This is a genomic window from Mesocryomonas lacus (genome assembly GCF_055730105.2).
In genome coordinates this window covers 111073-340625 of the sequence record NZ_JBUZWF020000002.1, presented here as the reverse complement: position 1 = coordinate 340625, position 229553 = coordinate 111073, and the positions used below count along the sequence as shown (strand labels likewise).

Genomic DNA, 229553 nt, shown 5'->3' with positions numbered 1-229553 from the left:
TGCGCCGAGCGGCAGGTCGATGGCGTCGGGACTGTTCATCAGGCGCGCCTGGATGGCCATCGGGCCGCTGAGGCCCGATGGCATGTTCGTCTTGGAGACGTAGTCGATCACGCCGTCGGTGCCGATCAGGGCGGTGCCGATCCGGCGTCCGGACTTGCCCCTCAACGAGGCGAGGATCGTCTGCCCCTCGTCGGGTTCGTGGTCGTGCCCCATGGCCTTCTGGTCATCCTCGATCTCTGACTCCTCGGTTAGCCAGCGCCAGCTCTTGCCGTCGAGCTCGTCGTGGAGATGGATGCCGACCTCCACTGTCGGTGCCAAGGTGAAGGAAGTTCGGTTGCCGCGGGCAAGGGCGCGTTCGCAGGCGGCAGTGATCGTCTCGACCGTCGTCCTGACGGAACGGGCGAGCACCTCGTCCCCGAGTTCGGCCGGCCCGCCTCCGCAGTCGATGCGCAGGACACCGTCGGACCCGATGCCGAGGATGGCCACTGCCCTTCCCGTACCGGGGCGGACGGTCAGGTTGCCCGTCTTCATGGACAGCTCGAGAGTGTCGTCACCCATCTTTGCCCTCGCGGTCGTGGCATCCGCCGAAATCCTGAAGACCGACGTGGGCGACTTGCCCCAGTCGGCGAGGGCGTTCGCGATCACTGCGGAAAAAGCTTCGGTGACGGACATGGCTGATCTCCTGTTTCAACGAAGGCCACCATCGAACGTGGCAACCGACAACCGTCGTGACGGCACAACGGCACAACGGAGTGCTGACATGACAGCATGGGGCAGTGCCTTCATGTAGTCATGCCACCCGTCTGGCATGTAGGCATGTAGGCAGCGCCATTAGCCCTCGTATAGATGTCCAAACGTTCCTGATTTGACGTGATGAACTATGGTGCCCACGTCAAATTTGTTTTGATGGTCGAATGGACTCCGAAAGATGCATTCGTTATCAACGTCGGAAGTCGTCACCAAAGACGGCATGTACTATCAGCGAACGCATGGATTGTGTCGGACCGTGCGACATGCGGTCGTCCGCGCCGACCCGTCCAGACCGCTGCGAGAGAGGTGCCACCATGAAGAGGGTCCGCCGCCTTCCCGCCATTCAGAACCCGGGGGAGCGGTCGTTCTTCGCCCGCGGGGTCATCCGCGACCTGACGAGGGCGCTCGAGGTCGCGACCGTCAAGGTCGAGAGGTTCGAGGCCACCGGAGACGCCGAGGTGGCGGTTTCCGCCATGCTTCATCTCGAGCGCGAGATGAAGCTGGCCGCCGAGAGCAGCTCGTTCGTCAAGCGGATGGTTGGTTTGACCGCCGCCGAGGAACGGTCGCGATCGTTGAGACGGGCGTACGCCGCGCGCATCGAACGTCAGTGGTCAGAGTGGGAGGCGGAGGTTCACGAGCCGTCGAACGCGGACCGGGAGAACACGTTCGTCGAGCCTGTGCCCGACGACTCCGTTGCCGTTTTCTGGCGAGGCAAGCGCGTCGGGTATGTCGACATCCGGCAGCTCTACGACGACGGCGGAAGACGGATTCCCGGCGAGGTGGGGTACTGGGTGAGGGATCCGTTCCATGTCACGCTCAAGCGCCCGTTCTACGAGAGCTGCGGGGACGCCGTGGATCGCCTGCTCGAGGAGATGCGCGACAGGGTTCTCGACGCGACCGCAGGCAAGCCGATCCCGATCGCCGCAGCCGCCCCCGTCTCGGGCGAAGCGACCGAAGCGGTTTCCTTGATCGTTGCCGGGGATCGCGTGGAGCGGATCGCCGCCCATGCCGGAAACGTCGTAAGGCATCTGGAGGAGTCCACGGAGCTTGCGAACAAGCTCATCTCGGCCTTCGTCCGACTGCGAAATCCCGGTCCGATCAAAGCGGCGGTCGATCAAATCAGGCAGCACGCCCTCGATGCCGCGGATCAGGCGGAAGACATCGCGAGGATCATCGAAGCCACGGATGAGACGGAATGGAAACGCCCGCCCCCGGACCTCGGCAAGGGGTCGCCCGAAAAGGAAGCGGAGCTTGCGGACCACTTCGCGAAGGCCTTCAATGCCGTCAGGAGAACCGTCGATCCCGACCTGGACTTGGGATCGTAGGATGCCGCAGCTCACTTTGCTCGATACACTGAAGGCGGCACGGGAATACGTCGTCGACGCAGTGGAGGAGGCGGAGCGTCAGGTCGCCATGTACGACGGATACCCGACGCTGGGTCCGAGACACCGTACGGCGCTGATGGACGCACGGACAACGCTCGCTGCGGTCGAAGCCGCCATCGCCGACCTGGCTGGAACGGAGGCGAACCACACGCCGGAACCTACCGACAAAAGCCGAGGGAGTTCGCAAGATTCCTGAAGTTCCGGCCGCCCTTCCAAGATGCGTCAACCAAGAGGCCGATCGTTGCCCGCCGACGGTAGATGTCGTACCGCTCTCGAAGAGTGGCGCTCCGCCCCCGCGACGAACGTTCCTTGTCGTCGGTCGGAAATTATTGGCGACCTTCAAGATTTCTGTTGACGCCGAAGGGCGGTTCATTGTTTGTTCACCCCCATGAGCAAGCAGGCCAACCCTTCTCGGCAGACACGGCGCACGACGCCCGCCGATGGCATGCGCCTGCTCGGCCTTCCCATACGCATACGCTGATTTCCTCGCCCTCAGGAGATTGAGCGGACGCGTGGCTTAGCCCGTCCGCAAGCGGACGAGCGTGCCCATGGCCCAGACGCTGCCTACCCGATTTGATCCCGTCCCAACGGTCCGCCGGGCATCCCGCGCCGACTTGGAGACATCGGTCTTCGACCCCCGCCACACCGTCCGCTGCGTCGGCGAGGCCCGCTTCCGCTCGCAGGACAGTCGTGACGTCGCCTGCTTGCTCGACGTCGACCCCCAAGTGTCGGGTTGGTCCTGCCTGCCCGCTCCGCTCGTATCCGGCGACCGTGTCCTCCCGGTGGACTTCGAGGTGCACGGGGTGGACGGCGTCGAGTACCTCGCGGTCGTGGCGGCACGGGCCGACGGCGCTCCGCCCTGGGCATCGGAAGCGGCCATCGAACGTGGAGCCACGCTCCGGCTCGTTGCCGCAGCCGACCTGGCTGGCGACCGCCTCGAGAACAGCCGTGAACTCCTGCGCTATGCGCGGTGGCGCGTGTCCCTGTCGGACCGGATCCGCCTACTGGCCGCCCTCGACCAAGAGGGATCGATGACGCTCGTCGAGTGCATGTCCGCCGTCTGGAACGCCATGGACCCCATAGGCGTCGTCGCCGCCCTCGCGCTCCGGCGCTTCCTCGAGATCGACCTTGATTCAGGTCCGCTCGGACCCGAGACACGGGTCACCCGCTTCCGCGGCTGACCAACCCTCCGACACTCCCCTTTCACCACGCGGCCGCCTGATCGGCGCCCGCGACCGGGACATCCATGCCATGGCCATCGTCATCTCGCCGCAGGGCGACATCCTCCACCTCGAGGACCATCTCGAACGCCTGAAGGGCCTCGTCGCCGACATCGAGGGCCTGAAGTCCGGCAAACATCCGGACGTCGGCCGCATCGAGGGCACCGCCTACATCCGCGACTGGACACTCGACAGCCGTCCCGCGCCGTGTCTCCGCGGCCACTTCGAGGGACATCCCAAGATCAGGTCGGGGCGCATGGGCGTGACCTCGGATCTCTGGATCATCGCTCCGGACCACGGATACGCACGCACGCTCTCACGTTGGTACCAGCTCGGCCCCCGCGCGGACGGCCACGACGGGAGCGGACGGCGGTGACGGCCCTCTCCCTCCTTCGACAGGCCGCGCGCACCGTCGCCGCGTCCAAGGTGAAGCAGTTGCCTGCCCACCGCCCGGCCCCGTCCGTCATGGTGGCCCGTGCCCTGATCGTCGGCGGTCTGCGCCGCGCCGGGCTTCACCACGTGGTGCTTCGTGAACCCGCCACCGTCGGTTTCGTCGGCGTGGATGAAGGATCGCTCGATGCCTTCTCCACCGCCGCGCGGAGCGTCATGCAAGCCGAGCTCGTCGGAAGTTTGGGTTACGACGTGTGCATCTATGACCGGACCGGAACGCGTCGGAAGGACCGCTCCAGCCTCCGCTCGGTCGTGATGGACGCGATCAAGGCGGGCGAGCGCGCGGCTGTCTTCTTCAGCACAGTCGAGGACGTACCCGCCGTCTTCGTTGCCTCGGCGGAGGGCGTGGTCACGCTCGACCCGGTCGGTCGTCGCCTCCTTCGCGCTGTCTTCATGATGACCGTCGGGCGCGCACCCGGACCTGAGGGGCTCGACCTGATCGCAAGCCTTCCGCTCGACCTCCTGGACAGCATCATCGTCAGGGGCCGGAGCGTCGAGAGGAGCCTCGACGTGGCCCGCAAGCTGCACGCGGCCATGGAGGACATGGCCAAGGCCGCCCCGCCAGCGGACGCTCCCGCGTCCGAGACGGACGACGACGGTCCGCGTCTCGAGGATCTGTCCGGACTCGGCGATGTCGGAGAGTGGGCGTTCGACCTCGTGCGGGATCTCGGCGACTTTCGTCGTGGGGCGATCCCTTGGATGGATGTCGACCGGGGAATTCTCATCGCCGGGCCGCCCGGCGTCGGCAAGACCATGGTCGTCGGCGCCATCGGGAGATCCTGCGGCTTGCCTGTCCACGTTCATTCCGCGGCACGCTGGCAGGCAAAGGGCCACCTCGGAGACTATCTGAAAGCCATGCTCGCGGCGTTCACGGCAGCCAAGGCCAGCGCACCGTGCATCCTCATGCTCGACGAAACAGATTCCTGCGGGTCGCGCGAGGAACGTGATGAAAACAATGCGTCGTACAACCGCCAAGCCATCAATGGCCTGTTGGAGCAGCTCGACGGCGCGGCGAAGAGGGAGGGCGTCGTCGTGATCGGCTGCACCAACAACCCGTCTGCCATCGATCCCGCAATCCTGAGACCCGGCCGACTGGAGCGCGTGGTGTACCTGAGGCACCCAGACGCCAAGGCACGCACCGGGATCTTGCGGTTCCACCTCGGCGACGCGCTCGAGACGACAGACGTGCGTCCGCTGGCCGATCGCCTGCATGGCGCGACGGGTGCGGACATCGAGATGCTCGTGCGCGACGCCCGCCGTCGTGCACGCAAGCGGGGGGAAGCGATGACCATCGCCGACGTCGAGGCCGGACTGGCTCCGGAGGAACTCCAGTCGGACGCTCTCTTCCGTCGGGTCTGCCTGCATGAGAGCGGGCACCTCGTCGTCGGGTCCGTGCTCGCGGACGAGTCCGGCAGCGACCCGATCGAGGCACGTGTCGACCGCCGCCTCGTCGATGGCTCGGCCGGACACACGCTGTTCGTCCGCAGGCCCGGCTTCGACCGGACGAGGGAAAGTCACCTGGCCGAGATCACGACCCTCGTCGCCGGGCTGGCGGCGGAGGAAGAGATCCTGGGGAGCCGCGGGGACGGTGCGGGAGGAGGAACGGGCGGCGACCTGCGCAAGGCGACCGGGATCGCCACCGCGATCGAGGCTTCGCTCGGCCTCGGGGACACGCTGCTGCACAGGGCAGCGGCACGCGACGATCCCGACGCCATCCTCCAGAACGACCCCGGCCTGCGTCGGCGTGTCGACGCGACGTTGGACGAATGCTTCTCGCGTGCGCGCGCCACGGTCCGCGCGCGCGTCCAGGACATCGAGCGCGCGGCGCAAGAACTCGCAACGACAGGAACGTCGCGATTCCTTCTTCCCGTCGAAACGCTCCGCTCGGAGGGCGAGGCTGAAGGAAATGGCTAAAGCGGCCGAAAACCAGGGATTCATAGGAAAAAATCCTCTCCGGGCTCGGTCAAGTTGCGAGTGCGAATGTCGCCTGGCTGGAGGATTCAGCGGTACCCGCCGCCACCGCCCGCGGATCTTGGTGCCGTCGAAGGAATCGATAGATCGAGACCTTGGGCGGCATGGCCGGACGGTGCCCCTGGACCTTGGACCACAAGGTCGTCGGGGCACCGTCCGAGAATGCCGGACGCGTCGAAGGAAGAGACGCGTCCCGCCGACAACGACCCGTCCGCCTCACGGCGGGCGGAACGCGACGACACAGTGACCCCTCACCCTGTCGTCGCCGCCGATCCGGTCACGTGGTCGCCCCGAGGGCCCTGTCATGCGTCCGGTTCGGCGGTGCCGATGAAGAGAACCTTAAAGTCTGAACCTTGCGCCGATCCGGGCAACCGCACGGCGGGAGCGATCGAGACGACCAGGTTGCCGATGACTCCCAAGAAGGAACCCCAATGGAAACCATAGCCCGCACCGACTGATCCGGCTTCAGCCGCATCGCCCTTGTCCTGACCGCCCGTGCACCCTTCGCACGGCGCCGGCGAAGCCATGCCAACCCGACGTCGGCAGAAGCCGACCAACCATCGGAGCTCACCATGATCCGCATCTCTCACTGGACGAACGTCGTCCTGATCTCCGTCTTGGCGCAAGTGCTGACCGAGGGCCCTGATGGCCGATCCCGACGCACGAAGCGTTCCCGACGCGGTTTCGAGCACGTCATCGAGGCGACGCACCGCGATGAAGCCGTACGCTCGGCCGGAGTGCGGCCGGACACCGACGCCACGCACGTTGCCATCCGCTCGTCCGCGACGGGAGCGACCGCGCAGATCCGCGACGAGTGCCCCCTGCTCATCGATTTCCTCGAGAGGAGGACGCGGTCGTGATCGATCCAAACTGGTTTCCCCGCGACATTTCCGAACTGCCATCCCAGCAGCGCCGCCGCCGTGAGGATGAGCTCTGCGAACTGGCGGACTCCATGTCCAGCCTCGGCGTCTTTCGTACCGTGGGCCGCGACGGAGTCACCGTGGACTACCTCACTTACGACAGCGATGAAATGAAACGTTACCGATGCCAGATGATGGCAAGGGACCGTCGTTACGGCACGGGCCTGATCGCTCATCGGGCCATCGTGTGCGTGAACCCCGAAAATGCAGAGTTCGCCCAGGTCATGATCGAACCCGAGCGGGTCTTGTTCGATGTACGGGTCCGACAAGTCGATCGCCCGTACGTTCAAGGCCTGTCCCAGGCAGAACACCGCACTCGAGTGAAGTCCGCGACGCAGGCGCGGCGCCGTCTGATGCGGGGACAGCCCCCCTTCTTGACCTGACACATCCGGGACGGTGCGGCGCCCGCTAGCCGGCCGCATCGTTCCTAGCCCCCAGAAACGAAGCCAACTTGCCGGGCCTCCGGCGGGAACGGCGAAGCCATGCCCTTCAACCCGACCCGCTCGGCTTACGGAGTTCCAGATGCCCAGAGTACCCATCCACCTTTGCCACTTGACCGCTCCGCTGCTGGAGAAGCTGCGCCGTCAGGGGATGCTCGTCCCCGGCGCCGTCTACGGCAAGCGCCCGCTCGAACGCGCCCTCCAAAAGAAAAACGTCGTTCACCTGCGCTGGGTGACGATCGACCCGAATCTCCTTGGCCAGCTTGTCATCGCCTCCCCATCCGACGGACGTTTCGTGGCCGCCACCGTCGACCTCAATGTCCGTGGCAAGCTGACGCTCCTGCGCCACCGGCTGACGGAGCGGACCGTCATCCTGACTGCCGCCCTCGCGGCCGGCCCGACCGACGACCCCGATAGTGCGGAACTTCGGAAATCGGCGCTCCGGCGTCGGCGCAACCTCCTCAAGATCATCGAGGTCGCGAACCGCGCCGTCACATCCCAAGCGGTTTCAACTTTGGCCGCATCCCCTGCATGCCAACCGTCCGCGGGATCTCCTGGCGGGCCGATGGCGGAGTCATCCCCGGCCCCCGGAGCTCGTCTCTCCAACCCGACGCCTTTCGACGACCTGCCCATACCCGACGCCTGACACCGAACCTTTCGTAACCGATCCGAACCAACCCGGCCTGCGGACCTCTGTCCGCGGGAGCGAAGAAACTCGTCCACGAACCGCAGAGCGGTGGGGACACACATTGAGGAGTGCCGGATGCATCTTCCAACCGAATTCCCGAGCGGCGCAAACGCCTTCGCCGAAGTTCAAGTCGACATCCTTGGCGAAGGGATCGGGATCGACGGTGTCACCTACGTGTCCACCGAGCTTGCTCTCGAACTCCGTGCGGCAGGCGGTGACTCCACGGTCTGCGCTGCCGTCGACCCCATCGATCCGAACTTCGCGTTCGTCGTCTTCCCCGGCACCTGCCGCCTTCTGCGTCTGACGAAGGTCGTCGACGACTCGAAGCGTGTCCGCTGGTTCACCCGGTCCACCAACATGGCGGAACGCCACTACGGGAGGATGCGCGCATGCCTGCGCTGACCGTCGGAGCCGTGCCGGTCACCAGGCTGCCGTCGGTCATCAACCCCGTCACGTTCGGCCTCGATCCCGGCGAACACGTCCCCGTGGGCGAAGCCAAGCTGCACGTCAGGTCGCAAACCCGCATCAAGCTTTTCACTGACAAGGCGGCGCGGGGGTTCCTACACGTCACGGGAAAGGCCCACCATGCCGGGGCCGTGCACCTGCTGACGGATCCCCTCAACCTTGTCATCGCGGATCGGCCGCACCGCCTCGACTACCATGTGTTCACGTCGAAGGGGCGGGTTGTCACGAAAGGGCACGTCCCGGCGTTCGCCGTATCGCGGGCTGACGGCAGCGTCTTCGTGATCGACTTCGACACCCGGGCCAACCTCGCCTCGCCGGGGTGGGTGCGCCGGAAGGCGGAGCTGAAGCGCGCGTACCTCGAGGACCACGGCATCCTCTACAACGCCGTGGACGACGTGGTCCTGCGGGTTGAGCCGCTCTACTCGAACGTCACGCGGCTTCACTTCTGGGCACGCCAGCCTCCCGACCGCGAAGCCGACATCGCGGTCCGCATCGCGATCGGGGAACTGGGATTGCCGACCACGGTCGGAGCCGTCCGCTCCCGCGTCCACCTGCCCCTGACCGATGCCGACGCCGCATGCCGCGGCCAGTTCGACCGTGTCCTGCCGACCATCGGCGAGATGGCCGTCGCCGGCGAGATCGGCCTCGTCCACTCCGTCCCCCTTTCAGACCTCACCCCAATCGTCCACGCACCAGGAGCGCGTCCATGACCGAGCTGTCCCCAAAGGCCTTTCTCAAATTCGGCGCCTACGCCAAGCCGATCCAGGAATACGAGATCCACGTCGGCGCCATGTTCGTCATTGGCGCCATCGACGACCCCGACAGCGAAGCCTGCGTCGTGGAGTCGATCATCCCGTCCGGCGAGGGCGTACCGCGCATGATCGGCATGCGCGAGCTCGGCAACCGGGCGCGGCCGTTCTTCAAGACGGACGCGGACATCAGCGCCCTCGAGGAGGGTGGCATGATCCGCCCGCTCGCCCGTGACCCGCGCACGGTGGCGGGGCAAGGGAACCGATCCGCGTTCAACGTCGACCCGGCCAAGCTCGCATGGGCCGACAAGATCGCCTGGTATGCCCGCAAAGTTTATGACCATCCGACCTTTGCCAAGTCCCAGTCGCGCGTCGAGACGATCATGAAACTCGTTGTCGGCGACAAGGAGGATCCCGCCGCGCCCTGCGCGATGACGGTCCTGCGTGCCATCCACGACAATGTGGCGGTCGGCTGGTTCGATCCGACCGCCACGGCGCTTGGCAAGAAGTCCACGTGGAAGCCGCCCAGCCAGTTCGGCGACAAGATCGAGGCCGAGATCCAGACCTGCATCTTCCGGATCCTTCGGCTTGCCAAGGGCAAGGGCACTCATGCGTACGGCCTTTTCCTCCGGCGCATGCGGAGCAAGTACAAAGCCGAGCCCGCCGACCTGCCATCGCTCAAAACCGTCCAGCGTCGCCTCAAGGACATCCCGCCGTACGTTCACGACTACCTGCGCTACGACCCCGACACGGCGCGGCGGCGTCATGGTTCGGTTATCCGGCGCCTCCTTCCCGAATGCCCGTTGCACACGGTCGAGGCCGATGACCTCCGGCTCGACGCCGAAATCGTCGACGACGTGACGTTCATGCCCCTCGGCCGGCCGTGGCTGATCATGATCCGCGACCGCCGGACGGGCATCGTCCTCGGCTTCTCGTTGGTGATCGGCGCTCCCTCCTTCGCCGGGTTCGTCGACGCGTTGCGGCACGCTTGGTTCCCGAAGGACATGGCCGCCTACCCCGGACTCTCGTGGCGGTATTTCGGGGCCTGGAAGTATCTGGTCGTCGACCGTGCCAGCCACTACAGCGGCGGTGACGTCGCCAACGCCGGGACGCAGTTGGGCTTCGAGATCGTCGAGCTGCCGCCCGCACGCCCGGAGCTGAAGGGCGGCGTCGAGTCCGCCAACCGCTACGTCAACGAGCAGACCGCGCATCTGTGGCCCGGCAGCGTCATGGGCAACGTCGTCGAACGCAAGGAGCATGAGGTGGCGCGGGTCAAACCGCTTCTCACCCTGTCCGAGACCCGGTTTCTCCTGACGCACTTCTTCTGCACGCAGGCCAACGAGATGCCGAAGCGCGGCATCGGTCCGCTGCGCACCATGAACGGCGTTCCCGGGGCGATCTGGGATCGCGAGATCGGCAAGGTGCCGCGTCGCCCCCTCATGGATCCCGACATCTTCACCCGGCTGGTCGGCAACACCCGGCGCCTGACCATCCAGCCGGACGGGATCCAGTTCGATTACATCAAGTTCTGGTCCCCGGCCCTGATGCGGGTCTTGCAGCACAAGGACCACGTAGAGGGCGCCCGTTACGTCTGCGTACGCAACCCCAACAACCTCGCGACCCTCGTCGTGGTCGTCCCCTTCATGGGCGAACCGTTGCGCGTTCCGGTGACGGCGGAGATGGCACCCTACGCCACGGGACTTCGGCTTGATGTCCACAAGGCCTTCCTCGCCCAGAACAACAAGGAGGTGACCGAGGCCAACGCGGCCAGCCTGATGAAGCGCAGCCACCAGGCTTCGGTGGCGATCGCCGTCGAGGTGAAGGGCGACCGTGAGCGTTTCGACATCGCAGGCATGATCGACCGCCTCGTCCACGGCGCAGAGATCAAGCGCATCGGCAGCAGGGTCACCATCGGCACCCACAGCCCCGCCGCGAGCCAGACGGTCATCGACATGATGAATCCTCCCGACGTCCCGGAGACCGAGGCGCGTTCGCCGAACGCGCCGACGACCGACCGGGCGCCCCGTTCCGAACGCGCCGCCAGCATCCGCCAGTTCGTCCGCGACGGCGACGGACCCATCACCGAGGTCGACCGCGGCTCGCCTCCCGTCGCGCCGATCCTCGTCGACCAGAAGGCCGACGAGGACGAGATCGAGGCCGAGATGGCTCGCCTCGAGGAAATCCGCAAGCAGAGGGGCCTGACGAAATGAGCTTCGGGTTCAGGGTACGCGACTTCCACGACCAGCCCTTGTCGAAGGAGGACCGGGCCACCGTCGCCGGCCTCGGGATCGCCGAGCGCAAACGCATGGTGGACGACCTTCATGTCCCTCTCGACGGCTTCCAGAAGGCGAAGGAGTTCATCCGGAGCCACCACTTCCCGGTGACCGGCGCCCCACACGACGTCGGCAAGTTCCACCTCCTGCTCGGGGAATGGCGCTCGGGCAAGTCGTGGCCCGTGATCCACTACGAGCAGGAGGTCAACGAGGCGCGTGGAAGCCGTGACGTCCATCCCGTGGTTCACGTCACCTGCGGAGAGGGCTGGGGCGCCAAACAGGTCCTGATCGCCATCGGGACCGCGATCACCGGCAACCCCGTCAGCGAACGGTACGGCATGAGGCTGCTGACCAGCCTCGTCGTCAATCTCCTGAAGCAGTTCAAGGTCGAGCTCATCGTCATCGACGAGCTCAACGAGGTGATGTCGAAGGGGAAAGGCCAGCAGAGCAGCCTTCTCCTTTCCAGCCTGCGCGCGATCCTCGACCAGCGCCTCTGCAACGTGATCGGGGTCGGCGTACCCTGGATCTACAAAACCGTCAAGGCCAACCACGGCTACCTCGGAGGCCGTGGCGGCCTTCTCAACCATACGGTCCGCTCGCAGGACTGGCATTCAACCGAAGGCATGGAGAACTACATGGTGTTCCTGAACAACGTCGACGCTCGCCTTCCCTTCCCGAAACCCTCGGGCATCGGGATCCCCAAGTACGCCGCGCACTTCTACGATCTCAGCAGGGGTTCGATCGGCTACACGATGTCGTACGTGGCGGCAGCGGCATTCATGGCGCTCGACGCAGGCGCCGCGAAGATCGAGCACGACCATCTCGTGGCGATGGGCGTCGAGGCGCGCGGCCCGAAGGACACCTTCACGCACTTCGTCGACCAGCTCGAGCCGAAGCTGGTGGGCCGCCGGGAGGCGAAGAAGTGAACGCGTTGCCTGAGCTTGGTCTCGCGGAGCACGATCACCTCCTCTTGGATGCCGTTCCGGCCCTCTTCCGCGCGGTTCCTGACCCTTTTCCCTTCGAGCCCGCGCACGGATGGGTGCGCAGGGCGGCACACGCGAACGGGCAGGTCTCGATGAGAGGCCTCGTCGCTCAATTCGGCATCGAGTACGGCCGGCTGGATCCGGCAACTTGCCTGGCCCTTGCAAAGGCCTCCGACGTCGCGCGGTTCACAGAGCTCGCGGCCAGCACTCCGGTGATCACCGGAACACGGGTGGCTACCCAGGGCCTTGAAGTTTCGGCCCGCAACTGGTCGGTGGCCACGCGGCGCTATTGTCCGGGCTGTCTTTCCGAGGACGGCTACCATCGGTTTTTCTGGGACTACAGGTTCTTCCTGTCGTGCCCCTTCCACGGCATCACGCTGGCGGGAGACAAGGAACCGGACCGGGTTTACTGGACATGCACGGACATGCTGTCCGCCGAGAACGGCCAACGCCTCCCGGTCGAGACCGACCGGTTGCCATCGGCCTTTCCGTCGTTGGAGCGCTACTCGCTTGGTCGGTGTGGCGTCATGGATCCGTGTCCCGCCGAACTTCTCGATGCCGAGCCGTTCGACGACGTCGTCTGGGCTGTCGGTACCGTGGGGATCATGCTTGCCGGACTGGATCGGAACCTGCTTGCGAAGAAGAAGCTCCCGATCACGGTAGAGTCCCAGTCCATGGGGTACATGGCGCTTTCAGGCAGCCCGCTTCACTTGAAGGCCGTCCTTTCGGCTCATGCGGCGGCAGCGTTGAACGAGTTGCCGCCGAGGAGCCACATCGGCATCGGAAAGCTGTTTGGGCGTGCCTACTATGCCGCCATCGCGATGCGTCGGTCATCGATCGCATCGATCCTGACGGCGACGATGCGTGATGTTGCGGCCGAGACGGGGCGGGTCACCCCGAGCAGGAAACGTACCCCCGCCGCGGAGGCGAAGGTCGAGCTCCTCACCCTCGAGGAGCTTGCCGCGCACCTTTCGTTGACCAGGGCCAAGGCCCGCATAATCTGCAAGCTGGTGGGGCTCCCCTTCGGCGACGCACAGGGGAAACGATTTCTCTATTCGTACGACGACGCTTCAAGGATCCGACGGGTTTTCGAGGAGGGTTACACCCCCGAAGCCACATCAGAGGCGCTGGGAGTGAGTCTCCGCGATCTTCCGGTCCTCGAGAAGTCGGGTCTGCTGCGGTGCGTGTACCTGAAGTCCCGGGAGCGCAGGGACGGCAAGATCCACTACGCTCCCGACGTAAAGGCCATCCTTGCTCGTTTCAGCGACTTGCCGCTGCCCGACGTCCCAACGGTCTCGCTCCGCAGTTTCGCCTTCGCATGCGGCGTCTCGCGAGGCGAGCTGATGCGCCGGATCGTGGCGGGCGAGGTGTCGCCCGCAGGCAGGATCGGGCGCGGGCGATGCTTCAACGGCATGCGGATCCAGACCGAACAGGCCGCCCGATCCCCTGGCATCTCGGCCCGCAGGGCAGCGTTCCTTCTCGGCTTGCCAACCAAGACGATCAGATCGATGTGCCTCAACGGTCTGTTGCCCTCCGACGGAAGCACGTTGCGCTTCGGCGGTATCCCGGATGGAGCGGTCGAAACGTTGCGGCGCGACTACGTGTCCACCGCCATGGTCACGCCACGCATGGGAGTATTGGAGGGTTGGAAGGCCATCGCCGAACTGGGGCGTCTCGGCATCGACGTCATCCGCATCAAACGGGCGCCGACAGCGTTGGCCTCAAGGTCCGACTTGCTGAGCAAGGCTCCGTGGCTTCTCGAACCGACTGCCGAAGACGACGCATGGACGGTACTGCGAGCTGGGGTCAAGACCACCAGCGGTGCCTGGTACCTGCCGGAGCTCCTCCGGGGGAAAGAAGCCGCCTTCGCACTGAGTGATGCCAAGGTGAAGGTCGTGCTCCGGTTCGGGGAAGGCCTCACCCTGTCCGTCGACTGCTCGGATGGAAAGGCCCGTCGGCGGTGGCGGACCATCCAGTCGATCATTTCGGAGCTGCCCCGACGCCTTCCCGATTTCCGCCTGATCCTCGAAGGGGAGAAGACGGCGACGCTGGTGGCCGAGTTTCCGTATGACCAAGTGCAGGAGGCGGGCGGCGACGCGGCATGCCTTTGGTTCAACGGGTGCCTCGCTGACTTGTCGGACACGTTTGCGGGCCGACGGCCGGGGGCCTTGCCGGATCCCGAACGCGAACGGCGCGAGATCGAGACCGCAAGCACCCGACGTGCGCGCATGGGCACGGTACGCGACGCGAAGTCCTATGACCGCAGTCGGTCTGAGCGAACGGGTCAGTTCACTTCGAACGGGACGCAGCCATAATAGCCCGCCGCGAACCACGCTGGATGCGTTCCTTGGGCACTACGACAAACGAGGCTCGCTGGTACGACTGCTCGTCCAAAACGCTCAGGAGTCGTTTCCGGCGGCTTCGACGTTCTCGGTCCACAAACCGTAAACGTGGCCGGCCTACCCGTGCGCTGGAACTTGATTTGCACGACGACGATTGCACGTGTTTAGTTGAGTGTGTAGTGAAGCGCGCTCAGAGGAGAAAAACGTGACCCAGCTCAAGAACGCACCCGTCGTGTACGTCCTTGGCGTGTTGCGTTTTCCCCAGCTCGTGGAGCCTGGTCGTCTTGCTGCGGCACTTCAGCCACGCCTTCGGAGCGACTTCCCGATGTACGAGGAGCTGGTGGCGCCGCACTTGCAGGTGGATATCGGCCAGGACGGCGTGAACTTCGTAAAGCAGGAAATCAGGACCTGGCATTTTGCGTCCATTGATCGATCCTGGGCACTGATGGTCAATGCTGGACAGATCGCCCTGCACACCAACAGCTACAACGACCGGACCGACTTTGTCGGGCGCTTCGCCAAGTGCGTCGAGGCGGCGGTCGGCATCGAGGACGTGGGCATCGAACTCGTCGAGAGCATTGCGTTGAGGTACGTGGACCTGATCGTGCCGCACCCGGGAGAGAATCTCTCGAGCTACTTCGTCGACGGGTACCTCCCTACCGATATCCCGAAGGCCGGATTGCAGGTACGGGAGGGCGTTTTTTCCGCCGCGTACGCGACGGACGCAGGCGACCTCCGGGTTCAGTTGTTCCGTCGTCCGCCGACGGTTCTTCCGCTCGAGCTCAACAGCGAGTTCACGCAACGGGACAACTGGGCGCCGCAACGCCCGGAGGGCGATTTCGCGGTCTTGGACTCGGACCACGGCGTAGTCTACCCGCAACCTGTCGGTATCGAATCGTTCGACGTCCGTGAAAGGATGCTCGGACTGCACCAGCCCATCAGGGGCGTCTTCGATGCCCTGACCAGCGAACATGCGATGAAAGTTTGGGGAGCAAAGTGATGGTTGCAGAGAACATGAAGAATGGCGCGCTTGCCGTCGCAACCTTCGCCGCCGTGAGCTTCCTCGCGGCGGGGAGCCCCCACGCACGCCAGTACACCTCCACAGCATGGATGAAGGCATCCGCAGACTTCGGCATCGGGCGTTCCGCGGCTTCTTTGCCGACGCCACTGACCGCGTCGGAGATCGTCGGCGTCCTGAAGGACGACGGGTTCCCGATCTCGGTTATCGCCGAGCTGGCAGGGGTCGAACGCAAGACGATCTACTCGTGGCTGGATGGCACGACCGTCGTTCGCCCCCAGAACGAAGAGCGCATCGCGGCGATGTACGCCGCCATCAAAAGTGTGACGGGCGGAGACTGCCGATACGTTCACCGTGTCTGGAGGCTCAAGGACCAGGGTGTATCATTGCGCGACCTGGTCGCCGAGGACAACGTGGATGCGCGCGCCGTTGCCCGCGTGCTGACCGCACTGAAGCCTGCGATGGAACGCTACGCGCGCAACGATGCATCACGGCTCGACATCAAATCGGACCACCTTGGGAATGCCGCCCTTGACGACATGCCAACCCTGACGCTCTCCTCAGAGTAGCAGTAGGTCGGCAAGGGACATTCCGCGTTTGATAGGATTCGGGGAGAATGAGGCGCAACGGCTCCTCGAGGCCGGCTGGAGGCAGGGATCGGTCTTCCGCCCGAACGAGTGGGTCGGTGCGCCTCAAGGCCTGGCGACCGACGAGCTCCTGGTCGTTTTGAGCCAATCCTGCACGGTCGTGTCGGAACGCTTGCATTCAGACCCGTTCGTCGAGGTTGCCGTCGCGAGGCGCGAAGCCAAGTTCGCGCCCCGAAGCCCAGCGGCCCTCGGCAAAAACTTCCGTAAACTGTTGCTTCCGATAGACGGCGAGGGCTACGCGGCGATCGAGATCGACGTGAACCAACGGGCGTTCGCCGACCGCGCGCTACTCCTGAACTTCGGTCCTGACGAGGTGCAGCCATCGGCCGCGGGTACCAGGAGCATCGGCGGCTGGATGGGGCGCATCTACTCCCGCATCGCGTTGCCAAACGCGCTCGTGGTTGCGCTCCGGGAAACCTGTATCCCGGCGCTGAAGGGTGCCATGGAGTCCGACTTCGAGGGAGCACCCGCGAGCGAACGTATCATCGACATCTTCGCTCAGTGGGAGCCGGACGACGAGAGCGGCGGTCCTTACCGGATCAACTTCCTCATCGCGGCAACCGACTACCCAGCGGCAGAGGCGGTCGACAAAATCCTGCGCAAGACATTCCCGCTGAAGACGCCGGGATTGCACGTGTCCCACGAGTGCGACTCGGCCGAGCAAATGTTGTTCTCGCAGACCCAAGCCCGAACACGGTTCAGCGATCTTGATTACCTGAGCAGCCTCGCGGACGAGGGATGGCGAGCGTGAGTCTGCCAATGGGCTCGAGGTGCCCTGCGTAATCTGGCCACTAGACACGCCGCTGTAACAGAGGTCTGTCTTCCAGGGGCGGTGGGTAACATTCGGCTGTCGTTTGATCGAAAGGTCGCGTCGTTTCAATGGTAAATCGTTAGATATTTCAATGGCCGGGTGTCACAGGAGGTCTGTCGTTCAGCATACTTTCCAGGGTTTCAGGAGATGTATCGACCGTCCCAACCTCGGTTGGACGCGTATTGGACGGCAAGATGACATCTTGGATACGAACGAAGGCCTTGAGGTCTCCGGGCTCGGCGGCGTCGATCGCGATGTGGCGGTCAGCACTTGGCGCGTATTCCACACCTCAGAGTGCCGAAAACTCCAGCGTTTCGTTCAACGCACAGTACGCGGGTATGGATGTTCGCCCGCCGATCTCCTCTCCCGCCAAGCGCAGTCGGAGCAGGCATCACGCTGGCGTGATGGCAGCGAGCTGTCCGGTCACGCAAAGCATATTGTGCGCCGCACTATCGTGATGTCCGCGTCCTAGTCAGTATGCTCCCCGCGGTTACTTAGCGGAGGAGCTAGATCCACCATGCGTCAGAACTTGACCTGATCTGGAAGCGGAGGCGCTTGATGCGCAACGGCTTCCTTATCGATCGCGTTGATGGCTGATTCTCTACAGTCGACCGGCGGGACCCATGACCACACGACGTGCCTTGTTCTTTCGCCGTCCCCTCGCCCTTCCGGCGATCCTTGGCGCTTGCTGGCTTCTGGTAGGCTGCAACTCCGAAGCGGATGAGGCCAAGGCCCCGGAGAAACCGCCGACGGAGGTCGGGTTCGTTACGACGAAGACGGAAGACGTTTCGCTGATCACCGAACTTGCAGGTCGGACTGCCGCCTTCGAGACTTCGGAGGTTCGCCCGCAGGTCTCGGGTCTGCTGCAGGAGCGGCTGTTTACCGAGGGTGCGACGGTCCAGAAGGGCGACATCCTCTACCAGATTGATCCGAGCCTGTTCGAAGCCGCCGTCGCCGAGGCCCGGGCCAATGTCGCAAGCGCCAAGGCGACGGCGGAGAATGCCAGCGGTCAGGCGGACCGGCTGCGGCCGCTGGTGCAGAAGGGCGTGGTCAGCGAGCAGTCCTTCACAGATGCCGCCGCGACCTCGAACGCGGCGCTCGCCGCCGTCGCGCAGACCGAGGCGCAGCTTCAGACCGCCGAGATCAACCTCCGCTTCAGCCGTGTCTCCGCGCCGATCAGTGGCCGCATCGGACGGTCAGTATCGACGACCGGCGCGCTCGTCTCGGCTGCGCAGACCGATCCGCTCACCACCATCCAGCGGCTTGACCCGATCTTCGTCGACATCCAGCAGTCGTCGACCTCGCTCCTGAAACTCCGCGGCGCGCTCGCGTCGAGCAAGGTCGCGGCCAACACCGCCGAGGTTCGGCTGAAGCTCGAGGACGGCAGCGACTACCCCCTGAAAGGCACGCTGAAGTTCACCGAGGTGACGGTGAGCCCCGATACCGGCTCGGTGACCTTGCGGGCGGAGTTTCCCAACCCGGACGGGCTTCTCCTGCCCGGCATGTATGTGCGCGCCGTGTTCTCGCAGGCGCAGGCCCGGGACGCAATCCTGGTTCCCCAGCAGGGCGTCACCCGCAATCCGCGCGGCGAGGCGACGGCGATGATTGTCGGGGACGGAGACAAGGTTGAACTGCGCAAGATCGAGGTTGGGCGGGCGATCGGCGATCGCTGGCTGGTCACCGGCGGCCTTGCCACCGGCGATCGGGTGATCGTCGAGGGCGTCTCGAAGGTGAAGCCGGGTGCGGTCGTCCGGCCCGTGGAAGCAAAGCTCGACGACAAGAACGAGAAGGCGGCGGAAAAGCCGGTCGCCTCGCTATGATCAGCAAGATCTTCGTCGATCGCCCGATTTTCGCCTGGGTGATCGCGATCGTCATCATGCTGGGCGGCGCCGGATCGATCTGGTTGCTGCCGATCGAGCAGTATCCCGACGTCGCGCCCCCGCAGGTCAACATCCGCGCCACCTATCCCGGCGCATCGGCGGCGACGCTCGAATCCAGTGTGACGCAGGTCATCGAGCAGCAGCTGACCGGCCTCGACGGCCTCATCTACTTCACCTCGACCTCCTCGGCCGAAGGCACGGTGACAATCGCGGTGACCTTCGACAAGGGAACCGACCCGGACATTGCGCAGGTACAGGTCCAGAACAAGGTGCAGCAATCGGTCTCGCGGCTGCCGCAGCAGGTGCAGCAGCAAGGCCTGACGGTGACGAAGTCGAACAGCGACTTCCTTCTGGTCGCAGCGGTTTACGACGAGACCGACCGCGCCACCGATGCCGACATCTCCGACTATCTCGCGTCCAACCTGCAGGAGCGTATCGGCCGCTTGCCGGGCGTTGGCGACACCAACCTCTTCGGCTCGCAATATGCGATGCGGATTTGGCTCGATCCGGGACGCCTGTACTCTTACGGCCTGATGCCAGCCGACGTCATTTCCGCGATCGAGGCCCAGAACACGCAGGTCGCGGCCGGACAGATCGGCGCCCAGCCCTCGCCCGCCGACCAGATGCTCAACGCCATCGTGACCGCGCGGTCGCGCCTGACGACGCCCGAGGCTTTCGAGAAGATCGTGGTGCGGACCGAGAGCAGCGGTGCCCGCGTCGTGCTCGGCGATGTCGCTCGCGTTGAGCTCGGTAAGGAGAACTATACCCGCTTCACCCGTTTCAACCGCCATCCGGCGTCGGGCATCGCCGTCCAGCTGGCGCCGGGCGCCGACGCGCTGGAGACGGCCGAGCTGGTGAAGAACCTCGTCGAGCAGCAGTCCGAGAGCATGCCGGACGGCTACCGCGTGACCTTCCCCCGCGACAGCACCGACTTCATCCGCCTCTCCATCGACGAGGTGGTGAAAACCTTGATCGAGGCGATCGTTCTCGTCATCGTTGTGATGTTCGTGTTCCTGCAGAACTGGCGGGCGACGCTGATCCCGACCATCGCCGTGCCTGTCGTGGTGCTCGGCACCTTCGGCGTCCTGGCTTTGTTCGGTTATTCCATCAACACGCTGACCCTCTTCGGCATGATCCTGTCCATCGGCCTTCTCGTCGACGACGCGATCGTCGTCGTCGAGAACGTCGAGCGCGTCATGGAGGAAGACCCTGACATTTCGCCGCGCGATGCGACGCTCCAGTCGATGGGTGAGATCCAGACGGCGCTGATCGCCATTGCCCTCGTGCTGTCGGCCGTGTTCCTGCCAATGGCCTTCTTCGGCGGGTCGACGGGCGTGATCTACCGCCAGTTCTCGGTGACCATCATCTCGGCGATGGTGCTGTCGGTGGTCGTCGCGCTGGTGCTGACGCCGGCGCTCACCGCCAGCATGCTGAAGCGGCGGACGGAAGCGACGAAGCGGCGCGGCATCGCGGCCCTCGTCGGGCGTCTCGGCGATGGATTTAACCGGGGCTATGACCGGCTGCTCGGCCGCTATGTCGCCGGCGTCAAAGGGGCAATCCACCGCGCCTGGTTGTCGCTGATCGTCTTTGCGGGGATCGTCGCTGGTCTGGTTTTCCTCTTCCTGCAGCTGCCGGGCGGGTTCCTGCCGGTCGAGGATCAGGGCTACGGCATCGTCCAGTACACGCTGCCGCCTGGGGCGACGCTGCCGCGCACCATCGACACCGCGGCGGCCATCGAGGATCACTTCCTGGAGACGGAAGGCGCCAATATCGCCGGCCTGTTCACCATTTCGGGCTTCCGCTTCAGCGGCTCGGGGCAGAACGTTGGACAGGGCTTCGTCCAGTTCAAGCCTTGGGACGACCGCAAGGGCGAGGAGAACGGCGCGACGGCGATCGTCGGCCGTGCCAGTGGCCAGCTCGGCAGTGGCCTGCGCGATGCGCAGTTCTTCGCGCTGACACCGCCCTCGGTCCAGGGTCTCGGCCAGTCCAACGGCTTTACAATGCAGCTCCTGAACAGCGGGGAGCTCAGCCGGGACGAGTTCAAGGCGCGGCGCGACCAGCTGCTGGCGGCCGCAGCAAGCGACACGTCGCTGGCCCGCGTGCGCCCGAGCGGCCTAGAGGATGTGCCGACGGTGCAGATCAAGATCGACGACGAGAAGGTCGGCGCGCTCGGCATCAGCCAGGCGGACGTCGACCAGACGCTCAGCACGGCCTGGGGCGGCTCCTACGTCAATGACTTCGTCGACCGTGGCCGCGTCAAGCGGGTCTACGTCCAGGGCGATGCCGGTTCGCGTGGCGCGGTCGAGAGCCTCGACGGGTGGTATGTCCGGACGTCGAGCGGCTTGATGGCGCCATTCTCTTCCTTCGCCTCGGTCAGCTGGGCACAGGCGCCGACGACGCTGACACGCTTCAGCGGCTTGCCGTCCTACGAGATCCAGGGCCAGCCGGGTCCGGGCTTCAGCTCGGGGCAGGCCATGGAGAAGATGGCGCAGCTGGCGGCCGACCTTCCCGGTGTCTCCGTCGCCTGGAGCGGCCTCTCTTACCAGGAGCGGCTGTCGGCGGGACAGGCGCCGCTGCTGTACGGCTTGTCGCTGCTGGTGATTTTCCTCTGCCTTGCCGCGCTTTACGAAAGCTGGTCGATCCCGTTCTCGGTGATGCTCGTCATCCCGCTTGGCCTGATCGGCGCGGTGGCGGCCGTCACCTTGCGGGGGCTGGAGAACGACGTCTACTTCCAGATCGGCCTTCTGACGACGATGGGCCTGTCGGCAAAGAACGCGATTCTGATCGTCGAATTCGCCGAGCTTGCCGAGCGGCAGGGCAAAAAGCCCTTCGATGCGGCGGTCGAGGCGGCGCGTCTGCGGCTTCGGCCGATCCTGATGACCAGCCTTGCCTTCATCTTCGGCGTTCTGCCGCTCGCCATTTCGTCGGGTGCCGGTGCGCAGAGCCGGATCGCCATCGGCACCGCGGTGATCGGTGGCATGCTGACGGCGACGGTGCTGGCCATCTTCTTCGTGCCGCTGTTCTTCGTCCTGGTACGCTGGTTGTTCCGCTGGAAGCGTACCGGCACGCTGGAGACGGTCGACACGGGAGGCGCGCCCTCGCCGGCTGAGTAAGCCAGCGGGAGACAGCCTTTGGACCTGGACCATTTTACCCGGCGCCATCTTCGGCGCCGGGACGATCGTCAGGCAAAGTGCTTGGAGAGCTTCAGGCCCTGCGCCTGATAGTTGGACGCGAGGTCGCGGCCGTAGAGCCGCTCAGGCAGCGCCGCCATATGCTCATAGACCAGCCGGCCGACGACCTGCCCATGTTCCAGGATGAACGGCACCTCGTGGCTGCGTACCTCGAGCACTGCGCGGCTGCCCGTGCCGCCGGCACCGGAATGGCCGAAACCGGGGTCGAAGAAGCCGGCATAGTGGACGCGGAACTCGCCGACCAGCGGATCGTAGGGCGTCATCTCGGCGGCGTAGGCCGGCGGCACGTGCACCGCTTCGCTGGAGGCGAGGATGTAGAACTCGTCGGGATCGAGTACGAGCTCGCCGGCATCCGAGCGGTGGATCGGCTCCCAGAACTCGCGCAAGGGATAGCCGCGGCGGTCGACGTCGATGACGCCGGTATGGCGCTTGCCGCGGTAGCCGACGAGACCTTCGGCGTCACCGACGAGGTCGATCGACAGCGCGATGCCGCCATTCGAGATGTTCGGCTCCTGCGAGGTCACCAGCCGCTCGGCGGCGTGGAGATCGGCGAGTTCCGCTTCGCCGAGCGCCAGCCCGCCGGCGCGGAAGCGGATCTGACTGAGGCGCGAGCCCGGCCGCACGACGATCGGAAAGGTGCGCGGCGAGATCTCGATGAACAGCGGTCCCTCATAGCCCTCCGCCACCTTGTCGAACTCCTGCGCACCATCGGTGATGACGCGGGTGAAGATGTCGAGCCGGCCGGTGGAGGATTTCGGATTGGCGGCGGCCGTCATGCCGGCCGGCAGCTTCAGGCTTTCCATCAGGGGCACGAGGTAGACGCAGCCGGTCTCCAGCACGGCGCCGGGGGTCAGGTCGATCTCATGCAGCGAGAAGCGCTCGAGCTTTTCCGAAACCGTCCGGCCGCGGCCGGGCAGGAAGCTCGCGCGGGCGCGGTAAGCCTTGGTGCCGAGGCGCAGGTCAAGGCTCGCCGGCTGGATCTGGTCGGCGTCGCGCGGACGCGCCGTCTGGATCGCTCCGCTGTCGAAGAGCGCCGCGATCGCCCGGTCCGGCAAGATTCCGCCTGTCATACCACTATCCCGTTCCGCCGCAGACGCGCGGCACCCGGCCGCAGGCCGCCGAAATGGCCATAGCAGAGAATTGACCTCTTTCCACCCGGGGCCTATTCTTCGCCTCGATAATTCGTGGTGATTTGGCCGGCCGGCTTGCAGCCACGTTAAACAACTCGCTAAAGGGCCGATCAGGACGGCGACGCTCCAGGACCGGCTTTGCGGCGACGCAGACGCCGGTTTTTCTTTGGCGCGGGCTCCTGGCCGCGCCCGACGCGCATGAACGGAGAACAGACATGTCCGACAAGACCCCGCGCAAGCTTCGGCCGGCGACGCAGATGGTGCATGGCGGAACCGTCCGCTCCGGTTTCGGCGAGACTTCCGAGGCGCTGTTCCTGACGCAGGGCTTCGTCTACCCCAGCGCCGAGTCCGCCGAGGCCCGCTTCAAGGGTGACGAGCCCGGCTTCATCTATTCGCGCTACGGCAATCCGACCACCCGCATGTTCGAGGAGCGGATGATGGCGCTGGAAGGCGCCGAGGATGCCCGTGCCACGGCTTCGGGAATGGCCGCCGTTGCCGCCGCGCTGCAGTGCCAGGTGCAGGCCGGCGACCACATCGTCTCCTCGCGCGCGCTGTTCGGCTCCTGTCGCTATGTCGTCGAGACCGTCCTTGGCCGTGCCGGCGTCGCCTCCACCTTCGTCGACGGCCGCGATCTCGACGCTTGGCGCGACGCGGTTCGGCCGGAAACCAAGGTGTTCTTCATGGAGACGCCGACCAACCCGACGCTGGAGATCGTCGACATCGCCGCCGTCGCCGAGATCGCGCATGCCGCGGGCGCCGTCGTCGTGGTCGACAACGTGTTCGCGACGCCCATGCAGCAGAAGCCGCTGGAGCTCGGGGCCGACGTCGTCATCTACTCCGCCACCAAGCACATCGATGGCCAGGGCCGCTGTCTCGGCGGCGTGATCCTCTCGAACCAGGAGTGGATCGACAAGAACCTGCAGGACTATTTCCGCCACACCGGTCCATCGCTGTCGCCATTCAACGCCTGGACCCTGCTGAAGGGTCTGGAGACGCTGCCGCTGCGGGTTCGCCAGCAGACGCAGAGCGCCGGCGTGGTCGCCGAGCATTTCGCCGCCTCTGGCCTCGTCTCGAAGGTGCTCTATCCCGGCCGCGCCGATCATCCGGACGCAGCGGTCATCGCCAAGCAGATGACGGGCGGCTCGACGCTCGTGGCGTTCGAGCTCGCCGGCGGCAAGGAGGCGGCTTTCCGCTTCTCCAACGCGCTCGAGATCATCAAGATCTCGAACAATCTGGGCGATGCCAAGAGCCTCATCACCCACCCGGCGACGACGACGCACAAGAACCTTTCGCCGGAGAACCGCGCCGAGCTTGGCATCTCCGACGGACTGCTGCGCCTGTCGCTCGGGCTCGAGGACATTGACGATCTCCAGGAAGACATCGCCGGGGCACTCGCCGCTATCTGAACTGGCGCGTCGCCAGGAGAATGCGGCTGATGCAGGTGACGCCGCAGAGCGCGGCAAAGCCATAGGCGAGCCAGGGGAAGGCCGACGGCAAAAGGCAAGCGAGCGCGAACACCAGAAGCGTCTCGCTGGCTTCCGCGAGCCCGGTCGTGAAGTAGAGCGACTTCTGCCCCCTCGCCTCGCTCGACAGCCCCCGCTTGGCGGCGATGATGGCAAAGCCGAGGAAGCTTGCGCCATTGGCATAGAAGCTCATCAAGAGGACCGCCGCCGGCAGGCCATTGGCGGCGGGGTCAGCGACGGCAAACCCGAGCGGGATCGCGCCGTAGAAGATGTAGTCGAAGACGATGTCGAGATAGCCGCCGAGGTCGGTCGGCTGGCGCAGCCGCGCCAACGTCCCGTCGAGGCCATCGCAGAGGCGCGAGACGAGGATCAGCGCAAGGCCGGTCGTGTAGGATCCGAGGCCGATCGCGAGCGCGGCGCCGAGGCCGAGCGCGAGGCCGGCCGCCGTGACGCCATCGGCACTGAGCCCGGTGCGGTGCAGCGCGCCCGCCAGTCTCTGGAGGGCTGGATCGATCCGGCGTTTCAGCATTCCGTCGAACATCGTCTCTCTCCCGCACGACATGCGCCGAGCGCATTGACCTCATGGCGTGCCGACGCGATAACCAAGCTCAAGAACCCGCAAGCGCGATGGCCGACATGTACAAGGCGACGACCCGCCATATCACCGTGACGGTGACGCCGAACTACCTGGAAAGCCAGTCGGAGCCGGAATCCGGCCGCTGGGTGTTCGCCTATACCGTCGAGATCGAGAACGGGGGCCGGGATACGGTGCAGCTGCGCTCCCGCTTCTGGCAGATCACCGATGCGCGCGGGCATGTCGAGGAAGTTCGCGGCCCCGGTGTCGTCGGCGAGGAGCCGATCCTGACGCCCGGCGATAGCTTCACCTACACGTCGGGCTGCCCGCTGCCGACGCCCTCGGGCATCATGCGCGGGCACTACTCGATGGAAGTGCCGGACGGTCGAACCTTCGAGGTGACCATCCCGGCGTTTTCGCTGGATGCGCCCCAGGGCAAGCGGGTCCTCAACTAGCGAGGCGCCCGGCCAGAAGGGCGCCGCGTGATGCTTGCGCTCCCGCGGCCTCAGCCCTTGTCGAATTCGTCCGGTGAGAAGGTGTAGTGCTCGCCGCAGAACTCGCAGGTCACGGCGATCTGGCCGTCCTCGATGCTCTCCTCGATCTCCACCGCAGAAAAGTTGGACAGCACTTCCTTGATCCGCTCGCGCGAGCAGGAACAGTCGTCGAGCACCTGCGTCGGCGGGTAGACCCGCACGCCCCGCTCATGGAACAGGCGGAACAGCAGGCGCTCGACGCCGACGGCGGGGTCGGTGAGCTCCGAGGCATGCACCGTCTCGACCAGCGCCTTGACCTCGGTCCAGGCATCGTCCGGCTCGAACGGCGCGACATCTGCGCCTTCGGGCGCATCGCCGCCCGGCAGGTCCGGCAGGCGCATGCGCTCGGGCGCGCTCGGCAGGAACTGCGCCAGCAAGCCGCCAGCCCGCCAGGATTCCTGGAAACCGCCGCCCTCTACCCGCCGGGCAATACGGGCCACCGCCAGACGGACGGTCGTCGGGATCTGCTCCGATTGACGGAAATAGCCTTCGGCGACCTCCTCCAGTGACGCGCCGTCGAGCGCGACGATGCCCTGGTAGCGCTGGCTGTGTCCGCCCTGGTCGACGGTCAGCGCCATCGTGCCGGCGCCCAGCAAGGTTTCCGGATCGGTCTTGCCCTCGGCCTCCGCCGCCGCCACCCGTTCTGCATCGAAACGAGCATAGGCGCGGACGCTGGAGGGCGTGGTGAAATCGACGACGAGGAGATCAACCGGCCCGTCGGTCTGGGTCTGGGCGATGAACTTGCCGTCGAACTTCAGCGAGGTGCCGAGCAGCACGGTCAGGACGATCATTTCGGCGAGAAGGCGGGCCACCGGCTCGGGATAGTCGTGCCGCGCCAGGATCTCGTCCAGCATGGTGCCGAGCTGCACTGCACGGCCGCGCGCATCCAGTGCCTCGACGGCGAAGGGGACCACGGCATCGTCGCCCGCAAAGCCGAACTCGCCGAGGTGCTGGCCGAGGTCCGACTGACCCAGACCGGAAGACGTGCCGGACTCAGACATGTTTGCTCACTTCACCAAAACACCAAGCCAAGATGGATTTCTGCGCGTGCAAGCGGTTCTCGGCCTCGTCGAAAACGACCGATTGCGGCCCGTCGATGACGCCATCGGTCACCTCCTCGCCGCGGTGCGCTGGCAGGCAGTGCATGAACAGCGCATCGCCCTTCGCCTGCGCCATCAGCTGCTCGTTCACCTGATAAGGCGCAAACACGTTGTGACCGCGGGCAAAATCTTCGCGCCCCATCGACACCCAGGTATCGGTCACCACGCAATCGGCGCCGGTCACCGCCTCGACCGGATCGGTGGTCAGGAGGATCGAGCTGCCTTGCCCTCGCGCCCATGCGATACGCCCCGCGTCCGGCTCGGAGCCTTCCGGGGTCGCGATCCGAAGGTTGAAGTCAAAGCGGCTGGAGGCCTCGATCAGCGAGTTCAGGACATTGTTGCCGTCGCCGGTCCAGGCGAAGGTTCGCCCGGCGACCGGACCGCGCTTCTCCTCGTAGGTCAGGAGGTCGGCCATGATCTGACAGGGATGGGTGTCGTCGGTCAGGCCGTTGATCACCGGCACCGTGGCATTCTCGGCCATTTCGATCAGCCGGTCGTGCGAGGTGGTGCGGATCATGATGGCGTCGACGTAGCGCGACAGGACGCGCGCCGTGTCGGCGATGGTCTCGGAGCGCCCGAGTTGCATTTCGGTGCCCGACAGGAACAGCGTTTCGCCGCCGAGCTGGCGCATCGCGACGTCGAAGGAAACGCGCGTGCGGGTCGAGGGTTTGTCGAAGATCATGGCGAGGACCTTGCCCTCGAGCGGCCGCGGCCCGGCACGGCCGAGACCCTTGCGGGCCACGGCGTCGCCGATGATGTCGCGGAGATCGGCCTTGGCCACCGAGGACAGATCGAGAAAGTGCTTGGGGGATGCCATGATGCCGTCCTGCTGCGCGCTCATGCCGGCAGCTTTGCAGAGGTCAGCGACAGGCCGGCAACCGCGGTCTCGATGCGCGTGACCGCCTCGCGCACTTCCTCGGCCGAAATGATCAGCGGCGGCAGGAGACGCACGACGTTGTCGCCCGCCGGCACGGTCAGCACGCCGTGCGCGCGCAGCTCGGCGATCAGCTGGGTGTTGGCGATCTTCGTCTTGATGCCGAGCAACAAGCCCTCGCCGCGAATTTCCTCGATCACGTCGGGATAGCGGTCCTGGAGCGAGGCCAGCGACTGCTTGAAGCGCAGCGACATGTCAGCGACATGCTCGAAGAAGCCGTCGGCGAGCACTACGTCGAGCACTGCATTGCCGATCGCCATGGCCAGCGGATTGCCGCCATAGGTGCTGCCGTGCGTGCCGGCGGTCATGCCGCGGGCGGCCTCTTCGGTGGCGAGGCAGACGCCCAGCGGGAAGCCGCCGCCAATGCCCTTGGCCACCGCCATGATATCCGGCAGCGCGCCCGACGCCTCATGGGCGAAGAAGCGGCCCGTCCGGCCGACGCCGCACTGCACCTCGTCGAAGATCAGCAGCAGGCCCTCGGCGTCGCAGAGCGCGCGCAGCATGCGCAGCTCATCGGCCGGAACGGTGCGGATGCCGCCCTCGCCCTGGATGGGCTCGATCAGGATCGCCGCGGTCTCCGGCGTGATCGCCGCGCGGAGCGCAACCTCGTCGCCGAAAGGCACCTGGTCGAAACCCTCGACCTTCGGCCCGAAACCCTCGAGATACTTTGCCTGGCCACCCGCGGCGATCGTCGCCAGCGTCCGGCCGTGGAAGGCACCGGTGAAGGTGATGATCCGGAAGCGCTCCGGGTTGCCGTTGACATAGTGATAGCGGCGCGCGGTCTTGATCGCACATTCCAGTGCCTCGGCGCCGGAATTGGTGAAGAAGGCGCGGTCGGCGAAGGTCGCGGCCTCCAGCCTTTCGGCGAGGCGGCGCTGCCCGGGGATCTCGTAGAGATTGGAGACGTGCCAGAGCTTCTCGGCCTGGTGCTTCATCGTCGCCACGAGGTGCGGATGCGCATGCCCGAGCGAATTCACCGCGACGCCGGCCGCAAGGTCGAGATAGCGCTCGCCCGTCTCCGTCACCAGCCAGACGCCCTCGCCTCGCTCGAAACGCAGGTCGGCTCGTGCATAGGTCGAGTAGAGCGGCGAAGCGGCGGCGGATGCAGTCGACATGGCAATATACTCGTTCTTCGCCCGGAGACGGGCGATACAAGATGATGAATGTGACCCGGACCTGGCCCGGAAATGCGGAAAGCCTGCCACCGGGACAGGCTTCGGTCGACGTCTAGTGTGCGTTGCGTGAGCTCAAAGCTATACCATGCGGGACGCGGCGGCTGTCAATGCGACGCAAGAACAGCGCCTTCCGGGCGGTTACGGGACAATTCAGAGGGAATTTCGGCGGTGTTGCGCCGCGGTATCTGTTGAAAAGCGACAAATCGATTCTGCGGGGTTGCGCCGACTCTTGTCACGGAGTCGAGCGGTGGGTTAAATTTCCCTGAGACACACTAGATTTCGTGCGGCGGACCTAGTTTCACAATAGATGTTGTGAGCCATCCCGGTACTCCTGTGCCGGGAACCCATGAGGGATTCCGTCCGCCGTACCTTTTCGGAAATAGGAGCCTGGGCATGGGTTGGACAGAAGAACGCGTGAATCTGCTGATCAAGCTCTGGAGCGAAGGTCTCAGTGCCAGCCAGATCGCCGGACAGTTGGGCGGCGTCACGCGCAATGCGGTCATCGGCAAGGTTCATCGGCTGAAGCTCGAGGGCCGGACCAAGACCCAGGCCGCCGTTCCCGAGGTCGTGGTCGCCGTCAAGCCGAAGCCGACCATCGCCGAGCAGACGCTGGTCGAGACCGAGGTCGACATCGAGGTTCCCGCTGTCCGCTACGCCGCGGTCGCCCAGTCGGCGGGCCGCAGCATGCTGCGCTCGGTCGGCGGGAATGGCTCTGGCATGCACGGCGCCACGGCACTGCGGATGGATCCGGAGATCGAGGTCGTGGTCGAAGAGCCACCGGAGCGGGTTTCCGGCGAAGTGGTGCCGATTTCGCGGAACCTGACGCTGATCCAGCTCAGCGACCGGACCTGCAAATGGCCGCTGGGCGATCCGCTGTCGGCCGAGTTCCGCTTCTGCGGCAACGGCTCGAACGATGCCTCGCCTTACTGCCAGTATCATGCGCGGATCGCCTTCCAGCCGGTTTCAGAGCGCCGCCGCGCCCGCTGAATTCCATCCACGACCGGCGCTGCCTTGAGCAACGCCCTGAGCGACCGAGCGCGCCTCTTGCAAAGAGAGGCGCGCTTTTTTTCTGTTTTGCGACACGGGCATCTGGGGAAGGCTTGACCGCCGCCGCGGAGCGGAACCCCCGTCAGCGCTTCTCGGGCTCTGGAAACCGCGCCGTGAAGGTCGAGCCCTTGCCGACCACCGAGGTCACCAGCAGCCGCGCCCGGTGGCGGACGAGGATGTTGCGCACGATCGACAGGCCGAGACCGGTCCCGCGCTTCGACCGGGACGTGCCGGCATCGACGCGGTAGAAGCGCTCGGTCAGCCGCGGCACATGCTCGGCCGGGATGCCCCTGCCGAAATCCTCGACCCCGGCATCGATGAAGATCGCATCGCGCGCCTTGGTCCGCTGCAGCGAAATAATTACCCGGTCACCTTGGTCGCCATACTTGCAGGCGTTCTCGACAAGGTTCGAGAAGACCTGCAGCAGTTCGTCCCGCTCCCCCGCAACGATGAACGGGCCGGTGCCGAAGGACGTCTCGATCGCAAGCCCCGCCTCGGACGCCAGCGGCGCCAGGGCCTCACACACCTCGCCCAGGAGTTCGGCGAGGTCGATCGGATCGGTCACGGCGACGTGGCGCTTCATTTCGATCCGCGAAAGCGACAGCAGATCGTCGATCAGCCGCGACATGCGAGCCGCCTGGTCCCGCATGATGTCGAGGAAACGCTCCCGGGCGCCGGCATCGTCCTTGGCCGGGCCTTGCAGCGTCTCGACGAAGCCGATCAGCGAGGCCAGCGGCGTGCGCAGTTCGTGGCTGGCATTGGCGACGAAGTCCGTCCGCATGCGCTCGATCCGCCGCTCGCCGGTGCGGTCGCGGAACAGCAGCAGGAAGAAGGCGGGGCGCTCGCTCTGGGGCGCAAGGATCGGAAGGATATCGACCGACCAGAAACGGTCGGAGGCCCGGCCCTCAATAAAGTCGGCATTGCCGGCATGCTGACCGGTGATCGAGGCCTCGATCTCGGCCAAAAGTTCGGGCGAGCGGAAGCGCAGCGATATGGCGTCACCCAGCGGCAGGTTGCCGAAGGCCTGGTCGGACATGCCGTTCCGGTAGCGCAGCAGCAGGTTGCGGTCGATCAGGAGAGCGGGCTCCCGCATCGCCTCGACCACCGCCTTGGTGCCGGCATCGGGCCAAAGCGGCGACTGACGCCGGCGCAGATCCTCGCGGATGCGCGAGCGTCGCTCGCCGCGCTGCGGCAGGAGGCAGAGCAGCACCATCATCGCGGCGGCGGTGAGCAGGCCTTCCCAGGCCAGCGGATAGATCGCCGCAAGCCCGCCGAAAACCAGAACGGTCGCGACCACGATCCGCACGAAAGACACCCGTCGGCGGGGCTGCATCGGCGCAGGATCGGTCGATGGCTTGGTGCTCTGGCTCATCGATCCAAATTCGACACGGTTTTGGAAAGCGTCGGCCGCCCGTCGCAAGGGCGCCAGGCTGCATTTCGCAGATAAGGAGACGGATTAGCCCTTGCGTGCTTCAGGCGTATGTCAGGCCTTGCCGAGATCACGCATCCGGACGGCGTAGAGATCGAGATTGCTTTTGGGTCCGCCAAAGCTCGGATCGATCGCGATGGATCCGGAGGCGGCAGGATTGTCGGGGACGGTCATGTCGAAGACGAAGGGCTGGCTGTCCTGCGCGGTTGTGAAACGCTGGCGGTCGCAGACCGTATCGCCGCCGAACAGGCAGCGGACGGAGAACTCCCGGCTTGCCCCATCCGCAGAACCCGCGGTGATCTCGACCCGAACCTTCCGGCCCTTGATGGTGTTCACGACGCCGGGCCCGATGATGACGCCGACTTCGCCGCCCTCGCCTGCCGCAGCCAGCCGCACTGCGGGCCGATCGCCGCTGCCGGTGACGGCGGCGACGTCGCCGCCGGTCGGCGTCGAGATCAGCTCCAGCTGGGTCCCGTCGAAGAGGTTGATCCAGCTGGCTGTGTCGACCGAAGCGCCGTCGGCTGCACCGCTTTGCGCAGCGTCCGCATCCGAACCGCCGAGGATGGTATTTTTGAAGAAATACACCCCCGCAAACAGCACAGCGAGGAGAACCGCGAGCGCCAGGAAGAGCGGCTTCAGGGAACGCTGCGACCGGCGGCCGGTCGTCGATCGCCTCGCCTCGCCAGGTGACCAGGTCTCCGCGGCATGAGTTGGAGCGTCGCGGCCTGGGACGGCGGCGGACCTGCCTGCCTGGGGCGATGAGTCATCCTCTGGCTTCGCCGCGGCGGACGGGTCATCGTCATCGTCGAGCCCATGATTGCGCTCGACCGCCTGATCTGCGTCGGGGTCATGCAGATGCGGCGCGAAGTTGGGATCGGCCGCGTGCTCCGCATCCGGGTCCGCGGCGCCCTCGAACGTCGCGGCCTCGGCGATAAAATAGTCTTCCTCGATGCGGTTGATCGTCTCGGCGAGACGAACCCGCTGCGCATGCGCGGCGTCGGCATCGTCGGAGTTTGCCAGCATGCGCTCGAGCGCGCGCTCAGAGGCCGTGTAGATCGTGTCGCGAAACGCCGGATTACTGGAATCACCGGCTTCGAGCGCGCGCCGCAGGCTTTTTTCCATCGCGCTCATGCTGTTCTCCAAGTCGGTGTGCTCTCCAAGTCGCTCTCGCCATCGAATCTACACCATGTTCCGGATGACAGTAACTGATTGGGAAGAGAACCCCCAAGCTATTGTTGGCGGCCCTAAGCCCCCTCATGCTGCGTTGCGGCGGAACGATTACCACAGCTCGTTCATTGGGTTGCGGCATCAAAAAATGGCGCCTCGGTGAAACGGCGCACCGCCGACCACGGTTGTTCCCGACGGCGCCGCCTCGACAGGCCGCCCTGTCACCCAGACGTCTCGCCCCCGCCCATATCATGCGGAACAGGTTCCGCCCGGAGCAGCCTTGGCCCTTCCCCAACACGACACCGTGCCGCACGCGATTTCCGAACATGGCGTCATCGGCGACATGCGCACCCTCGCTCTGGTGGCGACCGACGGCACCATCGACTTTTTCTGCCACAGCGATTTCGGATCCCCATCCCTTTTCACCGGGCTTCTCGACGCCGAGAAGGGGGGATACTTCCGCCTCGAGGCGGTCGACGGGGAGATGAAGAACCGGCAGATCTACTTGCCGGACACCAATATCCTGATGACCCGCTTCCTCGGGCATGACGGGATTGGCGAAGTGTCCGACTTCATGCCGGTCGACGGGTCGGGCCGCATCGTCCGTCGTGCGAAGGCCGTGATGGGCGACGTGCGCTTCCGCCTGTCGGTTGCGCCGCGTCCCGATTATGCCCGCCAGACGCCCGTCATTGCGGCCATCGACGGCGGCTTCAGCGTCAGCTGGGGCGACGGGGCTGAGGTCGTCTATTTCTACGCGACGATGCCGATCGAGATCGATGGTGACCGTGCCGGCGGCGACATCCTGTTGCGCGAGGGCGAAACCTGCCACGTCGTCTTCTGCCCCGGCCGCAAGGACCAGCCGACGGTCGACGACGAGTATGTCCGGTCGGCTTTCATCGCCACGCGGTCCTTCTGGCACGGATGGGTTCGCTCCGGCACCTATCCCGTCTTCGCCCGCGAGCTCGTGGTGCGTTCGGCCTTGACGCTGAAGCTGCTGACCTCGGCGCAATACGGCTCCATCGCCGCGGCGGGGACCTTCGGTCTGCCCGAGGTGCTCGGTGGCGAGCGGAACTGGGACTACCGCTACTGCTGGGTGCGCGACTCCGCCTTCACGCTCTACGCTTTCTCGCGCCTCGGCTATTTCGAGGAGGCCGAATCCTTCATCCGCTTCATGATGGACCGCATTGCCGAGGACGGGGAACCGCATCTTGGCATCATGTACCGGATGGACGGCAGCGCTGAGATCGCCGAGTCCAACCTCGATCACCTCTCGGGCTACGAGAATTCGCGTCCCGTGCGGATCGGCAACGGTGCCGCCGATCAGGTGCAGATGGACATCTATGGCGAGTTCATGGATGCGCTCTACATCGCGACGAAGGCGCGCGGAAAGCCGTCCTACGGCATCTGGAAGAAGATCGCGCGGCTCACCGACTGGCTGGCCAGCAACTGGCGGAAACCAGATCACGGCATCTGGGAGAGCCGCGGCGAGCCAAAGGAATTCCTCTCGGGCCGGCTGATGAGCTGGGTTGCCTTCGACCGCGCCTTGCGGATCGCCGACCGCCACTCGCTGCCGGCCGATGTCGAGCGTTGGCGGTACGAGCGCGGCGAGATCCAGGCGTCGATCCTCGAGGAGTTCTGGAACCCGGAGATCGGCGCCTTCACCCAGTTCAAGGGCGGCAAGACCCTCGACGCCGTCGTGCTGCTGATGCCGCTCGTCAAGTTCATCAATCCGCGCGACCCGCTCTGGGTCTCGACCCTGCAGGCGGTCCGCAAGCACCTGGTGCACGACTGCCTGGTCAAGCGCTACATCTGCGAGGGAGAAGGCGAGGACGGGCTGGAGGGCAGCGAGGGCGCCTTCACCATCTGCTCGTTCTGGTATGTCGAGGCGCTGGCCCGGAGCGGCTACGCGGCCGAGGCGCGCTTCCTGTTCGACAAGCTGCACAGCTATGCGAACCACCTCGGGCTTTATGCGGAAGAACTTTCCTCGACAGGCGAGCACCTCGGCAATTTCCCGCAGGGCCTGACGCACCTGTCGCTGATCTCGGCGGCAATCTGGCTCGACCGTTCGCTGAATGGCGACAAAAGCGACCCTTCCAATGCCCAGTTCCAGATCGTGGAGGATCCAGATGGCATCTTTTGAACTGAACAGCCTCGTCGGACAGGCTGCAGTCGTTACCGGCGGCTCTTCCGGCATCGGCCAGGCGACGGCGATCGAACTGGCGCGCGCGGGCGCCAATGTCGCCGTCAACTTTCGCAGTTCTCCGGAAGGGGCAGCCGAGACGGTCGCCGAGATCGAGAAGCTGGGCCAGAAGGCCTTCGCCATCCAGGCGGACGTGTCCGACGAGGCGGCCGTCGCCGCGCTGTTCGACGAGGCCGAGACGAAGCTCGGGCCGATCGACATCGTGGTGTCGAACTCGGGCCTGCAGAAAGATGCGGCGATCGGCGAGATGAGCCTTGAGGCGTGGAACGCCGTCATCGCGGTCAACCTCACCGGCGGCTTCCTGATCGGCCGCGAGGCGATCAGGCGGTTCCGTCGCAAGGGACGGCGAGACGTCAGCCGCGCGCTGGGCAAGCTGGTGTTCGATTCCTCAGTACACCAACAGATCCCCTGGGCCTTCCATGCGAACTACGCGGCATCGAAGGGCGGGCTTGATCTGTTGATGCGATCGATCGCGCAGGAGGTGGCGTCCGAGGGGATCCGTGTGAACGCCGTGGGCCCGGGCGCCATCGCGACGCCGATCAATGCGAGCGAGCGGCGGGACGGCGAAGCGGAGATGTTGAAACTCATCCCCTACGGCCGCATCGGCGAGCCGGCCGACATCGGTCGCGCCGTGGCCTTCCTGGTATCAGATGCGGCCGACTACATCACCGGTCAGACGCTGTTCGTCGACGGCGGGATGACACTCTATCCCGGCTTCAAGGGCAACGGCTAAGCTGTAGCCGCAGCAAGCTCGGCAGCACGGCGGAGGACTTGTGAAGACAGGCCCTCCGAAGCTTCGTTAGCGCTGGTCGTCGTCCTCGTCGACTTCGGCCTGCGTCCGCTTCATCGAGGTCAGCTTGGCGAACACGGCGGCAGCGTCCAACTCGCCGTCGTCAGCCTTCTCGCGGCCGCGATAGTTCTGGGTCTGGGCAGCCGACAGCAGACGCTCTTCCTCGGCGACTTCCTCCAGCCGCGGCATGCCGCGGGTCGCCTTCTCGATCTCCAGGTCGAGATCGATCTGCGAGCAAAGGCCGAGCGTCACCGGATCCATCGGCGTCAGGTTGGCCGAATTCCAGTGCGAGCGGTCGCGGATCTGCTCGATGGTGTTCTTGGTCGTTCCGACGAGGCGCGACACCGCCGGATCCTTGAGCTCGGGATGATTGCGCACCAGCCAGAGAATGGCGTTCGGGCGGTCATGGCGCTTAGACACCGGGGTATAGCGCGGGCCCTTGCGCTTGGCTTCCGGCACGCGAACCTTCGGCAGCGACAGCTTCAGGCGGTACTTCTCGTCCGACTCGCCTTTGGTGATCTCCTCGCGGGTCAGCTGGCCCGTCATGATCGGATCCATGCCCTTGATGCCCTGCGCCGACTCGCCGTCGGCGATCGCCTTGATCTCAAGCGGATGCATCGTGCAGAAATCACCAACCTGCTCGAACGAGAGGGAGGTGTTGTCGACGAGCCAGACAGCCGTCGCCTTCGGCATCAGGAGTTGGGCCATGCATACAGTCCTTCTGGTCGCCAGTCCTGCTTGCGCTGGAAAGGCTGTGGATCGCACCACAATTTCTGGAATTGAGGTATCTTATACGGATCGTCGCCGGTCCCTGCAAGGAAATCAGGCGGGTGCCGATGAAATGCCCGTGCATTTCCGGCCGCCCCGCCCCTCCCCGCAGGCCTTATGCCGGGATACCCTAAGCTGCGGCGGCGTGGTGGCGCGTGGTGAGGACGATCTTGCCGATATGGTCGTCGTCCATGTGCCGGTGCGCGTCGGCCGCCCGCTCCAGCGGATAGACCGTATCGATCAGCGGCGCGACGCTGCCATCCTCAAACAACGGAAACACGAATTCCTCGATCTCGCGCGCGATCGTCGCCTTGAAGCCGACGGGACGCGATCGAAGCGTGGAGCCGGTCAGCGTCAGCCGCTTCAACATGATCGGCGACAGGTCGATCGAGACCGTTTGCCCGCGGAGATAGGCGATCTGGACGATGCGACCGTCCTCGGCGGCGACCTGCAGATTGCGCGGCGTGTAGTCGCCGCCGGCCATGTCGAGGATCAGATCGACGCCGTGTCCTTCCGTCGCCTGCCGGATCACCTCGACGAAATCCGCGTCGCGGTAGTTGATCGCATGCTGCGCGCCGAGGGTTTTGGCGGCCTCGCACTTGTCGGCACTGCCCACCGTGACGAAGACGTCAGCGCCGAAGCTGCGGGCGAGCTGAATCGCCGTCGTGCCGATGCCGGACGTGCCGCCATGAACGAGGAAGCGCTCTCCCGCGACCAAGCGGCCGCGCTGGAAGACGTTGTGCCAGACGGTGAAGAACGTCTCCGGCACGGCCGCCGCGGCGACGAAGCCCATGCCGGATGGGATCGGCAAGGCATTGCTCTCGGCAACCGTTGCATATTCGGCATAGCCGCCGCCCGGCAGCAGCGCCATCACTCGGTCGCCGACGGCAAAGCGCGACGCCCCCTCGCCAACGGCGGCGACGAGACCAGCAACCTCGAGCCCGGGCCAATCCGGAGCGCCCTTCGGCGGATGGTAGGCGCCGAGGCGCTGCAAGACGTCGGGCCGGTTGACGCCGGCGGCATGAACCTCGATCAAGATTTCGCCATCGGCGGGGACCGGAAGCGCGCGCTCCTCGGGCTTCAGGACCTCTGGTCCGCCGAAGCCATCAAGGGCGGCAACTGTCATTTTCTTGGGCAGGTTCATCTGAAAATCCTTTGGAGCTTTTGCCGAGAGGTAGCGCAAGCGCCATCGATGTCCCGCCCGATCAACGGATCATCAAGGTTTATAGCCTTTAATTTCTGCATCCCTCTCCTCGGGAAGACATGATGGCCTGCCATCCCGTCTGATGCCTCCCTGTTTGCCAATTCCAAGAGCCGTCAGCGCGGCTCTTTTTTTTGTGTTGCGCGGCAAGGTCCCGTTGGAGCAAAATTGCTTAAGGCGCATTAACCAGTTTGCTGAACGCGCCTTGCCATTCACGCCCATCCCGAGCAATTTCCGAAAACGGTTTCACCGGCTTAGTTTGCCGAGTCTTCCGTGAGCACCGCATTCCTGGAACACGAAGCCGGTACATTCTGATGACGAGCAACAGCCTAGACCACCGCGACGAGGACCGGACAATCCGCCTGGCGGAGCATCTGGCCTTCTCCCGGTCGTTCCAGCCGCTCTTCAACGAGGGCATGGCGCTGGTCGACGCGACGGCGGTCTATCTCGACGGTCAGGGCCGGGCCGATGCCAAAGCGCTTTCGAGGTCTGTCGCGACGCTCTACGCCGCCGAATCGATGCGGCTGACCACCCGCCTCATGCAAGTCGCCTCGTGGCTCCTGCTGCAGCGCGCGGCGAACCAAGGTGACATGTCGCGCGCCCAAGTCGAGACCGAGAAGATGAAGGTCCGGCTCGAGGGCGTCGGCACCGGCCGCGATTCGCCGCTGTTCGCTGAACTGCCGGAGGCGTTCTGCTCCCTCGTCGACCGCGCCTTGAAGCTGGAGCGGCGTATCGCCATGCTCGATCGCGAAATCTACGGCAATTTGGGCGACCAGTTCGAGGGTAGTTCCAACCCCGTGGGCGAGCAGCTCAGCCTGCTGCGGACGGCGTTTCTTTCTTAAGCTTTCCCCCGACTTTAAGCCCTCTCCTTAGGCACGGCTCCCCGGTGAAAGTGGCGCCGGTTGTGCCGCTGCCCGCTTTCCGTCTGATTCCTCTAAAGCAGCAGCTCGGGCCGCTCAGCGAACAAGGCCAGCGCTTCCGGATTCGCCAGCGCTTCCTGGTTCTTGACCGCGCGGCCGTGCACGATTTCGCGCACCGCCAGTTCGACGATCTTGCCCGACTTGGTGCGCGGAATGTCGGCGACCTTGAGGATCCGGGCCGGCACATGGCGGGGCGAAGCGCCTTGGCGCACGGCGTTGCGGATCTTTCGCTCCAGAGCCTCGTCCAGCACCGCACCGGGCCTCAAGCGGACGAAGAGAACGACCCGAACATCGCCGTCAAAGTCCTGTCCGATGCAGATCGCTTCTGCGACCTCCTCCAGGTGTTCGACAATGTTGTAGATCTCCGCCGTCCCGATCCGAACGCCCTGCGGGTTGAGCGTCGCATCCGAGCGCCCGTGGATGACGATGCCGCCGCTGTCCGTCCATTCCGCGAAATCCCCATGGCACCAGACGCCCGGGAAACGCTCGAAATAGGCGGCGCGATAGCGCTCGCCGGACGGGTCGTTCCAGAAGCCGACGGGCATGGCCGGGAAGGCTCTGGTGCAGACGAGGTCGCCCTTCTCACCCCGCAACGGGAGACCCTCATCGCTCCAGACATCGACGGCCATGCCGAGGCCCGCGCCCTGGATCTCCCCCTCGCGCACCGGCAACCACGGCACGCCGAGGACGAAACAGGAGACGATGTCGGTGCCGCCGGAAATAGAGGCGAGTTGCACGTCCGACTTGATGCCGGCGTAGACGAACTCGAAGCTTTCTGGAGAGAGCGGTGAGCCGGTCGAGGCGATCACCTCAACGCTCGACAGGTCGTGCGTCTCGATCGGCCGGAGCCCTTCCTTGCGCACCGCGTCGATGAACTTTGCCGACGTCCCGAAGAAGCTCGCGCGCTCGGCGGCCGCGAAGTCGAACAGCGCGTTGCCATTGGGATGGAAGGGCGAGCCGTCGTAGAGCAGCAGCGTCGCGCCGACGGCGAGCGACGAGACCAGCCAGTTCCACATCATCCAGCCGCAGGTGGTGAAGTAGAAGATCCGGTCGCCCGGCTTGGCGCCCGCATGCAGCACGTGTTCCTTAAGATGCTGGATCAGCGTGCCGCCAGCCGAGTGCACGATGCACTTCGGCACCCCCGTCGTCCCCGACGAGAACAGGATGTAGAGCGGATGGGCGAACGGCAGCCGCTCATAGACGATCGGTGCTGGCGCGAAGGCCTGCGTGAAGACGGCCAAGGTCACCGCGTCCGGCACAGCGGCGGCGATGGTCTCGGCCTCGCCGATATACGGCACCAGGATGGTCTTGCGCGGGCGCAGGGCGGCAGCGATGGCGGCAACCTTGTTACCGATGCGGATTGTCTTGCCGGCGTAGAAATAGCCGTCGCAGGCGATGAACAGCACCGGCTCGATCTGGCCAAAACGGTCGAGCACGCCGCGCTCGCCGAAATCCGGCGAGCAGGACGACCAGACCGCGCCGAGCGAGGCCGTGGCCAGCATCAGCGCCACCGTCTCGGCCATGTTCGGCATCATCGCCGCCACCCGATCGCCGACGCCGACGCCCTCGGCGCGCATCGCCTGCGCCAGACGCGACACGAGCGCGCGAAGTTCGGCATGCGACAGGCGCGTCTCGACCTTGTCCTCGCCCCGGAACACGATCGCCTCGCCATCGACGGCGGCGCCAAGAAGGTTCTCGGCGAAGTTGAGCCGGGCCTCGGGAAAAAACCGCGCCGACAGCATGTCGGGACCCTCGGCAAAGGCCTTGCCGCCGCGGTCGCCGATCACGCCGCAGAAGTCCCAGACGGCGGACCAGAATGCCTCTGGCTCGTCGATTGACCAGGCATGCAACGCGGGATAGCCGGCGGAGGCGCCGCCGATATGCGGCGCGGCCCTGTCAGCGAAGTGGGTCAGCGGCTGCGCTGCCAGTCGATCGGCAGACGGCGTCCACAGAATTCTACCGGTCATGTCGCTGCCTCCCGTCATCCCACCCATCGCTCGTGCCATGACGCGAGGCGGCACGCAAATCCAGTCTCGCGGCCCGCCGCAGCGCGCGCCAGGCCATCACTTTGCCACCGGCATGGACTCCCGTTAGAACTCCGGCTGGATCCGGCCTTGGCGCCGCAAGAATGGCCGATTCGCGGCGGGCAGGCGACGGCACCGCCCGGACAATTTCAGCGTCCATGCCCCCGGGCCATCGACGTCACCACGAGGAAACATGACAGGACGCGCCGCCCCATTCCGCCGGTCCGAACGACGCTCGCTGCGCCGCTGGTCGGGCGTGGTCGTTTCGGTGGCCGTTCTGGCGGCGGCGGTGCTGGCGGGGTTCCTCGCCTATTCGACGCTCGCGCTGAAACCCGCGACGGCGCGCAGCGAAATCGAGGCACAGCTGTCCCGGCTGACCGGCCTTCCCGTCTTCGTCGCCGGCTCGGTCAACTTCACCCTCCTGCCCCGCACCCAGATCGTCCTCGACAGGATCAAGGTCGGGCCGCGCACCGGCGACGCCGACGCGGTGATGGCGATCGACGGCATCGTCGCCGAACTCGACCTTTGGGAGGCGCTCCGGGGGCGCACCCGCATCGAGCGCCTGACACTGGTTCGACCGGAACTGCTGTCGACCGCCGGCTTCATCGGGCAGAGCGAGACGATGATCGCGGCGGAGAACTCCAGCGGAAGCGGCCCCGCCGATCCGGCCCTGCGGCCGCTGTCGCGGTATATCGGTGCCTTCCTCTCCCGCTTCGGCGAGTTGCGCACCCTCGAGATCCGCGACGGCGTCTTCCGGATGGCGCCGGGTCCGGGTTCGCTCGGCATCAGCAATGCTAATATCGTCGTTGCCTGGCCTTCGAAGACCTCATCCGCGCGGATGTCCGGCTCCTACGTCTGGAACGGGCAGCCGACCGAAATCGGGCTCAAGATTGCGTCTCCCGTCGACTTCCTCGCCGGCGCCGCCAGCGCTTTGGATTTCACGCTCGCTTCCCCGCCCTTGACCGCCAGCTTCGATGGCGAGGCCTCAATTGCAGAGACCGGCAGCTTCAGTGGCAAGCTCGCTCTGGCGACCCCCTCGCTGACACGGTCGGTCCGCTGGCTCGGCGATGCCGGCACCCTCCAGCCGGACATTGGCCCGCTGTCGCTGGTCGCGACCCTCCAAGGCAGCGACGAGCGGTTGAGCCTGCGCGATGCCAAGGTGTCGGTCGGCGGGTTCGACGGGCTCGGCGCCCTCGAGATGACGCTGCCGGAGGGCAAGCGCCCGTTCATCGGCGGAACGCTGGCCTTCGATCGGCTCGATCTCACCGGGTTCACTGAAGCCGTCGCCCCGCTGCCGCAGACGCCGCTCGACATGCAGCGCCGGATCCCCGTCGACTTCGTCGAGGGACTGGATCTCGACCTCAGGCTCTCGGCCAGCGATGGCGCGATCGGAGACCTCAGCTTCGCCGATCTGGCCGCAACGGTGAAGTTCAAGGACGGCGTGGCGACGTTCGATGTCGGCGACATCGCGATCCTCGGCGGCCAGGCGCAGGCGCGCATGACGGTCGACAGCACGCTGCGCCCGGCCGTCGCTACTGGCGTGGCCAGCGTCAGCGGCGTCGATGCCGCCCGGCTGTCCGACGCCCTCGGCATCAAGGGGCTGCTGGTGACCGGTGCGTCGGATGTTCAAGCGGACTACAGCCTGCCGCTCGGCAGCTGGGCGGACCTTGCCCGGCGCAGCAGGATGACGCTGTCGATCGCCACCCGCAACGGCACGATGAGCGGGTTCGACCCGCAGATGCTGACCGGAAAGGCCGTCAGTCCGCTGAACCTTGCCTTGGCGGATGGCGCACTGCCCTTCCAGAGCCTGCGGGCCCGGCTGCAGTCGAACGGACCGCTGGTCGATCTCAGCGAGATCAACCTGACCGGCAGCTTCGGCCTCCTGTCCGCCTCGGGATCGCTGTCAGCCGCGACGGGCCGTCTCGACCTGTCGGGCAGCGTCAGCCCGGCCGCTCCCTTGGGCACGACGCCGCCCGCTTTGGCGCCGCCGCGTTTCCGCGCGGAAGGGATCTGGCCGAGCCCCGTGATCTCCGACCGCTTCCCCGACCGTCCTATTTGAACGGTCCAAGTTGAACCGCACAGCGCAGATGCGCTGCGCGATCAGCCGCCGGCGGCTAGACGCTCGTCCCGTTCGCGCCGGACGAGATCGCGCTTGGTGAGGATGCCGGATATGATGACGCCGACCGAGACCAGCCCGATCAGGATGGTGCAGATGGCGTTGATCTCCGGGGTCACGCCGAGCCGCACCTGGCTGTAGATCCGCATCGGCAAGGTAGTGGCGCCCGGGCCGGTGGCGAAGCTAGAGATCACGAGGTCATCGAGCGACAGCGTGAAGGCGAGCATCCAGCCGGCCGCGACCGCCGTCCAGATCACCGGCAACGTGATGACAAAGAAGGTCTTGCCGGGCGGGCAACCGAGATCCTGCGCCGCTTCTTCGAGGCTCCTGTCGATGGCGACGAGCCGGGACTGCACGACAACGGCGACGAAGCACATGGTGAAGGTCACGTGGGCGATGGTCAGCGTCCAGAAGCCGCGGTCGAAACCGATGGCGACGAAGAGCAGCAGGAGCGACAGGCCGGTGATCACCTCGGGCATCACCAGCGGTGCATAGACGAGGCCGGAGAAAAGCAGCCGGCCGCGGAAGCGCGCAAAGCGCACCAGCGCCATGGCCGCGAGCGTCCCGAGAATGGTCGCGACCGTCGCCGACAGCAGCGCGACGCGGATCGTCACCCAGGCGGCGTCGAGCATCTGCCGGTTCTGGAACAGCGTGCCGTACCAGTGGGTCGAGAAACCGCCCCAGACCGTCACCAGCCGCGAAGCGTTGAAGGAGTAGAGCACCAGCAGCGCGATCGGCACGTAGAGGAAGGCGAAGCCGATGACGAGGCAGAAGATGTTGAACGCGGACCAGTTGTTCTTCACGACGCCGTCCTCGCCTGCATGCGCTGGAAGATCATGATCGGAATCACCAGCAGGAGAAGGAGGATCACTGCGACTGCCGACGAGACCGGCCAGTCGCGGTTATTAAAGAACTCATCCCACAGCGTCTTGCCGATCATCAGCGTCGAGGAGCCACCGAGGAGATCGGGAATGACGAACTCGCCGACGGCGGGAATGAAGACGAGGAAGACGCCGGCCAGAACGCCCGGCAAGGACAGCGGGAAGGTAATCGCCCAAAAGGCTTTCACCGGCGGGCAGCCGAGATCGTTGGCGGCTTCGATCAGCCGCCCGTCCATGCGCTCGAGCGCTGCATAGATCGGCAGCACCATGAACGGCAGGTAGGAATAGACGATGCCGATATGGATCGCGAGTTCGGTGTTCATGATCTGCAGCGGCTCGGAAATCAGCCCGGTCCACAGCAGAAACTGGTTCAGCAGCCCCTCGTTCTTGAGGATGCCGATCCAAGCGTAGACGCGGATCAGGAAGCTCGTCCAGAACGGCAGGATCGTCAGCATCACCAGGATCGGGCGAATGCTGGATGGTGCCTTGGCCATGCCGTAGGCGAAGGGATAGCCGATCAACAGCGCCAGCGCCGTCGAGATGCCAGCGATCCGGAGGCTCGACAGGTAGGAGTTGAGGTAAAGCGGATCTTCCCAGATCCAGCCATAGCTGCCGAAGTCCAGCTGGCGGAAAGCATCCATGAAGCCGGAGACGCTATCGAGCACAAAAACCGGCAGATAGGGCGGCTGGGCGATCGCCGTCTCGGACAGCGAGATCTTCACGACGATCAGGAAGGGCAGCAGGAAGAAGACAGCAAGCCAGAGATAGGGCACGCCGATCACCACCGAGCGATAGAGCCGGCTGACGTGCTGCGAGGGGGTGTAGTCGGAAGCCATGTCCCTCGCCCCTACTGCGTCAGGACGATGCCGGCATCGGCGGCGAAGGTGATCCACACCTCGTCGTCCCAGGCCAGCGGCTGTTCGATGCCGCGCGCGGCGTTGATCGTGGTGGCGCGGACGATCTCGCCGGTCGGCAGCTTGACGTTGAAAAGGGTCACGTCGCCGAGATAGGCGATGTCCCACACCTCGCCCTTCAGCGCGTTGACCGACGGATCGGCCGGGGCCTGGCGCCCGATCTTCACCTTTTCCGGGCGGATCGCGAAGAAGGCGGTGTCGCCCGGCTTGAGGTCGACCGAGGTCTCGGTCTCGACGATGGTGCCGGCAGCGGCGAGCCGCACCCTTCCGTCGCGGCGGCTCTCGATGCGGCCTTCGAGAAGGTTCACATTGCCAATGAAGTCGGCGACGTAGCGGTTGCTCGGCGCCTCGTAGATGATCGCCGGCGTCGCGACCTGGGCGATCTTGCCCTCCCGCATTAGCGCGATGCGGTCGGCCATTACCATCGCCTCCTCCTGGTCGTGCGTGACGACGATGAAGGTGAGGCCGAGTTCCTGCTGCAGGTCCATCAGCTCGAACTGGGTCTCCTCGCGTAGCTTCTTGTCGAGCGCGCCGAGCGGCTCGTCCAGCAGCAGCACTTTCGGGCGCTTGGCCAGCGAACGGGCGAGCGCCACACGCTGTTGCTGGCCGCCGGACAGCTGCTGCGGCTTGCGCCGGGCGAAGGGCTCGAGCTTGACGAGCTTCAGCATCTCGGCGACCCGCGCGTCGATCTCGGACTTTGCCATGCCGTCCTGCTTCAGGCCGAAAGCAATGTTCTTCTCGACCGTCATGTGCGGGAAGAGCGCGTAGGACTGGAACATCATGTTCACCGGCCGCTTGTGCGGCGGCACGCCGACGAGGCTCTCGCCCTCTAGCCGGATATCGCCCGAAGTCGGTGCCTCGAAGCCTGCGAGCATGCGCAGCAGCGTCGACTTGCCGCAGCCGGAAGGACCGAGCAGCGCGAAGAATTCGCGGCGATGGATGCCGATGGTCAGGTCGTCGACCGCGGTGAACGTGCCGAAGCGCTTGGTCACCCCGTCCACCTCGATCAGCGGCTTCTGCGAGGGGTCGTTCCACGGCTCGAAGCTGCGGCGGATGTTTCCAAGGGACTTCGTCGTCACTGCCATGCTGAGGTGCCCGCGCCAGACTGGAAAGGGCCCGGCCGCCGATGGCGACCGGGCGGGAGTGCTACTGACCGGTCTTCACCGTGGTGAAGGCGCGGGTGATCAGACGCTGGATCTTCGCGTCATAGGGCTTCTTAGTGAACAGCTTGGCGAGCGTCGCCTCGTCCGGGTAGACCGCCTTGTCAGCAAGGATCGCCGGCTCGATCAGCTTCTGCGACGCCAGGTTGCCATTGGCGTAGACGACGAAGTTGGTCGCCTTCGCGATGACCTCGGGTTTCATCATGTAGTTGATGAAGGCATGGGCGTTGTCGAGGTCCGGCGCATCCGACGGGATTGCCAGCTGGTCGAAGAACAAGAGGGCCCCCTCCTTCGGGATGGAATAGCCGATCTCGACGCCCTGCGCCGCTTCCTTGGCGCGGTCCCGCGCCTGGAACACATCGCCCGAGAAGCCGACGGCCACGCAGATGTCGCCATTGGCGAGACCGTTGACGTATTCCGAGGAATGGAACTTCCGAACATAGGGGCGAACGGAGAGCAGGAGATCCTTCGCCTTGTCGATCTCGGCCGGATCCTGGGTATCCGGGCTCAGCCCGAGATAGTTCAGTGCGGCCGTGATCATCTCGGCGCCCGAGTCGAGCATGTCGATACCGCACTTCGACAGGACTTCCGCGTTCTTCGGGTCGAACACCAGAGACCAGGAGTCCACCGGCGCGTTCGGCAGGAGCTCCTCCACCTTCTTCTTGTTGTAGCCGATGCCGGTCGTGCCCCACATGTAGTTCACGGAGTAGGCATTGTCGGGATCATAGGTCGCGGTCTGCTTGGTGATCACGTCCCACATATTGGTGAGGTTCGGCAGCTTCGACTTGTCGAGCTTCTGGAACACGCCTGCCTGGATCTGCCGGCCGAGATATTCCGCCGAGGGCACGACGACGTCGTAGCCTGTGCCGCCCGCGAGCAGCTTGGTCTCGAGAATCTCGTTGGAGTCGAACACGTCGTAGACGACCTGGATGCCGGTCTCGGCCGTGAAATCCTTGAGGATCGAATCGTCGATATAGTCGGACCAGTTGTAGACCCGGACGATCTTTTCCTGCGCGGCGGCAGAGAAGGCCGAGACGAGCACGAGCGCAAGCGCTCCGACCGTTGCAAGACGCTGTTTCATAAAGGACAACCTCGCTGGAAGCATAGATGTTTGGGTGTGTGACGAAAGGGCGGACGGGCGTCTCGGCGCAGGCCGAAATGGCGACAAGCCTCACTATTCAGCATCGACTGCCACGTGCCTAGTGCTTTTGCAGAACAACCGCATGACACGCGTCGATATCCCCGGCCGTCATATGGCGGCGCAGCATGTAGCGGGCGTCGGTGCCATAGGGTGCGAGCTTTCCCTGCGGCAAGGCGGCGGTTTCGTCGGTGAAGCCGAAGCCGGCCCAGAACGGCATCGTCCCGTACACCGACACCAAAGCCGTCACCGGATAAGGCACGTCGGCCAATAGAGCCTCGACGCCGAGCCGGGCATGTCCCTGCCCGCGCAGTTCGGGCGCAACCACAACGTCGTGGATGTAATAGCTGTCGGCGTCAGGCCCGATCGTCCCGAGGAGATGATCGAGCGGCGGCGGCTCGAAGAGCTTGGCCGGATGCGACACGGCATAGCCTAGGACGCCCCCCGACCCGATCAGCACGCGGCTGCCGGCGGGATAGGCGGCCAGCCGGTCCGCGAAGACCTCGATCCGCTCGGGAAGCTCGGGATGCACCCGGTCGGCCAGCGCCTTGACGCTGGCCAGGTGCGCTGGGAGCATCCTCTCCCACGAAAAGCCTGTCATCGGCGGGCCCCGGTCAGCGGTGCTTCTGGCCTTCGCCGTAGAACAGCTTCTCCCAGGCCTTCTGCGCCTTGTAGCCCTCACGGATGAAGGGTGTGAAGACGGCAAGGTTCAGGACCGCCTTGTTGGTGAGGTTGGCGGGGAAAGTCAGCGGCTTCTCGAAATCGACGAAGAGTACGACCCGCACCGAGTCGGAGTGGTTCCAGGCCTCGTGCTCGTAGGCGTCGTCGAAGATCAGCGCCTCGCCTTCCTTCCAGTGGCAGACCTCCTTGTCGATGCGGATGCCGATCTTGTCCGGCTGGTCCGGCACGACGAGGCCGAGATGGAAGCGCAGCACGCCGTTATACGGCCCGCGGTGCGGCGGCAGATGCTTGCCGGGCTCGAAGATCGAGAACATCGCCGACTTCATGCCGGGGATCTTCTGCAGGATGCGCCAGGTCTCCGGGCACTGGGCGATCGCCTCGGGCGACTTGATGCCATAGCCGCAGAGGAAGAAGGTCTTCCAGTTCTGGTCGGACGAGATCGACCGGACCTCCGAGGAGATCTCGTGGAACGCCGGCAGGTCGCCCTTGCGCACCAGGATCTTGTCGAGCTCGGCCCGAATCAGATGCCACTCCGCCTCGACTTCCCGCGCCCAGGGAAAATCGTCGGTCGGATAGACCGCGGGATTGCCGACGGCCGAATGCTTGAGATTGAGCTTCTCGGCGCCGTCGACCAGCTTCTGGACGGCCTTTGCGACGAACCCGTTGCCGGACATCGTGTCCTCGATGCCCTCGGTCTTCGCCTTCTGCTGCACGCGTTGATCCATGCTGTCTACCTTCTGCGCTGTTTGAGATCCGCGCGGTTGTGGCGGACCTTGCGCGTGTCGTCTGCAGCATCACGAAATAATGCTGAAATGGCGGCGCGCCCTGTCGATGGCGGTACATAGCAGGCCGCTACTGAAAATCGAATGCACTGAGGCCCGTCACCATCTCATCGAGCCCCAGTGGGCGCGTCAGCGGGGGTTCGGCGCGGGAGAGACATGCCTGCCGCTCGCACAGCCGGCAGGCCGGACCGATCTTCACCGGCGCCCGCTCCCCGCCGAGTGACCGGCCGTAGATCGTGTCCTTGGCATGGGCGATGTCGCAGCCGAGAAGGATCGCCGTGCGGCGGGGCCGCTCTTGAAAACCGGCGACGAGCCCGTCGACCGTGCGCGAGACGGTGAGGAAGGTCGCCCCGTCCGGCATCTCGACGGTTTCGACCAGGATCTGCCCCGGCTGGGAGAAGGCTGCATGCAGGCCGAGCTTGGGGCAGCCGCCGCCGAAGCGCTGCACCGGAAATCCCCGCGCCCCGGCCCGGCGAAAGCGGTTGCCGGCGTGGTCGACCTCCAGCATGAAGAACGGGATGCCCGGCGCGCTCTGGCGCTGCAGCGTGGTCAGCCGGCTCGCCACCTGATCGAACGAGGCCTGGAAGCGGCCGCGCAGGACGTCGATGTCGTAGCCCGAGCGCTCCGCCTCCGCCTGGAAAGCCGCATACGGCATCATCAGCGCCAAGGCGGCGTAGCGCACGAGTTCGTAGCGCGCGAGCCGCATCGCCTCGGCGCTGGAGAAGCCGAAACTTGCATTCTCCGCCGCGATGACCGGCCCGAGCGCCAGCAGCACCGCCTCCATCGCCACCTCCCGCAGCTGGTCGGCGGAGACGAGGCGCTCCGACAGGAAGAGGCGGCGCGAGTGGCGGTCGAAGCGGCGGCGCCAGTTGGGCATGGTCTGCACGGGCAGGATGCGCACCGAGATGTCGTGCTCGGCGCGCAGCCACCCCTTCAAAGCCGCCATCAAATCGTCGCCGGGGGAAAGCTGGCGGTGGAAGGCCTCGGCCGCGGTCTCGAGCGCCGCCATGTGGTTCGGGCGGGTCTCGAACACCTCCTGCACCTCGTCGATCGGCAGCCGCGCGCCGGCAAGGCCCGGCTGCAAGCCGTCGCGGGCGAGGAGATCGGAAAGGTCGGTCAGCCGGCCGAGCTGCTCCTTGTAGGCCCGGTAGAGCTTGGCAATGCCGGCGGCGGCATTGGGCGCCGCCTCGGCGATCTCGACGAGCTCCTGCGGTCCCGGCAGTTCGCCGGCCAGCAGCGGGTCTGCGAACACCTCGCGCAGATCCGCCATCAGCCCGGCGCGCTCGCCCCCCTGGAGGTCGCTGAGATCGACCGCGAACACCTCGGAGAGTTTCAGCAGCAGTTGCACGGTGAGCGGCCGCTGATCGCGCTCGATAAGATTGAGATAGGACGGCGAGATGCCGAGCCGCTCGGCCATGGCCGTCTGCGTCAGGGAGAGGCCGTTGCGCATCCGCCGGATCCGGGGGCCCGCGAAGATCTTGTTCTCGGCCATGATGCCCTCGCTGTGACAGTCTTGTCGGACCAGAGCGGCCCCGATCCATTGACAGCATTTACAACGTGACAGCCGGCGGTTGTCAAAGCCGGTACAGGCTGACACGTTTCCAGCCCCTTGCTTACAGGTGTTTCCTTGGGACGCGGAGCGCGATCTGTCACACCCTTCCTGTCCGACACCGTCGGAGCACGTTGATTGTGAGGATTGGCCATGACCGAATTTGACAGCCTTGTCCCCAGCGCCCCTGCAGGGCGTTTCGACCATGTCACCCGCCCCTATTCGGCCGATTTGGTGAAGCGGCTGCGCGGCTCCGTCCAGATCCGCCATACGCTGGCCGAGAACGGCGCCAACCGCCTGTGGCAGCTGCTGCACTCGGAGGATTACGTCAATTCGCTGGGCGCCATGACCGGCAACCAGGCGATGCAGCAGGTCCGCGCTGGGCTGAAGGCGATCTACCTCTCGGGCTGGCAGGTCGCGGCCGATTCCAACACAGCCGGCGCGATGTATCCGGACCAGTCGCTTTATCCCGCCAACGCCGCGCCCGAACTCTGCCGGCGGATCAACCGCACCCTGCAGCGCGCCGACCAGATCGAGCAGGCCGAAGGCCATCACTCCGTCGACACCTGGTTCGCGCCGATCGTCGCCGATGCCGAGGCAGGCTTCGGCGGTCCGCTTAACGCCTTCGAGATCATGAAGGCCTTCATCGAGGCGGGCGCAGCCGGCGTCCACTATGAGGACCAACTGGCCTCGGAGAAGAAGTGCGGCCATCTCGGCGGCAAGGTGCTGATCCCGACCCAGGCGCACATCCGCAACCTTACTGCCGCGCGGCTCGCCGCCGACGTGATGGGCGTGCCCTCGCTGGTCATCGCCCGCACCGACGCGGAAGCGGCCAAGCTCCTCACCTCCGACATCGACGAGCGCGACCAGCCCTTCGTCGATCACGCGGCGGGGCGCACGGCGGAGGGCTTCTTCCACATCCGCAACGGTCTCGAGCCCTGCATCGCCCGGGCGATCGCCTACGCGCCCTATGCCGACCTCATCTGGTGCGAGACCTCAAAGCCTGATCTCGACCAGGCCCGGCGCTTTGCCGAGGCGGTGAAGCGCGAACACCCGGAGCAGATGCTCGCCTACAACTGCTCGCCCTCGTTCAATTGGAAGAAGCATCTCGACGACGCGACGATCGCCAAGTTCCAGCGCGAGCTCGGCGCGATGGGCTACAAGTTCCAGTTCATCACCCTCGCCGGCTTCCACCAGCTGAACTTCGGGATGTTCGAGCTCGCCCGCGGCTACAGGGATCGGCAGATGTCGGCCTATTCGGAACTGCAGCAGGCCGAGTTCGCGGCGGAGGCCGACGGCTACACCGCCACCAAGCACCAGCGGGAGGTCGGCACCGGCTACTTCGATGCCGTGTCGATGGCGATTTCCGGCGGGACATCCTCGACGACGGCGATGTCCGGATCCACCGAGCACGCCCAGTTTCGCGAAGAGACGCCGCATCTTGCCGCCGCCGAATAGGCCACCGCCCGACCGCAACTGTCAGAACAGCCACATTCATCTTTTGGGAGAAAGACCATGAGCAGCGTCATCCAGGCCGACATCCGCCCCCGCACCCGCGTCAAGGAACGCGCCGAGGAGCAGTCCTCGTCGATGGACGAGGCGCAGCAGAGCGCCATCCGCATGCTGGCCAACGACCTCCACCGCCTCAACCAATCCGTTATGAAGGCGGTGGAAGCCGGCGTTTCGGTCGAGCTCGTCCGCTCCGCCCGGCACCATTCCGGCAACGGCAAGTGGGGCGACCTTCTGATCCCAGTCATCGTCAAGACGGCGGATTAATTTTGTTACACTACCGGCATCGGTGCTTGGGACGGCAGCGATCTTCCACGTCGTAAGAACGAACGGATGCGAAGGCCTGCCGGCTTTTGCATCCGTTGCCGTTCTACTTCGCCGCAATCGCCTGCTTCAGCATATCATCAATGCGCGTCCGCCAGCCGGGCCCACCCGCCTTAAAGTGCTCGATCACTTCGGCGCTCAACCGCAAGGTTACCTGCCGCTTGGAATGCGCCTGCGGCGGGAGCCCGCGCCGGATCAGCACCTCGCCGTGATAGAGATCGGCCCGGTCGAACATCTCGTCGGTCCACTCCGGCGCGTCGTCCGGATCAATCCATTCGCTGCCGGGCTCGGTTGGCTTCACGTTCATGGCAATACCTCATGGAGATGAAGTGACGCGCATCGTCGCGAGGGGTCCAGACCACCATGACGACACGGCCACCGAACAAGCCATAGGTCTAGAACCGGGCCTCACCATAGTCCCTGCGCGCGTCTTCAAGTGTCAGAACACGTCCTTCGAAAACCTGTCCGGCGTCCGCAAAATCGAGCCCGCGCTCGCGAACGGCCGTTTCCCCCTTTGCAGGGTCGAAGGTTACTCTTTTTCCATCACGCTAGCGATGATGACAAAGCGCGGCAACGCTATTACAGCGGCAAAAGAGGCTTGGATTGATGCCCGACCAACCGCCGCGCCTTCCCCGTCCCGCCCCGAGCGTCTATGCTGTCCGGCATTCGAGCAGCCGCAGAAAGATCGCATGGCAGACCGCCCCAGGCCGACGCGCCCTGAACTGAGCACCCGACCGAAGATCAAGCGCGACAAGCTGAAGCGCCGGTCGAGCGATACCGGCAGCGCGCAGCCGTCTGTGCCAGCGGCCCCGCGCCGCGACCTCGGTCGCTTCAAGCTGGCCGAGGGCGAACGGCCGGCCTTTCTCGACTCCAAGCGCGGCGTCGGTTCGAAGGAAGAGGCCGTGGAGTGGCTGAAGGCACGCGGCATCGACGACATCGAGTGCATCACGCCCGATCTTGCCGGCGTTGCCCGCGGCAAGATGATGCCGGCCAAGAAGTTCACCGGCGACACCTCGCTGGCGCTGCCCTCGGCGCTGTTCATGCACACGATTTCCGGCGAGTATCCCGAGGAGACCGGCGAGTTCCGCTACTCGCCCAACGACGGCGATCTGAAGCTGGTGCCGGACCTCTCGACGCTGTCGCTGGTCCCGTGGGAGAGCGATCCGACGGCGCAGGTGATCTGCGACCTCGTCGACACCACGGGCGCTGCCGTCGGCTACACGCCGCGCAACGTCCTGAAACGGGTGCTGGCTCTCTATGAAAACCGCGGCTGGCAGCCGATCGTCGCACCGGAGATCGAGTTCTACCTCGTCTCCAAGAACGTCGACCCCGACTATCCGCTGACTCCGCCGATCGGCCGGTCCGGCCGCCAGATCCAGAGCGGTCAGGCCTACTCCATCGGCGGCGTGAACGAGTTCGACGAGCTGATCGACGACATCTACCATTTCTCGGAGGCGCAGGGCCTCGAGATCGACACGCTGATCCACGAGGACGGCGCGGCCCAGCTCGAGATCAACCTGCGCCACGGCGCGCCGATCGAGCTCGCCGACCAGGTCTTCATGTTCAAGCGGACCATCCGCGAGGCGGCGCTGAAGCACGATATCTACGCGACCTTCATGGCCAAGCCGATCCAGGGTCAGCCCGGCTCGGCCATGCACATCCACCAGTCGGTGATCGACCAGCGCACCGGGCGCAACATCTTCAGCCTGGAGGACGGCACGCCCTCGCCGCTGTTCTACAACTTCATCGGCGGCATGCAGCGCTACGTGCCGGCAGCGCTGATCATGATGGCGCCCTACGTCAACTCGTACCGCCGCCTGACCTATGGCATGTCGGCGCCGACCAACAATGCCTGGGGCTACGACAACCGGACCACCGCCTTCCGGGTGCCGACGTCGGATGCCGTGGCGCGGCGCGTCGAGAACCGCCTGCCGTCGTCCGACGCCAACCCCTATCTTGCGCTCGCCGCGTCTCTTGCCTGCGGCTATCTCGGCATGGCCGGCGAGTTGCAGCCGGGCCAGCCGACCGACCGGACCGCGAACGAGGACGGGGAGATCTCATTGCCGCGCGGCCTGCTCGAGGCCGTCGCGGTGTTCGAGGGCGAAGCGGCCTTCCACGAGGTGTTCTCGCGCGAGTTCGTCGGCACCTATGCCGGCATCAAGCGCGGTGAGTTCGAGACGTTCATGCAGGTCATCAGCCCGTGGGAGCGCGAGTTCCTCCTGTTGAGCGTCTGATGACGGCCTATCAGTCGCCGATCTCGCCCGGCCGTTCCTGGTACGAGGACTCGGTTGAGCGCCCGCGCTATCCCAAGCTCGAGGAGAGCCTCACCGTTGACGTGCTGATCGTCGGCGGCGGCTTCACCGGCCTGTCCGCCGCAACGCACCTAGCTGCCCGCGGCGTGCGCGTCGCCGTGCTGGAGGCGCATCGCTTTGGTGATGGCGCATCCGGCCGCAATGGCGGGCAAATGAACACCGGCCAGCGGCTCTGGACCTCGGAACTCGAGCCGCAATACGGCTTCGAGCGCACCAAGGCGCTGTTCGACCTTGCGGAAGAGGCGAAGGCGCATCTTCTGGATTTCGCCGAGACCCATGCGATCGATATCGACTACGCCCCCGGGCAGATGTCGGTCGCCCACCGGCAGCGTTTCGTCAAAGACTATTCCGCCTATGCCGACGATCTCGCGACACGCTACGGCTATCAGCACATCACCGTCATGGACCGGGCCGAGACGGCGGAGCGACTAGGGTCCTCGGCCTATTTCGGCGGGATCCGCGATACCGGTACCGGCCACATCCATCCGCTGAAGCTGCTGGTCGGAACGGCGCGCGCGGCCGCCAAGGCCGGCGCCCTGCTGTTCGAGGAAACGCCAGTGGTTTCGCTGACCGGCGTCGGCGGGGTCCTCGCCACCACGGCGCGCGGCACGATCCGGGCCGAGCGGGCCCTCGTCGCCACCAATGCCCATGGCGGCAAACTGAACGGCGAAATGGCCCGGCACATCATGCCGATCCGCTCTTTCATCGGCGCCACCGCCCCGCTCGCCGAGCCCGGTCGCGTCCTGCCGGGCAACGAAGCGGTGGACGACTCGCGGTTTGTCGTCCGCTATTTCCGCAAGTCGCGCGACGGGCGCCTGCTGTTCGGGGGCCGCGAGGCTTATACCTCGGCGGCGAGCGACATCTCGGTGCACATCCGCCGGCAGATCGCCGAGATCTATCCGCACCTGAAGGATGTCGAGATCACCCACAGCTGGGGCGGCTCGGTCGGCATCACTCTGCCGCGCATGCCGTTCGTGCGCACCGTCGAGCCCGGGATCACCGCGATCGGCGGGTTTTCCGGCCATGGCGTGATGCTGTCGAACTTCACCGGCCGGCTCTATGCCGAGCGCGTCGCCGGCAACGAGGATCGGCTCGCGGTGCTGGAGGCACTCGATATTCCGGCCTTCCCCGGCGGGACGGCGCTGCGCCAGCCACTGCTGTTTCTCGCCATGACCTGGTTCTCGCTGCGCGATCGCTTCTGAGCCCGGCGTCATGACGAGAACACGTTATGCGCCTACCTCGGCAGAAAGCCTGCAGACAGGTGCCCCTGGTATGATGCATGGGCGGCACTGGAAAGTTTCAATCGATTAGACTACCTCGTTCCCACGGGGGTTTAATGCGGCGCAGCATGCGCCCAGGAAAGGCGTCGATGACCAGCCAGATCATTCCGGTCGATGCGTTCGACTACATCGTTTTCGGCGGCAACGGCGATCTCGCCGAGCGCAAGCTGCTGCCGGCGCTGTATCACCGCGACCATGACGGTCAGCTTCCCCCGCAGGCCCGCATCATCGGCGCCTCGCGGACCTACATTTCCGACGATGACTACCGGGCCTTCGCCCGCGCAGCGATCACCGCCCACGTCAAGCCAGCCCATCAGAGCCCGGAGGCAATCGAGCGCTTCGTCTCGCGCCTGCACTACCGCGAGGTCGATGCGCGCTCGGACAAGGGCTGGGACGAACTGAAGGCGCTGCTCGACGAGGCCGAGCCTGGTCGGATCCGCGCCTTCTACCTCGCCGTCGGGCCCGCTTTGTTCGGCGAGTTCGCCAGCCGCATCGCGGAGAAGGGCCTGTCCAGCGCCAATACGCGGCTGGTCGTCGAGAAGCCGGTCGGCCGCGACCTCGATTCGGCGCGGGCCCTCAACGACACTATCGGCCGGCACTTCAGTGAAGAGCAGGTCTTTCGCATCGATCACTATCTCGGCAAGGAGACGGTGCAGAACCTGATGGCGCTGCGCTTCGCCAACATGCTGTACGAGCCGGTATGGAAGTCCGGCTACATCGACCACGTGCAGATCACGGTCGCCGAGGAAGTCGGCCTCGAGGGCCGGACCAGCTACTACGACAAGGCCGGCGCGCTGCGCGACATGGTGCAGAACCACATCCTGCAGCTGCTCTGCCTCGTCGCGCTCGAGCCGCCCTCGGCGATGAACGCCGACGCGCTGCGCGACGAGAAGCTGAAGGTGCTGCGAGCGCTGCGCCCGATCACCGCCGCCAATGTCGAGCAGCGGACCGTGCGCGGCCAGTACAAGGCCGGCGCCTCCGGTGGTGCCGCGGTGAAGGGCTACATCGAGGATTTGGCGAACGGCGAGAGCGACACCGAGACCTTCGTCGCGCTGAAGGTCGAGATCGGCAACTGGCGCTGGGCCGGCGTGCCCTTCTACCTCCGCACCGGCAAGCGCCTGTCGAACCGGATGTCGGAGATCGTCGTCACCTTCCGCCCGATCCCGCATTCGATCTTCGATTCCAGCGCCGGCAACGTGGTGCAGAACCAGCTTGTCATGCGCCTGCAGCCCGACGAGGGCGTCAAGCAGTGGCTGATGATCAAGGATCCCGGCCCCGGCGGCATGCGCCTGCGCCATGTTCCGCTGGACATGAGCTTTGCCGAGTCGTTCCATACGCGAAACCCGGACGCCTATGAGCGACTGCTGATGGACGTGATCCGCGGCAACCAGACGCTGTTCATGCGGCGCGACGAGGTCGAGGCGGCCTGGGAATGGGTCGATCCGATCCTCAAGGCCTGGGAAGAGAAGTCCGTGAAGCCGCAAGGCTACACGGCTGGAACCTGGGGCCCGTCCTCCTCCATCGCGCTGATCGAGCGCGATGGTCGGACTTGGCACGAGCCGGACTGACGGGCGCTCCGGTCCGCCGCCGGCTTGGCGCGACGCCCGCCGTCTCGCGCCGCCGCGACGGCTGTCAGCCTGAACTTGTCGATACCGTCAGGGCCCATCTGAAAGGACGCGAAGTGCTTCACCGATATCCTTCCCGCCAGATGCTGGCGGAAGCCCTGGCGACCGGCGTCGCCGCCGTGCTCGCCGGGGGGATCGCGACCCGCGGCTCGGCAAGTCTTGCCGTTTCGGGCGGCTCGACGCCGTTGCTGTTCCTCGAAACCCTCGCGGCGACCGAGCTCGACTGGAAGGCCGTTACGGTGACCTTGGTCGACGAACGCTGGGTCCCCGACTCCCATTCCCGTTCGAACACCGCCTTCCTGAAGCGGCATTTCCTGAAAGGCCCGGCGGCCGCAGCGCATTTCGAGCCGCTCTACGAGGAAGCCGACACGCCGGAGGACGTGCTGCCCGAGCTCCAGTCGCGGCTCGGCGGCCTCGCGCGGCCGCTCGATGCGGTGGTGCTCGGCATGGGCACGGACGGCCACACCGCATCGTTCTTCCCGAACGGCGACAACCTCGTCGCCGCGCTCGATCCGCAGAACCCGCGTGCGGTGTCGGTGATCCGGGCCGAGGGCGCCGGCGAGCCTCGCGTCACCTTGACCTTGCCGCGGCTGGTCGAGGCCCGCTTCCTCGCCTTGCACATCGAGGGAACGGAGAAGGCGCGCGTCCTGTCCAGCGCACAGCAGGCCGGCTCCGAGCTGGACCTCCCCATCCGCGCCGTCCTGCGGGCGCCGCGCGAACACCCGCTCCAGATCTTCTGGGCCCCCCTTCCCCAAGACGAGGCTTGAGCGCCATGACCGTGGACCGCCGCATCGACGAGATCACCGACCGCATCCGCGAGCGATCGCACCGCAGCCGCGACCTCTATCTCAGCCGCATTACGGCGAAGGGCGCCGAGGGGCCGAAGCGCTCGACGCTCTCCTGCGGCAACCTCGCGCATGGCTTCGCCGCCTGCGGACCGACCGACAAGCAGCGCCTGTCGGACAGCGTGACCCCCAATCTCGGCATCATCACCGCCTATAACGACATGCTGTCGGCGCATCAGCCATTCGAGCACTATCCCGAGATGATCCGCCAGACGGCGCGCGAGGTCGGCGCGACGGCGCAGGTCGCCGGCGGGGTGCCGGCGATGTGCGACGGCGTCACCCAGGGCAAGGCCGGCATGGAGCTCAGCCTGTTCTCGCGCGACGTGATCGCCATGTCGGCGGCCGTCGGCCTCAGCCACGACATGTTCGATTCCGTCGTCTATCTCGGCGTCTGCGACAAGATCGTGCCGGGCCTCACCATCGCCGCTTTGACTTTCGGCCATCTGCCCGCGATCTTCGTCCCTGCCGGCCCGATGACCACCGGCTTGCCGAACGACGAGAAGAGCCGCATCCGGCAGCTCTACGCCGAGGGCAAGGTCGCGCGCGACGCCCTTTTGGAGGCGGAGTCGAAGTCCTATCACGGGCCGGGCACCTGCACCTTCTACGGCACCGCCAATTCCAACCAGATGCTGATGGAGATCATGGGCCTCCACATGCCGGGCGCCTCCTTCATCAACCCCGGCACCCCGCTGCGGGACGCGCTGACCCGCGAGGCGACGCGCCGGGCGCTGGCGATCACCGCCCTCGGCAATGAATACACCCCGGCCGGCCTCGTCGTCGACGAGCGGGCCGTGGTCAACGGCGTCGTCGGCCTCCACGCCACCGGCGGCTCGACCAACCATACCTTGCACCTCGTGGCGATGGCGGCCGCCGCCGGCATCAAGCTGACCTGGCAGGACATCTCCGACCTTTCCGACGTTACGCCGCTCCTCGCACGGGTCTATCCGAACGGTCTTGCCGACGTAAACCACTTCCAGGCAGCCGGTGGCATGGGCTTCCTAATCCGCGAACTGCTGGACCACGGACTGCTGCACGACGACGTCCGCACGTCGTTCGGCACAGGCCTTCGCGCCTATACGGTCGAGGCAAGGCTTGGGGCCGACGGCGCCGTCGCACGTCATCCTGCGCCGGTCGAGAGCGGCGACCCGAAGGTGCTGACGACCGGCGACAAGCCCTTCTCCGGCAATGGCGGGCTGAAGATGCTGCAGGGCAACATGGGCCAGGCGGTGATCAAGGTTTCCGCAGTGAAGCCGGAACGCCGGACGGTCGAGGCGCCGGCTAAAATCTTCCACGACCAGCACGAACTCCTCGCCGCCTTCAACGCGGGCACGTTGACCGGCGATTTCATCGCGGTGATGCGCTTCCAAGGGCCGCAGTCCAACGGCATGCCGGAACTGCACAACCTGACCCCCTTGCTCGGCGTCTTGCTGGACCGCGGGCAGAAGGTCGCGCTGGTGACCGACGGCCGCATGTCGGGCGCATCGGGCAAGGTGCCTGCGGCGATCCATGTGACGCCCGAGGCGAAGGCGGGCGGCATGATCGGCAAGATCTGCGAAGGCGACCTCATTCGCCTCGACGCCGAGGCTGGGACGCTCGAAATCCTGGTTCCGGCGGCGGAACTCGCGTCGCGCCAGACGGCCGAAGCCGACCTATCCGGCAATGATTTTGGCCTGGGACGCGAATTGTTTGCGCCTTTCCGGAACTCGGTGGGCGCGGCCAACGAAGGGGCGAGCGTGTTCGCCGCGTGACACCTCGGCTACGAGTTTTCGTGGCCGGCGCAGCATCCTTTACGCATTCGCAACATCGATGATAGCTTGGTCCCTATCGATGCTGCGGAAAATGAGCGCAGGCAAGCGAGAGGCCTCGTCTATGTTCGCTACGCTAATGGCGAGGTTTTCAAAGCTCCCGCGCGGTTCCTTGCGGTCCCTCGGCGTGGTGCACGACGTCGTCGCCGCTGGCTTCTCGATCACCCTGTCGCTCGGGCTCGCCTGGGGGCTGACCCCGTTGTTCACGATGTGGCAGCTCTGGGCGATGATCGCCGCCTTCACCTGCCTCAGCGCCGCCATGTTCCCGCTGTTCTCGCTGAACCGCGGCGCTTGGCGCTATGCGTCGCTGCTCGACGTCCTGTCGATCGTCAAGGTCGTCAGCATCGTCTGCGTGGTGTTCCTGCTCGGCAACTTCCTTCTGTTCCGCGGCGAGTATTTGCCGCGCTCGACCATGGTCATCACCTGGTTCGTCATGGTCGTCGCCCTCGGCGGCCCGCGCCTCGCCTATCGTCTCTACCGTGAGCGCGGATCCTCGCTGCGCGTTGACCCGACCAAGCTGCCGGCCACCGTCGACAACCTCCTGCTGTTCGGCTTCAACGATCAGGCAGACCTCTTCATCCGCAACGAGCGGCGCAGCCATCTGCAGTCGCGCATCGTCGGGATCGTCGACGAGCGACCGAAGAATCAGCGCCGCCGCCTGCATGGCACCAGCGTCCTCGGCTCGCTGCGCGACTTGCCGGCCATCATCCAGCGGGCGGCGCTCGCCGCGCGGCCGATCACCCAGATCATCGTCACCGCCACCGACGCCTCGGCGAACGAACTCGCCGCCGTCGTCGAGCGGGCCGCCCCTTTCAAGATCGCGGTAAAGCGCCTGCCGGACATTTCGCGCACCGGCAAGATCGACGACAGCATCCCGATCGAGCCGCTGCCGATCCTGCTCGAGGACCTGCTCGGCCGGATGGAGGTCAAGCTCGACATCCGCGAGGTCGCCAAGCTGATCAACGACCGCTGCGTCGTTGTCACCGGCGCCGGCGGTTCGATTGGCTCCGAACTCGTGCGCCAGATCGCCCAGTTCCAGCCGAGCCGCCTGGTCCTCCTCGATAACAACGAGTTTAACCTCTACTCGATCGATCGCCAGATCGCGCAGGAATACCCCTCCGTGCGGACCTTCGCGCGCATTGCCGACGTCCGGCAGAGCGACCGGATCGGCGCCCTGTTCAGCCAGTTCGAGCCGGAGATCATCTTCCACGCCGCCGCGCTGAAGCATGTTCCGATCGTCGAGGAAAACCCGATAGAGGGTATCGAGACCAACCTCATCGGTACCCGCAATGTCGCCAATGCGGCGCTGGCCTGCGGCGCCAGCGCCATGGTGATGGTATCGACCGACAAGGCCGTCAGCCCGACCAGCATCATGGGCGCGACCAAGCGTGCGGCGGAAGCCTACTGCCAGGCCCTCGACCTCGCCCAGACCGGCACGCGCTTCATGACCGTCCGCTTCGGCAACGTGCTCGGCTCGACCGGCTCGGTCATTCCGCTGTTCAAGGCGCAGCTGCAGCGCGGCGGGCCGCTGACGGTGACCCACCCCAACATCACCCGCTACTTCATGACCATCCCCGAAGCGTCGCGGCTGATTCTGCACGCCGCCGGCCACGGCATGTCGGCCCATACCGCCCAAGGCCAGATCTTCGTCCTCGACATGGGCGAGCCGATTCGCATCACAGAGCTTGCCGAACGGCTGATCCAGCTCGCGGGCCTCAGGCCCCATGTCGACATCAAGATCGACTACATCGGCCTCAGGAAGGGCGAGAAGCTCTACGAGGAGCTGTTCAGCGACGGCGAGAAGATCGAGAAGACCGGCCGCCCGGGCCTCCTGGTGGCGCACACGCGCGTCAGCGATCCCGCAATGCTCAAGCGCAATCTTGATGCGATCCAGCAGGCGGTGGCGCAGGGACAGCCGCAGCGCGCCATCGAGCTCCTCTGCCACATCGTGCCTGAATACGTGAAGCCGCAGCGCGACCTGCTCGTCGAGCAGCACGCGGCGATGAAAAGCCTGACGACGCTCGACCCGTAGGTCGCCTGTCGCGACGGGGTGTGCCTTTTCAGGACCGGACGTCAGAATCACGGCGGGCAGCATCCAGCGATGCCGTTGAGGCGGACCGCCCCTCCCCTATTGCCTCCCACTTCCGCAGCAGCCAATCAACTCCGCCACCGGTCACCGAGCCCGGTCAAACGGACCGCGCGCACAAAAAAGCCCGGCTTTCGCCAGGCTCTTTCGTCGTCCGATAGTGTGAAACTTAGAGGCCGAGGCCTTCGAACCGCTTCTTGAACCGGGAAACGCGGCCGCCGCGGTCCATCAGCTGCTGGTTGCCGCCGGTCCAGGCCGGGTGGCTGGTCGGGTCGATGTCGAGGTTCATCTTGTCGCCCTCTTTGCCCCAGGTCGAGCGGGTCTGGTATTCCGTACCGTTCGTCATCACGATCGTGATGGCGTGGTAGTTCGGATGAATCTTCTCTCTCATCGGTTTTCCCTGTTGCGCTTCCGCCCTCGGCATCCGGTTTTCGGCCTTCGGAGGAATTCCCGGAGGCTCGAATGTGCGGGGCAAAATGGCGCGGTCGCTTTCAAATTAGAGGGTGAGCCTATACATCAGCCCCCAACGTGGCACAAGGGCTGCGGCATCGCAGCGCAACTGGTCCGCAGCTTGATTCTGCCACGGGCCCGATGGCCGCTCATGAGGCTGGGGCATAGGCAACTCCCCGGGACGAGTAAAGCCAGGAGGCGCATTTGACTGACGTGACGCAGGCAGCGGCCGAAAAGAAGCGACGGGCGAGCCTTCGCCCCCTTGGCCGCCTTGCCCCCTATCTGAAGCGCCAGAAGGCCCGCGCCGTCGGCGCCATCGTTTTCCTAGCGCTCGCCGCCGTCACCACGCTGTCGCTGCCCGTTGCCGTCCGCCGGGTGATCGACAAGGGGTTCTCGACCGCCGACACGGCCTTCATCGACACCTATTTCATGATGCTGCTGGTGCTGGCCGGCGTTCTCGCCGTCGCCAGCGCCGGCCGCTACTATTTCGTCATCACGCTCGGCGAGCAGGTGGTGACGGATCTGCGCAAGGACGTCTTCGCCCACGTCATGCGACTTTCGCCGGCCTTCTACGACCGCACGCAGTCCGGCGAGATCGTCTCGCGCCTGACGGCGGATACAACGCAGATCAAGTCCGCCGTCGGTGCCACGGCCTCCGTGGCATTGCGCAACCTCATCCTCTTCATCGGCGCCGTGACGATGATGGCGGTCACCAGCCCGAGCCTCTCCTCCATCGTCATCGGCGCCATCCCGATCATCGTCATTCCGCTCGTCGCCTTCGGCCGCTCCGTCCGGCGGCGGTCCCGCCTCGCGCAGGATACGCTGGCAGAGGCGAGCGCCTACGCGAGCGAGGCGATCGGCGCGGTGCGCACGGTCCAGGCCTTCACCAGCGAGACCGCGACGGCCGGCCGCTTCGCCCGCGCCGTCGATGGCGCCTTCGAGGCCGCCCGCGCCTCCGTGGTGGCGCGTGCCCTGCTGACCGCCTTCGCCATCTTCCTGATCTTCGCGTCGATCGTCGCGGTGCTCTGGGTCGGCTCGCAACGGGTGATCGACGGCACGATGTCCGGCGGCACGCTTGGCCAGTTCCTATTGTACTCGGTATTCGCCGCCGGCGCCCTCGGCTCGCTGTCGGAGGTGTGGGGCGAGCTCTCGCAGGCTGCAGGCGCCGCCGAGCGTCTCAGCGAGCTTCTGGCGGAAGAGCCGGCCGTCGTCGTCTCCGCAACGCCGCTGGCGCTCCCCGTGCCCGCCATCGGCAGCGTGCGCTTCGAGGGCGTCTCCTTCGCCTATCCGACGCAAAGCCACCGGACAACGATGCACGACCTCTCCTTCGAGGTCCGGCCCGGCGAGACGGTGGCGATCGTCGGCCCCTCGGGCGCCGGCAAGTCGACGATCTTCTCGCTGCTCGAGCGCTACTACGATCCGGCTTTCGGCCGCATCCTCGTCGACGGGGTGGACATAAGGCAAGCGGACCTCACCGAACTGCGCCGGCGCATCGCCCTCGTCCCGCAGGATGTCACGGTCTTCGCCGCGACCGTCGCTGACAACATCGCCTTCGGCACGCCATCCGCCGCCCGCCCCGACGTCGTTGCGGCCGCCCGCGATGCCCTGGCGGAGGAGTTCATCGGCCAAATGTCGGACGGCTACGACACGATCATCGGTGAGCGCGGCATCACGCTGTCCGGCGGCCAGCGCCAGCGCATCGCCATCGCGCGGGCAATTCTGCGCGACGCGCCGATCCTGCTCCTGGACGAGGCGACCTCGGCGCTCGACGCGGAGAGCGAGGTTCTGGTGCAGACCGCGCTGGAACGGCTGATGGAGGGCCGCACGACGCTGGTCATCGCGCACCGGCTGGCGACCGTCCTCAAGGCCGACCGCATCCTCGTGCTCGACGGCGGCCGCATCGTCGAGGAGGGCACGCATGCCAGCCTGATCGCCCGCAACGGCCTCTACGCCCGCCTGGCGCGGCTACAGTTCGAGACCGGCGCCTTGCTGGGCGCCGCGGAATAAGAGGCTCGGCTCGTCGCGGTCACGGCATCAGCGCCGCGGTCACGGCGGCAAGGTGGCGGTCACCTTGATCGAGGAGAACCACGCCGCGAGATTGGCGATGTCGGCATCGCTGAGGCCCGAGGCGATGATCGACATCTGCGGATGCTGGCGGGCCCCGGAGCGATAGGCCTTCAACTGTTCGGCGATGTAGACGGCACTGTTGCCGGCAAGGTTGGGCGCATCGGGCGCCGTCGCCAGTCCGTTCTTGCCGTGGCAAGTGGCGCAAAGGCCGGCCGACTCACGCCCCGCGGCCTTGTCGGCGGCCTGGGCGGTGCCGCTGCAGATAAGCGCGGCGAGGCCAAGCGACATCGCCCATATCGATGAATTCTTCATGCAGTATATCCCGGCGAGTGGGCGTGCCGGCTGGCCGAGGCCAACCGGCAGCGGCCCTGCTATTTCTTGTACGAGATGCGGTAGACCGCACCGGCAAGGTCATCCGAGACGAGCAGCGAGCCGTCCTTCATGACCTCGACGTCGACGGGACGGCCGGTATAGGTGCCGTCAGACGCCAGCCAGCCATCGGCGAACACCTCGGTCTCACCCGCGGTCCCGTCGGCGTTAACCGGCGTAAACATCACGCGGGCGCCGACCGGCTCGGTGCGATTCCACGAACCGTGCTGGGCCGAGAAAATTCCGCCTTGGTACTTCGCGGGAAAGCTCTTCCCGGCGTAGAAGTCCATTCCAAGGTCGGCCGCATGCGCCTGCATGTCCCGCTGCGGCATGACCGCATCCGCCGGCGGTTCGGAATCCTTGTATTCGACGGTGCGGGTCGACCCGCCGCCGTACCAGGGAAAGCCGAAATTCTCGCCGGCCTTCGTGGCGCGGTTCAACTCGCCGGTCGGGATGTCGTCACCCATGCCGTCGACCTGGTTGTCGGTGAACCAGAGGTCGCCATTCGCCGGATTGAACTGCATGCCGACGGAATTGCGAATTCCGGTGGCGAAGACCTCGCGGTTCTTGCCGTCGCGGTCCATCCGGATGATGCCGCCGATCCCCTTCTCGCGGTAGAGATCGAGCTTGTCGGCCGGCGGTACGTTGTGGGGCTGCCCCAGCGAGACGTAGAGCTTGTTGTCCGGCCCGATCCGGCAGACGCGCGCGGTATGGTTGAACGATACCTCGCTCTCGGGGATCAGTTGCCCGGCCGGCACGACCTCGCCGGTCGCGACATCCGGGCTTTCATAGAAGAACTCGGCGGCCGGGAAGACCATCACCCGGTTCTGCTCGGCGATGAACAGGAAGCCGTCCTTGGAGAAGCAGACGCCGTTCGGAATGGCGAATTCGATCGACGGCGCGAAGCGCTTCACCTCGTCGGCAACGCGGTTCTTGTCCCGATCGGTCAGCACCCAGACGTCCTGCTTGCGCGTGCCGACGAAGGTCGCCACGCCCTGCGGCCCGATGGCGATATGCCGGGCATCGGGAACGACCGCATAGAGAGCGATCTCGAAACCCGCCGGAAGCTTGATCCCTTTCAGGTTCTCGCGGATCTGGTCGGCATATTCCCCGGTCTGCTCGACGGTCTGGAACGCCATCGACGTGCCCGTCGACTGCATTCCCTGCAGCTTCTGCAGATTGTCCTTGGCCACCGCCGGCGCGGCTGCTGCCAGCGTCATGGCCAACACCGAAGCGGACAGAGCCCCCTTCCGTGTCAGCAGGTCCTTTCTCGACATCATCTGTTTCCTCCCCCGCGCCGTTTCGGCGTCGTTCCCGTCAGCTCTTCGTCTGACGCGAAGGAAGGCTCTCACTGCGCCCCAAGACTGTCAATCGGCCGCATGGAGACGCTCGAAAGGGCGCTGGGGAGGTGGTCGCAGGACCGCCCTGACTGACGGTTTTCCCGTCAGGCAGGCACGCAACCTACGGTGCTACCCAGCGGCTCTGGAGATGATGCCCCGTCTTCCAGTCCGCCATGGAAGCGTCCGGGCCGTCGCAATCCGTCTCGATGGGGTCGCGGTAGGTCTGGAATTCGTCGTCTGAAATCCAACCGAGCAGGAAGCAGTGCTGGCGATACTCACCCCGTTCCGCGCTGACGACCTGGACCTCCGCCCGCAGGACAAGCGCCTCGAGTTGCCGCTGCTTCCAGTCGACAGTGCCGTAATCGACGATGCTGGTATCGATCCCGATGGGCTTCCAGGCATCGTCAGCCAGCGACCCTGCCCAGGTCGTGAAGGCCGGGAAATGCGTGCGGACTTCCTCGGCAAGCTCCTTTTCACGCCCCTCGAGCACGACCGAGGGCTGCCCCAAAACCCCGGCCTTCAAGCCGGCCGTCAGGGCGTTCTGAACCGCAGAGGCCTCTGCCGCGTACTGCCGGCGCAGCCCGCTCTCGATGACCTGGCGTTGCGCCGCCACCTCTGCCGACTTCTTCTCCGCCCGCTCGCGCTCTGCAGCCGCAGCCAATCGGCGGGCTTCCGCATCCGCGGTCTCGCTGTCGCGCTTCTCTTTCAACGCGGCCGTCGCGGCCTCGATGTCCTTCGTCTCGAACCAGAGGGGTGCGAAGGAAGCCTTTCGCCCGTCCCGCTCAAGCGCTGCACTCATCAGCTTCAGTGAAGGCTGTTCGGCATAGATCATCGTACAGCCGTCTTTGCGAACGGACTGGAAGGCGTCATCCAGGCTAACGAATGAGACAGCCGGACTGCGCCCGAATTCACTTTGGGCGAAGGCCGAAAGCCGCTTCAGCATTTCGGTATGGGCTTCGTCTTCGGCGCCGAGGACAACACAGATGGGACCGGCGCCGTTGACAGGGATCAGGGCGCCGAAACCATTTCTCGCATCCTGCGCGACATCTGCGGCGATCCTTGCCGCAAGGCTGGCTTCAGAAGCTTGCGCGGTCTTCAACTGGTCATAGGTCAACTCCTCGAAGACCCTGAGGTCGCCCTTTTCTACGGCATCGAGAACGCCGATGGCCGTTGCGGGCGCAGCTTCGAGAAATTGCTTGCGTTGGAGCAAGACAAGGTCCGATCGGCCGACATCCTTGGCAGCACAATTTCCGGACTCCATTCGCACATCGACGACGCCGAAACGCGCCAAATTGAGAGCGAGAGCACGGCCAAGCGCCGGGTTCCGGTCAATGCCGAGCATGCAAACGGAGGCCTTGCCGATCGTAAACGAATAGCTCCCGAGCAAGGTCCGCGTGATGGAAGGAGAACGCGTCCCGGAATTATAGGCGATGACGACGTCATCGGGATTGCCCTGCAGCAGGAACGCGTTGGCCGGCGTAACGCTCGCGAGCGGAGCAGCGCTGGGCTGGACCGCCACGGCCGAACTCTCGGACGCTGCCTGTTCCAGACCCGCAGCAATGCCCTGGCGCTCGATCAATGCCACGACCCGGCGCTTGGCCTCTTCCAGGTCTTCCGGATCGTCCTTCTTCAGGGCCGCCGTCAGGAGCGTGAGCTCCGCGACGATCTCGCTTGTCTTCGGCGACGTCAGATTGACGGCGACCCATCCCGTCAGATCGCCATTGAACTTGTCAAGGTCCCGTTTCAGCTCTGCCAGGCGCCGCAGCCGGTCGTCTGCCCGCTCCTTTGCGCGCGCCTCCTTGAAGGCACCAAAACCCGGTATGCCGCCCAGCGCCGCATCGAGACGTTGGGCCGACGAGCGTATCGTGTCGGCCGACCCGCTGACGACCAATCCGTTCATCGTCGCCGCCTCCGCGGCAATCGCCAGGATGCCCTCGGCATTCCGGTTGAGCCGCAGAAATGCGTCGGCATCGGCAAGGAGGATGGTGGCCTCTCCCCGGGCAGCTTTCAGATCCTCGGCCTGCGCCTTATCGAACGCGCTCTTGCTGGAAAATCCCGCGCGCTTGGCTTCCCTGTAGGCATTGGCATCCTGAAAGCCGGATGCCTCATAGTCAGCCATCTCACGGCTGGTCGCGAACCCCTTCTCCTGTCCTCGGCGGTAGGACACCGCGTTCTCGAAGCCTCCTGCCTTGGCGCGCATGAACTCGTCGCCGTCCTGAAAACCCCCGTTCCTTGCCGCCTGCCAATCCCCATTGGTTCGAAAACCCAGGGACCGCGCCTGGTTAAAGACGGCCGCCGAGGAGAAGCCGCCTTGGGTCGCCTCGGTGTAGGCTGTGGCGTTTTCAAAGCCGAGGCTCTGCGCGTATCGGCGTTCACTGTCGTTGGGAAAACCGTCCGCGGCGGCCTGCGCCAGGGACGACAGGGCGTAGCGATCGAGCACCTCGGCCACGACGCCGTATTTCGCGCGGTAGGCATCGAAGGCATCGACCGTCGAAATTCCGACGAGACCGTCGACCGGGCCCCGATAGAGATTGAGCGCCGCCATCGCCCTCTGCAGCGTGCCGACCGAACGACGCAGGACCGGCTGCGTCATGATGTTGGTGCTGGCATTGGCCTCGAAGGCCGACCAGACAACAGTATCCAGATTGGCGCCGTCCGACAGGAAGGAGTCGGCGGGGATAAACCGCAGCTCTTTCAACGTCGCGATGTTGATCTTCGACCGATCGCGGTTCAGCGTGCCCGCGACAACGGCATAGCGACCGTTGCGGCTCTGGACGACAAGACAGGGCCCGAGCGTATCGGCATATCCCTGTGCCAGATCGATCGCTTCAGAGGCGCTCTCGCGGCTTGCGATCACCAGCCACAGCGTTTCCGCCCGTTGCGCCCGAACCTGCCTTGCGCGGGGACGCTCGGCATCGGACGACTTGGCCATTTCCTGAAATACGCCGAGGGCGAAGTCGCCGATGGACATCGCCTTTGTTGGGACGGAAGTCAGCAGCACGGCCAGCACGCAGCCAGTCGAGAGCGAAACGCGGGCCATGGAACACCTGCCAGATATGCCGAATGATGACGCCATCGGATACTACGCGGGCGGGCATATCAATGCGCTTGCAACCGAAAAGCACGTCGACTGAGCAAAAGGCCGGGATAACTGACAGCCAAGTACGGATATGGTTTCCGGCGCTACCGCTCCGTCAGCTTCAGCTCGATGCGGCGGTTGCGGTTGCGGGCTTCGGGGGTGTTGGCGGGGTCGAGTGGCTGGAATTCGCCGAAGCCGGCGGCGGCGAGGCGGTCGGCGGGAGCGCCTTGGCTGATCAGGTATTTGACGACGGCGGCGGCGCGCGAGGTCGAGAGCTGCCAGTTGTCGGCGAAGCGGCCATTGCCGGACAGCGGGATGTTGTCGGTGTGGCCGTCGACCCGGATGATCCAGTTGATGTCGGACGGGATCTCGCGCGACAGCTCGGTGACGGCCGCGGCGAGCTTCTGCATCTCCGCCTCGCCCGCCTGTTGCAGCACGTCGGAACCGGACGGGAACAGGACCTCGGACTGGAAGACGAAGCGGTCGCCGACGATACGAATGTTCTCGCGGTCCGACAGGATTTCGCGCAGCCGGCCGAAGAAGTCGGACCGGTAGCGCGACAGCTCCTGAACACGCTGGGCGAGCGCGACGTTCAGCCGGCTGCCGAGATCGGCGATCCGTGTCTGACTCTCCTTGTCGCGGTTCTCTGAGGCGTTGAGCGCGGTTTCGAGCGCGCCGATCTGCTGGCGAAGTGCCGCCAGCTGCTGGTTCAGGAGCTCGACCTGCGACTGGGCGCGCTGGGAAATTTGCTGCTGCTCGCCGAGCGAGGTCTCGAGACCCTCGACGCGCGCATTGGCCGAAGCTGCGGCGCCACCGCCGCTGGCCAGTGCCTGCTGCAGGCGCGAGCGATCGCTCTCGGCCGTCTGGAGCGAGGCCTGAAGGCTGGCGATCTGGTCCTGGAAATCCTGGCCGGTGGTGCGCTCGAGCGACAGCAGCTGCGTCAGCTCGTTGATCTGCGAGTTCAGGCGGTCGAGCACCGTGTCGCGGCCGGAGATCTCGCGGCTCAGCAGGAATTGCGCCAGCACGAAGACCGAGAGCAGGAACATGATGGCGAGGAGCAGCGTCGACAGCGCGTCCACGAAGCCCGGCCAGTAGTCGACGGTGCGCTGCGTCTTACGGTGGCGGGACAGCGCCATGGCTAGCGCCCGTCCCGGCCGGTTCCGATCGACTTCGACAGGCGGTCGAGCACGCCCCGCAACTCGCGCTGTTCGCCGGCCTGGGTCTCGACGAAGTCGCGCAGCATCTGCTGCTCCGAGCGCATGTGCTGGACGAGGCCCTGGATGCTCTCGGCAAGGCTCGCCATCGCCGCCGAGGTGCGCGGGCTCGCCGACTGGTCCTGCACCAGACGGCTCAGCTTGTCCGAGAGCACGCGCAGCTCGTCGCTGCCGGCCGCGGGAATGGCGAGCGGCCCCGCCGGCGGGATCAGGATGTCGGAGCCGACATCGGTGATCGACGACAGCCAGTTCTCGAACTCGGTATAGAAGCGGTTCTGCGCCCGGCCGATCTGCAGGTCGAGGAAGCCCAGCACCAGCGAGCCGGACAGGCCGAACAGCGAGGAGGAGAACGCCGTGCCCATGCCCTGCAGCGGCGCGGCAAGTCCCGCCTTCAGCGCGTCGAGCACGCTCGCGGTGTCGCCGCCGGAGGGGTCGAGCGTCTGGATGGTGTTGCCGATCGAGCCGATGGTGCCGAGGAGACCCCAGAACGTGCCGAGGAGGCCGAGGAAGACCAGCAAGCCGATGAGGTAGCGCGCGGTGTCGCGCGCCTCGTCCAGACGGGTGGCGACCGAGTCCAGCACGGCGCGCATTGACTGGGTGGAGAGCGCCATCTGGCGGCGACGCCCGATCAGCGCCCGCATCGGCGCGAGGAGGACGGGATCACGCATGTCCTCGAACTCGGCCGAGCCGTCGCGGTAGGCGTTCACCCACTTCACTTCACGCGCCAGCCGGATCACCTGCATCAGCGCGAGCAGAATGCCGATGCCGAGGACGCCGGCGATCAACCCGTTGAGGCCGGGATTGGTGACGAAGGCCGCCTGCACCTGGCGCGACAGGATGGCGGCGACGAAGCCGACCAGCGCCAGGAAGACCAGCATCGACCAAAGGAAGACCATCGGGCTGGCGAGCCTGTCGGTGCCGAAACCATCGGGCCGCGTGGAATTTTCCGGCGGCGAACTGAAGACCTGCATGATGCTCCGACACTCCAGAGAGGCGCCTGGCGCCTTTGCGGGCACGCTACAGCATCGGCCGGAAAATCGGAACGACTTCCGGATGATCGGATGCGGAGTTTCAGAAGGGTTGGCCGCCGCCGTTCAGGATAGATTCGCCTGACAGTCCAGAGCGGCGGCTCTCCTTCGCCCCCGACGTCTAGGCGCCGCTCAATCCGTATCAGGCTTCGGGGGCCGGCTCGGGCTTTGGCTTGCGGGTGCTGCCATAGGCGGTGTCGGCAAGCTTCAGCTGGCCGACAAGCGCCCGGTGAATGGTCTCGTTGCCGGCCGCGATGTCGCCGAGCACGTGGTTGAACTTCGCGCCATCGAGACCGCTGATGAAACCGCCGGCCTCGCGGACGAGGATCGACCCGGCCGCGCAGTCCCACGGCGCGAGGCTGCGCTCCCAGAAACCGTCGAAGCGCCCGGCGGCGACATAGGCGAGGTCGAGCGAGGCGGCGCCCATGCGGCGGATGCCCGAGGTCTCGGCCATGATGTGGCGGATTTCGTAGAGGAAGCGCGCGTGGTCGCCCTTGCCGAGGAAGGGCGCGCCGGTGCCGATCATCGCCTCGTTCAGCTTGTTGCGCGCGGCGACGCGGATGCGGCGGTCGTTGAGGAAGGCGCCGCCGCCCTTCTCGGCCGAATACAGCTCGTCGGTCGCCGGGTTGAAGACGACGCCGGCGACGATCTCGCCGTCACGCTCGAGCGCGATCGAGACCGCCCACATCGGAATGCCGTGCAGGAAGTTGGTGGTGCCGTCGAGCGGATCGACGATCCAGCGGTGCTGCGGGTCCTTGCCCTCGATCGCGCCGCGCTCCTCCATCAGGAAGCCCCAGTCCGGCCGAACGCGGGCGAGTTCCTGGAAGACGATCTCCTCCGCCTTGCGGTCGGCATTGCTGACGTAGTCCGCCGGGCCCTTCATCGAGACCTGCAGGTTCTGCACCTCGCCGAAGTCGCGCGTCAGCGAGCGGCCAGCCTTGAGCGCGGTCTGCGTCATCACGTTGAGGAGCGGCGAACGGGCCATGAATGTACCTTCAAACGGTTATGGGCGGCTTGCCGTCTGCAAACCACCCGATCATTTCGGCATGGGGACGGAGCAAGCGCCCCGTCGGTGCGGTGATCGAGGCAAGGCGGACCCGGCCCCTCCAACGAAGACGGCCAAGCGAACGCCCGGCCGCGAGCCGCGCATCAGTCGGCGCGGCGCACGTAGGTGATCTCGTTGGTGTCGACGACGATGCGCTCGCCAGCATCGATGAACGGCGGCACCATCACCCGGATGCCGTTCTCCATGATGGCCGGCTTGTAGGACGAGGATGCCGTCTGGCCCTTGACCACGGGATCGGCCTCGGTGATCAGCAGCGTCACATGGTCCGGGAGCGCGATGCCGATCGGCCGCTCTTCGTGCACCTTCACCGTAACCTTCATGCCGTCCTGCAGGAAGGCGGCGCGGTCGCCGACGAAATCCTTCTGCAGTTCGAGCTGCTCGTAGCTCTCGATGTCCATGAACACCAGGGAGTCGCCCTCGGCATAGAGGAAGGTGAAATCCTTCATTTCGAGGCGGATACGCTCCACCGTCTCGGCGGCGCGGAAGCGCTCGTTCAGCTTGGTGCCGTCGATGAGGTTCTTCAGCTCGACCTGGTTGAAGGCGCCGCCCTTGCCGGGCTTCACATGCGCGGTGCGAACGGCAGCCCACAGGCCGCCGGCATGCTCGACCACGTCGCCGGGACGGATTTCGTTGCCATTGATCTTCATCGTCAAAACTCGATTGGGGGCCGCAAGCAGGGCTAGGCCGGCTCAAGACCATAAAAACGGGAGGCGTTCAAGCCCGGCCGGGCCTAGGACGAATCGCTCGATCGGCCGTCCGCGCGGCCTCGATGGCTGCCCGCCGGTCGTGTCAGCTCGCGCGGAACTTGTTGGCGGCCTCGAGGGCCGCCCGCTGCGAGGCCTCGTCCAGCTTGCGGAAGAACTCGTCGAGGACGGCGTCGGTGTTATCCGCCCGCTTGGCGAGAACGGACCATTTCGCCGCCTCCGCCTTGTCGGCGACGACGCCGATCCCGTCCTTGTAAAGATGGGCGATGCGGTTCATGGCGATCGGATTGCCGTGGCCGGCAGCGCGCCGCAGCCATCTTGCGCCGTCGCCGGCGCTGCTCGGTCCGCCCTTGCCGTTGATCAGCCAAATGCCGAGTTCGATCTGCGCGGTATCGTGGCCGTTCGTCGCGGCCGCCAACAGCCAGCGGCGAGCCGTCGGCAGATCGGGCGCCGCGATGCCGCGCCCATAGGCGTAGAGCTGGGACATCGCATATTGCGAGTCGGCGACGCCCGCCTTGGCCGACATCTCGAAATAGGGACGCGCCTCGGCAAAGCCGCCGGTGGGCGAGGCCTGGATCAGCATCTGCCCGAAATTATACGCTGCCAGCGGGATGCCGGCATCGGCAGCCAGCTTCATCAGATCACGCGCCTTGGCGAGATCCTGCGGCACGCTTTTGCCGTCGAGCAGCAGCAAGGCGTAGCGGAACTGGCCCTCGGCACTGCCGGCCTTGGCGGCCGCCTCGTACCAGCGGGCGGCCTCCTTCTCGTCGCGCTTGACGCCGAGGCCGCGGGAATAGATCTCGCCGAGCAAGGTCTGGCCCGCGGGATCGCCGAGGTTGGCGAGTGGTTCGGCCAGAGCGAGCGCCGTGAGGTAGAGGCCGCGCTGATAGGCGCCATAGGCGCGGATACTGCCCTCGGAGGGGCGCGAGGTCGACGGCGCCAGGGCCGCATCGGCGGCTGCGGCAGCTGTCGTCGGGGCCGGCAGAGTGCTGCCTTCCGGCGATGGCGTCGGCAACGGCACGGCCTTGCCCGGCGCCGGCTGCGCGACGGCGCCACCGACATCGGCCAGCAAGGCCAGGGACAGGACCGCCAGAGCGATGCCGGAAAGCCGCTTCATACCGCGAGAGTCTCCAGGATGTCGGCGCTGACAGCGTCGATGATGGCGTTGGCGCGCTCGACCATGGCGGCGGCGCCGCTCGGCTCCTTGAACACCGCCGCCGACAAGGCGATGAACTCGGCGCCCGTCTCGATGGCGGCAGGAAGCGTCTCGACGTCACGTCCGCCCAGGACGATGCAAGGCACCTCAACGATCTCCGCCCACCACTGCGCCATGTCGAGGTCTTCCGGATCGGGCGCATCTTGCGTGTCGCCCCCGAAGCGGCCGTAGAAGAGATAGTCCGGCAGTTTCTCGCCGGCCTCCAGCGCGTCGTGCCGGTCCTCGAAGCCGGAGGCGCCGACGATCATCCGCGGCGCGAAGCGCTCGACGGTCTCGGCGAGTTCCTCGGCATCGCCGCCCGAGACGTGCAGGCCATCCGCCTTGACGCGGCCGGCGCAGCGGGTGTCGTCGGCGATGATCGCGGCCGCGCCGAAGTCCTGGATCAGGCCGACGAGCCCCTCGGCGAAATGCTGGAAGCTATCGGCGTCGCGTCCGGCGGCATCGACGATCACAGAGGCAACGTCCCCTGCGGCGAGGGCGGCCCGCATCGCGGCCACGCCCGCCTCGCCATCGGGCAGCAAGGTGGTGATGAGGACGAGGCGGGGACGGATGAAATCTTGACGCATGCTGAGGGCGACCGGTCGTCTTTTGAGGTGTCGGAAGATGAGAGGATGAAGCTCTGCCCTTCCGGGAAGCCCGCCCTTGTCCGATGCCTTATAGGCGATGCACATGCTCGCGCAAAGCATGGCGAGAATGAAGCGGCGGGCGCACGCGCCGATCAAGATTTTCTTCCCAGCGACATGGTCCCGTATCTTCGGCCAAGTCTTCAGGCCGTTGCGGCTCCCTTCGCTTGGCGCTACTCGCAACCTGTCGGAGCGCTCGCCGCCCGCAGGATGCCGCCGATGATCACCGATCCGATCTTCTATCTCTACGCCATTCCGGCGGTCATCCTCGTCGGCCTCGCCAAGGGTGGGTTCGGCGGATCCATCACCATGATTGGCGTGCCGCTGATGGCGCTGGCGATCTCACCCATCGCTGCCGCCGGCATCATGCTGCCGATCCTCATCGTCATGGACGTCGTCGGCTTGCTGGCCTGGCGCGGCACGTTCGACCGCACGGTGCTGCGCCTGATCCTGCCGGCCTCGGTGCTCGGGGTCGCACTCGGCTATGCGACGGCGACGCTGATCCCGCCTGACGGGATCCGGCTGCTCATCGGCGGGCTCTGCCTCGCCTTCGCCGCCCATTGGCTCCTGAAGTCCCGCCATACGGTCTCGTCAAGGAAACCCGGCCGCATCAGCGGCATGTTCTGGGGCACCATCGCGGGCTTCACCAGCTTCACGACGCACGCCGGCGGGCCGCCCTTCCAGGTCTATGTGATGCCGCTGAAGCTCGCGCCCGCCGTCTTTGCCGGCACCACCGTGATCTTCTTCGCCGTCACCAATTTCCTGAAGCTCGTGCCGTATTTCCTGCTCGGCCAGTTCTCCAGCGAGAACCTTGCCACCTCGGCCGTGCTCCTGCCGCTGGCGCCGCTGTCGACCTTGGCGGGCGTCTGGCTGGTGAAGCGGACCGACCGCGAGCGGTTCTATCTCATCACCTACGCGCTGCTGATCCCGGTCGGGATCCAGCTCGTCTATGCCGGACTGCGCGGTCTGCTGGGATAGGATTTTATTGTGCCGGGTCGCACGGAGCAAGATGCGACCTTCGGCAAACTGCGGCGAGCCCGTCAAACAAGGAAACCGGCGACGATCTCCGAGAGGCGGACCGATCGTCTGGGACAAGTTCTTGCGGGAGAAACAGCTCGAACGGCTGTGCACGCATGACGCGGGCTGCTCTGCAGATAACCCGGCCGCGGCTTAAACCGCGCCCGGGCTGGAAGAAGAGAAAATTAGTTCGCTCGGAGGCGCTCCATCTCGTCTTTCAGCAAAAGCTTTCGCCGCTTCAGTTCACGGATCTCCGCGTCGGTCATCGCGGGCTTGGTGCGCGCCGCCTCGATCTCGGTTTCCAGTGCAGAGTGTCGCTGTACCAACGTCGCAAGATGCACGTCCAAGGACATAGTCGCTCCTTCAGATCCGTTACGTTTTCGAGACGCTCCGTTCTCGGCGGTGGCGCCTCGACCGGAGAATCCTGTCACAAAACTTATGCACTGTCGAACCAGTCTCAAGCTCCCTGTTCCCCAAATCGCCGTAGGCTGTTAATCGATCGTCGGGGCCGGGCGTCGGGTTTAAGCCGGATTTTCAGCATCGAGGCATTCGCGTACCGAGGGGACTTGAGATGGGCGATCAGGAACAGGCGACGCTTCGCCTACAGGCGGCGCGCCTGCGGCAGGAGCACACCGACTTCGATGCGGCGATCAACGCGATGGAGGTCACCGGCTGCGACCGGCTGCAGATCCAGCGGATGAAAAAGAAAAAGCTGGCGGTCAAGGATCGGCTGCAGGACGTCGAGGACCAGATCATTCCGGATATCTCGGCATGACGGCTCAGCAACACGATGTCGCGATCATCATGGGCAGCCAGTCCGACTGGCCGACGATGAAGCATGCGGCCGACGCGCTGACGATCCTTGGCGTCTCCTTCGAGGCGCGGATCGTCTCCGCCCACCGGACGCCGGAGCGGCTGTTCGATTTCGCCCGCGGCGCAAAAGCCGAGGGCTTCAGGATCATCATCGCCGGGGCCGGCGGCGCGGCGCACCTGCCGGGCATGGCGGCCGCCCTGACGCCTCTCCCGGTGTTCGGCGTGCCGGTAGAGAGCAAGGCGCTGTCGGGCCAGGACAGCCTCCTGTCGATCGTGCAGATGCCGGCGGGAATTCCCGTGGGAACGCTCGCCATCGGCCGGGCCGGAGCCGTCAATGCCGCCCTCCTCGCTGCCAGCGTGCTCGCCCTCTACGACGAGGCGCTGGCCGATCGGCTCGACGCCTATCGCGCCGCTCAGACCGACGCCGTGGCCCTCCACCCGGTCGACGCGGTATGAGCCCGCTTCCCATCGAAGCCACGATCGGCATCGTCGGCGGCGGACAACTCGGTCGCATGCTGGCGCTCGCCGCCGCCCGGCTCGGGTTCCGCACCATCATCATCGACCCGGACGCACGCTGCTGCGCGGCGCAAGTGGCGAGCGACGTGGTCGTCGGCCAGTACGACGATCCAGCCGCGCTGGCCCTCCTCGCCCAGCACTGTGCCGTCGTCACCTATGAATTCGAGAACGTGCCTGTCGGTCCGATCCGCGAACTGTCGCGCCACGTCCCGGTCTATCCGCCGGCCGATGCGCTGGAGGTGGCGCAGGACCGGGTGGTCGAGAAGGCGTTCCTCAACGGCATTGGCGTGCGGACGGCGGAGTGGCGCGCGGTCGACACCGCCCAGGAACTCGATCATGCCCTCGCCGAACTCGGCGGGGACTGCATCCTGAAGACCCGGCGTCTCGGCTATGACGGCAAGGGTCAGGCCGTCCTGCGTCAGCGCTCCCCGCACGGCGATGCCTTCGAGAGCCTCGGCGGCACGCCGTCGATCCTCGAGCGTAAGGTGCCCTTCAGCTACGAGCTGTCGATCATTGCCGCGCGCGGCCAGGACGGACACGTGGAGGCCTACGATCCCGCCGAGAACGTCCACTCCAACGGGATCCTGCGCCACTCGACCGTCCCAGGCCGTGTGGCGCCGGCAGCCGCTCTCGAGGCCAAGGCGATCGCCGCCAATATTCTCGAAAGGCTCTCCTATGTCGGCGTCATCGGCGTCGAGTTCTTTGCGACGCCGGACGGCCTCCTGGTGAACGAAATCGCCCCGCGGGTGCACAATTCCGGGCACTGGACCGAAGCGGCTTGCCTCGTCTCGCAGTTCGAGCAGCACATCCGCGCCGTTGCCGGCCTGCCCCTCGGGGCGCCTGTCCGGCACTTCGATTGCGTGATGGACAATCTGATCGGCGCCGACCAGGCCGACTCGCTCTCGACGCTCGGGGAAGCGAACCTTCTCCTGCACCTCTACGGCAAGGGCGAGGCACGGTCGGGACGCAAAATGGGCCATCTTACGCGGGTTTTCCCGCTCGGAAGCGGTTCCAGCCAGTAGAAAAGGCCGCTTGCCGCGCCGGATGCAGCCCGGCGTCGTTGACATTTCTCTGTCACGCGGCTAATTCCCACCCCAACCGAAACGCGCCCAAACGGCGCGTTTTTCATTGAGTGGCGAAACGGTAGGACCCGGTCGCTTCCGTCACATCGACCGATGGTTTAAGACAATGAAGATCAAGAATTCGCTGAAGTCGCTGAAGAGCCGCCACCGCGCCAACCGTCTGGTTCGCCGCAAGGGCCGCATCTACATCATCAACAAGGTTGCGCCGCGCTACAAGGCCCGCCAGGGCTGAGGCGCCGGCCGCGGGCTTTTGCCCGCCGCCTTGGTGAAGGGCAGACGCCCCTTCTCACATATTGTTCGGATTGACAGCGCGCTGCGGGAGCCTAAGCTTTTCGCATGCGCGCTTTCTTTGTTGGAAATACCCTCGCCTCCATCCTGTTGCTGACAGCATCGATCGCGGGATCGGCGACGCCGGCCTTTGCCGAGACGGATCCGATCATCACGGGCGACCCGCCGACGGCAGCAGAGCCGCCCGTTCCGCCGTTGGCTGCTCCGCGGCCCTACGCCAAGCCCACGCCCCCGGCAGAGCCTCCCTCGCCTATCCAGACGCCGCCCTCGGCCAAGTCGCAGCCGACGACGAAGGCAGAGCGTCTCGACGCCCTGTTTGCCGAACTCCGGCGGACGGCCACGCCCGAGGCAGCCGCACTTGTCGCGTCGAAGATCGATTCCGAATGGAGCGCCAGCGGCAGTGCGACGGTTGATCTGATGCTGCTGTGGGCGGCCAAGGCGGCGGCGCAGAAGAACAGCGGCGCAGCGCTCGATCTTCTGGAACAGGCCATCATCCTCGATCCCGACTATGCCGAGGCCTGGAACCGCCGGGCGACGCTGAACTACCAGATCTCCGACTACGGCAAGTCGATCGCTGATATCCAGAAGACACTGATTCTCGAGCCGCGCCATTACGGCGCGCTGATGGGGCTCGGGATGATCCTCGAGGAGACCGATCGCAAGCCGCAGGCGCTCGAAGCCTATGGCAAGGTGCTGGAAATCTACCCCGCTAACAAGAGCGCACAGGACGCCGTCGGGCGCTTGTCCGAGGAACTGACCGGTCAGGGCATATGACGAGGCCGGCGAAGGGTCTCCCCTCGCCGGCCTCTTTGCTGTTAGCGATGTCGCTCGGTCTCAGACGGCCGAAAGACCGTCCGATCCGATGTGCGCGATGCGCAGCATGTTGGTCGAGCCGGGAATGCGCAGCGGTACGCCGGCGGTGATGATCACCCGCTCGCCGGCACGGGCATACTTCTCCTCGACGGCGATGCGGCAGGCGGTGTCGATCATCGCGTCGAGGTCGTAGGCGTCCTCGGTGACGACGTTGTGGAGGCCCCAGCAGATCGACAGGCGACGTGCGGTGGACAGCACAGGCGAGAGCGCCAGGATCGGCGTCATCGGCCGCTCGCGGGCGGTTCTGAGGCCGGTCGTGCCGGTCGCCGTGTACGTGACGATCACCGCGACGTTCAGCGTCTCGGCCATCTGGCGGGCGGCGAGCGAGACCGCATCGGCACCGGTGGCCTCAGGCTCCGAACGCTGGGCGAGGATGATGCTCGGATAGATCGCATCCTGTTCGATCTGCTCGGCGATGCGGTTCATCGTAGCGACCGCCTCGACCGGGAAGTTGCCGGCCGCGGACTCGGCCGACAGCATGATGGCGTCAGCACCCTCATAGACCGCGACCGACACGTCGGAGACCTCGGCGCGGGTCGGGACCGGCGCGGTGATCATCGACTCCAGCATCTGCGTCGCGACCACCACCGGCTTGCCGGCCTTGCGGCAAGCGCGGGTGATACGCTTCTGGATCGAAGGGACCATTTCCAGCGGCAGCTCGACGCCGAGGTCGCCGCGCGCGACCATGATCGCATCGGACAGTTCGATGATCTCGTCGAGACGCTCGACGGCCTGCGGCTTCTCGATCTTCGACATCAGCGCGACGCGGCCGCGCGAGATCTTGCGGGCTTCGGCGAGATCCTCCGGGCGCTGGATGAACGACAGCGCCACCCAGTCGACGTCGTTGACGGCCAGCACCGCGTCGAGGTCCTTGCGGTCCTTGTCGGTCAGCGCGCCGGTGGCGAGCGTCGTGTCGGGCAGGCTGACGCCCTTGCGGTTGGAAATCTTGTCGCCGGCGACGACCCGGCACTTGATGTGGCGGCTGTCGGTCTCGGTGGCGACCAGCTGCAGACGCCCGTCGTCGATCAGCAGGCGATGGCCGACCTGGACCGCCTCGAGTATTTCGGGATGCGGCAGGAAGACCCGTGTCTCGTCGCCCTCGGCGGGGTTGTCGTCGAGGGTGAAGTCCTGGCCGAGCGCCAGCGTGACGGTCGTGTCCTTGAACTTGCCGACCCGCAGTTTCGGTCCCTGCAGATCGGCGAGAATGCCGATCGGCCGGCCGACGTTGAGTTCCACGGAGCGGATGCGGCGCACCAGCTCGCGCATCGTATCGTGGTCGGTATGGCTCATGTTGATTCGGAAGACGTCGGCGCCTGCCTCATGCAGCTTCTGGATCATCGCCTCGTCGGACGAAGCAGGACCCAGTGTCGCGAGAATCTTGACCCGGCGATTTCTTCTCATTGCGTGCCCCCGCGTGGCGGTTCGGTCAACTGGACCATCCAGCTGCCCTGCTCGCCGGTGTCATACTCTCGGAAGCCCATCTTTTGATAGCCGCGGGCCAAACAATCCTTCACATCGGTGATCTTGAACTCGTTCTCGGCGATGCAAAGATTGACGTTTCCGGCCCAGCGCCCCTTCCCGTCCGCATCCTCGGCGTAGAGGTAATAGTAGCGCGAGGCGAGCGTCCCCTCGATGATCACCTTGCAGCTCGTCGCCGGAATGCGCCACCAGCCCTCGGTCGTCCAGCCCACCTCGGCGCGGTAGCCGATGGCGACGCCGACAAGCTGCTGGGTGCCGTTGCAGACGCGGAAATCAGCCTTTGCGGGCGTCGATACGAGGGGTGCAGAGAGGATGAAGGCCGAAAGTGCCAGCAGACCGGCCCCGGCCGGGTGACGCCAGAATTTTCGCGAGATCATGGGCAATCCTTGAATGACGAAGGCGGGCCTCGAAGGACGAAGGCAATTGATCGCGGCGTCGCCGACCGTGGAAGTCTCGATCGGCCGCCCAAACCTGTCAACGCCGCCAGCCAATGCGGACGACAGGCTGATCCGGGCGGCCATCCCGGTTCGATAGGGTCAGAACTATGGCCTTATGACGGAGCGAGGCTGACTGCGGGACGGCGTCAGCCGACCCAGCCCCGCAGCTCGCGGCGAACCATGGATTCGATGACGTCCATTCCCTCATCGCTGTCGTTGAGGCACGGGATGTGGCTGAACTTCTCTCCGCCATTGTGCAGGAAGATTTCGCCGGCCTCCTCCGCAATTTCCTCCAGCGTCTCCAGGCAGTCGGAAACGAAGCCCGGATTGAGGATCGCCACCCGCTTGATGCCTTCCTTGGCGAGGGCCTCAACCGTCTTGTCGGTATAGGGCTGCAGCCATTCTTCCGGACCGAAACGCGACTGGAACGTCGTCATCAGCCGGCCGGGCGCCCAGCCGAGGCGCTGCTCGAGGAGGCGCGAGGTCTTCTGGCAATGGCAGTGATACGGATCGCCCTTGCGGAAATAGCTCTGCGGGATGCCGTGATAGGTCGTGATCACCCGCTCCGGCTCCCAGTCGAGCGACGCCAAGTGCTTCTCGATCGAACGAGCGAGCGCGTCGATGTAGACGGGCTCGTCGTGATAGGCCGGCACGGTGCGGACCGCCGGCATCCAGCGCTTCGTCATCATGTGGGCAAAGAACTTGTCGTTCACCGTCGCCGTCGTCGAGGACGAGTACTGCGGATAGAGCGGGTAAACGAGGATCCTGTCGCAGCCGGCCTCAAGCAGCGCATCGGCGCGCTCGGCGATCGACGGGCGGCCATAGCGCATCGCCCAGTCGACGACGACCTCGGCATCCCCCGCCATGCGCACCGCCAGCTTCTCGCCCTGCGCCCGCGTGAAAGTGCGCAGCGGCGACTCGTCGAGCTCGTCGTTCCAGATCGAGGCATAGGCCTTGCCGGAGCGCGTCGGGCGGGTGGTCAGGACGATGCCGTAGAGGATCGGATACCAGACCCAGCGCGACGTCTCGATCACCCGCCTGTCGGAGAGAAATTCCTTAAGGTAACGCCGCATCGGACGGTAGGTCGTGCCATCGGGCGTACCAAGATTGACGATGAGCACGCCAACCTTTTTGGTTTTCACCACCGGGTGTCCGGGCGGCAGCGGGCCCGTTGCACGCGCGGCAGCGAGGGGGGTCTGAGCGTTCATCTGGTAAGTCCCCGATCGTTCAAGCTAAGAGGCCCCGGCGACCGGAGCGGCACCGGAACATGGCGCCGGCTCGAAACGGATATAGGTGGGAAAACGCCAAGCCAAAGCGCGGCGCATGTTCGCAGGACATTTTCGGAAATCCGAACCGTCCCGCAGCCAACGTCAGCGCTTCCATTTCCAGGAGCATCCGGCTTCTGGAAGCATGCTCCCCTTGGCGCAGACAGAGCGTCATGCGGCGCCCTCAAAGGCGAATGGCGCCTTAGCTGCGGCGCGTGAACTCGAAACGATTTCCGTTGGAGGAGGCACACGCCAAGCGGTTGACTTCGACCTGGTTGCAGTTAGCTGCAACGCGGGTGCCGCGAAGCTTGGACGTATAATCGATCGTTACCTGGCCCGGTCCGAGCAGCTTGTAGGTGCCTTCGGCCAGCACCGCGCCGGTTCCCGCCTCGGTCGAGGTGAAGCGGCCAGCCCGGAAGTTGGCGTCGTAGGCGACGGTACCACCGACCGAAGCCCAGCTGCCGTCGACGCCCTTCGGCCGCGTGTCGGTCGGGAGGGTGGTCACGCGGTTGTCTGCCGTCTGGCACGCTACCAGCAAAAGGGCAGCCGTCGCGAGGGCGATAGAGGAAACGATGGCACGCATGCTCTGGCTCCGAGAAAAGCAGTTGTTGACTGACCCGTACAAGACATATGCGGACCTGTCATCGGTCAGCCGGCAATGCGTCGTGAAAAACCCAAGCTGTGGCCGATCAGGCCGCGGTTTCCCTGTCCTGCGCTGGAATGACGGAGTGTATCGAGCCAATCGTTTCGATCGACCGGATGCGGACGTCGCTGGTGAATGTGAACCAGTACATCGTCGTTCCGGTGACGAGTGAGCCGTTCCGCTCGTCCCGCCGGGTCCAGTCGCAGCGGCAGGCCGCCTGGTCGTCCTCGACGATCGTGCCGCGCTCTTCGTAGGAAATATAGGTGGCGCGCCGCATCAGTTCACTGAGGAAGGACTTCGCTTCGTCCTCGCCGCTCAGGCGGAACTCGCCCTCCAGCCGGTCGAACCATGGCGCGTCGATAATTCCGGCATTGCTGCGGTTGGAGAAGACAGCACCGGGCGCGAAATGCCGAGCGATACTGCCCATCGTTCCCGACATGACCGAATCCATGACGTCACGAAGAACGTTTCGCCTTAACTCTGCCCTGTCATGGATTTCCAGCATCCATGTTTCCTCCCGGCTTAGAACAAGCCGAGAGGGAATAATAACGCAGTAGCTATTGTTGGCCAGTGACTGCATGAGGAGGCCAAGCCAACAAACGGCTTTTGCACAAGGAAATCGGTGAGTCGGAGCTGTCCGCCTGCCCTAGCGGACGAGAATGTTCCGGAACTGCCAAGGGTCTTCAACGTCGAGATCTTCTTCGAACAGGCTCGATCGATCCTTGAGCGGGGTCCAGTCGGTGTAATAGCCCTTCACCGGCCCGAGATAGGGCCTCTGCACCTCGAGGCAGCGGCGGAAGTCCATCTCGTCGGACTCGACGATGCCGGCTTTTGGGTTCTCCAGCGCCCACACCATGCCCGCAAGCACCGACGAGGTCACCTGCATGCCGGTGGCGTTCTGGTGTGGCGCCAAGCTGCGCGCCGTCTCGAGCGACAGCTGCGAGCCGTACCAGTAGGCGTTTTTCTCGTGCCCGTAGAGGAGGACACCCAGCTCATCCCCGCCGTCGGCCAGTTCCTTCTCCGTCAGAACGTGGCGGACCGGCTGGATGCGGCCACCGGCTCCGAACAGCTCGTGCAGCGACAGGACGGCGTCGTTGGAGGGGTGATAAGCGTAATGACAAGTCGGCCGATACTTGACCTCGTCATTCTTGCCGCGGACCGTGAAGTAATCCGAGATCGAGATCGCCTCGTTGTGGGTGACGAGGAAACCGTATTGCGGCCCCGGCGTCGGGCACCAGCTGCGCACCCGCGTGTTGCCGCCGGGCTGCTCGAGGAAGATGCCGGACTGGTGACCCTTCTTGTGGGTCTTGGCGTTCTTGGGCATCCACTTCTCGTGCGTGCCCCAGCCGAGCTCGGCCGGCTGCATGCCTTCGGAAATCAGCCCGTCGACCGACCATGTGTTCCAGAACACGTTCAGCGGCTTCGGCTTCTTGGCGCGCTGGGTATCGCGCTCGGCGATGTGGATTCCTTTGACGCCGACCTTCTTCATCAGCTTGGCCCAGCCCTCGCGGTCGCCGGACGCCGGCTCTGCGAAATCCTTGCCGATCTCGCCGGCAAGATCGACGAGCGCCTGCTTGACGAACCAGGAGACCATGCCGGGATTGGCGCCGCAGCAGGAGACGGCGGTGGTACCGCCGGGGTTCCGGCGCTTCTCCTTGCGCATGGTCTCGCGCAGCGCATAGTTCGTGCGGTCAGCGTTCGAGATCGTGTCGTCAAAGTAGAAGCCGAGCCAAGGCTCGACCACGGTGTCGATGTAGAGGACGCCGAGTTCGCGGCAGAGCCGCATGATGTCGACCGAGCCGGTGTCGATCGAGAGATTGACACAGAAACCTTGTCCCTCACCCTCGGTCAGCAGCGGTGTCAGGATCTCTTCGTAGTTCTTGCGGGTCAGTGCCTTGTGCAAGAAGGTGGCGCCGCTGTCGGTCGCCAGCTTCCGGTCGGCGTCGTTCGGGTCGATCACGGTGACCCGCGAACGGTCGTAGTCGAAATGGCGCTCGATCAGCGGCAGCGTTCCCCGGCCGATCGAGCCGAAGCCGATCATCACCACCGGGCCGCTGATCTTTCCGTAGATCGGATGCTTTTCAATCGCCATGGTGGCAATTCCTTCCAGGTCGGACGCAACGATCAAGGTCGCTGCGACTATGTCTGCCCTGCGGCTAAAGCAAATCGGCGTTAAATGAAACTCAACGGCGGCAGCGTTTCCATTCTCAGCGCCGCCAGAATCACCAGGCCGCCGAAACTAGTTCGCTGCGAGCCTTTGATCGGATTAGCGTTATTCGTTCGCCGCGGGTTTAGCGGCAACGTTCATAAAACTTTTCTGCAAACGGCTGCGCCGCGGCGGCGGCGTTCGTCAAAACAGCGCCGCCGCATAGAGGACGTCAGTCCTCCATGGCCTCGAGTTCGTCGATGAAGCCGGAAATCACCGCCAGTCCCCGCGACCAGAAAGACGGGTCGGAAGCATTGAGGCCGAAAGGCGCGAGCAGTTCGGAATGGTGCTTGGTGCCGCCAGCCTTCAGCATTGCGAAGTACTTGTCCTGAAAACCCTCTTCCGAATTCTGGTAGACGGCGTAGAGCGAATTCACCAAGCAGTCACCGAAGGCATAGGCGTAGACGTAGAACGGCGAGTGGATGAAGTGGGGAACATAGGTCCAGAAGGTCTCGTAGCCTTCGCCCAAATGGATCGAGGGACCAAGGCTTTCCTTCTGCATTTCGACCCAGATCTCGCCGATCCGGTCCGCCGTCAGTTCCCCGTTCCGCCGCTCCTGATGCAGCGCCCGCTCGAACTGGTAGAAGGCGATCTGCCGGACCACCGTGTTGATCATGTCCTCGACCTTCTGGGCGAGCAGCGTCTTGCGCTCCAGCGGGGTCTTGGCCTGATCGAGCAGCGAGCGGAAGGTCAGCATCTCGCCGAAGACCGAGGCCGTCTCGGCCAGCGTCAGCGGCGTCGGCGCCATCAGCGCGCCTTGCGGACCCGCCAGCACCTGATGCACGCCGTGGCCGAGCTCGTGCGCGAGCGTCATCACGTCGCGCGGCTTGCCCATGTAATTCAGCAGGACATAGGGATGCGCGGACGGAACGGTCGGGTGCGCGAAGGCGCCGGGCGACTTGCCCGGGCGAACGGCGGCGTCGATCCAGTTGCGCTGGAAGAAGCGCTCGGCGATGGCGGCCATCTCCGGCGAGAAACCGGAATAGGCCGACAGCACGGTCGACTGCGCCTCGCCCCAGGAAATCTCGCGCCGCGCGGTATCGGGCAGCGGCGCGTTGCGATCCCAGAACTCGAGCTTCTCCAGCCCCAGCCACTTCGCCTTCATCGCGTAATAGCGGTGTGAGATCGCGGGATAGCTCGCGACCACCGCCCGCGCCAGCGCATCGACCACCTCCGGTTCGACCCGGTTGGCGAGATGCCGGCTGTCGGCGACGTCCTTGAAGCCGCGCCAGCGGTCGGAGATTTCCTTGTCCTTGGCGAGCGTGTTGGTGATCAGCGTGAAGGTGCGCAGGTTCTCGCCGAAGGTATGGGCGAGCGCGGCGGCGGCCGCCTGGCGGCGCTCCCGTCGCTCGTCCTGCAGGAGGTTGAGGGTCTCCTCCAGCGCCATGTCGTCCCCGTCGACGTCGAAGCGCAGGGCCGTCATGGTCTCGTCGAACAGCCGGTTCCAGGCGCCATGCCCGGTGACCGACTTGTCGTGGAAGAGCTCCTCCACACGGTCTTCCAGCTGGTACGGCTTGTCCTTGCGAAGATCGACGATCCAAGGGCGATAGTGTGCAAGTCTCGGGTTCTCGGCCATTGCAGCGTCGAGGACGGCATCCTCGATCCGGTTCATCTCCAGCGGAAAGAACAGGAGGCGCGAGGAAATATCGGTCACCCGCGACTGGATATCGCCGTAGAACTTCGCGCGTGCCGGATCCGAGGTATCGCCGGAATAGACGAGGCCCGCATAGGAGATCAGCCGGCCGAGGATTTCCTCCAGTGCCTCGAACTCCTTCAGCGCCTCGGCAATGCCGCCGCCGCCCGGCAGCGCCGCCTCGCGGCCGAGGGCGCTGCGCCAGCGGGCCTGGAAGGCCAGGGCCAGAGCCGCGCCCTTGTCGAGATCGGCAGCGATGCCCGGGGCATCCATTGCGGGGTAGAGGTCGTCGAGGTTCCACTCGGGCAGCCCTATCCCGGCGGTCGCGCCGGTTGCGGAAGTGGCCAGAAGAATACGGTCGATCATCAAAATCTCGGTCGTTGCCAGAGCGGGAATGGGAGGGTTAGCACTGCGTTAAGCCTGATCGTCAAGCGGATCACAGGAACCCGCGTGTCAAAATGGGGCAACCCTGCCATCCGGCGAGGGTGGAGTGCTGCATGACACGCCAGGTTCTGATCATCGACGACGATCCTGTCCAGCGCCGATTGGTGGAGGCGCTGGTGATGCGCATGGGGCATCGTCCGCTCCTGCGCGACAGCGTCTCCGGCGGAATCGACGCTTTGAGGCAAGAGGGCTCGGATGCCATCGCTGCGCTGGTGCTCGACCTCATGCTGTCGGGCGAAAGCGGCCTTGACGTCCTCGCCGACATGCAGCGGCAAGGCCGGGACATTCCGGTGATCGTCCTCACCAGCCGCAGCGGCATCGACACCGTCGTCGAGGCGATGCGCGCCGGCGCCTTCGATTTCGTGGTCAAGCCGGTCTCTCCGGAGAAGCTTCAGCAGACGATCGACAAGGCGATCCGCGTTCACGACGCCCGCCGCCGGGGTGGGCCCGGAGTAAAACCGAAAGGCATACGGGCGCCCTCGCCACCTACCGGCCGCGCCATGCGCGATCTCCTGGCACTAGCCGAACGTGCCGCGGGCTCGACCATTCCGCTACTGATCGAGGGGGAAACCGGCACCGGCAAGGAGTGGCTGGCGGACACGATCCGCGCGGCCGGGCCGCGGGCGGAGGCGCCGTTCGTGATCGTCAACTGCGGCGCGATGCCGACAGGCCTTGCCGAGAGCATCCTGTTCGGGCACGAGCGGGGCGCCTTCACCGATGCCGGAGAGCGGCGGCCGGGCAAATTCGTCGATGCCGATGGCGGCACCCTCTTCCTCGACGAGATCGGCGAGCTGCCGCTGGAAATCCAGGTCAAGCTGCTGCGCGTCCTGCAGAGCGGCGAGGTCGACCCGGTGGGCGGGCGCCGTCCGGTCCGGCCGGATGTCAGAATCATCGCCGCCACGCACCGCCATCTGCCGACGGAGGTCGCCGCGGGACGCTTTCGGGAGGACCTCTACTACCGCCTGAACGTGCTGTCGGTCCGTCTGCCGCCGCTGCGCGAGCGCCGCGACGAGATTGCTCCGCTCGCGGCGCACTTCCTCGCCCGGTTTGCCGAGGCCGAGCCCGGCTCGCCGGCGCGCCACTTGTCGGCGGAGGCTGTGGCCCTTCTCGAGCGGCACGACTGGCCCGGCAACATCCGGCAGTTGGAGAACGCCCTTCACCGCGCCGTGGTGCTGGCCGATGGACCAACGCTCGGCATCGCCGACTTCCCGCAGATCGGGGCCTTGCAGCCGGGTGGGATCGAGGCCGTACCGGTGCCGGCGCTGGACGTCACGGACGCTTCCGACGGGGTTGGCGAACCCGTCCCGATGGCCGTACGGCAGCCGTTCGAGCGGGAGAGTACCGCGGCTCCAGACGGCTTCGGCGAGGACGGCGAACTCCTGACCCTTGAGGCGGTCGAGGCTGCGCATATCCGCCGCGCTGTCGCTCATTATGGTGGTCATATGAGTGAGATTGCGCGCCGCCTTGGCATAGGTCGCTCGACGCTGTATCGGAAGATGAGGCTTTATGGCATCTTTGAGGCAGACGCAGGGTTCGACAAGGATAAGCATCAGCAAACCTTGCGTGACACGGGTGACGCTTAGCTGCATTCACATCCTGTTAACCCTTTTCTTTTCAAATTGGGTCGGAGTAGGCTATGCGTCATCTTAGCGCCGCACTCTCGGCCGATTGGAAGACCGTTAACTATCCTGCTATAAGACAGCGGTCTGGGGACGCATAGACCGTGTTCGTCAACCTGAGGGGACTGGTACCGAATGTTCGGACTGACCGACCTTGTCGGCCGCGCTGGAACGCGCGCCGCTTCGATGGCCGCCCTCTGCGTGCTGGCCCTCTCCGTCGGGTCGGTTGCCGCGAAGGCTGAGACACGCACCCTCAAGTTCTACAATCTGCACACCAAGGAAAAGGTCGCGATCGACTACAAGCGGAACGGTCGCTACATCCCGTCCGGCTTGAAAGAGATCAACTGGTTCCTGCGCGACTGGCGCAAGAAGCAGGAGACCAAGATGGATCCGCGCCTGATGGATCTGATCTGGGAAGCGTATCGCCAGTCCGGCTCGCGCTCCTACATCAACGTCATCTGCGGTTTCCGTTCGCCGGCGACCAACAACATGTTGCGTTCGCGCTCCTCGGGTGTCGCCAAGGAAAGCCAGCACACCGCCGGCCGCGCCCTCGATTTCTTCCTTCCCGACGTGCCGCTGAAGAAGATGCGCGAAATCGGCCTTAAGATGCAGGTCGGCGGCGTTGGCTATTATCCACGCTCCGGCTCGCCCTTCGTGCATTTCGACGTCGGCAATGCCCGTCACTGGCCGAAGATGAGCCGCAAGGAACTCGTCGCCGTCTTCCCGAACGGCAATACCGTGCATGTGCCATCCGACGGCAAGCCGTTGCCGGGCTACGAGCAGGCGCTCGCCTCCTACAAATCGCGCAAGACGGCCAGCACGATTCAGGTCGCCAATTCCGGCGGCGCGATCAGCCGGACCAGCCCGAGCAGCAGTGGCGGTGGCAAGACGCTCTTCGCAGCCATCTTCGGCGGCGGGGCTGACGAGGAAGACGACAACGCCGAGGCCGAGGTCGCCGAGGCCGCGCCGTCGAAGCCAGCGGCAAGGCTCGCCCCTGCGGCCATGCCGGTCCCGCCGAAGCCAGCTGCAAGCGTCGCCGTGGCCGCCATGGTGCCGTCGGCCAAGCCGAACATGCTGGCGTCGGGCGTTCCGTTGCCGATCCGCGATACCTATGACACGTCGGCGCCCACCCCGCCCGCGGCGATCGCCGATCGGCTGCCGTTCGCGACCGCCGAAGCGGCCGCGGAGACCGATGTCGCCGGGCTGGTCCCGGCTCGCGTCCCCGTGCCGCATGCTGCCCCGCTTCGGCCGACGGCAACGCCGGCGAAGGAGGACGACGTCTCGAGCCTCGTCGCCGCGCTTGAAGCCTCCCCGCCGGTCGACGAAGCAGTGGTCGGTGCTCCCGCGCAGATGGCCTACGCCGTGCCGACGCCGCGTGAACGTCCGCCGTTCGAAGCCATCCTGAAGGGCGGCGCCTCGGCAGCGCCTCTTGAAACGGCTGCAGTTCCGGTACCGTCGCCGCTGGTGGTGAGCAACGATCCGATCAAGCGCATCCTCGACGCGGCTCCCGCCATGCGGGCTGACCTCGGCGCCAAGCCAGCGCCCGTCGTCGCGGCCCCGTCGGAGCCGTCCAAGAAAGCTGTCGACAACCAGCTCGTGGCAGCACTGGAAAGCCGCAAGGTTGCGGCTGCCACGGCAGCGCCGGTGCGCACGATAGCGAAGATCGCCGTGCCCGCCGGCAAGACTGGGCGCTTCGCCCGGGTCAAGTCCCCGGCTCCGGCCGCTCAGTCCGTCAAGCATGTGCAGAAGGCGATCACGTCGCGGATCGAGATGGCAGCACTCGTGACCGACCCAGAGGCGCGGGCAAAGTCCGAGGTCCTCCGCAAGCCCAAGGCTGACGGCCTGGTGCGCGAGGTTCCCTCCTCGGTCTTCACCGCGGGCTTCACCGCCAACCCGTTGACCAACGCCTCCAACCGCTTCGCGGGCTCGGCGGTCAATTTCCTTCCGGTTGCCAAGTTCGAATAGTCGCCGCATCTGTTGGCGGGCCCCACGCTCGCCAACAGCGGGCACGCCCTTCGCTGACCGAGCGGCCCGTGGCAATTCGGCGAGAGCGTATGTGTCGCGGATATGATTCGCGTCGCCCCGCCAGGACAGCAGAAAATCCTGCCGACATTACCAGCGATGCTCCCCTGGAAGCGAATATTGAATATTGACGCGGATGCGTTCAGCACGGCATGCGGGTGTCGCCCACCCCCGGATGAAAAGATTTTCGGCGATTGAAGCGGACGCAGGCCTAGTCCCGCCGCCCCCGCGCCCTTTTTTATTCTAAACCTGTTCTGGCGACTTAAGGTTGGATGGGCTTGCGATGCCTGACTTATGCCTTGACATTAAGTAACGCAGTATCAATACAAGCAGATAAGCGCCGCTTTCGCTATGCGGCAGCATGCCAGTGTACAGAGCGCGTCGCATCTCCTGGAAATCGGTCATAGCAGACGTTTGGCGATACGGTCCGAACAAGGCCGTTCACGTGATTGGGTGAGACATGGACCAGATCGAGACAGCCGATAATACTGAAATGCTGATGGAACTGACGGCCGAGGTGGTGGCCGCCTATGTCAGCAATAATTCGCTTCCGGTGACCGACCTTCCGGCGCTGATTTCCGATGTATTCGGGGCCTTGGGTCGCACCCATTCCGCTCCTGCGGCGCCGACCGCGGAAAAGCCAAAGCCTGCCGTTCCGGTCAAGAAGTCGGTCACCGACGACTACATCGTCTGCCTAGAAGACGGCAAGAAGTTCAAGTCGCTGAAGCGCCACCTGATGACGCACTACAATCTGTCGCCCGAGGACTATCGCGAAAAGTGGGATCTGCCCGCGGACTACCCGATGGTGGCGCCGAACTATGCGGCGGCACGCTCGCGCCTCGCCAAGCAGATGGGCCTCGGCCACAAGCGTCGCCGGACCGGTCGGGCCGGCGCCTGACCGTTTAAAAACGCTGACGGGAGAACCGGAATGGCCGATGGCGGTGTAGACGAGCTCTACGTGTTCGAGCCCAAGGCCGTGCCGTCGCTTCCGGTCTTCGGCAGCAGCAAGCGGTTCCCCGTTCACCGCATCTACTGCGTCGGGCGGAACTTTGCCGATCATGCGGTCGAGATGGGGCACGATCCCGATCGCGAACCGCCTTTCTTCTTCCAGAAGAACCCGGACACGCTCATCCTGTCCGGCCGGGACTTTCCCTACCCCAGCGCGACGGCCGACGTGCACCACGAGATCGAGCTGGTGGTGGGGCTGCGGACCGGTGGCACCGACATCACGCTCGACCGCGCCATGGACCACGTCTTCGGCTATGCCGTCGGCCTCGACATGACGCGCCGTGACCTGCAAGGGGAAGCGAAGAAGCTCGGCCGCCCCTGGGAAACCGGCAAAGCGTTCGAAGGATCGGCACCGTGTACGCCGCTGATGCCGGTCGCGGACGCTCCCGACATCGGCAAGGGCGCGATCTGGCTGACCGTGAACGGAAAGATGCGCCAGCGCGGCAACCTCTACCAGATGATCTGGAAGGTGCCGGAGATCATAGCCACCCTGTCGACCCTCTTCACGCTGCAGCCGGGCGACCTAATCTTTGCCGGAACACCAGCGGGCGTTGGCCCTGTCGAGCGCGGCGATAGTCTCGTCGGCGGGATCGACGGCATCGGCGAATTGCGCACAAGGGTGGCGTAAACGAGGGGCCGCTCAGGTCCATTTGGTCTCGACGCATGACCCGGACGTTCAGCGCCCAGTGTCAATCCGATTAGCGGTGATTCAGTCGGCGGCCGCAGCGCGTCGCACCGTCACCGTCGCCGAGAGGCCGGCCACCAGCGGCGCCCCTTCAGGCATCGCGTCGAGCGCGATACGGACGGGAATGCGCTGCGCCAGCCGCACCCAGCTGAAAGCCGGTGTGACATTAGCCAGAAGCTCCGATCCGGCGCTGCGCTCGCGATCCTCAATGCCGCCGGCAATGCTCTCGACACGCCCCTTCAGGTTGCCAGGATGGCCCATCACCGCGATATCCACCGGATCACCGATGGCGATGCGCGGCAGCTTGGTTTCCTCGAAATAGCCCTCGACACGAAGCGAGTCGCTGTCCACCAGCGCGATGACGGCCTTGCCGGCGGTCGCGTAGTCGCCGGCATTCAGCGACAAATTGGTGATCACGCCGTTGACGGGCGCCCTGATTTCCGAGCGTTCGAGGTTCAGCTTGGCAAGGTCGCGGTTGGTGACCGCCTGCTCGTAGGAAGCCTCCGCCACGGCCTGCGCTGCCCCGGCCTGCTCGACGTTCTGCTGCGAGGCAACGTTGCGGCTGAGCTGCTGGTATCGATCGTACTCGCGCCGCGCCTGCTCAAGCGACGCCGCCTGCCCCTTGGCAGCAGCCTCCGCCAACTGCAGCGCCAGCGCAAAGCGCTCGCGGTCGATGCGCAGGAGCACATCGCCTTTCTTCACCGTCTGATTGTCGGCCACCAGCACTTCGTTGACGATGCCGGACACGTCCGGGGTGATGCCGATGACGTCCGCCCGGACATGGCCGTCGCGGGTCCAAGGTTCGTTCATATAATAGTCCCACGTCTGCCAGCCGACCACCGCTGCGACGACGGTGATGACGAGGGTGAACAGAACGCGGCCAATCATCCGGGAAAGCGTTTTCACAGGTACAGTTCCGATAATTGCGCCATGCCACCAAGGACAAGGACGAACAGAGCGAGATCGAAGAGCCCGGGGTGCCAGACCAGGCGATAGACGCCGAGCCGCGCCAAGACCCGACGCAGCACGAGATTGAGGACGTAGGCGACCAGCGCTAGGATGAGGATCCGGGGAACGAAGACGCCGAAGATGTTGAAGTCGCCGAACATGGCCTTCCCTACTCCGCCGCGATGGCAAGGGGCGGAGCATCATGGCGCGGCATGGCCAGCACGGGCGCCTGCCGGTCGGCGAAGAGGCCGCGCCGAAGCCCGACCATGGCCTGCAGCACCGTCCGCCGCGTCGGTCCATCGGTGATGTCGACCAACGCCACCAGCGCGGCATCGATCTCCGCCAGCAGCTTTTCGCCGGCCGCATCACTGCGGGTGTTATGAAGCCGGTCGGCGAAGGCCTCGGCGACGCCGTCGAGCACCGTGCGCACATGGGCCCGCAGTAGAGGCGGGAGGTCAGGCTCGATCCGTTTGAGATCAAGCATGTTCATGCCGATCCGCAGTTCCGCCAGCATGTCGGTGGCCGCGACGTCCTCTGCGACACCCTGGGACAGACGGGGCACGAGCTGGCCGAGGCGATCGAACATGCGCCCAGCAAACCGAGCGGGATCGGCATTGCGCCGTCCGCCGGCGGTGGCGGCGATCTCCGCCCATCCCGCCCGCACCAAGCGCCGCGCCGCCAAGGCCGCGCCGAAAGGCCGGGTTGCCATCGACCAGACGAGCCCGAACAGGCCGCCGGCGACGGAGGCGAGGTTGCCGTTGACGAAGGTCCCGAAATCGGCGGCGTAGATCTCCTGCAGCCCGACGAGCGAGGCGATGTTGACCGCCAGCAGCATGCCGATGAGCATGAACTGCGGCCGGCCGATCACGGTCCCCGCCAGGAGGAACGGCGGCGCGAAGACGAGCACCAGCATGCCGAAATCCTGGACGTTCGGCAGGATGCCGAAGAGGTAGACGCCGGAGATCACCGCCGCCACCGACATCCAGATGACGAAGCTCTTGATCATCGGCGCCGGGTTGTCGATGGCCGCAAAGAACGAGCAGCCGACCGCCGCCATGATCACGAAGCCGGCGCCCTCGTGCCAGCCCGTCATGATCCAGATGAGGCCCGCCAGAAAGGTGACGGCGACGACCGAGAGGGCGGAGAAGGCCATCAGGCCGTAGTCGAAATGCGGCACCGAGGTGATGACGCGGTGGTGGCGCATCGACGCGCGCTGCCAGCGACCGGCCTTGCGGCCGAGCAGGATTTCGCCTTGCAGCACTCGGCAGTCTTGCCAGAGGTCCAGCAGTTCGCGAAGCCGTTCAAGGGCGCTGGAGACGAGCAGTCCCTGCCATTGCGCGGCCGGCTCGCCCTGCGGTTCCAGTGCCGCGAGGCGCTCCTGCAAGAGTGTCAGTTCCGCCGTACCGCTCTCGGCGGGTGCGGCGATCCAGTCGGCAATGTCGCGGGTGAGATCGGCGAGTTCCGCCGGGGCGCCGGCACCCTTGCCGACGGCATCGAGGCGATCGCTAAGGGAGGACAGCAGCGGCAGCAGCATGGCCATGCGGCCGCGCAAGGCGCGCGCCCGCTGCACGGTGCTGCCGATGGCGTCGTCATAGGCCAGCTGGCTGATCAGCATGTCGAAGCTGCGGATGTCGACAGCCAGACGCTGACGCTCGCGGGCGCTGTCGACGCTGTCTTCGCGCTTGAGGATGGCCGACACCCATTCGCCGGCATCCTGCAGCCATTTCTGTGTCCGCCCGCCGAGCACCGGGCCGATCGGCGCCGGCAGGATCAACGAGTTGACGAGGGTAGCGCAGACGATACCGATGCCGATCTCGAGGGTTCTCGAACTCGCAATGTCGAAAATCTGCGTCGGGTCCGACACCGCCGGCAAAGCGATCAGCGGCAGGCTGTAGCCCGCCAGCATGAAAACGTAGCTCCGCGGCGTGCGGTCGAGAAACGAGATGAACAAGAAGCCGCCGGTCCACAGCGCGACGACGAGGCTGAACAGCTCCGGCGCATTGACGAAGAACGGCAAGAGGAACACCGAGCCCGCCGCGCCGATCATCGTGCCGAGAACGCGGTAGACAGCCTTCGAACGCGTGGCGCCCGACAGGGGGTTGGCGACAACATAGACGGCAGCCATCGCCCAGTACGGACGTGAGAGGCCGGCCGACAGTGCGATGTACAGCGCCATCATCGAGGCAAGGAAGGCCTTGGCCGAGAACAGCCATTCCCGCCAGTTGGGCAGACCGGTGATCAAGGTGCCTGATCCTCACTTTGGCCGCCGTGTCCGGAAGAGGACGCGACACCCCGCTCCAACGCCTGAAAAACCCTGATCGTTGCCGCGAGATCCGCCGCATCGATTTCGCCGAGGACATCGCGCCGCAGGGCGACGAGATCGTCCTCGATCAGCCCCGTTGTCCGGCGACCGAGGTCGGTCAGCCATAGCGTCTTCGCGCGCCGGTCTACGGGATCGTCGCGCCGCTCCACCAGGCCGCAACCGCAGAGCTGGTCGAGCAGCCGGACGAGCGACGGCCCCTCGATCCCGACTTCTTCCGCCACCGTCACCTGGCGGGTGCCGTCCCCGAGCCTTGCAATCACCACCAGCGGATGGGCGCAGGCTTCCGACAGGCCGTGCCGGAGCATCAGCTCGCGCACGAGACGCCGCCATTGCCGGCCGACGCGGTGAAGCGTGCTCGTCATATCGAAGCGGAGTCGGTCTATGGGCTTCATGGCTCGATAGATAGGACTCTCATTATAAGTATGCAATTCTATTCCGGCAGATGTGATCGGTGCACCGGCCCTCGTAAAATGGTTCAATCCGCGTTTCCGCGCCGGCGCAGTCCTCCCGGACGTCCGGCTTGGGCTGGCGGCCCGACGGCGCTAGGGTCCCGCCGGAAGCGATGATGCGAATCGCTGTGGGAGGAAACAGCATGGAATTCTACGAAACGGGCACTTTCGTCGGTCGCGTCTGGCGGCCGGAGCTGGAGGGCCCGTCGGTCGTCGTCATCCGGAACGGCGATGTCGTCGACATCACCTCGCCCGAAATACCGACCGTCCGCGATCTCATCGAGATGAAAGACCCGGCCGGCGCCTTGGCGGCGACGACGGGCGAAACGCTCGGCCGCGTCGCCGACTTTCTCGGCGGCCGCGGCCCGAACGGCGCGCATCTCCTTGCGCCGATCGACCTGCAGGCGGTGAAGGCCTGCGGTGTGACCTTCGCGCGCTCGATGCTCGAGCGCGTGATCGAGGAGAAGGCGGCCGGCAATCCGGATCTGGCGCAAGGCATCCGCGACCGCGTCACCGCCCTCATCGGCGACAGCCTGCGCAACGTTCGCGCCGGCTCGGCGGAAGCCGAACGCGTCAAGGCGGCGCTGATCGAGGAAGGCGTCTGGTCGCAGTATCTGGAAGTCGGCATCGGCCCGGACGCCGAGGTCTTTTCAAAATCCCAGGTCCTGTCGTCGGTCGGCCACGGCGCCGATGTCGGCCTGCACCCGATCTCGAAGTGGAACAATCCGGAGCCGGAGATCGTGCTGGTCGTCGACAGCCGGGGCGAGGTCCGCGGCGCGACGCTCGGCAACGACGTGAACCTGCGCGATGTCGAAGGGCGCTCGGCCCTGCTACTCGGCAAGGCGAAAGACAACAACGCGTCCTGCTCGCTCGGCCCCTTCGTGCGCCTCTTCGACGACAGCTACGGGATCGACGACGTGCGACAGGCCGAGCTCGATTTGAAGGTCGAAGGAGAGGACGGCTACGTGTTGAACGGCCGCAGCTCGATGAAGGAGATCAGCCGCGATCCGCTGGATCTCGTTTCCCAGACCATCGGTCGCCACCACCAATATCCCGACGGTTTCGTGCTGTTCCTTGGTACCTTGTTTGCCCCGAGCGAAGACCGCGACCATCCGGGCCAGGGCTTCACCCACAAGATCGGCGACATCGTCACCATTTCGAACGACAAGCTCGGGGCGCTGCGCAACCGCGTGCTGCTGTCGACGGAATGTGCACCCTGGACCTTTGGTCCTTCGGCCCTCATGCGCAACTTGGCGGCGCGCAAGCTGCTCTGAGGCTCTGAGCTGTTACCTCAATATGAAAACGGCGCCGCGGAGACCGCGGCGCCGTTTATTTTATTCGCCCCTCACCCAAAGTATCGGCAAAGGGCGGCAGCCAAGCGTTCAGCCGCGGGACGGATCGATCAGGAATTTCTCGCCCGTCGCCTTGCGCTGGTAAGCCTCGACGACGTCCGGATGGATCGTCTCCTCCAGGCTGATGACGCGCGTGTAGCGGCTGGCGAAGGTGGTGGTCAGTTCGTCGACTACGCGCTGGCGCAAGCGGGCGCCGACCTCCGGACCGGCCTGCTGCAGGAACGGAAACAGCAGCCAGCCGGCGACGCTCCAGCGGAAGCCGAAGCTCAGGCGGTTGAGCACCAGCGGCGCGGGATCGAGCGCGCCGTAGACGTAAAGCTGCTTGAAGGTTTCCGAGCCGTAGCGATTGTAGGATGGCATGGCCGCCGCCGCCGCTTGTTCCATCGCCGTCAGGATGTCGCTCCCGAGCGTGCCGCCGCCGATCGGATCGAAGGCGATCGTCGCGCCGGTCTCGGCGATGGCATCGGCGAGCTGGGCCTTGAAATCGCTGGCCGTGCTGTCGAGAACATGCGTGGCGCCGATCCCGCGCAGGATATCCGCCTGCGCCTTCGAGCGGACGATGTTGACCAGCGGGATGCCGTCCGCGAGGCAGATTTTCTGCAGCATCTGTCCAAGATTGGATGCGGCGGCCGCGTGGACGATCGCCTTGTGGCCCTCGCGGCGGGCCGTCTCGACGAAACCGAGCGCCGTCAGCGGATTGACGAACATCGAAGCGCCGTCGGCCGCCGTGGCGCCGGCCGGCAAGGGAACGACGTCCTTGGCGGCGAGCTTGCGGTAGTCGGCATACATGCCACCGCCGATCGCGCCGACGAGCTTTCCTTCCAGCGCCTTCGCGTTCTTTCCGGCAGCCACCACGGTTCCGGCCGCCTCGTTGCCGATGGCCATCGACTGGCCCATCCGGCCGGCGACGCTGCCCATCCGCTCCTTCGGCACCGTGAAAGTCAGCTTGGATCCGTCCTTGTCCGCCTTCATCGACGCAATGTCGGCGGGCCCGAGGAGCAGACCGAGATCGCTCGGATTGATCGGCGCGGCCTCAATGCGGACGATGACCTCGTCATCGCCGGGATCGTTGATCGACACCTCTTCCAGGCCAAGGGTCAGGACACCGTCATCGGTGATGGTCGAGCGCAATTCTTTGGCGGTCATGGGCATGGTGGTTCTCCGAAAGTTTGGGAGGGGCGAGGATCATGATCCGTCGCCTGTCGCAAACTAACTGGCGTTTCCACCGCCATTTAACAGGCCCCCAGCCATTCGCCGCCCTGTCTGAACACCCTGGCCCGACCCACTGGGTACCGGCTTTCGAGCACGCGCAACGGCGTGCCACACCGCCACGCCTTCCCGTTTCCGCCGCCGCGCAATGCGGCGACGACGATTCGTCAGAGCATCCCGAGGGCCTGGAGGTACAGCTCCAGAATGGCGTCCATCTCGGCACGCTCGTTGGCGTCCTGCTTGCGGATCGAGACGATCTTGCGGATCACCTTCGTGTCGTAGCCGCGGCCCTTGGCCTCGCCGTAGACTTCCTTGATGTCGTCGGCGATCGTCTTCTTTTCTTCCTCGAGACGCTCGATGCGTTCGATGAAGGCGCGCAGTTCGTCGGCGGCAACGGTGGAATCGGCGGGGGTGTTCTCGTCCATCGGAATCTCTCGGTCGCTGGGAGGCCGAAGCCGCCTCTAGAATTCGGGGTCGACCCTTCGCACCAGACGGCCGCCGGCCCTGAGGGCCGTGGCTCGTCGAGGACCGGGATTCGACTGCGTCCGGCGCACCTAGCAGATAAAGCCGAAAGTTTGAAGGAAGATGGTCGCGCTGTTCGCCGGCGCGATCAGGAGTGCGGCGCCTTTGCCGCGAAGGCGGCAGCCGCCTCGGGCGCGGCTTCGCGCTGGTACTGGTCGCGCCAGGTGTCGTAGGGCATTCCGTAGACGATCTCGCGGGCCTGTTCCTTGCCGATATCGACGCCCGCCTTCCCCGCGGCTTCGCGGTACCAGTTCGACAAGCAGTTGCGGCAGAAGCCCGCGAGATTCATCAGATCGATGTTCTGGACGTCCGTCCGCTCGCGCAAATGGTCGCGCAGCCGGCGAAAGGCCGCCGCCTCGAGCTCGGTCTGCAGGCGCTGGTCGATCTCGGTCATCGCTGTCGTCCTCGTCGGATCGCCCATAACGGGCACGGCTGTCATATCGGATGCAACAGGGCCAGCGGCAAGCGGGCAGCGCAGCCAAGCGGCCGCGGGACGGAAGCCCTTGACTTAGCGTCATCCGGCTTGCCTATCAGGACGTGAATAGTTCGTGCCGCTTGGTGATACCGATGTCCTCCTCCGTCTCCGCCAAGCCCGCCCTTCTCGGCATTTCGATCGGCATGGCGCTGCTGGCGCTCTTCGTCGGCGCGCTGGCCATGGGCATATCCCCGGTCTTCGTCCGCAACGCCGAAGTCGGCCCCTTCGCCAGCGCCTTCTGGCGCGTCGCGCTGTCACTGCCCGTGCTCTTTCTCTGGGCGCGGCTCGAGCGGGCGAACACGCCCGCAGAACCTCGGTCCGGCGGCGGCCGGGCGCTGCTCCTGGCCGGCCTGTTCTTCTCCGGCGACCTTATCTTCTGGCATCTGGCGATCAGCCACACCTCGATCGCCAACGCCACCTTCTTCGCGTGTCTCGCGCCGTTCTGGGTCGCCGTGCTCTCGCGCTTCACCATCGGCGAGGCGGTGTCGCGCCAGACCTTCATCGGCCTCGCCGTCTGTCTGCCCGGCGCGGCGCTGCTGATCTTCCACTCCGCCAGCGATGGATCCAGCAATTGGGTGGGCGATCTCTACGGCATCGCCACCTCCTTCTTCTTCGGCCTCTACTTCCTGGTGATGCGCACGGCCCGCAAGCACTTCGCCGCCGGCGCGGCGACGCTCCGCTCGACCCTCGTCACCACGCTGGCCCTCCTCGCCGCGGCTGTCGTTTCGGGCGAAGGCTTCCTGCCGGAGACCGGGACCGGGGTCGTGAACCTCCTGGCGCTCGGCATGATCAGCCATGCCGGCGGACAGGGCCTGCTGGCACTGGCACTCGGCGTGCTGTCGGCGTCCTTCTCCTCACTGGTGATCTTCGTCGAGGCGGCAGCCGCCGCACTCTTCGCATGGATCTTTGCCGGCGAGAGCCTCGGCCTCCTGCAGATCGCCGGCGGGCTCCTGATCCTTTTCGGCCTGTTCGTCGCCCGCCCCCGCCCCGCGCCAACGCTCTGACGCGCGGGTGCAAGGCGTTTCAGCTTGCACGGAGGGCTTGCGAAGGGCACTCAGGAGAGATCGGACATCGGCAGAAGGGCGTGACGCATGGAAACCGGGTTCCCGATCAGCGGCTTCGGCATTCTCATCCTCGCCGTGCTGTTCTTCGCGGTCATCGTCCTCTTCGCCGCGGTCAAGACCGTCCCGCAAGGCTACGCCTATACGGTCGAGAGTTTCGGCCGCTACACCCGCACGCTGACGCCCGGCCTCAACATCCTCTTGCCCTTCGTCGAGCGCATTGGCCGCCGTCTGAACATGATGGAGCAGGTGCTCGACATTCCAACGCAGGAGGTCATCACCCGCGACAACGCCTCGGTCGCGGCGGATGGCGTCGCCTTCTACCAGGTGCTGGACGCCGCGGCCGCCGCCTATGAGGTAAGCGGCCTCGAGAACGCCATCCTCAACCTCGTGATGACCAACCTTCGCTCGGTCATGGGCTCGATGGACCTTGACGATCTCCTGTCGAACCGCGACGCGATCTCCGAGCGCATTCTCCGGGTCGCCGACCAGGCCGCAAACTCCTGGGGCATCAAGATCACCCGGATCGAGATCAAGGACATCAACCCGCCGCGAGACCTCGTCGACTCCATGGCCCGGCAGATGAAGGCCGAGCGCGAGAAGCGCGCCGAGGTGCTGGAGGCCGAGGGAGCGCGGAACGCCAAGATCCTGCGGGCCGAGGGCGACAAGCAGGCGCAGATCCTGCAGGCGGAAGGCCTGCGCGAGGCGGCCTTCCGCGAGGCCGAGGCACGCGAGCGGCTGGCGGAAGCCGAAGCCACCGCCACCCGCGTCGTCTCCGAGGCGATCGCCGCCGGCAACGTCCAGGCGCTCAACTATTTCGTCGCGCAGAAATACACCGAGGCGCTGGCAAAGCTCGCCTCGGCGCCCAACCAGCGCGTCATCCTGATGCCACTTGAGGCGGCATCGCTGATCGGCTCGATCGGCGGCATCGCCGAACTCGCCCGCGCGTCCTTTCCCGACGCCCCAACGCCCACCTCGCCCGCCGCAAAAGGCCGCGTGACGAGCACGCCCGCCGTCGGCTCCGTGCCGCCCCGCAGTGGTGTCGAGGGCCCATGACGCCGCTCGCCGAGATCGTGCCCTATGCCTGGTGGATCGCCGGCCTCGTGCTCCTTGTGCTCGAAGTCGTACTGCCCGGCGTCTACCTCCTGTTCCTCGGCATCGCCGCGCTGATCGTCGGCACGGCGGTCCTGCTCTTCGGCGAGGCCAGCGGCTTTACCTGGGAATGGCAGGTGCTGGCCTTCGTCATCCTGTCGACGCTTGCGGTGCTTCTCGGACGGCGCAGGGTCGGGTCGAAGACGATCAGCGGACCGAGACCGGTGCTGAACGACCGTGCCGCCCGCCTTGTCGGCAGCGTCGTCGTCCTGTCTGAGCCGATCGTCGGCGGCAGCGGCAAGGTGGCGATCGAGGACGGCTGGTGGCGAGTGAGCGGCCCGGACCTTCCGCTCGGCGCCCGCGTCCGGGTCACTGGCGTCGAAGGATCGGTGCTGACGGTCATCCCGGCGGCCTGACGGGCGGAGGCTTTCGCGCAGCCGGCCAAGGGTTGGCAAGGTTGCGTTAACCATCCGCGTTTACCTTTCGGCAATGAGTTTGCGAATCAGCAACCGGCCGGTGGGATCTTGAACGAGCCACGCAACACGTCAGCGGAGACGCCTAGATGCACCCTCCGGGGGGCCGGCATCGTCGTGCTCGCGCTCGGCTGCGGCTTGGCCGGTCTTGCCGCCGCGCAGACGCCGGCAGCGCCCCCGTCCGGGATCGAAGGCCTGCGGCCGAGCGCTGGCACCGTCGCATCACCAACCACGACACCCTCGGGGCTGACGGGTCCTCGCAGCCTCACCGATCCCGGTGCCGGCGCGGCCGATCCGTCGACGACGCTGCGCGACGGCGGCGGCGATGGCGCCTACGTCCCGTTCAGCCGCGGCGCCGAGGACTCCAGCGACCTGCCGGATACCACCGTTCCTCCGGTCGACGCGACCGACGACGCAGCGGCCCCGGCGAAGCCGAAGTTCGATCTCTTCGAAGGCCCCGACGGCAAGCCGACGGCCCCGGCCAATCTCGCCAGCCCGCCGGCACCGGCGGCGGCAGGCCAGAACCTGCCACAGAACGGTGCGGCGCGCGGCAACGCGGCCGCGACACGCCAAGGCAACGCCCCGCAACGGGACCGCAATGGCCGGCCGATCGACCCGCTGATGGCGGCGCGCAATGGCGGCTTGCCGCCGCGCGACCTGTCGCCACCGGCCAGCCGGGTGGACCGTCCGCGCGGCGAAAGCATCCTCGGCCGGCAGAACCTTGCCATCACCCCGCTGCGTGGGACGATTCCAATCGCCGAGAACGATCCCTTCGCCCCGGTCGGCATCCGCGCCGGCTCGTTCGTGCTCTACTCCACCCTCAACCAGAGCCTCGGTGCGTCCACCAACCTGTCGGACAGCGCGGGCGGCGAAGGCGGCATCTTCAGCGAGACCGATGTTGCGGCCCGGCTCCTGTCAGACTGGTCGGAGCACCAGTTCGAACTGAACGCGCTCGGCGCCTACCGGCGAAACTTTGCCGGCGACCTCGAATCGGAACCGCGCATCGCCGTGGATGGCCGGCTGCGGCTCGACATCGACCGGATGACGACGGCGACCCTCCGGGGTGCCTATGAATATCGCCAGGAAAGCCCGATCGACTTCAATGCCGGCGAGTCTGCGGCGGACCGGCCGGACCTTTCCACCTACTCCGCCGGTGCGGAGCTCGAACGGCAGTTCGGCCGCCTGACCGCCGGCCTCGACACGTCGGTCAGCCGGCAGACGCGCTCGACCCCTGATCTCGCCGGGGCAACCCGCATCCTCGACGAGAGCTACACGACCTATACCGCCGCCTTGCGGGGCGGCTACGAGATCTCGCCGGCCTTGAAGCCCTTCGTCGAAGGCAGCCTCGGGCGTCGCAACTTCGACGACGAGGTCGATCTGGCCGGCGTCGAGCGCGACTCGCTCATCCAGTCTCTGCGCACCGGCGTCGCCTTCGACCTCGGCGAGAAATTCCTCGGCGAGATCGCGGCTGGCTACGCCTGGAACGTCCCGGACGCCGCGTCGCTCCAGACCACGGGCTCGCCGACGATCGACGGTCGGCTCGCCTGGTCGCCGCAGCGCGGCACGGATCTCGTCCTAACCGGCCAGACCCGCTTCGACCCCGATACCGACGATACCGGCACGTCGACGGTCTATGAGGGGGCTTTGGCGCTGCGCCACCGGCTGACCCACCGCACCGACCTGACGGCGACGCTGTCGGCCGCCTACCGCGACAGCGAACGCGCCACCGACCAGCAGACCAGCTATTCCGCCGAAGCAGGCTTTCTCTACTGGCTGAACCGCTCGCTGGCCTTCACCGGACTGGTGCGACACGAGAACCTGACCGGCAAGACCTCGGAGGACGACTATACGTCCGACTCCATCAAGATCGGCCTTCGCCTCCAGCGCTGACGGAGCCCCGCACCACCGCCACCGCCGCGCTTTCGCCGCGAACCCACGTCAACGTGATCTCGTGCGCGGCGGATGCGGGCTGGAAGCCGTCGTGGTAAAGCACCTCTTAACGACCTCGGCCGTATGATGGACGAAGGGTGCAGGAACCGGCTCCAATTCGATGGGAGCATTGGTTTCGCGCTGTCGCGGCATTCGTCGAGCGTGGAAAGCAGGTCTGGCCTGCAAACTGCCTGGGGATGCTGAATCTTTCGATCAAGGAGCTTGCCCATGTCCGGAGACTCTCGTTTTTCCCGCCTCGCCGCGGCCGCGCTGGCCGGACTGATCTTCCTGGGAGCGGCACCGTCGGCTTCCGCCGATGCCGGCTTCAAGCGCTGGATCGCCGACTTCGAGGGTACCGCGATGAAGGCCGGCATCAGCCGCCAGGTCTACCGGGCAGCGTTTGCCGGCGTCGAGGATCCCGATCCCGAGGTGATCGAGAAGGCGAAGTTCCAGCCTGAGTTCCGCGACACCGTCTGGGACTATCTCGACAACCGCGTCAACGAGGAAAGCATCGCCGAGGGCCAGGCCCAGCTTCAGCGGCTGAAGCCCTGGCTCGACCGGATCGAGAAGCGCTTCGGTGTCGACCGCGACATCCTGCTCGCGATCTGGTCGATGGAAACCAATTACGGCAAGATTCTCTCGCGGACCGATGTGGTCAAGCCGCTGCCGCGCTCGCTGGCGACCCTCGCCTATCTCGACACCAAGCGTGCCAAGTTCGCCCGCACGCAGCTGATCGCCGCGCTGAAGATCGTCCAGAAGGGCGACGTCTCCGCGAGCGGCCTCACCGGCTCCTGGGCCGGCGCGATGGGCCATACTCAGTTCATCCCGACCAGCTATCTGGCCTATGGGGCGGACATGGATGGTAACGGCCATGCCGACATCTGGACCAACGTCCCCGACGCTCTGGCGACGGCTGCCAATCTTCTGCGCAAGAACGGCTGGCAGAGCGGCAAGACCTGGGGCTATGAGGTGATCGCGTCGCCGAAGCTCGCCGGCGTCAAGGGCTCGAAGAGCATGGCCGAGTGGGCAAAGCTCGGCGTGCGCCGCGCCAACGGCAAGGGTTTCCCCTCTTCCGCCGAGAAGGCCAACCTCCTGATGCCGGCAGGCCCCAACGGCCCAGCCTTCCTGATGACCAAGAACTTCTTCGTCATCAAGGCCTACAACAATGCCGACAAGTATGCCCTGGCCGTCGGCCATCTCGGCGACCGGATCGGCGGCTACGGCCCGCTGGTGCACGACTGGCCGCGCGGCTACGTGCCGCTGTCGATGGTCGAGCGCGCCGAGGTGCAGGAGCACCTCAGCAAGCACGGGCTCTATGACGGCAAGATCGACGGCAAGATCGGCTCGGGCTCCAAGGGGGCGATCATGTCCTACCAGCGCAGCGTCGGCGTCGATGCCGACGGCAACGCCTCGAAGGCGCTGCTCGACATCATGCGGAAGAACTGATGGGGATCGGGATGGCGTCACGGCGACCGCTGCGGCTCGCCATCCTGATCGGCCTCACGCTGGCCTTCTCGCTCACCAGCCTCGCGCCGTCGCTGCTGCGTACGGCCGAGGCTCAGGAGCGACGCGGGCTGTTCGACATGCTGTTTGGCGAGCCCCGCCAGCAGCGCTCCTATCGCGACTATCCCGATCCGCCGCGCCGGGTGATCCGCACCCAGCCGCGCCGGAAAGAGGTGAAGCCGGTGCGCAGGCCCAAGCAGGCGACGCGGGCGCGGGCTGTCCCTTCGCCGGCGGCGGCCCCGCCGCAGATCGTCGAAAAGCGCAAAACGGCGAAAACGGTGCTGGTCATCGGCGACTTCATGGCCGGCTCACTTGCGGGCGGACTGGAGACGAGCCTTTCCGAAAACCGTGACCTCAAGGTCGTCAACGCCGCCAACGGCTCATCCGGCCTTGTCCGCGACGACCACTACGACTGGTTGGCTAAGATCGGCCCCCTCATCGACCAGGAAAAACCCGCCATCGTCGTCGCCATGCTCGGCTCGAACGAGCGCCAGGCGATGGCGTTCGCCGGCACCAGCCTCACGCCCCGCACGCCGGGCTGGATCGCCGAATATGAGCGGCGGGCGGGTGCCCTGGCGGATGCCGTCGCCGCGAAGAAGGTGCCGCTGATCTGGGTCGGCATGCCGGCCTTCGAGACCGAGGCGATGAGCGCCGACATGGCCTATCTCAACGAGATCTACCGCAAGGCCGCCAGCACTGCGGGCGGCGAATATGTCGATGTCTGGGATGGCTTCGTCGACGCAGCCGGCGCCTTCGCCTTCTCCGGGCCGGACATATCTGGCCAGCCCGCGCGGCTGCGCAATGCCGATGGCATCACCATGACGCCCGCCGGTGCCGAGAAGCTCGCCTTCTTTGCGGAAAAGCCGATATTCCGCCAGCTCGGGACGTCGGTCGACGACATCGCCCTCTCAGGGCCCGACGAGACGCTGCCGAAAATGCCGAAGGTCAATGCGGCGAACGCCACCTCGACCCCGCTGGTCGCCCTCAGCGACCCCTCCCTCGACGGTGGCGATGCACTGCTGGGCGGACCGTTGCAGCAGGAGGATGCGGCAGAGCCATCGCCGCGCGACCGGCTCGTGCTGTCGGGCATCCCGACCAGCGCTGAGCCAGGGCGCGCCGATGCCTTCAACCGCGGCAACCCGCCCGCCGCCGTCCCGCCGCCAGCATCGCCCGACCAGTTCCGCGGCTCCGTCGCCGACCAGCAAGGCCCTCAGGCGGCACCGCCCTCCCCGCAGACGGGTGTAAGTGGCACACCGGACCGCTGACGCGTCCTCACGCGCGCACTTTGCACGACGGCGGCACCGCGCCGGGACGCGGCATCCTTGCCGCCGCCCCGGCATCCACTTGCCTTCTCAGCGCGGCAGCGTGGTGACGCCCATCAGGTCGATGTCGATCGCCCGCGCCGCCTGGCGACCCTCGCGGATGGCCCAGACCACCAGCGACTGGCCGCGGCGGATGTCGCCGGCAAGGTACAGCTTGCCGACGGAGCTGCGATAATCGTGGTCGTTGGCGACGAGCGCGACATTGCCGCGTCCATCCGCTTTCTGCGCCAGGCTGCTGCCGAGCTCGGTCACCGGACCGGCCGCAAACGGACCGGCAAAGCCGATGGCGATGAAGGCGAGATCTGCCTTGATGACGAACTCGGTCCCCGGGATCGGCTTGCGGCGCGCATCGACCTCGGCGCACTTGACGCCCGTGAGGTGCCCCTCCTCGCCGGTGAACTCCAGCGTCGCCACCTGGAACTCGCGCACCGCGCCCTCGGCCTGGCTTGAGGACGTGCGCATCTTGGTCGCCCAGTAGGGCCAGACCTCCAGCTTGTTCTCGGTCTTCGGCGGCTGCGGCCGGATGTCGAGCTGCGTGACCTTCACCGCGCCCTGGCGGAACGCCGTGCCGACGCAGTCGGACGCGGTATCGCCGCCGCCGACGACGACGACATGCTTGCCACCGGCCCAGATCTCGCCCGAGCGCCAGCCGACATTCTCGACCTTCTCGCCGCCGACACGCCGGTTCTGCTGCACGAGATAGGGCATCGCGTCATAGACGCCGGTGAGTTCGCCATGCGGAATGCCGGCATCGCGCGGCCGCTCCGAGCCGCCGCAATAGAGCACCGCGTCGTACTCGGCCAAAAGGTCCGCCACCGGCTTGTCGGCGCCCACATTGACGCCGCAGAAGAACGTGACGCCCTCGCCCTTCATCTGTTCGACGCGCTTGTCGATCCAGTGCTTCTCCATCTTGAAGTCGGGGATGCCGTAGCGCAGCAGGCCGCCGGGCCGCGACTCGCGCTCATAGACGTGCACCGCATGCCCGGCCCGGCCGAGCTGCTGGGCCGCCGCCATGCCGGCCGGACCCGAGCCGATGATCGCGACCTTCTTGCCTGTCTGCACCTTCGCCGGCTGCGGCTTGATCAGGCCGAGCTTGAACGCCTTGTCGGCGATCGCCTGCTCGACGGTCTTGATGGCGACAGGCGTGTCCTCGAGGTTCAGCGTGCAGGCTTCCTCGCAGGGCGCGGGGCAGATGCGGCCGGTGAATTCGGGAAAGTTGTTGGTCGAGTGGAGGTTGCGGATCGCGCCTTCCCAGTCGTTGGAATAGACAAGGTCGTTCCAGTCGGGGATCTGGTTGTGGATCGGGCAGCCGGTCGGGCCGTGGCAATAGGGAATGCCGCAGTCCATGCAGCGCGCCGCCTGCTTGCCGACCTCGGCATCGGACATCGGCAGCGTGAATTCGCGGAAATGGCGAATACGGTCCGAGGCCGGCTGGTATTTTGGTGTCTGCCGGTCGATCTCGAGGAAGCCCGTCACCTTGCCCATGTCTTGTCCCACTCTCAGTTCGTCGACCCGCGGGACTGTCCGGCAGGCGCGCATGACGTCAGACCGCATTTCGCCCTGCCGCGGCGCGGCACAGAATACGGTTTTTTCCGGTTGTTAGAAGAGCTCCAGTGCGCCACCCGGCATCGAACGCTTTACGTCCGGCCGGATGGCGTTCGTCGGAGGCGAACTACTCCGCCGCGATGCCCATGCGCATGCGCTCCATCTCCTGCAGCGCGCGGCGGTACTCGACCGGCATCACCTTGACGAATTTCGGCCGGTAGGTCTCCCAATCGTCCAGCATCACCTTGGCACGGCCCGAGCCGGTATAGTGGTGGTGGTTCAGGATCAGCTGGTAGAGCCGCTCGTCGTCGTGACCGGTCATGTCGGAGGAGACGTTGACGCGGCCCATGTGCTGCAGGTCGCCGCCATGGTGGTGCAGCTTCTCCAGGAGGTCGTCCTCCTCCGGCACCGGCTCCAGCTCCACCATCGCCATGTTGCAGCGTTCGGCGAAGTTGTTGTCGGCGTCGAAGACATAGGCGATGCCGCCGGACATGCCGGCCGCGAAGTTGCGCCCGGTATGGCCGAGGATGACGACGACGCCGCCGGTCATGTACTCGCAGCCGTGGTCGCCAACGCCCTCAACCACCGCGATGGCGCCGGAGTTGCGCACGGCGAACCGCTCGCCGGCGACACCGCGGAAGTAGCACTCGCCCGAGATTGCGCCGTAGAGCACGGTGTTGCCGACGATGATCGACTCCTCCGGCACGATCCGCGTGTTCTCGCGCGGCCGCACCACGATGCGCCCGCCCGAGAGACCCTTGCCGATATAGTCGTTGCCGTCGCCGACGAGATCGAAGGTGATCCCGCGGGCGAGGAAGGCGCCAAAGCTCTGGCCGGCGGTGCCGGTGAGCTTGACCGAGATCGTGTCGTCGGCGAGCCCCTTCAGGCCGTAGCGCTTGGCGACCTCGCCGGACAGCATGGCGCCGGCGGAGCGATCGACATTGGTGATGTCGGTCTCGATCGACACCTTCTGGCGCGTCTCCAGCGCCGGCATTGCCTCGGCAATGAGCTTGCGGTCGAGCACGTCGTCGATCGGGTGCTTCTGCCGCTCGGTCCAGCGCAGTTCCTCGCGCGCGCCGTCCGGCTTGTAGAAGATGTTGGCGAAGTCGAGCCCGCGGGCCTTCCAGTGGTCGATCAGGCCGCGCTTGTCCAAACGATCGGACTGGCCGATCAGCTCCGACAGGTGACGCACGCCCATCGCCGCCATTAGCATGCGCACCTCTTCCGCGACGTAGAAGAAGAAGTTGATGACATGCTCCGGCTGGCCCTTGAAGCGCTGGCGCAGGACCGGGTCCTGCGTCGCGACGCCGACCGGGCAGGTGTTGAGGTGGCACTTGCGCATCATGATGCAGCCGGCCGCGATCAGCGGCGCGGTCGAGAAGCCGAACTCGTCCGCGCCCAGCAACGCGCCGATGATGACGTCTCGGCCGGTCTTCAGGCCGCCGTCGACCTGGAGGCAGACTCTGGACCGAAGGCCGTTCATCACCAGCGTCTGCTGCGTCTCGGCAAGGCCCATCTCCCAGGGGGAGCCGGCATGCTTGATCGAGGTCAGCGGCGAGGCACCTGTGCCACCGTCATAGCCGGCGACGATGATGTGGTCGGCGCGCGCCTTGGCGACGCCCGCCGCGACCGTGCCGACGCCGACTTCCGACACCAGCTTGACCGAGATGTCGGCTTCCGGATTGACGTTCTTCAGATCGTAGATCAGCTGCGCCAGGTCTTCGATCGAATAGATGTCGTGGTGCGGCGGCGGCGAGATCAGGCCGACGCCGGGCGTCGAGAAGCGCGTCTTGGCGATGGTCGCATCGACCTTGTGGCCGGGCAGCTGCCCGCCCTCGCCGGGCTTGGCGCCCTGGCTGACCTTGATCTGCAGCATGTCAGCATTGACCAGGTACTCCGTCGTCACGCCGAAGCGGCCGGAGGCGACCTGCTTGATCGCCGAGCGCTCGGGGTTCTGCGAGCCGTCCGGCATCTTCTGGAAGCGGTCGGGCTCCTCGCCGCCCTCGCCGGTGTTCGACTTGCCGCCGATCCGGTTCATGGCCACCGCCAGCGTCGCATGCGCCTCGCGCGAGATCGAGCCGAAGCTCATCGCGCCGGTGCAGAAGCGGCGGACGATGTCGGCCGCCGGCTCCACTTCGTCCAGCGGCACGGTGCGGGCGCCGACCTCGTCGGCCATGCGGATGCGGAACAGGCCGCGGATGGCGGCCGCGTCCACCGCGCTCTCGTCGACGAGCTTGGAATATTCCTGGAACTTCTCCCAGGAATTGCCGCGCACGGCGTGCTGCAGCGTCGCCACCGCGTCCGGCGACCACATGTGGGCCTCGCCGCGCATGCGGTAAACGTATTCGCCGCCGACTTCGAGCGAGCGGGCCAGCACCGGATCGTCGGAGAAGGCGAGGAGATGGCGCTCGGCCGTCTCGCGCGCCACCTCGTCCAGCCCGACGCCCTCGATTGTCGTCGCCGTGCCGGTGAAGTAGCGGGCGACGAAGTCCGACTTCAGACCGACAGCATCGAAGATCTGCGCGCCGCAATAGGACTGGTAGGTCGAGATGCCCATCTTGGACATGACCTTGAGCAGACCCTTGCCGACCGACTTGATGTAGCGCGTGACCAGCTCTTCCTCGTCGACCTCCGGCGGGAACTCCTTCTTGCGGTGCATGTCGAGCAAGGTGTCGAAGGCGAGATAGGGGTTGATCGCCTCGGCGCCGAAGCCGGCCAGGCACGCGAAGTGGTGCACCTCGCGCGGCTCGCCGGATTCGACGACCAGACCGGCGGCGGTGCGCAGGCCCTTGCGGATGAGGTGGTGGTGCACGGCGGCGCAAGCCAGCAGCGCCGGGATCGGGATCCGGTCGGGGCCGACTTGCCGGTCCGACAGGACGATGATGTTGTAGCCGCCGACGACGGCCGCCTCCGCGCGCTCGCACAGGCGGTCGAGTGCGCCGGCCATGCCGCCCGCGCCTTGCTCGGACGGATAGGTCGTGTCGATCGTCTTGGTGTCGAACCGATCCTCAGTATGTCCAATGGTGCGGATCTTCTCGAGATCGCCATTGGTCAGGATCGGCTGGCGCACCTCCAGCCGCTTGCGGCGGGAGTTGCCCTCGAGATCGAAGATGTTGGGCCGCGGCCCGATGAAGGAGACGAGGCTCATCACCAGCTCCTCGCGGATCGGGTCGATCGCCGGGTTCGTCACCTGCGCGAAGTTCTGCTTGAAATAGGTGTAGAGCAGCTTCGAGCGCGACGACATCGCCGAGATCGGCGTGTCCGTCCCCATCGAGCCGATCGCCTCCTGGCCGGTCGTCGCCATCGGCGCCATCAAGGTGCGGGTGTCCTCGATCGAGTAGCCAAAGCTCTGCTGGCGGTCGAGCAGCGACACATCGGCGCGCGAGGCGCGCGGCGCCACGGGCTTCAGGTCCTCGAGGATCAGCTGGGTGTTCTTCAGCCATTCCTTGTAGGGATGCTGGGTCGCGATCTCGCGCTTCACTTCCTCGTCGGAGATGATCCGGCCCTTCTCGAGGTCGATCAGCAGCATGCGGCCCGGCTGCAGCCGCCACTTCTTGACGATCCGCTCCTCCGGCACTTCGAGCGTGCCGGCCTCGGACGCCATGATGATCAGGTCGTCGTCCGTGACGATATAGCGCGCCGGCCTGAGGCCGTTGCGGTCGAGCGTCGCGCCGATCTGGCGGCCATCGGTGAAGGCGACGGCTGCCGGCCCGTCCCAGGGCTCCATCAGCGCGGCGTGATACTCGTAGAACGCCTTCTGCTCGCGCGACATCTGCTTGTTGCCCGACCACGCCTCGGGGATCAGCATCATCATCGCATGGGCGAGCGTGTAGCCGCCCTGCGTCAGCAGCTCGAGCGCGTTGTCGAAGCAGGCGGTGTCCGACTGACCTTCATAGGAGATCGGCCAGAGCTTGCCGATGTCGTTGCCGAACAACTCGGAATCGACCGAGGCCTGGCGCGCCGCCATCCAGTTGACGTTGCCGCGCAGCGTGTTGATCTCGCCGTTGTGCGCGACCATGCGGTAGGGATGCGCCAGCCGCCAGGACGGGAACGTGTTGGTCGAGAACCGCTGGTGCACGAGGGCCATGGCGCTCTCGAAGCGCGGATCGGTGAGGTCGCGGTAGTACTGGCCGAGCTGGTTGGCTAGGAACATGCCCTTGTAGATCACCGTCCGGGCCGACAACGAAACGACGTAGAAGCCAAAATCCTCGCCCTTCACCTCGGCGAAGGCGCGGTTCGAGATGACCTTGCGGATGATGTAAAGCTTGCGCTCGAAATCGTCGTCGCTGGCGATGGCGGCGGCGCGCCCGATGAAGATCTGGCGCTGCACCGGCTCGGTCGCGGCGATGTCGGCAGCCTTCGACAGCGAGCCGTTGTCGACAGGCACGTCGCGCCAGCCGAGGACCGTCTGGCCTTCCTCGGCGACGATCGCCTCGAACATCGCCTCGACCTGCGCGCGCTTCTCGGCGTCGCGCGGCATGAAGACGTGGCCGACGCCGTAGCGGCCGGGCGCGGGCAGCTCGACGCCTTGCTCGGCCATCTCGGCCGTGAAGAAGGCGTGCGGGATCTGCACCAGCATGCCGGCGCCATCGCCCATCAGCGGGTCGGCGCCGACGGCGCCGCGGTGCGTGAGGTTCACAAGGATCTGCAGGCCCTTCTCGACGATCGAGTGGGACTTCTCGTTCTTCATATGCGCGATGAAGCCGACGCCGCAGCCGTCGTGCTCGTTGCGCGGATCGTAGAGACCGATCTTGGCCGGGAGAGTGCGCGGTTTCACGATGCCATCGACGGTCTTCGCGGTCCGCGGGCGGGGCGCGGCGGTGGAGGGCCTGTGGGTCATCGCGGTGTCTCCCGTTGCAAGGATCCGCCGCGCGAGCGCGAGACGGTCCAGGTCGTTTCTCTCGGCACCAGAAAGGGTGCCGTCGTCGTCGCAAGTTCAGGCTATCAGACAGTTGCCACCCGCGAATTTTTCGCATGGTGGGGCACGGAGCGATAGGGCCGCATCGTTGCAGAGCCAAGTCTATCAGTCGTGCACATCCCTCCGCTCATAGCGAGTCGGATATGGCAGCAATACTGTCCTATCGTCGGCAACATGCCAGAAGGTTAAGCGTCCTGCAAGACCGTGCCCATGCGGCACTGCAGCACAAGGCCGCTGGGGCTTCGGGCGCGGGCGACGCGCGGGCACCCTTGTCCTCTGCACGCCGCCGCGTTACGCCTCCGGACATGATCTTTGCATCCGACAACTGGTCCGGGCCGCATCCCGCCATCAACGCAGCGCTCGCCGAGAACGGCACCGGCATGGCCGCCGCCTACGGGGCGAGCGACCTCGACAAGGCCGTCGAGCGGCGTTTCAACGAAATCTTCGAGCGCGAGGTGGCGGTGTTCTTCGTCGGCACCGGCACGGCGGCGAACTCGCTGTCGTTTGCCGCGGTCAACCGCCCTGGCGGCGTGGTGCTCTGCCACCGCGAGGCGCACGTCATAGAGGACGAGTGCGGCGCGCCGGAGTTCTTCACCCACGGCGCCCGGATGGCGCCGGTCGACGGCGATGGCGGCCTGATCGACACGGTGAACCTCCGCCGTGAGTTGAAGCGCTTCAACCCGGCCTTCGTGCATGCCGGCCAGCCGATGGCCGTCACCGTCAGCCAGCCCGGCGAGGCCGGCACGATCTACCCGGCCGACCGGCTCGATGCGATCGCCGCGATCGCGCACGAGCACAATCTGTCGCTGCACATGGACGGCGCACGGTTTGCCAATGCGCTCGTCGCCAACAACATGTCGCCGGCCGAGATGACCTGGAAGCGCGGCGTCGACATCCTCTCCTTCGGCGCCACCAAGAACGGATGCTGGTGCGCCGAGGCGGTGATCTTCTTCGATCCGGAGAAGGCCAAGCAGTTCCCCTACATCCGCAAGCGCGGCGCGCAGCTGTTCTCCAAGACCCGCTTCATGGCCGCCCAGTTCATGGCCTATTTCGAGGACGGGCTCTGGCTGAAGCTTGCCGCCCACTCGAACGCCATGGCCGACCAACTGCGCGCCGGACTTGACGCCAGCCCGCACGCGCGCCAGGCCTGGTCGACCCGCACCAACGAGGTCTTCGCCATCATCGAGACCGCGACGGCCGCCCGGCTGCGCCAAAAGGGCGCCGTGTTCTACGACTGGAACCCGCCGCATTCCTCGCATGACCTGATCGGCGAGAACGAGATGCTGGCGCGGCTCGTCACGTCCTGGTCGACGACGCCGGACGATGTGGCGCGCTTCGTCGAGCTTCTGGACTGACAGCCGGGCCGGAGCGCGGGCAACCGCGCTGGGTATGCCTGGCCCTCGGGGCCGGGCATCCGCCTTTGCAACGCAGCGCTCGGTCTTGCGTGCACCGTGCACAGCACGGTACTCGGCACTCGTTCCTCGGTGAAAAAGGGGCACAAACCCCTCAGTTTCGTCATCCTCCGCCGCAGGCGGGGGACCCATGCCGCCGCGCCAACGCGCCAGTCCGGCTCAGGAAATCGCCGGGGGAATGCCCACCGGACGGTACACGCTCCGATGACTTGGCATGGGTCCCCGGGGCCAAGGCCCCTAGGATGACGAGCTTGCGGAGCACTGAGCTTGGACGAACCGCTCGGGCGACCCTCGATACCAGGGACGCATCGAACCCACGGGTGCCACCCTCGGCCGAGATTCCGACCCCTCGCCACACGAGAACGGCGCCCCGAGAGGCGCCGTTCCGATCAAGCCTTAAGAGCGAACTTGCCTCAGGCGGCGTTCGCCTCGAGCTGCGCCGCATTGCCGTTGTCGGCGGCGACGATCTCGATCTTGCGCGGCTTCATCGCCTCCGGGATGACCCGGACGAGATCGATGTGCAGAAGGCCGTTCTTCAGGCTGGCTCCCTTCACCTCGACATGATCGGCGAGTTGGAAGCGGCGCTCGAAGGAGCGTCCGGCGATGCCGCGGTAAAGCACTTCGCCAGCGCCCTCTTCCTTGTCACCGCCGCGATCGCCGGTGACCGTCAGCACGGTCTCGCGCGATTCGATCTGAAGGTCCCCTTCCCCGAAGCCGGCAACCGCCATGCTGATGCGGTAGGCGTTCTCGCCGGTGCGTTCGATGTTGTAGGGCGGGTAGGTCTGACCTTCCGGCTGCGACAGACCGTCGAGCTTGGCGAAAAGCCGGTCGAAGCCAACGGTGGAGCGGTAAAGCGGGGCGAAATCGATGGCACGCATGGTAGTTCTCCATAGGAAGCAACTGGTTGCGGTATGGCCGCAAGTCCCCTTCACTGGCGGACCCTTCTGGCCAACGGTCCCTTGCGGCGACCGTGAGCTTGAGTTGGTGACGTCGATTTCGCCGTTCAAGCGCCTCTCCGGACGACCGCAGTAAAAATCCGCCGGGCCGACTTCGCTCTCCCGTCGGCGCCCGTCTTTGAACCGGGGATGAACGCCGTCTTCCGGTTTCGTTCAGGCGCTCGCGCCGATAGTCTCCCTATGGCCTGCAAGATGCGGGTCGCCACCGGAGAGAGCCTCCATGAAATTCGCCCTCGCAGGACTGTCCACCCTCCTTCTTCTAACTGGACTCGGCTCCGTCGCGAGCGCCGGGCCGCGCGACCACGTCCGTGGCGACTACGTCCTTGTCCAGGATGCCTATGACGGTCCGGATGGCGGCTATGAACGCGGTGGCGATCGGGGTGACCGGCGTGACTGGCGCGGGCGCGGTGAAGGCCGCTGGCACGGCGGCCCGCGCAACGATCGCCGCGACCCCGACGTCATCCCGGAGCAGCGGGTAGTCCGCAAGCTGGTGCGACAGGGGTTTGTGTCGATCGACGACATTCGCCTTCGCCGCGACCGCTACATCGTCGAGGCCGTCCGTCCGAACGGCGCGCTCGTCCGTCTGTCGGTCGATGCCTATGACGGCGAGATTCTGTCACGCGAGCGCATCGGCTGGACGCGCGACGGCGGTGGTCGCGGTGGCCCCGGATGGCGCGGACCCGACGACCTCGGCGGCGGACGTTTCGGGCTCTACGGCCGATAGGCCGGCGCCTTTCCCAAACGGTCGGCCTGTTCCGTCCCTTCCAGGCCGACCGCTCGGTCGGGGGTCCCTTCGCGGGGATCCCCGATCCCTTCCCTTCTCGGCCAGCCGTTCTGTGCGGGCGAAGACATTGTTGACCTCCCGGCAACGGCTGGGGTGCTAGACTGGAGCATGGCGATCCTCGCCGGACGGAAGCCCATGAACCCTACCGACGGCCCGACCGGCCTTTTCGAACTCGACGGCAATCCGCTGCCCGAAGGGATCGCCTGCGGCTTCCTGTCGACGCCGGACCGGGTGCGGCTGCGCTTTGCCGTGGCGCCGAGCCGGCTGGACAGCACGCGGGGCACGGTGGTCCTGCTGCAGGGCCGCAACGAGGCGATCGAGAAGTATTTCGAGACGATCGCCGATCTCACCGCCCTTGGCTACGCCGTCGCCACCTTCGACTGGCGCGGTCAAGGCGGCTCGCAGCGGCTGCGCGGCGCGGCGAGGACCGGGCACGTGCCGAGCTTCGATGCCTATGCCATCGACCTCGAAACGATCTTCCGCTCGCTGATCCTGCCCGATTGCACCGGCCCCTATGCCATCCTGGCCCATTCCATGGGCGGCGCGGTGGCACTGCTGGCCGCACCCCGGATCGGCGCCCATGTCGCCCGGATCGTCGCCGCCGCCCCCTTGATCGGCATGCCCGGCAACTCTCGCGCCAATGGCCTTTTCCTTGGCATGAACACCATGCGCTTCCTTGGCCTCGGCCGCGTCCCGGTGCGCGGCGTCGGCCGCAGCGCCGGCTGGACCGCCGAGCGCAATCCCCTCACCAGCGATGCCCGCCGCTTCGAGCGCAACCGTGCTCTGATGAAGGCCGCCCCGCAGCTCTTCGTCGGCGGCCCGACGGCCGCCTGGGTGGCCGGGGCCGTCGGTGCGGCTCGGCGGCTCGATGACTCCGACGTGATCGCCGCCTTGCGCGTGCCGACGCTGATCGTCACGGCTGGCCATGACCGCGTGGTCTCCAGCCCGGCGGCGGAACGCCTTGCCTGGCGCATGCGCTCGGGCCACGCGCTGTCCGTTCCCGGTGCCCGGCACGAGCTGATGCAGGAGGCCGACCTCTACCGTGCGCCGTTCATCGCCGCGTTCGACAGTTTTGCCGGCGCCGCGCTGCCGCTCTGATGGCTATTCGGCCGCCGCGGCGTAGCTGAGGTCGGCGTCGAGATCTTCAGCGAATCGGGTGACGAAAGAGACGAGGTCGGAACGCAGCGCGTCGAACCCGGCGCTCGGCACGAACCGCGCCTCGTCGGCATAGAGGCCGCGGTTGATCTCGATCTGCAGCGCATGGACCCCGTCATTCGGCCGGCCGTAGCGTTCGGTGATGAACCCGCCGGCATAGGGCTTGTTGCGCATCACGTCGTAGCCGAGCGCCGAGAGCCCGCTCTGCGCGAGGGTGACGATGCGGCTGGAGGCGCTGGTGCCGAAACGGTCGCCGATCACCATGTCCGGCCGCCGCCCGCCGGGCAGCGCCCTGACGGTGGACGGCATCGAGTGGCAATCGACGAGGATGGCGATGCCGAAGCGCTCACGCGTACGCTGCAGCAGTGCCGTCAGCTGCTCGTGGAATGGCTTGTATATGCTGTCGATCCGCTCCAGCCCTTCACTCACCGCCAGCCTGTCGCGGTAGATGTCCTCCCGCTCGGCCACGATGCGTGGAATGGTCCCGAGCCCGCCGGCCACCCGGACGGAGACGGTGTTCGCGAACTCCGGCAAGGCATCCTCGAACATTTTGGGGTCGAGCTCGTAGGGCTCCCGGTTGACGTCGAGATAGGCCCGCGGAAACCGCGCGATCTGCAGCGGGGCGCCGAGCGAGGGGACGAAATCATATAGCTGGTCGACGAAAAGATCTTCCGAACGGCGAATCGCCGAGTCTGACAGGCGCGATGCAGCCAGGAAAGCCGAGGGGTACACCCGGCCGCTATGCGGCGAACAGAACACCATCGGCAGGCTTTGCAGCGACGGCTCGAGGACTTCGAAGGCCGGGCATGGTCCTGCTGCGGTCTCTAGAAGCGGGATCATCTCGGCTACGTTCATCCGTTCGGGTTGCGACATCCAAGGGAGATATGGCCGCAGTCACGCGATCGACCATTCCATTTAGGGATTCTTTAGGCAATCTGTTAAAAGGCTACTGCTATCAACGAAGCTTGCGCGGGCTTTCACCGCGGCGGACCTGGAAAACGCTCAATGGTCAAGATTCTGCTCGCCGAAGACGACAACGACATGCGTCGCTTCCTCGCCAAGGCCCTGGAAAAGGCCGGCTATGAGGTGACGTCCTACGACAATGGCGGCAGCGCCTACGAACGGCTGCGCGAGGAGCCCTTCTCGCTGCTGCTGACCGACATCGTGATGCCCGAGATGGACGGCATCGAGCTCGCCCGCCGGGCGACCGAGCTCGATCCGGACCTCAAGGTGATGTTCATCACCGGCTTCGCCGCTGTCGCCCTGAACCCTGATTCCAAGGCGCCGAAGGATGCCAAGATCCTTTCGAAGCCGTTCCACCTGCGCGAACTCGTCGACGAAGTCGCCAAGATGCTGGAAGACGCCGCGTAAACTTTTCCACAGGCGTAGATCCAGGTGCCGAAAGCTCTTGACGCTCAATCGGCCCTGTGGTCTATCCGCCTCGTCGGATGGGCGTGTAGCTCAGTGGGAGAGCACTTCGTTGACATCGAAGGGGTCACAGGTTCAATCCCTGTCACGCCCACCATCCGGCTCCAATCTTTCTTTTTGATACTTGAGCCTGCCATCGAACGGACCGAGGTCCTGGCAGGTTGAAGGCGGCGATGCTGATTGCGGCAGCTGCGTGCGGTGCGATCTGAACGGCTGTTGCCGGGTCCGACGCATGCCGATACGCCTTACCCTTCCAGCGGCTCTTAAGTCTCCCATCAGCAGATACGAAAAAGGCCCGCTTTTCAGCGGGCCCCATTCACGTGACGTCTGATGGCTGAGTGTCAGCGATTCTTCAGCACGATGACCGCACCGTTGTTGCGACGGTCGTGGCGGCGGTCCATGCGGCGATCGTGACGACGGTCACGACGTGCCTCGGCGCGGCGGGCTTCAGCGCGGCGCGCGGCGCGGTGATCACGGGCGTCGTTGCGGCGATCGTTGCGGGCATGGTGCGGACGCTGCGACTGCTCAATCACGATGACCTTGTCGCGGGCGACAGCAGACGGTGCCGTGGAAACGAGGGCGGAAGCCGAAAGGGCGACGGCGATGGCGATAGACTTGAGGTTGAACATATTCGGCTCCTGTTAGGCGAAAGGAACCGGCTCGACGATTTTCTGTTCCGATAAATCGTAAGTAGGACAAAATAAGTAGGGACCAACTTGGCGTTGTCCAAGAGATAAACGGGAAAGCTTCCGCCCGGCGACGGAAAACCTCAGCCGCTGATGGTGATCGCCGTCCCCCAGGGATCGAGCAAGGTCAGGTCTCTGGCGCCATCGGCGGTCCCTGCTGCGGCAAGACGCGCACGCTGCTCGGGCAGCGCGAGGATTTCGACGTCGCTGAGACCGGTCGACGGCGTCCGCTGACCGGCACCACGGCTGTTCCAGATGTTGGCGCCGATATGGTGATGATAGCCGCCGGAGGAATAGAACGTCGCGCCGGGATAGCGGCAGGTGATGTCGAGCCCGAGCGTTCCGGCGTAGAACGCCTCGGCAGCCTCCAGTGCACCGACCTGGAGGTGAACATGCCCGACCGTCGCTCCCGCGGGAAAACCCTGCCAGCTCTCCGTGCCGCCGCTGGCCATCAGACCGTCGACGTCCAGGCCCGCCGTCGCCATCTCGACCATGCCGTCCTTCCAGCGCCATTCGGCTGCCGGGCGGTCTGCATAGATCTCGATGCCGTTGCCCTCTGGATCGTTCAGATAGATCGCTTCGCTGACAAGGTGATCGGAAGCCCCAGACACCGGCGCCCGGCGTGCAGCAGCGTGCCGCACCCAGCGGCCTAGATCGCGGCGGTCCGGCAGCAGGAAGGCGGTGTGGAACAGCCCGGCCTCGCTCGCCAGGCGTAGGCGGGCAGACGTGTCGCGCCGCAATTCCAGCAGCACCGTGTCCCCGTTACCGAGCCTTACACTCTCGCCGTCAGACGACAGCAGGTGCAGGCCCATTATGTCCTGGTAGAAGCCGGCGACCGCGTCGAGGTCGTGCACCGTCAGGGCAACACGGCCAATGCGCAAGGGAGTTGCTGTGATGTCGACCATGCCGGACCTCCTGAAGGAGACCCAGGCATAGCCGAGATGAACGGGCCCGCATGGCCCCGTAATGGCGAACGCAGCGTTTCCGATCACGCACGGCCCCGAAGGGTCCGGCACGGCTGGCCATCCGATGTCTGCGCACCGCGGCTGGCGCGCCCGGCCCGTCCCAAACGGCGAATGCTTCTCCTGCCGCCAAGCAGGACGGAGTCCAAGCGAGAGCTCTCCATCAAGGATGTTGCAAGACAATCAACCTGCTTGCAAATCGAAGCTGCTTTCGTCAGCCTCGTGGTCCAGCGGCGGATGGATAGTGACGTCCACAGGCGGGAGGCTAAGGCAGGCAGCCCGCTGCCGACCAGCCCGCATCGCCTCGCCTGAAGCCACGGACGGAAAGAAGCGCCGAGATGAACGAGTTGGCCAAACGCAGCGCGGGTGCAGCCGACGACAGCGCTGCTGCGGCACGGCTGGGCATCCGGATGAAACACGCCCGTCAGATACGGGGCATGACGCTGAAGGCGGTGGCCGAAGCGGCAGGCTGCTCGGAAAGTCTTCTGTCCAAGATCGAGAACGGCAAGGCCTCGCCGTCGCTGCCCATGCTGCACAAGGTGGTGCAGGTGCTCGAAACCAACATCGGCTGGATGTTCGAGGAGGTCGACGGCGAGGAAGGCATCGTCTTCCGCGCCGGCACGCGGCCGCTGATCGGCCTGGACCCCTTGCGCCGTGGCGAGGGCATCTCGCTGGAACGGGTGATCCCCTATTCGCCCGGCCACATGCTCCAGTGCAACATCCACCACATCGACGCCGGCGGCGAGAGCGCCGGCCCGATCCAGCATGCCGGCGAGGAGGTCGGCTACATCATCGCCGGCGCCGTCGAGCTTGTCGTCGACGACAGGACCTACCGGCTCGATCCCGGCGATACCTTCGTCTTCCGCTCGGAACTGCCGCACCACTACCGCAATGCCGGTGCCGAACGGGCCTCGATATTCTGGGTCAACACGCCCCCGACGTTCTGACCGGTCGCCACCTTCCCCGGCCTATGCCACGCCGAGCGCTGCGCCGAGGCCGCCGTCCACGGCATAGTCGCCGCCGGTGCAAAAACCCGATCGGTCGGAGGCAAGAAAAGCGATGAGCTCGGCGACCTCCGCGACCTCACCGATGCGGCCGAGCGGGTGGGCGGCGCCAAAGCGCGCGAAGACGGCCTCGATGTCCGCGCCGGGACCGTCGAGGGTGCGGGCGGCAAGTTCGAGGATCGGTGTGCGAACGGACCCCGGCGAGACCGAATTGACGCGGATGCGGTCGGCCGCGAAGTCAACGGCGAGCGTCCGGGTCAGCGTATGGATCGCGCCTTTCGACGTAGCATAGGCCGAGACACGCTTCTGATTGGCATGGCCCTGGACGCTGGAGACGTTGACGATCGACCCGCCGCCGCGTCGCCGCATCGCCGGCACGGCGTGGTGGGCGAGGAGGAAGATCCCGCCGACGTTTACTGCCAGGCACCGCATGAAGCCGGCATAGTCGGTCTCCGTCGCGTCGCCATAAGGATGAATGGCGGCGGAGTTGACGAGGATATCGAGCCCGCCGAAATCGTCAACCACCGAGCGAACGGCAGAGGCGACGGCGGCCTCGTCGGTGACGTCTGCCTCCGCCACGGTCACCGTCAGATTTTCCGCGGCCGCTTCCTGCCGCATCAGCGCGTTGGCCTCGGCGTCAAGCCCGAGCGCCAGCACGGTGGCGCCGCCGCGGGCCAGCCGGAAGGCCGCGCCCTTGCCAATGCCGGACGTGCCGGTGGTGATGGCAATTTTGCCGCCGAAATCCTGCATATCGTTCTCCCTGATGGCCGTCTGGCAGAGGCGATCGTCTTCGTAGTTGCGGGAACTGCATCACGCCAGAAGGCCGCGCGCACCAACGATCCGGCCTCGGCGCATCGTGAGATCGTGGCGGGGCGGCGAGCCTCACGCGTCCCTTCCGCCTCAATCGGCCGCGAACAGCTTCCACTTGCGCGGCTTGACCAGCAGCGTCGCGGGGATCGGCCGCGTATCGTCGGCGGAGATTTCCAGCTCCAGCCGGTCCTTGCGGGGGCCGACCTCCAGCTCGACCAGCCGGGCACCCGAGGTGCGGCGGACGAGCGTGACCTTGCCGGGAATGGCGCCCTCGGGATCATCGACGACGTCAAGGTCGTGCGGGCGCAGGTACAGCTCGGCGCGACCGTCCGGCAGCCGGCCGGCGGGGATGCCGAGCGGGCGGCCGTCGAGGTGGACCCGGCCGCCCTGGAGCGTCACCGGCAACGCGCTGGAATCGCCGATGAAGGAGAAGACGAAGGGCGAGGCCGGCTCGTCGTAGATCTGGTCGGCGTTGCCGATCTGCTCGATCTTGCCCTGGCTCATCACCACCACGCGGTCGGCGAGTTCCAGCGCCTCCTCTTGGTCGTGCGTGACGAAGACCGTGGTGTGCCCGGTCTTGTCGTGCAGTTCGCGCAGCCAGCGGCGGAGGTCCTTGCGAACCTTCGCGTCGAGCGCCCCGAAAGGCTCGTCGAGCAGCAGCACTTTCGGCTCGATGGCGAGCGCGCGGGCGAGCGCCACGCGCTGGCGCTGGCCGCCGGACAGCTGGCTGGGGAAACGGTTCTCGAGCCCGGACAGCTGCACGAGGTCGAGCAGTTCGGACGCCCGGCGGCGGATTTCCTTGGCCGGCGGCCGCGAGGCGCGCGGCCGCACGGTCAGGCCGAAACCGATATTGTCGGCGACGCTCATATGCTTGAACAGCGCATAGTGCTGGAAGACGAAGCCGACATTGCGCTCTTGCACGCTCTTTGACGACGCATCGTCACTGCCGAAGAAGATCGATCCCTCCGTCGGAAACTCGAGCCCTGCAATCAGCCGAAGCAGCGTCGTCTTGCCGGAGCCGGATGGCCCAAGCAGCGCCAGGAGTTCGCCGGACGCTATGTCGAGCGAGACGTCGTGCAGAGCGGGGTAGCGGTCGAATTCCTTGCGGGCGTTGCGGACGCTAATTTCCATGGGTCGTTCCTAAGGTCCGTCAGGGAAAGAGAGGGCAGAGCGGCGTGAGCCTTTTTCGCGCCGGACGCCCGGTCCGCTTTTCACTGCAGCAGACAAAACAATGGATCGAGGGCAAGCCGGCTTCAAGAGACATCGGGCCGGCTAGTGCCGACCGGAGGTCGCGGCGATGCCGTCGGCATAGCGCCATTCGAGGAAGGTCCGGATGCCGAGTGTCAGCAGAGCGAGAACCGCCAGCAGCGATGCCACCGCGAAGGCGGCGGCGAAGGGGAACTCGTTCGACAGGATCTCCACCTGCAGCGGCATGGTGTTGGTGAAACCACGGATCTTGCCGGAAACCACCGAGACCGCACCAAACTCGCCCATCGCGCGCGCATTGCAGAGGAGCACGCCGTAGAGCAGCGCCCAGCGCACATTCGGCAAGGTCACCAGCCAGAAGGTCTTCCAGCCGGAGGCACCAAGCGAAACCGCCGCCTCCTCGTCGCCGCTGCCTTGCTCCTGCATTAGCGGGATCAGTTCGCGGGCAATGAAGGGGAAGGTCACGAAGATCGTCGCCAGCACGATGCCGGGCACGGCGAAGATGATGGTGATGCCGTGCGAGGTCAGCCAAGGGCCGAAATAGCCGCCGGCGCCGAACAGAAGCACGTAGACGAGGCCGGCGATGACCGGCGACACCGAGAACGGCAGGTCGATCAAGGTGATCAGCAGGCTGCGGCCCTTGAACTCGAACTTCGCGACGACCCATGCCGCAGCGACACCGAAGACGAGGTTGCACGGCACCGAGATCGCCGCGATCAGCAGCGTCAGCTTGATCGCCGCCACCGTGTCAGGCTCGGAAATCGATTCCCAGTAGACGCCAACGCCATCCTTGAACGCCTCGTAGAAGACGGTGACGAGCGGCAAGAACAGGAACAGGCCGAGGAAGACGAGGCTGATGGTGATCAGCGTCCACTTCACTGCCGGCGTCTCGCTTGTCACCGGCCGCCGCGCCTTGCGCCGAGGCTGCGGCGCTGCGGGGCTCATGTGGTCATCCGCCATACCCGAACCTCCTGCGGCTCCACGCCTGAATGAGATTGATCGTCAGGAGGATGACGAAGGAGATGATCAGCATCAGTGCGGCCAGCGTGGTCGCCCCGGCGTAGTTGAACTCTTCCAGCCGGAAGACGATGAGCAGCGGGACGATCTCGGAATAATACGGCTGGTTGCCGGCGATAAATATCACCGAGCCGTATTCGCCGACGGCGCGGGCTAGCGAAAGTGCAAAGCCGGTGAGGATCGCCGGAAACAGCGAGGGAAGGATCACCCGCCAGATCGTCTGGCGGCGATTGGCGCCGAGCGTCGCCGCCGCCTCCTCGTAGCCGCGGTCGAGTTCCTCGATCACCGGCTGCACCGTGCGGACCATGAAGGGCAAGCTGACGAAGGTCAGCGCCACGATCACGCCGAGCGGCGTGTACGCCACCTTGATGCCGAAAGGCACCAGAAACTGGCCGATCCAGCCGTTCTGACTGTAGAGGGCAGCGAGCGTCAGGCCGGCCACCGCCGTCGGCAGCGCGAAGGGCAGATCGATCATGGCGTCGACGAATCGCCTGCCGGGAAACTGGTACCGCACCAGGACCCACGCCAGCAGCGGGCCGAAAATGGCGTTCAGGATGGCGGCAGCCAGCGAGGCGCCGAACGTCAGCTTCAGCGCCGCGATCGTCCGCGGATCCATGACGATTGAGACGAACCCCTCCCAGCCTACGCCGGCGGCGCGCAGGAAGAGAGCCGCCAGCGGGATCAGCACGATGATGGAGAGATAGACGAGCGTAAACCCGAAGGTCAGGCCGAAGCCTGGAATAACGCTCGGCTTGCGAAAACCAGAAGAGGCAGCAGAAATCGCCATGGGCCGTCAGGACTTCCGCGGGAAATGCCGGGGGACTTGCGCGGCGAGGCGGCGGTGATCACGGCACCCCATGGCGATTTCCTCTCGCAGATCGTGGCAGCCCTGTGGCAGGCCTAGGACGGCTTCAATATCTAGCCAGGCGATAGATTGTCAATTGACGGACGCCCGGCGGCGGCGGCGTTTGCGCCTGAATGCGCGCGGCCATCACAGACGCCTCTATGGTCGCCAGCTTGACCTTTGCGCGCCATCGGCCTATCGGAAGCACATGTCGGCAGCTGGTTTTGAGCCCTGCCGAACACAGGACGGCCTGGACCGTCCCTCCCCTTTTCTTCAGTCGGTATATTTTTGCATTGAGCACGCCCAAGGAAAACGATTTCGCCGAGCGTCGCAGCGCAGCGCTGGAAGCCAAGAAGGCGCTCCTCGAAAAGTTCAAGGCCAAGCCTGACGAGAACGATCCGGCTGTGCAGGCGAAGATCGCCGAGCGCAAGGCCCGGGCCGAGGCCAAGGAAGCCCGCGCCGAAGCCAAGCGCGCCGAACAGGCGCTGAAGGCCGAGCAGGAGGCCGAGCGTCTGGCCGCTCTCGAGGCCGAAAAGGCCGCCGAGGAAGCCGCCAAGCGCGCCATCGCGGATGAGCGCGTCAACCGCGTCGTCGCCGACGAGGCCGAGCGCAAGGCAGCCCGCGACGCGCGCTACGCCGCCCGCAAGCAGCGCAAGAAGTAATCCGCCGCCGGCCTAGCGCCGGCAGCGTCACGTCTGTTGACGATCAGAGGCCGACCCGCGGGCAAAACGCCCTGCAGGCCGGCCTATTTGGCTTTGCGGTATCTGCCGCGCTCAGTGCTTTGTCGGTCCCCGGATCGGTCAGGCGCTTCCCGGATCATGGCCATGCCGGTCCCCCGTCGGACCGCCGAGCGATCCGCCCCTCCGAAGGATACCGCCCGTGCCGTTCCGCCCGACTAGCCTGCCCCTCGAACGCGCTCTCAAGGACCGCGACTACAACGACCCGACACCGGTGCAGGACGCTGTCCTGGAGGAGAAGGCCGAGGGCCGCGACCTCATCGTCTCCGCCCAGACCGGCTCCGGCAAGACCGTCGCCTACGGCCTCGCCATGGCGAAGACGCTGCTCGGCGACGCCGAGCGCTTCGACGTCGCCGGCGAGCCGCTGGCGCTGATCGTCGCGCCGACGCGCGAGCTGGCGCTGCAGGTGCACCGCGAGCTCGAATGGCTCTACGAGCACACGGGCGCCAAGATCGTCACCTGCGTCGGCGGCATGGATCCGCGCGCCGAGCAGAAGAAGCTGCAGGCCGGTGCCCACATCGTCGTCGGCACCCCCGGCCGCCTGCGCGACCATCTGGAACGTCGCCGCCTGCTGATCGGCGGCCTGAAGGCCGTCGTGCTAGACGAGGCCGACGAGATGCTGGACCTCGGCTTCCGCGAGGATCTGGAATTCATTCTTGAGGCAACGCCGCCGGAGCGCCGGACGCTCTTGTTCTCCGCGACACTGCCGAAGGCGATCACCGCGCTCGCCAAGCGCTACCAGCGCGATGCCCTGCGCATCGAGGCGACGCGCAGCGCCACCGGCCATGTCGACATCGAATACCGCGCCGTCCGCATCGCCCCGAACGAGGTCGAGCACGCGGTGGTGAACCTCCTGCGCTTCGTCGAGCCAACCAGCGCCATCGTCTTCTGCAACACCCGCGAGGCCGTCCGGCACCTGCATTCGGGCCTCTTGGAACGCGGCTTCTCCGTCGTCTCGCTGTCCGGCGAACTCGGCCAGAACGAGCGCAACGCCGCCATGCAGGCATTGCGGGACGGCCGGGCGCGCGTCTGCGTCGCCACCGACGTCGCCGCGCGCGGCATCGATCTGCCGAACCTCGGCCTCGTCATCCACGCCGAGCTGCCGAACGACGCCGAGACCTTGCAGCACCGCAGCGGCCGCACCGGCCGCGCCGGGCGCAAGGGCATTTCGGTCGTGCTGGTGCCGATCTCCCGCCGCCGCAAGGCCGAGCGCCTGCTGCTCGAGGCGGGCGTGCACCCGACCTGGGGTGGCGCGCCGACGGTCGACGAGATCAAGAAGCTCGACGAGGAGCGCCTTCTCTCCGACCCGATCCTACAGCCGAACGCCGAGGACGATGACGGTGTCGCCGCAGCCCTCCTCGGCCGCTATTCGCCCGAAGAGCTCGCCGCGGCGCTCGCCCGCATCTACCGCTCGCGCCTGCCGGCCCCCGAGGACGTCTTCGATCCCGGCTTCGGCCGCGACCCCAAGCCCGGCAAGACCTACGACAATGCCGGCCAGGACCGCGGTACCCGCAAGGAGCGGGACGCGGCCCGCAGCCCGTCCGGCCCGAGCGTCTGGTTCCACATGGACATCGGCCGGCGCAACAATGCCGATCCGAAATGGCTGCTGCCGCTGATCTGCCGCCGCGGCAACGTCACCCGCGCCGACATCGGCGCGATCCGCATCTTCGACCGCGAGACCAAGTTCGAGATCAGCGAGGCGATGGCGAAGAAGTTCGCCGACAGCGCCAAGGGCATCGACGCCGACGACATCACCATCTCGCTGTCGACGGAAGCCGGCGGCGGCGACACCCCGCCGCGCGACTACGACAAGCCGAAGACCAAGCGGCCCTTCGTCAAGGCCGGTGCCGCGGGTGCAGGTCCGGGCGCAGCGCGTCCCGGCGGCGACAAGGCCTATGCCAAGCCACGCCGCCCGAAGAAGCCCAGCGCTTAAGACTATTGGACTGGCCCTCTGACGGCTCGGCACAGACCGCTGGGGCGCCATCGCCCCGGCGGCTCTTAATATTGCCCGTTTTCTGCGATTTTGCAGCGCAGCAATGATGGGGAGCATCGACCGAGCCAGCCGCGGTTCGGCGTCGGGTACGAGCCTGGAGAATGCATGACCACGACCGCCGAAACGTTGAAACCGCTTCTCTGGGAAGCGAAGAACCTGGTTCGGGCCGTCGAGGCAGCCGGCGTCACGCTTTGGTCATGGAACGTCGACACCGACGCGCTGGCAATGGACGACGCCGCCTATGATCTCTGGGGCATTCCCCGTGGCATCGACGTCAATTTCGAGGACCTCTCCGCCCACATCCACCCCGCCGACCGCGACCGCGTCAGGGCAGCCTTCAATGCGACGCGGGCGATCGTCGGCCCTTACGAGATCGATTTCCGCATCATGATCGGCGACGAGCTGAAGTGGATATCGGCGCGCGGCCAGGGCGACGATGCCGGCATGGTCAAGCGGATCATGTTCGGCATCTTCATCGACGTCACCGGCCGCAAGCAGGCCGAGGAAGGCCGCGAACTGCTGGCCGGCGAGATGAGCCACCGCGTCAAGAACCTCTTGGCCATCGCTTCCGGCCTCACCGCCATCACTTCCCGCTCGACGACGACCACCGAGGACATGGCGCGTGAACTGACGCTGCGGCTGACCGCGCTCGGTCGCGCGCACGATCTCGTCCGCCCCGTCCCCGGGCAGACCGAGGCGGCGTCCGCGCTGCTGGGCGATCTCCTGACGGTTCTGCTGGCGCCCTACGACGATCTCGGCGCCTTCCAGCGGCCGCATCCGGGTGTCGGTGCCGCGGATGAGCGTCGGCGACGCAGCGACGACGATCCTGGCGCTGATCGTGCACGAACTGGCGACCAACTCGCTGAAATACGGCGCGCTGTCGGTGGATTCAGGCACCCTCGACGTCTCCTGCTCGGCGCATGACGAGGCCGTCACGGTGATCTGGCGGGAAAGCGGCGGGCCGAAGGTCGTCGCCCCCAACGGTGCCGGCGGCTATGGCAGCAAGCTCGTCGAGCGCAGCGTCACCGGTCACCTCCGCGGCTCCATCAACTACAACTGGGCCGAAAGCGGCCTCGTTGTCATGCTGCACTTCGCGCCCGACCGCCTCGCCGCCTGAGGCAGGCCTTTCACGTTACGGGCGCGGCAGCTCAGCCGCGCTCCTTCGTCGTTGAGAAGATCACCTTCGGATAGTTCTTCTGGGCGTAGGACAGTTCCCAGGAATTGCGCGCGAGGAACACCGGGCGGTCGCCGCGGTCCTTGGCGAGGTCGCCCTGGTTCGCCTTGATGAAGCGGTCGAGCTCGGCCGGATCGTCGGAATCAACCCAGCGCGCGGTGTCGAAGGCGGCGGGCTCCAGCGCCACCTCGACCCCGTATTCCGACTGCAGCCGCGAGGCCAGCACTTCCAGCTGCAGGGCGCCGACGACGCCGACCAGCCAGGCACTGCCGATCACCGGGCGGAACACCTGGGTCACGCCCTCCTCCGCCAGATCGTTCAAAGCCTTCGCCAGCTGCTTGGTCTTCATCGTGTCCGGCAGGCGGACGCGGCGGATGAGCTCCGGCGCGAAGCTCGGAATGCCCGTCACGTTGTACTCCGACCCTTCCGTCAGCGTGTCGCCGACCGAGAGCGTGCCGTGGTTCGGGATGCCGACGATGTCGCCGGCCACCGCCTCGTCGGCGATCGCCCGGTCGCGCGCGAAGAAGAACATCGGGCTCGTCACCTTCAGCTCCTTCTGGGTCCGCACGTTCCGAAGCTTCATGCCGCGCTTGAACACGCCGGAGGTGAGGCGAACGAAGGCGATGCGGTCGCGGTGGTTGGGGTCCATGTTGGCCTGGACCTTCAGCACGAAGCCCGAAACCTCGGCCATCTCCGGCGAGATCGGCGCGGGCAGCGCCGGCTGCGGCAGCGGCGACGGGGCGAAGCGGCAGACGGCCTCAAGCAGATCGCGCACGCCGACTTCGCGCATCGCCGAGCCGAAGATCACCGGGGTCATGTGGCCTTCACGGTAGCTCTCGAGGTCGAAGGCCGGCAGCGACATGCGGGCGATCTCGAGACCCTCGATCGAGGGGCCATAGATGTGGTCGGCGAGCAGTTCGGGGTCCGAGGTGAAATCCTCGAGGCTCTCATGCTGCGAGCGCGCCTTGTTGGCGCGGGTGAGCGTGACCGGGCCCTCCCCGTTCAGCGTGACCATGCCGCGGAAATCGGTGCCCATGCCCATCGGCCAGGTGATCGGCGCGACGTCGAGGGCGAGCGAGGACATGATCTCGTCGAGGATCTCGAGCGGATCGCGCCCCTCGCGGTCGATCTTGTTGACGAAGGTGATGATCGGGATGTCGCGCAGCCGGCAGACCTCGAACAGTTTCCGCGTCTGCGCCTCGATGCCCTTGGCGGCATCAATCACCATGATCGCCGAATCGACGGCGGTGAGTGTGCGATAGGTGTCCTCGGAGAAGTCGGCGTGGCCGGGCGTGTCGAGGAGGTTGAGGACGAGGCCGTCATATTCGAACGTCATCACCGAGGAGGTGATCGAGATGCCGCGCTTCTGCTCGATCTCCATCCAGTCCGAGCGGGTGCGCCGGCGCTCGCCGCGCTCCTTGACCTGGCCCGCAAGCCGGATGGCGCCGCTCTCGAACAAGAGCTTCTCGGTCAGCGTCGTCTTGCCGGCATCGGGATGCGAGATGATCGCGAAGGTGCGGCGGCGCTTGTGGCCGCCCTGCAGGTCGAACAGGCCGTCATCGATCCGGCCGATCTCGCCGACCGGGGCGCTGGTGTCACTCATCGTCATCGTCTCTTCGAAAGCGTTTGCAGCGGCCGTCCTCGGGGTGAGGCGAGGCATCGCGGCATCGAGGCGGAAGCCTTTCGGCTTGTCCTCAGGGGCGCTTCCTTATCGAGAACATGGCGCGGAAGCGCAACTCCCCTCCACAGGAACTGCGCTTCCCCGAACGATGTGCCCGGATGCGTCAGCGGCCGCTGGCAAGCAGCTTGTCGAAGTCGGCGTCGAGCCGACCGAGCGCAGTGTCGATATGCTCGCGCCGTGCCGCGATCCACGCGTCCTGTTCGCTGAGGGCCTTGTCGGCGGCGTCCAGCATGCGCGTTATTTCGGCTGGTTGCGGACCGCCGACGGTCGCCCGGTTGCGGATGATGGCGATGGGATCCAGCGTCTCGCGGAACTCGGCCTCGCTCATCGGCAGATCGCCGGGCGGCAAACCCATCTCGCCCGCCGAAACGGCATAGATCTTCTGCGCCTCGGCATAGGGGAAGTCGCTCGGCTTGATGTTGTTGGCTTTCGCGTAGTCGACGACCTCCGACGCGAAATGGTGGCCGGCCCGGAACGGCAGCTTGTACTTGCGCATCAAGACGTCCGCGACCTCCTGTGACGCCGTCCAGTCGCTGTTCAACTCTTCCAGCGCGCGATCGGGATTGATGACCAGGGCGCCCAGCACCTCGTTCCACTCCGCCAGCACGGTCATCGCGCTCTCGACCATCTCGCCGTTCTGCCGGACGTCCTTGGCGTCGCCCATGCCGGGGGTGATGTTGTGCGCTTGGATGATCGGGCCCATGGCCAGCGTCACGGCAGTGGAGGCGGACTGGCGGGTGTCGTTGAGCAGGCCGGGATTGCGCTTCTGCGGCATGGCGCTGGACACATAGGTGTTTCCGCCGCCCTCCTGCAGCAGGATCCACGGCCGCGGCTGCGCATACTGCGTCATCACGTCCTCGATGAAGGCGCCGGCATGCAAGGCGATGCTGGTGACGATCGACGCCACCTCCACCGGCTGTTCCGTCGAGGAGATCTGGCCGGCGTCGTAGGCGTTGTCGACGATGCCGGCAAAGCCGAGATAGTCGGCCATGCGGGCGCGGTTCAGCGGCCAGCTGGTGCCGTTCAGTACCGTCGTCCCCATCGGCGAGCGATCGATCCGGGCATAGGCCTCGCGGATGCGGTCGGCATCGCGCTTCAGCCCGGCGGCATGGCCGAGGAGGTAGTGGCCATGGCTGTTGGGCTGGGCGGCCACGCCGTTGGTGTAGTTCGGGACGATGGTGCCGGCATTCCGCCGGGCCAGCGCGACCAGCGTCTTAGACGTGGTGCTCAGCTGATCGGCCAGCGCCAGCAGGCGGTCGCGCAGCATCGCCGAGCGGTAGGTGGCGTGCATGTCTTGGCTGGAGCGTCCGGCATGCAGCAGCGTCACCTCGACGCCCGCGGCCTCGATCAGCAGCGGCTCGAAGCTGATCACGGTGCCCGGACGCTTTGCCCCCTTGCCGCCGCCATCCGCCAGGACCTTGGCGATGCCTCTCGCGATTCCCGGCGCCTTCGCCTTGTCGAGAAGGCCCTCCTCCGTGTTGATGACCGCCGTCGCCTTGTTCATTTCGCCGAGCCAGAAGAACGGGTCGCGCGCCGCCGGTCCCTCCGCCAGGGCGGACGTCGAGCACGCCAGCAGAGCAAGGACGAAAGCGGCGGTTCTGACTGGCGTCGGCATCGGTGGATCTCCCGTTTTCCTTTCGGCAAGGTCATTGCCGAGGGGGAAACGCTACTGATCCCTTATGAATTGCGCAACCTTGTCCCAAGGACGGCCGTGCTGTTGCGCTGCCTTCCGCTACTCTGCGGCCTCGGCATGCCGGATCGGCTGGTCGAGCAATTGCCCATCGCCCGGGGCGAAGTGGACGCTGACGGTTTCGCCGCGCGCCGGCGGGGGAGCAGCGGGACTGTTGAAGGCATCGAGCAGCAGCGAGTTATGGCCGAGGCGAACCCGCATCCGCACGACCGAGCCGAGGAAATGGACGTCCTCGATCTGGCCGTCGAGGCTGTTGGTCCGGTCGAGGCCCGGCTGCAGCGACAGCGCCTCGGGCCGCAGCGCGAGGGTCAGCGGCGTGCCCTGCGGATTGGCGTTGGCGGGGACGATGATCTCCTGGCCCTCGACGCTCATGCGGCCTTCACCCGAGGCGACGCCCTCCAGCACGCTGAGCGTGCCGATGAACGAGGCGACGAAGCGCGTCTTCGGCCGGTTGTAGATCTCGAACGGGGTGCCGACGTGCTCGGCCCGGCCCTCGTTCATCACCACGATGCGGTCGGAGATCGACAGCGCCTCCTCCTGATCGTGGGTGACGAAGATCGCGGTGATGCCGAGTTGGCGCTGCAGGTTGCGGATGTCCTCGCGCAGCGAGACGCGGATCTTGGCGTCGAGCGCCGAGAGCGGCTCATCGAGCAGCAGCACTTGCGGCTTGACCGCGAGCGCGCGGGCGAGCGCCACGCGCTGCTGCTGGCCGCCGGACAGCTGGTAGGGATAGCGGGCGCCGAGGTGCCCGAGCTTGATGAGATCGAGCATTTCGGCGACGCGGGCGGCGATCTCGGCCTTCGGGCGGCCGGCGACCTTCAGGCCGAAGGCGACGTTGTCGGTGACGGTCATGTTGGGAAACAGGGCATAGGCCTGGAAGACCATGCCGATCTTGCGGCCGTTCGGCGGCAAGTGTGTCACGTCCTTGCCGTCGATAATGATCTGCCCCTCGGTCGGCGTCTCGAAGCCGGCGACCATGCGCAGCATGGTGGTCTTGCCGCAGCCCGAGGGGCCGAGGAAGGAGACGAACTCGCCCTTCTCGATCGACAGGTCGACGCCGTGCACCACGGTGTTCGGCCCGTAGGATTTCTTCAGGCCCTTGAGTTCGAGAAAGCTCATCGGATTGTTCCTGAAACGAGAAGAGGGGTCACCGCTTGTGCTCTTTCGGACCGCCGGCGAAGACCTGCAGCAGCCCCATGCAAGCCCAGGTGATCGCAAAAGCCACGACCGCCAGCGCCGCCGGCTCGTAGGCGCGGTTGGCGCCGACGTTCTGGATGTAGGGACCGAAAGCCGGACGGTTGAGAAGGCTCGCGAAGACGAATTCGCCGATGACGATGGCGAAGGTCAGGAAGGCACCCGACAGGACCGCCGCGCGCACGTTCGGCACGATGACGCTGAGGAGGATCGTGCGGCGGGTGGCGCCGAGGCTTTCGGCGGCTTCCGTCAGCGTGCGCACATCGATCGAGGCGAGGCCGGTGTCGACCGCCCGGTACATGTAGGGCAGCGCCAGAGTGGCATACCCGCAGATCAGGAGGAGGTTGGTGCCCGTCTCGTTCGAGGTCAGCGGCAGAAAGGACGAGGAATTATACATCCTGAGATAGCCGAAGACGATCACGATCGCTGGAATGACCAGCGGCAGGAGCGTGATGAACTCGATCAATGGCCGCAGCTGCGGCAGCCGCAGCCGCACCCAGTAGGCCGTCGGCACCACCAGCACGGCGCCGACGACGATGGTGGCGAGCGCGGCGATGGTGGAGAACAGGAAGGTCTGCTGGAACCGCGCATCGCCGAAGACCACGCGATAGGCCTGGAAGGAATAGACCCCGCGCAGCATGCGCAGCGAGAACTCGAAGGTGGCGATCAGCGGCAGCAGGAAATACAGCGCGGCGAGCGCGACGACGAGCCAGGGACCGAACTTGAAGGACTTCACCGCTGCCACCTCTCGGCCCGGCTGCGAAGCCAGATGTAGAGGCCGTTGGAACAGCCCGTGATGACGATCATGCCGAAGGCCAGCGCGTAGCCGAGATTGGCGTTGTGCAGCACGTCGCCGCGGATCTGGGCGTAGAGGAGGATCGGCACGATGTTGAGCGAGGAGCCGGTCAGCGCATAGGCAGTGGCGATGGCACCGAAGGCATTGGCGAAGAGCAGCAGGAAGCAGCCGAGAAGGCTCGGCGCCAGCACCGGCAGCACGACCATACGCCAGTACTGCCAGCGCGTCGCGCCAAGCACCGTCGAGGCCTCCGACCATTCCCGCTTCAGCCCGTCGATCGCCGGCGCGATGATCAGCACCATCAGCGGGATCTGGAAGTAGAGGTAGGTCAGCGTCAGGCCCCAGAAGCTCAAGAGATTGAAGCCGGACCTATAGATGTTGATCCCGAAACCCTCCGACAGGATGGTCGTCAGGAGGCCGAGGCGGCCAAGCGTGGCGATGAAGGCGAAGGCCAGCGGCACGCCGGCGAAGTTCGAGGCGACGCCCGAGAAGGTCATCAGCGTCGGCCGGATCGAACCCGGCAAGCCGCCCTTCACCACGGCATAGGCGAGCATGAAGCCGAACAGCGCGCCGAGCGCGGCCGAGGCGAGCGAGATCTGGATGCTGATCTTGTAGGCCGACAGGATCGACGGCTCGAACAGGCTGGCGACGTTGACGAGGGTGAAGTTGCCTTGGGCGTCCTGGAAGGCGCCGACGATCAGATAAAGGGTCGGCAGGATCAGGAACAGGCCGGCAAAGGCGATGAAGGGGACGATGCCGAGCCAAGCCATCGACATGCCCCGGCGCTTGGCAGCCGGGCCGGCCGAGCCGAGCATCGCGCCCACCTCGCCTGCAGCGGCCGCCGGCATCATGTCGATTTCCGTCGAATGGGCGCTCAAGGACATCTGCCGATCGGAGGGGGTGATGGCGTCGAAGATGACGCTGGACAGGCCGCTACCGAAGAGCAGCGTAAGAGAAGGCGCATCTACCTGGCAAGCGGTCGCCCGCGCCTGTCCCAGGCATTCCCGCCGCCGGGACACCGGCGGCGGGAAAAGGCTTTTAAGTCAGTTACTGGACGTTGGCGCCGACGGCCTTGTCCCACTCGGCGGTGATCTTCGCCTTCGACGCGTTCTGCTGGTCGAGGGTCGGGAACACGGCGGTCTCGTAGGCTGCGGCCGGCGGCAGCTTGGCCAGAAGGTCAGCCGGAATCTTGCCGGCCTTCGACATCGCGTTAAAGCGGATCGGGTGGCAATAGCCCTTCAGCCAGTTCAGCTGACCCTCGTCGGAATAGAGGTATTCCATCCAGAGCTTGGCAGCATTCGGGTGCGGCGCGAAGGCGCTGATCGCCTGGACGTAGACGCCGGCGATGACGCCGGTCTTCGGCACCACGACGTCAACGTCGGGATTGCCGGCGAGCGTGTCGCGGTCGGCGAGCGCGTTGTAGTCCCAGCGGATGATGATCGGGGTGGCGCCCTGCGCGAGCGAGGCCGACTTGCCGATGACCGGGACAAAGTTGCCGGCCTTGTTGAGCTTGCCGAAGAAGTCGAGGCCGGCTTCCGCAGCCTTGCTGGCATCGCCGCCGGCAGCCGACAGGCCCGCCGCGTAGACGCCCTGGATGGCCTGATTGGCGGTGCGGGGATCACCAGCCAGCGAGACCGAGTTCGCGAATTCCGGCTTCAGCAGGTCGGCCCAGTCGGTCGGGCTGTCCTTGATAATGTCCTTGTTCACCTCGAAGGCGAGCACGCCGTAATAGTCGCCATACCAGTGGCCGTCGGCATCCTTGGCATCGGCCGGGATCTCGTCCCAGGTCGCGACCTTGTAGGGCTGGATCAGGCCGTCGGCCTTGGCGGTCGGGCCGAAGGACAGGCCGACGTCGATGACATCGGGCGCCTGTGGGCCGGTATTGCCCTTGTTGGCCTTGATCGCCTCGATCTCGTCGCCCGAGCCGGCATCGGGGTTCAGCTCGTTGACGGTCAGGCCGTACTTGGCCTTGAAGCCCTCGATCATGGCGCCGTAGCCGCACCAGTCGTGCGGCAGCGCGATGGTGGTCAGCTGGCCCTCGGCCTTCGCCGCCTTGATCAGCTCGTCCATCGACGCCGCATGCACGAGCGACGGCGACATCGCGATCAGGGCAACAGCGGATACCGCCCGCATCAGGTGAGTTTTCATGATCAACCCCTCAAGACCCGCCCGGCCCGAAGAGCCACTGCGGAATTTACGGCACGATGCCGGATCGGCTGTTCGCATAGCAGCGGCTGATGACAGCGGCATGTCGGCCGGCATCGCCTGCTAGGCAACGGTTACAAGCATGCCGTCGCTGCGTCCCATACCCGGTGGACGGCGTCGGCTTCGACGCAAATTCCTCATCGTAAGCACGGATTTGTCAAGCAATGTTATTTGCTCAGGGCACAGATGGTAACTGACCGAGATAATTTCCTGTTCATGATAATGAAAGACTTCAAAGGCCAGTAGAGCCTCGGGGTAGCGAAGTGCTACTGAAGCGGAATACGTTCTCTTCAGGCATGCCGTTACATCAAGACATTGACACGATCACGAAACCCGACAAGCTGCCGTGCGCTTCGGCAGAATCAATGAGGCCGTCTGCTTGGAGCAGATGCGCTTTCGTGGAGGTCATTTGACTACTCAGGCTATCTCTGCCGCCGCGCTTGCGAGCCTTCTCGAGCAAGTCGCCCGCCGCATCCACAGCCAAGGCTACGCGGCGGATCTCTTCCCGGCGCAATGGGCCGCCATACGCTATCTTGAGGGCGCCCCCCCGCAGCGCCGCACGGCCATCGATCTTGCGCGCTTCCAGGGTCTCGCCTCGGGTGCCGTGGCCAGAACCGTCCGCACGCTGATCACCAAGGGTCTTCTGGTCAAGGCCGGCACGATCGGCCGCGGCCGGGCCGAGCAGCTTGATCTGACCGAGCTTGGCCGTCGCGTCCTCGCCGACGACCCGCTGCAGTTGGTGGCGGCGGCGCTGGAAGTGCTGAGCACCACGGACCGCGAATGCCTTGCCAACGGACTGGAGATCGCCATCCGCTCGACCATGCCGGATCTCGACGAATCCTGACATAAAGGATGCGGATGCGCTGCCGGCGCATCCGCGGGACGAGACATGGGAAACGGATGGGGATCGGCTTGACGGGGCTTCTGACCACGGTGCGCTACTGGCTGCTGCTTCTGCCGGCGCTGCTGATTCTGTCGGGCTGCCAGTCCAATCCGGATCGCCTGTCGCTCTTCGTCGGTCCTTCGGCTTCCAGCTTCGTCGATGAGACCGGCGAGCTCACCATCGACGACGTGCTGGCCCGGAAGACTGCGCTCTTCCGCCACCGGCCGGGCACGACGCCCAATGAAGGCATTGCGGGACCGGAGCGCTCACGCTTCTGGCTGAGTTTCGACGTGCCTTACGTCAGCAAGCTTCTGGCATCCGGCTGGAAGCCACCCCTGGCGATCTCCATCCGCGAACCGCGGCTGCAGCATGTCGACCTCTATGTGAAATCGCCGCGCGGTCTCAGTACCCAGAGCTGGAAGAGCGAGGACCGGACGACCGGCCGCAGCGAAGCGTTCCGCTACCCCGTTTTCATCCTGGATCCAGCGGAATTGCAGGGTGCCGAGATCTATATCCAGATCTCGACGGTGTCCTCGATGCAGGGGCTCGTCTGGCTGTCCGACTTCCGGACGCTGTTCGCCATGTACGACACCGAGACCTCGATCCTCTCGGTGATGATTGGCATCATGAGCGCGATCCTCATCTACATCCTGGCGCTGGGCTTGTTCCTGCGCAGCCGGACCAATCTCTGGCTGGCCGCCTGCATCGCCAGCGGCCTTCTCTACATCGTCTCCGCCAACTCCTTCCTTGAGACGCTGTTCGCCAGCGGCGGCGGCGTCTCGCGGGTGCTGGCCCTAACCTCGGCGCTGCTGATCTACTTCAGCTTCACCGGCTTCCAGGCGAGCTTTCTGCGCCTGCAAAAGCTGCAACCCTGGCTCTACCCTTTCGTGCGGGCATGGATGGTCCTGCTGGCCTTCAGTGCCGCCCTGGCGGTCGTCGATGACCTCAGCGGCATCGGCATCCTGCGCCAGGTCTCGCCCTATCTGGGCCTTGCCACCATCTGCCTCGCGCTGGTCTCGGCCTTGTCCGGCATCCACGGCAATGCCGGACGCTCGGCGATCTTCGTCATGGCCTGGCTGCCGTCTTTGCTGGCCGGCAGCGTGCGCCTGTTCGTCGACGTGGCGCCGGCCATCGGCACCGGTCCGGCGGTCGACACGAGCCTTCTGTTTGGCATCGCGGCGTCGCTGGTGCTGTTCACGATCATCGCCTCGGTCGACATCCAGAAGCGCGAGGCGAGGCTGCGCGCCGAGATCCTGCACAACGCCGAACGCTTTCGGGCTTTCGCGGAGGTCGGCACCGACATCTTCTGGGAGATCAACGACGACGGAAAGCTCGTCTTCTTCACCGGCCAGCAGCTCGAGCAGGTGCGCTTCGGCCTTGGCGAACGCTTCCTCGAGCGTCTGGCGGAGGCGACTTCGACGGATTTCGTCCGTCCGCTGCGCGAGGCGGTGGCCGGCCGGCATCCCTTCGATGACCGCCGGCTGCGGATGGCAGACGGCGAGCGCGATGTCTGGATCAGCATTAGCGGCAGGCCGATCACTGCCTCGGCGCACCGCCATCGCGGGCACAGCGCGGTCTATCGCGGCCTGATCCGCGACGTGACGGAGGAGGTCGAGCGCGAGAGCCGGCGGCTGGTGGAGCAGCAGATGTTTGCGCTCGGGCAACTCGCGGGCAGCGTGGCGCACGAGATCAACAACCTCATCCACCCCATCATCAACCTCACCAAACGCCTGCGCCTGCGCACCGGCCCGACCGCCGATCCCGAGAGCACGCGGATGATGGACCTCATCGACATCTCCAGCCGGCAAGCCGCGACAGTGGTCTCGGAGCTCCTGCAGTCGACGCGCGGCGAGCGCTGGAAGGATATCGACCGGCCGATCAGCACCGCGGTGGAGCACGGCGTCGATGCCGTCCGCCCTGCCCTTCCCGCCAGCATGCGTGTCGACACGGTGATCGAGGAATGCAGCACGGTGTCGGTGAAGGTCGGCGACATCCTGCAGATCGTCGGCAACCTCGTGTCGAACGCCGTCCATGCCATGAACGGCGCCGGCACCATCACCGTCTCGCTGTCAAAGCTCGACGACGGAGCACGGCTCAGCATCGCCGACGATGGCGCCGGCATGGAAGAAAATGTCCGCCGCCGCGCCATGCAGCCTTTTTTCTCGACGAAGGTTGACGGCCGCGGCACCGGTGTCGGTCTCTACGTCGTGCAGCGGATCGTTCGCGGCTACGGTGGCTGGATCACCCTCGACTCTTCTCCTGGGCACGGAACGACCGTGACCATCTTCTTCCCCATCCGAAAGGACGACCATGGAAACGCTGGAAACCCAGACACCCCGCCGCAAGGCTCTGGTGGTGGATGATGTGATGACGGTGCGCGAATCGCTTGCGATCGCCCTCGAATCGGCCGGCTATGCCGTCACCGGCGCGGGCAACGGCGTCGAGGCGCTGGCGGCCCTCGAGAAGGATGATTTCGACGTCCTCGTCACCGACATGTGGATGCCGGAGATGGACGGCCTCCGGCTGCTGAAGGAAATCCGCGGGCGCAAGCCGAACATGCGGATCTTCGGTGTGACCGGCGGCGGACCGCGGCTGACCATCGAAGCGATGAGCTCGCTCGCCGAAGTCTGGGGCGCCGAAAAGGTATTCCTCAAGCCGTTCGACGACGACGAGCTGATCGCCGCGCTGATGGAACCGAGAGGCGCCTGACGCTCAGCTGGCCGGCGGCAGGACGAGGTCGATGACGAGGGGCAGGTGATCGGAGGCACCTGCCGCCTCGGTTACGGCTGACGTCGCCGCCAGGGCCACGCCTTTCGATGCATAGAGCCGGTCCATCCGCACGAAGGGACGGCGCGACGGCCAGGTCATGGGGTTTGCGGACACTGGCAGCGCCGCCGACAGCGTCTGGTGCACAGCACCAGCCGTGCGCCATTCGTTGAAGTCGCCCAGAGTGATGGTCGGCTGCCCCTCGGAGTGTACTCCCTCGGGTGCCACCAGACCCGCCACCCAGCTGGCTTGGCGCCGCCGATCGCCGGGCCAAAGGCTGAAATGCGTCGACAGCACCCGCAAGACGCCGGTGGGTGAAGCGATGACGGCATCGATCACGCCGCGGGGCTCGATCCGGCCGCCGGGAAGCCGGTGCACGGTCTTGGCAGAGATCGGCCAGCGGCTCCAGAGGAGATGTCCGTAGTCGCGCCCGGGCCGTTTCACCATGCGGGCCTCCACACGGTAGGTACCGAGCGCCGCCGCGAAGAACTCGAAGGCGCCAGCCTGCCGCCCGAAATGCGTTCGGCCGTCGACTTCCTGCAAGGCCAGGATGTCAGGATCGAGCGCGCGGAGGTGAGCGAGGATCCGCTCCGGATCGCAGCGCCTGTCGCCGCCGACGCTGCCATGGATGTTCCAGCTGACGATCCGCAAGGCGTTGCCCGTCGGACGGACCGGGATGGCCGCCATGCTCAGCCGGCGAAGCGGATGTCGGCGGCGTCGATCTCGCGGCGGATGCGGGTGACGAGGAGGCTGTCGGCGGCGGTGCAGTTCTCGTGCGTGAGAAGTTCGCCGAGCCGGATCGGCTTCGACACGACCGCCTTCTCGGCAAGGCCCAGCGGCAAGGCCTTCGCCGACCGCGCCTCCCGCCATTCCATAGCGAAACCGCGATACTCGCTCTCGCCGATCCGGCCGAGGATCTCGCCCGGCTTCAGGTCGCGCTTGGCGACGGCGCCGCATTCGGCCACCGGCCGGTCGAGCGCCACCATGTCCGGTCGCTTGTACATCACCGCGCGGATCGCCGAGAGCGGCGTCTCGAGGCTGGTGAGGTGGAACGGCCGGACCAGAGCGAAGCAAGGACCGGGACCGACCTTGAGGTCCGCCATCCGCTCGATCGCACGGCCGTGCTGCGGCTTGGCGATGCAGAAGACGCCGGGCGCGACGCCCTTGCCGATGGTGTAGTCGACCCGGCCCGGTGCCGAGAGGATGCCGCCGTCGGCTTCGGTGCACAGCACCTGGGCGAGGTTCTCGATCGTCGCCTCCGGACCGTGCATGCCGGCGACGTCCGGCACGAGACCGGTGCAATTGGCGATGGCGGTCATCTCGACCATGGTCTTCGAGCCGTCAATGAACTCGACCAGCATGCGCGCATTCATGTCGCGCTCGCGGGCCTCCTCCTCGTACTCGGCCGGGACGGCATCGAAACGCAGCGGATTGTTCTTGCCCTTGCCGGCGGCGATGACGTCCATGCCGAGGGTCTGCGCGAAAGCGATCAGCTCCAGCGTGGCGGCGGGCTCGTCGCCGGCCGAGCCGGTGTAGACGACGCCGGCGCGCTTGGCCTCGGCCGCCAGATGCCGGCCGACGGTGATGTCGGCCTCGACGTTCAGCATCACGATGTGCTTGCCGTTGCGGATTGCCTCCAGCGCCAGGAAGGTGCCGACGTCAGGGCTGCCGGTGGCGTCGACGATGACGTCGATGCGGCCCGCCGCGCAGAGCGCCGCTAGGTCGTCAGTGACGGCGATGCCGCCGGCCTCGATCGCCCGGTCGATCTCGGAAGGGTTGGCGGCGATGCGCCCGTGCCCGGCATCGTGTCCGGCGAGCGCGATGGCCTCCATCGGCCGGGTCGGGCGGCTGGCGGCGATCGCGCCGACCCGTACGCCGTTCATCAGCGCGACCTGCACGACGATGTCGGTGCCCATCTGGCCGGCGCCGGCGAGGCCGATGGTGATCGGACCGTGGCGGTCGGCATGGGCGTCGAGTTCGGCGGCAAAGCCAATACGGTCGATCATCGGGAACTTTCGAGCGAAGTGGGAACGGGCAGAACGGCGACGGACGCAAGGCCCTATCTACCACTCCCGCCGGCCATTGGAAGCAGAAGGGACGCTTAGAGCTTGACGCGGTCGCCTTGCCCGCCCCCGGTCACGGTGCGCAGGATCAGGCCGAGATCGCCGAAGAAGCTGCGCGTCTTGAGATAGGACTGATCGATGACGGCGAGCTTTTCGGGGTCCGACATGTCGATGCCTTGCACCTGCGCAAGCCCGGTAATGCCCGGCCGCAAGGTGTAGACGCCGCGCTGGTCGCGTGCGGTGATGAGGGCGGTCTGGATCGGCAGGCAAGGGCGTGGGCCGACGAAGCTCATCTCGCCTTTCAGGACGTTCCAGAGCTGCGGCAGTTCGTCGAGCTTGAACCGGCGGAGATTGCGGCCAAGCGGCGTAACCGCCGAGGCCGGCGTCTCGTGCGAGGCCGCCGAGACGGTGTCGACCCGCATCGTGCGCAGCTTGTAGCAAGTGAACACCGCCCGGTTCCGGCCGACACGGGCTTGCGCGAAAATGCCGGGCCCGGGCGAGTCGCGCTTCACCAGGAAAGCCAGGAGCAGGATCGCCCAGCCGATCACGACAAGGCCGACGAGGCTGACGGTGACGTCGAACAGGCGCTTCATCTGGCTCGGCCCCTCGGCATGATCGGGGAACGGCGGTGCGATGGCGGCCGGCCCTTGTCTTCCCGCGCCAAAGCGCCTTGAAGGGGCGGTATCGCCCGGCGCATCCGATGCGTCAATCGGCTCGGCCTCCAGCCTCGGAGCACCTATCGCCTTGCGTATTCTCGTCACCGGCGCCAGCGGCTTCATCGGCCGGCATCTTGTCCCGCGTCTCCGGGCGGACGGGCACGACGTCCTCACCCTCAGGCGTGGCGAAGGATCGGCGCCTGCCGACCTCGCCACCATCGGCAGATGGCCGGGCTGGCCGCCGGGTGTCGAGGCGGTCGTCCATCTCGCCGCGCTCAATCCCAGCCGGCACGACGGCGCCTCCCGCGATCCGGCCTGGCTGACGAGGGACAATGTGGATGGCACGCGGGCGCTCGCCGAACGGGCGGCGGCCGAGGGCGTCCAACGGTTTGTCTTTGCCTCGACCGCGCTGGTGCATGCTCGCGTCGCCGGCCGACCGATCACCGAGAACGCCTTGCCGTCCCCGCAGAACCCCTATGCGGAATCGAAGCTCGCCGCCGAGACGGCCCTCTGGGAAGTCGCCGCCCGAACTGGGCTGGAGGTCTGCGTGCTGAGGCCGCCCTCGGTCTACGGCAAGGGTGGGCGCGGCAGCATCGCGGCCCTGATCCAGCTGGCCCGCACCCGCCTGCCCTTTCCGCTCGGCGATCCGGCACGGCGCAGCATCCTGTCGGTAGGCAATGCGGCCGACGCCCTGGCCGTCTGTCTTACGCATCCGGCGGCGGCAGGCGAGACGTTCCTCGTCGCAGATGCCGAGCCGCTGTCGCTTGGCGAGATGATCGCGGCCATGCGGCGCGGCCACGGGCGGGAACCACGGGTGCTGCCGTTTCCCCGAAAAGTCCTGGCGACGCTCGCCACCCGGCTCGGTCGGCTGGAAGCGTTCGAACGTCTGTTCGACAGCTTCGTGCTGGATACCGGCAAGATCGAGCGCCAACTCGGCTGGCGGCCGCCGGAGACAAGCGAGGCTGCACTGGGACGGGCAATCCGCGGCCACGACGATGAAACGGAGACGCGATGACCGAGAAGAAGCCATCCGAAATCGCTGCCGAGCAGCGGCTCGCCCGGCAGGAAGAGGCGCTGAAGGAAAACCTCAAGCGCCGCAAGGAACAGGCGCGGGCACGGCGGCAGCGACCCTCGGCGATGGGCGGCGACGATGATGAGTCCGTGCCGGAGGAGTGAGCCTCTCCGGCACGGGCGTCTTGGGCTGCGGCGCGCTACTCGGCGTTGCGGCGCATGAGGTGTTGTTCCCATGCAATGGCATGGCCGACGATCTCCTCGAGATCGTCATGCGCCGGCACCCAGCCGAGTTCCGTCCGGGCGCGGTCGGCATTGGCGACGATGCTGGCGGGATCGCCGGCGCGCCGGCCGCCCTGGCGGATGGTGAAGTCGGCGCCGTGCACCGCGCGCACCACGTCGAGCACCTGCCGGACGGAGTAGCCGAGGCCGTAGCCGACATTGGCGACGATGCTCTCGCCGCCGGCGCGCAGCCGGTCGAGCGCCGCGAGATGGGCCGCGATGAGATCGGTGACGTGGATGTAGTCGCGCACCGCCGTGCCGTCCGGCGTCGGGTAGTCGTCGCCGAAGATGTCGATCGCCGGGCGTTTGCCGAGCGCCGTCTCGACTGCGACCTTGATGAGGTGCGTCGCACCCTTCGTTGACTGGCCGGACCGCCCGGCCGGATCGCTGCCGGCGACGTTGAAGTAGCGCAGCGCGGTGTAGCGGATCGGATGCGCCGCGGCGGCGTCCTCCAGCATCATCTCGCTCATCAGCTTGGACCGGCCATAGGGCGATTGCGGCTTCAGGAAGTTGTCCTCCGACACCGGCCCGAGGCCAGCCATGCCGTAGACCGCAGCGGTCGAGGAAAAGATGAAGTGCGGCACGCCGCCCGCCACCGCCGCGGCGATGAGGTCGCGCGTCTTAACGGTGTTGTTGAGGTAGTAGCCGAGCGGGTCCGAAACCGAATCCGGCACCACCACGGAGCCGGCGAAATGCACGATCGCGTCGATGCCGTGCTCGGCGATCAGCCGGCCGACCAGTGCCTGATCGGCGATGTCGCCCTGCACCAGCGTCGCGCCGGGCGAGACCAGCCAGTCGAAACCGGTGACGAGGTTGTCGAGGACGATGACGCTCTCGCCGCGGTCGAGCAGGCCGAGAACCATGTGGCTACCGATATAACCGGCCCCGCCGGTAACGAGGACGCTCACCGTGCGCCGGCCGCAGTCGTGATCGGGAGGTTGGTCATGGGTCTCTACTCCAAGTGTCTGACAGGGTGGACAATCTGGCGCTTGCAGCATCGTGGACTTCGCGCGCCGGCCCTTTTAGAACGTTTCTCGAAAGGAAGTTCTCAATGATCGACTATCAGGGCCATTTTGAATCCGCGATCGAAGCGCTGCATGCCGAGCGACGCTACCGGGTGTTTGCCGATCTCGAAAGGATCGTCGGGCGTTTTCCAACTGCGATCTGGCGCAACGATGGCGAGGCGCGCGAAATTACCATCTGGTGCTCGAACGACTACCTCGGCATGGGCCACCATCCCGCCGTCGTCGGCGCTATGCAGACGGCCGTGTCGGGCATGGGCACGGGCGCCGGCGGCACGCGCAATATCTCTGGCAACAGCCATCCCCTGACCTTGCTCGAGCGCGAGCTGGCCGATCTGCACGGCAAGGAAGCGGCGCTGGTCTTCACCTCCGGCTTCGTGTCGAACGAGGCGTCGATCTCGACCATCGCGAAACTCCTGCCGGATTGCCTGATTCTGTCCGACGAGCTCAACCACGCCTCGATGATCGAGGGTGTGCGCAAGGCCGGTACCCGCAAGCAGGTGTTCCGCCACAACGACGTCGCGCACTTGGAAGAGCTCCTGAAGGCCGCCGATCCCGAGCGGCCGAAGCTGATCGTTTTCGAGAGCGTCTATTCGATGGACGGCGACATCGCGCCGATCGAGGCGATCGTCGCGCTCGCCGAGCGCTACAACGCCATGACATATATCGACGAGGTGCACGCGGTCGGCATGTACGGCGCGCGCGGCGGCGGCATTTCCGAGCGGGACGGCGTGGCCGGCCGCATCGACGTGATCGAGGGCACGCTCGCCAAGGCTTTCGGCGTGCTCGGCGGCTACATCACCGGCAGCGCGGCGGTGATCGACGCCGTGCGTTCCTACGCGCCGGGCTTCATCTTCACCACCGCCTTGCCGCCGGCGCTGGCCGCCGCGGCGACCGCCTCGATCCGCCACCTCAAGGCCTCGCAGGCCGAGCGCGACAGCCAGCAGCGGCAAGCCGCGCGGGCGAAGACGGTTCTGGCGGCCGCCGACCTGCCGGTCATGCCCTCGGCGACGCACATCGTGCCGATCCATGTCGGCGATCCCGATCTCTGCAAGAAGGCGAGCGATCATCTTCTGGAGAAGCACGGTATCTACATCCAACCGATCAACTACCCGACGGTGCCGCGCGGCACCGAGCGGCTGCGGATCACCCCGACGCCGCTGCACGGCGACGACCTGATCGACAAGCTGCGCGATGCCTTGGTCGAGACCTGGCAGACCGTCGGGATCCCGTTCGCCGGTGACCGGCATGTCGATGTCGAGGCCGAGCGCGCGGTGATGCCGCTGGTGATGTCGAAGGCCGGCGGCTGACTTCAGCCGTCAGTCGCCGCGCCCCCCGGCGCTTCCGCCGTCCTCGCGCGGCGGCACAGCACCGGGCGCGCGCGGCGACGCGGCGGCCATGCGGCGCGCCAGAACCGGCACCAGCAAGGCGATGCAGACGAAGCGCACCACGTGGTGCGCAGCGACGTAGGCAGGATCGAGGTTGAACTGGTAGGCGAGCACCGTCAGCGCCTCCAGTGCGCCCGGCGCATAGGCCAGGGCGATCTTGCCGAAACCGATGCCGAGCGTCTCGTAGGCGATGAAGGCCGCAACGCCGGAAAGGCCGAGCCCGATCGCGAAGGCGCCGAGCGAGGCCGGCAGGTATTCCAGCAAGGCGCGGCGGTTTTCCGGCTTGAGCCGGCTGCCAATGATGACGCCGAGGAGAACCAGCGCGACGGTGGCGACCGGCTTCGGCACCGCCACCGGTGCGATGCCGCTGACGTGCAGCATGGCACTCGCGGCAAGCGCGCCAAGGAGCATGCCGCCCGGCACACGCGAGAGATGGCCGAGCCAGGCAGCGAACAGGCTGGCGCCGACGAGGATCAAGTATTCGGCGATCGGCCCGTCGGTGCCGCGGCTTGCCGCCAGAATGCCCTCGCCGCCCTGCAGCCAGGCAAGCGTCGGCGTCAGCGCGCCGAGCAGCAGCAACAGCCGCACGCTCTGGACGACGGTGATTCGCGTCAGGTCGGACCGGGTCTCGGAGGCAGCGGCGAGGACGAAGGACATCGCCCCCGGCAGTGCCGAGAACAGCGCGGTGGAGCGGTCCCAGCCGAAGCTCTTGCGCAGGAAGAAATAGGTCGCCGCCGTGACCGCCACGACGCCGATCATCTGAATGGCGAAGGACAGCGGCCAGAGTGCCAGCTGGTCGACCACCTCGGGCGTGACCCCTGCCCCGGCCTGGACGCCCAGGACGACGAAGGTGGCGTTGCGCAGGCTGTTCGGCAGCCGAGTGTCGATGCCGGACAGGCTGGCGATCGAGACGACCAGAGCGGACCCCAAGAGCCACGCCACCGGCAGGTCGAGCAGCGTCGCCACCGTGCCGCCGGCAGCCGCGAGCAGCAGCGTCAGCGCAAGCGCCATCAGGCGGGGCATGCCTTTCAAGCCGTCAAGCCTGCCGCCGGATCCAGCTTTGCAGACGGTCGGCAGCCATTTCCACCTCATCCAAACGGCGGTGGAAACAGGCGCGCAGGAAAGTGCCGGCTGACGACCCGAAAGCGGTGCCCGGGGCAAGGCCGACGCGCACGTCGTCGAGGATGTCGAAGGCGGCCTGGCGGGTGTCGGTGATGCCGTCGATCGAGAAGAAGGAGTAGAACGCGCCTTCCGGGGCGACGATGGCGACGCGGTTGGTCGACAGCAGCGCGCCCGTCAGGATGTCACGCGCCTTGTGCGCCCGCTCGACCTGCTCGACGATGAAGGACTCGCCATGGTCGAGCGCAGCGATGGCGCCGCGCTGCATGAAGGCGGCGACGCCCGAGGTCGAGTACTGGATGAGGTTTTCCAGCACCGTGCCGAACACCGCCGGGCACTCGATCCAGCCGACCCGCCAGCCGGTCATCGCCCAATTCTTGGAGAACGAGTTGACGAAGAAGATCGGCTCGTCCGGCTGCATGATGTCGTGGAAGGACGGCGCCCGCCCGCCGGCATAGTAAAAGCGGTTGTAGATCTCGTCGGCAATCAGCGTGATGCCGGTCTCGCGGACGATGGCGAGGATATCCTCGAGCATCTGGCGGTCGGCGGTCCAGCCGCTGGGATTGGACGGGGTGTTGACGAAGAGACCGCGTGTCTTCGGACCGATGGCGGCCCTAAGCTTGGCGAGGTCGAGCTGCCAACCGCTTTCGGTCCAATCGAGCGGCACCTCGCGCGCCACGCCGCCGGCGACACCGACGGCGGCAGCAAAGTTCGGCCAGGCCGGACCGATAAAAACGATCTCGTCGCCCTCGCCGGCCAAGGCCTGGATCACCAGCTGGATCGACTGCATGCCCGAGCCCGTGACGAAGAAGCGGTCGGAAGAGACCGGCTGCCCGAAAGTGCGCTCGGTGTAGCGGGCAAGCGCCTCGCGCAGCTCGGGCAGGCCGCGCTGCCAAGTGTAGAAGGTCTCGCCGGCGGCAAGGCTCGCTGCCGAGGCATCCCGGATGAACTGCGGCGTCGCGAGGTCTCCCTCGCCCGCCCAGAGCGGGATGACGCCGTCGAGCGTGCGGCCGTAGTTCATCACGGCGACGATGCCGCTTTCCGGGGCGGCCGCGGCGGCCGGGCGCAGTCGATCGAGAGGGCTCATGAAATGCCTTGCAGGATGGGAGCACGGCCGGCCTCGGCGCGCCATGTTCCGCCATCGCGCTTTCGCCCGCGGACGTCAACCCTCGGGATGGCGACAGACCTCAGCTTGGGTCGGTAAAGCTGCCGAAGCGCGCCGGCTGGCGGGCAGCGTCCGCCCGGCTGCTGGCGAGGAGATCGCGGATTTCCTGCAGCAGCTTCTGCTCTGCCGGCACTTCGGCGATCACCGCAGGCTTCTCCTCTTCCCTACGTTTCAGCTGGTTCATCGCCTTGACGACCATGAAGAGCACGAAGGCGACGATGAGGAAGTTGATGAGAAGCGTCAGGAAGGCGCCATAGGCGACGACGGTGCCTTGCTCGCGGGCGACCTCGAGGCTGCCGGAGGTGACGTTGCCGGACAGCGCGAAGAACTTGTTGGTGAAATCGACGCCGCCGGTGACCACGCCGACGAACGGCATGATGATGTCCTTCACCATCGACTGGACGAGGCCCGAGAAGGCGGCACCGATGATGATGCCGATGGCGAGGTCCACCATGTTGCCTTTCAGGGCGAATTCCTTGAACTCTTTGATCATCGCTCGTTCCCTCGCGCGGACGGGTCCCGCCCAGTTATTTCAATGACCCTTCCGGTCATGACGCAGCGAGAGCCAAGACAGCAAACGGAAGGATGTCAACGTGCACAGCTGGGTCATCGTCATTTCGGCGATCATCTACCTCTTTTTGCTGTTCGCCGTGGCGCATCTCGGCGACCGGCGCTCGGCGGAAGGGCGCGCCCGCACCAGCCGTCCGGGCGTCTATGCGCTGAGCCTTGCCGTCTACTGCACCTCGTGGACGTTTCTGGGCTCGGTCGGGGTCGCGGCCCGGGACGGTTTCGACTTTCTCGCCATCTACATCGGCCCTATTCTCGTCTTCCTCTTGGCGCCGCGGCTGATGCAGCGCGTGGTGCAGCTCGCCAAGGCCGAGAAGATCACCACGATCGCCGACTTCATCGGCGCGCGCTACGGCAAGAACCCGGCGGTCGCCGCCATCGCCACGGGAATCGCGCTGGTCGCGGCGGTGCCCTACATTGCCCTGCAGCTGAAGGCGATCTCGACCGGCGTCGCGACGCTGATCGTCTACTACCAGCCACAGGCGAGCCTGCCGCCGTTCTTTGGCGACAGCGCGCTGTTCATCACGCTGCTGCTCGGCCTTTTCGCCATCCTGTTCGGCACCCGCCAGGCGGATGCGACCGAGCATCAGGACGGGCTGGTGCTGGCGATCGCGATGGAATCGATCGTCAAGCTCGCCGCCTTCGTCGCGGTCGGCCTCTGGGTCTGCCTCCAGCTGTACGACGCGCCGGCGCTGTGGCAGGCGGCCCGCGCCGAGCCGGCGATCCGGGCGGCCTTCTCGAAAGGCGTCGACGGGCATTTCCTCGCCTCGCTGATCCTCAGCGGCTTTGCCATCCTGATGCTGCCGCGGCAGTTTCACGTGACCGTCGTCGAGAACCGTTCGCCCGAGGAGATCCGGCGCGCGCGCTGGCTGTTTCCGCTCTACCTCGTGGCCATCAATCTCTTCGTCGCGCCGATCGCCATTGCCGGCATGCTGAAGCTCGGCGGCGCCGTCGACAGCGACCTTTACGTCCTCGCCTTGCCTTTGTCGGAAGGCAATTCGCTGCTGGCGCTCATCGCCTTCCTCGGCGCACTGTCGGCCTCCACCGCCATGGTCATCGTCGCCTCGGTCGCGCTGTCGATCATGATCTCCAACGACCTCGTCCTGCCGGTCCTCCTGAAGCGGCGCGACACCATCGTCACCGGCGAGCGCGACGCGACGCGGCTGATCCTCGCCGTTCGGCGCACGGCGATCATCCTCATCGTGCTGCTCGGCTACCTCTACTACCGCTTTGCCGGCGGCGGCACGGGGCTGGCCTCGATCGGCCTCCTCTCTTTCGCCGCGGTCGCGCAGTTCGCGCCGGCCTTCCTGATCGGCCTTGGCTGGAAGGGCGCCAACGCCCGTGGCGCGAAGGCGGGGATGATCTCCGGCATTGCCCTCTGGTTCTACACCTTGCTGCTGCCGGCCGTCCTTCCCGGCTCGGCCCTGGTCATGGACGGGCCGCTCGGCATCGGGATGCTGCGGCCGCAGGGGCTGCTGGGCCTATCGCTCGACCCGCTGCTGCATGGCGCGCTGCTGAGCCTTGGCTGCAACGCGTTGCTGCTGGTGCTGGGCTCGCTGACCCGCCAGCCAAGCCCGCGCGAGCGCATCCAGGCCTCGATCTTCGTGCGCCAGGACGGCGGCGCCTCGACCGGCTTCCGGCGGGCGCGCGCCGGCGTCACGGTCGGCGAGCTGAAGGCGACGATCGCCCGCTATCTCGGCAGCGACCGCACCGAACGCTCGTTCGACAGCTTCGCCGTCGCCGAACGGCGCCAGCTCGCCGATACCGACGAGGCGGACAGCCGGGTTGTCGGCTTCTCCGAACAGCTCCTGGGATCGGCGATCGGCTCGGCCTCGTCGCGGCTGGTGCTGTCGCTCCTGCTGCAGCGGCACAAGGGCTCCAGCCGATCGGCCATCCGCCTGCTCGACGATGCCTCGGAAGCCTTGCAGTACAACCGCGACATCCTGCGGCTGGCGCTCGACCAGGTTGACGAGGGCCTTGCGGTCTTCGACGCCGACTTCTGTTTGACCTTCTGGAACCGGCAGCTGCGCGACCTGCTCGACCTTCCGCCGCAGCTCGGCCAGGTCGGCACGCCGCTGACGGCCGTGCTGGAGCAGCTGCGCCGCGAGGGCCAGATCGATGCCGGCGAGTATGCCCGCAGCTTCGAGGTCCTCACCAACGCTCCGGCGCTGCGCCAGGTGTCGTTGCGGCGCTCGAACCGGGTGGTCGAGATCCGCACCCATCCGATGCCGGAGGGCGGCCTCGTGCTGACCGTCGCCGACATGACCGAGCGCGAGCGACACGCGGCGACCCTGCACGAGATGAACGAGACGCTGGAGGAGCGGGTGCGCCAGCGCACCGCCGAACTCCTCAAGGTCAACGCGGCGCTCGCCGAATCGCGGCAGGTGGCCGACGCCGCCAACATCGGCAAGACGCGGTTCCTCGCCGCCGCCGGCCACGACATCCTGCAGCCGCTGAACGCCGCCAAGCTCTATGCCTCGGCGCTGCAGGAGCGCTATTCCCGCCTGCCCGGCAAGGCGCTCGCCGCCAATATCAGCTCCTCGCTGGAATCGGTCGAGGCGATCCTCGGCGCGGTGCTCGACATCTCGAGGCTGGATGCCGGTGCCATGGCGCCCTCGCTCGAGGATTTCCCGCTGGAGCCCCTCCTGCGGCAGATCAAGACGGACCTTGCGCCGCTGGCCGAGGAGAAGGGTGTCCGTCTGCGGTTCGTCGAGACCTCGGTGACCGTCCGCTCCGACCGCAACCTCCTGCGCCGGCTGCTGCAGAACCTTGTCTCCAACGCCGTGAAGTACACCCGTACCGGCAAGGTCGTGGTCGGCGTGCGCCGGCGCCCGGGAAAACTTATCGACATCGCGGTCATCGACAGCGGCATTGGCATTCCCCGCCACCAGCTGCAGAACATCTTCCAAGAGTTCATCCGCCTCGACGAGGGCACCCGCACGGCGCAAGGGCTGGGCCTCGGGCTGTCGATCGTCGACCGCATCGCCAAGGTGCTCGACCATCCCGTCAGCGTCACCTCCGAGCACGGGCGCGGCACGCGCTTCCATGTCGGCCTTCCCCGCCGCCCGGCGATGGCGCCGGCACCCGCAGCCCTCGCCACAGTACGCGTGCACCGGGCGCTGCGGCTCGACGGCATGCTGGTGCTGATCCTCGACAACGACGCATCGATCCGCGACGGCATGGCGGCGCTTCTCTCCGGCTGGCACTGCGAGACGCTGCTCGCCGGCTCGCTAGCCGAGGCGATCCAGGTTTGCGGAGCGGCCGAGCGGCTGCCGGACATCGCGCTGATCGACTTCCACCTCGACCAGGGCACCGGGCTCGACGCGCTGTCGCGGCTGCGCTGGCAGATCGACCGGCAGCTGCCGGCGATCATGATCACCGCCGACCGCTCGCCGGAAGTGCGCGAGCACGCCGCGGCCATCGGCGTCGACGTCCTCACCAAGCCGCTGAAGCCGGCCTCGCTGCGCGCCGCGATGGCGCAGCACCGCGGCCGGCGCGAGGCGGCGGAATAGCGCCGGAGACGGCAAGCCCCTGCCCTAAGGGTCGCTCGTTCGTGAGAACTACCGGCTGACGCCGTCCTCGCGGCCGGGATCGAGCTGGCCGAGCCGGATCACCGCCTGGGTGCGGCTGTCGACACCGAGCTTCTGCAGTACCGCCGAGACATGCGCCTTGATCGTCGCCTCGGAGATGCCGAGCTCGTACGCGATCTGCTTGTTGAGGAGCCCGCGCCCGAGCATGGTGAGGACGCGGGTCTGCTGCGGCGTCAGGCTGCGCATCTGCTCGATCAGCGCAGCGACCTCCGGATCGCCCTCGGCGCCGAGCTGGACGTTTGCCGGCAGGTAGACGTCGCCGGCCAGCAGCGAGGCGATAGCGGCGCGGATCTCCTCGAAGCTCGCCGACTTCGGAATATAGCCGGACGCACCGAGATCGAGCGCCCGCCGGATCAGCGGCGCGTCCTCGCTGCCGGAGACGATGGCGATCGGCACGCCCGGGTGCTCCGCCCGCATCAAGGCGAGACCGGCAAATCCGCTGGCGCCGGGCATGTTGAGGTCGAGCAGAAAGAGATCGGCTTCCGGATGCGCCGCGATCGCCGACGCCGCCTGGTCAAAATCGGCGGCCTCGACGATCAGATGCTCGCCCGGCAGCGAGGCCAGGATCTCCTTCAGGGCGCCGCGGAACAGCGGATGATCGTCGGCGACGATGAAGGTACGGTTCACAGGGCGCCTTGCAACGGTTTCACGGGCAGCTCTCTCTGGGTCAGCGCAGCTGAAACGCCGGCCATGTCTGCAACGAACCGCATCGCAGCAGAAGGTTCAAGGGGTAGGCGCGGCCGAGCACGGCTTGCCTCGGACGCCGGCGCGTCTTTGCGCGCGGTCAGGCCCGGCCACCGAGGCTGCTGCGGCCGGGCTGGCCGGCGCGGGTTCCGGCAAAATGCAGCACCACCTCGCGGGTATGGGGCCGTACCCGGTGCTCGACGACGTAGAGGCCTTGCCAGGTGCCGAGCATCAGCCGGCCGCGCAGCACGGGGATGGCGAGGCTCGTCGCCGTCAGCACGGTCTTGATGTGCGCCGGCATGTCGTCCGGCCCTTCGATCGAATGCCGGTAGATCGGTCCGGCAGGCGCCAGCCTGTCCAGCGCATCGAGAAGATCGGCCTGCACGTCCGGGTCGGCATTCTCCTGGATCGTCAGCGACGCCGAGGTGTGGCGGATGAAGACGGTCAGAAGCCCGTCACCCGCCTCCAGCGTCGACAGCCGCTCCTGCACGGCCTGCGACAAATCAAGCATCGAGCGCCCCTTGGTGCGGACGGCAAGCGTCTCGATGAACTGCATCGGCTCCATCAATGCCGGTCTTTCCTTCTTACGCCACAACACGACCGGCCAATGCCGGCAGAGGTGACAGGCGTTTTGCCTTCGCCCATCGTCCCTCCATAATCCCAGACCATGATCGTCGCCGCGATGGAACCACCGGACCTCTCGCAGCGCAAAAAAGACCGGCCACACGGCTAATGAAAGTCCGGTCCTCCGGCAAAAAAAGGAAGCGTGATGACCGTCAAGCGCCTGATCATCGATCCCGCCGATTTCGACCTCAGCCGCGCCGAGCCGGAGCTGATGGCGATGAACGCCGACATCATCGCGCTGCAGCGATCCCGCCCGAGCCCCTGGAGCGCGCCGATCACCGCAGTGCGCCAGGCGCGGGCCGAGGGGCGCGGCGTGTTTCCGGCCGCACCGGTCGATCCCGGCGCGACGACGACCGAGATCCGCGGACGCGGCAGCCATCCGATTGGCGTTCGGATCCTGCGTCCCACCGGACAGGCAGAGCGGGGGACGTTCCTGCACTTCCACGGGGGCGGATGGGTCTGGGGCACGGCCGCCGAGAACGACCCGTTCCTGCGCCGGATCGCCGATCAGACCGGGCTCGCCGTCGCCTCCGTCGACTACCGCCTCGCGCCGGAGTTTCCGTTTCCGAACGGGCCCGAGGATTGCGAGGACGCAGCGCTCGCTTTGATCGCGGGAGACATCGCCGATGCGCATGGCCCGTTGCCGACCGGTTACCTTGCCATTGGCGGTGAATCAGCCGGCGCGCATCTCGCGGTCCTGACGCTGATCCGGCTGCGGGACGGGCATGGCGTGACGCCGTTCGCCGCCGCCAACCTCAATGCCGGCTGCTACGACCTGTCGCTGAGCCCCAGCGTCCGTCGCTTCGGAAGCGAGCGGCTGGTGCTGAACACCGAGGACGTGGCCGCCTTCTCGGAGCGCTTCCTGCCCGCCGGCAGCGACCCGCGCTCGCCCGACATCTCGCCGCTCTACGCTGACCTTACCGGCCTGCCGCCGGCCCTCTTCACCGTTGGAACCTGCGACCTCCTCGTCGACGACAGCCTGTTCATGGCGACGCGCTGGCTGGCGGCTGGCAATGCGGCGGAACTCTCGCTGGTCACCGGCGGCTGTCACGTCTTCCAGAACCTGCCCTCCTCGACCGGCGTCCGCTCGATGTCCGAGATGGCTACCTTCCTTCGCCGCCACCAGGCCGCCAGCGACGACACACAGGGCCACGACCGACTGGTCGAACAGCTCTAGCGGCCGAACGCTATCGCATCCCTCGCAGATCCGGCCGCGCCTTTGGGCGCGGCCGGGCCGGTCCCTACGGGGAAGGTTACGTCCGGTTCGGGCTGGTGTCCGGGGCGGGCTTCTCGTCGTCGAGTTCGCGGGCGATGTCGCGGAAGGTGCGGAAGATGTGTTTCATCTGGCCGAGCGCCTTGTCGAGGTCGGCATCTTCGGGCAGCACCGACTGCGGCGGCTTGCGCGGGCCGGCGGCGGCGCCATCGTCGGGCCGGCCATCCTTCAGGCTGGCGACTTCGTCGGACAGCTCGCGGATGCGATCCTCCAGCCGCTGGCGTTCGTCCTCGGACGGCTCGCAGGCGATCTGGCCATTGTCGACCTGGCAGAGGCTGATCTCGCCGGTCTGCGTGTCCAGCCGCGCGACGCCGCCGTCGACCGGCTGCATCGAATAGCGGGACGCGGCGGAGGGCGGCATCAGGCTCTGGGACGACGGGCTCTGCGGCACGAGGCTTTGCGCCATGGCCGCGCCGCCGGCCAGCATGATCGCGGCACCACCGGCCAGAGCGAGGATCAGGATGGCGATCGCGGTCTTCATCGGCAACTCCCTGGGGCCCGGATCTTCGGGCGCGCGGAGCTATCCCACGCAAATTGGGCGAGATTGCCGCGATTGACCTTTATCACCATGTCTGGCAACCGAGGCTATGAGCGATCCGATCTACAAGATTGCGCCGAGGGCGCTGTGGCAGGCCGCTGAACAGGCAGGACGTTTCGACGGCGCGCCGGTCGACCTCGCCGACGGCTACATCCATTTCTCGACCGCGCTGCAGGTTCGCGAGACCGCGCACAAGCATTTCACCGGCCAGCGCGAGCTGCTGCTGATCGGGATCGACCCCGACAAGCTCGGCGACGCGCTGAAGTGGGAGCCCTCGCGCGGCGGTCAGTTGTTCCCACACCTATATGGCCCGCTAAGCTTGGACGCCGTGCTGTTCGCCGAAGAACTGCCGGTGGACGCAGCCGGCTACCACGTTTTCCCCGCGAGCATCCGGTGAGCCTCTACGACGTCGCCCGTCCCCTCCTCTTCAAGCTCGACGCGGAAAAGGCGCATGGCCTGTCGATCGCCGCGTTGAAGCGCGGCGTCATCCCGCGCGTCGACATCCCCATCGACAGCCGCCTGCGCACGGCGGTCGCAGGCTTGTCCTTTCCGAACCCGCTCGGCCTTGCCGCCGGCTACGACAAGAACGCCGAGGTGCCCGACGCCGTGCTGCGGCTGGGTTTCGGTTTCACCGAGGTCGGCACGATCACCCCGCTGCCGCAAGCCGGAAACCCGCAGCCCCGGGTCTTCCGCCTGCCGGCGGCCGGCGCCGTGATCAACCGGCTCGGCTTCAACAACGAGGGCGCCGCGGAAGCCTACGAGCGGCTGCAGCAGCGGCGGCGCAAATCCGGCATCGTCGGCATCAATGTCGGCGCGAACAAGGATGCCGCCGACCGCATCCACGATTATGTCGAGGGCATCAGCCGCTTCGAGCCTCTGGCAAGCTACCTCACCGTCAACATCTCGTCGCCCAACACGCCGGGCTTGCGCAAGCTGCAGGGCGGCGACGACTTGGAGCGCCTGCTGGAGGCGGTGGTCGCCGCCCGCAACGGCGCGGCGGCGGTCGACGGGCGGCCGCGCACGCCGATCTTCCTCAAAGTCGCGCCCGACCTCGACCGCGAGGAGATCGCCGCCATTGCGCGGTCGGTCGCCGCGCACGGCATCGAGGGGCTGATCGTCTCGAACACCACGCTGTCGCGCGACGGCCTCTCGACCACGCTGCTGAACCGCAACGAGGCCGGTGGCCTTTCCGGCCGGCCGCTGTTCCGCCGCGCCACCTACGTGCTGGCGGCCTTCCGCCGGGCACTGGGACCCGACATCGCGCTGATCGGGGCCGGCGGCGTCGACAGCGCCAAGACGGCGATCGCCAAGGTCGAGGCCGGCGCCGACCTCGTCCAGCTCTATACCGGCCTCGTCTATGGCGGGCCGCGCCTGCCGACGAAGATTCTCGCCGGCATGAGCCATTTCATGGACCTCAACGGCATCGGTCGCCTTTCCGAAATCCGCGACCGCACGGTCGATCGCGTGCTATCCGCCGGCCCCGACGCAAACTGAGCTTCGCCTCAGGCGGAGGCGAAGGTCTGGCGGCGGCGGCCCGGCAAGGCGGCGAGCAAGGTCACGCCGCGCAGCGACAGGAACACCTCGAAGGCGAGCCAGAGCCCGTGATTGCCGAAGGACGGCACGAGGGCGAAGGCGAGGACGGCGAACAGCGCTGTCGACAGGAGCATCATGTCGCGCATCGTCCGCGACCAGGTGGCGCCGATGTAGATGCCGTCCATGACAAAGGCGAGCGCCCCGGCGAAGGAGGCGATCGACGCCCAGAAGAGATAGGGGCGCGCTGCCGCCCGCACCGCCGCGTCGGTGGTGAGAAGATCGACGATCGAGCCGCCCGCGACGAGGAAGAGCAGCGTCAGGAGGCCCGACAGTGCGAGCCCCCAGGCGATCGACAGGCGCACCGCGCGATCGAAGGCCGGCCGCCAGAACGCCCCGACCGAACGGCCGACCAGCTGCTCGGAGGCCGTCGCGATCCCGTCGAGGAAATAGCCGCCGATCATGAACATGTTGAGGAGGACACCGTTGGCGGCAAGCGTCAGCGCGCCGAGGCTGGCCCCGAGCCGGGTGAACAGCATGTAGCCGCCGAGCAGGCAGAACGAGCGGATCATGATGTCGCGGTTGAGGGCGATCATCTTGAGGAAGCCGGCCTTCTCGAACACCCGCCGGCGCGTCGGGCGCTCGGCCCGGTCGAACCCGCGGATGACGAGGATGAGGCCGACCATGGCTCCGATCGCCTCGCCCGACACCGTCCCCAGCGCCACGCCCGCGACGCCGCCTTCCCAGACGAGGCCGAACAGGATGGCGAGACAGATGTTCGCGCCATTGATGACGATCTGAAGCCCAAGCCCGAGCGCGCCTCTGCCCCGCCCGAGGACGTAGCCGAGGAGGGCATAGTTCGTCAGCGCGAAGGGCGCTGAGAACATCCGCCAGAACAGATAGGTTCGCGTCGCCTCGGAGACCGCGGCATCGGGGGCGATGAGGAGAGGCCGGCCACCGAGATGGCCGGCTCCAGAAGGACGAGCCCGCAGCCGATGACCAGCGCCAGCACCAGCGCGCGCCAGAACACCGCCTGCATTTCCGTGCCGTCGCCCTCGCCAAGGGCCTGTGCGGTGAGACCCGTGGTGCCCGAGCGCACGAAGTTGAAGGTGGCGAAGGCGAAATCGAAGATCAGCGCGCCGACGACGAGCCCTGCGAGCGCAGCGGCATCTCCCATCCGGCCGACCACCGCGATATCGGTGAGCCCCAGCAGCGGCGTCGTCAGAAAGGCCAGCGTCATCGGCACGGCGATGCGCAGGACCTCACGGTTGGTCACGTCGAACGGTCGGGCAGTACGGGGCGATGCAGGGATCATGACGCGGTTCCATCGAAGCTCGGAGGACGGCGTGGCAGCTTCCGATGAAGGCGGCAAGGGGCGTTGTACGGGGGTCTGCTGACGGTAGTGAACCGCGCCCTATGTCAGCTGCGATGACCTTGCCGATCGTTCACCATCCCGCCTTCGACGCCCAGTTCGATGCCCAACATCGCTTTCCCATGGGCAAGTTCTCGCGGCTCGCCGAGATCCTCGTCGAGGACGGACTGGTGCCGGACGGGTTTCACGTTCCCGTGCCGGCGACCCCGGAGCAACTATGCCGGGCGCACTCGGCCGAATACGTCGATGCGGTGCTGTCGCAGACCGTCTCGCCTGCGATGGAAAAGGCGATCGGCTTTCCCGTCGACGAACGCGTGTCGCGGCGCTCGCGCTGCGCCACCGGCGGCACCATCCTCACCGCCCGGCTGGCGCTGGCGCATGGCCTTGCCTGCAACAGCGCCGGCGGCAGCCACCATGCGTCGACGGATGCCGGCGCGGGCTTCTCCGTCTTCAACGACGTCGCCGTCGCCGCGCGGGCGATGTTGGCCGAGCACCTTGTCGACCGGGTGCTGGTGTTCGACTGCGACGTGCACCAGGGCGACGGCACCGCGCGGATCTTCACCTGCGATCCCCGCGTCTTCACGCTCTCGATCCACGGCGCCCACAATTATCCCGAGGTGAAGCCGCCGTCGGATCTCGACATTCCCCTTCCCGACAAGACCGGCGACGAGGCCTATCTCGCCGTCCTGCCCTACGCGCTCGAGACGAGCCTTCTGCAGGCACGGCCGGACCTCGTCTTCTACAATGCAGGCGTCGACCCGCATGCGGACGATCGGCTCGGCCGCCTGTCGCTGTCCGACGCGGGGCTCGCCGAACGCGACCGCCGCGTCATCGGCTTCTTCCGCGAGTGCGGTATCCCGGTGGCCGGCGTCATCGGCGGCGGCTATTCCCGCGACATCGACAGCCTGGCCCGCCGGCACACGATCCTGCACCGGGTGGCGGCGGAGTTTAGCTGATCGCCACCTCATATCACTTAGGGTAATTGCAACTATTAAGAGAATATGCAACTCTCGGTTACTCTCTACCGGAGGACGCATCATGCCCCAAGGATTGCTGCCAAAGCCGCCAATCGAAACAGGCTGGTCCCTCTCGCGGCTGGCCCTGGTCGTGGTTCTCCTGACTTTTCTCATTGGCATCTGGTTCAGCGGCTGGCCACTACCGGACACGCCGCACCTGTCCGACACCGCCTTCACAGACGTCCTCTCTGCGCTCGGCACCCTGGCGATCCTCGCTCTCTTCGTAGAGCGGACGGTCGAAGTATATGCCGTCAGTGTCCGCGAGCCGGGGAAGGTCTTGCTAGAAAACACCCTCGCCAAAGAGCAGGCCGGCACCGATGCTGCGCTCATACAAGGAGCTCAATCCAAGCTTGCGGGGTATCAAGCAGGTACGCAGAAAAGGGCGACGCTTTTCGCGCTGGGTCTTGGGCTCTTGCTGGGGCTCTTCGGCGTGAGCATTCTCGGCCCGATGTTCGACGCGGCTGACCACCTCGGCAAATCGTACCAATATCTTCGCCTGCTCGACGTGATCATCGTCGGCGGCCTCCTCGCTGGCGGTGCCGATCCCATTCATCAGATGATCAAGGTGCTGCAGGATGCCGCCGAGTTGAACCGCGCCAATACTGCCCTCACCGCGGCCGAGACGAAAGCAGCCGCAGCGCAGACGAAGGCAGCCGCCGCCGCGATCCAGCCTCCCAACTAAAGCCGGTCAGCGCCGCCCGATCTTCAATAGCCTCGAGATGATGAACAGCGGGACCACGATCACGGCGCCAAGAATGAAATAGTCGACGGCACGGTCGAGCGAGCCGAACAGCGAGTACCAGATCCAGCGGAAGAAATCGGTAATCCAGTAGAGGATCTCGCGCGGGCTCCAGTCCAGCCAGGACAGGACGAGACCGACGGCGATCGACAGCAGCACGAGCTTGACGATCACCGAAAGCGGCGAGCCGCCGAGAAAACTGGATACGCGATCGGCCATGGCGGGTTCCTGAAGCTTCGTTGGCCATGAGGTAGTCGGACAAGCCGGCGAGGACAAGGCGGCCGCCGCAAGCCTTCAGTCGCCGAGCATCGCCTGCAGCGTCTCCAGACGGTCGGCCTCGAAGGCCGGCTTGTCCCAGCGCAGGCGTGAGATCCGGGGGAAGCGCATGGCGACGCCGGACTTGTGGCGGCTGGAGCGGGCAAGCCCTTCGAAGGCGACCTCCAGCACCAGGCCGTGATCGGGCTCGGCGCGCACAGAGCGGACGGGGCCGTAGCGCCCGATCGTGTTGTCGCGGATGTATTTGTCGAGCTGCTTCAGTTCCTCGTCGGTGAAGCCGAAATAGGCTTTCCCCACCGGCACGAGTTCGGGTTGGTCCTCGGGGCCCGCCCAGACGCCGAAGGTATAGTCGGAGTAGAAGCTCGAACGCTTGCCGTGACCGCGCTGGGCATACATCAGCACGGCATCGACGAGATGCGGGTCCTGCTTCCACTTGAACCAGGGGCCCTTCGGCCGGCCGGGCACATAGGCCGAATCCCAGCGCTTCAGCATCAGTCCCTCGATCACCGGGTGCGGCGGCGCGATGCGCTTTGCGGCAAGATCCTCCAGCGTCTCGAAGGGAACGAAGGGCGAAAGGTCGAAGCGGCTGGGATCGAGCGCCGGCAGAAAGCGCTCTAGCCGCCGCCGGCGCTCGGCAAAGGGTAGCGGTCGAAGGTTCTCCCCGCCGTCCTGCAGGAGGTCGTAGGCGCGCAGGAAGACCGGGTGCTGCTTCATGACGGCGGCGCCGACGCTCTTGCGGTTCAGCCGCTGCTGCAGGTCGGAGAAGGTGCCGACGACGATCTCGTCGCCATCCGTCGGGCGCGCCACCAGCAGCTCGCCGTCAAGCGCACCGTCGAATTCCATCCGCTCGATGAGGTCGGGGAACGAGCCGGAAATATCGTCGCCGGTGCGCGAATAGAGCCGGCAGACGCCGCCCTCGCGTGTCGCCTGGACCCGGATGCCGTCCCACTTCCATTCCGCCGCATAGTCTTCGGGCGTGATGCGGGCGTGGTCGCCGGCCTCCAGCGGCTGCGACAGCATCACCGGCCGGAACGGCGAGAGGGCCGCCGAGACCGGCTTCTCCGCAACGCCCTCGAGCCAGGCGAACAGCGAGAGATAGGGCGGCGCGAGCCCATGCCAGAGCTCTTCGATCTCGGCGATGTCCTTGTCCCCGAAATCGGCCAGCGCCTGCTTGGCAAGCCGCGAGGAGACGCCGATGCGCATCGAACCGGTGACGAGCTTCAGCAGCGCATAGCGGCCGGAAGAGTCGAGCCGGTCGAGCCAGTCCTCAATGAGTCTGGGCCCCTCGGCGCGCGAGGCGGCGTTGAGCGTCTCGATGATTTCGCTGAGCGTCGGCAGGTCGTTGCGCAGGATGGTCTCGGGCTCGCCGTCGTGCGGGCCCGGCCAGACGAGCGCGATGGTCTCCGCGAGATCGCCGACATAGTCGTAGGAATAGCCAAACAGCACCTCGTCCATGCGGCTGGTCGCGAGGACCCGAAGCATGGCCGGCTTGACCGCCGAAATGTCGAGCTCGCCGGTGATCGCGGCAAGGCCATAGCCGCGGTCGGTGTCCGGCACCTCGCGGAAAAAGTCGACCAGCAGCCGTAGCTTGCCGTTGCGCGACGGGGTGAGGACGAGGCGGTCGAGGAGTTCGGCGAAGCGTTTCATGCGGACCTGACGGAAGGACTTTCGGTGAAGCTAGTGCGCCAGCTCCGTCCGATCAGTCCGCACGCCGCGCATGACACGGTTTGCCAGCTGGTGTTTCGCCGAAAACACCGCATCGGCGTCCATACCGGGCTCGCGCACCAGCCATTCGAGGTAGTCGAGCGGCACCTCGCCGAAACGCACGCCCTTGTGCTTTCCGAAGCGCAGCTTCGACAGGAGCGCTGGCTGGTGCGAGACCCGCTCGGCCCTCTCCAGGAAATCGGCGACGTCGAGGCAGCGCGGCATCAGCGCTTCGGCGATCCGCCGCAGCAAGACCGCCGTGCAGAGCGCATCATAGAGCGCCCGGTGCGGGTGCAGCCCCTCCAGCTGCGGCCGGATCTCGCTGAGATCCAGTGCGAGATATTTCACCAGCGACTGCAGACCATGCGCCGGCAGGTCGGGAAACGCCCGCAGCGCCAGCTTGTGCGTGCACAGCCAGCGGCTGGTGATCTTCAGCCGCGGCCGGTCGAACTCCGCCCGCTGCGCCGCATAGGACGGCGCGCCTTGGAACGGCAGGATGGCCTCGGCGAAAGACGGTGCGCCCTCCAGCATTTCGTCGGAAATCTGATGCACGCGCCGCGCATGCGGGTTGATGACGATGCCCGCCGGATCGACCAGGCTCTGCAGCGGGTTGAAAATCTGCCCGGTGGCGAGGTCGAGATCCGCCGATCCGATCTCGATCACCGCGTCTTCCGGCAGGCTGTGACCGGCGGTCTCGGTATCGATGACACGCACAACGGTCTGAGCGGGTTCGGCAAACAGCGACGGTGTCGTCGGGGCGGCGGGGAAAAGGTTCAACATCACCCTGGAATGTCGTCGCTGGCGAAGAGATTCGCAAGCGTTCAGCGGGAGTTGCGTGGCTGAAACGGCATCACTCTTTCGGGTCGATCGCCAGCACCCAGAAAAAGTTGTCCTCGCCCTCGAAACGGCGAAGCTCGGAAGAGGTCAAGAGCAACCGTCCTTCGCTGGCGGTGGCGAGCCCGATGCTGTTGCCGAGATCCTTGTCGCTGTTGCTGACCGGCTTTGCCGGATCGTACCGGTTGTCGGCCTGTCCGGTCCGGTAGGTGCGCCCGACAAAAGCCGAAACGCCCGATGTCAGCGGCTTCAGTTCGGCGCGCAGGCGCTCGCCGCTGATCTTCTCGACCACGAGCCCACCGCCCTCGCCCGCCGAGACCGCGCACCGGTGCCGGCCGACGGAACGCGCCGCCTGGTTGGAATAGCCGAAATAATAGAGAACGCAGGAGCGCTCGCCTTCGAGCGCGGCCGTCGGTGCGGCGATCGCGGGGGACGGCCGCCCGGTGAGGTTAGCCGCGATCTCGCCGGCGGCGGCACGCGCGGCGCCGGGGCCGGCGGCGAGATCGGCCGAGGCGTTGCGGGCGATGGTCCGGTCGATCTCGAACGGCAGGTCCGTCAGCGATTTCTGGTCGGTGGCGGACAGGGCGGCGAGCGTTGCCGCGCAGTCCGTGGCGCAACCGGCGAACGCAGGCGATGCGGCTTGCCCTGCCGGCGGCGCCTCGGGCGTCGCGGCCGCGTCGACGGCTGCTGTGTCGGGCGCACCCGCCGCATCAGGCCCCGCGCCTTCGCCGGCGCCGGGAAGCTCCTCACGCGTCTCCCCCTCGGCCTCGGGCGCAGGCCCCGGCACGTTTGGCAGGATCGGCACCGGCGGCGTCACCACGCGCTGGTTCTGCGGCGAGGCCGCGGGGTCGGCGGCAGCACCCGGCGCCGCATCGGTCTCGTCGGGATCGCTGGGGAAGGAGGCGAAGCGTTCGGCGAGCGCGGCCTCGGCCTTGGCGTCCGGCGCTGGCGCCGGAACCGTGGCCGGTGCAGGCGCCGGGGGCGTCGCTTCCGGGGCGGGCGTCGGCGGGGCTTCCGGCGCGGAGATGGCAGGGGACGCAGCCTCACCCGCCGATGCCACCGGCTCCGGCGACGCGGTTCCGGCAACGGCCGGTGCATCGGACGCAGTCGGAGCGGCGGGCGTTGAGGCCTCACCTGCGCCGGCGGCAACCCGTTCGCCCGCCTTCTGCAAGGCCATGGCGCCGCCGATCTCACTCTGGTGCGTCGTCTTGTCGTAGACGCAGACGAGCGAACTTTGCAGGCCGTCGTCCAGCGCCTTGCCGCTGAGGACGGCGAGGCCGTAGCTGGCGGACCCGAAAGGGTCGACGGTGACGATGGGCGCCTCGATCAGCGCCGCCGCCGCCGCCCGGCAGGAGGCCTCGACATCCCGGCGGAAAGCCGCCCACGCATCGGGGCTGGCGGCCGACGCGACGATCGGCGAAAGAGACGCGACCAGCAGAGCGAGGGCAAGCGGGATTTTTTGGGACGGCATCGGCAACTCTTCTGCAGGAGAACGGGACCGTTCTCCCATCCTGCCGTTATCGCTGGAGAAATGGGAGTCATTGAGGCACGGTTTGCAGCATCGGATCGATCTGCTACTTCTCCGTTTACGTTAACGTCAAAGAATGGAGCCGCGCCGATGAGCCTTCCCGCGATTCTCAAAGGTCGGCTGCGGCTTCCGGTCATCGCCGCGCCGCTGTTCATCATCTCGCATCCCAAGCTCGTCATCGCCCAGTGCCAGGCCGGCATCGTCGGCTCGTTTCCCGCGCTCAACGCCCGCCCGGCCGCCCAACTCGACGAGTGGCTGGCGGAGATCACCGAGACGCTCAGCGCCTACGACGCCGCTCATCCAGATGCCCCCTCGGCACCCTTCGCGGTCAACCAGATCGTCCACCGCTCGAACGACCGCATCGAGGCGGACCTGGCGATGTGCGTGAAATACAAGGTGCCGATCGTCATCACCTCGCTCGGCGCAGTGCCCGAGGTAAACGCGGCGGTGCACGGCTATGGCGGCACCACCTTGCACGACGTCATCAACAACCGTTTTGCCCATAGCGCCATCCGCAAGGGGGCGGACGGCCTGGTCGCCGTGGCGAGCGGGGCCGGCGGCCATGCCGGCACGCTGTCACCCTTCGCGCTGATCCAGGAGATCCGCGAGTGGTTCGACGGGCCGCTGTTCCTGTCCGGCGCCATCGCCACCGGCGGCGCCGTGCTGGCGGCCGAAGCGATGGGCGCGGACGGCGGCTATATCGGCTCAGCCTTCATCGCCACGGAAGAAGCGCGTGCCAGCGACGCCTACAAGCAAGGCATCGTCGAGGGGAGCGCTGCCGACATCGTCTACTCCAACCTCTTCACCGGCATCCACGGCAACTACCTCAAGGCGTCGATCATCGCCGCCGGCCTCGACCCAAAGCGCCTTCCGGAAAGCGATCCCTCGCAAATGGATTTTGCGGCCGCCGTCGGCGGCGCCAAGGCGTGGAAAGACATCTGGGGCTCCGGCCAGGGCATCGGCGCGGTCAAGGACGTGGTGCCGACAGCTGCGCTCGTCGCCCGCCTCGCCGACGAATACCAAGCCGCCCGCGCCCGCCTCGCGCTGTAGGCCGAACCGACCGCCCACAAGGCAATACGCCGCTTGGTCGATTTTGCCGCTGATAACGCAACCCAGCGCGGCGCGCGCGAAATGCAAGCGGCGCTCGCATCGACAAAACTGGTCCGAAACTTTCTGCCGGACGCCCCTCCCCGGCCGATGTCGATTTGCGGCTTGAACTCGTCCCGATTTGTCGGTATCAGATCGCCGTCCGCGGGAAGCCATTTCCGGTCCGGGCATGCCGCTTTAGCTCAGTTGGTAGAGCACGTCATTCGTAATGACGGGGTCAGGTGTTCGAGTCACCTAAGCGGCACCATTTTCCTTCTGCTGGTTCACATTTTGCATTGGCCTCTTTTAAAGAGCCGCGCGGCGTTCCTTTCCGATGCTGATTTCCATGCGGTCGCGAGCATTGACCAAGAACGGTTAGCGAACCCTGACGCCGGTCGGGGTTGCGCCTCGCCTCAATGCCACAACTTCATCTGCCCCATTACTTGCTGGGTACGTGATCAGCATCCTGGCAGTGGAACATGTCCACGCCGAGCGATGGCTTCTGCCGCAGAGTAATCCTAGGGATTGGAGAACATCGCGGGAGCATCCGAGACAAAGGCTCCGGGTAAATTTCAGCGAAGTTGCAATTGCCATCACCGACATGAGTTGCCACCGCTTGGCTTCGGCCCTGGTCGAGACTTGACCGCACGGAGCAGTTAGAGCAGTGCTGTAACACTAAGTAACCTGGAGTTGCAGATTCATGGACCGCCGCGATGCTATGCTCGAGATGTTCGACGCGACTGGTTTCGGCTTGGAAATTGGCCCGAGTTACAACCCGCTTCTGCCAAAGGGTTCGGGATACAATGTCGAGGTCCTCGACCATGCGGAACAAGCGACGCTCTTTGCGAAGTACAAAGATGACAAGGCCGTCGACGCTTCGCGGATCGAGGTCGTCGATCATGTTTCAGATGGCCGATCCATGATCGAAGTCATTGGAGGTGAACAGAGATACGACTTCATCGTCGCCAGTCATGTGATCGAGCACACGCCCAACCCCCTCGGGTTCTTGAAAGAATGTGAGCAACTTCTGCGACCGGGCGGCGTAATCTTTTTGGCTGTCCCCGACAAGCGTTTCTGCTTCGATCATTTCCGTCCTGTCTCGACGACCGGGATGGTGCTGCAGGCACAGTGGGAGCGGCGAACCCGTCACGCCCGATCGGCGCTGTTCGATCAGAACGCCCACTATTGCGAAGTCGGCGGCCGGGCCGGCTGGTCCTCAACCGAGACGAGGCCGCCGATTCTCCGCTTCGGTTTGATCGAGGCGCTGACAGGCGCTCGGGAGCGGGAGGATGATCGGTACACTGACTGCCACGGATGGCAATTTACGCCATCGAGCTTTCGTCTTCTCGTGTCGGACTTGGTAGAGCTCGGCGAACTTCAGATGAAAGAACAGGCCTTCAAGGTGACGCCGGACTTCGAGTTCTTCGTCACGCTCTCGCGAGAAGGCGCCGGGCCCGGCATTTCGAGGCAGAAGTTACTGGAAGCCTCCTTGCTGGAGGGGGCGCCGACAGGGTCGGCGAATGTCCCGCAAGAGGTCTACGCCGCCCAGGTTGCCGCGCTGGCGTTGGCGACGAGCGAGCTTGAAGCCTTTGCGCGATTGCGTGACGCATACGCGGTGAAAACCGAGGAACTCCTGGCTTCCCGGAGCGAACTCGACGCCGCAAGGCGGGAAATCCTCGCTTTGCAGTCCTCGACTTCCTGGCAAATTACGGCGCCATTGCGCGCCATTAAGCGGCAAGCTCTCGGGCATTGAAGTAGATACAGACCTTCGAATTAACGGCGCGGCCCACTAAAAGTCGATCACGACCCGTAGCCGTCACTCCGGTCACAACCGAACCAATATGAGCGTTTTGTGGCAGCGTCGGTGACGAAGCCCTGAAGAACTGCCAGCACCGTGAGGGGCAACTCTATCGCAGCCTGGAAAGACGCTTCTTGAGCAATCCCTCCAGTCCCTGCAGGGTCGCGGCCAGATGATCCAGGTCGTTAAGGGACATCTTGTCGGTCAGCGCGGCCTCGAGTTCGTCGCGTAGCAAGACAAGCCGATCGCGCTCGGCCGCCCCACGCGGTGTGATCGTGACGAGGGTCATGCGGGTATCGACCTTGCTGGGCTCGCGGCGCGCCAGACCACGCTGCACGATGCGTTCCAACGTCTTCGACACAGTCGAGGGCCGCACCCCCAGCCGATCCGCCAGCGTAGTCACCTGTTGCGGCGTGTCCTCATCCAGCAGAAGCAGCAATTCATCCTGGCCATTGGCGAGGCCGATTTCACCGAGTTTTAGACCCATCAAAGCGCGAGTGGCCTTCGAGATGGAGATCAGAGACTGCAGGAGGAATGCCGGCGATGGGGATTGGCTCGGCCTTGCTTCACCGCGGTGGACTCCGCTTTCCGCGCTCACACCCTTCTCCAAGGGCTCAGGTCCTGCCGATCCCGTCTTCCTGACATCATGGAGACTCATCACTCCGTTAACCACCTGGTTCATCTCAATCCCATCACTTATGTAGTTCGCTATCTTCCTTACAGTACATTCGATACCTTTCACCCTATCGCCGAACCCGCTTCTGCTCCTTCCTTGCATACGCAGTGTTGTTTACAAATATTATCTTCTAGAGATTGTGTTTTCTTCTATTACAATCGTCGTTTGTACAAAATCATTATTTTCTTTTTCCAGTTCATACTTTGCACACTCTGAAGGCAATGTCTTCCGGCATCAGAGCGATCGAATCCTGATGCAAAGCCTCATGTTTATTTGAATCGCAACGGTGGGAAGAGAACTGCGGAGCCTCTTCTGCGCCGGGGGCGAGAGCTAGACGAACAGCCTTCGTCGAAGATGATGCGAAGACTTTGCATTGCAGTAGGAGTTGTACGGACCTGCTGCCACAGCAAAGAAGAGGGAGCCAGCCAGGTCTGCCGTTCCGCAACGGCCGCCGATTGCAACGCCCATCAAACGCTGAAGCGGACGAGCCTTGGCGTTCGCGGATGCGCGACGCCTTGCGCATTCGCCATCGCGGTGAAAGGCGGACTCTTTCGAGGATAGTGTATTAGCCAACTCTTTCATCCCCGACGACACCGCCCATCCCCTCCAATTCAATCCAAGGCGCCCCTATTCAAAAACAAATCAGAAATATTTCGAACCAACAACTTAATAATATTGAATGTTTTTTACTAAATTTAACGGTATAATAAGTATGATTTTCAGGCTCTCCGCCTGAATAGACTGGCTCGGAAACTGATGTCAGCCGATCGCTTTCGCCGAACGGATGCGGCAAACCTCAAAATTGGTCAAAACTCGTTAAGCACTTCATCTCTGCAACCGACGACTGAACCCGAACGCATGGGCGACGCGAAGTGGAAAGTGCGTTACAAGATGTCTACCTTGAATTCCAAGCCCCCTTCATACAACCTGGCCGCGATTATGGCGGGGAGACACATTCCTGACTATTTCTGAAATCACTTTGACCTGGTGTTCAACATTCAAAGTGATTTAAATGCCAGCAACCAATACAATTCGAAGCGGACCGACGTCTGTCGAAATTCCCAACGGCGCGATTCAAATTTCGGTTGGTGACAACTATCAAAGTATAGTTGGGAATGCGGCACCTAATGCGGTTTTCGTCTTCGAAGAAGGGGTCCACCGCCTCACGCAGCCATTGGATCCGAAGGATGGCCAGACGTTTATCGGCCAGCAAGGCGCCGTCCTTGATGGCGGAGCGGTCCTGACCAGCTTCACCCAGCAAGGCTCGCTCTATGTCGCGTCCGGCCAGACCCAGGAGGGCCTGCGCATTGCCACAAGCGAGGCTGTTGCCGAGCGCGGCGGCTTTCCCGAAACCGTCTTCGTCGACGGCCATCCCCTGAAACCCGTTTCCAGTCTGGACGCGGTTAAGCCCGGCAGCTTCTATTTCGACTACGCCGCGGACAAGATCTACCTTGCGGACAAACCGGCCGGACACACCGTCGAGGCCGGCATTGCGAGCGCTGCTTTCGAGTCTGATGCCAGCGGCGTGACGATCTCCAACCTCGTCATCCAGCACTTCAATGCACCGACCCAGCACGGCGCCATCCAGGGCGGCGAGAACTGGACCGTCGAGAACAACGAGGTGAAGCTGAACTACGGCGTCGGCATCACCGTTCAGGACGGCGGCAAGATCATCGGCAACAATGTACACGACAATGGCCAGATGGGGATCGGCGGCAACGGCGCCAACATCCTCGTCGAGGGCAACGACATCGGCGCGAATGGCGGCTGGTCCGGCATCGACCCGTTCTGGGAAGGCGGCGGCAGCAAGTTTGCGCAGACCACCAACCTTGTCGTCCGCGACAATTACAGCCACGACAATCACGGCTTCGGCCTGTGGACCGACGTCGACAACATCGACACGCTCTACGAGGGCAATCTGGTCGTCAACAATGACGGCGGCGGCATCAACCACGAAATCTCCTACGACGCGGTAATCCGCAACAACACCTTTGCCGGCAATGGCGAGGCGGCGCAGGGCGACTGGCTGTGGGGAGCGGCGATCCAGCTGCAGAACGCGCAGAATGTCGATGTCTACGGCAACAAGATCGACATGTCGGACGGGCTCAACGGCATCGGTCTGATCCAGCAGGATCGCGGCAGCGGCGCCTATGGCGCGTACACCACCACCGGCAACACCGTGCACGACAACGTGCTCGTCTCGACCGGCGGCGACGGCCGGTCCGGCGCCGTTGCCGACTTCAACGAAGCGGGCCTCCTCAACGGCGGCAATGTCTTCAGCGACAACCAGTACTTCATGGACGGCGGAAACCACTGGTGGTGGGGCGATCTGCCAAGCGGCGACACCTGGGCCGCCTATCAGTCCGATACCGATCAGGACAACGGCTCGACCCTCAGCTCGGCAACGCCCCCCGATACGTCGGCCTGGCTGACCGGGGACGGTTCGACAGCGACCGGTTCCGGTGCGGCGACGCCGGTTTCTGCGGCGCCGGCGGCTCCCGCAGCACAGGTTGTTGCAGAGGCACCGGCCGTTGACGCAGCGCCCCAGTCCGCCCCTAACGCCAGCACTGACGGGTCGGACATCGTCGGCAGCGCTTCAGCGGATGTTCTCACCGGCCAAGCCGGCGCTCTGGAAATTCATGCGATGGGCGGCAATGACACGATCCATGCCGGCACCGGCAACGAGCTGCTGTTCGGTGGCGCCGGGGCCGACATCTTCGTCTTCAATGATGACGGCAGCACCGACTCGATCGAGGACATGAGCCTTGGCGGCCAGCAGCATGACCAGATCGTCCTGCCGGCGGATTTCTTCGGATCGTTCGACGATGTGCTGGATGCCGCCAGCCCATCCGGCGATGACGTGATGATCGAGTTCGGCAGCAGCCATCTGCTGATCAACGAGGCAAGCATCGACGACCTGCACGCGAACGACTTCGCCTTCGCGTGAGACACGGCGGCCGGCCCATGGAAAAGCTGCGGGCCGGCCGCCCTCATCACGCTGTCTGTAGCCGCGACAGACCACTGATGTGATCCCGCGCCTGGGCAAGACTCCAGCGCAGCAACTGATCGGCGTCGGCCTGCGAGCCGGCCTCGACGTAGCACCGAAGCTCCGGCGCGTTGCCGGAAGGACGGAAGTGCACCGAGCAGCCGCTGGCGAAGGTGGCTTTGAAGCCATCGATCACGTTGATGCTGGCCAGCGTGCCGATCGGGGCGAAGAACTCGCCGAGAAAAAAGGCGTCGGTCGCGAGCTTCTGCATGAACATGAAGCTTTGACTCGCGTGAACGTTCTGCAGCCGGTGCGCCGCGGCGTATCCGGCGTGCAGCTGGGCAATCAACGCGCTCAGCGGCACTTCCAGCGCGCGCGCTTCGGCGAGGCTTGCCAGAATGGGCAGCAAGGCATCGCGTGTCGGCAGCGCCCTCAAGGTGCGGCCCTGCCAGTGAATGTCCTTCAGGTGCAGGAAGCCGCCATTCGCCTCGAAGCCGCCGATGCCGGCATCGCCGCGGGCGGCGGCTTCGACCATCCCCTGAATTACGAAGGGTGAGCCGACCTTGGTGCGGATCACCGACTGGCCGATGCCCGATGTCTCGACGGCGGTGCTCGAGGTGACGGGGGTGACGAGGGTGCGAAGGCCGAGATGCCGGGCGGTGATAAGGCCGAGCAAGTCGCCGCGGATCACCACCCCGCTTTCGTCGGCGACCAGCGGCCGATCGGCGTCGCCATCGGTTGAGACGATCGCATCATAGCGATTGCGACGCCCCCAGGCGACGAGCTGGGCAAGGTCCTCCGGCCGATGCGCTTCGGTATCGACGGGTATAAACATTTCGGAGCGGCCGAGCTCCTCCACGGCAGCGCCGAGAGCAACGAGCACGTCGAGGAGAATGTCACGGGCAACAGAGCTGTGGGTGAACACGCCCACCTGCAGGCCTGACAGGCAATTGCCAGGAAAGAAATCGAGGTAGCGCTTGCGGTATCGCGCGATGCACTCGGTGTTGCGCTCCAGCGGCCCGACGCTGCGCAGCAAGCGGATCGGCCCGCCGCCGCTGGTGATCGCTTCGAACTGGGCATGGATGCCCTCTTCGTCAGCCTTGGTGATCTCGCCATCCCGGCGATAGAACTTCAGGCCGTTTCGATCGTCGGGGATATGGCTTCCGGTGACCATCACCGCCGGACAGCCATTTTCGAGCGCCGCCAAAGCTAAAGCCGGTGTCGGGAGCGCGCCGCAGTCGATCGCCTCGTACCCGGCGTGCAGCGCCGACGCCAGGCAGTTGCCGACGATGTCCGGGCTGCTGGCCCGCAGGTCGCGACCGAACAGCACCACGCGTTTCGCGTCCGGCCTCTCGGTTCTGTCGAGATGCCGGAGAAAGGCCAGCACGTAGGCGTAGCTCGGCCATCCCGCCAAGTCGGACACGAGCCCGCGCAACCCACTGGTTCCGAATTTCAAACTGCTCATCGCGTTGGCCTCAGACGAAGTCATCGCGCAAGCTAGGTCTTTGAGGAGCCGGGCGCGATGGCGGACATTGTGCCCGGCCGCCAGCGCATGCTGGCCCGAACCAGCGCACGATCCAGTATTTCTAGTTCTGAGGTCAATGTAGAAACGGTCTTAACACCATCGTTCATCGCAATGTAACAAAGCGTTAATAAAGTTTGGACCGGCTATATTTAGAGCGGGCCTCGAAGATAACCGATCCGCAAGCAAGGGCACGCCCTCCCCCTGCCGGCGTGCCCGGCATGGATGCGACAGAAGTAACGGCGGAGTGGGCGAGCGCATCCTTCCGGGCGGCCTTGTCCTAAAGCGGGCCCTACCCTGAACGATGCCTAAGACGTCGACAGTGCATGGTCATCTCGCGTCCGCAACAGGCCGTGACTTTCGTCGCACGGAACAGGCGGTCTATATGGCGGGGCGGTGGAGACAGCGGCGAGCCCAGGCCATTCGCGCCCTGGGCTATTTTTACCGGTGGAACGAACACGCTTCCCTCAAAGGAAAACAGACCGATCGAAGGAGGAGAGCGTCCCGTTGTTATCCAGTCAGGCCGCGCGGACTCCTAGACGGTCCCCAACCGCACATCACCCCCGCGGCTATGAACCAGCGCCAAAGCGACAGGAGGATCGACAGCCTCTTCGGCCCCGCTATCGCCATCGTCAGCCTCGACGGTGGTGGTCGACGGCGGCACGGCCGCCAGATGGCCGCGATCGATATTCAAGGCGACCGGCGCATCGATCTGCGCCGACGAACGGTGCATCTTATTGATCGCCCAAACCGCGGCCTGGGTACGGTTGGCGACGCTGATCTTGCGCAAGATCGCCTTGAGATGCACCTTCACGGTCGCCTCGGTGATGTTGCAACGGCGGGCGATCAGCTTGTTGGAATGCCCGTTGACCAGACAATCGAGGATTTCGAGCTCGCGATCGGACAGTCCCTCTCGGCGCGAGGAGATCATGGTCGGTGCGGCGTGGACGGGGGCCGGCACAGGGCTTGCGGGCGCAAGCGTCCATCGGTCGGCATTCTTGTCTGCCGGCGTGCCATCCCCTTCCCCCGGCGCTACCGGGATCGCCGCCTCGATCTCAACGCGCCGCGGCGGCTCTTCGGCACCGGAATCGGCGTTGACGATGAAGACGCTCTGGCTCTTCAGCACAAGTTCCAGGCTGAGGCACAGCACCTCGGTCGAGATCGACTTCAGCAGCACGCCATCAATGCCGTAATGCGCCGCCTGCCAGCGCTGCTCCTCCGAACAGGAATTGATAAGCAGAACGACATGGCTGCCGGGATAGGTCTGCTTGAGGTTGGCGACCTCCAGCAGATCGAACTCGGCAGCAGAATTGGCGCCTAGCAGGAATGTCATCCCCTTCGCTGACCTCGTCTGAAGCTGCTGCACTTCCTCCAAATCCGTGCAGACAGACTGAATCTTGAACTGAGACTCTTTCAGGAGTGATACCAGCCCCTCTCGGAACAATCGGCTCTTGTCACAGATGATGATCCCTGCACGCCCACGCATTTCATACCCCCATTTAATTTCAGCGCTATTCTGTATACATGCACTGCCTATTTTCATTGGCGCTCTATTCGCCGATCATTTTGCCAATCCGAAGGTTGGGAAATTTTTATGCGGCTTGATCAGCCGGCACACTGCCAATCGAAGGATGACTTATGGTGCTCATTGAATGCTACTGCGCAGTCATCATCTATTTTGGTGGCAAACAAACAAGTCAAACATTTGTAGTTCTGACATTGTAATCAGCGCTTATCGAATAAAATCCTGAACATGAATGTCGGGATGATCACGAGGTATCGCCGATAGAGGCGCCTCGGTTCGCTGAGAAGACGGAACAGCCATTCCAGCCCCGATCTGCGCATCCATTGCGGTGCCTGACGCTTACGGCCGGACAGGAAATCGAAGGCCGCACCGACGCCGATCATGACCGGCACCTCAAGACGGCTGCGATGGCTGCTCATCCAGCGCTCCTGCTTCGGCGTGCTGAGGCCGACCCAGAGGATGTCCGGCCGCGCCTGGTTGATCCGCTCCACCGTCGCCGCGTCCTCCTCAGGGGTCATCGCCCGGAAAGGCGGCGTCAGCGTGCCCACCACCTGCAGGCCCGGAATCAGCGCCTGCAGCCGCTGCTTCAACTCGTCGGCAACCCCCTCGGCGCCGCCATAGTAGAAATGCCGATGACCGGTCGTGGCGGCACGCGCGCTGAGCTTCAGCATGAGTTCGGGTCCGTAGACCCGCTGCACGGCCGACAGGCCGCGTGAATGCGCGACCCAGACGAGCGGCATGCCGTCCGGCGTCACCATGCCCGCCTCCTCATGGATACGGCGCAACGCTTCGTCGCGTCCGCACTCGATGACGCCGTGCACGCCGGTGATGCAGACATAGGTTGGATCGCGCGCCTCGATCCAGGCCTCGATCGCCTCGATGGCCTTGCGCGGATCGATCGCGCTGATCGGCACGCCAAGCACCTTGAAACTCGGTGGTTTTGCCAAGAAGGCCATCGGGCGACCAGCGTGCACGCGTTCTTGAATGGTCATGACCTCTGAACCCCTCGCTGAGGAATTTCGCAAGACGCCTGCAGCGCTCCCATCACTCTGCCGCTTCGGCAACGGCGCCGCTGACGGCAAGGTCCGAGTGGAGCAGCTCGTCGAAGTACTGGACTGTTCGGCGCAGGCCTTCCGCCAGTGGCACCATCGGCTCCCAGTCGAGATGCTGACGGGCCAGCGAGATGTCGGGGCGGCGGTGCGTCGGATCATCCACCGGCAGCGGCCGGAAGGAGATGGTCGAGGCATGGCCGACGAGCGAACGGATCTCTTCTGCGACGTCGAGGACCCGGCTTTCGTGCTCGTTGCCGAGATTGACCGGCCCGGGCAAGCCCGGTCGGTTCATCAGGCGGTACAGCCCGAGCACGAGATCGACGACATAGCACAGCGACCGCGTCTGGCTGCCATCCCCGTAGACGGTCATCGGCTCGCCACTCAGCGCCTGGACGATGAGGTTCGACACCACCCGCCCGTCGGCCGGGGCCATGCGAGGGCCATAGGTGTTGAAGATCCGGGCCACGCGCACATCGACGCCGTACTGGTGACGGTAGTCGTAAAACAGGGCCTCGGCGCTGCGCTTGCCTTCGTCGTAGCAGGCGCGAGGGCCCCAGCAGTTGACGTTGCCGCGGTAGGTCTCGGGCTGCGGCGAAATCTCCGGCTCGCCATAAATCTCGCTGGTCGAGGCCATCAAGGCCCGCGCCCCGGTTCGCCGCGCCATTTCCAAGACGTTGATGGCACCCAGAACCGACGTTTCCATGGTGAAGACCGGGTCCGCCTGGTATTTGGGGGGCGAGGCCGGACAGGCCAGATGGTAGATTTGCGTTGCCTCGAGCCGAATGGCCGAGCGCACGTCGCCGACGATCACATGAAACCGCGGATGTGGCTCCAGATGCGCGATGTTCTCGCGGCTCGACGTCGAGAAATTGTCGAGGCAAATCACTTCGTGACCATATCTCAACAAGAACTCACAAAGGTTGGCGCCGACAAAGCCTGATCCGCCAGTAACAAGTATCCTGTTCATCGCGCGTTCCTCAGGGTGAATCTTCATCCGCTCCGGTGGTGAAAGACACGCTAGGCCAGTCCTGCGCCGGAGGGGACTGGCGTCAGATGATCATCAGGCCGGAAGCAGGGTCAATGCGAATGCTGCAGCGCAATGTGAGCAATCCGATTGGCTAGCGAATGTCATCATACGATGTCGGCAACTATCTGTTTCGAAACGAGCGCTTTTCCTTCGTCCTGCATCAAATAATCAGGACAGTCGCCCGACACTATCGCTCAGGTAAACGAACCTCTTCACCGGTAAAGAGAGCTATCACCTTTGGGGATCTTACATTCCGCCCGACGGAGACGCAGCGTTGGCGCATCGTCAACGAAGGGAAAGAACGATGCTGGAACGCAATCGAGAGAAGAAGATCCTGGTCACCGGAGCCGGTGGCTTCATCGCCCATCACCTGACCTCCCGGTTGAAGGAGATGGGACACTGGGTCCGCGCTGCCGACATCAAGATGCCGGAATACGGCGCCAGCCGCGCCGATGAATTCCTGAAAGTCGACCTGAGGGAACGCGACAACTGCGCGGCGGCCACGGCGGGAATGGACGAGGTCTACCATCTGGCGGCCGACATGGGCGGCATCGGCTACATCAGCCAGTCGCATGCCGAGATCACCCTCAACAACACCCGCATGGACATCGGCATGATCGAGGCGGCGCACAAGGCTGGGGTGAAGCGCTTCCTCTACTCTTCCTCGGCTTGCGTCTATCCTTCGCACCTGCAGCACAATCCCGACGTCGTGCCGCTGCGCGAGGAAGACGCTTTTCCGGCGGCGCCCGAGGAGGGCTACGGCCTGGAGAAGCTCTACACCGAGAAACTTTGCGAATACTACACGCAGGACTACGGTTTCGAGACCCGTGTCGTGCGCTTTCACAACGTCTACGGTCCGCTCGGCACTTATGACGGCGGCCGCGAGAAGGCACCGGCGGCGATCGCCCGCAAGGTGGCGAAGGCCCGCAACGGAGACGAGATCGAGATTTGGGGCGATGGCCAACAGACCCGCTCGTTCATGTACATCGACGATTGCGTCGAAGGCCTGGTGCGGCTCATGCGCTCCGACTATTCGCAACCGCTGAACCTCGGCACGGATGAGCTCGTCACCATCAACGATCTCGTCGACATCGTCTCCGCCGCGGCCGGCAAACAACTCGTCAAGCGCCACGAGCTGTCGAGGCCACAGGGCGTTCGCGGGCGCAACAGCGACAACACGCGGCTGCGCAACGTGCTGGGCTGGGAACCCACCATCGGCCTCCATGCCGGCATCGTCCCGACCTACCGCTGGATCGAGAAGCAGTTGCAGCACGCCGGGGGACACCACGCCCCGCTGTCGGCGGTCGCCGCCCCGCGCTGACCGCCCCGCCAGCGACGTCGCCGGGTTACCGCTCCGGCGACACGCCTGGTTTTCCCCCAGCCTTCTCGACCCCTTCCATGAAAACGTCGTGCCAGCCGGCACGACGCAAGGTGGAGTTACGTCATGTCGCTTGCCGATCCCGAAATCGACATCAGCGCCGAACGGCCCGGTCTCCGGCTGACGGTCCCACCGAACAGCATCGGCCTTGAACCGCCGGCCGCCACCATGGTGCTGGCCGAGGCGACGGGGGCAGCGCGGCGCGGCGTTCTCGCGCTTGGCCCGCTGGCGAAATCGGTGTTCGATTTCCTCGTCGCCGGCACGCTGCTTCTCGCCGCGCTGCCGTTCATCCTCGTCCTCGCCGCCGCGATCTGGAGCGTCGACCGCCATTCCCCCTTCTACGCCCAGACGCGCGTCGGACGGCACGGCATCCCCTTCCGGGTCTGGAAGCTGCGCAGCATGTTCATCGACGCCGACAGCCGTCTGGCGCGCCATCTCAATGAAAACCCCGCGGCCGCTGCCGAATGGCAGCGCTGCTTCAAACTGAAGGACGATCCGCGCATCCTGCCTTGGGTCGGACACTTCATCCGCCGCAGCAGCCTCGACGAACTGCCGCAGCTCTGGAACATCCTCTGCGGCGAAATGAGCCTGGTCGGCCCGCGCCCCTTCCCGTCCTATCATCTCGACAGTTTCAGCGCAGAATTCCGCCAGCTGCGCTGCAGCGTGCTGCCGGGCCTCACCGGGCTTTGGCAGATCCAGTCCCGCAGCGATGGCGACCTCTCCGACCAGGAGAGCTGGGACAAGACCTACATTCGCGACCGCTGCCTGAGCCTCGATCTCGTCATCCTGCTGCGCACCTTGCCTGCGGTGCTTTCCGCCCGCGGTGCACGCTGACGCGGCGACGACGGTGAGCGATCTCGCCAACCGTTTCTTCCTCCGGAGGCCATATGCTGAAAATTTGCGTTATCGGAACGGGCTATGTCGGCCTCGTGACCGGAGCTTGCCTCGCCGAACTCGGGCACAGCGTGCTGTGCGTCGATACCAATGCTCAGAAAATTGCGCGGCTCCAAGCGGGCGACATCCCGATCTACGAGCCCGGGCTCGACCAGCTCGTCGCCCGCAACATGGCCGAGGGACGGCTGAGCTTCAGTGTCGACTTCGCCGAGGCAATGGCCAGCGAGACGCTGGCGCTGTTCTTTGCCATCGGCACCCCGACCGCCGCCGGTGGGCCGAATGCCGAGATCGGCCCACTGGTTGCCGCCGTCCAGAACGCCGCGCGCTGCCGGGCGGAGAGCGGTGCGGACGGCTTCGTCGCGATGGTGATCAAGTCGACCGTGCCGGTCGGCACCTGCGCCAGCCTCGACGCCCTGGTTGCCGCCCACTTGCCACGTGAGCGCTTTGCGATCGTGTCCAATCCGGAGTTCCTGCGCGAAGGCTGCGCCATGATGGATTTCCTGGTGCCGGACAGGATCGTCATCGGCTCGGGCTCACAGGAGGGGCTGGCACTGATGCGCCGGGTCTACGCGCCCCTAACCTTGCGCGGCCACCGCCTGCTGGCGTTCGATGCGATCGAAACGTCGGAGATGATCAAGTATGCGTCGAACATCTTTCTCGCCACGAAGATCGGCCTCATCAACGAGTTCGCGCTGCTGTGCGAGAAGGTCGGTGCCGACGTGGAGGATCTCGCCATCGGCGTCGGGCTCGACAAGCGGATCGGTGCCGCAGGCCTCAAGGCCGGGCCGGGCTTCGGCGGATCGTGCTTCCCCAAGGATCTGCGCGCGCTGGTGCGCACGGCGAGCGACGCCGGCAATGCCATGCCGATCGCCGAGGCGGTGATCCTCTCGAACGAGCGGCAGAAACTGGCCATGGTCAACCGCATCATCGATCGGCTGGACGGCGATGTCCGCCATCTGCGGATCGCGGTGCTCGGTCTCAGCTTCAAGGCCGGCACGGACGACGTGCGCGAGGCGCCGGCGATCACGGTGATCGACGGCCTGATCGACGCCGGCGCCGAGGTCGTCGCCCACGATCCCGCGGCGATGGCCAATTTCGCCCACCTGCTGCCCGATGTCGACATGGCCGGCACGGCCGAAGAGGCGCTGCTCGACGCCGACGCCGTCGTGCTCCTCACCGAATGGGCCGACTACGCGCAGCTGCCATGGGCAGAACTACGCCAGACGATGGCACGGCCCCTCGTCATCGACTTGCGCAACCATCTCGACGGCGCGTTGCTGAGAGCGCTGGGCTACGAGTATCTCGGCCTCGGCCGCACACCGCTTCCGCCCGAGACCACGCTGGCCGACAGCCTGCAGCAGCCGATCGCCGCTGAATAGCCAAGCCAAAGGGCATCCGTCCCACCTCATCCGGCGCGACCGCGAGGCCCGCCGGATGCGGTGCGATTCGCGGCGGTCGCGCCATCGTCTCCGCTGCCGCCCCCTCACCCTTTCGGCTTCTCCTTCCCCGACACCAGTCGATGACGGGCCGCTTGGAAGGCATGCCGCGCCAAGTCCTTGGCGCGGCGAAGGAAGCGCTCACGGGCGGCAAGGCACCACACCACCACCGCCGAGTGCCGACGGGTGCCAATCAGGATATCGACGAGCTCGTGCCGCTCGGACCAGCGCTCGGCCTGAAAACCCGTATCGCGGTGGTTACAGGAATCGGTGCGCTCGACGCCGGGGTCGCGCAAAAGCTCCAGCGTCAGGTCTTCGAGCAACTGGATCCCCGGGGAGTAACGCCGATAGCTCTCGTCGAAGGCAATCCGCCAGGTGAAGGCTTCCCGTCCGGCGCAGAGCAGGACACTCATCACCACCGGCCTGCCGTCGACCCGCAACGCGTGGATCTTCACCCCATCGCGCAGGGCAAGACCCTGGATCATTTTTCGAACCGTCGCGGCCGTTTCGGCATTCGACGCCAGCGCGCTGCCGCGCGAGCCTTTCCAGCCGGAAGCCTCGATCACCAGAAACTCTTCCAGCTGCCGCTCGATCTCAGCGACGCTGACGCCCGCCACGAATTCGAGGTGGCCCATCTCCCCGAGCTTTCGCCGCTGACGGGCGAGGTTCTTGATATGAGCCCGCGACCCGGTCTTGGCCCAGAACCCCTCTGGATCGGCCTTAGGTAAAAGATGCGCCCGCTGCCGCTTTTCAACGATGGCCAAGCTCATCTTGTGCCGCTCGAGCGCCGCGGTGAGCGCGGGGACCAGCCCAGCGCTGAAATCGCCGATCTCGGCAAAGCCTGGAAGCGCCGGGTTGTCGCGCAGTTCGGCAAGCAGCAGTGAGAACACCGGCTCGGCGAACGCCGCGTCGACGACCGGCGTCCCGAGATAGGCCACCGACGTCGTCGGGCTGACGAAGCCCCGGAACGGCGAGGTCAGCCGGCTGGCGCGCAACGCCCCGAGCCAGGCGCCGACCAGGAAGGGCTCGGGCTCCGACGCCGTCGCGGCATGCCATACGAGGAGCACGCGCAAGGACAGCGACGAGGCGGCCTCGACGCCCAGCGCCACGGCCGGGTCCATGAAGACGTTGGCGACAGCGGCGCGCCGGCAGAGGCACTGCCATTCGCCGGCATGAGCCGCAAACTGCGTGGCATCGACGACCGATACCGAGAGCGCCTGGCCCTCGACGGTCGTAGCCGTGGTCGCACGAAGGTCCAAGGCATGCGCCGCGGCTCGCGGATCGACCGAAATGCCGCCCATCCGGTCGCCTTGCCAATGGCCGACACTCATCGGACCTGACCGCCTTCGCCACCGCGAGCGACGCTCGGCTTGCCGCCGCCGCGCCAATCTCGCAACTTCTGGCGGGCCGCCTCCAGACCCCGCCGCCACGGCGGACGGGCGCGCCAGGCGGCCATCGTCGACCTCGCCCGGTGCTTTGCCTGAAAGGCTAGATACGAGCTGGAGCCCAGAAGACAGAAGCCCGCGGAAACCCCGGTGCGGACGTCGAGAACGGCGTCGGCCACATCCAGCCGCCCGCTCCAGAACTCCGCCATGTAGCCATCGTCCCGGTGATTGCAGGAATCGGCAGACTGGATGCGGATGTCGTCATTGAGAAGTGCCGTCACCTCCTCAAGCAGCAGGAGGCCGGGGCCGCAGGTCTTGAACGCCTCGTCATAGGCCGTTTTCCAGGTGAAGGCGGTCTGGCCGGAGGTCAGCGTCACCTGCATGGCGACCGGCCGCCCGGCACTGCGGAGCACGGCGATGTCGGCAAGGCCTCGGGCGGACAGTGCGGTCAGCGCGTCCCGAAAGAATCCGCTGAGGGCGCGATGCCGAAGGATCGCCCGCCCGCGTCTGCCGCCCTGCCCTTTCCAGCCGGAAGCCTCGAGCGCCAGGAACTCCTCGAGCACCGCCCCGAAAGCCACAGGGTGCACCGCGTGCGTACAGCAAACCTCGCCTTGTTCCGCCAGCCGCCGGCGTTTCTGCCGCAGCGCCTTGCTGCGGCTGCGCGACAGAGGCGCCTGCCGTGCCCGCGCATCGAGCCGGGGACGCCGGCGGGAATCGATCACGAGCACGCGGATCCGCCTTGACCGAAACACCTGCCGCATCACCTCGCCAAGCGGGCCGGACAGATGCAGCGCATGGATCTGCAGCAGTTTCGGCAGCTGCGGCGCATCGGCGATGGCGGCGATCAGCCGATCGACGACGGCCAGCGAACGGACGTCATCGACCACCGGCGTTCCCAGCGCGGCATGACCGTGGACCGGCGTCTTCAGGACGGTGATCGGAAGCAGCGGCGACGCGCGGCAGGAGGTGAAGGCCCAGGCCCCCAGCAACCGCATTGGCGAGGGACCGGAGGGGGCCGCCCAGGCCAGAAGCACATAGACCGGGTCTCGCTGCCAGCCGGCCGCGGCGGCGACCAGCGCCGGCTCCATGAAAGCATTGGCGGCCAGCGCCCGGCCGGCAAGGTCGCGGAATTGCGCTTCCACGGCGAGGAACCGTTCAGGCGTCGCCACCTCGACGGTGATCGCACGCCCGGCTATGTCCGCAGCGGCGACCACGGACCGGCCGCCGCAGAAAGCCCGCGCCAATTCGATAAGGTTCTTGCTGGGCTCGGCAGACATCGTTCGGCACCCTGTTGCTCGCGGCAACTCTAAAGTGCGACGGCGCCGAAGAGACGGGGCGATCGGGAGTAACCCTCTTCCCGCCTCGTCTCCAAGCAAGCTGGGCGGCAATTTTCGCCATCTTGGCAGCAAAACATCATTCGTTCCGCGGAAAGGTTTCGACGGCAGGAGGAAGTAATCCTTGCGGAGGGCGTCTGTAGCCACAATCGTTTCCCTTCCTTCTTGGGAAACTGCTTACGCTCGGCACTGATCAATCAACCGATCAGTCAGATGCGGGGCGCAGATGGACAAGCCGATACTCGAGAGGTGGCTGAGGCGTGGTCGTGGTGGATGGCGGGTGCCAGGTCTTTGGCTGCTGTCCACCGCCATGGTGCTCGGGCCCATCCACGGCCATGCCGCACAGGCGGCGGGTGAGCAGGCCAGTGCGCAAGCGGCCACCGTTCAAGCCGGCAAGGCGCAACCTGCGGAAGCCGAGCCATACCTGCTGGCGCCCGGCGACCGGGTCTCGATCACCGTCTTCGACCAGACCGAGATCTCCGGCACTTACCTCGTCGAGCCGATGGGCACGATCACCTTACCGCTGGTCGGACCGATCGACGTCACCCAGTTCACGCCGGAAGGTTTGCAGGCCGATCTCGTCCAGCGCTTCGGCAGCGGCTATCTGCAAAATCCGGTGATCAGCGTCCGCCTTACGGAACTGCGGCCGCTGACCATCGTCGGCAGCGTGCGGGCACCGGGCCGTTACGCCTATATCGACGGCATGACGATCGAGACGGCGCTGGCGCTGGCCGGCGGCATGGCGCGTCTGACCAACGAAACGGTCGCCCAGCGCTCGGATTTCCTCCAGACCGACGAGCGTCTAAAGAGCCTCAAGCTCGCCTATCTCGGACAGCTCGCCCGCAAGGCGCGTCTCGACGCCCAGCTCGGCGGTTCGGCGACGATCGAGGCGCCCGATGTCGGCATTGCCGATACCGACATGATGCGGCGGCTGATCGAGGGCGAGCGGGAAATCCTCGCCTTCCAGTCGACCTCGCAGAACCGTCAGCTCGGCCTGCTGCAGCAGCAAAGCCGGCAGGTTGAAGGCGACGTCGCCGCCTTCCAGGAACAGAGCGCGCTGCAGCAGGAGCAGATCGACTACCTCGACGACCAGATTAAGGATTTCAAAGGCCTTCTGGTCAACGGGCTGACCAAGAAGTCCTCGGTCATCGACCTCCAGCGCGAGAAGTCGAAGAGCCGCTCGGACCTGTCGCGGATCATGAGCGACCTCGCGCGCTCGAAGTCCTCGCTGGCGGAAATCAACCTCAAGCTCGCGGAACTCGACACCTCCTATCGCAGCCGGCTGATGACCGACCTTCAGGAAACCAAGCTGAAGCTGGCGGAGGCGGAAGGCGGGCTTCCCCTTGTCACCGAGGCGCGGCAGATCAAGCTCGACCAGATGCCGTTCGACGCGCAATCGGCTTCGGGTGCGCTGACCTTGCGGATTTCCCGCTACCGCCAAGGGCGCATGGACGTCTTCGATGCGACGATGACGACGGCGCTCTGGCCTGGCGACATCCTGCAGGCGGGATCGGGAAGCGCCAGCACTGGCGGCATCGGCGCGCCGGCCACCGTTGGCCTCGGTTCGCTGCAGCTCGCGCCGCCGCAAGATCCCGCATCCGGCGATGCTTCGTCGTTCATCCCCGCGACCCCGAATGATGACGCCGTCCCCGACACGCAGCGGCACGAGCGCATCAGCCGGAAATAGTCCCGCCGATAGCCCCTCTTCCTTTCTCTCACCAGGAGCGAACAGCATGACTGCGGACATCCGACCCCTCATCCTCTGCGGAGGCTCCGGCACCCGGCTCTGGCCGGTCTCGCGCGACTCCATGCCGAAGCAGTTCATCCCGCTGACCGGGGAGCTGTCGTCCTTCCAGCAGACCTTGCTGCGGGTTTCCGACGATGCCGTGTTCGGCTTTCCGGTCATCGTCACGGCCGAGAGCCACCGTTTCGAGGTCGAGCGCCAGCTGCGCGCCATCGACATGGACGCGACCTTGATCCTGGAGCCGGAGGCCCGCGATTCAGGCCCCGCCATCCTCGCCGGCCTGCTGCTGGTCGCCGCGCAGAGCCCCGGCTGCTGCGTTGCCGTGCTGGCCTCGGACCACGTCATCGAGGACAGCCGGGCCTTCGTCGCCAGCATGGTCGCGGGCCGCGCCGCGGCGTTGGACGGGCGGATCGTCACTTTCGGCATCGCGCCGACCCATCCGGCCACCGGCTACGGCTACATCGAGCCGGGCCCCGCGATCCAGCCCGGACTGTCGCCGGTGCAACGCTTCATCGAGAAGCCGGACGCTGCCACCGCCACGACTTACATCGAGAACGGCTACCTCTGGAACTCCGGCAATTTCCTGACCCTTCCGGAAACGCTGATCAGCGAATATGCGCGCCTGCAGCCGCAGGACTTCGCCGCTGTGCAGCACGCCGTCGCCGACCGGACCAACCGGTCCGGCGCCCTGGCGCTCGACCGCAGCGCCTACCAGCAGGCGCGAAAGATCTCGATCGACTACGCCGTCATGGAAGAGACCGACCGCGCCAGCGTGGTGCGCTCGGCCTGGGGCTGGTCGGATGTCGGCACCTGGGACGCGCTCTGGGAAATTTCCCCGCACGACGCGCAGGGCAACGCATTGCGCGGCGACATCCAGGTGCTCGGCAGCGAGGGCTGCTACATCCGCTCCAGCGGCCAGTTGACCTCGGTGGTCGGAACCAAGGATCTCGTCGTCATCGTCGAGCCGGACTCCGTCCTGGTGGTCGACCGCAAGCGGGCCGGCGACGTCAAGCTGCTGGTCGAGGACATGAAGCGGCGGTCGGTGCCGCAGGCATCGGCGCATCAGCGGGTGCACCGTCCCTGGGGCTGGTACGAGGTGCGCGATCTCGGCAGCAATTTCCAGGTGAAGCGGATCGCCGTCTATCCCGGTGGCCGGCTTTCCCTGCAGAAGCACCAGTTCCGCGCCGAGCACTGGGTGGTGGTGACCGGCACCGCGCGCGTCACCGTCGATGCCGCGATCTACATCCTCCAGCCGAACGAGCATGCCGAAATTCCGCTGGGCGCGGTGCACCGGCTGGAGAATGCCGGCAGTTCGCTCCTCGAAATCGTCGAGGTCCAGCACGGCAGCTATCTCGGCGAGGACGACATCATCCGGATCGAGGATATCTACGACCGGATCGCTCCCATGCAGGAAGCCGCGGAGTAATCCGCCCCCACCCGGCATGACCGGCATGGGCGCATCCCGTCCGCAAGCTCTCGGGCTTGGCGGCCGGGGGCCCATGTCGATCATGCCTTTCAGCATTTTAGGGTCGAACCGCAGGTGGGATAATGCCGCGCGAAACGCGCCAGTCGACGCGAAGCCCTCTTATCCCCCTTGAACCGGGACCTGCGGCGCCCCCTTTGGCGATGCCCGAGAGCCGCATCAGGCGGCAGGTGCAGAAGGGACTCACCGGCCTTTTCGGCTTCACCCTCGTGGTCGACGTGCTGATGCTGGTGCAGCCGCTCTACATGCTGCAGGTCTACGACCGGGTGCTGCCCTCCCGCTCGGTCGAGACGCTCATCTACATCTCTCTGCTGGCGGCGAGCGCACTGATCCTCCTCGGTGTCGTCGACACTGTTCGCAGTATTCTGGCGAGCCGCCTTGCCGCGGCCCTTGCGGTGGAGGCGGGCGCCGATACGCTCATCGCGTCGCTGGACGGGCCGCGCGCGCGGCTGGGCGATGTCCAGCCCTTGCGGGACCTCGGCACCGTCCGAGGCTTCATCTCCGGCAAGGGCATCCTTGCCTATCTCGACCTGCCCTTCGCGCCGCTGTTCATCCTCCTCCTCTATCTCGTCCATCCGCATCTCTTCGTACTCACCGCCCTCGGCGCGGTGGTGCTGGCGCTGATCGCCTGGGCCAACCAGGCTGCCACGCAGGATGCCTCCTCGCAGGCCAGCGACGCCTCGGTGAACGCGATGCTGTCGGCACAGGCCTTTGCCCGCAGCGCCGAGACGATCAAGGCGATGGGCATGACCAGCGACGTCGTCGGCGCCTGGGGCCGCAGCGAGGCGGCCTCGCTTCAGGCGCAAGACCGCGTGAACCGGATCAACGGCGCGTTTGCCGGCGGTTCGCGCGTCGTGCGTCTCGGCCTGCAGATCGCTATCCTCGGCTATGGCGGCTATCTCGTTCTCATGGGCGAGATGACGGCGGGCATGATCTTCGCCTCGTCGCTGATCTCGGCGAGGGGCCTGCAGCCGATCGACCAGGTGATCGCCGGCTGGCGCGGCTTCATCGACACCCGCAAGGCCTGGAGCCGGTTGAAGGTCGCGCTGGCGCGGAGCCCTGCGGATGTCCCGCTGATCGATCTCCCCGCCCCTACCGGCCGCATCCGCATCGAACAGGCCGTCGTCTTCCCGCCGCGAGGAACTGCGGCGGCCGCGCCGGCGCCGATCCTCAACCGGATCTCGGCAGACATTCCGGCTGGAGAGTGCGTCGCCGTCATCGGGCCATCCGGCTCGGGCAAGTCGACCTTGATGCGCGCGATCGTCGGCACAATGGAGCTTAGCAGCGGCGCGATCCGCATCGACGGCGCCGATATCCGCACTTGGGACCGCGAGCGCCTCGGCCGTCACGTCGGCTATCTCGCGCAGGAGGCGGACCTCTTGCCGGGCACCGTGGCGGACAATATCGCCCGCTTTTCCCCGGGCCGTACCGACGAGGCGGTGATCGCGGCAGCCCGCAACGCGCATGTGCACGCCCTCATCCTCGGCCTTCCCAAAGGCTATGACACCGTGATCGGGCCGGCGGGGCACCAGTTGTCGGGCGGCCAGCGCCAGCGTGTCGGCCTTGCCCGCGCCTTCTACGGCTCACCCCGGATCCTCGTGCTCGACGAGCCGAACGCCAACCTCGACTCCGACGGCGAGCGCGCGCTGGAACAGGCGGTGCGCGAAGCGCGGGACGCCGCCACCACGGTTCTCGTCGTCACCCAGCGCCGGCCGATCGCCGAGCAGGCCGACAAGATCATGGTGATGCGCGCCGGCTCGCTGGTCGATTACGGTCCGCGCGCCGAGGTGATCGCGCGGCAGCAATCTCTCGCCGGCGGACAGGCGGGCCCGGCGTGACGATGTCGTTCTCATTGACCAGCCATCAGGGATCGCGCGCGGCAGCGGCGGTACCGCTGCAACCGCTTCAGGATTGGAGGATGTGAGGCCATGGTCGACCGCAACAGCTGGGCTGAGGGTGTCAGCGTCGGCACGCGCCGCCTGACCTTGACCGGGCTCGCCTCCGTCGGCGCCTTCGGGCTGGTCTTCGGGTCGTGGGCTGCCTCGGCCCCGCTCGAAGGCGCGGCGGTGGCGTCCGGCTTCGTCGCCGCCGCCGGCCAGAACCAGCGGATCCAGCACCTCGAAGGCGGCATCGTCGAGAAGATCCACGTCCAGGAGGGCCAGGCGGTCAAGGCGGGCGACATCCTGTTCGAGCTGGACCCAACGGCCGCCGAAGCGCAGCGCAATCAGCTGGAGCAGCAGGGGGTGTCGCTCGCCGCCCGCGCCATTCGCCTCGTCGCCGAGCGCGACGGCGGCGAGCGCCTGGTTTTCCCGGACGATCTGAAAGCTGCGGCGCGGGAGCAAGGCGTCGACGGCACTCTCGACGAGCAGCAGAAGGAATTTGCGGTCCGGCTGGACCGCCACCGCCAGGAGGGGGTGATCCTGCGCCAGCGGGTGAATGCGCTGAACGAGCAGATCTCCGGCCTGTTGTCGCAGCAGGGGGCCGTCGAACAGCAGCTGGCCGTCGTCGCCGAGGAGACCGCGCGCAAGCGAGCGCTGCTCGACAAGGGGCTGACGGACCGCTCGGAGTACACCTTGCTGCTGCGCAGCGAGGCGGAACTGGTCGGTCAGCTGGGGCAAGTGAAATCGAGCGTCCTTGCCGCCAAGATCGAGATCGTCGAGGCCGAGGAACAGTTTCAGCGGCTGACGACGCAGCGCGTCGAGACCGCAGCGACCCAGCTGAACGATGTGCGAACGCAGATTTCCAGTGCCCGGGAGCAGTTGCGCGCCGCCAGCGCCATTCTCGCCCGCCTGCAGATCCGCTCCCCATCGAACGGCATCGTCGTCAGCACGCCGTTCAACACGCCCGGCAGCGTGGTGCGTGCCGGCGACACGATGCTGGAGCTCCTGCCGACGAACGACGACCTGGTGATCGAGGCGCGGCTCTCGCCGAATGACATCGACGCGATCTCGATCGGACAGGCGGCGAGCCTGCGCTTCAGCGCCCTCAACGCCCGCACGACGCCGACCGTGCCTGCCACGGTGACCTATATCTCGGCCGACCGGCTGATCGACGAAGCCAGCCGCCAGCCCTACTACATCGCCCGCCTGAAGATATCCGGCGACCTGCCGGCCGAGATCCGCAAGGCCCAGATCTATCCCGGCATGCCCGTGGAGGCCTTCATCAAGACCGGGGAGCGCACCTTCCTCCAGTATCTCGGCAAACCCATCCTCGACAGCTTCAACCGCGCCTTCCGGGAGGAATAGCCCGGAGGTTCAGTGGGCGCGGCGCAACGGTCGGTAAGGCGGCGGGCTGCCGCTTAAACCGGAGAACTCAGTAGAACCGGTGGGCAAGTCCGATGACGCGTTTGCGCACCGACATTGGCAAGGTGCCGAAAGCGCGTTTCAGCCACGGCTTGCCGGTGCGCAGGTAGGCGACGGCCAGCCGGCCCTTCAGATTGAGCGGAATGGCGTAGTCGGTCACCGCGATCGTGGCGTCGGTCCACTCGGTCTTGTGCGGATGCGTCGGTGCCAGGAAGTCGAAAACCTCGATTCCCAGTCCCGTTTCGGCAAACAGTTTCCAGAGCAGCAGGCGGCCCGGGGCATGGGAAGCGTAGCGGCGGTCGTAGCTCTGGATCAGCGAGTAATAGCGCCCGCGCTCGATCAACCCGATCTCGACCGCCGCGGTCTCGCCGCCGACCGACAGACGGGTAACCATGAACAGACCCCGGCGGGCGATCTCGGAAATGGCGGCGCCGTTGGCGGGGTGGTCATAGCCGGCGCTGACGCCGCCCCGCTCCTGCAGCCAGGCGCGCTTCAACTCGAGCGCCTCGGCAACCGCCGCGACGTGCCGGCAGCGCGGGACGGACTGGAACTCCACCCGCCCGAGCCGTTCGAGGTTGCGCCAGTGCCGCTTCAGCGCATTGACGCTGCGGCCGCTGCGCGTCTTCGGCCGGCCCAACTCCTCGCCTTCCGCCTCGCCGCTGAGCCGGAGAAACGGCGCCTCGTCCTGCGCGAACAGGTGCCGACCGAGACGAGACCTGCCGAAGCTGTCGAGCCCCCCGCCCTCTCGGACATTGTGCAGATGGACGAGGTCGACGCCGGGCTCGGCCCTTACCTGCCGCAGGGCGAGATCCACCCATTCCGCCGATCGCGGCGACCTTTCGACCAGCAGATCACAGTACTGCGTCGCCGGTTCGGCAAGGGCATGCAGGATACGCACCGGCCCGAGGGAGCGCACCGCCAACGGCCACAGCAGCACCAGCCGCCCCTCCTCGAAGACCGTGATGATCCTGACATCCACCGGACGGCCGAGCCCGGCGCAGGCCTCGACCCAGGCCTCGCACCAGCCATGGCTCTGGTAGAGCGTCGCCCCCGGCACGCGCCTGTGCAGATCCTGCCAGGGGTGCCTGAGGCTTGCCAGCGCGCGCTCGGTCGAAACCCGCAACGCCCCGACGCTGACGCCTGGCGCGGTGGGAGGGATCAGGCAAAGGCTCGGCCGAACCGGTTTCGGCAATCCCTGGTTGACGGAAAGCTCCGTCTCGGTTTGCACGATCTGCATCAAAGCTTCTTTTCCAGGAGGGGCTGTTGCAATGCGGTAAGCTTGAGCTGGCGGGATGCCCCGCTCGGACCGGGCAGGACATCGCTGGCCGGAAGGCCGGTCTGGGGCTTGCCGAAAAGGGTTTGCCTGCAGCAGCCCGGCGCGGGCATCGGGCGATGAGGGCCGGCCCCGCAACGCTCTCGCCGCAGAGGCCGACGCGGCCGGACCACGTGTTCCGTCGCCAGACCACGGGGCGCTCCAGTCCGCGACCCCTTTGCTTCCAGCAAGACGGATGGGGTCGTTCTGCCCCCGCGCCCGACAGGGCACGTCGATTGGCGTTTTGGCCGCGACACTATAGGATTCACCGATACTGCCCCTCCGGAGAAAATTTATTTGAATTTTCCCCGATCCGAATATCTTGATACTTCTTCTATGCCGGCAGCATGCGTCGACTCAGCCTGATCAGCCGATAGGCGGCTCGGGATCAACAGTATCGCGCCCTACCCAGAGTTCTAAATCTTAAAACGCGCTACTCCGCTTGGTCCGACGCCGGCCTTGGCGGCGGCGCTCGGCCGAACGCCTGTCCCTCAGGCTGTTGAGGCGGCATCGGGCCGGCGGCGGCTCCGCAACGGCAAACCGGCGGTGTCTGGGCGCCGCGCCACGGCATGGGGCACGTCATGGGCAACGCCGAGGGCGTGATGGCTTCCCATTGCTTTCGGCAGCAACGGCTTGCCGGGGACCAGATGGATTACTCACCAAATCATACTTCAATTCCGACAGGGCGGCCTTTCTACTCTGGGCAGCAAAGGCCTCCTTTGCGCCGGCCGCATCGCCAGCGCCGGATTTGACGGATCCCACGCCGCTTTGTGCCCTCCGACCTAGACGGATCTTCGCATGAACTCTGTCCCTCCCCGCGAATTCGCCCGGTTGACCCAGCCGCCGGAGGATTTCAGGCCGCCTTACGACGCCACCTTGTTCAATATGCTGCGGACGCTGTGGCGCCGGAAACTGTTGATCGGCACGGTGATGGTGACCGGCGTTGCTGGAGCCCTCGGCGCAGCCTCGCTGATGCCGAAGAGCTATGTCGGGGAGGCCTTGGTCCAGCTGTCGTTCGAGGGCGAAGGCGTTGCGGCCAGCGGGGCCACCGGCGGCACCAGCGCCGCCGTCGACCCGACGGCCATCGTCGAGGGCGAGGCGGAGATCATCCGCTCCCGCGCGATCGCCCGGCGGGTGGCCGGCAGCCTCTGGGCAGCCGACGATCCAACCGGGGATCTGACCGGTCCGCGCCTGTCGGCGACCCAGCGCGCGGAGGACGCGGGGGGGGCGACCGGCAAGGCGCAGTCCTACATGAGCGAGCTGGCCGCGGACCTGCGCGCGCGGTTCGCGCCGCCGCCCGTGCCGGCGCTCGATCGTGAGGTTCTGGAACTCCAGAGCCGTCTTGGTGTGCGGAACGACGCAAAGTCCTACCTGATCCGCATCGCCTATACCGCCGCCGATCCGGCGCAAGCCGCCAAGGTCGCCAACGCCTTCGCTGAAACCTACCTGCAGAGCCGGGTGGAGGTCAGCGTCGGCTCCGCCCGGCGCACCAGCGAGTGGCTGGCGTCGCAGGTCGCGGCCGCGAAGGCGACCCTGGCCGAGGCCGAGCAGAAGGTCAGCGCCCTCCGCCTGACGGGTACCGGCCGCGGCGCGGCCGACATCGGCAACAGCCAGACGATGGAGAAGCAGCTCGCCGACCTCGTCGGCCAGTTGTCCGGCGTGCGGCTGGACCGGTTGAACCTCGAAGCCCGCCTCTCGCGGCTGCGCGGCGCGGTGGCCGCAGGCCTGACACCGTCCGCGCTTGACCTCGCGGGATCGACCGATGCGCCCCGACTGATCGAGGCGGAGGTGACCAGCCGGCAGGAGGCGGCGCGCCTCGGCTCGACGCTGGGCGAGAAGAACCCCCTCGTCGCCCGCGCCAACAATGCCCGGCGCGAGGCCCGCGAACAGCTGGCCAGCGCCGTCACCTCCGCCATCGGAATCACCGAGGCCGAGGTCGCGAGCGCCAGGACATCCGAGGCGAGCCTTGCCCAGCAGCTCGAGGAGACCAAGCGCACCGCGCTCGAGAGCCAGGCGGCGAGACAGCGGCTGAGCCAGCTCGAGGCCGAGGCCGAGACCGCGCGCGGCGGGCTGGTGCGCCTGCAGGAGAGCTACCGCCAGGCCTTGGCCCTCGCCGACCTGAAGCCGATCGGGGCGAAGCTCGTGAGCCCGGCGGAGTCCCTCAACGTCCCGGCATCGCCGAAGATGTCGCTGATCGCCATCCTGTCCGGCATCATCAGCCTCGGTGCCGGCATCGGCCTGGTACTGCTCCTCGAACTGCGCGACACCGGCTTTCGCGCCGCGCCCCAGCTGGCGGCCGACCTCGGCGCCCGCTGCATCGCCACCGTCCCGGCGATCAATTTCCGCATCGGCGCCACCTCGCGCCACTTCCGCGAGGAAGCGCTGAAATCGCTGGCGATCCAGGCCGGCCTGACCCGGCACCGGGGCAACAACACCATCCTCGTCGTCACCTCCTCCGTCCCTGCCGAGGGCAAGACCGATCTCGTGCGCGACCTTGCCCAGACGCTCGCAACCCTCGACCAGCGCGTCCTGACCATCGAGAACGTCGTCCGCCGGCAGCCGGTCTATACTTGGGATAGCCAGGACAGGGCGGAAGCGGAGACGAGCCACCAGACCGCGCTGACGATGCAGGTGCACAGTGCCGGCAGCAAGATCGCCGGCTACTACCGCACCTCGACAGACCTGCGCAGCGTCTTCGAGAGCCATGACCGCCTGCAGAACTGGCTCGAGACGAACGGCGCGCATTTCGACGTGGTGATCGTCGAGGCCCCGCCGATCCTCACCAATGCCGACGCGCTGATCCTGACCCGGCTGGCCGACCTCGTCATGCTGGTCGTCAAGTGGAACGCCACGCCGAAGGCTGCGGTCGCCAACGCCTACGCGCAGCTCAACGGGTCGAAGGCGGAGATCGGCGTCGTCCTCAACCAGGTCGACCTGATCCGCCACAAGGCGCTTGGCCTCAAGGACAACCTCTATTTCCACCGTCGCTATCTCGAGAAGCGCGAAACGCGGCAGAGGTCCGCGGCGCATCCGGAGACGGCCTGACGGGCCGGCCATCTTCGCCTTGCACCGCCGTCCCCATGCTCAATCAACAGGAGAACAACGTGAAGCGGATTATCGTCACGGGTGGCAATGGCTATGTCGGGCGCGAACTCGTGCGCCTCTTGTACGACGAGCACGAGGTCCACGTGCTGGACAAGGTCGCACCGGACGCCTTGCGCTTCCGGACCGAAGAACGCTCGAAATTCCACTTCACCCAGGTCGACCTGATCGACGAAGCGGCGGTCGGGCAGGCGATGGTGGCGATCGTCCCGGACGTCGTCGTCCATCTCGCGGCGGTGCATTACATCCCGCAATGCGAAGACGAGCCGCTGATGGCGCTGGGCACCAATGTTCTCGGCACGGTCGCCGTGCTGAAGCATCTGCCCGAGCGGTGCCGCATCGTCTTCGCCAGCAGCGGCGCGGTGTACAAGCCGGCCGGTGACCCGCACGGGGAGACGAGCCTTCAGCAGCCCTCCGACATCTACGGGCTGTCGAAGCTGCACGGCGAGCATTACGTCGCGAACTTCGCCGCCAAGCGCTCCCTCGACGCGGCCGTCGTCCGCCTCTTCAACGTCGTCGGCCCCGGCGAGACCAACCCGCATCTCCTGCCCGAACTCGTGGCGCAGCTGAAGGCCGGCCGGCAGACCATCCAGCTCGGCAACCTCTGGCCGAAGCGCGACTACATCCACGTCAAGGATGCCGCGCTCGGCTTCCGGGCGATCGCGCTGAAGGGCAGCACCTCTTTCGGCGAGGTGACCACCGTCAACCTCGGCACCTCCAACGCCTATTCCGTCATCGAGGTGCTGGAGAAGCTGCGCACGGTCTCGCAGACCGATTTCGCCATCGAGGAAGATCCCGACCGCACCCGGAAGGTCGACCGCCCGTTCCTGGCCGCCGATACCTCGCGCATCCGGGCCCTGTTCGACTGGAGCCCGCGTTTCACGATCGACGACGCGATGGCCGATCTCTGGCGCGAGCCGGAGCTCTCGGCGTCGCTGACGGCGAGGTACAACGTATGAAGGTCCTCGCCGCTGTCGTCGTCCCCTCCCACCTCAGCGTCAGCGGCGCGGCGCGGGCGGCCGAGAGCCTCAGCACCGCCCTTGCGGGGCACTGCGACATCGCGCTGGCGACGATGATCGCCGGTGGCGACCGGCCGGCCAGCGGCAATGGGCCGCTCGCCCGCATCCCCACCCGCACATGGCTGCCGCCGGGCCTCGGCTTGTCGCGCGTGCCCAACCGCTTTCGCACCCTGTTCTACCGCTCGGACATCGACCGGCACATCCGCGCGCAGTCCTACGACCTGGTGCACCTGCACAATCCGATGCCGGCGCTGGAGATGCGGCGCATCGCCCGCGCCTGCCGCGCCCGCGGCATTCCCTACGTCGTCTCGACGCACGGCTTCAACGAAGTGACCAACGGACTGCGCATCTACGGCTTCAACCGCTGGCAGAAGATCGTCTGGCAGAAGCTGGTGGTCGATCCGGTCCGCGAGGTCGTCGCCCATGCCGCCGAGGTCTTCGCCTTGTCGCCTGATGACATCGACCTCCTGCGGCAGCTCGGGCAGCGCACCGACAACGTGACCATCGTCAGCAATGGCGTCCCGATGCCGGCGCCCGGAGACGCTGCGGCCGACGATCGCCTGCTGCAACGCTTCGGCCTTCGCCCGCGCGGTGCGGGATCGCCGCCGACCTTGCTCTTCCTCGCCAACCACACGCCCAACAAGGGACTGCCGGTGCTGCTCGAGGCGTGTCGCCGGCTCGAGCAGCCGTTCCAGCTGATCCTCGGCGGCGAACAACGGGACGGGGTGGCCTATGCCGAGCACATCGCGGCCTGCCGTCCCGGTCAGGCGATCGCCGTCACCGGCCGCCTGTCGGACGCCGAGGCCGCGGCGTGTTTCCGGCGCGCCGACATCTTCGTCTTCCCGACGCTCGCCGACACGTTTCCGCTGGTGGTCCTCGAAGCGATGGCGGCTGGCCTGCCGGTCGTTGCCTCGCGCGTCGGCGGCATTCCCCACCAGATCGGAAGCGAGCACGGCCTGCTCGTCGAGCCCGGCGATCCGGCAGCCCTTGCCGCGGCGCTGGATGCGCTGATCGCCGACCCGGCGCGGGCGGCCCGCCTTGGCGCTGCAGGCAGGGCGCGGGCACAGGCGGAGTTCACCTGGGAGCGGGCGGCGGAAATTGCCTTCAGCGGCTATGAAACCGTGTTGGCGAGAACCTCGGCCGTCCGCGGCAGCGCCGCGCGCCCGGCGCCGGCGTCCCCCGTTCTGGCCGGCGTCACGGCGAGGCCGCGATGACACAACTGACCGAGGACGGCGGCATCCTGCCCGCCCCGCCCCCGCGGCGGTGGCACCAAGCCGCCGCGCGGCTGCCGGCAGCAAGCTTTCCGCTGCTGGACCAAGGCATCATCAGCCTCGGCACCTTCCTGTTCAACATCGTCCTTGCCCGCAGCATTGCGCTGTCCGAGTATGGTCACTACGCGATGGCGCTCGGCATCCTCTTGCTGATGCAGGCTGCCTCCAGCTCGCTGATCTTCTATCCGCTGTCGATCTATGCCGCCGTCGCCGACGACCAGCGGCGACGGGATCTGGTCCTGTCGAGCCTGCTCCTGACGGCGCTGGTGTGCGTGCCGATGACGCTGCTCGTCGGCACGCTACTCTGGTGGCTGATCGATACGTCGCTTCTGTTGCCGGCGTTTGCCGTTCTGGCGGCGGGACAGTTTCAGGAGGCAGTGCGGCGCGGACTGCTCTCGGGGCTGCGCCACGGCACCGCCATCATCGGGGACAGCGTCCGCTATCTCGGCCAGGTCGTGCTTCTGGTCGCGACCGCGCACTGGCTTCCGCTGCACCTGCCGGCCGCCCTTTATGTGATGGCGGTGGCAAGCCTCTTCGGCGCCGGCATCCAGCTCGCGCAGAGTCGGATCGGCGGTGCCCGGCTGCTGGCTCTCCTGCCGCTCGCCCGCGATTTCTGGCGCCTCGGCCAGTGGTCGCTGACCAGCAACGTGCTCGGCATCGCCCGCACGCAGTGCCTGCCCTGGCTGCTCGGCGCGCTGTCCGGCCCTGCCGCCGCCGGCGCCTTCCAGATCGCGATGAACATTTTCAACCTCACCACGCCGATCGTCATCGGCATCTGCAACATCGTGCCCCAGATGGCGGCGCGCGCCTTGCCGCAAGGCTATCGCGCCGCCTGGCAGGCTTCCTGGCCGCTGATCGCGACCGGGGCGCCGATCATCCTTCTCTGCAGCACTGCCATGCTGATCGCCCCGCACGCCTTCGTCGCGCTCTTCTACGGTGACGCCATGCGCAGCGACGCGATCGCGGCCGGCATCCGCGTGCTCGCGGGCGGCGCCATCTTTGCCTATGCCTCGTCGGCTGCCTGCGCGTTCCTGCACGGGGTGAATGGTGGCCGCGATGGCCTCCTCGCGGACCTCGCCTCGACCGTCGTGATGCTGGTGCTCGCCGTCCCGCTAACCGTCGCCTACGGCCTTGCCGGCGGGTGCCTGGCGCTGGCCGCGGCGCTTGCCGCCCGCACCGTCTTCCTCGTCGCCAGCATCGTGCGACGTCTGGCCGAGACGGCGGCGGACGACGGTCCCTTGCAGGTCAGCACGGCCGCGTCCCGGTAGCCTCCGTTTTCCATCGCCTATCCCGCAACAGGAGCATCATCATGATCATCACCGTCGTGACCCCGACCCTCAACGGCGCCGCGTACCTCAGGGAATGCATCGCCTCGGTGAAGCGCAACCACCATCCGAGCTATGCCGTCGACCATGTCATCGTCGACGCCGGCAGCACCGACGGCACCGTCGAGATCGCCCGCGAAAACGGCCTGCGCATCATCCAGGGCAAGGACCAGGGCATTTTCGACGCCATCAACAAGGGCTCGTTCAACTCCGACGGCGACCTCCTCGGCTTCCTCGGCGCCGATGACCTGATGCTGGAAGGCGCCTTGCTCGAGATCGCCACCCTCTACCGGGCGAGCCGGCCGGGCTGGATTGTCGGCGGCATCCGCTGGATCGGCGAGCGGGGCGAGGACCTCGGCTCGCTGGCGGCGCCGCCGCACTGGATGACACCGCGCATCCATGCCTGCCTCGGCTGGAACCCGATCATGCACATGTCGACCTACTTTTCGCGCGAGCTGTTCATGGCGCTCGGCGGCTTCAACATCGCCTATAAGGACGCCGGCGACTACGAACTGTTTGCGCGCGCCCTCTCGCGGCAGCCCTATGGGCGGATCGACAAGCCGCTGACCTGCTTCCGCCGTACCCGCGTCAACAACAGCGTCGTCAACGCCGAGCGCGCCGGGGCCGAAGCGCGCGCGGTGCTGAAGACCTTCGGACCCGAAAGCGCCCTGGAGCGGGCGCTCTGGCGGCAGGTGCTGAAGGCCTGGTTCAACCTCCGCAACCCGCGCTGGCTGGCAGTGAAGGCCTCCACCGCCGTGCGCCTGCGCCTCGACCCGGCCTTGCCGAACTACTTCTGACGATGAACGGCGCGCTGGCGAAGCGCTGGCGCGCCAACCTGCTGCTACAGAAAGGCCGCCGAACCCTGCAGGATCGGCGGCCTTTTTGTAGCGGTGCCGACCCCCAGCTCAGGCGGGCGAAACCGCCCTTTCCGGCAACGCCGCCGCGAGCTGACACCCCTCGCCCGCGCAGCGCGCGACGACCTCGGCATAGCGCCGGGCGAAACGCTCCACCATCAGGTCCCAGGACAGCGCCTCCGCCCGAGCGATCGCGCCGGCCGACAGGCGCTCGACCAGACCATCCTCGTCGATGAGCCGCTCGATGGCACGGCGAAAACCCTCGATGCTCGTGCTGGGATCGATGAGGGGAATTTTGATCCCGCACCGGTCGGTCACCGCGACGCCCATGCCGCAGCTGTCGTGGCAAAGCACCGGAATGCCCTTGGCGAGCGCCTCGAGCACCACGGCGGGCGTTCCCTCCAGAAGGCTCGTGTGGACCAGCGCATCGGCTTGGCTGAGCTCCGCCATCGCCTGGTCGTGCGGCACGAAGCCGGTCCAGCGGATCCGCCCGGCGATGCCGAGCCGGGCCGCCAGGCGCTGCCAGTGCCGCGTCGCCGGCCCTTCCCCGAGCACCACCACCTCGCAAGGCCCGTCGATCCCGCTCAGTGCATGTAGGAGGATCGGCAGCGCTTTGCGGCCGATGTGCAGACCGTTCCAGACCAGCCGCAGCGGCCGTTTCCGGTCATAGCGGCGGATGCCGTCGGTCACCGGCTTGGCGCCGCTCTCGATGACGCTCTCGGCCTCGCGATGCCAGTGACGGCGAACCATCTCGGCATTCATCCCACCGATCGCCCAGATGTGGCTTGCGCGGTGCGCCGCTGCGCGCGACCGGAAGGGAACCCGTTTCTGCACCATGTTGGTGACGTTCCGGAGGGCGTAGAACGACATTTCGCCGAGGCCCATCATCGGGAAGAAGGACCAGGCGAGATTGGCGGCGCCGTCGATCGGTCCCCAGACGAAGGGGATCGGCAGGCGCCAGAGATCGCCCGGCTCCCGGTAGCCGGTGATGTTGAGCTGGTGGACGATGTCGAAAGGCTCGGCCGCGTGCAGCGCCTTTGCGGCCGTCAGGACCGCGCGATGCCAGGCGCGGTAGCCGAGGTAATAGACCGTCCGGCGGCGCATCAGCGTCTCGCGCTGCAGCAGGCGCGACAGGAAGGGCGGCTCGACGAAGTGGAAGACGAGACCGGGGATCGGCTGCTTCACCAGCGCCGCCGTCACTTCCTCCCGGAAATTGCGCTCGCCCGGCATGCCCGGCGAACAAATGACCGTCACATCGTGCCAGCGGGCCAGCCGCGACACGACGTTCCAGCCAAGCCCCGGCTCCGAGCCGCCTATCGGCGACACCGCGAAGGCTGAGACCAGCACCCGCAGCCTCGGCTTGGCCGCGCCCTGGGCCGTTAGCACGGGGCCGACCTCAACGTTCACGCCGGGGCTCCGACAGGGTGGGTTTGCGGTGACTCTGCATGATCGCGATGCCTCCGGACCGAGCCTCAGGCTCCTGGGTGTAGATCCCTTCATCCGTTGCGGGATTCCGGCGGCGGCGCCAGTGCTCATAAGGGGGGCGTCGGCGGTTTTAAGGGGTAGCCGCGCCAGTGAACTTTGATGCCGGACGGGATCTCCCGGTTGAACCCGCCGCCTCATCGGACCGGCACGGCGCCGGCCGAACCTTGCGGCTTACGTCACCTGCATGCCTGACGGGCGCGACCGACGCGGCTTAGGGTCAAGGCCGGTCGCTGCCTCGGCCAGCCCTTGGCCGCCATCTCGGCGCCTGCCATTCGATGAAGTTAAGGAGGCGCCGATGCCCATCGCCGCGGACGCGAGTTTCGGTCCGGTCGACATCCAGATGCCGAAAGCGGCCATCGTGCTGTCGCTCGGGGATGACTGCCCCGCCATCGTCGCGGCCGCCCCCGCCGGCACCGCCTTCGTGTTCGCCGATGCCGGCGAGTATCGCCTGACGCGGCCGATCGAGCCGAAGGACGGCCAGTCCTTTACCGGCGTCAGGGGGGCGATCATCGACGGCTCCCGGGCGCTCCGCGACTTCTCCCGCTCGGCGGACGGCCTGTTCAGCGCCCTGCATCAGGACCAGCAAGGTCAGCGGCTGGCCACAGAGGAGGCCACCCCCGGCGCCGTCCGGGCCGGCTTTCCCGAAACGCTCTTCATCGACGGCAAACCGTTGCGGCCGGTCGCCTCGCGCGACGCGGTGAAGCCTGGCAGCTTCTATTTCGACTATGATGCCGATGTCATCGTCATCGCCGACGACCCTTCCGGCCGCAAGGTCGAGGCGGGGGTCAGCCCCGCCGCCTTCGCCTCGCGCGCGACCGGCGTCAGGATCTCCAACCTGACCGTCGAGCAGTTCAACGCCCCCGCCCAGCACGGCGCGATCCAGGGCGGCGAGAACTGGACGGTCGAAAACAACGAGGTGCGGCTGAACTACGGCGTCGGCATCATCGTCACTGACGGCGGGCGGATCACCGGCAACGACGTCCACGACAACGGCCAGATGGGCATTGGCGGCAATGGCCGCGGCATCCTCGTCGAGCGCAACGCCCTTCACGCCAACGGCTTCTGGTCTGGCATCGACGTCTACTGGGAGGGCGGCGGCAGCAAGTTCGCGGTGACCGAGAACCTCGTCGTCCGCGACAACTACTCCCATGGCAATCATGGTTTTGGCCTCTGGACCGATATCGACAACATCGGCACGCTCTATGAGGGAAACCGGCTCGTCGGCAATGACGGCGGCGGCATCAACCACGAGATCTCCTACGACGCAGTGATCCGCGACAACGTCTTCATCGGCAACGGCGCGGCGGCGCGGGGAAACTGGATGTGGGGCGCCGCGATCCAGATCCAGAATTCCCAGAACGTCGAGATTACCGGCAACCGCATCGACATGACCGGCGGCCTCAACGGCATTTCGCTGATCCAGCAGGACCGCGGCATCGGCGCTTTCGGCCCCTACCGCACCATCAGCAACCTCGTGCGGGACAACGTCCTCGTCTCCCGCAGCGGCGAGGGGCGGACGGGGGGCGCTGCCGATCACGACGAGCCCGGGCTCCTGCGCGGCGGCAACAGCTTTGCCGCCAACCGCTATTTCATGGCCGATGGAAACCACTGGTGGTGGGGCGATTTTCCGAGTGGCGATGGCTGGCAGGCCTACCGGCGCGACACCGGACAGGACGCCGGCTCCAGCCTCAGCAACGATCTACCGGACACCAGCACCTGGTGACCGGCGGCCCGAGCAGCGGGTCGCCGGGTGGTCAGCCGCCGAACCGGCCGAGCGAGTCGGCGTGCTGGCGCCACCAGTCGTTCTCGCGGGCCTGCGCCAGCCGGCGATAGGTCATGCAGAGCCCGACGCCGGTGCCGAACAGGACCCAGAAGATCACCCCCATCATCGGCCCCTCGAGCGCGACGTCGAAGCTCGCATTGACGAGCCCGGCCACGAGATAGCAGAGGACAAAGATCAGGAGGTTCGACCAGTCCCGGTCGCCATTCAACCAGGCGCGGTAGATGGTGGTGAGCATCATCGCCATCCAGCTGAGATTGACCGTCACCCACAGCGCAATGCCCGGCACGCCGCTCCGGGCGAGGATGGTCATGTGGGCGCTGTGCGGACTGCGCAGCGGCGGCCCGTCGCCATCGCCGACGACAAAGCCGTCGGAAATCGCGAGGTTGACGCCAAAACCCTTGCCGCTCCAGAAATAGTCGCCGTGGACGGTGTAGTCGGTGATCGCCTGCCACCAGCGCATCCGCCAGACCTTCGTGCCGTCGAGATCGCTGTTCGAGGAAGAGGTGAAGATGCTGGTCACATTCTCCATCAGCTGGCCGACCCTCATAGTGCGGTAGTCCGGCGGCAGCTGTACCTCAAAATTGGAGAGATAGAGCACGGCGATGATCGGGATGGCCGCGCAGACCGTCGTGACGGCCGGCTTGAACCGTCCGGACAAGGCTGTGGCGAGCATCAGGGGAACGGCGATGGCGAGCATGCCGCCGCGGCTCTGGGCCGAGACGACCAGGATGCCGGACACCAGAAGCACGACCCACCAGGTCGGAAATCGCTTTAAACCCACCAGCGCGAACACTGCTGCGCCGGCCACGTGCACGGCCACCTCGCCAGCGCGCAGCAGCATCATCGGCGCGCCGGACAGCGGCCAGGCCGGGATGACGTGGCTGAGCTGTTTCGGCACAATGTAGAGGACGAAGGCAATGGCCCCGAACACCGTGAAAAAGCGGCCGGCATGGTGGACCGCCCGGTCAATCCGCGCCGGGTTCTCGAGGATCAGATTGGCGACGACGAAGGCGAAGAGGCCGTAGACGACGATCACGCTGTCGCGCAGGGCGTCGATGCCGTAGGTGCCGACGAAGGGAACGGTCCGCAGCAAGGTCCAGCCGATCATCACCAGCAGGATCTGCAGCGGAAGGGCGGACAGGACGGCGGCCGAGGGCGTCGGCCAGAACAGCGTGACCAGTCCGAACAGCAGCAGCACTTCAGCGGGGAAGAGCGGCGGGATGCCCGCATAGGCGAAGCCCTTGCCGGTGAAAGCGTAGGCGGCGATGGCCAGGAGCAAGGCACCGAGATAGCGATCGCGCAGACCCGTCGATGCCGGCTGGCCGAATGCGGCGGGCGTGCTGATGCTCATGCCATGCCTTTCCGCCCCGTGCCGGGGCCTTGCTCCGCCAGTTCCGCCAGTTCCGGCGCCCCGGCTTCGCGGCGGTGAACGGGCCTGACCTCTCTTCCAGATCTGACACCGTCGCACGCCGGATTCACCGCGGGGAGGAGAAGTACGCCTTCAGGAGCGACGTTGGCGCCCGCGATCAAGCGGCCGGAACGTGTAGGTTCTGGGCTGAGGCCCCGGCACCGAGGAACGCTTTGCGGGGGTAGTCCGCCTGCGTCCCCCATGCCCGGAACGGCAGCTGCTAGGCTGATCGGGGCCCGCGACCTAGCTCAGAGCGCCGGCCGGGATCGCGGTTGTCGGAAAGGCTGGTCGATGGCGTTTGTTGAGTTCCCATGCCGGGCGGCGTTCGATTCGCCGAGGGTTGCAGCGACACCATCCTGCCGCTTCCCCACGGGTGGCGCCGGCTGATGCGGGCGGACCGGAACGAGGCCATTCAATGGCTGCGGGCACTGGCGGCGACCGAGGTCATGGTCTGGCACTCGGACCTCGTTGCCAAGGGCTTTTCGGCGTTCTCGATCCAGACCTCCGCCTACCGGCCGCTCGGCGGCATCGGCGTCGAGGTCTTCTTCGTCGTCTCCGGCTTCCTGATGAGTTTCATCAGCCAGTCCATCCCCGGCCCGAAACCGTTCCTCATCGGCCGCATCCGGCGGATTTTTCCGCTCTACTGGGCCTTCACCCTCCTGGTGATCGGCGTCTACCTCGTCAATCCGGACTGGCATCTCGGCGGGTTCAGCCTTTCCGCCGGTAGCATTGGCGGATCGTTGTTGCTCTGGCCCCAGCAAGGCTATCCGATCCTGACGGTCGGGTGGACGCTCGAATACGAGATCGTCTTCTACCTCATCGTCGTCGCCTTCATCGCCACGGCCATGTCGCGGGCGCCCCGGGCACGGGCGCATTTCGGCGTTTTCCTGGCGCTGCTCGGGCTCCTCGGCGTGTGCCTGCCGGATGCGCTGAGGGCCAGTCCGGTCCTGACCCACATCCTGACCCCCTATATGTTCGCCTTCGGCTTGGGCTGGCTGCTGCACAGCGCCCCGAATGCCGGGCTGAGAGCCGCTGGCCCGGCGCTTCTCGTTTTCACCGGCCTGGCGGTAACCGGGCTCGCCATCGCCGAAAACCACGATGCGGTGGTGTTGCCGCGTAGTCTCGCCGCAGGCGGTTTCGTCGCCGCCATGCTGGCCCTCCGCCCCCTTCTCGCCCGAACCGGCACCGTCAACCGGATCATCGCAAGCATCGGCGAGGCCTCCTACAGCATCTACCTCTGCCACTGGTTCGTGCTCTCGGCGCTAGGAAAGGTTTTCGGCCGCCTTGATCTCCCAGCGGACGCCGACGGCGCGTTCCGGATCGCAGGCTGTCTCGTCGCGCTGGCCGTCGGCTGGGTCTTCTTCGTCAAGCTCGAGCGCCCGCTGGACCGCCGGCTGCGCGGACAGCGCAAGGCGGCGGCCGGCCTGATGCCCGCCACCTGAGAAGCCAAAGCCCGGCGCCGTCCTCGTACGCCGCGTTCTGGTTGAGAATGGTAGGAGTCACGGGCACAGTCACCGTGCAGGAGCGGTGAAGCGGAACGCTCCACGGTCCCGCAAGCTATGCCAGATCAGACGCTCACGGCCTTCGGGGACCGTCGCCGCCGCCTCGGCTTTATGGCGACGATCATCAATGCCGCGACACCCTCGGCCGTCAGCTCCCAATGCCCCTTGCCGTCGCCCCCCAGACGATACTCCGTCCACCCTCGGCGTACGCAGGACAGCGCCGTGTGCGCGCTCGGCTCGAAGATCCGATCGAAACCGGGCTGATCGCGCAGCCCTGTCATCCAATAACGCTGTCCGGGAGTGAGCCTTGGCATGCCCCGAGTATGGCGGAACGCGTTCGCTTTCTGCGAGATGGGATAGGGCTTACCTCCTTCGCTCCCGCCTGGGGCTCGGCGGTCATGCGGCTGGCCATCGCTTCGCGAACCGGGTTCGGCGGTGGAGCCCAAATTAGATCGGCTCCGCGGTCGCGCTTTGCCGGCGCGACCGCGGGAAATCTGCGACTAGCGGTATCCCTGGCGAACTTGACGGCACCTACCAAAGCGCGCGACCGTCACAGGCGAATTGAAATCTGGAGACATCCTTGAGCCCTGCCGATCGACAGAATGCGCATGACACCATGATCGAGAACGGGCGCCCTCTTTGGGCATCCCTGGTGACGAAGGCCTCGGAGGCGCTGCGATCGATCGAAATCATCGACCCCGCGCGCGCGGACGAGGAGGTCGCCAGACTGAACCGGTTTGCCGAAAACGTCATGCCGCATCAGAGCCCGGAGGCAAGAAGCATTCTGACTGGCGGCACAGCCCTTGCCAGCAATCACCAGCCTCTGCTCGATGCGCTTCGCCTGGAAGCCAAGACGGCGAACAATGCCGGAGCAGCCTATGCCGGACGGATCCTGAATGGATTGGCCGCGCAGATCGACGCCGCCTATGCCTCGGGCACGCTCGGTACCGTTCTTTCAATGCGCAACCGCATTGCCGCGGCCCGTCCGTTGCAGACGAATGCCGAAGTCAGCCGGTGGTTCAACATGGCCCTGGTTCCCGGCGGAGCGATCGTATCGAACACCGGCCATATCGTTGCCTGATCGCCGGGGCAGCTCCGTCGGCGCGCTGAAGACGACCGGGTGCTCGCAAGGGCAGAGGACGTTTAGATCATGACGCTCAATCCCTACGAGGCCGATCTGTCGAAGGTGATGGGCCAAGCTGATGGGCACCGGCAGATCATCGGTGGGCTTTGGGAGGAAATGGGTGAGCACCAGCGCGCTTACCTCGTGGCGCAGGGACTTTCACCCAGCGATTTCCTCCTGGATATCGGCTGCGGCAGCCTGCGCGCCGGGGTGAAGCTCGTGCCTTTCCTCGACCCCGGCCATTATTTCGGCATCGACCTGATGCCGGCCCTGCTCGAAGAAGGATACGCCAAGGAGATCGTCCCGCTCGGTCTCGAGGCTCGGTTGCCGCGGGAAAACCTTGCAGTGGCCAACGCGTTTCAGATCCCCTTCGGGGACACGGTTTTCGACCACGCCTTGGCGCAGTCGCTGTTCAGCCATCTGCCGATCAACCATCTCCGGCTTTGTCTTGCCAACCTGCGCCCCCGCATGCGCCTGGGCGGCATCTTCCACGCGACGTTCTTCACCGTTCCGGACGGGCACGCGCTGAACGCCCCTTTTACCCAGGTCCCCTCGGGTGGGGAGGCCATCCATTGGGAGGGCGAGCTGACCAAGGCCGAGGTGACGACTTTCGGCTACCAGGATCCCTTCCACTATTACCGCGGCGACCTCGACTTTGCGGCGATCGGGCTTGGCTGGGCGATCGAAGGTGTCTTCGACTGGCAGCATCCGCGCGGCCAGAAGATCGCGCGCTTCCGCGCCACGTAAAGTTCCGCCCGGAGCGCGGCCCCTTATAGGGCGCGTGCCGTCTATCGGATGACAGTTCAGGCAGGGCTTGCTATGGCGTCCCCGTCACAAGGGAAGCGATGATGATGGTGGATAAGGTCGGGCAGTCAGTCGGCATTCTGGTGCTCGGCATGCACCGCAGCGGAACATCGGCGCTGACCGGCGTCCTCGATGAACTGGGCCTTCCCGCCGCCGGCGAGCTTTTGGCCGCCGAGAGCTACAACGAGAAGGGCCTGTTCGAGAACAAGTCCGTCAATGCCTTCCACAACCGCTTGCTGGACTATCTCGGTTCTCGCTGGGACGACCCGATGCCGCTCTCCAACGGTTTCGTGGACACGGAAGCGGGACAGGGTTTTGTAGCTGAACTCGCAGCAATTGTCCGCACCGAGCTTCTCGCCACCGCGGCCCTGTTCTCGGTCAAGGACCCGCGCATGTGCCGCTTCGTTCCGCTGTGGAAGGCGGCATTGGAGAAGACGGAAACTGAACCACGCGCGATCATCGCCTTGCGCCATCCGCTGGAGGTGGCCGGTTCGCTGTCGCGGCGCGACGGCTTCCCGCGCGCCAAGAGCCTGCTTCTCTGGCTGGCGCACATGCTGAATGCCGAGCGGGAAACGCGCACTCTCTCCCGCAGCTTCGTCTCCTACGACGCACTGCTCGAAGACTGGCGCAGCACGGCGGACCGTCTGGCGCTGGAACTTGGCATCAGCTTCCCGAAAGAGCGCGGCCGCATCGAGGCCGTGATCGACGGCTTCCTGACATCCGACCTGCGCCATCACGCCGTCACCGCCCAGATCGGCCGCTCGACCCGCTTCGACGCGCTGGCCGCCGATGCCTGGGAAGCCTTCCAGGCGCTCGCCGTGAACCGCGACGACAGCGAGGCCATGGCCGAGCTCGACCGCATCGCCGGAACGCTCGCGGCGGCCTCGGAGGTGTTCGCCCCTTATGTCGCCTGGGAGTTCAAGGCGCTCCAGGACAGCCGTGAGCGCACCGCCCTCCTGGAGGAGATCGAACGCGTCGTCCGGGCACAGAACGCCGACTATTTCGCCGAGATCCACAAGGAGAAGCAGGCGGCGGAAAGCCGGCGCGCCGAGGATCAGGCCAGGGCGGCGCAGGCCGCCGAGAAGGCAGAGGCGACGCACCGCCAGCTGATGGCGAGCGAGCAGCGCAGCTACCGCCAGGCCATGGATAAGGTCGAGCGCGAGCTGCAGGTGCTCCGTCCGACGGCTCAGCAGGCTGCCGACCGCGCCGCCTTGTTCGAGCGCCGCACCGCCGAACTCGAGGCCGACGCGTTCCGGCTGCGGCAGGAGGCCCATGCGCATGCGGTCGCCCTCAACGCCCTCGAAGGGTCCACGGCCTGGCGCCTGACCGGCCCGTTCCGCCGTGCCGCCAGCGCCTTGCCTTTGTCGATGCGCGGGCAGATCCGGCGGCTCGCCAAGGCAGGCTGGTGGCTGGTGACACCTTGGCGCATGCCGGCACGTCTGCGTTTCCTGCGGGAACGCGAGCAGCGTCCCGCCGGCTTCGACGGGCATTCCGCGGTGGGAGCCACAGCCGCCCCGCCGCTGCCCTCCACCCCGACCGGCCCGCGGCGGGCGACGAACTCGCTGCCCGCGCTAGGCCTGTTCGAGGTGCCGACGCTGCAGCCGCGCGTTTCGATGGTCACCGACAGCATCAACGAGGGCAGCCTGTTCGGCGGCGTTGCGACGGCGCTGATCTTCACCGCCCTCTTCGCCAAGCGCAACGGACGGCGCCTGCGGATCGTCACCCGCACCCAGGCCCCGGCCGCCGAGAACGTCGCGGCGGTGTTCCGGGCGCACGGAATTGAATGGACGGACAACATCGAGTTCGTCTTCGCGGACATCTCCGACGCGGACAGCCGGATCGAGACGAATGCGGACGAAATCTTCGTCACGACCTCCTGGTGGACGACCCGTGCGACGCGCCAGTCGGTCGCCGATGCGCAGATCCTCTACATCCTCCAGGAGGATGAGCGCATGTTTTATCCCTTCGGCGACGACTATCTCGCCTGCGCCGAAACGCTGGGCGACCGGTCGATTGCCAAAGTGATCAATTCCGGGCTGCTGCACCGCCATCTGGTCGCGGACGGCGTGATCGACGAGGCGACGCCGTTCTTCGAGCCGTCCTTCCCATCCCGGATCTATTTTCCTTCGCCGGACGCGGATGCCGACGGCAAGCGCAACTTCTTCTTCTATGCCCGCCCCTACAATGCGCGGAATCTCTACGACCGGGGCGTTGCCGTCATCGAGACGGCGATCGAGCGCGGCATTCTCGACCCCGCACTCTGGAACATCCATTTCGTCGGTAAGGATCTCCAGCCGATGCAGCTCGCCGGCGGCATCGAGCCGATCCTTCTGCAGAACATGGCATGGGAGGACTACGCCGCCTTCGTCCGCTCGGTCGATCTTGCGCTGACGCTGATGTTCACGCCGCATCCGAGCTATCCGCCGCTTGACGTTGCCGCCTGCGGCGGCGTCGCGGTGACCAACCGTTTCGGCGTCAAAACCGACCTCTCCGGCTACAGCCGCTCGATCGTCTGCGTCGACAGCGAGCTGGAGGCCCTGGTCGAGGGACTGCGCGAAGGCGTGGCGCAGGCGCTCGACGACGACGGACGCAGAGCAGCCCTCTCCAACAGCGGCATCGGCCGCGACTGGGCCGCCTCCTTCGCCCCGGTCTTCGACCGCCTCGCCGAGAGCGCCGCCCATGTTCGTTGATCTGCCGGCGCCGGTCGAGCATCAGGACCCCTGGTTCCTGTCGGGCGAGACGCGGCTGCTCTCGCTGCTGCGCACCGATCTTCGCATCGCCTATCTCTACGAACGGCCGGACAACAGCACGTTCCGGTACCGCATCCACAACATGATCGAAGTGATCGAGGCGACCTGGCCGGAGGCATCCGCCGCGGCCTTCTTCGTCGATGACGACAATGCGCTGCTCGACAAGGTGGCCGACAGCGCCGACATCGTCGTGATCTGCCGGGCCCGCTATTGCCAGGACGTCAACCGCTTCGTGCTCCGCGCAAAGCGCCGCGGCATTCCGGTGGTGTTCGACGTCGACGACCTCGTCTTCGACACCGGCTACGCGCATCTCGTGATGGATTCGCTCGCCCAGAAGGGGACGACGGAGCAGGAATGGGACTTCTGGTTCGCCTATATCGGGCGCATCGGGGCGACCTTGCGGATGTGCGACCGCGCGATCACGACCAATCCGTTCCTCGCCGCCCGCATCACCGATTTTGCCGGCGTCGAGACCGCGATCGTCCCGAACTTCATCAACCAGGCACAGCTCGATTATTCGCGCGCCATCTGGTCCGCGAAGCAGGCCTCGGGCTTCGCCCGCGACGAGCACCTGCATATCGGCTATTTCAGCGGATCACCGACGCACATTAAGGACTTCGCCCTCGTCGAGAGCGCGCTGGCGAAGCTTCTCAAGCGGTTTCCGCAGGTGCGCATCCGCATGGTCGGCTATCTCGAGCCGGCCGGTCCGCTGCTCGATCATCTCGGCCGCATCGACCGCGAACCGTTTCATGACTACGTCAACCTGCAGCGGCTGATCGGCTCGACCGAGATCAACATCGCCCCCTTGCAGGACAACCGGTTCACCAACTGCAAGTCCGAACTGAAATACTTCGAGGCGGCGATCACCGGAACCGCGACCGTCGCGACGCCGACCTCCACCTTCGCGAGCGCGATCCGGCATGGCGACAACGCCCGCCTTGCCGCAGCCCACCACTGGGAAGAGATGATCACGGCGACGATCGATGATCTCGAGACCCATCCTCAGCTCTACCGGGACATGGCCGAGCGCGCGGTCGCCGATGCGGATCTACGCTACGGCTGGCACCAGCAGGGCGAGGCCATCCGCAGCGCCCTGGCGATCTAGACAGAGCGCATTCACTGGATTCCCCTGTTGCTCTTTCCCGGGCACCAGCGGTGGCAGGCGGCGCCCAGCTCGCCGGGTTCTGCCGATCCTCCTGGCGGCGGGGACATGGACAGCCTAGCGGTTTGCGGGCTGTCCAAGGACACGGCCATGCTGTCCTTGGAAGAAAGCGAATAACGGCGTTTCGGGCCATTCTCGCTGACACTTTTCCCGTCAAGGCATTGTATCTGCGCCGCCATTTCGCCTCTCTTCCGCTGCGGAACGGAGGGTGAGATGAGATTTTGCCGGGGCGGATCAAGGCATTGACAGCCACGTAGCTTACCCCGAAGGCGAGCTGGCACATTATGGCTTTCTTAGTGATATAAGATGCTTTTGTAATTTCATCCGGCCTGCGGACTTTGATGTCCGACGAAGAAATCTGGGCCCAACCAACATTGTCGTTTGCGCCTCTGAACAGCGGCAGCGCGGACTTTGGACAAGCGGAAGCCTAAGAGATGCAAAGCGCCTATCGAGCCGACAGACGACAGGAACGTTTGGATAAGACCCGCGTCGCCGTCATTATTCCCTATTACAACGGATCGAGCTTCATCGAGCGCTCGGTACTAAGCGTCCTCGAGCAGACGGTCCCGCCAGCGGAATTCATCGTCGTCGATGACGGCTCAAGCCCCTCGGAGGCCGAGCGTCTGGACGAGATCGCAGCCGACATGGGGTTTCGCGTTCTCCACAAGCAGAATGGCGGACAAGGTTCGGCCCGCAATGCCGGCGTTGCCGCCAGCAGCGCCGACTACATCTGCTTCCTCGACCAGGACGACTTCTATCTGCGGAACCACATCGAGAGTCTCGTGGACGCGATGCCGGAGAACGAGCCGCATTTCGGCTGGGTCTACGGCGAGCTGTTCGAGGCAGAGGGCAATGGCGAGATCGTCCGCACCAGCATCGTCGCCCGCAATTCGAAGAACCCGAAGGCGAACATTTTCGAACTGCTGTCGCGGGACATGTTCGTCCTTCCCTCCGCCTCCCTGATCTCGCGCAAGGCCTTCGAAGCCGTCGGCGGGTTCGACGAGCAGTTCATGGGCTATGAGGACGACGACCTCTTCCTGCGTATTTTCCGGGCGGGTTTCACCAATCACTTCACGGCCAAGCCCGTCACCGTCTGGTGCATCCACACGGAAAGCACGTCCTACGGCATCCGCATGGCGCGCTCGCGCCTGCGCTATTTCGAGAAGCTCGCCGCTGCCTTTCCGGACGATGACGTCAAGGAACGCTTCTACATGCGCGATGCGCTGATCCCGCGTTTCAACCATCAGTTCATCAGCGAGGCGATTGCCGCGGTCGGCGCGAGCAGCGGCAAGTTCGCGACCTACCGCGACGAGTACATCGCGATCGCCCAGAAATACACCGACATCGTCTGCGCGACGCCGACCGTCTCGCGGCTGTTCAAGGCGCGTGCGAGACTGCGGATGCGCCTGATCGCCAGCCCGCGCTGGCAGCGCCTCTACGAGTTCTATCCGCTTCTGAGCAGGGCTCGGCATGTCGGCCGCAAGCTTGGTCGGTCGTTCCGGTAGACCGCCCGCCTCGCACGGCAGCGGTCAGCTACAGCATCCAGGGGCTGCCTCTGTCTTAACGGGCAGTGCGCGGTGCACGAACCGCCGGCGTCACGGTCTTAACCGGACGGAGCCTCCGGCTACCGATCAGCCTTGCGCGACGGATGCCTCGTACGCCCCGATCACGTCCTCGATCGGGCCATGCATCCGCACCCGGCCGTGCTCCATCCAGAGGCCCGTATTGCACCATTGCCGCAGGAGGCCATTGGAGTGCGAGGCCATGACGAGCAGGCCGGCCTCGCCGATGAACGTCTTCAGACGCTCCTTCGCGTGCGCGTGGAATGCCGCGTCGCCGGCGCCGATTCCCTCGTCGATCAGGAGGATTTCCGGCGTGATGGAGGTCGACACGGCGAAGGCGAGGCGCGTCGACATGCCGGTAGAGTAGGTGCGCAGCGGCATGTCCAGGAATTCGCCGAGCCCAGAGGCTTCGCCGATTTCGCTCGACAACCGGTCGATCTCGCGCCGGGAATAGCCGAGCAGCATGCCCCGCAGCACGATGTTGTCCCAGCCGGTCGCGTCGGGGTCGAAGCCGAAACCGATGTCGAACATCGAGGCGACGGAACCGTTGATCTTTAGGCGCCCGCTGGTCGGCTCGTAGATGCCCGCCAGGACGCGCAGCAGCGTCGACTTGCCAGCGCCGTTATGGCCGAGAAGACCGAGGCGCTCGCCGTGCTCGAGGTTCAGGGTCAGCGCATCGATGGCCCGCACGATCGCCCGCCCGGTCGCGCCGGCGCGCGGACGGATCTGCCCGCCGGTCGCCGCCGAGATGATGTTGTTCTTCAGCGACCGGTCGCTGATGTTGAAGATCGGAATGTCGACCGAGACGGCGTCGAGCTGGATGGAAGCCATGTTCAAGCCCAATAGGCGATGCGCGCGCGGTAGCGGGCGAAAAACAGGAAGGCGACGGTGCCCATGCCAAGCGTGATCCCGAGGCAGGTCAGCCAGTTGCCGAGCGTGCCCGTTCCGCCGAGCAGCGGATCACGCGCGATCTCGATGAAGTGGTAGAACGGATTGGCGCCGACGAAGACCGCCCGCTCGGGCACCTGGCTGGCGCTCCACAGGATCGGCGTCATGAAGAAGGTCACCTGGATGATGCTCGCGATGATCATCGGGATGTCACGGAAGCGCGCGCAGAGCGGCCCGAGGATCATGGCGACGAAGACGCAGTTCAGGAGGATCAGCAGCAGAGCCGGGAACAGCAGCAGCGTCGTCAGTGTCGGCCAGATCCCGAAGAACAGCGCCACGAGGATGTAGATGATGAAGTTGTGCCCGAAAGTGACGAACTGCATCCAGACGAACTGGAAGATGTAGACGCTGTACGGCAGCTTGATCTGCCGGATCGATGGTGCCGCGCTGGAGAAGACGTTGCAGGCCGCCGTGATGGAGTTCCCGATCAGCCCCCACATGATGAAACCGATCGCGAGGAACGGCAGATAGGTGCTGATGTCCATCTTGAAGATGGTGGAGTAGAGGACGCCAAGCGCCGCCACCATGATGCCCATGGAAAGCGTCAGCCAGAGCGGACCCAGCACCGAGCGGCTGTAGTGCTTCTTGGTGTCGCGCCAGCCGAGAAACAGCCAGAGCTCGTAGAGCCCCAAGCCATCGCGGATATCCTTATAGGCCGCGACGAGGCGGTCGGATCGCGAAACGCCGCTGGCGGCCGGCGAGGAAGCGTCTGCAACCATGTTCGGGGATGTCATCATGATGTGACGGGTATCCAGTTCATATTGGGCTGCTGGATACTCCGACGCTTGGGCGGTAGCAAGGCGACGCTTGCGGCCCCGCCGAGACGGCCGCACCGACGCCTGCGGGCTCGCCTTACGGCAGAAAGGCGATCGCGTTCCAGCGGCCGCCCTTCCGCACCGGCTCGCCTCCTTTTCGTTCCTGTGGGCCATGACAGATCCGGCTGCGGCCAGAACGCGGCGTCGGTTCGTTCCTCCGCATCATGCGGGTGGGACGCCTACGCGGCGCATGATCGACCGGATCCGACGCGGACGGTTATCGGGGACTTCAGCCGACACGGCTGGCATTGCGCGGCAGACTGGTGAAAGGATGACAAAGCTTCTGGAGGTTGCCCTCTTCTTCGCATTCGACAGGACACAGTGACATGGACAGACGGACAACACTGCTCTCGATGTTCGACAATACGGGTTTCGGCCTCGAGATTGGACCGAGCTACAATCCCCTGATGCGCAAGGCGGATGGCTACAACATCGAGACGCTGGACTATGCCGACCAGGCGACGCTCGTCGCCAAATACGCGGAGACCCGAAATGTCGACGTCTCCCGCATCGAGGCCGTCGACCACGTCTCGGATGGGCGCCCGATGGCCGAGATCATCGGCAAGCGTCACTGCTACGACTTTATCATCGCCAGCCACGTCATCGAGCATACCCCCGATCTCGTCGGATTTCTCGCGAACTGCGAGGAGTTGCTGACGGAGAACGGCCGGCTCATCCTCGCCGTCCCGGACAAGCGCTCCTGCTTCGACGTCTTCCAGAACCTGACGAGCACCGGCGACGTGCTCGAATCCCACCGTCAAAAACGGACACGCCCCGGCACCGGCTCGCTTTTCGATGCCGCCGCCTATGGTGCCACGCGCGACGGACAGATCGGCTGGAACAAGGCGCAGTGCGACAAGCGCGAAATCTACCAGCCGCTCAGCGCCGCCTACAACCTCGTCAAGCGCGCCAAAACCAACCCGGATTACATCGACGTGCACGTCTGGCGCTTCGTGCCGGCATCCTTCGAACTCATCCTGAACGACCTCTCCGAGGGCGGCCATACCGGCCTGCGGATTTGCGAGATGCACTGCGACGATGAAATGCTGGTGTCTCTCGACCGGACAGGCTCCCCTGGCAGACGCTCGCGCCTCGAACTGATGGAAACCATCCTCGACGAGCAGGCGGTTTCCAGCCTGCAGCATGCGACTCTTCTGGTGGAACTCGAGAACGCGAGGGCTGAGCTCGCGCGCGCCGGGGGCGATCTGACGAGCATGCTGGAGGAGAAGTCTCGCCGGGACGCAGAACTGGCGGAGATGCGGTCGAGGCTTGCGGCAGCGACAAGTGAACTTCAAGCCTCGCTCGCGGCCCGTGACGACCTAGCGCGGGAGCTCGACGCCCGGGACCGCGACATCGTGGCGCTCCATCACTCCAGGTCATGGCGCGTAACGCAGCCCCTTCGGTCCGTATCCAGCTACCTCATGCGCGGTCGCTGAGACCCTCGGCTTCGCATCAGCAGCCGAAAAGGTCCGGCCGGGTCTCGTTCAAGCGACGAACCGTCCGGAGGACTTCCTGGAGATGCGCGGTCATGCCGGCGGCGGCCGTGTCGGCGGCGCCCTCTTCCACGGCATTCAGGATGGCGGTGTGCTGCTGGTGGAGGTGCTGCAAGTGCCCGTCATCCGGAAGGCTGAGGTAGCGCACCCGGTCCATCTGCAATTTTACCGACTGCACCACACGCCAGCTGCGGGGAAGCCCGGCCTCCTCGCAAAAGCTCCGGTGAAAACCCTCATCGAGCGCGAGAAACCACTCGCGGTCGCCTCGCGCCACCGCCCCGGCCTGATCGACAAGGTTTCGCCGCCCGGCCGCGAGGAAGGTCGCGGAAGCCCGTCCCGCAAGCCGGCGGATGACGCAGACCTCGAGCGCCTCGCGGATGAACTGTGCTTCCTCGACATCGCCGAGCCGGATCGGGGCGACGAAGCTGCCGCGCTGCGGAAGGATGTCGATCAGCCCCTCGTCGGCCAGCCGGATCAGCGCCTCGCGGATCGGCGTCCGGCTGACGCTGAAGTGCTCGGCCAGATCCTTCTCGCTCAAGGCTTCCGAGGGAAGGATCGCCAACGTGGTGATCGACCGTCGCAGCCGCTCGTAGATCTGCGGCGCGATGGGAAGCCTCGGATTGACCGGCTCGCTCGCCCAGTTCGGCAAGACCGGACCCCCTGACGTTTCCGGCCGCCGCTGGACATTCCTGGTCGTCATCAACAGTCCCTCGGCTTGTCCGGCATGACGCAGGAACCCTAGAATTTGACGGGCGAAAGGGGAAAGCGTCTTTCGCGAATAAGACAGCGAAAGCCTGTCGACTTGCCGGGTGCAATGGTCAATGCGGACCGATCGACACCGATAGGATGCTCGCGACGTCTACGCTATTTCCTCCTACCATGCTACCATGGCAGCTGGAGACAACAAGCCGGGGAGCGTGGAGTGAAGATTACCGACATCAGGGCAACGACGATCACGGTCCCGCTCGAGGCCGCGCTGCGGCACAGCAACGGCACCCATTGGGGGCGGTTCGTGCGGACCATTGTCGAGGTCGACACGGATGAGGGGATCACCGGCCTTGGCGAAATGGGCGGCGGCGGCGAGAGCGCGGCGCTCGCCTTTGCCGGGCTGAAATCCTACCTTGTCGGCCACGATCCGTTCGATCTCAACCGCATGCGTTATGCCATCTGCAATCCGACGGCCTCGCTCTACAACAACCGGACGCAGCTGCATGCCGCGCTGGAGTTTGCTTGCCTCGACATCATGGGCAAGAAGCTCGGCGTGCCCGTTTACCAACTCCTCGGGGGCCGGGTTCGCGAGACCGTCGGCTTCGCCAGCTACTTGTTCTTCCGCTATCCCGACCGGCGCACCGGCGAGGGCGAGGTTCGGACAGTCGAGCAGCTGCTGGCGCACGCGCATCAGCTGAAGGCGGAGCATGGCTTCACCGCTCACAAGCTGAAGGCCGGCGTGTTTCATCCCGATTATGAGCTGGAATGCTACCGGGCCCTCGCCGCGGAGTTTCCCGAGGACACGCTGCGCTACGACCCGAACGCGGCGTTGTCGGTCGAGCAGGCGCTCCGCTTCGGCCAAGCCATCGAAGGCCTGCGCAACGATTATTTCGAAGACCCGACCTGGGGCTTTGCCGGCATGCGCCGGCTGCGCGAGAAGCTGTCGATCCCGCTGGCCACCAATACCATCGTCGTCGACTTCGAGCAGCTGGCGACCAATGTCCGCGATCCCGCTGTCGAAGTCATCCTGCTCGACACGACCTTCTGGGGCGGCATCCGCGCCTGCATTCGGGCCGGCCAGATCTGCGACACTTTCGGCCTCGGCATCGCCGTCCACTCGTCCGGCGAACTTGGGATCCAGCTTGCCTCCATGCTGCATCTCGGCGCCGTCCTGCCGAACCTCGTCTTCACCGCCGATGCGCACTATCACCACCTGAAGGACGACGTCATCGTCGGCGGCAAGATGGTCTACAAGGACGGGGCCATCGCGGTGCCGGAGGGCCCGGGGCTCGGCGTTACGCTCGACCGCGAGAAGCTCGGCACCTATGCCGAGCTCTACCGCTCGCTCGGCGGCTATCCCTACGACCGCGATCCCGGCCGGCCCGGCTGGTATCCGCTGCTGCCCAATTCCGATTTCGCCGATCACCGCGTGGCGATGAGCCCCGACCTCGGCTTGGGATGAGGCGATACGGGCCGCTGTCGCCGGCCGGCAGAACGGGGCGGAAGACCGGACGGAGGGGCTGAGGGAACAGCGGTCGGCGCCCGGGGTTAGCCTTTCGCGACGTTGGCCAAACGGCTTGCGGCTCATCGAGACACTTCAGGCGCTTAAAACGCCCTTGCCCGCCCCTTCACAAAGGACATTCCATGGCCACCCCCCGCATCTTTTCCAGAAACTCATCCGCCGAGAACGACAGGGTACCGGCAGAAGGCGGCATGCCTCGCACCGCCGACACGCTGGTCGGCAGCAAGGGCTCGCCTGATCCGGACTATCACCCCGAGGCGCTTGCCAACGCGGTTGCCGACAGCGAGGCCGGCGCGATCCCCGACAATGACGAAGGCGGCATCACCCCGCTGAAGCCGCGGGACTAGTCCGGAAGGACCGGTTGGTTTCATCCGCCGGTCGCACGCGGCTCGCCGACTTCACTTCAGCTCGCAGAAACCGTGACGATGGAGCGCGTTTTGCACGCGTTCGGTCGTGAGCAAAGCCCGTCAATTGGCGGCAGATCGCTCATCGGAGCGGTAGGCCGCCCTGGCGTCCGCCACCGGCGCTGCTGGATCCTCGGCCGCGTGCACGCTGAGAAGAGCGGCCGCGACCGGATCGGTCAAGGTCTCGGCGGAAGAGAGCGTCGGGCGCTCCTGGACCGCTTCGGGAGCGACAGGCTCCTGTGGCAGGACCAACTCCTCCGGCGCAACCACCAGATCCTGGTTGGTGTCGAGCATCGACACGTATTTTGCTGCGGCCGTGGCCGGGGTGAGAAAGGATTCGATGCTGCTCATCTGCTCCACCGCAAAGTTCCCGCATTGACCCTACCAGAAATGGCTTGCACCGGACTGACCTGGGGGAAGCTCTCGCCGCTCCCAGAATAGAGGTGTCGGCCGGCTCATTCGCCGCCCAAGATCCCGTGCGATTTAACCTGGGTCCGCCGACGGCCCCCACCGACGCGCACGTTCCCTTCCAGCGTCGCCGGCTCACGCCGCGGCTTGCCTTGTGGCGCTGATCGCCGGCCGTATTTCCGACCGACGTCTGCCTTTCTTCGATCCCATCCTCGGCGTATCGGACGCCCGCCGCCGACAAGGCATGCGGGCGATCGGAAGTGCCAACGGCCTGAAATCGCGCGGCGAAAGGACTTTGGTAACCATAAGCAGCCATGCTGAGGGTGCGATGACTGAAGTCAGCTCCGGCGTTCCCCAGCGGGTTCTCGCACATCATCCCGCTCTCGCGAGCAGAAGCCGGCGCCCCAGATGACACGACACGAAGCCCAACCCGTCCGCAAGCCAAGCGCCCGGAAATCCCTTCTGCGCTCCTGCGCGCTGATCGGCACGTTCGGCGGCGGCACCGCCGTCGTTGCGGCCATCCTCGCCGCCCCGGCCCCGCAACGATCGCCTGCCCTGCCGACGGCCGCCTGGGTCGCACCGTCGCTGCCGACCGTCCCCGTGGCGGCCAAGGAGGCGCGCGTCCACACCCCGAAGGTCGCCGTCGTCACGCCACACCCGGCCGCCCGACCGCATCATCAGGAGGCGGCCGTCAGGAGCCAGCGGCTGATGACCCTGATGGCGGCGATCCCACGCCCCGCGGCGCCGACGTCGCCGCTGCCGTTGTCGCACCTCGCCGCCCTCGACGCGGCGGCGGCAGCCTCCTTCGTCGCGCCCGTCGCCGTTCCGCTGCCGGCCCCGGTCCGGGTGGCAGCCCTCGCCACAGAATCCCCCGTCGTCCTCGCCAGCCTCTCGGCCGCCCTAAAGGCACCGCTGCGCCCGGAAGTCGTCGAGGACCACGTCGAGACGCAATTGCCGGAGCTGAAGCCGGAATCGGCGGTCGCGGCGCTGACGCAGGCGATCGACGATGCCGCGATCCCGCTGCCGGCGGCACGCCCCGAGCGGATCCTGCCGATCCCGCCCCGCCGCCGCGGACTGCCGAGCCCGAACGTCCTGGCCTACGCCCGGCCCGATGCCGGCATCGAGGCCGTGCCGGACGTCGAGGAGACGGCGCCGATGCAGGGCCTCGGCCGCGGCGTCGCGGTATACGACATCTCGGCAGCAACGGTGTATCTGCCGAATGGCGAGAAGCTCGAGGCGCATTCAGGCCTCGGCAGAATGCGCGACGATCCGAGCCAGGTGCATCAGAAGAACCGCGGACCGACCCCGCCCCACACCTATGATCTGAAGATGCGCGAGAGCCTGTTTCACGGCGTCGAGGCGATCCGTCTCAACCCGATCGGCGGCCAGCAGAAGATCCACAACCGCGATGGCCTGCTTGCCCATACCTACATGCTCGGCAAGGGCGGCGATTCCAACGGCTGCGTTTCCTTCAAGGACTACAAGCGCTTCCTGGCCGCTTTCAAGCGCGGCGACGTGAAGCGGCTGGTAGTGGTCTCGAGCATGCGCTCCTCCCGCCTCGCCCGGCCGAAATCGCTGATCGCCAGCCTGTTCTCCAGGAAGAGCTGACGGAAGCGACAGGCGCCCCCGTACGCGCCTGTCGCTACAGCACGAAGTCGACCAGCAGCTTGATGTTCAGCAGCGCGATCACGATCGCGATGGCGAAGGCCGAGACCACCAGCCAGAGCGGCGCCACCAGCGCGCCCATCTTGGCGCGGTTGGAGGTGAACATCACCAGCGGGAAGACGGCGAAGGAGAGCTGCAGGCTCAGCACCACCTGCGTCAGCACCAGAAGCTTGCCGGTGCCGGAATTGCCGTACCAGATGGTCACGCCGGCCGCCGGCACGATGGCGATTCCGCGGGTGATCAGCCGGCGCAGCCACGGCGCCAGCTTGATGCGCAGAAACCCTTCCATGACGATCTGCCCGGCGATCGTCGCCGTCACCGTCGAGTTGATGCCGCAGCAGAGCAGCGCGACGCCGAAGAGGGTCGGCGCAATGGCAAGGCCGAGCAGCGGCGCGAGCAGGCTGTGCGCCTCGCCGATCTCGGCGATCTCGGTGCGGCCGCTGGCGTAGAAGGTCGCCGCCGCCAGGATCAGGATCGCAGCGTTGATCAGCAGCGCGAACATCAGCGCGACGGTGCTGTCGATCGTCGCGTATTTCAGCGCCTGCCGCTTTTCCGGGATCGTCGTGCCGATCTCGCGGGTCTGCACGATGCCCGAATGCAGATAGAGGTTATGCGGCATCACCGTCGCGCCGAGAATGCCGAGCGCGAGATAGAGCATTTCCGGATTGGTGACGATCTCGGTCGTCGGCGCAAAACCGCGGATGACGTCGCCCCAGTTCGGATCGGCCATGGCGATCTGCACGGCGAAGCAGACGGCGATGACGCCGAGCAGCGTGATGATCAGCGCCTCGACCCAGCGGAAGCCGACCTTCTGCAGATAGAGGATCAGGAACACGTCGACGGCGGTGATAAGAACGCCGATCTCCAGCGGAATGCCGAAGATGAGGTTGAGGCCGATCGCCGTGCCGATGACCTCGGCGATGTCGGTGGCGATGATCGCAACTTCGGCCATCGCCCAGAGCATGTAGGTGACGGGCCGGGGATAGGCGTCGCGGCAAGCCTGCGCGAGGTCTCGGCCCGAGGCAATGGCAAGCCGGGCGCACAACGACTGGAGGACGATCGCCATGATGTTGGAAACGAGCGCCACGACCAGCAGCGTGTAGCCGAAGCGCGACCCGCCGGCGATCGATGTCGCCCAGTTGCCGGGATCCATGTAGCCAACGGCGACGAGATAGCCGGGTCCGAGGAAGCTTGCCGCCTTGCGCCAGTTCGGCGCCCGCGGGTCGATCTTCACGCTGCGGTGGACGTCCGACAGCGATCCGTCGCCGCGATCGTGGCGCCAGCCCCCCGGGTTGGCAACCTCGGCATTCGACGTCATGGCGATCATCCTTCCAGCATGGCCCGCGGCGCGCGCCCCCTTCGCCCGCCCGGCAGCATGGCAACGACTCCATGGCTGGGAGAAAGGAAGGCTCATTTGCGAATATCTATGCACCGGCATTGAAGTTTGTCCAGTGACAAACTTTGCGTCTCGGGTACTGTCCGCTTATGCAGGAGCAGGAAACGCGGGAGAGGACCACGGATGGCGGGCGAGGACGAACCAGTGCGCAATGTCGCCGTGACACGCCTCGCCGCGCGTTTCGCAAGGGTTCGCGAGGCGCACCAGTCCGAGCTGGCCGAGGACTATGTCGAGATGATCGACGATCTCATCGTCCGGCACGGCGAGGCCCGCGCGGCGGATCTCGCCGAATGCTTCGGCGTGTCGCCCGGCACGGTCGCGCGCACGGTGCAGCGGCTGGTGCGCGACGGCCTGGCCGCGAGCGAGCCTTACCGCGCGATCTTCCTCACCGAGAAGGGCAAGGCGATCGCCGCCGAGGCCCGCACGCGCCATCATCTTGTCCATGATTTCCTGATCGCGCTCGGCGTCAGCGCGGAGGCTGCCGAACTCGACGCCGAGGGTATCGAGCACCATGTCGGGCCGGAAACGCTCGCCGCCTTCCGCCGCCACCTTGGGCGCTAGCCGCGCCGGCTGACGGACAAGCGCTCGGCAGTCCAGCTCTCGGTGCGAGCAGGGCACCCTCGCCGTCAGGCGTCGTCGACGCGGTGTCGCGGCGTGTCAGAATTCCTCTTCGATGATGCCAGCCCCCGCCCCTGCACCGCGCAGCGCAAACAAAGCGAGGTCGCGGGCGGGATGCTTCGGTGCACCGGATGCGTTCGCCGGCCAGAACACGGGCGCATCGATCACGGCCATCAGCGCGCCGAGCGCCAATGGAGCGGCGATCGGGGAAACGAGGTCGCCCTCGGCGACCGCTGCCGCCAGCGTCTTGCCGAACAGCGCGACATAGCGGGCGCGCTCGGCGTCCAATTCTGTCGTCACCGCTGGGTTTCCGGCGAGAGCACTGCCCCGCCTGCCATAGCCGTGCAGCATCGCCTGCTGCACGGCCGCGTGCTCCAACACCGCGCCGACATGCGCCTCGATCATCCGGCGCAGCCGGCTGACGGCCCGGTCGCGTGCGCTCGCTGCGGGCAAGACGGTCGCAAAGACGAGGGCGAACCCGCGCCGGCAGACGTCGCCGCACAGATCGTCCTTGGACCGGTAGTGGTGGTAGACGAGTCCTTTTGTCGCTCCCATCCGGCGCGCCAAGGCATCGATCGACGTCCGCTCGAAGCCGTCCTCGCGAAATGTCGACGCGGCGGCCGTGAGAAGCGCGTCGCGTGAGACCGCCCCGCTATCGCTGACCGTCTCGCGCCGCCCCTCGATGAAACGACTATGCCGTGCAGAGCCCAAACGCTGCTGGCTGTCTACGGAGCCAGGGGAAGAAGCCGGTTGATCCGCCATCGCACGTGCTCCTGAAGGGGTCCGCTCCAGCTGGACATACGGAGCGGTATGCTGTCAATTTCGGAAAGGCCGCCTCGCGTTGAGGGACGGCGATGAGGGGCAAGGGAGACGCGGATGCAGATCCTCCAGCGATTGTTTTCGGTCGAGGGCAAGACCGCCCTCGTCACCGGCGGCGGCACCGGCATCGGCCGGATGATCGCCGAAGGCTTGGCGGCCGCGGGCGCGCGGGTGCTGATCGCCTCGCGCAAGCGCGAGGTCTGCGAGGCCGCCGCCGCCGAGATCAACGCCGCGGGCCTTCCCGGCCGCGTCGAGACGCTGCCGGGCGACGTCGCGACCGAGGCGGGCGTCGACGCCCTCGCTGAAGCGGTCGGCGCGGCGAGCGACCGTCTCGACATCCTCGTCAACAATGCCGGCGTCTCGTGGGGGGCGCCGCTCGGCGCGTTCCCGCATGCCGCTTGGTCGAAGGTCATGGACGTCAACGTCGCCGGCCTGTTCACGCTGACACAGCGTCTGTTGCCGCAGCTGGAGGCTTCCGCCTCCGCCGGCGATCCCGCCCGCATCGTCAACATCGGCTCGGTCATGGGCGCCGCCCCGCTTGGCGACGGCGCCTATTCCTATGCGGCCTCCAAGGCGGCGGTGCACCACCTGACGAAAATCCTCGCCAAGGAGCTCGCAGGCCGGTCCATCACCGTCAACGCCATCGCGCCCGGTGTCTTCCAGAGCCGGATGACGGCGTTTGCCACCGGCACCGCCGAGAAGGCTGCGGCCGTCGGCGGCAATGTGCCGCTCGGCCGGCTCGGCACGCCCGACGATATCGCAGCCCTCGTGCTGTTTCTTTGTGGGCGCTCGGGCGCGTATATGACCGGTGCGATCCTGCCGCTCGACGGCGGGATCGGCGTCCAGACCGGGCGCGGATTGTTCGAGGAAAGCTATTTTTGTCAGAAGCAGAACGGGCCGCAGAGGCCGAGGCTATCCGCCGCAAGCTGATCCCGCTGGAGGACTACCGGGCCCTCGTCGACGGCGAGGAGTTCGTCTCGGACTGGCTGACGGTCGACCAGTCGATGATCGACACCTTCGCCGATGCGACGCTCGACCACCAGTTCATCCACGTCGACCCCGCCCGCGCGCTGGCCGAGACGCCGTTCGGTGGCACCATCGCGCATGGCTTTCTGACCCTGTCGCTGCTGTCGGTCCTCGCCTTCGGAGCGTTGCCGGGAGTGCGCAAGACGCGCATGGGCATCAATTACGGGTTCGACCGCGTCCGCTTCATGAACCCGGTCAAATCCGGCGCCCGGGTCCGCGGCAAATTCCAGCTGGTCGGGCTGACCGAGCGCGCGGTCTCCGTGCAGTCGGCCTGGAGCGCGACGGTCGAGATCGAAGGCGCGCTGAAGCCGGCGCTCGTCGCGCACTGGATCACGCTCGCCGTGCTCGATCCGGACGCAGCCGACTGACGCCGAAGACGGCCGAGGCCGGTGCGCGACTCAGACGGCGGACACGCTGATCGCATCCGTCGTCGGCACGTACCAGTCTGGGCCGTCGAGCGCCTCGATCCGCACCGACATGTCGGTCGGCGACACCATGCCGGTATAGTTGGAGAACGCGACCTCGGCCGCGTCCCGGCCGACGCCGATGCGCACCAGGCCCTCGATCGCCGCTTGCCTTGTCGGGTCGAACAGGTACCAGCGGCCGCCGAGATAGGCCTCGAACACCGCGTGAAAATCCGGCGGCTGCAGGCGCCAGGCGTAGACGCTGACGTACCGTGCAGGGATCCCGAGCGCGCGGCAGAGCGCGATGCCGAGATGGGCGAAGTCGCGGCAGACGCCGGCGCGGTCGACGAGGCTGTCGAGCGCTGATGTGTGCTCGTCGCTGGAGCCCGCGACGTAGCCGAGATGCGCGTAGATCCAGTTGCAGATGCCGGTGACGCGGTCATGCCCGCGGTCCATCGCGCCGAACTCGACATTGGCGAAATGCGCCAGCCGGTCCGCCTCGCAGTAGCGGCTGGGGTAGAGATAGGCGAGAACCGCGGGCGGCAGTTTCTCGATGTCGATCTCGCGGATCGGCGTCGCGGTGGCGCGCAGCGGCGTCAGTTCAACCAAAGCGTCGTAGCGCACCGACAGCGGGCCCGGCCCGGCCTCGAAACGGACGCAGCGATTGCCGGTTTCCGGCATGACATAGTGCTCAAGGACCGATGACGGCGAGACCGTCAGCGTTTCTTCGATCACCCGCTGATTCTCGGTCTCGAAGGCCTGGACGTTGAAGGTGAAAAGACACCGCTCGTGCGCCTCGTAGGCGAGATAGCAGCCGACCTTGAATTTCATGGGATGGTTCCGGCGTTCGAGGGCAGTGCAGCATCGCGATGACATTGACGGCCTTAGGTGCAGCGCGCAATCGTGTAAAGATGGCCCTGGGCCGGCAAGCGATCCGCCGGCAGTTTCACCGGCCGGTGTGGCGCGCGGATGAAGGCGCGCCCATGGAAAGGATTTCGCCCCATGCCCCCTTTGACCTGGCCGAAAGCCGTGCTGTTCGACCTCGACGGAACGCTGATCGATTCCGCGCCGGACCTCCACGCCGCGCTCAATCAGACGCTGGAGAGCTATGGCGAACCGCCCTACACGCTGGAGGCGGTGACCGGCATGATCGGTGCCGGCGTGCACAAGCTGATCGAGCGCGCCTATGCCGGTCTCGGCAAGGACCTCGACCCGGCCACGCGCGAGCGGATCGTCGAGCGCTTCCGCTCGATCTACACCCCCCGCTCGACCGAGCTGACGACGCTGAACCCCGGCGCCAGCGACACCACGCGCGACCTCTCCGCCGGGGGCGTCAAGGTCGGCGTCGTCACCAACAAGCCCGGCGCCGAGACGCATGACATCCTGACCCATTTCGGCCTCGCCGACTTGATGGACGTCGTCGTCGGCGGCGATGCGGGCCCCGCGACCAAGCCGGCGCCCGGCCTCATCCTGCACGCTTGCCAGCTGCTCTCGATCGAACCGTCGGAGGCCGTCTTCGTCGGCGACAGCGAGAACGACGTCATGGCCGCCAAGGCCGCTGGCATGCTGGTCGTGGCGGTGCGGGGCGGCTACACCAAGGTTGGCGCCGACGGGCTCGGGGCTGATCTCGTCATCGCCCGGCTCGACGATCTGCCGGGCGCGCTGGAGACGCTGAGCGCACACGCCGGGTCATCCGGGTCCAAGGCATGACCGCCTTGATCTTCGACGTCGACGGCACGCTGGTGGAGAGCGAGGAGCTTCACCGTAACGCCTTCAACGAAGCTTTCGGCAAAGCGAACCTCTTCTGGCACTGGGATACCTACCGCTACAAGGAACTGCTGAAAGTCTCCGGCGGCAAGGAGCGGATGCGGGCCTTCGTCGACGAGGAGGAGATCACGCCGGCAACGCCGCTCGACGAACTGGTCGAGCACCTGCACCGCACGAAGACAGAGGTCTATACCCAGGCGGTGCGGGACGGCGCGCTCGCCCTGAAGCCGGGCGTCGCCGCTTTAATCGCCGAGGCTCGGCGCCGCGGCGTGCGGCTGGCGATCGCTACCACCACCACCCGCGACAACGTCGATGCGCTGCTCCAAGCGGTCTTTCCCAGCGAGAGCGGCATCTTCGAGGTGATCGCCTGCGGCGACATGGTGCCCGCCAAGAAGCCGGCGCCCGACGTCTACGAACTGGCGTTGCGCGAACTTGGCCTGCCGGCTTCCGCTTGCCTCGCCTTCGAGGATTCCAGCAACGGCCTTCGCGCCGCCAAGGCCGCCGGGCTGCGCTGCATCGTGACGCCGGCCCTCTATACCGCCGACGAGGATTTCGCCGACGCCGATCTGGTGCTGGACGACCTGACCGGCCAAGCCGCGATATTCGCGCTCCTCGGGGACGACGGCGGCGCCCGGAAGGACTAGACTGTGCCTCTTGCGGCAGACGCCCCCGCGGCGGGAACGGGCCGGACAGCCGGACGTTTTCGCGACAGGACAAGACGGCCGATCGGTTGATCGACTGCCCCGAACAGAGGAAGCGACATGAGCGAACTGGACTATAAGATCGTGCAGCACGATGGCGGCTGGGCCTACAAGGTCGACGACGTCTTCTCCGAAACGTTCCCGACGCACGACCATGCGCTGGAAGCTGCGAAGGATGCCGCCGCGCGCCAGGGCCTTTCGGGCGAGACCGACGGCATTGTCTACCAGGACAAGGCCGGCAAGTGGCACGAGGAGGTCGCCGACGGTACCGATCGCCCACAGACCCACGTCACCGACAACTGAGGGTGGCAGCCGCCGCGGGCAGGCGTCCTGCCCGCGGCGCTACAGGCGCTTGTTATGCCGAACAGATTCGCGAGCGAGGCTACAACCACCGCAATCGGGCACGTCATCTGCCACAGCGAAGCCGCCATTTTGCCGTGAATTTGCCGAATTTGGCTGGCCCGTAATTATTTACCGTGCCACATACCGACCTACTTTCAAAAAGGTCTATTTTGACCTTACGTCATGAGGGATAGTGCCGTCTGCCGGCGCCATCACGGTATGTAGTGGAGCCCCTTTCGCAATGTGCGTCGAGCTGGCAGCGTTCGAATTCATCGATAAGACCCGGGAACTGACGGACCCGAAGGAGATTCTGGCGAACCTCCAGGCCGAGAGCGCGGCGCTTGGATTCGAGCATTTCCTCATCACCGGCCTGCCCATGAAAATGGAAGATCTGGCGCCGCTGGTGATGATCAACGCGTGGCCGGAGGAGTGGTACGACCGCTATACCGAGTCAAACTACTTCGCCATCGACGGCGTCGCGCAATGGTCGCTGAAGACCACGCGACCCTACCTTTGGCGCGACGTTCCGGCACCGCTTGCGCAGTCCAAAGGCGCCCTTCAGGTCAACGGCGAGGCGCGTGAGAACGGCTTTGTCGATGGGTACGTGGTGCCGATGTACTCCGCCCGGCACTGGCAGACGGCGGTCGCCTTCGCTTCGTCGGAAACCTCGAGCGCCTCGCCGCGGGACCTCTCGGCGCTGCAGCTCATGGGCATCTTTGCCGCCGATGCGGTACGCCAGCTGCTGGATCCGCCGCGCGACGCCAAGCCCATCCTGTCCAAGCGCGAACGCGAGTGCCTCACCTGGGCTGCCGCCGGCAAGTCCAGCTGGGACATCTCGGTCATTCTTGGGCTCGGCCAGCACACCGTCCGCGGCTATTTCAGCAGCATTCGCGCCAAGCTCGATGTCGCGACGCTCGCCCATGCCGTTTCCGAGGGCATCCGCCGCGGCGAAATCCGCCCCTGACACCGCCGGGGCACGAACGCCCGCGTCAAGCATGGATCACTCCGGTTCCAAACTGCCAGTCGGGGTTGAGGGCCGCTGGCCAATAGTGCTGAAAGAGATTTCAAAGACGCCATCCGTTTGAGAAGGCCGATCTATTTGATAGCCGGC

Annotated in this window: 196 protein-coding genes, 2 tRNA genes, 2 pseudogenes and 1 riboswitch (1 of these 201 running past the window's edge); of the genes and pseudogenes, 108 read left to right on the top strand and 92 right to left on the bottom strand. The window is 66.0% G+C overall.

Features of this window, described 5'->3' with window-relative positions:
* A protein-coding gene (locus tag ACZLZQ_RS06640) for a hypothetical protein (protein WP_472948688.1) crosses the window boundary here: on the bottom strand, positions 1-672 show its beginning. Its footprint begins 678 nt before the window's first position; 672 of the gene's 1350 nt are visible here — the first part of the coding sequence; the start codon lies at positions 670-672; its stop codon lies beyond the left edge, outside the window.
* Between the two features lie 392 nt (positions 673-1064).
* On the opposite strand from ACZLZQ_RS06640, the gene ACZLZQ_RS06635 reads away from it, so the two are divergent.
* The 18 genes from ACZLZQ_RS06635 (at position 1065) to ACZLZQ_RS06550 (ending at position 22105) form a co-directional block, all read left to right on the top strand.
* Complete coding sequence (locus ACZLZQ_RS06635; protein ID WP_472948687.1) at positions 1065-2075, top strand: hypothetical protein; 1011 nt, start codon at positions 1065-1067, stop codon at positions 2073-2075.
* Position 2076: 1 nt separating this feature from the next.
* Positions 2077-2331, top strand: a complete 255-nt coding sequence (locus ACZLZQ_RS06630) for a hypothetical protein (RefSeq protein WP_472948685.1) — start codon at positions 2077-2079, stop codon at positions 2329-2331.
* 418 nt (positions 2332-2749) lie between these two features.
* Positions 2750-3316 carry a hypothetical protein gene (locus tag ACZLZQ_RS06625; RefSeq protein ID WP_472948684.1) on the top strand — a complete coding sequence of 189 codons (567 nt, stop codon included), beginning with the start codon at positions 2750-2752 and terminating at the stop codon, positions 3314-3316.
* Positions 3317-3386: 70 nt separating this feature from the next.
* Positions 3387-3731: a hypothetical protein gene (locus ACZLZQ_RS06620; RefSeq protein WP_472948683.1), complete on the top strand. Its 345-nt coding sequence runs from the start codon at positions 3387-3389 to the stop codon at positions 3729-3731.
* Positions 3728-5719, top strand: coding sequence for an AAA family ATPase (locus tag ACZLZQ_RS06615; protein WP_472948682.1), 1992 nt, complete (start codon positions 3728-3730; stop codon positions 5717-5719). The genes ACZLZQ_RS06620 and ACZLZQ_RS06615 overlap by 4 nt, the downstream gene beginning before the upstream one ends.
* Positions 5720-6348: 629 nt before the next feature.
* The gene (locus ACZLZQ_RS06610; protein ID WP_472948681.1) at positions 6349-6636 is read left to right on the top strand and encodes a hypothetical protein; all 288 of its coding nucleotides are present in this window, start codon (positions 6349-6351) and stop codon (positions 6634-6636) included.
* Positions 6633-7079, top strand: a complete 447-nt coding sequence (locus ACZLZQ_RS06605) for a hypothetical protein (protein ID WP_472948680.1) — start codon at positions 6633-6635, stop codon at positions 7077-7079. The genes ACZLZQ_RS06610 and ACZLZQ_RS06605 overlap by 4 nt, the downstream gene beginning before the upstream one ends.
* Positions 7080-7218: 139 nt before the next feature.
* Entirely contained in the window at positions 7219-7782 is a 564-nt protein-coding gene (locus tag ACZLZQ_RS06600; RefSeq protein ID WP_472948679.1) for a hypothetical protein, read from the top strand.
* 117 nt (positions 7783-7899) lie between these two features.
* Positions 7900-8226, top strand: a complete 327-nt coding sequence (locus tag ACZLZQ_RS06595) for a hypothetical protein (RefSeq protein WP_472948678.1) — start codon at positions 7900-7902, stop codon at positions 8224-8226.
* On the top strand, positions 8214-8999 hold the full coding sequence (locus ACZLZQ_RS06590) for a hypothetical protein (RefSeq protein ID WP_472948677.1): 786 nt from the start codon (positions 8214-8216) through the stop codon (positions 8997-8999). The genes ACZLZQ_RS06595 and ACZLZQ_RS06590 overlap by 13 nt, the downstream gene beginning before the upstream one ends.
* Positions 8996-11248 carry a TnsB C-terminal domain-containing protein gene (locus ACZLZQ_RS06585; protein ID WP_472948676.1) on the top strand — a complete coding sequence of 751 codons (2253 nt, stop codon included), beginning with the start codon at positions 8996-8998 and terminating at the stop codon, positions 11246-11248. Before ACZLZQ_RS06590 ends, ACZLZQ_RS06585 begins: the two co-directional genes overlap by 4 nt.
* On the top strand, positions 11245-12237 hold the full coding sequence (locus ACZLZQ_RS06580; RefSeq protein WP_472948675.1) for a TniB family NTP-binding protein: 993 nt from the start codon (positions 11245-11247) through the stop codon (positions 12235-12237). Before ACZLZQ_RS06585 ends, ACZLZQ_RS06580 begins: the two co-directional genes overlap by 4 nt.
* The gene (locus tag ACZLZQ_RS06575) at positions 12234-14609 is read left to right on the top strand and encodes a TniQ family protein (RefSeq protein WP_472948674.1); all 2376 of its coding nucleotides are present in this window, start codon (positions 12234-12236) and stop codon (positions 14607-14609) included. The genes ACZLZQ_RS06580 and ACZLZQ_RS06575 overlap by 4 nt, the downstream gene beginning before the upstream one ends.
* Positions 14610-14841: 232 nt before the next feature.
* A complete protein-coding gene (locus tag ACZLZQ_RS06570; protein ID WP_472948673.1) occupies positions 14842-15636 on the top strand; it encodes a TIGR04255 family protein in 795 nt (264 codons plus the stop codon).
* The gene (locus ACZLZQ_RS06565; protein WP_472948672.1) at positions 15636-16223 is read left to right on the top strand and encodes a hypothetical protein; all 588 of its coding nucleotides are present in this window, start codon (positions 15636-15638) and stop codon (positions 16221-16223) included. The genes ACZLZQ_RS06570 and ACZLZQ_RS06565 overlap by 1 nt, the downstream gene beginning before the upstream one ends.
* Before the next feature lie 28 nt (positions 16224-16251).
* A complete protein-coding gene (locus ACZLZQ_RS06560; RefSeq protein WP_472948671.1) occupies positions 16252-17052 on the top strand; it encodes a hypothetical protein in 801 nt (266 codons plus the stop codon).
* A 683-nt stretch (positions 17053-17735) separates the two neighbouring features.
* Positions 17736-18932: an efflux RND transporter periplasmic adaptor subunit gene (locus tag ACZLZQ_RS06555; RefSeq protein ID WP_472948670.1), complete on the top strand. Its 1197-nt coding sequence runs from the start codon at positions 17736-17738 to the stop codon at positions 18930-18932.
* Positions 18929-22105 (top strand): efflux RND transporter permease subunit, encoded by a 3177-nt coding sequence (locus ACZLZQ_RS06550; protein WP_472948669.1) that lies wholly within the window; start codon positions 18929-18931, stop codon positions 22103-22105. Before ACZLZQ_RS06555 ends, ACZLZQ_RS06550 begins: the two co-directional genes overlap by 4 nt.
* A gap of 68 nt (positions 22106-22173) precedes the next feature.
* Here ACZLZQ_RS06550 and ACZLZQ_RS06545 read toward each other — a convergent pair whose 3' ends face one another.
* Positions 22174-23253 carry a 2'-deoxycytidine 5'-triphosphate deaminase gene (locus tag ACZLZQ_RS06545; RefSeq protein ID WP_472933771.1) on the bottom strand — a complete coding sequence of 360 codons (1080 nt, stop codon included), beginning with the start codon at positions 23251-23253 and terminating at the stop codon, positions 22174-22176.
* A 104-nt stretch (positions 23254-23357) separates the two neighbouring features.
* A riboswitch (SAM riboswitch) is annotated at positions 23358-23435 on the top strand.
* A gap of 93 nt (positions 23436-23528) precedes the next feature.
* On the opposite strand from ACZLZQ_RS06545, the gene ACZLZQ_RS06540 reads away from it, so the two are divergent.
* Positions 23529-24719, top strand: coding sequence for an O-succinylhomoserine sulfhydrylase (locus ACZLZQ_RS06540; RefSeq protein ID WP_472948668.1), 1191 nt, complete (start codon positions 23529-23531; stop codon positions 24717-24719).
* Here the strand turns inward: ACZLZQ_RS06540 and ACZLZQ_RS06535 are convergent.
* Positions 24712-25317: a CDP-alcohol phosphatidyltransferase family protein gene (locus ACZLZQ_RS06535; protein WP_472948667.1), complete on the bottom strand. Its 606-nt coding sequence runs from the start codon at positions 25315-25317 to the stop codon at positions 24712-24714. The two genes, ACZLZQ_RS06540 and ACZLZQ_RS06535, sit on opposite strands and share 8 nt — an antisense overlap.
* Positions 25318-25412: 95 nt before the next feature.
* On the opposite strand from ACZLZQ_RS06535, the gene apaG reads away from it, so the two are divergent.
* Positions 25413-25805 (top strand): Co2+/Mg2+ efflux facilitator ApaG/CorD, encoded by a 393-nt coding sequence (apaG, locus tag ACZLZQ_RS06530; protein WP_472949201.1) that lies wholly within the window; start codon positions 25413-25415, stop codon positions 25803-25805.
* 50 nt (positions 25806-25855) lie between these two features.
* Here the strand turns inward: apaG and ACZLZQ_RS06525 are convergent, their stop codons facing one another.
* The 3 genes from ACZLZQ_RS06525 to ACZLZQ_RS06515 are packed head-to-tail and all read right to left on the bottom strand — an operon-like array spanning position 25856 to position 29032.
* Entirely contained in the window at positions 25856-26884 is a 1029-nt protein-coding gene (locus ACZLZQ_RS06525) for an Hsp33 family molecular chaperone (protein ID WP_472948665.1), read from the bottom strand.
* Positions 26877-27800 carry an ornithine carbamoyltransferase gene (gene argF / locus ACZLZQ_RS06520; protein ID WP_472948664.1) on the bottom strand — a complete coding sequence of 308 codons (924 nt, stop codon included), beginning with the start codon at positions 27798-27800 and terminating at the stop codon, positions 26877-26879. Before argF ends, ACZLZQ_RS06525 begins: the two co-directional genes overlap by 8 nt.
* A 20-nt stretch (positions 27801-27820) precedes the next feature.
* Positions 27821-29032 carry an aspartate aminotransferase family protein gene (locus tag ACZLZQ_RS06515; protein ID WP_472948663.1) on the bottom strand — a complete coding sequence of 404 codons (1212 nt, stop codon included), beginning with the start codon at positions 29030-29032 and terminating at the stop codon, positions 27821-27823.
* Positions 29033-29485: 453 nt separating this feature from the next.
* Here ACZLZQ_RS06515 and ACZLZQ_RS06510 point away from each other — a divergent pair, with 453 nt between their 5' ends.
* Positions 29486-30079 carry a GcrA family cell cycle regulator gene (locus ACZLZQ_RS06510; protein ID WP_472948662.1) on the top strand — a complete coding sequence of 198 codons (594 nt, stop codon included), beginning with the start codon at positions 29486-29488 and terminating at the stop codon, positions 30077-30079.
* Positions 30080-30221: 142 nt separating this feature from the next.
* On the opposite strand, the gene ACZLZQ_RS06505 is transcribed toward ACZLZQ_RS06510, so the two are convergent.
* Together ACZLZQ_RS06505 and ACZLZQ_RS06500 are read right to left on the bottom strand one after the other, a co-directional pair.
* Complete coding sequence (locus ACZLZQ_RS06505; protein ID WP_472948661.1) at positions 30222-31511, bottom strand: ATP-binding protein; 1290 nt, start codon at positions 31509-31511, stop codon at positions 30222-30224.
* A 111-nt stretch (positions 31512-31622) separates the two neighbouring features.
* Positions 31623-32699, bottom strand: coding sequence for a hypothetical protein (locus tag ACZLZQ_RS06500; RefSeq protein ID WP_472948660.1), 1077 nt, complete (start codon positions 32697-32699; stop codon positions 31623-31625).
* Between the two features lie 316 nt (positions 32700-33015).
* Here ACZLZQ_RS06500 and ACZLZQ_RS06495 point away from each other — a divergent pair, with 316 nt between their 5' ends.
* Together ACZLZQ_RS06495 and ACZLZQ_RS06490 are read left to right on the top strand one after the other, a co-directional pair.
* Complete coding sequence (locus ACZLZQ_RS06495; protein ID WP_472948659.1) at positions 33016-34875, top strand: glycoside hydrolase family 15 protein; 1860 nt, start codon at positions 33016-33018, stop codon at positions 34873-34875.
* Entirely contained in the window at positions 34862-35668 is an 807-nt protein-coding gene (locus ACZLZQ_RS06490) for an SDR family oxidoreductase (protein WP_472948658.1), read from the top strand. The genes ACZLZQ_RS06495 and ACZLZQ_RS06490 overlap by 14 nt, the downstream gene beginning before the upstream one ends.
* A gap of 66 nt (positions 35669-35734) precedes the next feature.
* Here the strand turns inward: ACZLZQ_RS06490 and ACZLZQ_RS06485 are convergent, their stop codons facing one another.
* Positions 35735-36433, bottom strand: coding sequence for a DUF1013 domain-containing protein (locus ACZLZQ_RS06485; protein WP_472938566.1), 699 nt, complete (start codon positions 36431-36433; stop codon positions 35735-35737).
* Between the two features lie 190 nt (positions 36434-36623).
* Positions 36624-37637 carry an NAD(P)H-quinone oxidoreductase gene (locus ACZLZQ_RS06480; RefSeq protein WP_472948657.1) on the bottom strand — a complete coding sequence of 338 codons (1014 nt, stop codon included), beginning with the start codon at positions 37635-37637 and terminating at the stop codon, positions 36624-36626.
* Positions 37638-38008: 371 nt separating this feature from the next.
* Between ACZLZQ_RS06480 and rcdA the strand changes: the two genes are divergently transcribed.
* The gene (gene rcdA, locus ACZLZQ_RS06475) at positions 38009-38536 is read left to right on the top strand and encodes a protease adaptor protein RcdA (RefSeq protein WP_472933784.1); all 528 of its coding nucleotides are present in this window, start codon (positions 38009-38011) and stop codon (positions 38534-38536) included.
* Positions 38537-38628: 92 nt separating this feature from the next.
* Here rcdA and ACZLZQ_RS06470 read toward each other — a convergent pair whose 3' ends face one another.
* On the bottom strand, positions 38629-40581 hold the full coding sequence (locus tag ACZLZQ_RS06470) for an acetoacetate--CoA ligase (RefSeq protein WP_472948656.1): 1953 nt from the start codon (positions 40579-40581) through the stop codon (positions 38629-38631).
* Positions 40582-40831: 250 nt separating this feature from the next.
* On the opposite strand from ACZLZQ_RS06470, the gene ACZLZQ_RS06465 reads away from it, so the two are divergent.
* Positions 40832-42697: an AsmA family protein gene (locus ACZLZQ_RS06465; protein WP_472948655.1), complete on the top strand. Its 1866-nt coding sequence runs from the start codon at positions 40832-40834 to the stop codon at positions 42695-42697.
* Positions 42698-42738: 41 nt separating this feature from the next.
* Here ACZLZQ_RS06465 and ACZLZQ_RS06460 read toward each other — a convergent pair whose 3' ends face one another.
* The 7 genes from ACZLZQ_RS06460 to ACZLZQ_RS06430 form a co-directional block, all read right to left on the bottom strand.
* Positions 42739-43557, bottom strand: coding sequence for an ABC transporter permease (locus ACZLZQ_RS06460; protein WP_472933787.1), 819 nt, complete (start codon positions 43555-43557; stop codon positions 42739-42741).
* Positions 43554-44471 (bottom strand): ABC transporter permease subunit, encoded by a 918-nt coding sequence (locus ACZLZQ_RS06455; RefSeq protein WP_472933788.1) that lies wholly within the window; start codon positions 44469-44471, stop codon positions 43554-43556. Before ACZLZQ_RS06455 ends, ACZLZQ_RS06460 begins: the two co-directional genes overlap by 4 nt.
* A gap of 11 nt (positions 44472-44482) precedes the next feature.
* Positions 44483-45634: an ABC transporter ATP-binding protein gene (locus ACZLZQ_RS06450; RefSeq protein ID WP_472948654.1), complete on the bottom strand. Its 1152-nt coding sequence runs from the start codon at positions 45632-45634 to the stop codon at positions 44483-44485.
* A gap of 61 nt (positions 45635-45695) precedes the next feature.
* The gene (locus ACZLZQ_RS06445) at positions 45696-46790 is read right to left on the bottom strand and encodes a polyamine ABC transporter substrate-binding protein (RefSeq protein ID WP_472948653.1); all 1095 of its coding nucleotides are present in this window, start codon (positions 46788-46790) and stop codon (positions 45696-45698) included.
* A 118-nt stretch (positions 46791-46908) separates the two neighbouring features.
* Positions 46909-47424, bottom strand: coding sequence for a GNAT family N-acetyltransferase (locus tag ACZLZQ_RS06440; protein WP_472948651.1), 516 nt, complete (start codon positions 47422-47424; stop codon positions 46909-46911).
* Between the two features lie 37 nt (positions 47425-47461).
* The gene (locus ACZLZQ_RS06435) at positions 47462-48253 is read right to left on the bottom strand and encodes an aspartyl/asparaginyl beta-hydroxylase domain-containing protein (RefSeq protein WP_472933792.1); all 792 of its coding nucleotides are present in this window, start codon (positions 48251-48253) and stop codon (positions 47462-47464) included.
* A gap of 127 nt (positions 48254-48380) precedes the next feature.
* On the bottom strand, positions 48381-49802 hold the full coding sequence (locus ACZLZQ_RS06430; protein ID WP_472948650.1) for a helix-turn-helix domain-containing protein: 1422 nt from the start codon (positions 49800-49802) through the stop codon (positions 48381-48383).
* A 210-nt stretch (positions 49803-50012) separates the two neighbouring features.
* Between ACZLZQ_RS06430 and aceA the strand changes: the two genes are divergently transcribed.
* Positions 50013-51317 carry an isocitrate lyase gene (gene aceA / locus ACZLZQ_RS06425; RefSeq protein ID WP_472948649.1) on the top strand — a complete coding sequence of 435 codons (1305 nt, stop codon included), beginning with the start codon at positions 50013-50015 and terminating at the stop codon, positions 51315-51317.
* Positions 51318-51374: 57 nt separating this feature from the next.
* The gene (locus ACZLZQ_RS06420) at positions 51375-51635 is read left to right on the top strand and encodes an SMc00767 family acetate metabolism repressor (RefSeq protein WP_472933795.1); all 261 of its coding nucleotides are present in this window, start codon (positions 51375-51377) and stop codon (positions 51633-51635) included.
* A 103-nt stretch (positions 51636-51738) separates the two neighbouring features.
* On the opposite strand, the gene ACZLZQ_RS06415 is transcribed toward ACZLZQ_RS06420, so the two are convergent.
* Positions 51739-51999 carry a BrnA antitoxin family protein gene (locus tag ACZLZQ_RS06415; RefSeq protein ID WP_472948648.1) on the bottom strand — a complete coding sequence of 87 codons (261 nt, stop codon included), beginning with the start codon at positions 51997-51999 and terminating at the stop codon, positions 51739-51741.
* A 382-nt stretch (positions 52000-52381) separates the two neighbouring features.
* On the opposite strand from ACZLZQ_RS06415, the gene ACZLZQ_RS06410 reads away from it, so the two are divergent.
* The 6 genes from ACZLZQ_RS06410 to ACZLZQ_RS06385 all read left to right on the top strand — a co-directional run bounded on the left by ACZLZQ_RS06410 (position 52382) and on the right by ACZLZQ_RS06385 (position 61591).
* Complete coding sequence (locus ACZLZQ_RS06410) at positions 52382-53926, top strand: glutamine synthetase family protein (RefSeq protein WP_472933797.1); 1545 nt, start codon at positions 52382-52384, stop codon at positions 53924-53926.
* Positions 53926-55206, top strand: a complete 1281-nt coding sequence (locus ACZLZQ_RS06405; RefSeq protein ID WP_472948647.1) for an NAD(P)/FAD-dependent oxidoreductase — start codon at positions 53926-53928, stop codon at positions 55204-55206. The genes ACZLZQ_RS06410 and ACZLZQ_RS06405 overlap by 1 nt, the downstream gene beginning before the upstream one ends.
* A gap of 167 nt (positions 55207-55373) precedes the next feature.
* Positions 55374-56852: a glucose-6-phosphate dehydrogenase gene (gene zwf, locus ACZLZQ_RS06400; RefSeq protein WP_472933799.1), complete on the top strand. Its 1479-nt coding sequence runs from the start codon at positions 55374-55376 to the stop codon at positions 56850-56852.
* 113 nt (positions 56853-56965) lie between these two features.
* Positions 56966-57676, top strand: coding sequence for a 6-phosphogluconolactonase (gene pgl, locus ACZLZQ_RS06395; RefSeq protein WP_472948646.1), 711 nt, complete (start codon positions 56966-56968; stop codon positions 57674-57676).
* Between the two features lie 5 nt (positions 57677-57681).
* Positions 57682-59502 carry a phosphogluconate dehydratase gene (edd, locus tag ACZLZQ_RS06390; RefSeq protein ID WP_472948645.1) on the top strand — a complete coding sequence of 607 codons (1821 nt, stop codon included), beginning with the start codon at positions 57682-57684 and terminating at the stop codon, positions 59500-59502.
* A gap of 169 nt (positions 59503-59671) precedes the next feature.
* Complete coding sequence (locus ACZLZQ_RS06385) at positions 59672-61591, top strand: polysaccharide biosynthesis protein (RefSeq protein WP_472933802.1); 1920 nt, start codon at positions 59672-59674, stop codon at positions 61589-61591.
* A 223-nt stretch (positions 61592-61814) separates the two neighbouring features.
* On the opposite strand, the gene rpmE is transcribed toward ACZLZQ_RS06385, so the two are convergent.
* The gene (gene rpmE / locus ACZLZQ_RS06380; RefSeq protein ID WP_472933803.1) at positions 61815-62036 is read right to left on the bottom strand and encodes a 50S ribosomal protein L31; all 222 of its coding nucleotides are present in this window, start codon (positions 62034-62036) and stop codon (positions 61815-61817) included.
* Between the two features lie 263 nt (positions 62037-62299).
* Here rpmE and ACZLZQ_RS06375 point away from each other — a divergent pair, with 263 nt between their 5' ends.
* The gene (locus tag ACZLZQ_RS06375; protein ID WP_472948644.1) at positions 62300-64102 is read left to right on the top strand and encodes an ABC transporter transmembrane domain-containing protein; all 1803 of its coding nucleotides are present in this window, start codon (positions 62300-62302) and stop codon (positions 64100-64102) included.
* A gap of 39 nt (positions 64103-64141) precedes the next feature.
* On the opposite strand, the gene ACZLZQ_RS06370 is transcribed toward ACZLZQ_RS06375, so the two are convergent.
* From ACZLZQ_RS06370 to ACZLZQ_RS06360, 3 genes are all read right to left on the bottom strand, one after another.
* Positions 64142-64474: a c-type cytochrome gene (locus ACZLZQ_RS06370; protein WP_472948643.1), complete on the bottom strand. Its 333-nt coding sequence runs from the start codon at positions 64472-64474 to the stop codon at positions 64142-64144.
* A gap of 59 nt (positions 64475-64533) precedes the next feature.
* Complete coding sequence (locus tag ACZLZQ_RS06365) at positions 64534-65751, bottom strand: PQQ-dependent sugar dehydrogenase (protein WP_472949199.1); 1218 nt, start codon at positions 65749-65751, stop codon at positions 64534-64536.
* A gap of 241 nt (positions 65752-65992) precedes the next feature.
* The gene (locus ACZLZQ_RS06360; RefSeq protein WP_472948642.1) at positions 65993-68842 is read right to left on the bottom strand and encodes a hypothetical protein; all 2850 of its coding nucleotides are present in this window, start codon (positions 68840-68842) and stop codon (positions 65993-65995) included.
* Here ACZLZQ_RS06360 and ACZLZQ_RS06355 point away from each other — a divergent pair.
* Positions 68835-69005 carry a hypothetical protein gene (locus tag ACZLZQ_RS06355; protein WP_472948641.1) on the top strand — a complete coding sequence of 57 codons (171 nt, stop codon included), beginning with the start codon at positions 68835-68837 and terminating at the stop codon, positions 69003-69005. The two genes, ACZLZQ_RS06360 and ACZLZQ_RS06355, sit on opposite strands and share 8 nt — an antisense overlap.
* Positions 69006-69054: 49 nt before the next feature.
* On the opposite strand, the gene ACZLZQ_RS06350 is transcribed toward ACZLZQ_RS06355, so the two are convergent.
* From ACZLZQ_RS06350 to ACZLZQ_RS06325, 6 genes are all read right to left on the bottom strand, one after another.
* Positions 69055-70086: a peptidoglycan -binding protein gene (locus ACZLZQ_RS06350; RefSeq protein WP_472948640.1), complete on the bottom strand. Its 1032-nt coding sequence runs from the start codon at positions 70084-70086 to the stop codon at positions 69055-69057.
* Positions 70087-70088: 2 nt separating this feature from the next.
* Positions 70089-71135, bottom strand: a complete 1047-nt coding sequence (locus ACZLZQ_RS06345; protein ID WP_472948639.1) for a MotA/TolQ/ExbB proton channel family protein — start codon at positions 71133-71135, stop codon at positions 70089-70091.
* Between the two features lie 199 nt (positions 71136-71334).
* Positions 71335-72177, bottom strand: coding sequence for an inositol monophosphatase family protein (locus tag ACZLZQ_RS06340; protein WP_472948638.1), 843 nt, complete (start codon positions 72175-72177; stop codon positions 71335-71337).
* A gap of 164 nt (positions 72178-72341) precedes the next feature.
* On the bottom strand, positions 72342-72905 hold the full coding sequence (efp, locus tag ACZLZQ_RS06335) for an elongation factor P (protein WP_472933812.1): 564 nt from the start codon (positions 72903-72905) through the stop codon (positions 72342-72344).
* A gap of 142 nt (positions 72906-73047) precedes the next feature.
* Positions 73048-74079 carry a tetratricopeptide repeat protein gene (locus ACZLZQ_RS06330; protein WP_472948637.1) on the bottom strand — a complete coding sequence of 344 codons (1032 nt, stop codon included), beginning with the start codon at positions 74077-74079 and terminating at the stop codon, positions 73048-73050.
* Complete coding sequence (locus tag ACZLZQ_RS06325; RefSeq protein WP_472948636.1) at positions 74076-74744, bottom strand: thiamine phosphate synthase; 669 nt, start codon at positions 74742-74744, stop codon at positions 74076-74078. The genes ACZLZQ_RS06330 and ACZLZQ_RS06325 overlap by 4 nt, the downstream gene beginning before the upstream one ends.
* 276 nt (positions 74745-75020) lie before the next feature.
* Between ACZLZQ_RS06325 and ACZLZQ_RS06320 the strand changes: the two genes are divergently transcribed.
* Positions 75021-75779 carry a sulfite exporter TauE/SafE family protein gene (locus tag ACZLZQ_RS06320; RefSeq protein WP_472948635.1) on the top strand — a complete coding sequence of 253 codons (759 nt, stop codon included), beginning with the start codon at positions 75021-75023 and terminating at the stop codon, positions 75777-75779.
* Positions 75780-76003: 224 nt separating this feature from the next.
* Here ACZLZQ_RS06320 and ACZLZQ_RS06315 read toward each other — a convergent pair whose 3' ends face one another.
* Entirely contained in the window at positions 76004-76171 is a 168-nt protein-coding gene (locus ACZLZQ_RS06315; protein WP_472933816.1) for a YdcH family protein, read from the bottom strand.
* Positions 76172-76389: 218 nt separating this feature from the next.
* On the opposite strand from ACZLZQ_RS06315, the gene ACZLZQ_RS06310 reads away from it, so the two are divergent.
* The 5 genes from ACZLZQ_RS06310 (at position 76390) to ACZLZQ_RS06290 (ending at position 79291) form a co-directional block, all read left to right on the top strand.
* The gene (locus tag ACZLZQ_RS06310) at positions 76390-76593 is read left to right on the top strand and encodes a YdcH family protein (RefSeq protein WP_472933817.1); all 204 of its coding nucleotides are present in this window, start codon (positions 76390-76392) and stop codon (positions 76591-76593) included.
* Positions 76590-77087: a 5-(carboxyamino)imidazole ribonucleotide mutase gene (gene purE / locus ACZLZQ_RS06305; RefSeq protein WP_472948634.1), complete on the top strand. Its 498-nt coding sequence runs from the start codon at positions 76590-76592 to the stop codon at positions 77085-77087. The genes ACZLZQ_RS06310 and purE overlap by 4 nt, the downstream gene beginning before the upstream one ends.
* Positions 77084-78169 carry a 5-(carboxyamino)imidazole ribonucleotide synthase gene (locus tag ACZLZQ_RS06300; protein WP_472948633.1) on the top strand — a complete coding sequence of 362 codons (1086 nt, stop codon included), beginning with the start codon at positions 77084-77086 and terminating at the stop codon, positions 78167-78169. Before purE ends, ACZLZQ_RS06300 begins: the two co-directional genes overlap by 4 nt.
* A gap of 166 nt (positions 78170-78335) precedes the next feature.
* Positions 78336-78461, top strand: a complete 126-nt coding sequence (ykgO, locus tag ACZLZQ_RS06295) for a type B 50S ribosomal protein L36 (protein ID WP_472933820.1) — start codon at positions 78336-78338, stop codon at positions 78459-78461.
* 104 nt (positions 78462-78565) lie between these two features.
* Entirely contained in the window at positions 78566-79291 is a 726-nt protein-coding gene (locus ACZLZQ_RS06290) for a tetratricopeptide repeat protein (protein WP_472948632.1), read from the top strand.
* Between the two features lie 60 nt (positions 79292-79351).
* On the opposite strand, the gene pyk is transcribed toward ACZLZQ_RS06290, so the two are convergent.
* The 7 genes from pyk to ACZLZQ_RS06255 form a co-directional block, all read right to left on the bottom strand.
* A complete protein-coding gene (gene pyk / locus ACZLZQ_RS06285) occupies positions 79352-80791 on the bottom strand; it encodes a pyruvate kinase (protein ID WP_472933822.1) in 1440 nt (479 codons plus the stop codon).
* Entirely contained in the window at positions 80788-81246 is a 459-nt protein-coding gene (locus ACZLZQ_RS06280; protein WP_472938530.1) for a DUF1036 domain-containing protein, read from the bottom strand. Before ACZLZQ_RS06280 ends, pyk begins: the two co-directional genes overlap by 4 nt.
* Positions 81247-81452: 206 nt before the next feature.
* Positions 81453-82514: a ferrochelatase gene (hemH, locus tag ACZLZQ_RS06275; RefSeq protein ID WP_472933823.1), complete on the bottom strand. Its 1062-nt coding sequence runs from the start codon at positions 82512-82514 to the stop codon at positions 81453-81455.
* A 259-nt stretch (positions 82515-82773) separates the two neighbouring features.
* Complete coding sequence (locus ACZLZQ_RS06270) at positions 82774-83154, bottom strand: Omp10 family outer membrane lipoprotein (protein WP_472948631.1); 381 nt, start codon at positions 83152-83154, stop codon at positions 82774-82776.
* A gap of 106 nt (positions 83155-83260) precedes the next feature.
* Positions 83261-83719, bottom strand: a complete 459-nt coding sequence (locus ACZLZQ_RS06265) for a nuclear transport factor 2 family protein (RefSeq protein ID WP_472933825.1) — start codon at positions 83717-83719, stop codon at positions 83261-83263.
* A 141-nt stretch (positions 83720-83860) separates the two neighbouring features.
* Entirely contained in the window at positions 83861-85306 is a 1446-nt protein-coding gene (locus ACZLZQ_RS06260; RefSeq protein ID WP_472948630.1) for a homospermidine synthase, read from the bottom strand.
* A gap of 286 nt (positions 85307-85592) precedes the next feature.
* Positions 85593-87419: a M3 family oligoendopeptidase gene (locus ACZLZQ_RS06255; RefSeq protein WP_472948629.1), complete on the bottom strand. Its 1827-nt coding sequence runs from the start codon at positions 87417-87419 to the stop codon at positions 85593-85595.
* Between the two features lie 131 nt (positions 87420-87550).
* Between ACZLZQ_RS06255 and ACZLZQ_RS06250 the strand changes: the two genes are divergently transcribed.
* The 4 genes from ACZLZQ_RS06250 (at position 87551) to ACZLZQ_RS06235 (ending at position 92774) form a co-directional block, all read left to right on the top strand.
* Positions 87551-89080, top strand: a complete 1530-nt coding sequence (locus ACZLZQ_RS06250) for a sigma-54-dependent transcriptional regulator (RefSeq protein WP_472948628.1) — start codon at positions 87551-87553, stop codon at positions 89078-89080.
* Between the two features lie 171 nt (positions 89081-89251).
* On the top strand, positions 89252-91081 hold the full coding sequence (locus ACZLZQ_RS06245) for a peptidoglycan L,D-endopeptidase MepK (protein ID WP_472948627.1): 1830 nt from the start codon (positions 89252-89254) through the stop codon (positions 91079-91081).
* 517 nt (positions 91082-91598) lie between these two features.
* A complete protein-coding gene (locus tag ACZLZQ_RS06240) occupies positions 91599-92036 on the top strand; it encodes a Ros/MucR family transcriptional regulator (RefSeq protein WP_472933830.1) in 438 nt (145 codons plus the stop codon).
* A gap of 30 nt (positions 92037-92066) precedes the next feature.
* A complete protein-coding gene (locus tag ACZLZQ_RS06235) occupies positions 92067-92774 on the top strand; it encodes a fumarylacetoacetate hydrolase family protein (protein ID WP_472948626.1) in 708 nt (235 codons plus the stop codon).
* Between the two features lie 81 nt (positions 92775-92855).
* Here ACZLZQ_RS06235 and ACZLZQ_RS06230 read toward each other — a convergent pair whose 3' ends face one another.
* Genes ACZLZQ_RS06230 through ACZLZQ_RS06215 form a run of 4 tightly spaced genes read right to left on the bottom strand, consistent with a single transcriptional unit; the run spans position 92856 to position 96464 of the window.
* The gene (locus ACZLZQ_RS06230; protein WP_472948625.1) at positions 92856-93737 is read right to left on the bottom strand and encodes an efflux RND transporter periplasmic adaptor subunit; all 882 of its coding nucleotides are present in this window, start codon (positions 93735-93737) and stop codon (positions 92856-92858) included.
* Entirely contained in the window at positions 93734-93940 is a 207-nt protein-coding gene (locus ACZLZQ_RS06225; RefSeq protein ID WP_472948624.1) for a DUF1656 domain-containing protein, read from the bottom strand. Before ACZLZQ_RS06225 ends, ACZLZQ_RS06230 begins: the two co-directional genes overlap by 4 nt.
* An 8-nt stretch (positions 93941-93948) precedes the next feature.
* Positions 93949-96021, bottom strand: coding sequence for an FUSC family protein (locus tag ACZLZQ_RS06220; protein ID WP_472948623.1), 2073 nt, complete (start codon positions 96019-96021; stop codon positions 93949-93951).
* Complete coding sequence (locus ACZLZQ_RS06215) at positions 96018-96464, bottom strand: MarR family winged helix-turn-helix transcriptional regulator (RefSeq protein WP_472948622.1); 447 nt, start codon at positions 96462-96464, stop codon at positions 96018-96020. Before ACZLZQ_RS06215 ends, ACZLZQ_RS06220 begins: the two co-directional genes overlap by 4 nt.
* A gap of 230 nt (positions 96465-96694) precedes the next feature.
* Between ACZLZQ_RS06215 and ACZLZQ_RS06210 the strand changes: the two genes are divergently transcribed.
* Complete coding sequence (locus tag ACZLZQ_RS06210; protein ID WP_472948621.1) at positions 96695-97825, top strand: fumarylacetoacetate hydrolase family protein; 1131 nt, start codon at positions 96695-96697, stop codon at positions 97823-97825.
* Positions 97826-97933: 108 nt separating this feature from the next.
* Here the strand turns inward: ACZLZQ_RS06210 and ACZLZQ_RS06205 are convergent, their stop codons facing one another.
* From ACZLZQ_RS06205 to ACZLZQ_RS06195, 3 genes are all read right to left on the bottom strand, one after another.
* Complete coding sequence (locus ACZLZQ_RS06205; RefSeq protein ID WP_472948620.1) at positions 97934-99055, bottom strand: zinc-binding dehydrogenase; 1122 nt, start codon at positions 99053-99055, stop codon at positions 97934-97936.
* A 224-nt stretch (positions 99056-99279) separates the two neighbouring features.
* Positions 99280-99537, bottom strand: a complete 258-nt coding sequence (locus tag ACZLZQ_RS06200) for a DUF2312 domain-containing protein (protein WP_472933838.1) — start codon at positions 99535-99537, stop codon at positions 99280-99282.
* 185 nt (positions 99538-99722) lie between these two features.
* Positions 99723-100028 (bottom strand): DUF1244 domain-containing protein, encoded by a 306-nt coding sequence (locus tag ACZLZQ_RS06195; protein ID WP_472948619.1) that lies wholly within the window; start codon positions 100026-100028, stop codon positions 99723-99725.
* Positions 100029-100201: 173 nt separating this feature from the next.
* Between ACZLZQ_RS06195 and ACZLZQ_RS06190 the strand changes: the two genes are divergently transcribed.
* The 6 genes from ACZLZQ_RS06190 (at position 100202) to ACZLZQ_RS06165 (ending at position 107432) form a co-directional block, all read left to right on the top strand.
* A complete protein-coding gene (locus tag ACZLZQ_RS06190) occupies positions 100202-101113 on the top strand; it encodes a DMT family transporter (protein WP_472948618.1) in 912 nt (303 codons plus the stop codon).
* A gap of 87 nt (positions 101114-101200) precedes the next feature.
* The gene (locus ACZLZQ_RS06185; protein ID WP_472948617.1) at positions 101201-102226 is read left to right on the top strand and encodes an SPFH domain-containing protein; all 1026 of its coding nucleotides are present in this window, start codon (positions 101201-101203) and stop codon (positions 102224-102226) included.
* Entirely contained in the window at positions 102223-102678 is a 456-nt protein-coding gene (locus ACZLZQ_RS06180; RefSeq protein ID WP_472948616.1) for an NfeD family protein, read from the top strand. The genes ACZLZQ_RS06185 and ACZLZQ_RS06180 overlap by 4 nt, the downstream gene beginning before the upstream one ends.
* 108 nt (positions 102679-102786) lie before the next feature.
* Entirely contained in the window at positions 102787-104625 is a 1839-nt protein-coding gene (locus ACZLZQ_RS06175) for an outer membrane beta-barrel protein (RefSeq protein WP_472948615.1), read from the top strand.
* Between the two features lie 267 nt (positions 104626-104892).
* Complete coding sequence (locus ACZLZQ_RS06170) at positions 104893-106110, top strand: lytic murein transglycosylase (RefSeq protein ID WP_472948614.1); 1218 nt, start codon at positions 104893-104895, stop codon at positions 106108-106110.
* A gap of 11 nt (positions 106111-106121) precedes the next feature.
* Positions 106122-107432 carry an SGNH/GDSL hydrolase family protein gene (locus ACZLZQ_RS06165; RefSeq protein WP_472948613.1) on the top strand — a complete coding sequence of 437 codons (1311 nt, stop codon included), beginning with the start codon at positions 106122-106124 and terminating at the stop codon, positions 107430-107432.
* Positions 107433-107519: 87 nt separating this feature from the next.
* On the opposite strand, the gene ACZLZQ_RS06160 is transcribed toward ACZLZQ_RS06165, so the two are convergent.
* Positions 107520-108974 (bottom strand): glutamate synthase subunit beta, encoded by a 1455-nt coding sequence (locus ACZLZQ_RS06160; RefSeq protein ID WP_472948612.1) that lies wholly within the window; start codon positions 108972-108974, stop codon positions 107520-107522.
* A 187-nt stretch (positions 108975-109161) separates the two neighbouring features.
* Positions 109162-113874: a glutamate synthase large subunit gene (gltB, locus tag ACZLZQ_RS06155; RefSeq protein ID WP_472948611.1), complete on the bottom strand. Its 4713-nt coding sequence runs from the start codon at positions 113872-113874 to the stop codon at positions 109162-109164.
* A 383-nt stretch (positions 113875-114257) separates the two neighbouring features.
* Between gltB and ACZLZQ_RS06150 the strand changes: the two genes are divergently transcribed.
* Positions 114258-115307, top strand: a complete 1050-nt coding sequence (locus ACZLZQ_RS06150) for a threonine aldolase family protein (protein ID WP_472948610.1) — start codon at positions 114258-114260, stop codon at positions 115305-115307.
* Between the two features lie 470 nt (positions 115308-115777).
* Here the strand turns inward: ACZLZQ_RS06150 and ACZLZQ_RS06145 are convergent, their stop codons facing one another.
* Positions 115778-116242 carry an Hsp20 family protein gene (locus tag ACZLZQ_RS06145; protein WP_472948609.1) on the bottom strand — a complete coding sequence of 155 codons (465 nt, stop codon included), beginning with the start codon at positions 116240-116242 and terminating at the stop codon, positions 115778-115780.
* A gap of 298 nt (positions 116243-116540) precedes the next feature.
* Here ACZLZQ_RS06145 and ACZLZQ_RS06140 point away from each other — a divergent pair, with 298 nt between their 5' ends.
* Positions 116541-117044, top strand: coding sequence for a PepSY domain-containing protein (locus tag ACZLZQ_RS06140; RefSeq protein WP_472948608.1), 504 nt, complete (start codon positions 116541-116543; stop codon positions 117042-117044).
* Between the two features lie 195 nt (positions 117045-117239).
* A complete protein-coding gene (locus ACZLZQ_RS06135) occupies positions 117240-118202 on the top strand; it encodes an alpha/beta fold hydrolase (RefSeq protein ID WP_472948607.1) in 963 nt (320 codons plus the stop codon).
* Between the two features lie 3 nt (positions 118203-118205).
* Here ACZLZQ_RS06135 and ACZLZQ_RS06130 read toward each other — a convergent pair whose 3' ends face one another.
* Entirely contained in the window at positions 118206-119099 is an 894-nt protein-coding gene (locus ACZLZQ_RS06130; RefSeq protein ID WP_472948606.1) for an N-formylglutamate amidohydrolase, read from the bottom strand.
* A gap of 165 nt (positions 119100-119264) precedes the next feature.
* On the opposite strand from ACZLZQ_RS06130, the gene cpdR reads away from it, so the two are divergent.
* Together cpdR and ACZLZQ_RS06120 are read left to right on the top strand one after the other, a co-directional pair.
* Positions 119265-119630, top strand: a complete 366-nt coding sequence (cpdR, locus tag ACZLZQ_RS06125; RefSeq protein ID WP_472933853.1) for a cell cycle two-component system response regulator CpdR — start codon at positions 119265-119267, stop codon at positions 119628-119630.
* Positions 119631-119709: 79 nt separating this feature from the next.
* Positions 119710-119784, top strand: a tRNA-Val gene (locus tag ACZLZQ_RS06120).
* 244 nt (positions 119785-120028) lie between these two features.
* Here the strand turns inward: ACZLZQ_RS06120 and ACZLZQ_RS06115 are convergent.
* Positions 120029-120316, bottom strand: coding sequence for a hypothetical protein (locus tag ACZLZQ_RS06115; RefSeq protein ID WP_472948605.1), 288 nt, complete (start codon positions 120314-120316; stop codon positions 120029-120031).
* 140 nt (positions 120317-120456) lie between these two features.
* The gene (locus tag ACZLZQ_RS06110; protein ID WP_472948604.1) at positions 120457-121278 is read right to left on the bottom strand and encodes a VOC family protein; all 822 of its coding nucleotides are present in this window, start codon (positions 121276-121278) and stop codon (positions 120457-120459) included.
* A gap of 395 nt (positions 121279-121673) precedes the next feature.
* Between ACZLZQ_RS06110 and ACZLZQ_RS06105 the strand changes: the two genes are divergently transcribed.
* Entirely contained in the window at positions 121674-122282 is a 609-nt protein-coding gene (locus ACZLZQ_RS06105) for a cupin domain-containing protein (protein ID WP_472933856.1), read from the top strand.
* A gap of 21 nt (positions 122283-122303) precedes the next feature.
* Here the strand turns inward: ACZLZQ_RS06105 and ACZLZQ_RS06100 are convergent, their stop codons facing one another.
* The 4 genes from ACZLZQ_RS06100 to cysT form a co-directional block, all read right to left on the bottom strand.
* Complete coding sequence (locus ACZLZQ_RS06100) at positions 122304-123089, bottom strand: SDR family NAD(P)-dependent oxidoreductase (RefSeq protein WP_472933857.1); 786 nt, start codon at positions 123087-123089, stop codon at positions 122304-122306.
* Positions 123090-123239: 150 nt separating this feature from the next.
* A complete protein-coding gene (locus ACZLZQ_RS06095) occupies positions 123240-124280 on the bottom strand; it encodes a sulfate/molybdate ABC transporter ATP-binding protein (RefSeq protein WP_472948603.1) in 1041 nt (346 codons plus the stop codon).
* A 141-nt stretch (positions 124281-124421) separates the two neighbouring features.
* A complete protein-coding gene (cysW, locus tag ACZLZQ_RS06090) occupies positions 124422-125315 on the bottom strand; it encodes a sulfate ABC transporter permease subunit CysW (protein WP_472948602.1) in 894 nt (297 codons plus the stop codon).
* Positions 125305-126159: a sulfate ABC transporter permease subunit CysT gene (cysT, locus tag ACZLZQ_RS06085; RefSeq protein ID WP_472933859.1), complete on the bottom strand. Its 855-nt coding sequence runs from the start codon at positions 126157-126159 to the stop codon at positions 125305-125307. Before cysT ends, cysW begins: the two co-directional genes overlap by 11 nt.
* Before the next feature lie 191 nt (positions 126160-126350).
* On the opposite strand from cysT, the gene ACZLZQ_RS06080 reads away from it, so the two are divergent.
* The 3 genes and pseudogenes from ACZLZQ_RS06080 to ACZLZQ_RS06070 all read left to right on the top strand — a co-directional run bounded on the left by ACZLZQ_RS06080 (position 126351) and on the right by ACZLZQ_RS06070 (position 130063).
* Positions 126351-126878, top strand: a complete 528-nt coding sequence (locus tag ACZLZQ_RS06080) for a DUF6481 family protein (protein ID WP_472948601.1) — start codon at positions 126351-126353, stop codon at positions 126876-126878.
* Positions 126879-127095: 217 nt separating this feature from the next.
* Positions 127096-128886: a DEAD/DEAH box helicase gene (locus tag ACZLZQ_RS06075; RefSeq protein ID WP_472948600.1), complete on the top strand. Its 1791-nt coding sequence runs from the start codon at positions 127096-127098 to the stop codon at positions 128884-128886.
* Between the two features lie 165 nt (positions 128887-129051).
* A pseudogene (locus ACZLZQ_RS06070) lies at positions 129052-130063 on the top strand (sensor histidine kinase).
* Positions 130064-130094: 31 nt separating this feature from the next.
* Here the strand turns inward: ACZLZQ_RS06070 and ACZLZQ_RS06065 are convergent.
* The 6 genes from ACZLZQ_RS06065 to ACZLZQ_RS06040 form a co-directional block, all read right to left on the bottom strand.
* A complete protein-coding gene (locus ACZLZQ_RS06065; protein ID WP_472948599.1) occupies positions 130095-131723 on the bottom strand; it encodes a peptide chain release factor 3 in 1629 nt (542 codons plus the stop codon).
* Between the two features lie 181 nt (positions 131724-131904).
* Positions 131905-133416: an argininosuccinate lyase gene (locus ACZLZQ_RS06060; protein WP_472948598.1), complete on the bottom strand. Its 1512-nt coding sequence runs from the start codon at positions 133414-133416 to the stop codon at positions 131905-131907.
* Between the two features lie 117 nt (positions 133417-133533).
* On the bottom strand, positions 133534-134610 hold the full coding sequence (locus ACZLZQ_RS06055; protein ID WP_472948597.1) for an ABC transporter ATP-binding protein: 1077 nt from the start codon (positions 134608-134610) through the stop codon (positions 133534-133536).
* 28 nt (positions 134611-134638) lie between these two features.
* Positions 134639-135421 carry an ABC transporter permease gene (locus tag ACZLZQ_RS06050; protein WP_472948596.1) on the bottom strand — a complete coding sequence of 261 codons (783 nt, stop codon included), beginning with the start codon at positions 135419-135421 and terminating at the stop codon, positions 134639-134641.
* Positions 135418-136296, bottom strand: coding sequence for an ABC transporter permease (locus ACZLZQ_RS06045; RefSeq protein ID WP_472933913.1), 879 nt, complete (start codon positions 136294-136296; stop codon positions 135418-135420). The genes ACZLZQ_RS06050 and ACZLZQ_RS06045 overlap by 4 nt, the downstream gene beginning before the upstream one ends.
* A 232-nt stretch (positions 136297-136528) precedes the next feature.
* Positions 136529-137581 (bottom strand): ABC transporter substrate-binding protein, encoded by a 1053-nt coding sequence (locus ACZLZQ_RS06040; protein WP_472939087.1) that lies wholly within the window; start codon positions 137579-137581, stop codon positions 136529-136531.
* Between the two features lie 514 nt (positions 137582-138095).
* Between ACZLZQ_RS06040 and ACZLZQ_RS06035 the strand changes: the two genes are divergently transcribed.
* The 3 genes from ACZLZQ_RS06035 to ACZLZQ_RS06025 all read left to right on the top strand — a co-directional run bounded on the left by ACZLZQ_RS06035 (position 138096) and on the right by ACZLZQ_RS06025 (position 141278).
* Positions 138096-138530 carry a MarR family transcriptional regulator gene (locus ACZLZQ_RS06035; RefSeq protein WP_472933867.1) on the top strand — a complete coding sequence of 145 codons (435 nt, stop codon included), beginning with the start codon at positions 138096-138098 and terminating at the stop codon, positions 138528-138530.
* 68 nt (positions 138531-138598) lie between these two features.
* Positions 138599-140932 (top strand): sensor histidine kinase, encoded by a 2334-nt coding sequence (locus ACZLZQ_RS06030; protein ID WP_472948595.1) that lies wholly within the window; start codon positions 138599-138601, stop codon positions 140930-140932.
* The gene (locus ACZLZQ_RS06025) at positions 140880-141278 is read left to right on the top strand and encodes a response regulator (protein ID WP_472933869.1); all 399 of its coding nucleotides are present in this window, start codon (positions 140880-140882) and stop codon (positions 141276-141278) included. The genes ACZLZQ_RS06030 and ACZLZQ_RS06025 overlap by 53 nt, the downstream gene beginning before the upstream one ends.
* A gap of 3 nt (positions 141279-141281) precedes the next feature.
* Here the strand turns inward: ACZLZQ_RS06025 and ACZLZQ_RS06020 are convergent, their stop codons facing one another.
* The 3 genes from ACZLZQ_RS06020 to ACZLZQ_RS06010 form a co-directional block, all read right to left on the bottom strand.
* A complete protein-coding gene (locus ACZLZQ_RS06020) occupies positions 141282-142022 on the bottom strand; it encodes an endonuclease/exonuclease/phosphatase family protein (protein ID WP_472948594.1) in 741 nt (246 codons plus the stop codon).
* A gap of 2 nt (positions 142023-142024) precedes the next feature.
* Complete coding sequence (locus tag ACZLZQ_RS06015) at positions 142025-143341, bottom strand: NAD(P)H-dependent oxidoreductase (RefSeq protein WP_472948593.1); 1317 nt, start codon at positions 143339-143341, stop codon at positions 142025-142027.
* Positions 143342-143436: 95 nt separating this feature from the next.
* Positions 143437-143991: a sugar transferase gene (locus ACZLZQ_RS06010; protein WP_472948592.1), complete on the bottom strand. Its 555-nt coding sequence runs from the start codon at positions 143989-143991 to the stop codon at positions 143437-143439.
* A 151-nt stretch (positions 143992-144142) separates the two neighbouring features.
* On the opposite strand from ACZLZQ_RS06010, the gene ACZLZQ_RS06005 reads away from it, so the two are divergent.
* Positions 144143-145069, top strand: coding sequence for an NAD-dependent epimerase/dehydratase family protein (locus tag ACZLZQ_RS06005; RefSeq protein WP_472948591.1), 927 nt, complete (start codon positions 144143-144145; stop codon positions 145067-145069).
* Positions 145066-145230 carry a hypothetical protein gene (locus ACZLZQ_RS06000; RefSeq protein ID WP_472948590.1) on the top strand — a complete coding sequence of 55 codons (165 nt, stop codon included), beginning with the start codon at positions 145066-145068 and terminating at the stop codon, positions 145228-145230. The genes ACZLZQ_RS06005 and ACZLZQ_RS06000 overlap by 4 nt, the downstream gene beginning before the upstream one ends.
* 35 nt (positions 145231-145265) lie before the next feature.
* Here ACZLZQ_RS06000 and galE read toward each other — a convergent pair whose 3' ends face one another.
* Entirely contained in the window at positions 145266-146255 is a 990-nt protein-coding gene (gene galE, locus ACZLZQ_RS05995; RefSeq protein WP_472948589.1) for a UDP-glucose 4-epimerase GalE, read from the bottom strand.
* Between the two features lie 146 nt (positions 146256-146401).
* Here galE and hemA point away from each other — a divergent pair, with 146 nt between their 5' ends.
* Entirely contained in the window at positions 146402-147679 is a 1278-nt protein-coding gene (gene hemA / locus ACZLZQ_RS05990; RefSeq protein ID WP_472949197.1) for a 5-aminolevulinate synthase, read from the top strand.
* 9 nt (positions 147680-147688) lie between these two features.
* Here the strand turns inward: hemA and ACZLZQ_RS05985 are convergent, their stop codons facing one another.
* The 3 genes from ACZLZQ_RS05985 to mscL form a co-directional block, all read right to left on the bottom strand.
* Complete coding sequence (locus ACZLZQ_RS05985; RefSeq protein WP_472948588.1) at positions 147689-148780, bottom strand: AbrB family transcriptional regulator; 1092 nt, start codon at positions 148778-148780, stop codon at positions 147689-147691.
* A gap of 13 nt (positions 148781-148793) precedes the next feature.
* Complete coding sequence (locus ACZLZQ_RS05980) at positions 148794-149963, bottom strand: pyridoxal phosphate-dependent aminotransferase (RefSeq protein WP_472948587.1); 1170 nt, start codon at positions 149961-149963, stop codon at positions 148794-148796.
* A 100-nt stretch (positions 149964-150063) separates the two neighbouring features.
* On the bottom strand, positions 150064-150534 hold the full coding sequence (mscL, locus tag ACZLZQ_RS05975; RefSeq protein ID WP_472933878.1) for a large conductance mechanosensitive channel protein MscL: 471 nt from the start codon (positions 150532-150534) through the stop codon (positions 150064-150066).
* A 100-nt stretch (positions 150535-150634) separates the two neighbouring features.
* Here mscL and ACZLZQ_RS05970 point away from each other — a divergent pair, with 100 nt between their 5' ends.
* Positions 150635-154120 carry a hybrid sensor histidine kinase/response regulator gene (locus tag ACZLZQ_RS05970; RefSeq protein WP_472933879.1) on the top strand — a complete coding sequence of 1162 codons (3486 nt, stop codon included), beginning with the start codon at positions 150635-150637 and terminating at the stop codon, positions 154118-154120.
* Between the two features lie 48 nt (positions 154121-154168).
* Here the strand turns inward: ACZLZQ_RS05970 and ACZLZQ_RS05965 are convergent, their stop codons facing one another.
* Positions 154169-154825 carry a response regulator gene (locus tag ACZLZQ_RS05965; protein WP_472948586.1) on the bottom strand — a complete coding sequence of 219 codons (657 nt, stop codon included), beginning with the start codon at positions 154823-154825 and terminating at the stop codon, positions 154169-154171.
* Between the two features lie 157 nt (positions 154826-154982).
* Positions 154983-155447 carry a secondary thiamine-phosphate synthase enzyme YjbQ gene (locus ACZLZQ_RS05960; protein WP_472949196.1) on the bottom strand — a complete coding sequence of 155 codons (465 nt, stop codon included), beginning with the start codon at positions 155445-155447 and terminating at the stop codon, positions 154983-154985.
* A 204-nt stretch (positions 155448-155651) separates the two neighbouring features.
* On the opposite strand from ACZLZQ_RS05960, the gene ACZLZQ_RS05955 reads away from it, so the two are divergent.
* Complete coding sequence (locus ACZLZQ_RS05955) at positions 155652-156683, top strand: alpha/beta hydrolase (protein ID WP_472948585.1); 1032 nt, start codon at positions 155652-155654, stop codon at positions 156681-156683.
* Between the two features lie 76 nt (positions 156684-156759).
* Here ACZLZQ_RS05955 and ACZLZQ_RS05950 read toward each other — a convergent pair whose 3' ends face one another.
* Positions 156760-157260 carry a hypothetical protein gene (locus ACZLZQ_RS05950; RefSeq protein WP_472948584.1) on the bottom strand — a complete coding sequence of 167 codons (501 nt, stop codon included), beginning with the start codon at positions 157258-157260 and terminating at the stop codon, positions 156760-156762.
* 106 nt (positions 157261-157366) lie between these two features.
* On the opposite strand from ACZLZQ_RS05950, the gene ACZLZQ_RS05945 reads away from it, so the two are divergent.
* Positions 157367-157714 carry a DUF952 domain-containing protein gene (locus ACZLZQ_RS05945; RefSeq protein ID WP_472933882.1) on the top strand — a complete coding sequence of 116 codons (348 nt, stop codon included), beginning with the start codon at positions 157367-157369 and terminating at the stop codon, positions 157712-157714.
* Positions 157711-158811 carry a quinone-dependent dihydroorotate dehydrogenase gene (locus ACZLZQ_RS05940; RefSeq protein ID WP_472948583.1) on the top strand — a complete coding sequence of 367 codons (1101 nt, stop codon included), beginning with the start codon at positions 157711-157713 and terminating at the stop codon, positions 158809-158811. The genes ACZLZQ_RS05945 and ACZLZQ_RS05940 overlap by 4 nt, the downstream gene beginning before the upstream one ends.
* A gap of 8 nt (positions 158812-158819) precedes the next feature.
* Here ACZLZQ_RS05940 and ACZLZQ_RS05935 read toward each other — a convergent pair.
* Positions 158820-160162, bottom strand: a pseudogene (locus ACZLZQ_RS05935) (MATE family efflux transporter).
* Positions 160163-160275: 113 nt separating this feature from the next.
* Between ACZLZQ_RS05935 and ACZLZQ_RS05930 the strand changes: the two are divergent.
* Together ACZLZQ_RS05930 and ACZLZQ_RS05925 are read left to right on the top strand one after the other, a co-directional pair.
* Positions 160276-161175, top strand: a complete 900-nt coding sequence (locus tag ACZLZQ_RS05930; protein ID WP_472949195.1) for a histone deacetylase family protein — start codon at positions 160276-160278, stop codon at positions 161173-161175.
* Positions 161176-161257: 82 nt separating this feature from the next.
* Positions 161258-161917, top strand: a complete 660-nt coding sequence (locus ACZLZQ_RS05925) for a hypothetical protein (protein ID WP_472948582.1) — start codon at positions 161258-161260, stop codon at positions 161915-161917.
* A 6-nt stretch (positions 161918-161923) separates the two neighbouring features.
* On the opposite strand, the gene ACZLZQ_RS05920 is transcribed toward ACZLZQ_RS05925, so the two are convergent.
* The 4 genes from ACZLZQ_RS05920 to ACZLZQ_RS05905 form a co-directional block, all read right to left on the bottom strand.
* A complete protein-coding gene (locus tag ACZLZQ_RS05920; protein ID WP_472933886.1) occupies positions 161924-162193 on the bottom strand; it encodes a DUF6460 domain-containing protein in 270 nt (89 codons plus the stop codon).
* A 75-nt stretch (positions 162194-162268) separates the two neighbouring features.
* The gene (locus ACZLZQ_RS05915; RefSeq protein WP_472933887.1) at positions 162269-163897 is read right to left on the bottom strand and encodes a cisplatin damage response ATP-dependent DNA ligase; all 1629 of its coding nucleotides are present in this window, start codon (positions 163895-163897) and stop codon (positions 162269-162271) included.
* Positions 163898-163927: 30 nt separating this feature from the next.
* Positions 163928-164734, bottom strand: coding sequence for an exonuclease domain-containing protein (locus ACZLZQ_RS05910; protein ID WP_472933888.1), 807 nt, complete (start codon positions 164732-164734; stop codon positions 163928-163930).
* Between the two features lie 70 nt (positions 164735-164804).
* A complete protein-coding gene (locus tag ACZLZQ_RS05905; RefSeq protein WP_472948581.1) occupies positions 164805-166259 on the bottom strand; it encodes a hypothetical protein in 1455 nt (484 codons plus the stop codon).
* A gap of 147 nt (positions 166260-166406) precedes the next feature.
* On the opposite strand from ACZLZQ_RS05905, the gene ACZLZQ_RS05900 reads away from it, so the two are divergent.
* The 3 genes from ACZLZQ_RS05900 (at position 166407) to ACZLZQ_RS05890 (ending at position 169155) form a co-directional block, all read left to right on the top strand.
* A complete protein-coding gene (locus ACZLZQ_RS05900; RefSeq protein WP_472948580.1) occupies positions 166407-167366 on the top strand; it encodes an NAD(P)H-dependent flavin oxidoreductase in 960 nt (319 codons plus the stop codon).
* Between the two features lie 228 nt (positions 167367-167594).
* A tRNA-Thr gene (locus ACZLZQ_RS05895) sits at positions 167595-167670 on the top strand.
* A gap of 432 nt (positions 167671-168102) precedes the next feature.
* Complete coding sequence (locus ACZLZQ_RS05890; protein ID WP_472948579.1) at positions 168103-169155, top strand: class I SAM-dependent methyltransferase; 1053 nt, start codon at positions 168103-168105, stop codon at positions 169153-169155.
* A gap of 154 nt (positions 169156-169309) precedes the next feature.
* On the opposite strand, the gene ACZLZQ_RS05885 is transcribed toward ACZLZQ_RS05890, so the two are convergent.
* The gene (locus ACZLZQ_RS05885) at positions 169310-169798 is read right to left on the bottom strand and encodes a MarR family winged helix-turn-helix transcriptional regulator (protein WP_472948578.1); all 489 of its coding nucleotides are present in this window, start codon (positions 169796-169798) and stop codon (positions 169310-169312) included.
* Between the two features lie 834 nt (positions 169799-170632).
* Here ACZLZQ_RS05885 and ACZLZQ_RS05880 point away from each other — a divergent pair.
* Together ACZLZQ_RS05880 and ACZLZQ_RS05875 are read left to right on the top strand one after the other, a co-directional pair.
* Positions 170633-170848, top strand: coding sequence for a hypothetical protein (locus ACZLZQ_RS05880; protein WP_472948577.1), 216 nt, complete (start codon positions 170633-170635; stop codon positions 170846-170848).
* Positions 170849-171050: 202 nt separating this feature from the next.
* Entirely contained in the window at positions 171051-172823 is a 1773-nt protein-coding gene (locus ACZLZQ_RS05875) for a right-handed parallel beta-helix repeat-containing protein (protein ID WP_472948576.1), read from the top strand.
* Between the two features lie 46 nt (positions 172824-172869).
* On the opposite strand, the gene ACZLZQ_RS05870 is transcribed toward ACZLZQ_RS05875, so the two are convergent.
* The 4 genes from ACZLZQ_RS05870 to ACZLZQ_RS05855 all read right to left on the bottom strand — a co-directional run bounded on the left by ACZLZQ_RS05870 (position 172870) and on the right by ACZLZQ_RS05855 (position 177955).
* The gene (locus ACZLZQ_RS05870) at positions 172870-174327 is read right to left on the bottom strand and encodes a phosphomannomutase (protein ID WP_472948575.1); all 1458 of its coding nucleotides are present in this window, start codon (positions 174325-174327) and stop codon (positions 172870-172872) included.
* 592 nt (positions 174328-174919) lie between these two features.
* The gene (locus ACZLZQ_RS05865; RefSeq protein WP_472948574.1) at positions 174920-175927 is read right to left on the bottom strand and encodes a LuxR C-terminal-related transcriptional regulator; all 1008 of its coding nucleotides are present in this window, start codon (positions 175925-175927) and stop codon (positions 174920-174922) included.
* 182 nt (positions 175928-176109) lie between these two features.
* Positions 176110-176901, bottom strand: a complete 792-nt coding sequence (locus tag ACZLZQ_RS05860) for a WecB/TagA/CpsF family glycosyltransferase (protein WP_472948573.1) — start codon at positions 176899-176901, stop codon at positions 176110-176112.
* Positions 176902-176953: 52 nt separating this feature from the next.
* Positions 176954-177955 carry a UDP-glucuronic acid decarboxylase family protein gene (locus ACZLZQ_RS05855; RefSeq protein ID WP_472948572.1) on the bottom strand — a complete coding sequence of 334 codons (1002 nt, stop codon included), beginning with the start codon at positions 177953-177955 and terminating at the stop codon, positions 176954-176956.
* Positions 177956-178292: 337 nt separating this feature from the next.
* Between ACZLZQ_RS05855 and ACZLZQ_RS05850 the strand changes: the two genes are divergently transcribed.
* From ACZLZQ_RS05850 to ACZLZQ_RS05840, 3 genes are all read left to right on the top strand, one after another.
* The gene (locus tag ACZLZQ_RS05850) at positions 178293-179309 is read left to right on the top strand and encodes an NAD-dependent epimerase/dehydratase family protein (protein ID WP_472935369.1); all 1017 of its coding nucleotides are present in this window, start codon (positions 178293-178295) and stop codon (positions 179307-179309) included.
* Positions 179310-179432: 123 nt separating this feature from the next.
* Positions 179433-180200, top strand: a complete 768-nt coding sequence (locus ACZLZQ_RS05845; RefSeq protein WP_472948571.1) for a sugar transferase — start codon at positions 179433-179435, stop codon at positions 180198-180200.
* A 53-nt stretch (positions 180201-180253) separates the two neighbouring features.
* Positions 180254-181639: a UDP-glucose dehydrogenase family protein gene (locus ACZLZQ_RS05840; protein WP_472948570.1), complete on the top strand. Its 1386-nt coding sequence runs from the start codon at positions 180254-180256 to the stop codon at positions 181637-181639.
* 104 nt (positions 181640-181743) lie between these two features.
* On the opposite strand, the gene ACZLZQ_RS05835 is transcribed toward ACZLZQ_RS05840, so the two are convergent.
* Both ACZLZQ_RS05835 and ACZLZQ_RS05830 read right to left on the bottom strand, forming a co-directional pair.
* Positions 181744-183027 carry a GNAT family N-acetyltransferase gene (locus ACZLZQ_RS05835; RefSeq protein WP_472948569.1) on the bottom strand — a complete coding sequence of 428 codons (1284 nt, stop codon included), beginning with the start codon at positions 183025-183027 and terminating at the stop codon, positions 181744-181746.
* A complete protein-coding gene (locus tag ACZLZQ_RS05830; RefSeq protein WP_472948568.1) occupies positions 183024-184358 on the bottom strand; it encodes a GNAT family N-acetyltransferase in 1335 nt (444 codons plus the stop codon). The genes ACZLZQ_RS05835 and ACZLZQ_RS05830 overlap by 4 nt, the downstream gene beginning before the upstream one ends.
* A gap of 337 nt (positions 184359-184695) precedes the next feature.
* On the opposite strand from ACZLZQ_RS05830, the gene ACZLZQ_RS05825 reads away from it, so the two are divergent.
* The 4 genes from ACZLZQ_RS05825 to ACZLZQ_RS05810 all read left to right on the top strand — a co-directional run bounded on the left by ACZLZQ_RS05825 (position 184696) and on the right by ACZLZQ_RS05810 (position 190887).
* Positions 184696-186102, top strand: coding sequence for a polysaccharide biosynthesis/export family protein (locus ACZLZQ_RS05825; protein ID WP_472948567.1), 1407 nt, complete (start codon positions 184696-184698; stop codon positions 186100-186102).
* A 46-nt stretch (positions 186103-186148) separates the two neighbouring features.
* Positions 186149-187585 (top strand): mannose-1-phosphate guanylyltransferase/mannose-6-phosphate isomerase, encoded by a 1437-nt coding sequence (locus tag ACZLZQ_RS05820; protein WP_472948566.1) that lies wholly within the window; start codon positions 186149-186151, stop codon positions 187583-187585.
* A 227-nt stretch (positions 187586-187812) separates the two neighbouring features.
* Positions 187813-189480 carry a type I secretion system permease/ATPase gene (locus ACZLZQ_RS05815; RefSeq protein ID WP_472948565.1) on the top strand — a complete coding sequence of 556 codons (1668 nt, stop codon included), beginning with the start codon at positions 187813-187815 and terminating at the stop codon, positions 189478-189480.
* A gap of 90 nt (positions 189481-189570) precedes the next feature.
* Positions 189571-190887, top strand: coding sequence for an HlyD family type I secretion periplasmic adaptor subunit (locus ACZLZQ_RS05810; RefSeq protein WP_472948564.1), 1317 nt, complete (start codon positions 189571-189573; stop codon positions 190885-190887).
* Between the two features lie 67 nt (positions 190888-190954).
* Here ACZLZQ_RS05810 and ACZLZQ_RS05805 read toward each other — a convergent pair whose 3' ends face one another.
* Entirely contained in the window at positions 190955-192181 is a 1227-nt protein-coding gene (locus ACZLZQ_RS05805) for a GNAT family N-acetyltransferase (RefSeq protein ID WP_472948563.1), read from the bottom strand.
* Between the two features lie 873 nt (positions 192182-193054).
* Between ACZLZQ_RS05805 and ACZLZQ_RS05800 the strand changes: the two genes are divergently transcribed.
* The 5 genes from ACZLZQ_RS05800 to ACZLZQ_RS05780 are packed head-to-tail and all read left to right on the top strand — an operon-like array spanning position 193055 to position 199770.
* On the top strand, positions 193055-195301 hold the full coding sequence (locus ACZLZQ_RS05800) for a GumC family protein (protein WP_472948562.1): 2247 nt from the start codon (positions 193055-193057) through the stop codon (positions 195299-195301).
* A gap of 59 nt (positions 195302-195360) precedes the next feature.
* A complete protein-coding gene (locus ACZLZQ_RS05795; protein WP_472948561.1) occupies positions 195361-196317 on the top strand; it encodes an NAD-dependent epimerase/dehydratase family protein in 957 nt (318 codons plus the stop codon).
* The gene (locus ACZLZQ_RS05790; protein WP_472948560.1) at positions 196314-197591 is read left to right on the top strand and encodes a glycosyltransferase family 4 protein; all 1278 of its coding nucleotides are present in this window, start codon (positions 196314-196316) and stop codon (positions 197589-197591) included. The genes ACZLZQ_RS05795 and ACZLZQ_RS05790 overlap by 4 nt, the downstream gene beginning before the upstream one ends.
* The gene (locus ACZLZQ_RS05785; protein ID WP_472948559.1) at positions 197588-198916 is read left to right on the top strand and encodes an MATE family efflux transporter; all 1329 of its coding nucleotides are present in this window, start codon (positions 197588-197590) and stop codon (positions 198914-198916) included. Before ACZLZQ_RS05790 ends, ACZLZQ_RS05785 begins: the two co-directional genes overlap by 4 nt.
* A 41-nt stretch (positions 198917-198957) precedes the next feature.
* Complete coding sequence (locus ACZLZQ_RS05780) at positions 198958-199770, top strand: glycosyltransferase family 2 protein (RefSeq protein WP_472935354.1); 813 nt, start codon at positions 198958-198960, stop codon at positions 199768-199770.
* Between the two features lie 108 nt (positions 199771-199878).
* Here the strand turns inward: ACZLZQ_RS05780 and ACZLZQ_RS05775 are convergent, their stop codons facing one another.
* Positions 199879-201234 carry a glycosyltransferase family 4 protein gene (locus tag ACZLZQ_RS05775; protein ID WP_472948558.1) on the bottom strand — a complete coding sequence of 452 codons (1356 nt, stop codon included), beginning with the start codon at positions 201232-201234 and terminating at the stop codon, positions 199879-199881.
* Between the two features lie 373 nt (positions 201235-201607).
* On the opposite strand from ACZLZQ_RS05775, the gene ACZLZQ_RS05770 reads away from it, so the two are divergent.
* The gene (locus tag ACZLZQ_RS05770; RefSeq protein ID WP_472948557.1) at positions 201608-203035 is read left to right on the top strand and encodes a right-handed parallel beta-helix repeat-containing protein; all 1428 of its coding nucleotides are present in this window, start codon (positions 201608-201610) and stop codon (positions 203033-203035) included.
* Between the two features lie 31 nt (positions 203036-203066).
* On the opposite strand, the gene ACZLZQ_RS05765 is transcribed toward ACZLZQ_RS05770, so the two are convergent.
* Positions 203067-204446 (bottom strand): O-antigen ligase family protein, encoded by a 1380-nt coding sequence (locus ACZLZQ_RS05765; RefSeq protein ID WP_472948556.1) that lies wholly within the window; start codon positions 204444-204446, stop codon positions 203067-203069.
* Positions 204447-204814: 368 nt separating this feature from the next.
* On the opposite strand from ACZLZQ_RS05765, the gene ACZLZQ_RS05760 reads away from it, so the two are divergent.
* The 6 genes from ACZLZQ_RS05760 to ACZLZQ_RS05735 all read left to right on the top strand — a co-directional run bounded on the left by ACZLZQ_RS05760 (position 204815) and on the right by ACZLZQ_RS05735 (position 213349).
* Positions 204815-205945 (top strand): acyltransferase family protein, encoded by a 1131-nt coding sequence (locus tag ACZLZQ_RS05760; RefSeq protein ID WP_472948555.1) that lies wholly within the window; start codon positions 204815-204817, stop codon positions 205943-205945.
* A gap of 640 nt (positions 205946-206585) precedes the next feature.
* Positions 206586-207086: a hypothetical protein gene (locus tag ACZLZQ_RS05755; RefSeq protein WP_472935348.1), complete on the top strand. Its 501-nt coding sequence runs from the start codon at positions 206586-206588 to the stop codon at positions 207084-207086.
* A 69-nt stretch (positions 207087-207155) separates the two neighbouring features.
* The gene (locus ACZLZQ_RS05750) at positions 207156-207875 is read left to right on the top strand and encodes a class I SAM-dependent methyltransferase (RefSeq protein WP_472948554.1); all 720 of its coding nucleotides are present in this window, start codon (positions 207156-207158) and stop codon (positions 207873-207875) included.
* A 101-nt stretch (positions 207876-207976) separates the two neighbouring features.
* Positions 207977-210622, top strand: coding sequence for a sulfotransferase family protein (locus ACZLZQ_RS05745; protein WP_472948553.1), 2646 nt, complete (start codon positions 207977-207979; stop codon positions 210620-210622).
* Positions 210612-211787 carry a glycosyltransferase family 4 protein gene (locus ACZLZQ_RS05740; RefSeq protein WP_472948552.1) on the top strand — a complete coding sequence of 392 codons (1176 nt, stop codon included), beginning with the start codon at positions 210612-210614 and terminating at the stop codon, positions 211785-211787. Before ACZLZQ_RS05745 ends, ACZLZQ_RS05740 begins: the two co-directional genes overlap by 11 nt.
* A gap of 530 nt (positions 211788-212317) precedes the next feature.
* Complete coding sequence (locus ACZLZQ_RS05735) at positions 212318-213349, top strand: glycosyltransferase family 2 protein (RefSeq protein WP_472948551.1); 1032 nt, start codon at positions 212318-212320, stop codon at positions 213347-213349.
* 126 nt (positions 213350-213475) lie between these two features.
* Here ACZLZQ_RS05735 and ACZLZQ_RS05730 read toward each other — a convergent pair whose 3' ends face one another.
* Together ACZLZQ_RS05730 and ACZLZQ_RS05725 are read right to left on the bottom strand one after the other, a co-directional pair.
* Complete coding sequence (locus ACZLZQ_RS05730; protein WP_472948550.1) at positions 213476-214237, bottom strand: ABC transporter ATP-binding protein; 762 nt, start codon at positions 214235-214237, stop codon at positions 213476-213478.
* A gap of 2 nt (positions 214238-214239) precedes the next feature.
* Positions 214240-215091: an ABC transporter permease gene (locus ACZLZQ_RS05725; protein ID WP_472948549.1), complete on the bottom strand. Its 852-nt coding sequence runs from the start codon at positions 215089-215091 to the stop codon at positions 214240-214242.
* Between the two features lie 404 nt (positions 215092-215495).
* Between ACZLZQ_RS05725 and ACZLZQ_RS05720 the strand changes: the two genes are divergently transcribed.
* Positions 215496-216605: a methyltransferase domain-containing protein gene (locus ACZLZQ_RS05720; RefSeq protein ID WP_472948548.1), complete on the top strand. Its 1110-nt coding sequence runs from the start codon at positions 215496-215498 to the stop codon at positions 216603-216605.
* A gap of 16 nt (positions 216606-216621) precedes the next feature.
* On the opposite strand, the gene ACZLZQ_RS05715 is transcribed toward ACZLZQ_RS05720, so the two are convergent.
* Positions 216622-217362, bottom strand: coding sequence for a GntR family transcriptional regulator (locus ACZLZQ_RS05715; RefSeq protein ID WP_472948547.1), 741 nt, complete (start codon positions 217360-217362; stop codon positions 216622-216624).
* A gap of 222 nt (positions 217363-217584) precedes the next feature.
* On the opposite strand from ACZLZQ_RS05715, the gene ACZLZQ_RS05710 reads away from it, so the two are divergent.
* Complete coding sequence (locus ACZLZQ_RS05710; RefSeq protein ID WP_472948546.1) at positions 217585-218832, top strand: enolase C-terminal domain-like protein; 1248 nt, start codon at positions 217585-217587, stop codon at positions 218830-218832.
* Positions 218833-219014: 182 nt separating this feature from the next.
* Positions 219015-219239 (top strand): hypothetical protein, encoded by a 225-nt coding sequence (locus ACZLZQ_RS05705; RefSeq protein WP_472948545.1) that lies wholly within the window; start codon positions 219015-219017, stop codon positions 219237-219239.
* A 120-nt stretch (positions 219240-219359) separates the two neighbouring features.
* Here the strand turns inward: ACZLZQ_RS05705 and ACZLZQ_RS05700 are convergent, their stop codons facing one another.
* Positions 219360-219647, bottom strand: coding sequence for a hypothetical protein (locus tag ACZLZQ_RS05700; RefSeq protein WP_472948544.1), 288 nt, complete (start codon positions 219645-219647; stop codon positions 219360-219362).
* 465 nt (positions 219648-220112) lie between these two features.
* Here ACZLZQ_RS05700 and ACZLZQ_RS05695 point away from each other — a divergent pair, with 465 nt between their 5' ends.
* Positions 220113-221312 (top strand): DUF2778 domain-containing protein, encoded by a 1200-nt coding sequence (locus ACZLZQ_RS05695; protein ID WP_472948543.1) that lies wholly within the window; start codon positions 220113-220115, stop codon positions 221310-221312.
* 34 nt (positions 221313-221346) lie between these two features.
* Here ACZLZQ_RS05695 and ACZLZQ_RS05690 read toward each other — a convergent pair whose 3' ends face one another.
* A complete protein-coding gene (locus ACZLZQ_RS05690) occupies positions 221347-222687 on the bottom strand; it encodes an Nramp family divalent metal transporter (RefSeq protein WP_472948542.1) in 1341 nt (446 codons plus the stop codon).
* Positions 222688-222888: 201 nt separating this feature from the next.
* Here ACZLZQ_RS05690 and mntR point away from each other — a divergent pair, with 201 nt between their 5' ends.
* Positions 222889-223326 (top strand): manganese-binding transcriptional regulator MntR, encoded by a 438-nt coding sequence (mntR, locus tag ACZLZQ_RS05685; protein WP_472935333.1) that lies wholly within the window; start codon positions 222889-222891, stop codon positions 223324-223326.
* 96 nt (positions 223327-223422) lie between these two features.
* On the opposite strand, the gene ACZLZQ_RS05680 is transcribed toward mntR, so the two are convergent.
* Positions 223423-224145, bottom strand: a complete 723-nt coding sequence (locus tag ACZLZQ_RS05680) for a TetR/AcrR family transcriptional regulator (protein ID WP_472948541.1) — start codon at positions 224143-224145, stop codon at positions 223423-223425.
* 114 nt (positions 224146-224259) lie between these two features.
* Here ACZLZQ_RS05680 and ACZLZQ_RS05675 point away from each other — a divergent pair, with 114 nt between their 5' ends.
* Together ACZLZQ_RS05675 and ACZLZQ_RS05670 are read left to right on the top strand one after the other, a co-directional pair.
* Entirely contained in the window at positions 224260-225132 is an 873-nt protein-coding gene (locus tag ACZLZQ_RS05675; RefSeq protein ID WP_472948540.1) for an SDR family oxidoreductase, read from the top strand.
* Entirely contained in the window at positions 225081-225596 is a 516-nt protein-coding gene (locus ACZLZQ_RS05670) for a MaoC family dehydratase (protein ID WP_472935330.1), read from the top strand. The genes ACZLZQ_RS05675 and ACZLZQ_RS05670 overlap by 52 nt, the downstream gene beginning before the upstream one ends.
* A gap of 30 nt (positions 225597-225626) precedes the next feature.
* Here the strand turns inward: ACZLZQ_RS05670 and ACZLZQ_RS05665 are convergent, their stop codons facing one another.
* Complete coding sequence (locus ACZLZQ_RS05665) at positions 225627-226463, bottom strand: transglutaminase-like domain-containing protein (RefSeq protein WP_472948539.1); 837 nt, start codon at positions 226461-226463, stop codon at positions 225627-225629.
* A 171-nt stretch (positions 226464-226634) separates the two neighbouring features.
* Between ACZLZQ_RS05665 and gph the strand changes: the two genes are divergently transcribed.
* From gph to ACZLZQ_RS05645, 4 genes are all read left to right on the top strand, one after another.
* The gene (gene gph / locus ACZLZQ_RS05660) at positions 226635-227342 is read left to right on the top strand and encodes a phosphoglycolate phosphatase (RefSeq protein ID WP_472935328.1); all 708 of its coding nucleotides are present in this window, start codon (positions 226635-226637) and stop codon (positions 227340-227342) included.
* Positions 227339-228043: an HAD-IA family hydrolase gene (locus tag ACZLZQ_RS05655; protein WP_472948538.1), complete on the top strand. Its 705-nt coding sequence runs from the start codon at positions 227339-227341 to the stop codon at positions 228041-228043. Before gph ends, ACZLZQ_RS05655 begins: the two co-directional genes overlap by 4 nt.
* A gap of 117 nt (positions 228044-228160) precedes the next feature.
* The gene (locus ACZLZQ_RS05650; protein ID WP_472935326.1) at positions 228161-228403 is read left to right on the top strand and encodes a DUF2188 domain-containing protein; all 243 of its coding nucleotides are present in this window, start codon (positions 228161-228163) and stop codon (positions 228401-228403) included.
* A gap of 280 nt (positions 228404-228683) precedes the next feature.
* Positions 228684-229406, top strand: a complete 723-nt coding sequence (locus ACZLZQ_RS05645; protein ID WP_472935325.1) for a helix-turn-helix transcriptional regulator — start codon at positions 228684-228686, stop codon at positions 229404-229406.
* The last annotated feature ends 147 nt before the right edge of the window (positions 229407-229553 follow it).

Coding starts and splice junctions, on each gene's coding strand:
- ACZLZQ_RS06440 (WP_472948651.1), bottom strand. CDS start 47,424: ATGCTCCCAGCGCACCTGGCCAGCGTCAAGGCGCTGGCCGACCGGGTG.
- cpdR (WP_472933853.1), top strand. CDS start 119,265: ATGGTCAAGATTCTGCTCGCCGAAGACGACAACGACATGCGTCGCTTC.
- ACZLZQ_RS05830 (WP_472948568.1), bottom strand. CDS start 184,358: ATGTCTGCCGAGCCCAGCAAGAACCTTATCGAATTGGCGCGGGCTTTC.
- ACZLZQ_RS06430 (WP_472948650.1), bottom strand. CDS start 49,802: ATGGCCGAGAACAAGATCTTCGCGGGCCCCCGGATCCGGCGGATGCGC.
- ACZLZQ_RS05770 (WP_472948557.1), top strand. CDS start 201,608: ATGCCCATCGCCGCGGACGCGAGTTTCGGTCCGGTCGACATCCAGATG.
- aceA (WP_472948649.1), top strand. CDS start 50,013: ATGACCGAATTTGACAGCCTTGTCCCCAGCGCCCCTGCAGGGCGTTTC.
- ACZLZQ_RS06290 (WP_472948632.1), top strand. CDS start 78,566: ATGCGCGCTTTCTTTGTTGGAAATACCCTCGCCTCCATCCTGTTGCTG.
- ACZLZQ_RS06435 (WP_472933792.1), bottom strand. CDS start 48,253: ATGGATCAACGCGTGCAGCAGAAGGCGAAGACCGAGGGCATCGAGGAC.
- ACZLZQ_RS06510 (WP_472948662.1), top strand. CDS start 29,486: ATGGGTTGGACAGAAGAACGCGTGAATCTGCTGATCAAGCTCTGGAGC.
- ACZLZQ_RS05960 (WP_472949196.1), bottom strand. CDS start 155,447: ATGGAGCCGATGCAGTTCATCGAGACGCTTGCCGTCCGCACCAAGGGG.
- ACZLZQ_RS05920 (WP_472933886.1), bottom strand. CDS start 162,193: ATGGCCGATCGCGTATCCAGTTTTCTCGGCGGCTCGCCGCTTTCGGTG.
- ACZLZQ_RS06350 (WP_472948640.1), bottom strand. CDS start 70,086: ATGGCGCTGTCCCGCCACCGTAAGACGCAGCGCACCGTCGACTACTGG.
- ACZLZQ_RS06200 (WP_472933838.1), bottom strand. CDS start 99,537: ATGGACGAGAACACCCCCGCCGATTCCACCGTTGCCGCCGACGAACTG.
- ACZLZQ_RS05650 (WP_472935326.1), top strand. CDS start 228,161: ATGAGCGAACTGGACTATAAGATCGTGCAGCACGATGGCGGCTGGGCC.
- ACZLZQ_RS05655 (WP_472948538.1), top strand. CDS start 227,339: ATGACCGCCTTGATCTTCGACGTCGACGGCACGCTGGTGGAGAGCGAG.
- ACZLZQ_RS06210 (WP_472948621.1), top strand. CDS start 96,695: ATGGAATTCTACGAAACGGGCACTTTCGTCGGTCGCGTCTGGCGGCCG.
- gltB (WP_472948611.1), bottom strand. CDS start 113,874: ATGACCCACAGGCCCTCCACCGCCGCGCCCCGCCCGCGGACCGCGAAG.
- ACZLZQ_RS05730 (WP_472948550.1), bottom strand. CDS start 214,237: ATGGCTTCCATCCAGCTCGACGCCGTCTCGGTCGACATTCCGATCTTC.
- ACZLZQ_RS05810 (WP_472948564.1), top strand. CDS start 189,571: ATGGTCGACCGCAACAGCTGGGCTGAGGGTGTCAGCGTCGGCACGCGC.
- ACZLZQ_RS05850 (WP_472935369.1), top strand. CDS start 178,293: ATGCTGGAACGCAATCGAGAGAAGAAGATCCTGGTCACCGGAGCCGGT.
- ACZLZQ_RS06505 (WP_472948661.1), bottom strand. CDS start 31,511: ATGAGCCAGAGCACCAAGCCATCGACCGATCCTGCGCCGATGCAGCCC.
- ACZLZQ_RS06565 (WP_472948672.1), top strand. CDS start 15,636: ATGGTTGCAGAGAACATGAAGAATGGCGCGCTTGCCGTCGCAACCTTC.
- ACZLZQ_RS06490 (WP_472948658.1), top strand. CDS start 34,862: ATGGCATCTTTTGAACTGAACAGCCTCGTCGGACAGGCTGCAGTCGTT.
- ACZLZQ_RS06610 (WP_472948681.1), top strand. CDS start 6,349: ATGATCCGCATCTCTCACTGGACGAACGTCGTCCTGATCTCCGTCTTG.
- ACZLZQ_RS06205 (WP_472948620.1), bottom strand. CDS start 99,055: ATGCCCATGACCGCCAAAGAATTGCGCTCGACCATCACCGATGACGGT.
- ACZLZQ_RS06585 (WP_472948676.1), top strand. CDS start 8,996: ATGACCGAGCTGTCCCCAAAGGCCTTTCTCAAATTCGGCGCCTACGCC.
- ACZLZQ_RS06215 (WP_472948622.1), bottom strand. CDS start 96,464: ATGACGAGCACGCTTCACCGCGTCGGCCGGCAATGGCGGCGTCTCGTG.
- ACZLZQ_RS06045 (WP_472933913.1), bottom strand. CDS start 136,296: ATGCTCGGCTCGGCCGGCCCGGCTGCCAAGCGCCGGGGCATGTCGATG.
- ACZLZQ_RS06265 (WP_472933825.1), bottom strand. CDS start 83,719: ATGCTGGAAATCCATGACAGGGCAGAGTTAAGGCGAAACGTTCTTCGT.
- ACZLZQ_RS05645 (WP_472935325.1), top strand. CDS start 228,684: ATGTGCGTCGAGCTGGCAGCGTTCGAATTCATCGATAAGACCCGGGAA.
- ACZLZQ_RS06010 (WP_472948592.1), bottom strand. CDS start 143,991: ATGAAGCGCCTGTTCGACGTCACCGTCAGCCTCGTCGGCCTTGTCGTG.
- ACZLZQ_RS05980 (WP_472948587.1), bottom strand. CDS start 149,963: ATGAGCCCTCTCGATCGACTGCGCCCGGCCGCCGCGGCCGCCCCGGAA.
- hemH (WP_472933823.1), bottom strand. CDS start 82,514: ATGAACGCTCAGACCCCCCTCGCTGCCGCGCGTGCAACGGGCCCGCTG.
- ACZLZQ_RS06635 (WP_472948687.1), top strand. CDS start 1,065: ATGAAGAGGGTCCGCCGCCTTCCCGCCATTCAGAACCCGGGGGAGCGG.
- ACZLZQ_RS06485 (WP_472938566.1), bottom strand. CDS start 36,433: ATGGCCCAACTCCTGATGCCGAAGGCGACGGCTGTCTGGCTCGTCGAC.
- ACZLZQ_RS05740 (WP_472948552.1), top strand. CDS start 210,612: ATGTTCGTTGATCTGCCGGCGCCGGTCGAGCATCAGGACCCCTGGTTC.
- ACZLZQ_RS05745 (WP_472948553.1), top strand. CDS start 207,977: ATGATGGTGGATAAGGTCGGGCAGTCAGTCGGCATTCTGGTGCTCGGC.
- ACZLZQ_RS05945 (WP_472933882.1), top strand. CDS start 157,367: ATGAGCGATCCGATCTACAAGATTGCGCCGAGGGCGCTGTGGCAGGCC.
- ACZLZQ_RS05780 (WP_472935354.1), top strand. CDS start 198,958: ATGATCATCACCGTCGTGACCCCGACCCTCAACGGCGCCGCGTACCTC.
- ACZLZQ_RS06360 (WP_472948642.1), bottom strand. CDS start 68,842: ATGTCCATCGGCGACTTCGCCCTCGGCGTATTTCAGGAAATGGCCAAG.
- purE (WP_472948634.1), top strand. CDS start 76,590: ATGACGGCTCAGCAACACGATGTCGCGATCATCATGGGCAGCCAGTCC.
- ACZLZQ_RS06105 (WP_472933856.1), top strand. CDS start 121,674: ATGAACGAGTTGGCCAAACGCAGCGCGGGTGCAGCCGACGACAGCGCT.
- ACZLZQ_RS06345 (WP_472948639.1), bottom strand. CDS start 71,135: ATGCAGGTCTTCAGTTCGCCGCCGGAAAATTCCACGCGGCCCGATGGT.
- ACZLZQ_RS06055 (WP_472948597.1), bottom strand. CDS start 134,610: ATGAGCTTTCTCGAACTCAAGGGCCTGAAGAAATCCTACGGGCCGAAC.
- ACZLZQ_RS06000 (WP_472948590.1), top strand. CDS start 145,066: ATGACCGAGAAGAAGCCATCCGAAATCGCTGCCGAGCAGCGGCTCGCC.
- ACZLZQ_RS05700 (WP_472948544.1), bottom strand. CDS start 219,647: ATGAGCAGCATCGAATCCTTTCTCACCCCGGCCACGGCCGCAGCAAAA.
- ACZLZQ_RS05840 (WP_472948570.1), top strand. CDS start 180,254: ATGCTGAAAATTTGCGTTATCGGAACGGGCTATGTCGGCCTCGTGACC.
- ACZLZQ_RS06320 (WP_472948635.1), top strand. CDS start 75,021: ATGATCACCGATCCGATCTTCTATCTCTACGCCATTCCGGCGGTCATC.
- cysT (WP_472933859.1), bottom strand. CDS start 126,159: ATGGCGATTTCTGCTGCCTCTTCTGGTTTTCGCAAGCCGAGCGTTATT.
- ACZLZQ_RS06190 (WP_472948618.1), top strand. CDS start 100,202: ATGTCCTCCTCCGTCTCCGCCAAGCCCGCCCTTCTCGGCATTTCGATC.
- ACZLZQ_RS06355 (WP_472948641.1), top strand. CDS start 68,835: ATGGACATCGCCTTTGTTGGGACGGAAGTCAGCAGCACGGCCAGCACG.
- ACZLZQ_RS05800 (WP_472948562.1), top strand. CDS start 193,055: ATGAACTCTGTCCCTCCCCGCGAATTCGCCCGGTTGACCCAGCCGCCG.
- ACZLZQ_RS06515 (WP_472948663.1), bottom strand. CDS start 29,032: ATGTCGACTGCATCCGCCGCCGCTTCGCCGCTCTACTCGACCTATGCA.
- ACZLZQ_RS06370 (WP_472948643.1), bottom strand. CDS start 64,474: ATGAAGAATTCATCGATATGGGCGATGTCGCTTGGCCTCGCCGCGCTT.
- ACZLZQ_RS06065 (WP_472948599.1), bottom strand. CDS start 131,723: ATGAGTGACACCAGCGCCCCGGTCGGCGAGATCGGCCGGATCGATGAC.
- ACZLZQ_RS06325 (WP_472948636.1), bottom strand. CDS start 74,744: ATGCGTCAAGATTTCATCCGTCCCCGCCTCGTCCTCATCACCACCTTG.
- ACZLZQ_RS06600 (WP_472948679.1), top strand. CDS start 7,219: ATGCCCAGAGTACCCATCCACCTTTGCCACTTGACCGCTCCGCTGCTG.
- ACZLZQ_RS06555 (WP_472948670.1), top strand. CDS start 17,736: ATGACCACACGACGTGCCTTGTTCTTTCGCCGTCCCCTCGCCCTTCCG.
- ACZLZQ_RS06300 (WP_472948633.1), top strand. CDS start 77,084: ATGAGCCCGCTTCCCATCGAAGCCACGATCGGCATCGTCGGCGGCGGA.
- ACZLZQ_RS05720 (WP_472948548.1), top strand. CDS start 215,496: ATGGACAGACGGACAACACTGCTCTCGATGTTCGACAATACGGGTTTC.
- mntR (WP_472935333.1), top strand. CDS start 222,889: ATGGCGGGCGAGGACGAACCAGTGCGCAATGTCGCCGTGACACGCCTC.
- ACZLZQ_RS06255 (WP_472948629.1), bottom strand. CDS start 87,419: ATGATCGACCGTATTCTTCTGGCCACTTCCGCAACCGGCGCGACCGCC.
- ACZLZQ_RS05690 (WP_472948542.1), bottom strand. CDS start 222,687: ATGACGTCGAATGCCGAGGTTGCCAACCCGGGGGGCTGGCGCCACGAT.
- ACZLZQ_RS06455 (WP_472933788.1), bottom strand. CDS start 44,471: ATGGCTTCCGACTACACCCCCTCGCAGCACGTCAGCCGGCTCTATCGC.
- ACZLZQ_RS06040 (WP_472939087.1), bottom strand. CDS start 137,581: ATGTCGCCGTCGCTCGTGCATGCGGCGTCGATGGACGAGCTGATCAAG.
- ACZLZQ_RS05915 (WP_472933887.1), bottom strand. CDS start 163,897: ATGAAACGCTTCGCCGAACTCCTCGACCGCCTCGTCCTCACCCCGTCG.
- ACZLZQ_RS06410 (WP_472933797.1), top strand. CDS start 52,382: ATGGCAGACCGCCCCAGGCCGACGCGCCCTGAACTGAGCACCCGACCG.
- apaG (WP_472949201.1), top strand. CDS start 25,413: ATGTACAAGGCGACGACCCGCCATATCACCGTGACGGTGACGCCGAAC.
- ACZLZQ_RS06280 (WP_472938530.1), bottom strand. CDS start 81,246: ATGATCTCGCGAAAATTCTGGCGTCACCCGGCCGGGGCCGGTCTGCTG.
- ACZLZQ_RS06245 (WP_472948627.1), top strand. CDS start 89,252: ATGTTCGGACTGACCGACCTTGTCGGCCGCGCTGGAACGCGCGCCGCT.
- ACZLZQ_RS05870 (WP_472948575.1), bottom strand. CDS start 174,327: ATGAGCAGTTTGAAATTCGGAACCAGTGGGTTGCGCGGGCTCGTGTCC.
- ykgO (WP_472933820.1), top strand. CDS start 78,336: ATGAAGATCAAGAATTCGCTGAAGTCGCTGAAGAGCCGCCACCGCGCC.
- ACZLZQ_RS05900 (WP_472948580.1), top strand. CDS start 166,407: ATGAGCCTTCCCGCGATTCTCAAAGGTCGGCTGCGGCTTCCGGTCATC.
- ACZLZQ_RS05860 (WP_472948573.1), bottom strand. CDS start 176,901: ATGACCATTCAAGAACGCGTGCACGCTGGTCGCCCGATGGCCTTCTTG.
- ACZLZQ_RS05880 (WP_472948577.1), top strand. CDS start 170,633: ATGTCAGCCGATCGCTTTCGCCGAACGGATGCGGCAAACCTCAAAATT.
- ACZLZQ_RS06115 (WP_472948605.1), bottom strand. CDS start 120,316: ATGTTCAACCTCAAGTCTATCGCCATCGCCGTCGCCCTTTCGGCTTCC.
- ACZLZQ_RS05890 (WP_472948579.1), top strand. CDS start 168,103: ATGGACCGCCGCGATGCTATGCTCGAGATGTTCGACGCGACTGGTTTC.
- ACZLZQ_RS06465 (WP_472948655.1), top strand. CDS start 40,832: ATGACAGGACGCGCCGCCCCATTCCGCCGGTCCGAACGACGCTCGCTG.
- ACZLZQ_RS05930 (WP_472949195.1), top strand. CDS start 160,276: ATGACCTTGCCGATCGTTCACCATCCCGCCTTCGACGCCCAGTTCGAT.
- ACZLZQ_RS06020 (WP_472948594.1), bottom strand. CDS start 142,022: ATGGCGGCCATCCCGGTCCGTCCGACGGGCAACGCCTTGCGGATCGTC.
- ACZLZQ_RS05910 (WP_472933888.1), bottom strand. CDS start 164,734: ATGTTGAACCTTTTCCCCGCCGCCCCGACGACACCGTCGCTGTTTGCC.
- ACZLZQ_RS05835 (WP_472948569.1), bottom strand. CDS start 183,027: ATGAGTGTCGGCCATTGGCAAGGCGACCGGATGGGCGGCATTTCGGTC.
- efp (WP_472933812.1), bottom strand. CDS start 72,905: ATGAAGATCAATGGCAACGAAATCCGTCCCGGCGACGTGGTCGAGCAT.
- ACZLZQ_RS06140 (WP_472948608.1), top strand. CDS start 116,541: ATGAAATTCGCCCTCGCAGGACTGTCCACCCTCCTTCTTCTAACTGGA.
- ACZLZQ_RS06535 (WP_472948667.1), bottom strand. CDS start 25,317: ATGTTCGACGGAATGCTGAAACGCCGGATCGATCCAGCCCTCCAGAGA.
- ACZLZQ_RS06450 (WP_472948654.1), bottom strand. CDS start 45,634: ATGGCAGTGACGACGAAGTCCCTTGGAAACATCCGCCGCAGCTTCGAG.
- ACZLZQ_RS06315 (WP_472933816.1), bottom strand. CDS start 76,171: ATGTCCTTGGACGTGCATCTTGCGACGTTGGTACAGCGACACTCTGCA.
- ACZLZQ_RS06580 (WP_472948675.1), top strand. CDS start 11,245: ATGAGCTTCGGGTTCAGGGTACGCGACTTCCACGACCAGCCCTTGTCG.
- ACZLZQ_RS06135 (WP_472948607.1), top strand. CDS start 117,240: ATGAACCCTACCGACGGCCCGACCGGCCTTTTCGAACTCGACGGCAAT.
- ACZLZQ_RS06365 (WP_472949199.1), bottom strand. CDS start 65,751: ATGACGCTGGCAGCAGCCGCGCCGGCGGTGGCCAAGGACAATCTGCAG.
- ACZLZQ_RS06330 (WP_472948637.1), bottom strand. CDS start 74,079: ATGAAGCGGCTTTCCGGCATCGCTCTGGCGGTCCTGTCCCTGGCCTTG.
- ACZLZQ_RS05665 (WP_472948539.1), bottom strand. CDS start 226,463: ATGAAATTCAAGGTCGGCTGCTATCTCGCCTACGAGGCGCACGAGCGG.
- gph (WP_472935328.1), top strand. CDS start 226,635: ATGCCCCCTTTGACCTGGCCGAAAGCCGTGCTGTTCGACCTCGACGGA.
- mscL (WP_472933878.1), bottom strand. CDS start 150,534: ATGATCAAAGAGTTCAAGGAATTCGCCCTGAAAGGCAACATGGTGGAC.
- ACZLZQ_RS06550 (WP_472948669.1), top strand. CDS start 18,929: ATGATCAGCAAGATCTTCGTCGATCGCCCGATTTTCGCCTGGGTGATC.
- ACZLZQ_RS05925 (WP_472948582.1), top strand. CDS start 161,258: ATGCCCCAAGGATTGCTGCCAAAGCCGCCAATCGAAACAGGCTGGTCC.
- ACZLZQ_RS05705 (WP_472948545.1), top strand. CDS start 219,015: ATGGCCACCCCCCGCATCTTTTCCAGAAACTCATCCGCCGAGAACGAC.
- ACZLZQ_RS05855 (WP_472948572.1), bottom strand. CDS start 177,955: ATGAAGATTCACCCTGAGGAACGCGCGATGAACAGGATACTTGTTACT.
- ACZLZQ_RS06445 (WP_472948653.1), bottom strand. CDS start 46,790: ATGAAACAGCGTCTTGCAACGGTCGGAGCGCTTGCGCTCGTGCTCGTC.
- ACZLZQ_RS06480 (WP_472948657.1), bottom strand. CDS start 37,637: ATGAACCTGCCCAAGAAAATGACAGTTGCCGCCCTTGATGGCTTCGGC.
- ACZLZQ_RS06630 (WP_472948685.1), top strand. CDS start 2,077: ATGCCGCAGCTCACTTTGCTCGATACACTGAAGGCGGCACGGGAATAC.
- rcdA (WP_472933784.1), top strand. CDS start 38,009: ATGACGAGCAACAGCCTAGACCACCGCGACGAGGACCGGACAATCCGC.
- ACZLZQ_RS06310 (WP_472933817.1), top strand. CDS start 76,390: ATGGGCGATCAGGAACAGGCGACGCTTCGCCTACAGGCGGCGCGCCTG.
- ACZLZQ_RS05715 (WP_472948547.1), bottom strand. CDS start 217,362: ATGACGACCAGGAATGTCCAGCGGCGGCCGGAAACGTCAGGGGGTCCG.
- ACZLZQ_RS05765 (WP_472948556.1), bottom strand. CDS start 204,446: ATGAGCATCAGCACGCCCGCCGCATTCGGCCAGCCGGCATCGACGGGT.
- ACZLZQ_RS05905 (WP_472948581.1), bottom strand. CDS start 166,259: ATGCCGTCCCAAAAAATCCCGCTTGCCCTCGCTCTGCTGGTCGCGTCT.
- ACZLZQ_RS06525 (WP_472948665.1), bottom strand. CDS start 26,884: ATGTCTGAGTCCGGCACGTCTTCCGGTCTGGGTCAGTCGGACCTCGGC.
- edd (WP_472948645.1), top strand. CDS start 57,682: ATGACCGTGGACCGCCGCATCGACGAGATCACCGACCGCATCCGCGAG.
- ACZLZQ_RS05750 (WP_472948554.1), top strand. CDS start 207,156: ATGACGCTCAATCCCTACGAGGCCGATCTGTCGAAGGTGATGGGCCAA.
- rpmE (WP_472933803.1), bottom strand. CDS start 62,036: ATGAGAGAGAAGATTCATCCGAACTACCACGCCATCACGATCGTGATG.
- ACZLZQ_RS06170 (WP_472948614.1), top strand. CDS start 104,893: ATGTCCGGAGACTCTCGTTTTTCCCGCCTCGCCGCGGCCGCGCTGGCC.
- ACZLZQ_RS06590 (WP_472948677.1), top strand. CDS start 8,214: ATGCCTGCGCTGACCGTCGGAGCCGTGCCGGTCACCAGGCTGCCGTCG.
- ACZLZQ_RS06545 (WP_472933771.1), bottom strand. CDS start 23,253: ATGACAGGCGGAATCTTGCCGGACCGGGCGATCGCGGCGCTCTTCGAC.
- ACZLZQ_RS06405 (WP_472948647.1), top strand. CDS start 53,926: ATGACGGCCTATCAGTCGCCGATCTCGCCCGGCCGTTCCTGGTACGAG.
- ACZLZQ_RS06250 (WP_472948628.1), top strand. CDS start 87,551: ATGACACGCCAGGTTCTGATCATCGACGACGATCCTGTCCAGCGCCGA.
- ACZLZQ_RS06540 (WP_472948668.1), top strand. CDS start 23,529: ATGTCCGACAAGACCCCGCGCAAGCTTCGGCCGGCGACGCAGATGGTG.
- ACZLZQ_RS06240 (WP_472933830.1), top strand. CDS start 91,599: ATGGACCAGATCGAGACAGCCGATAATACTGAAATGCTGATGGAACTG.
- ACZLZQ_RS06160 (WP_472948612.1), bottom strand. CDS start 108,974: ATGGGCAAGGTGACGGGCTTCCTCGAGATCGACCGGCAGACACCAAAA.
- cysW (WP_472948602.1), bottom strand. CDS start 125,315: ATGGCGGATGACCACATGAGCCCCGCAGCGCCGCAGCCTCGGCGCAAG.
- ACZLZQ_RS05675 (WP_472948540.1), top strand. CDS start 224,260: ATGCAGATCCTCCAGCGATTGTTTTCGGTCGAGGGCAAGACCGCCCTC.
- ACZLZQ_RS06185 (WP_472948617.1), top strand. CDS start 101,201: ATGGAAACCGGGTTCCCGATCAGCGGCTTCGGCATTCTCATCCTCGCC.
- ACZLZQ_RS06080 (WP_472948601.1), top strand. CDS start 126,351: ATGCGCGCGGCCATCACAGACGCCTCTATGGTCGCCAGCTTGACCTTT.
- ACZLZQ_RS06150 (WP_472948610.1), top strand. CDS start 114,258: ATGATCTTTGCATCCGACAACTGGTCCGGGCCGCATCCCGCCATCAAC.
- ACZLZQ_RS06415 (WP_472948648.1), bottom strand. CDS start 51,999: ATGAACGTGAAGCCAACCGAGCCCGGCAGCGAATGGATTGATCCGGAC.
- ACZLZQ_RS05680 (WP_472948541.1), bottom strand. CDS start 224,145: ATGGCGGATCAACCGGCTTCTTCCCCTGGCTCCGTAGACAGCCAGCAG.
- ACZLZQ_RS06225 (WP_472948624.1), bottom strand. CDS start 93,940: ATGTTCGGCGACTTCAACATCTTCGGCGTCTTCGTTCCCCGGATCCTC.
- ACZLZQ_RS06260 (WP_472948630.1), bottom strand. CDS start 85,306: ATGGCGATTGAAAAGCATCCGATCTACGGAAAGATCAGCGGCCCGGTG.
- ACZLZQ_RS05760 (WP_472948555.1), top strand. CDS start 204,815: ATGCCGGGCGGCGTTCGATTCGCCGAGGGTTGCAGCGACACCATCCTG.
- zwf (WP_472933799.1), top strand. CDS start 55,374: ATGACCAGCCAGATCATTCCGGTCGATGCGTTCGACTACATCGTTTTC.
- ACZLZQ_RS06195 (WP_472948619.1), bottom strand. CDS start 100,028: ATGACCGAGATCGACCAGCGCCTGCAGACCGAGCTCGAGGCGGCGGCC.
- ACZLZQ_RS05790 (WP_472948560.1), top strand. CDS start 196,314: ATGAAGGTCCTCGCCGCTGTCGTCGTCCCCTCCCACCTCAGCGTCAGC.
- ACZLZQ_RS05845 (WP_472948571.1), top strand. CDS start 179,433: ATGTCGCTTGCCGATCCCGAAATCGACATCAGCGCCGAACGGCCCGGT.
- ACZLZQ_RS05820 (WP_472948566.1), top strand. CDS start 186,149: ATGACTGCGGACATCCGACCCCTCATCCTCTGCGGAGGCTCCGGCACC.
- ACZLZQ_RS05865 (WP_472948574.1), bottom strand. CDS start 175,927: ATGAAAATAGGCAGTGCATGTATACAGAATAGCGCTGAAATTAAATGG.
- ACZLZQ_RS06595 (WP_472948678.1), top strand. CDS start 7,900: ATGCATCTTCCAACCGAATTCCCGAGCGGCGCAAACGCCTTCGCCGAA.
- ACZLZQ_RS06110 (WP_472948604.1), bottom strand. CDS start 121,278: ATGGTCGACATCACAGCAACTCCCTTGCGCATTGGCCGTGTTGCCCTG.
- ACZLZQ_RS06025 (WP_472933869.1), top strand. CDS start 140,880: ATGGAAACGCTGGAAACCCAGACACCCCGCCGCAAGGCTCTGGTGGTG.
- ACZLZQ_RS06060 (WP_472948598.1), bottom strand. CDS start 133,416: ATGCCGACGCCAGTCAGAACCGCCGCTTTCGTCCTTGCTCTGCTGGCG.
- ACZLZQ_RS06470 (WP_472948656.1), bottom strand. CDS start 40,581: ATGACCGGTAGAATTCTGTGGACGCCGTCTGCCGATCGACTGGCAGCG.
- ACZLZQ_RS06165 (WP_472948613.1), top strand. CDS start 106,122: ATGGCGTCACGGCGACCGCTGCGGCTCGCCATCCTGATCGGCCTCACG.
- ACZLZQ_RS06500 (WP_472948660.1), bottom strand. CDS start 32,699: ATGAGCGCGATGGAAAAAAGCCTGCGGCGCGCGCTCGAAGCCGGTGAT.
- ACZLZQ_RS06095 (WP_472948603.1), bottom strand. CDS start 124,280: ATGGAAATTAGCGTCCGCAACGCCCGCAAGGAATTCGACCGCTACCCC.
- ACZLZQ_RS06235 (WP_472948626.1), top strand. CDS start 92,067: ATGGCCGATGGCGGTGTAGACGAGCTCTACGTGTTCGAGCCCAAGGCC.
- ACZLZQ_RS06145 (WP_472948609.1), bottom strand. CDS start 116,242: ATGCGTGCCATCGATTTCGCCCCGCTTTACCGCTCCACCGTTGGCTTC.
- ACZLZQ_RS05955 (WP_472948585.1), top strand. CDS start 155,652: ATGACCGTCAAGCGCCTGATCATCGATCCCGCCGATTTCGACCTCAGC.
- ACZLZQ_RS06270 (WP_472948631.1), bottom strand. CDS start 83,154: ATGCGTGCCATCGTTTCCTCTATCGCCCTCGCGACGGCTGCCCTTTTG.
- ACZLZQ_RS05985 (WP_472948588.1), bottom strand. CDS start 148,780: ATGCCCCGCCTGATGGCGCTTGCGCTGACGCTGCTGCTCGCGGCTGCC.
- ACZLZQ_RS06180 (WP_472948616.1), top strand. CDS start 102,223: ATGACGCCGCTCGCCGAGATCGTGCCCTATGCCTGGTGGATCGCCGGC.
- ACZLZQ_RS06620 (WP_472948683.1), top strand. CDS start 3,387: ATGGCCATCGTCATCTCGCCGCAGGGCGACATCCTCCACCTCGAGGAC.
- ACZLZQ_RS06015 (WP_472948593.1), bottom strand. CDS start 143,341: ATGATCGACCGTATTGGCTTTGCCGCCGAACTCGACGCCCATGCCGAC.
- ACZLZQ_RS05785 (WP_472948559.1), top strand. CDS start 197,588: ATGACACAACTGACCGAGGACGGCGGCATCCTGCCCGCCCCGCCCCCG.
- ACZLZQ_RS05695 (WP_472948543.1), top strand. CDS start 220,113: ATGACACGACACGAAGCCCAACCCGTCCGCAAGCCAAGCGCCCGGAAA.
- ACZLZQ_RS06420 (WP_472933795.1), top strand. CDS start 51,375: ATGAGCAGCGTCATCCAGGCCGACATCCGCCCCCGCACCCGCGTCAAG.
- ACZLZQ_RS05950 (WP_472948584.1), bottom strand. CDS start 157,260: ATGAAGACCGCGATCGCCATCCTGATCCTCGCTCTGGCCGGTGGTGCC.
- ACZLZQ_RS06100 (WP_472933857.1), bottom strand. CDS start 123,089: ATGCAGGATTTCGGCGGCAAAATTGCCATCACCACCGGCACGTCCGGC.
- ACZLZQ_RS06130 (WP_472948606.1), bottom strand. CDS start 119,099: ATGATCCCGCTTCTAGAGACCGCAGCAGGACCATGCCCGGCCTTCGAA.
- ACZLZQ_RS05805 (WP_472948563.1), bottom strand. CDS start 192,181: ATGCAGATCGTGCAAACCGAGACGGAGCTTTCCGTCAACCAGGGATTG.
- ACZLZQ_RS05725 (WP_472948549.1), bottom strand. CDS start 215,091: ATGATGACATCCCCGAACATGGTTGCAGACGCTTCCTCGCCGGCCGCC.
- pyk (WP_472933822.1), bottom strand. CDS start 80,791: ATGAGAAGAAATCGCCGGGTCAAGATTCTCGCGACACTGGGTCCTGCT.
- ACZLZQ_RS06340 (WP_472948638.1), bottom strand. CDS start 72,177: ATGGCCCGTTCGCCGCTCCTCAACGTGATGACGCAGACCGCGCTCAAG.
- argF (WP_472948664.1), bottom strand. CDS start 27,800: ATGGCATCCCCCAAGCACTTTCTCGATCTGTCCTCGGTGGCCAAGGCC.